Origin of the sequence: Flavobacterium columnare (assembly GCF_014844295.1) — a bacterium.
Lineage (GTDB): Bacteria > Bacteroidota > Bacteroidia > Flavobacteriales > Flavobacteriaceae > Flavobacterium > Flavobacterium columnare.
This window is the reverse complement of the sequence record NZ_CP054494.1, coordinates 70,172-300,857: the sequence shown is the minus strand read 5'-3', so window position 1 is coordinate 300,857 and position 230,686 is coordinate 70,172. Positions and strand designations below refer to the sequence as shown.

The following is a 230,686-nucleotide window of genomic DNA, read 5'->3' as shown; positions in this document are numbered from 1 at the left end:
TTATATTAAACTTTTAGTATGCTTTGAAGTATAATAAAAACGCAACCTCCTTTAAAACACCTTAAAAGAAATTGTATTTTTTTGTTTTTTAAAAATGATGCTTTGCAACAGTTAGACTTGTTGTACAAGACCTTCGATAGTTCAGTAAAATGGTATCTTTGTGAAAAAAACACAATTGTTATGTTTGAAAAAAAATATCCTGATGGATTAAGATAGAACAAAATACTAAATCAAGCCAAACGAAAAGATAAAGGTTTTAAATAGTTTATTTATCCTTTTGATTAGAGTATTTTGATACTAGGAAGAAGCCTATTGTAAAATGGGTAATTTATATGCCATCTTAATTTTTGACAAAAAAGGTTCATTCGTTGGTATTTTGGCGATAGACAAAATCTAAAATCCTATAATAGTTAACTTTACGAGTAAAGGTGTTTATCCCATAAGTAAAGAACATCATTTAAATAACCCTCTAAAATACCCTTCAAAAAAAGAGACGTAAATGCCTCTTGTTATTCTCTCTCAAAACTTTACGAAAAATCCATAATAATGGAAGTAGAGCGGTTCCGTTCAACAGAGGTTTACTTCACTTTGTTTTTTTTGTGTTCAGTGATTACAATTCATTGTCGGCTCTTCGAGTCCAACGAAACCTTAGCTGTTGGCAGTAGCACCTTATTATAGTTTGTTGATTTCTTCTTTAGTCAAGCCTGTTGCCTGCGTAATTATTTCTACTGAAACACCTAATTTTTTTAAGGATTTAGCCGTTTCAATCTTTCCTTTTATTTCTCCTTTTATTTCTCCTTCAATTAATCCTTCCATCTTTCCTTCGTCGAAAGCAGTGTCGATAACGCCTTTTAGATCTCGGTAAACTTTAAGACTGCTCTCGTATTTGTCTAAATCCAATTGCCCTAAATTTGCCAATTCTGCTTTTTCAAAGGCTTGGGTAAATACTTCGTCTTTGAAAATTGTGGGAATACTTTGAAAATCTTCCAAGTTTTTGATAAAATACAACCATTTATCCAAACGGGAGCTTAATTCGTTTTCCTGTTTGTTAAAATTGGGCATTTCCAAGTAGATATAGGTCAGTTTATCGTAAAATATTTTTCCGTTTTGGTTTTTCAGCTTGATGGTATGCACTACCTCGCTTCTTTCGGGTTCGTTTTCGTAATCGTCGAAAGTAAAATCTAAAACACCTACGCAATAAACCGCTTTCAAATTATAGTTCCATTCTCCTTTTTCGGCTTGTTCTCTAATGGGAAATGTGGAGTAATAGATGGTTCTTTCTTTGAAGTAGTTTTGCTTGGCTTTTTGGAGCTCTACGATGAATTTTTCGCCTTTTTCGTTTTCGCAATAGATGTCGTAGATGGCTTTTCTGTCGAGGTCGGTCTGCCCGAGTTGTTCGGTGTTTTTAAAAGAAAGTTCTTTGATCTGGTCATATTCTGGCAACAAGGCATTGAGGAAGTCGATAAGCAGGTTTTTGCTGGCTTCTTCCCCAAATATCTTCTTAAACCCAAAATCGGTAAAGGGATTGATGTATTTTGCCTTCATATTCTCAACTTGTTTTCTTGGTCAAATTTACAAAAAATAATCTTTGATGTTGATCTTAAATTTCGGAGGATTTTCGGTGGCGGTATTACAGGTAACGTTTTTTGTAGGAGTGCAGAAAGTGTTTTGCTTTGCATATACTCTCCAAAAACTTTGTCAAAATAAGATATTATGGCTTTTTGAGTAGTATGGGAATTTGTACCCATAAGTGAAGGAAATCACTATAAAAAACACCTAAAGTAGACTTCAAAAAAAAGAGGCGTGAAATGCCTCTTGTATATCCTTAAATTTTTAGTTTGAAATCCCCATAGTGGGCGGAAGTGTAAGCGGTTCCGTTCAACACGGGTTTCATTGTTCGTGCTCCGCACGCAACGAAACCTTAGCTGTTGTAGGTAGTTGTTTTACTTTTTATTTAAGTATGCCCTGACCTTTATTTTTCAATTAGATTTGTGATATATAAGTGATGACTTATTATTCTTTAGTCGTGAGTCTGAATGGAAAGGAATTTTATCTTTGATTTCTTTATGGTTTTCTAATATCAATAATTCGGTATTCTCAATTGGACAAAAGTCATTCGATAAACTGAATATTGTATTTATGTTATTTTCAATATAATAATTTTTCCTTCTTTCGTATAATTCCATTAGTTTGTTCAAAGAGTGATTTGGATTTTCAGTTATATAATCTAAATCATATAAATCTTTTTCTGCGTATCTATTGGTTATAGAATCTAATTTTAAAAGTCCTATATCAGACTCGCTAGCGAGTCTTATTCCATTAATTGTTTCAATTGGATGGAATAGCTTAAACCCTTGTATTATTTCAACTTTAATATTTGTATTATCTGTTGAAATAATAGTTCGAAGAAAAACGAGTTCATCATTTTGTTTTGTTGGATAACCAATATACAAAACTCTATTTTTAAATGTCTCTATTATTTCTTTTTCTATTAATTCAAAGCCACTAATACCAATAATATTTTCACAAAATAAATCAATATCTACTGACTCTCTATGCGAATATCTTATTGCTAAATTTGTGCCACCAGCTAAATAGAAACTACTTAATGAATTTAGTTGTTGTAATTCTTTAATAGTTTTCTCTAGCTCATTAGAGATATACATATTTGTTGAATTTACTTTTAATAGGAGTATTGTATCTTTTTGAAGTAAGTGAACAAATTTCGTCCGAAATTCGCTCAGTTGAAGCTATAATTACTCTTTTTATTGTTTCTTCTGTGTATAAACTTTCCAAAAACAATATGTTATCACTGTAATTTGAAAAATCTGAAAACATAAGAATACGAGATATAATAACGTCACTATCCTTATGGATGTTAAGTTTAGTCACATCCAAATCCCAAAAAACGTAGTTTGGTATTTTTTCTAATATGTTAACAGTCTTTTTCATAGCTAGTTATGATAAAAGTAATAATTATTTTTATATAGTTTCAAATTTTATACCAAAGTTTTACTTTCTGTCTTCACGTTCCGTTTTTTTACAATTACCTACAACGTCAGTCTGTGAAAAAACTCAGAAACCTCACCAAATATAGCTAAAATAGTTTGTTAAAAAAGGGGAATTTTCGTATTTTTAAAAATGCAGCATATCCAAGGGATTTCCCGTAATCAGTTACCTGTATCGAGTTTAGAAGACAAAATTACTTCTGAAAACCCAGTTCGATTCATAGATGCTTTTGTTGAACACATAGACCTTCAAAAAGTAGGATTTACACCTGTTGTTTTAAAATCCGAAGGTCGTCCAAGTTTCAATATCCAAGTGTTTCTTAAAATCTATTTATATGGTTATTTAAATGGCATACGTAGCTCCAGAAAGCTAGAAAAAGAGTGTATTCGTAACATAGAAATGCAATGGTTGTTAGAAGATATTCGTCCTAATTATCACAGTATTTCTGATTTTAGAAAAGACAATCCCAATGCATTGAAGCAACTCTTTAAACTGTTTGTTTCTTTTTTGAAAGATGCCGATGGGGATACAATCATACCAATTTAATAGGACTTGAAAAAGTAAACGGTGAACATAGCTTGATTATGCTAGTCTATAACATCAAGCGCACCATAAACATACTTGGAGTCCCTGATTTAATAGCAAAAATTAAAGTTTGGAACTCACCTTACAAGACAAAGGACTTTTTTTTGATAAAAACGACTTATTTAAACCTGTTTATAGGCTTTATATTTTTTGAAACACCTCAAAGTAAGTTCAAAAATAGCATTGCTTAAAACAAAGTTATGTCAGTTTGGTGGGATGAATTGTATTCAAAAAAGAGGTTTTTTCACAGCCTGACGTTCCGGCGCTTGGCGAGGTTGCGAACTTCGGAACTGATTAATTTCTATCAAAGATAAAATTTCTTGCGAGAAATAAACGTGTATTTACTACAAAATTCGCAATCTTGCCAAACGCCTGTTAGCCGACGTTTCTTTTTATAAAATCTTTAAATTTCTTTTTAAAATCTTTCTCAAACATATTAATATCAAATATTTTTCTACCATAACCTTTCTCAGTTGCAAAAATCATTGATTTATGAAATTCACTATCTAAACCTTCTATTTTTTCTTTATAAAATTTAGTTGAGCAAACCCAAGTTTCTACATAAAAAGCAAACATATTTGATAATCTCCTAAATGTTCTCTTTTCATTTTCCTTGAAGTATGAATTGACATATGGTTTAGCCAAAATAGCATCATCTTTGTGATAACCCATCAGTAGTATTGAATTTCCTAAATAAGGGAAAAATGAAATAAAGATTCCAGTTAATCTGTCCATATCTTTTCCATGTTCGACTTTATATCTGTATACTTCTTCAGGTGTTTCATAATTTATTGAAGCATTAAGACATATTTCTTGTAATTCAAATTGGCGATGTTGAAAGACAAAAGATTGAGTTTGATTTTTTAAATCTGACCACATAGAATCTTTATAAAATTCCATGTCTAAAATTCCAAGTTTATTTTGCTCAATTGTTATTTTTAGTAATTCTTTATTCATTGGAATTTCTTCATTTTTTAAAACGCATTCGTGAAGTTTTATTACAACTTGTTTGAGCCAAATTTCATTGTGTAATGTTCTTAGTGCAAATAATAAGCACGAAGTATAATCATCAAAATTTATCTTTCCTTCGGTTTCTATTTTTTTAAAAACTGAAGCGTCATGTTCATTACAAAACCCAAAAAAAGTGTATATTTTATTAATTCCATCTTTTTTGAATCCAATATACTCTTGCTTAAAATTATCTATTTTTAGTTCCCACAAATGGTTGTCTTCAGCAATTGAAGATAATATTCCATTTTTTTGCATAATGTGAGAATTTATAGACTTTTTTGTGCATCCAGGAAACATACAGATATTTGTTTTATCTTTCGCTTGTTGTGCACAATCGGCAAATATTTTTGCAATTTTAGTATTTTCTGTTTTCACTATGATTTTTTTGGAAATGTTGGCTAACGTTTTGTGGCTTTGCGAGGTTTGGGGAAAGCCATTCCCAATTTTTAATTTTTTCACTGATGTTTGCAAGTACAAGACCGACTTTCCATAAGCCAAATGCCCAAATCTTGCAAAACCGTTGTTACAGGATGTCGTTATTCTATAACTTCAACATTCATAGACCTTGCATAGTTTTTTAAGCAGTTATCAAAAGTTACTATAATGTCAGTCTTTAGTGTTGTATCTTCAATCATTTCTTTAATAATCTCGTCTACTAAACTTATATCATAATTTACAAATGAAAATTGTTTGAAGAAGTTTTCTAAAGCTTTTTTGCGGTATTTTTCATCATATACTTTTTTATATTTCTCTTTAGACAATTCAACTTCTAAATTCACTTTTTCATTTTTTCTACTTGAAAGACGAGAATTTAAAAACTCGTATAATGTTGGAAATGGGACTATTATGCTGTAGTTATTTTCATCTATTAGTTGAGAAACAAACTCTACAATTTCTTGTTTTTCTTTTTCCTTTTCTGGATTAAATAAAGCTATCCAATAACCTGTATCAAGTAGTATAGTTTTCATTATTTAGAAAGGTAGTTTGTTATCTTGTTCTTTTACAGCATAACCATCCCAAACAGGTGTTTTCCTTTGCCCAAATAAAAATTTTCCACGAGGTGCTCCTTCACTATTGTGTACAATTACATATATCCTATCATTTTTTCCAAACTCAATAGTTTTCTCTAAATCTTCTTTTAATTGCTTAAATTTATCATCATAGTTTATTTCCGAACCTTTAAAATGGTACTCAAAAAAACAATTTGAGTTACCGCAATCTATAGCTTTATTAGTATCTAAAAATAAGTATAAATTTTCATATTCACCTCTAATACCTAAATCATAATTTAGAATAACAAAATTTGAGTAATCCATTTTTTATTTTTTATTGCAATATAACATTCTTTAGTTATATTTGGTTGAAATTATTTAATTATGGCTGAAATTGAACAAAAATTTAAAGTTGGAGACATTGTGGTTTTAAAATCAGGTAGTCCAAAAATGACAATATCTGAGTTAGATATGTCTCGTAGAAGGAGAGGAGCAACAACAGGTAAATTCGACGTGTTTACAGGAAGTGTAAATTGTCAATGGTTTCTAAATAATGAGTTACAAACTGCAACTTTTAATCAAGACAGTTTAGAGTTATTCACCGAATAAATTTTTAGTCAGTTTCGTTAATTTTTCTAAATGCTCTTTTACAGATAAATCTACTTCTGTGTCTACTATTATTTGAGATAATTTTGTAATTATTTCTGATACGTTCATATTCTGTAATTTTTTTCAACGTACAGATTGGTTTACAATATCCTGTAACACACAAATATACGCAACTCAGCGATGATTACAAGGAAAAACAAACAAAACTAGGTTTACCCAGCTAATGCCTTTAAAAGCAATACTTTTTAAAAGACACGTCAAATGCGTATTTTATGTATCTTTATATAGTTTTATTGCGAAAAATAATATTTAATTCAAATTACACATTAGAGATTTCAAAAGGATAGGTGATGTTATAATTTCAAAGACCACTGAACCAAGCTTTTCTTTTTTGTTAAGTGCAATTTTCAAAACAAGCCTGTCATTTTGTTTTTCAAAATATGCCCCTATAGCAAAGGTTTTATATCGCAATGTTGTTAGTGTTTTCTGAGTTTTTTCTTGTAAAACAAATGTTCTGAAAAGAGACATTAAATTATAAGCTATCATAGTAAAAATAAGAGCTGCTTCGGTTGGGAAAAAATCTTTCAAATTAAAGTTGTCAAAGATAAAATCATATTTCAATTCTTTTATTTTCAGCATGGCTTCTACCACGATAGAATCTTCAGATTTCTGATGGAGCAAATTCTAGACTTGTAAAATAGGCTGTGTATCTGTAGTTTTTCTGAATCTCATCCTCAGGAAAAAGACTTCATATTTTACTTGGCGCATTGGGTTTTTCTTTTAATTTTTGACGTACAACTACCATTCTTTTTGATTTTTTCCAGAACTTAGTCTTATAATTTTGCTCACAAATCTCAATACCGCCATCTAAATCTATCCAATTGTTAGATTAGTTAATTATCCTTTGAGTTGAATGATTAAATTTAGCCGAAATGATGTAATTCTTTTTAGAAGTTTCTAAATAATCCATTATCTCGTTTGAAAAAAAGCCACTATCTAATCGAATTAAACTAACGTTTTTGTTCTTTAATTTTGATAACGTATTTTCTAAAAAAGAAAAAAAATATTTGTAGAAGTACTATCTCCACTGCGCAACCACATATCTGGAACTAATTTCATATCATTTGTAAAAGTTATTAAAGTATGGTGTGATAATTTGCCTTTCTTAGAGGGGCTGTATTCTTTTTTTGCTCCTTCTTGAGTATCATATCTTGTTACTACAGAAGAGTTTATATCTAAAGTAAAATTGTCGAATTTGAAATTATCGAAAATCCAAGAATAGAAAAAATCGCTTATTTTTTGATTGGTCACTTGGTTGAATTTTTTCCTAATGTGGAATTTGGGTTTTAAGGGCTCGATCTTTTGTTGAATGTTTTTGATAACAACAGTATTTTCTTGGCTATCATTTTGATCTAATTGATCTAAGTATTCTTGAATTCGGGCTTCAATATAAGCCAAATGTTTGTCTATCTTTTTTTGTTAAAATTAGACTTTTTACCGTTATGTGCTCTAGATTTAGCACCATCAATAGAGATAGTTTCGCCTGCAATTAAATCAGCATTTTTTAAAAACGAAACAAATAATTTAAAGAGTTTTTAGAGAGCTTTGGGGTTGTTTTTTCTGAAATCAGAAATGCTATGCTAATTCGGACGAATATAGGTTAAAAGTCATTGCATCTCGATATTTCGGATGAACTCTTTTCTAACTTTATGGAGTTACGAATGTTGTTTAAATAGCCATACAAATAGATTTTAAGAAAGATTTGTTCTTGAAATTCTGACGATCTTCGGTTTTTAAAACAACGGTCGTAAATCCTATTTTATTAAGATCTATTAGTCTAACAAAAGCATCTATAAAACGCACTGGATTATCTAGAGCTATTTTGTCTTCTAAACTGGTTGTTTGTAGTTGATGGCGGGAAATTCCTTGGATATGGTACATACTTAAAAATACGAAATTTATTTTAAATTAATCATTTTATACCATTTAAATTTTGATTTTTTAAATAGCACATCTACAAAAGCAATAAAAATTAGTGTTGGTTCTCGATGCGCTTCGCGATCGAACGAACGATGATTTCAATTATATACTCAACCGTCTGTTCGAGTTGTTTTTTAAATGAAAAAAAACGTATCGAGAACTTTATTTTTTAATCCAGTATATTTTAAGTTTAAATGGTATAATGTATAGTCTGGAAAAAAGTAACAAAATATTTTTAATTATGCTTCTTTGATAATATCTGCTAATAGTTTTTTAGCACGAAGAATCTTAATTTTTACGTTATTTAATGGTTCGTTCAGGTCGTCAGCAATTTCCTGATAAGTCATTTCCTGGAAATAACGCATCTGAATAACTTCTTGATAAGCGGGTTTTAGTTGCTTGATAAATTGAAGTAAACGATTCAGATTTTGTTCGGTAATAAGTTGGTCTTCCGCTGAAGGTGAGTTGTCTGCTATGGCATAAGCAATGTGATCTTCTTCATCAGTAATGTCTATAAATAGGGAGGATTTCTTTTTTCTTAATAAATCAATATGTACGTTTTTGGCTATTGCAATGAGCCATGTATTGAATTGAAATTCAGAATTGTAGCTGTTTATTTTGTCAAATGCTTTTGAGAAAGTTTCTATGGTAATGTCTTCCGCATCGGTTTCATTTTCGGTGCGTTGTAACATAAAGGCATAGACCTCATTCCAGTATTTATCTAATAAATATGTAAAGGCTACTTGATCTCCTTTTATGGCTTTTTCTATGTGTTTTTTTATTTCCAAGTAACAGGTTTTGAAATGAGGTTTCTGATAAACACGTTTAGTTGTGTGAAAATTAAAATAATTTCAAGAATAGGATACCAGTATATAACATCTTTTTCTTCTAGTTTACCAGCGGAAAAGCCTAGTGAAATCCAGCTGCTTAAGTAGCGTACTGCTATAGCGCTTAATACAATAATCCACTGGTATTGCATAGCTAATAAGGTGATAGGTGTAGTGAAAAAGAAAAATTGACTTAGATAGAATAGTGCCAATTGATTTTTGTCAAAAGCTTTGTATAATTTAGCGGTTGAAGCATGGCGTCTTTTTTGAGTAAACCATTCTCCAAAGGTTTGTTTAGGAACAGAATAAGTAAAGCTGTCAGTTGAAAAACAAATAGTGGTATTTGAGTTGTTAGCTGCTTCATTAATGAATAAGTCGTCATCGCCTGAGCGTACTTTTATATGGTTAATAAAACCGTTTGTTCTGAAAAATTCTTCTCTTTTGTAGGCTAAATTTCTTCCTACGCCCATATAGGGTTTTCCTAATTTTGCCCAAGAAAAATATTGTGTAGCGGTTAATAAAGTTTCAAATCGGATTAGTTTGTTCAAAAAACCGGGCTTTTTTTCATAAGCGCCATATCCTAAAACAATTGTTTTGTGCATAGTGAAATGAGAACTCATTTCTTTTATCCAGTTTTCTGAATTAGGAAAACAGTCCGCATCTGTAAAAAGTAAGTATTCTTTAGAAGCGGCTTTGATACCTAAAGTAAGGGCAAATTTTTTGTTTCCCCAAAAAGCTTCGTTGTTTTCTACTTTTACTAATTTTAAGTTTGGGATTTCTTTTTGTAGATCTTCTACTAAAAAGCGGGTGTTATCATAGGAAGCATCATCAATGATGACAATTTCATAGTTAGGATAGTTTTGTTTTGCTAACAGGGGAATTAGTTTGGTCAGGTTTTCTTCTTCATTTTTTGCGCATACTATAACTGAAACAGAAATGTGTTTTTCCTTGCTTTCTTGTGGTTTTGTAAAAGAAAATTTGCCAAAAACAAATAAGTAATAGATTATTTGAATGACTACTACGGTAAGGAAAAAATAAAATAAAATGAGTAAAAATAGCTCCATATATTCTTTCAAAAAATGATGTGCAAAGGTAGCGGTTTAAAATTCAAATGCCAAATAACAAGAATCAATTATAGATTAAAAATTTCTTGTTTTTTGGTGTTTGTTGCAGGGTTTAATAGTTGTTGATTTTATCTTTTTTAAAAAGGATAAATGCACCTTTAATGGAAAAAGAGGATGAGAGGTTTTTTAATGTGGTTGTTGGAATTTATAATATTTACTCTGTTATCTAATTCTTTGTTTAAAAATTCAATATGTATTACGTGTCTTCTTTTTTCTTGTGTGGTATGAATTGTTTAAAATTTAAAATAGGGTATAATTTAGTTTGATTTTTAATAGGCTTATGAATAATGGAAGTTCTTTTTAGTCCCTCGAGTCTTGTATTTTTTGATAAAATAGGTTTAATAGTTACAAAAAAGCTGGATTTGTAACTATTTAGAACTCTTTTCTGTAAAACTATTAGGAATGATTTAAATGATATTAACTTCTGCTTCAATAGCAATTCCAAACTTATCCCAAACTGTTTTTTGAACGAATTGAGAGAGGTTTAAGATGTCTTGTCCTGTAGCATTTCCATAATTTACCAATACTAAAGCTTGTTTTGTGTGTACACCAGCATCTCCCACACGATGTCCTTTTAGACCTGCTTGTTCAATCATCCAGCCTGCTGGAATTTTTACTTCGTTTTCGGAAACATCGTAATGTTTTATTTCAGGATGTGCCGTTTTGGCTTTGTTAAATTGTTCTCTTGAAATAATTGGGTTTTTAAAGAAGCTACCACTATTTCCTAATTCTTTCGGATCGGGTAATTTACTTTTACGAATAGTAATTACAGCATTGCTTACATCTTTTATAGTTGGAGAGGTAATGTTTTTGTTTTCTAATTCTTTTAGAATATCGCCGTAACCTGTATTGATTTTATGGTTTTGTTTGGTTAGTTTAAAAATAACGGAAGTAATAATGTATTGGTTTTTGGCTTCTTGTTTGAAAATACTTTCTCTGTAGCCAAATTTACATACTTCGTTTGTAAAAGTTTTTGTTTCTTGGGTAAGAATGTTAATAGCTTCGCATGATATAAAAGTGTCTTTAATTTCAGCGCCATAAGCACCTATGTTTTGAACGGGGGTAGTGCCTACATTTCCTGGAATTAAAGACATATTTTCGAGGCCTCCATAATTGTGTTCTATATTCCATAAAACAAATTCGTGCCAGTTTTCACCTGCTTGTGCTTCTACCCAAACATAATTTTCGTCTTCTTTTATAACTTGTTTTCCTTTTAGATCTATGTGAATAACTAAAGCATTTAGGTCTTTTGTTAATAACATATTGCTTCCGCCTCCTAGTATAAACTTTTCTTTGTTTTTGTTTTTTTCTAAAACTTCTTTTAACTCAGTTATGCTTTTTATAGCAATAAATTCAGTTGCTTTAGCTTCAATACCAAAGGTGTTGTAGTTTTTAAGAGAGTAGTTATGTTGGATATTCATTGGTTTAATTTATTTGTTTGCAAAGTACGCAAAGATTTTACAAAGAACATAAAGAAAAAAGATTGAACTGTGCTTTTTATTCTTCGGTTTCTAATGCTCTATTTAAAAATTCATTAAATGGTTTTATAAGAATCAGTTTAGAGGCTATTTTTTTTGCGAAATCCTTGGTTGTAAACCATTTTTCATCAATAGGTTGTGAAATGGTGAAGCTTTTAAGTTTTAAGAATTCTATTGCGGGATGATTAATATCATATCCTTTTGGAGCTGATTTTAAAACCTGACCTTCTTCTTTGTCTATAGTTCCAAATTCTTTTTTAAAAAGGGTATTGTTTACGATTTCATCTAGATCTTCGTAAAAGAAAGCTATTTCACGACGTATTTTTTTTAATTCGTTTGTTTCAGGACACCATACACCTCCTGCTATAAAGCATTTGTCTTTTTCGAAATGAATATAATAGCCGGGGCTGTTCTTCCTTAATTTGTTAGTAGACATCCAAATACCCATATTGGTTTTATAAGGCGATTTGTCTTTAGAAAAACGAATGTCACGGTTGATTCTAAAAGTGCAATTTTTTACTTCTAGGGGTTCTAAAGAAGGATCTAAAGGTTTGATTTCTTCTAGAATAGTATAGATCAAATTATGATAATCTTTTTTGTATGCTTCATAACGTTTTTTGTTAGCACGCATCCATTCAGTGTTATTATTAGCTTTTAAATCGTCTAAGAAATTGATGGCTTCTTTTGTAAACATTATTCTTTAGGTTGTATGTTGATGTAAAGATACGGAGTTATTTTTATTTTTTTAACCTTAAAAAAAGGCTCTATTGGATGTGTGAAAAAATAGGACAAAAAGGTTAACCCAGATTGTGTCTTAGTCTTTATGATGAAGGTGAAAAGGGTAAATAAAAGAAGATACGGAATTTTTTTACCACAGCTGTAGTTTTGCATTGAGGAGAAAAAAAAATCCTTTTTAGATTCAAAACTACTTTATCCCAAATTACGCTTTAGAAATCTATTCCAACCTAAAACTACTTCAAAAATAAGCACTTACTCCTTTTTGAAATATTAATATATTCTAAAATTTCAAAAAGTCCGTGAGCACTCATTTTTATTGTATTTTTATATTTTACAACGAAGTCTAATACGTAATCTGGGTTTATTTTTAATGTATAATCGGAGTTGAAAAAGGAAAGGCACAAAGAGTGAAATCTTTATGCCTGTTTCTAATTTTTTTCCTTTTTTTAAAGAATGTTATAATTTCTTTTTTAGTTCTTCTTCTTTCATAAAACCTAAATTTTTCCAAACTTCTTTGCCTTCTTGGTAAAAGATTAAAGTAGGTAAGCCTTCTATTTGTAAATCTTGTGCTAATTGTTGGTTTTTGTCGGCATCTATTTTTATAATTGTTATTTTGCCTTTCATTTCCTCCTTCATTTTTTCAAGATAAGGAGCCATTTTTTTACAAGGCCCACACCATTCAGCGTAAAAATCAATCAATACCTTTTTATCGGATTGTACTAATTTTTGAAATTCAAGGAGAGTCATTCCTGAAGTTGAGGCAGGCTTAGATAATCCTTCAGCATTCCATTTCATAATACCTCCCGTCATATTATGAATTTCTTTAAAACCCATAGTACTCATTTTTGCCATTGCTTTTGTGCTTCTTCCTCCACTTAAACAATACAAATAAACAGGTTTTTTTTTGTCTAGTTGGGATAATTTACTTTCAAAATCAGCAGCGTTATAATCTATGTTAATTGCTTTGTCTAAATGTTGAGAAGTATATTCTTGAGGGCTTCTTACGTCGAGTATATACACATCAGCATTCGTTATTTTTTCAGCAAATGCTTTGGGTTCTAAATGATCGGTTATAGAATTATTTTGTCCTTTGCAACTCGTAAAGAAAATTAGGGTAGCACAAAAAGTACTGAATAGGAAGTTTTTCATTTTTATTAATTTTAAGCTAAGTTAAAAAAATTATATGTTAAAAATCTTATAAAGTTGATGGGTTTGCTTGACAATATTTTCAGTACGATCAGGATGAGTGTCTGAAATAAAAAGTTGTCCAAACTCCTCATTGTTTACCATTGAAACAATTTGGCTAACGCGATCTTCATCTAATTTATCAAAAATATCATCAAATAAAAGAATCGGTTTTTCTCCGCTTTGTTTTTTTACAAATTCAAATTGAGCTAGTTTTAAGGCTATCAAATAGGATTTTTGTTGTCCTTGGGAACCAAATTTTTTTATAGGATGTCCTTCTATTAAAAAGGCCAAATCATCTTTATGAATCCCAACACTAGTGTATTGTAAGGTTCTATCTTTGTGTGTGTTTTCTACTAAGAGTTGGTTTAAAGGGGTTTGTGTTAGCTGACTTTCATACGTTAGATATACATTTTCAGCAGAATTTGAAATGAGTTTGTAATAATGATCAAAGATAGGGATGAATTCAGTTAAGAATTGTTTTCTTTTTTTAAATATTTCAGTACCCAAATTAGCTAATTGATCATTATATATTTCTAGGGTATCTTGCTCGAAAATACGATTTAGGGCAAAATATTTGAGTAAAGCATTTCGCTGCGTTAATACTTTTTGATACTGAATTAGTTGATGTAAGTAATGATTGTCTAATTGAGAAATAACGGTGTCTATAAATTTTCTTCGAACGTCACTTCCTTCTCGAATCAAGTCAGCGTCTGTTGGCGAGATGATAACTAGTGGAATCAAACCTAAATGGTCAGAAAATTTTTCATAAAGTTTTCCGTTGCGTTTTAATATTTTTTTTTGCCCTTTTTTTAAGCTACAAACAATATTTTCAGGACGATTTTGTTTGATGAACTCTCCATCTATTACAAAAAAATCAGTTCCGTGTTTAATGTTTTGTACAGCCAAAGTGTTAAAATAACTTTTACCAAAAGCCAAATGGTAAATAGCATCCAGTACGTTGGTTTTACCAATTCCGTTTTTTCCGACAAAACAATTGATTTTATGTTCAAAATCGAAATTTGCCTCTTCAAAATTTTTAAAGTTAAATAAAGAAATTTTTTTTAGATGCATATATCGAAGGATTGTGATTTTTTTGTGATAGGGATTAAAAAACGCTTGCAAATTATTAAAAATAAAATGAAAACTTATTTTGTTTTTCAATAAAAATTTTATTTTTGCACCTCACTAATTTAAAATTATAATGGCAACTTATAATAAAAGAGGATATAAAGCTCCAAAACCACAAGTTGAGAAAACAGAAGAAGATGTTCTTGAAAACGTAGCTGATTTAGAGCAGACCATTGCGGTTGAAGAGAGTGAAAGTACAACTGCTAGCGTTTTTAATACCCTAGATGAAACAGCAAGTAAAACTGAAGAGTTTGTTGCAAAAAACCAAAATATCATTTTATCTGTTTTAGGAGGGGTAGCTTTGGTTGTAGTGGGCTATTTGATGTATAACAAATTTGTGTCAACTCCAGCTGAAAACGAAGCGGCAAGCGATATGTACCAAGCTCAAAAATATTTTCAACAAGCGGTTGATGCGCCACAAGCAAATGATTCTTTATTTAAGTTAGCGCTAAATGGAGGTGAAGGAAAACAAGGCTTCATTGATATTGCTAAAAATCACAGTGGTACAGACGCAGGGAATTTAGCTAACTATTATGCAGGAATGGCTTATTTGCATACAAAACAATTTGATAAAGCAATAGAGTATTTGAGTGATTATAAATCAGATGATGCTTATACGAACGCTTTAGCTTTGGGTGCTATAGGTGATGCAAATGCAGAGTTAAACAAAACAGACGAAGCTTTAGAGTATTATGTAAAGGCAGCTGAAAGTAATGTAAACGAATTAACAACGCCACGTTTTTTATTAAAAGCAGGACAGTTGGCTTTTGCTAAAGGAAATAAAGCAGATGCTTTGAAATATTTTAGTGAAATTAAAGAAAAGTACGAAGACACTCCAGAAGCTCAAAACATTGATGCTTTAATTGGAATGGTACAATAAACTAGTCAACAGTACTGTAATCGGTATACAAGACGCAATGCAGTAAACGGATATAGAGTAAACTTAATATGGCTACAGCAAATAAAAACCTGTCAGAGTACGATAAAAATACAATCCCAAATGCGAAAGAGTTTCGATTTGGGATTGTTGTTTCCGAATGGAATGACAAAATTACCGAAGGTCTTTTCAAAGGAGCAGAAGCAGCTCTGTTGGACTGTGGTGTTTTGCCTGAAAACATCATTCGTTGGAATGTTCCAGGTAGTTTTGAACTGATTTACGGAGCAAGTCAAATGCACAAAAATCTAGACTTAGATGCAGTTATTGTAATTGGTTGTGTTATTAAAGGCGAGACCATGCACTTTGAATTTGTATGTGAAGGTGTAACACAAGGGATTAAGGATATGAATGTGATATACGATATTCCTACTATTTTTTGTGTTTTAACAGATAATACAGAAGAACAATCTATTGCTAGGAGTGGAGGAGCTCATGGTAATAAAGGTACAGAAGCCGCAATAGCAGCTATAAAAATGGTGGATTTAAGAAATCAGTTTTAGTCTAAAGGGAATTTTATTTTAAATAAAGGACTTAAGAAAAAAATAAGAACTACAGGCCATTCTAATTACAACGTAATAGAATGGTTTTTTTGTTAAAAAATTAAAAAGCTTGAAGGTAAAAACCCATTCCTTTTCTTTAAATTTGTTTTTCAATCCATTTAGGAAATTAATTTAGTAACTCATTTAATGTCAAGTATAATACAATTACTACCCGATCATGTAGCTAACCAAATAGCGGCTGGAGAGGTAGTACAAAGACCTGCTTCGGTAGTCAAAGAATTGGTGGAAAACGCAATTGATGCGGGATCAACTGATATTAAGCTTATTTGTAAAGATGCGGGTAAAACACTCATACAAGTTATTGATAATGGTAAGGGAATGAGTGTAACAGATGCACGTCTTTGTTTTGAACGTCATGCTACGTCAAAAATTAGAAAAGCAGAGGATTTGTTTGATTTACATACAAAAGGTTTTCGAGGAGAAGCTTTAGCTTCTATAGCCGCAATAGCACATGTAGAACTCAAGACGAAACAAGATCAAGAGGAACTAGGAACGCATTTAATTATAGAAGGGAGTAAGTTTGTTTCTCAAGAGCCATCCGTGTTGCCTAAAGGGACCTCTTTTGCTATTAAAAATTTGTTTTTTAACATACCAGCTCGTAGAAACTTTTTAAAATCAGATACCGTTGAATTGCGTCATATAATAGATGATTTTCAAAGGGTAGCTTTAGCGCACGAAAATATACATTTTACGTTTTATCATAACGGAAGTGAAGTGTTTAATTTGCCTCAATCTAATTTGCGCCAACGCATTGTTAATATCTTTGCTGGTAAAACCAATGAAAAGTTAGTGCCTGTAACCGAAGATACTGAAATTGTAAGGTTGAAAGGCTTTATAGGAAAACCTGAATTTGCTAAAAAAAATAGGGGAGAACAGTTTTTTTTTGTAAATGATCGTTTTATTAAAAGTGGTTATTTGCATCATGCTATTATGGCTGCTTACGAAGGTTTGTTGAAAGAAGGGATGCAACCCAGTTATTTTCTTTATTTAGATGTTCCTCCTCATACCATTGATATTAACATTCACCCAACTAAAACAGAAATAAAGTTTGATGATGAACAAGCTTTGTATGCTATTATCCGTTCGGCTGTAAAACATAGTTTGGGACAGTTTAATGTAGCTCCTATTTTAGATTTTGATCGCGATGCAAACCTTGATACACCTTATAGTTATGTTGGAAAAGACGCAGAAATGCCTACCATACAGGTAGATGCAACTTTTAATCCTTTTGCAGAAGAGGCACCAGCTCCTAAAAAGGAATCTACAGGTTTGGGTTCTTTTTCAAGTGGTAGTAGTTTGAATTATCAACCTAAAAAAGAAAGCCAAAGTTGGGAAAGCCTTTATGTAGGACTAAAAGACGCATTTGAACCCGAAGAAATACATTTTGAATCAGAATCAGTTACAGGATCTTTATTTAATGATACAGAAATAGAAAAAGCAAAATCTATAACCTATCAGTTACAAAAAAAATATATAATAAGTCCTATAAAATCAGGAATGTTGATTGTAGATCAACAACGAGCTCATCAACGTATTTTATATGAGCAATTGTTAAAGAATATAACGGTTCAACAAGCAAATAGTCAACAGTTGTTGTTTCCATTGACCTTGTATTTTTCAGGAATAAAAATGGCATTGTTTTTAGAATTAAAGGCTTCGTTAGAAAATGCTGGATTTATTTTTGAATCAGCTGCTTCGGGCTCAGTTGTAATATCAGGAATTCCTGTTACGATGTTAGAAAGTGAAGTAGCTAGGGTTTTAGAACAGTTAATAGCAGATTTGCAAGAAGAAATACCCGATAGTAGTTTTAGTCAAATGGATAGCATGGCTAAATCTATGGCAAGAAGTTTAGCTGTTAAAACAGGAACTTTTTTAACCGAATTAGAACAAGAGAATATAGTTAATAACCTTTTTGCATGTAAAGAGCAATCGGTTTCACCATTTAATCGCCCTACCTTTATTACACTGAGTGTGGAAGATATAGACAAAAAGTTTAGTATATGATACAAATTACTCCTACCGTTAAACAGCTTTTAATCATTAATGTTATTTGTTTTATTGGAGCCTATCTGGTAAAACAATCAGATAGTGTATTAGCTTTGTATTATTTTGAAAATACAAATTTTCGATCGTGGCAATTATTAACCTATATGTTTATGCACGGTAGTTTTACACATATTCTATTTAATATGTTTGCTTTGTATTCTTTTGGAACTGCATTAGAACATTTTTGGGGCGCTAAGAAATTTTTGTTTTTTTATATCTCATGTGGTATAGGAGCGGGATTAATACATTCAGGGGTAAATTATATTCATTTTCAAGAAGGATTGAATTTATTGTTAGAAAACGGTGAAAAAAAAATCGAAATACTTGAAATACTAAAAGAAGGTAAATACAAATTAAGTTGGGAAGAAATCCTAACGCAACAAGAATTAACTTCTTTTATTTCAACCTATCTATCACGGGCAGTGGGAGCTTCGGGAGCTATTTATGGACTCTTAACAGCTTTTGCTTTTATGTTTCCAAATGCTGAATTAATGATGATGTTTATCCCAGTTCCAATAAAAGCAAAGTATTTTGTTCCAATAGTAGTTGGTTTAGATTTATTTTCGGGAGTCACAGGATCTTCAATTTTTGGTGGAAATATTGCGCATTTTGCACATGTAGGTGGAGCTTTAATAGGTTTTTTGATGATGTGGTATTGGAAAAAGAACTCATTTAACGATAAGCGTTGGAACTAATAAAAAAAAGAGTAATAATCTGGAACTAAATAATATGATATGAATATTTTATATGACTTAAAACAGCAATATAAAATGGGTGATTTAACCTTGAAATTAATTTTTTGGAATATCATATTATTTGTTTGCCCAACTTTTATTGTTTATTTATTAAAAATAGGAGGAATGGGAGTTGATGTTTATCAATGGGTGGCTTTGTCAAGTAATTTTAAACAGTTGTTTTGTAGGCCTTGGAGTCTGATTAGTTACTGTTTTTTTCATAGTAGCTTCGTTCATTTGATATTTAATATGCTAATGTTGCATTTTGCAGGTCGAATTTTTACGACCTATTTTACACAAAAGCAACTTTTGTCCGTATATCTTTTGGGAGGTTTGTTTGCGGGATTCATTTATATTTTTACCTATTTACTATTCCCTTTTTTGTCTACTAAAAAAACAGTTTTGCTTGTTGGAGCTTCAGCTTCTATCATGGCTATAGTGTTTGCTACGGCTACTTATCAACCTTATATGAAGATTCGATTGGCTTTATTTGGGAATATTTATATTTGGCAAATTGCGTTGGCTTTTTTAGTAATAGATTTGATACAATTGCCTCTAAAAAATACAGGAGGACATATCTCGCACTTAGGAGGTGCTTTTTTTGGGTTTGTTTATATAAAATTAGTGCAAGAAGGCTTAGACTTAGGTAAAGGCTTGAATTGGGTTTTAGATAGAGTAGTCAATGTATTCAGCGGAAAAAAAAGGACTCCTTTTCAATCCGTTTATAAAAATGTTAGCCCTGCTAATGAAGTAAAAAGCAGAATAATTAAGAAAGATAAAACACAACAACAAATTGATGAAATTTTGGATAAAATTAGCCAGTCAGGTTATGAAAGCCTTACGAAAGAAGAAAAAGAGTTTCTTTTTAGAGCAGGTAAATAATTAGTGTATTCTGATAAAAAATTGTTTCTTTGTAATTATTTTTCAAATAGGATAAAATGAAAAACCTTACGTGGTTTAATAGGATCGTTTTTGTTGCTAATCTTTTGCTTACGTTGTTGACCTTTTTAGCGTATGCACTGCCTTTTTTAGCACCTAAATGGTTTCCATTTTTATCTGTACTTACCTTAATTTTACCCTTTTTTTTAATACTCAATGCTTTATTCTTTCTGTATTGGCTTTTATTATTAAAGAGGCAGATGATTTTTTCAGGTCTAATACTACTATTAGGAATTACTTTTGTTAACAAATTTTATAAGTTTTCTTCCAAAGAATTAGCAGATTCTGATAAGGATTTTGTTATAATGAATTACAACGTACGGTTGTTTAATTTATTTAAATGGATACCAAGAGAAGATGTAGCAGATCAAATTTTAGAATTTATAAACGATAACAATCCTGATGTTCTTTCTATTCAGGAATATTCCACTTCTGCATCAGCTAAGGTAGATTTTAAGTTGTATCCATACCGAGCTATTTTTACAAAAGGGAATTTAATTAAAACGGGGAATGCTATTTTTTCAAAATTTCCTATCGTTAACGAAGGAGAGGTGGTGTTTCCAGAATCTAATAATATTGCCATATTTGCGGATATAAAAATAGGAAAAGATATTGTAAGAGTTTATAATTTGCATTTAGAATCAATCAAGATTTCTCCTGATGTAAATGAAATATCAGAAAAAGTACAAGGGTTTAGTCAAGCTAAATCTGAAATGATTTTTAAACGTATAGGGAAAGCATTTAAAAAACAACAACAACAGGCTGAAATATTCGTAGAACATAAAAAAGAATGTAGCTATCCTTTAGTTGTTTGTGGAGATATGAATAATAGTGCTTTTTCGTATGTGTATAGAACGGTAAAAGGAAGTATGCAAGATACTTTTGAAGAAGCAGGGAAAGGATTCGGACAGACTTATAACTTTAAATATTATCCTGCCCGAATTGATTATATTTTTGCAGATCCGAAGATGAGTGTTAAGAGTTTTAAAAACTTTCCTAATTTTGTTAATTCAGATCATTTGCCTATTCTAACTAGACTTTCGTTATACTAAAATACGTTTTGATTTAATAAATAGTCCTTGGCGTAACGACCTTCATTAAAAAGGAGATCTAAAATACTTAAATTGTTTATAAAGCCATGTTTTTCTTCAAAAACTTGTGTGTAAGGTGTAAGTAGCGTCGAATCTTTTTTGCCGTTTGCCAATGATCGTAAATCAGTAAAATTTGTAGTTTCCTTAAAGTATTCTTCTGTTTTATGATAGTCAAAATGCAATCCTAAACATTTAGAAACGATTTCGATGGTTTGATAATTCAAATCCATTAAAAATTCGTGTTGCTTTGTAAATATAGGAGCAATAGCATCCTCATAGTATTCAAAAAAAGGAGAGGTCCTGTAGGCTGCTTCTAGGGATTTGAAATGTTGTTTTTGCCAGTCAAAAGCTGTTTCTAATCGAATGTCCTTTGTTTTTTGATGCGTTTCTTTAGAATGTTTCACAGGAATGTTTAATAACTGAATCCCATTAGGACTATAAATGTACATTCTATTTCTATTAGTCTGCTTTTGAAAATTATCATCCATTTCAAAAGTAATCTTTTCTGCTTGTGCAATAGCCACAAAATGACTTATAGAGGGAAAATAAGTAGGGTGGATTAATAGATTCATATTTGTTTAAAAATTACAGGTTTCAAGTTTCAAGTTTTGTAGACCTGAAATTTGAAACCTGATATAAATTTATTGATTTAAATTATGCTTTTTTCTTTTTGTTTCTGTACCAATCAAAGCCAAACCAAGCAACAAGTGCAACTAAGAAATATTTGAAATAGGAGGTAGGTTGTCCGTCACCTCCTACGGTACAAAATAGTCGATCCCAACGGATTTTATCAATGGCTTTACTCCAAGGAATGTTAGGATCAATACTCCACCAGATAAAGACAGGTTTTCCTACCACATGATCCATTGGAACGAATCCCCAGTAACGACTATCTTCTGAGCGATGACGGTTGTCTCCCATCATCCAGTAGTAATCTTGTTGAAAAGTATAATTGGAAGACTCTTTGCCATTAATGTATATTTTTCCGCCCTTTTCTTCTAAGGTATTGCCTTCATAAACGGTAATAATTCTTTTATAAAAAGGGAGTGTTTCCTTGTTTAAAACAATTGTTTTATTGGCTTCAGGAATATAAATAGGACCAAAGTTGTCTAAAGACCATTTTTGGTTGTGAGGAAAAATAGATTTATCTATTTCTTTTGGAGCGGGTGTTAGGTTTTTAGTAACGGATTTTACGATGGGTATGTTTTTAATACGTGCTATGTTTTCATCCGTAACTGCTCCAAAGAAATACTCGTTTGGTTTATCAGTTGGGTAGATACCATCTGTTATTTTTAATTCTTCAATGAGTAAACTTGCATAAGAAGCTAAATCACTACCATCTGTTGTTATATAGTAAGAATATTGAGGTTTTGCTCTTTCGGGTAAAATTAATTTTTTATTATTAATATACACATATCCTTCTTTTATAGATAAGTTATCACCAGGTAGTCCTACACAACGTTTTACGTAGTTAGAGCGTTTGTCTTTTGGTTTATCTATGTGTCTTCCTGAACGATCAAAAAATTGATAGACAGTATCCGCTGGCCAGTTAAAACAAACAATATCATTGTGTTTTATTTTTTGTAATCCAGGGAATCGGAAAGAAGGTAATTGTGGCTTGCTTAAATAAGATTTTGCTTTTACGATCATCATACTATCATGAACCATTGGCATGGCTATGGCTGTAGAGGGGGTTCTAGCACCATAGTGAAATTTACTTACAAACAAAAAGTCACCTACTAATAATGATTTTTCTAATGATGAGGTAGGTATGTTAAAAGGTTGCATGATATAAGTATGTACTAATGTAGCTACTACGATAGCATACAGTAGAGAAGCAATGGTATCTCCTGATTTTGTGGTTGGAACTAAGCTTCGGTCTCTTTTGTATTCGACATCTAAAAAATAGTTGACGTAATAACTATAAAAACCGAGTGTTAGAACGGCCAATAGGGTGTCTTTTTCTTTATTTTGTCCAAAACTTCTTAAGGTTTCTACCCATATAACAATAAACATAATTAGGTTTATTACAGGTACAAAAAGTAAAGCTGTCCACCAAGTTGGACGATTAATGATTTTCATCAAAACGATAGCGTTATAAACAGGAATAAAAGCTTCCCATGATTTTCTACCTGCTTTTTGATAAAGTTTCCAAGTTCCTAGGCCATGAATTATTTGTATGACCAAGACAAAAATAAACCACTGTGTTGCTGTCATCTTTAATGTTAGAATTTATAATATTATAGAACTTTGTTCAGACTAAAATGCTGTTGTTGTAATTGAATTATTTTAAGGAAAGTACGTCTTTCATGGTAAACACTCCTTTTTTACCTATTAGCCATTCTGCGGCTACTATAGATCCTAAAGCAAAGCCTTCTCGATTGTGTGCAGTATGTTTTATTTCAATTTGATCTACTGTACTATCATAAAAAATGCGGTGTGTACCTGGTATGTTTTCTATTCTTTTGGCTTCTATATGAATTTGTGTATCGTTAGGAGGATTCATGGTCCAATTTTCATATTTTGAATTTTGTATGATTCCTTCCGCCAATGTAATAGCGGTACCGCTCGGAGCGTCTAATTTTTGCGTATGATGAATTTCTTCCATAGAAACTTTATATTGTTCTAGGTTGGCCATCATTTTAGCCAAATACGAGTTTAGTTCGAAGAAAATAGTAACTCCTAAGCTAAAATTAGATCCGTAAATAAAAGCTCCTTGTTTTTGGTGGCATAAATCAACCATTTTTTGGTATTCTTCTAACCAGCCTGTTGTACCACTTACTACGGGAATGTTTTTTTCAAAGCAAGTTGTAATATTTGTTACAGCGCTTGTTGGAACACTAAAGTCAATGGCTACATCTGCTTTTTCAAGTCCGTCAAAAGGATCTTGACTTGATTTTTTTAAGATAATTTCGTGACCTCGTTCTAAAGCAATTTTTTCAATTACTTTTCCCATTTTTCCGTATCCTAAAAGAGCTATTTTCATTGGTTAAAATTTAAAGTTTAGCGCAAGTCCTATGTTGTGCTGTGTATTAAAATCGTTAGTTTGTATTTCAGGGCGAATGGTTAATCCGTTGTTTACATTAAATTGTTGTAAATGAGCATCTACATTGGCATCTATTATGTTAAGTGCATAAAGAGCAATTGTAATGAGCAGGGATAAATCTCTATTTTTTTGATAGAATTGTTGTCCTTGAATTAACTTGTCGTCAGTTAAACGATTATATTCTGGATTTAAATCGGGATCTTTAGCTAATCGTTTGATGTATTCTGTTCGAAAACTATCATATTTTTTTTGATTCCAGAAATAAGCATAGACTCCTGTTCCTATTGCAGCATATACAATGGGGATTTTCCAATAGCTTTTGTTGTAGGCTTGTCCAGCCCCAGGGAGCAATGCTGAGTAAAAAGCGGCTTTAGCAGGGCGTAAAGGGTCTGTATTTTGTTTAGTTATAGTATCGTTAGCTATTAGTTTTATCTTATTTTGTGCATTTGCAGAAAAAAGACCTAAACTAAAGCTAACAATAACTATGTGTATCCAATATTTCACTAAGAGTTTATTAGTTTTAAAATTCTGTTAAAATCTTCTTCTGAATGAAAAGGAATCGTGATTTTTCCTTTTCCAGAACCCGCTACTTTAATATCTACTTTAGTTCCGAAGTAGTCATTGAATGATCTTTTTTCATCTAAGCCTATATCAAAGGCAGCCTCTGCTGTTTTGGTAGTTGGTTTGTCTAGTTCTCCATTATGGTAAGCTTTTACTAAAGCTTCTGTTTCGCGAACGGAAAGGTTTTGACTTACTATTTTTTGATATATAGAAGCCTGCGCATCATGATCTTCTATGGTAATGATGGCACGACCGTGTCCCATGGATATAAAACCGTCACGGATACCTGTTTGAATAATTGGATCTAGTTTTAATAAACGAAGATAATTAGCAACGGTAGAACGTTTTTTTCCTACTCGATCACTTACTTGTTCTTGGGTTAGTTGGATTTCATCCATCAAACGTTGATACGAAAGTGCAATTTCAATAGGATCTAAATCATGGCGTTGAATATTTTCTACTAACGCCATTGTTAGCGATTCGTTATCGTCTGCTAAGCGAATATAGGCAGGGACTGTTTTTAATCCTACAATTTTAGAAGCACGCAAACGACGTTCCCCTGAAATTAATTGATATTTGTTAAAATCAGTTTTTCGAACGGTAATCGGCTGAATAACCCCTAACTCTCTAATGGAAGTGGCTAGTTCTTGTAAGGCTTCTTCATTAAAATTAGTACGAGGTTGAAAAGGATTAATTTCAATAGATTCAATATCCACTTCAAGGATATTGCCTACTACTTTGTCTGCATTTTTATCGGTTGCTGATTTGATATCATTTTCTGGATCTTTCAGTATAGCCGATAATCCTCTTCCCATTGCTTGTTTTTTTGCCAATGCCATATAATCCTCCTAAACTTAATTGATTAACTATTCTTTTTGATAATTTCTGATGCTAAATCTAAGTAGTTTGTAGCGCCTTTGCTGGTAGCATCATAATTTATAATACTTTCACCAAAACTAGGTGCTTCACTTAATTTGATATTTCGTTGAATAACGGTATCAAATACCATATTGTTAAAGTGTTTTTGTACTTCTTCTACGACTTGATTAGATAGACGTAAGCGGGAATCATACATGGTCAGTAGAAGTCCTTCAATATCTAAATCAGGATTATGAATTTTTTGAACACTTTTGATGGTGTTTAATAATTTACCTAGTCCTTCCAAAGCAAAATATTCACATTGGATAGGAATTACTACTGAGTTAGCAGCAGTTAGTGCATTTAGTGTTAGCAAACCTAAAGAAGGAGCACAATCAATAATGATGTAGTCGTAGTTGTTAGAAACCGATTTTAATGCTTCTTTAAGCATATATTCGCGATTTTCTTTGTCTACTAATTCTATTTCAATTGCGACTAAGTCAATATGTGCAGGAATTACATCTACATTAGGAGCCGTACTGTTAATTAACGCTTCTGTAGGCGTACAGCTGTGCTCTAAAATTTGGTAGGTGCCTAGTTCTACTGACTCCACATCAATACCTAATCCAGAGGTAGCATTTGCCTGCGGATCAGCATCTATAAGTAATACTTTTTTCTCTAAAGCCCCTAAAGCGGCCGCTAAATTAATAGAAGTGGTTGTTTTACCCACACCACCTTTTTGATTAGCAATTGCTATGATTTTACCCATCTTGATTTTCGAAATTTTGAGCCGTAAAAATACAATTATTTATGGGTTTTGAAAATCTATTTTGTTAACAATTTAATAAATGATTTATAGCCAATTTAATAATGTGTTGTTTTATTGGTTCTGTTATATTTTTATAAGTTTTTCTGCTGCTTGAATTAATGTTTCGTCTGTTTTGGCAAAACAAAAACGAAGCATTTTTCGGTCTGTGTGATTATTGTAAAATACAGACATAGGAATGGCGGCTACGCCTTGTTTTTCAATTAATTCTTTTGCAAATGTTATATCATTTTCTTTTGAAATGGCTTCGTAATTTACAACTTGAAAATAAGTTCCGTCGCATGGCATCAGTTCAAAACGGCTGTTTTTTAATAATTCTTGAAATAAGTCTCTTTTTTTGAGGTACATATTCGAAACCTCATCAAAATGAACTACGTCTAGGTATTCCGCAATAGCAAATTGGGAAAAACTGTTGACGCTGAAGACTAAGAATTGATGTATTTTTTTAATTTCATTCATGATTGACTCAGGGGCTATTAAATAGCCAATTTTCCATCCGGTAACATGTAAGGATTTTCCAAAGGATGAAGCAATTATGGTGCGATGGATTAACTTTTTTCGAGTGTTGAATGAAATATGGGCTTGTTTGAAAGTAATGTATTCGTAAACTTCATCGCCTAAAATAAGGATTTGAGGATGTTTTTCTAATATGATTTCTAGTGATTCAAAATCTTTTTCGGTCCAAATTCTACCCGTTGGATTATGAGGATTGTTGATGATAATCATTTTAGTTTTAGGAGTGATAGCTCTTTCGATGGTGTTGAAATCTGGGGTATAGTCTAGATTTAAAGGAAGACGGATTGGTTTTCCGCCTGCTACTAGAACAGAAGGTTCATAACTATCATAACATGGGTCTAAAATGATTACTTCATCATTTGTAGATATTAACGCGTTGATTGTGCTGTATATGCCTTGTGTAGCACCAGCGGTAATAAGCATTTCAGTGTTGGAATCTACAGATCGGTGGTATTGAGTTTGGGTTTGTTTTGCAATTTTTTCCATTAAGGTAGGTAAACCTGCCATAGGAGTATATTGGTGGATGTTTTCTTTTATGAGTCGTTGACTTATTTCAATTAATCGTTTGTCTTCAGGGAAATTAGGGAATCCTTGTGATAGATTAAGGGCCTTTTTTTCATGTGCAAGTTTAGACATGGTGGCAAAAATGCTGGTTGTAATGTGTGGTAATTTAGACATGATTAGGAATAGTTGGTGTGTTGGGAGGAACAAAAATAAGAAAGTTTTAGCGTTTGTTATACGGATTGGTTTAGTAGGAGATTCGAAGATAAAAAAAGCGTCTTTTTAGAAGACGCTTTGTGATGTTATTTGGGTAAAATTTCGGTTAACGGTATGGCATCTGTACTGTTAGGTAGTGTTGTTTTTAGTTTTAGAGCTAGGGTAGGAGCAATTTGAGTAATGTCTTTTTTGTCAAAATTTTCCCCTTTTTTAATTCCCCAACCATAAAATAAGCAAGGTACGTGTGTATCATAGCTATAAGGTGAGCCATGAGAAGTTCCTGTGGTCTGGTATTGCATATAAGCGGGTTTGTCTACAATGATCAATTCTCCATTTTGAACTGGGTCATAACCTTTGGATACAAAGTTTAAATAATTATCGGCTACAGAACCTGCTATGATTTCATTTTCATCATATACTCTTTTAACATGTTTTTGTGTATATAAAAATTCCTTAACGGCATTTTTAACTTTGCTAAGTTCTAAACCTTTTTCTTTAATTTTTGCTTTGTCTAAGAATACATTAAAAGAATCGTATAGTACTAATAAGTTTTCTCCAAATTGTGTTTTTGTAAATTCAGCTATAGCGTGTTCTATATTCTTTTCGTTGGTGTCTTCTACATCATAGCGATTGTCTTTTAGGTGCATAACGTTTTCAGCACCTGCGTGATCTGCTGTTAAAAAAAGTAAGTAGTTATCTTTGCCTACGTTAAGATCTAAATACTGCAAAAAGCTTGCTAATGTTTGGTCTAAGCGTAAATATGTATCTTGTAATTCAATAGAACGTGGGCCATACATGTGACCAATATAATCAGTAGCAGAAAAACTAACGGTTAAAAAGTCAGTGTCTTCATCTTTTCCTAATTGTTCATTTTCTATTGTTTTTTGAGCAAAATCAGCTAAGAAATTATTTCCAAAAGGGGTTGTTCTTAAAATTCCTACATCTCCTGGTTTTGTTAGTTCCGAAAGGGAATAAGGAAAGAAAGCCTGTTTTTTATTTAGTTTTCCTTCGTATGGGTTGTCATCTGGTAAACTTTCATTGTAAGCTGTTTTATCTTTTAGTAAGTCCCAATTTTGGTTAACGTATTTTTCGTAATTTTTTTCATTGTTAAATTGGGTTACCCAAGAAGGTAATGATTTCCCATAAAATGTACTGGAAATAAAATTTCCAGTTTTACTAAACCAAAAAGCCCAGTCTGCAAAATGTCCAGCGGGCAAAATTGCCCCACGATCTTTAACGCTTACGCCAATTACTTTTCCTTTAAAATTGGTACTTAATTTTAGTTCGTCTGTAATGGTTGAGGCTTGTAAAATTTTGGGAGACATCTTACCTTCTTGTTCCGTTCCATTGCCTACTGTAGAAACATCGGTATCATCTGTACAGTATAGGTTTTTCCCTGTGGCTTTATTAAACCATTCATTGCCTACAATTCCGTGTATTGCTGGTGTGGTTCCTGTGTAGATAGAAGCGTGTCCAGGACCAGTAAAAGTAGGCATATAGTTATAGTGCATATTATGATAGGTGAAACCATCTCGTAATAAACGTTTGAATCCATTTTCTGAAAAGTCGCTATAAAAACGATTCAAATATTCCATTTTCATTTGATCTACAACTATACCTACAACTAGTTTAGGTCTTTTTACTTCGGCATTTATTTTAGGCGTTTGTGCGCTAACCGCTAAACTCAATACCGAAAAATATACTTTGAAAAAATTCTTCATTTTAAAAAAATTAGCTCACAAATTTAATTATAAATCTAGTGAATAAGGCGAAAGTGGTATGATTTTTTTGTCTTGTTTTTGAGATAGTATGCTTTTTGAATGAAATCTATGCTTGATGATTTGTATTTGACTTCTCCTCATTGAATTGATAATGAAGGTATTTTATTTTTTATTTGGACAGAGAAGTTATATGTAGTAGCTGAAATGACAGTTTTTTAACTTGTTTTTTTAGTGCTAGGAGGTTTAGTTTCATACTTGCTCCATTAAAGCAAACCGTTTGTTAAATTTTCTATTAAAAATTTTGAAGGTTATTAAAGGAGTATTAGTATAAAAATTCCTTAGGTAATTCTCTAATTTATGATTGATTTAATGTAGTTAAACCTATTTTTTATTATCTAATGATTTCTAAATCATTAGAATTTTGTGGTATATGAAACAAAATGGGATAATTGTATATTACAGATTTTCCATTTTCTTTTGTTTCGCCTTTTAGACAAGACTCTCCATCTTCATCTTCTAATCGTACTAGTCTTCCATCTCCATAAAATTTAATTATACATTTTGTAAATGGTAATATAGTTTCTTTTTCTTCTTGAAAACCGTTCAAACTTTTCTCCTGTTTTTCATATAAAGAAATAGCTTCTTCTAATGTTTTTCTTTTAGTCAGTAGAGCAAAATTTGTATTATTTTTTTGTTCAATAGCTTCTTTTATTTTATTATAAGCATCTTTTATAGTTTTGTCTATATTAGGTAATTGGTCTAATTTTTTTGAGTTTTTCCAACCAGATAATTGATATGGAACTTCCGCATTAAATTTAGTTTTAAACTCCCAATAGGGGATACCTTCTTTTGGAACTTCCATTTTGGGGATTATTAATATAATTTCTCTTTTATTATCAAACGTCCAAGCGTCACTTTTTTTATTTATTTCTAATGTGAAAGTATTTTCAGGAGCGATCATTTTTTTTCCTTTTATAGGTAATATTTTTATTGTTAAAATTTGCTCTCCTGTTTCTAATATTCCTGTGTTAATTGGATACTCTATATTGGTTCCTCCTGATTCTCCAAAAAATCTAAAAATAGGTAAATCATTAATTCTTATGTCAAAATTTACTCCAGAGCTTTTTACTTTTATATGGTAATAGGGTTTTTCTTTAAAGCTATCTATAATTGTATTTACTGACTTGTTCATAGTTTTATTAATATTTGTATTATCATTATTCTTTTTTTGACTACAGGTAAGTGTAGACATCATCAAAAAAATTATTAAATATTTTTTAATCATTGATATAGAATTTTTTATCAATACTTTCTGCTTTTCTTTCTTTAAGAACCACGTATTCTTCTTTTTTAGTTCTTTTAAACCCATTTACTTTAACGAACACAATTAAAATAATTTTAATACCAGAATGTCTAACTATTGGTTGAAAATAAAGACCTTTATAATCGTCCATACCTGTTGATAAACCTAATGAAAAATAACCATCAGATTGTGCTTTTGCTTCGAAATCTAAATCTACTTCGCTAAAAAAGGCATTTAATTTTCCAGTAGCTGTTGCTTGTAATATTAATTCAAAACCAAATTGTCCTTCGGCTTTTAAATTTCCATCTTTTTTTAAATGACTTAGTTCTATATTTCCTTCAATATTTAATTTACCATAAAATTTTAAGTCAAAACGTACTTCTGCATTTGAGGTATATGCTAATAAATCTAGAGCTGTAATCACGGCTTCTGATGCTGGATGTAGTTTTTTACCCCAAGCTATCAAATCAATAACAGCTTCAGCGCCTATTGCTGGTTCCGCTTTTGCAACTAATCCTAGGATTGGAGCTAATAGAGAATCTTCTCCTTTTTCTTTTCTTTCAAACTTGTATTCCCATCCTGCACCGATGGAAATTTGTGGTGATAAAACTTCAATAGTAAGTGGAGTTCTGCGAACTCTCTCCATTATACTTGGGTTCATTCCTGAAGTAGACAAGTCTTTATTTCTACCTGTAACGCTATCTACAAACTGTTTTGTTTTGATAAAAGAACCTATAAAAAGTTTTACTTTTTCTGAAAATTTTTGGTCTAATTTTGCTTCTTCTGAACCATTCCATTTAGCTTCAATAGACAAACCGAATGTGGTTTCTACTGTTCCATCAAAACCATCTATATCTGAGGCCTGTGCTTTGAGCACCGCATTTTCTACTCTATGTTGTCTCATTTGTACCCAAGTATCTCTATAATAAATAGGGTTTTTCATTCCATAATTAAGATGAAATTTCCAACTTACATCCGGATACACTTTTATTTTTGCAATCTGATTAGGATAACGACAGGTTGAAATGGGAAGAAAATAGGTTTGTTTTTATCGTATTAAAGAAAGTTTGTTTTCATTTTTTTTACGATGAAATAATGCTTGTTCGTATATTATATTATCTTCTTCATTGTCTGAGAAAAATTTTAAGGCCACGGGTTCAAAAGGAATATTTACTCCAACTACTCTACCATTACCATAAAAATTTAGATTATACTTTTCAATACTGGCTCTTTTAATCATTCCTTTAAATTTTGGAATTAGTGAAACTTTTCTGTTTTCTATTTCTAAAGAAGATAAATAAAATGAGTTACATAATTCAGGATACCTTTCTGATATTTTAAGTTTATATTTTTCTATATCTGAAGTTTTAAAAATATGATATAGTTCATCATAAAAGATATCAATTTGTTTTATTAAATCTTCTTTTTTTTCATCCAAAATATACATTGAATCAATCCATCCTCTATGAGAATAAGGAACATGAGCATCAAATTCATCAAGAATTGTATAATATTGAATATTTTCTTTTTGTTTTGAAAAATATACAGGATCAAAATTTAAAAGGGATATTTTTGATTTTGAAGTATCAAATCTATCTCTTACAGTTATTTGGAGTTCTATAAATGCTTTATTATTTATTATTATTTCCTTTTCAAAAGGAAAAACTTTTAATAAAAAAGATTGTTTTCCTGAATGTAAGATATTAGTATTTATTGGCCAATTTACAGCCATTCCTCCTTTATTAAAATTTGAGAAACAAGGGATATCATTAACTTTTAAAGCTATTGCACACTCTCTGGAATTTATGGAAATTTCGTAAATTGGATTATTGAAATTATGTTGCATATTAACTTATTTTTTTAGTAAATTTTCTAGATCAATATTATTTAACGACATAAAACTAATAATATCGTTATCCTTCTGGGGATATTTATAAATATTATATACAATGGAACAATCTTGATCATTACAAGATTTTGTTATATAAACAAGTTTATTTTCCAATTGTCCAATGAACATATCATCTATAAATTTTTTTTTCACAATTTTTTTTTCGTTAATTCCATATTTTCTTCTTACTTTTTCTAAAAAATTATCTACAGTGTTCTTATTTGTATTTATCATTTGATGAATTCTTACTAAATTATTTTTATCATCAAGATAAAATTCAGTATTACCTTCTTCAATATTAAAATATTTAAATAATTTTTTATCTTGTGCTATTGACTTAACCCTAAATACTCTCATTTTTCTCCCATTTATTTCTTTTAGAATTTCAACGTGAGGGATTTTTGAAAATAATGTATCTATATTTTCTGTAAAGGTTACCTTATCTATATCAAAAATCCCATATTTTAAACCTATATATTTTTCGTTTTGTTGACTTTGACAGTTTGATAAGAGAAATAAGAAAAATATTAAAAAAAAATTATTGAATGTAAATTTCATATTCTTGTTTTATTATGTTATAAGATTCTTCTTTTAAAGTTTTTTTTGTTATTGCTCTAATTATTAAACTATTTGGATAGTTATCATTATTGATATAATTAATTAGTACTATTTTATCAGGAAAATCAAACTTTAAAATTTTTTCATTTCCAGGGAAACTTTGAAAAATTTTTTTTGATTCATATTCATTTAATTTTTTTGACAGATATTTTCTATGGAATGTGATATATTTATTGATATTGTTTTCAATATCTTCAACGCTTTTGGCTTGCAAAGAATATGCGTATATTTTTTTACTCGAATCTAAATAAATCGCATAATCTTTATTAGCTATTATTTTTTCATTAAAAAAACAAATACAAGTAGAAGTATCTCGTATTTTATAGAGATATCCACGTATATCATTTTTATTTATTAACCATTCTTTATTTTTTCTAAAGTAAATGCCATAAAAACCTGTGTCTAATCTAAAAATTTTATTCAACTCATTTTTATTTTTAAAAGTAATAGAGTTTAAATCAAATTTATTTTTACATATTGTTTTTCTTTCTTGGTCTTTACAGGGATAAAAACTAGTTAGGATAAAAACTATGAATATTAAATTAATTTTCATCAATATACGTTTTAGGGTTGTCAAATAATGTTTTTTCATCAAATAATTTAAATTTATCACTTTTTACAGATGAACCTGTGATTTTAGAGGTCACTAATTCATAGCAACTAATCGTAATTTCAGCAGAATTCCATACGCCTTTTGATTTTTCATATTGTTTATCTTCATCATAACCATAAGATTTTGTAAAAGTAAAAGTTGTGCTTAAATCTCCTTCTACTTTCCATTTTTCTTCTTCATGCTCTGGATATGTTTTATTATTTTTTGTTACAGCAGGAATAATGACAACATCTTCACTTTTACATCCTGCTTTTATGCTTATTGGTACTTCTATTATTATTTCCTGTTCAGTATTTTTATTCTTATCAAAGCGATCAATCCTATTATATGATAATTTAAAATCAAATTTTACCGCTAAACCTGTTTCAAATGTTATATAAATTTCAGATTTTGTTAAATATTGAATTTTTTCAATAATCCATAATATTATTTTTGTTATTAGATTAGTATTTCCCAACACTTGAACTAAGTCTACACTAATTGTTATTCCTATAAAAGGATCTGCACGAAATCCTCCTTTATAAATAGGAACAATTTTTTTATTACTTGCTTCTCCAAATTTTTTACTCAAAGCAAAACCTATATTTGGAGGATCAATAGCAAAATCAATTTTTATAACTTTCTTACTTATTGCGCTACTTTCATTAGGATTTGTACCTTCTGGATTCAATATTTCAAGAATTTCTTTACTGATATTAAACGTAGAAACAAGTAAATCAACAGATTTTTGTATTCCTTCAAAACCTAATGAATATTCTTCTTCATTTATAACAGATTTCCCCATAATAGACCAACCAATATTGGATGATTTAGTAATTCCTATCTGTAAATCATCTTTTAGATATTTAAACCCAAAATTTTTATGATAGCCATTCATTCTACTTCTTGAGTATTTTATATTTCCTGAATACCCTGTACCTATAGTGATTAAAAAAGCAATTTCCCTTTCAATATCCGGATACACTTTTATTTTTGTAATCTGATTAGGATAAGGACTTTATCATACATATACATAAGGATGAGACTGTCCAAAATGGTCGATGACAAGATTGCGAACTTTTTGGACAGCCTCATTTTTTTTAAATTTATAATCTGTTCTTTATTGTCATTTAGTATATCAAATTTTGTGTTTTATTAATTGTTTGTTGTCGTTGTGATTTTTAGGTGATTTTTTTTAAATAAATTAAAGATTATTTGAGTTTGTAAAGTTTTACGTAAGAATTGATAAGTTTTTCTTTTAGTGCTTTATTCATTAAAGCAAACCGTTTGTTAAATTTTCTATTAAAAATTTTGAAGGTTATTAAAGGAGTATTAGTATAAAAATTCATTAGGTAATTCTCTAATCTATGATTGATTTAATGTAGTTATACCATTTAAACTTTGAATTTTCTTTTTAAAAATAGTACATCTATAAAAGCAACAAAAATTAGCGCTGGTTCTCGATGCGCTTCGCGCTCGAACTAACGATGATTTCAATTATATAACTCAACCGTCTGTTCGAGTTGTTTAAAAAAAGCGTATTGAGAACTTTACTTTTTAATCCAGTATATTTTAAGCTTAAATGGTATTAAACCTATTTTTTATTATCTAATGATTTGTAAATCATTAGAATTTTGTGGTATATGAAACAAAATGGGAAAACTGATTATTTCTTCTTTTTGTTTTCCATCATTCGTTTTATGTATGATTTTTGTTCTTAAAGCAGAATCTTTATCTTTAATTTTTTCCAAGGTTACTAATCGTCCATCTCCATAAAAAGTAATTTTTACATTATCCAAAGGCTGTATTTCTGCATCTTTTTCTGTAAAAGCTTTTTTATCATAATTTTCTCCTTCAATTACATCATTAGGTTTTAAATAAAATGATATATTCATTTCGATATCTTTTTGATTTTTCATTTTGGCAAAAGCCGAATAATTTTTATCTATCAAGAGCTTTTGTAGTTCTTTGTATTTATTAATGACTTTTTGTTCTATATTGGGGATTTTGGTTAAATCTTTAGAATTTGACCAGCCTTCAAATTGATACGGAACTACTGCTTCAAATTCTATTTCTTTTTCAAAATAAGGTAAGCCTTTTTCGGGTAAAAGAATAGTAGGTAATTTAAATACAACTATTTCGTTTAAGTTGTTTTCATTCCAAGCATCTTTTCTGTAGGAAATGTTAAGATTAAAAGGGGAAATATTTTTATGTGAAACCTTAATATTTTCTTTTCCGACATTCGGATATAATTTTATTTTGAGTTTTTGTTTTCCACTTTTTAAAATACAAGAATTTATTGGAGCTGATGATGTAACTCCTCCTTGTATACCTATTTTACTAAATACTGGAATATCATTTATTAGTATTTCAAATTGACAACCACTATTACCATTTTCAAAATCAACACTATAATAAGGACGTAATGAGAAAGAATTTACTTTTTTTTCTATTTCTGCGATCATTTTATTTTCTGTTTTATTGTTTTTATTTTGTGAACATCCATAGCTAAAGCAGCATATTGAAAACAATAATATATTTATATTTTTTCTATTCATTGATATAATATTTTTTATCTAAATCAAATTTGTTTTCTTTTATAATTACGAATTCTTCTGTAGTTAATCTTTTAGTACTTCCGAATTTTGCCTCAAAAGTTAGTATTATTTTAATACCAGAATGTCTAACTATTGGTTGAAAATAAAGACCTTTATAATCGTCCATACCTGCTGATAAACCTAATGAAAAATAACCTTTACCTTCTGCTTTAGCTTCAAAATCATAATCAACATCATAAAACACAGTTTTTACTTTTCCCGTAGTTTTAGCTTGTAATATTAATTCAAAACCAAATTGTCCTTCGGCTTTTAAATTTCCATCTTTTTTTAAATGACTTAGTTCTATATTTCCTTCAATATTTAATTTACCATAAAATTTTAAGTCAAAACGTACTTCTGCATTTGAGGTATATGCTAATAAATCTAGAGCTGTAATCACGGCTTCTGATGCTGGATGTAGTTTTTTACCCCAAGCTATCAAATCAATAACAGCTTCAGCGCCTATTGCTGGTTCCGCTTTTGCAACTAATCCTAGGATTGGAGCTAATAGAGAATCTTCTCCTTTTTCTTTTCTTTCAAACTTGTATTCCCATCCTGCACCGATGGAAATTTGTGGTGATAAAACTTCAATAGTAAGTGGAGTTCTGCGAACTCTCTCCATTATACTTGGGTTCATTCCTGAAGTAGACAAGTCTTTATTTCTACCTGTAACGCTATCTACAAACTGTTTTGTTTTGATAAAAGAACCTATAAAAAGTTTTACTTTTTCTGAAAATTTTTGGTCTAATTTTGCTTCTTCTGAACCATTCCATTTAGCTTCAATAGACAAACCGAATGTGGTTTCTACTGTTCCATCAAAACCATCTATATCTGAGGCTTGTGCTTTGAGCACCGCATTTTCTACTCTATGTTGTCTCATTTGTACCCAAGTATCTCTATAATAAATAGGGTTTTTCATTCCATAATTAAGATGAAATTTCCAACTTACATCCGGATACACTTTTATTTTTGCAATCTGATTAGGATAACGACAGGTTGAAATGGGAAGAAAATAGGTTTGCGCCAAATCCTCTTTTAGGATAAAATAATTAAATAACCATAGTGTATTCAGTGCTTCTTTTTCTAACGGATTTAAATGGTTTTGTTTACTTTCTAAGGCTGTTTTATTATACATATACTTAGGCATGATAAGTATCTTATCATTTCCTTCAAATTTATAATCTATTCCTTCTTGCCAACCTTGAGTCTCCGATGGATTATAACTATTGTCAGTTCTTATTACGTCATAATCTTTTTTATTTTGTTGGGTAATAGGAGTCTTTGCCTTTTTGAGTTGTTCTAAATGAGTGTCGTCTTTTTTTTCAGGGTATATTGATTTCTTGTTTTTATCTTTTGATTTTTGAGCCGTATATACTTTGTCTACCTGAAAAACATTTTTGGACTCATTGTGTTTTTGTCCTGATTCTAAAAGTAATCCTTGACAAAATACCTCCTTTGTTGTAAGTTGATCTATGGTAATAGAAATGTTTTTTCTTTCGTCTCCTGTTATAATTCCAAAAACTTTTGTCGTTCGGTCTATCGGGTTAGTTGTGTCTTCTTCATCAAAAAGAACAAGTGCTTGTTTTTCTGGATCATCATCGTCTTTTATAGTAATTTTAGAATATCCGCAAGGATCGTATTCTCTTCTATTGTATTCAATATCTCCAATGTATTGAACCATATTGCTTTTTTGGACTTCTTGTCGGGCTAAAATTTCGCTCATAAAGTCTTTTTGTACTCGGATTCTGCTTGAAATAGAGTTTTCGGTATTATCTACATCTTTAATTAATAGGGTTGTAGAATCGTATTGATAGAGGTTATGTGTAGGGTCTGATAAAAAGTTTCTAAATTTTTGAATGATATAAAGGGGTTTTCCTATAAAGCTGTAGTCTTTTTTGTAGACAAGGGCTATTATAGAAAATTGTTTTTCTTTCAAATCGCCTTTTCTCCAATTTTCGTAATCTAGTAATATGGTGTATTTTCCAAAAGAGTTTACGCCGTTTTCTTTTTTATCTATTTCAGGCATAGGATTTTCACCACTTGACCAAACGCTTGCTTGTTGTATGGTTGATAAATCAAGGGGTTCTCCTTCTTGGGCGGTTAGGTTTTGGTTGCTGGGGGTGTTTTCTACTATAAATACTTGTGAGTAGAGGGGGGTGTTTTTTTCGGAGCATAAGTTATGGTAGTGTACAGATAGGTTGGCGGATTGCCCATATTGCCAGTTTTTTTCGCTGTTTTCAAAATACGCAAAATTTATTTGTGGGCTTGATACGGGAATTATAAAAAATGTAAATCCTTCTTCGGGTTGGTCTGTAAAAACAATAACTTTTTGTATGTGTCCATAGTAGTACATAGATTTGCTATTGCCTAATAATTTAACGGTTAGGCGGTCTCCTTTTTTATAGGATTTGTTCATTCCTTTGTATTTTATAAGGGAATCGCCTTCGTTTAAAGCCCATAATTTAGGCGGAATGTCTTGTTCTTTTTTACAGGCATCTAAAAAAGCAGATTGATACACAACAGCCCACTTGATATTAGAAGCCATTTTGTGGTCTTCAAAGCACGAGGCATCTAAATAAAATTGAGCGTTGTTGGTAAAAGCTGTGTCAATAATGATGACATCGTTTTTTTTAATTTTTTTTCGATCTTCTTCTATCTTTTTTAGGGTGTGAGCATCTATAGGCTCTTTTTTGCGTCTGTAAATTACTATTTCATCTCGATCAAATTTACAACGAATGATTTTAGCCATAATTATTCTATTATCATGTGGTTGTAAGGCTCTTTTTTCTCGAAGTTGCTCATGTTGATTACCGGTAGTATATGAGCTAGTAATTCAGGATCTGCATTTTTTAAATTTTGTTTTGTGGGTTCGGCAGTTTGTCCGCCTTTAAGAATAGTTATGCAGTCTTTTCCTCCAATAGGGCAGGTGGCTTTGCTTTCTTTTGTAAGAGGATGGCCTTTAGAGGAACCGTAGGTTACTTTTTTATAATAATGATGCCATTCAGTAACACTTGCGTTACAAGGGTTGTTGTTTGTTTTTTTGCAAGAGCCAAAGGTGTTTTTTTCAAAAGTAGCGCCTATGTCTTTATGAGTGGCTGCTAACTTGCTTTTGCCTTCATGATCGTTAAGATAGTATTTGTTTTGAGTCAAAACTTTTAGAGTATCAGGAGTTGTACCAAAATTGCATTTGCACAAGGCTCCTTGTACTAACATTTCTTGTAGTGCCATGGTTTAGTTTGTTTGTTTGTTTGTTTGTTAAAAATAATCAATTATTTGATAATTCAAATGCTTTTAATCGGTATTTTCTATGTTTTTTATGTTTTATAAAAGAAGAAAAATACAAAAAAGCTTTTTGATAAACTTCCTCTTTAGTATTGGTAAAAAGGGTGTAAGTATCATTTTTTTCATCATAATATTTACAGCCTCTTTCATAACTTCCTAAGTCATAGCCCTCTTCTTTTATTATGGCAAAGTTTAGTTTGTCACGATCCGTATACATCCATTTGTTTCTTTTTTCATCTACAAAACTTACAGCGTATCCATTACTATAACTTTCTGAAAAAGAAACCAAGTTATCTTTATTAATGATTTTTACACAATATCCTAAAAAATTTAGACTTGCCTCAGTATACAAAACCAGTATAGGGTTTTGATAACGGTATTCACATATCGGACTAAATAGATCAATAGGAGGTCCTTGATAAATCATTTTTGGAAAAATAATAGGTATATCAACCGTGGTTCTTATAAATTTAGTAAAATAAAAAAACGCTAGATGAAAAATTTCCTCCGCAGTTTGAGTATGCTTGATTGTTTTGTTATTCCCATAAAGAGTACTTCCTGAAAGAATAGATAATTCAAAATCATATTCTTTATAAAAATATTTTACAGACATATTGCCTGTATAGATCCATTCATTCTCCCTTTCATCTCTAAACGATAGTACGTTCTGAATAGGATTATAAGTAAATCGAGTAAATTCTTGAATATGACGTATTTGATATTCGTCAGGATAAGACGATTTTTTGATACATATATCGTAATCATAGTTCAAAAAGACGGACATATTTTTTAATATCTGAATAGTATTCATTGCGTATGTTTTAATTTAACCAGATTATGCGCTAGGCTTTGTGATGAAGATAAAAAGAGCAAAGAAGGTAAAAAGGCACTGAAATTTTTTACCACAACTATAGTTTTACTATATTGAGGAAAACAAAAAGGAGTATTTTCTTAGATTCAAAGTCATTTTTTATATCTGTAACAAATTTCTAACGAGTAATTTGGGTTTAAGGGAAAATTATTTCCAAAAATCCCAAAATCTTTTTTTATTTTTTTTCTCTTTGTATATTCTGTATTGTTCTTCTTCAAAAAGGATCCATTCTTGACGAGTATAATTTTTTCCTTGATAAGTCTTATAAATTTCGGTGTCTTCTCCTTCGTTTTCATCTACTAAAAAAGGACTTTTGAAGGATAGGGGCGTTTTTTTATTATTTTGAGTTTCTTGTTGATACTGCGTAAATTGAATCCGCTGTATGTGTGTTTCTATTCCGTCAGCATTTTTTGAATAAATTTCAAAATAAGCTCTTGTATGTACCGTAAAAAGATGGTATACATCTAAATGAAAATATACATTAAGCCTCATATAAACTTTATTTTCTAAAATAGATGCTTTTTTCTTAAAGGAGGAAATAAAGTAGGGGTGTGCTGGCATCTCGTCTGATTCAAAATGAATTTCTACACCATGATAATCCGTAATTTCAGTATGTATTCTTTGTTTTCCGCTGAACTGTATAGGATGTTCGTAAGGAACAACAGGAAGAAACAAAAAGGTTTGTACTGTATGCTCTTTTCCGTAATCAATGTATTTAGGATGAAATAACAGACTCCAGAGCCAATCATTTGTCATACTTTTTTCAAAAACTCTTCTATTTTCAAGATTTTTTTCAAAAACCTCGTAAAAAGATTGCATAATTTTAGACGTATATTTTTGAGTAGCCTTTGCTTTATTTCTATGCCATCGACCGTTTACAATCTGATTAAAATTACTAATTCCCAAACAAGCCCCCGTTTCATCCATTCTTACCTGAAGAGGATAAATGGTGGTGCATAGCTCATCGGCTATCATTTCATTGATGAAATCAGGCTCATGCTGGTTAAACCAAATGTTTTTTTTGTATAGATCTAATAACCAAAAGTCTGTGTGATTACGAGTAATGATAATTTCAGCAGCATAATCCATCTGTTTGCTAGGAAAAGTGTTTTCCTCATCAAAATATTTTAGAGATATTATATACTTTCTAGGTTTTATCCCTCCTAAATTCATTTGGAGCGTGTTATTGTCTAAAGGAATCGTATTTTGCATAGCAATTGTATTTTATGAATATCAAGACACGTGATGTAAAAATATAACAAAAAATATATTTTACAGTTAATAGGTTTTTTAAATTTGATATTTTTATAAAATAATGTATTTAAACTATAAAATAGAACAAATTTTTACATGCTATTGGTGGGCTAAAAATAGATAGTTTATTTGTGGGAAATTATTAAGAGCTTAAAAATAAGAGGGTGTCTGAAAAGGTAAGACGGAACGTTTAGTCTGTCACTTCCATAATAAGAGAAGGCAGATTATTAGCGTTATGTGATTTGCTTCGTCTATTCATTTGGTTCGAGCCATCTTGATTGAAATGACAAGATTGGGACCTTTTCGGACAGCCTCTAGAAAATGTATTATAGATAAAAATGATTTTCAATCTACAATAAATCAGTATTCTTTTACTCTTATTATAAAATCTAATGCTTAATAGAAACCTAAGTAAGATTTATTTTTTTATGACCATTAGACTCTCCTTTTTTTATAGATTAGAAGAAACGGTGCTGTATTTTTTTTGAATTACTTGTGCGTGGTGTATATTATGTCCAACGACCATAAAACCTAGTGATCGAGCAGTCAAGATAATTGGGTTTGTGACTCCTTTGAAATCTAACATTTCTTCTGTCATACTTTTATAGAGACTAATGGTAGCATTTCTTACGTTTATATAGTCTTCTCGTAAATCACTTACTTTATAATTTACTGATTTGAGATTTTGGATGTATTTGTTTTGATCAAAGCCTGTTAGTTCTGTAGCATCAAATCGGGAAAAGCGCAATGCTCTATAAGTAAGTATTCTTTCAGCATCTATGATATGAATAAGAACTTCCTTTGTAGTCCATTTATCTGGAGCATAAGCAAAATTTTCTATTTCAGGAGTTATGCTATCTATTAAGGCAAGGGTGAAATTTTTGCTTTTCTCTAATTCTTCCACTAAATGATCGGATTCTATAAGATCAAAAAAAGAATGAAAATAAGCAGGTGCGTTTTCGTAAATAAACGGATTGTTCATAATATGATTTTAGTTTTAAAGATTATTTAAATGATAAGGTTAAAAAAAGAGGATCTGCATTCCTAAAAGTAGGCGGTTGCTCAATGATGGAAGCCATTCTTTTTTTGTTGATTTTAAGGGTTATGTCAGCTTCGCTTGTAAATAATAAAACAGACATAAAAGGGTGTTGTATATAAGGAATCGTCTCGTTTTCTAGTTCCGTTAGGTCAACTATTTTTTCAATTTCTTGAAGACCTTCTTTGTATATTTTGTGCGTAATCAATAGTTTTAATTGGTTTTCAACCAAAGTAACTTTAACGTATATGTTTTGTAGTTCGGGTTTTCCAATCGTTTTAGCTAAAGTAAGTTTGGCAAAGGTTTTGTTCGCAATGCTTTCTTTTACCAAGTTAAAAAAAAGAGTATAAGTTTCATTGTATGGTATCATGATTTGATATTTTGAAAATTCTGGAGATATAGATTTTTTTTAACAAGCCTCTACAATAGTAGGCCTCTTTGTTAAAAAGAAATAAAAATTATTTAGTAAAGATAATTAATCGGTTTATAATATCGAAATCCGAAAAGCCAAAGGATTCTGCAATCCAACGAATTGTTTCTTTTTGATACATAAAAACATGAGTGTGGTCATTTTTATAATACCATTTGTTGAACTCTATAGAAGGATCGTATAAATGAGTCATACAATATAGTTTTCCTTTTGGAATTAAAAGATGATGTAGTAGTTCAAATTCTTTATTAGGATAGTGAAAATGTTCAATCACTTCACAAGAAGCTATATAATGATATCGTTTGTTTAGTAAATCTGTCGTATTATGAAAATAAGGATCGTATTGTAGGATTTGATATTGATTATCTTTTAATACTTTAGATATTGCAGAGTTGGTTCCAGCCCCAAAATCCAGTCCCGAATCTTCTTTTGTAAAGTCTTTTAAAACAGCAGAAGTTATGGGGGAAACAAAATGAAGGTAACCTTTGTCTTCTACATCATTATTATGGAAACGATAATGTTTTTTTTCATTTTCAGAACTCATATACTGAGAAGGATCTAAAAAAATTCCTTTGCAACTTGTACATTCGTAATAGAGTCTTGATTGGTAGTTGTTGAATAAAAAACTCGTTTGTTTGCAAAGGGGACAATTAGGATGCATTATTTATTGGTTTAAAAAAAATGAGTATTGCTTGCTGTTCTGAAAAAACAAAATCAAATATAAAAAATCCCTAATTACTTTTGTAATTAGGGAAGTTTGTATAGGTATTTGTTCTGATATCAGAGGGTGTGTTTATTTTTGAACCAAAACCCATTCACCAGAAGCTAATAATAATTCAGCTTTTTTATACTTCATGGTTTCTGTTTGACCACTCATGATGTGTTTGATGGTCACTTCATCGTTACGGTTGATTTTGGGTTGATCACGAACAATAGTTTCAGTAACTGTATTTTGTTGAGGAGCATTTGCGTTTTGTATTATTTCGCGATGGCGCTCAGCCTGCTCTTCCATATTTAATACTTCTTCTTTGCTTTCTATATAATGATCTTGGTGTAATTCTTCTACAGCTTCTTGGATTTGTGTATTTTGTTTTGGCAAATCTGCTTTAAATAAGAATGAAATAACCTCTTTGTTGATTCCTTCTAACATACTTTTAAATAAGTTAAAAGATTCAAATTTGTAAATCAATAAAGGATCTTTTTGTTCGTGAACAGCTAATTGAACGGATTGTTTTAATTCATCCATTCTACGTAGGTGTTTTTTCCAAGCTTCGTCTACAATAGCTAACGTAATGCTTTTTTCGAAATCAGCAATTAGTTGTTTTCCTTGTGTTTTGTACGCTTTAATTAAATCTGTTACAACGTTCATTCCTTTTATTCCATCTGTAAAAGGAACTACAATACGTTCAAAATGGTTTTCAGGATCTTCGAATACATTTCTTATGATAGGAAAAGCTTCGTTTGCATCGCGATTGTTTTTGTTTTGATAATATTCGCTAGCTGTTTTGTAAATGATGCCTGTTATTTTTGTTTCATTTGAGCTTATAAATTCGGCCTCTGTAATGGGAGAGGGGATAGATAAATAGCGAATAAGTTCAAATTCAAAATTTTTGAAATCTTTTGTTAACTTATTTTTTTCGACAATAGAATCACACACATCGTAAATCATGTTGGCAATATCCAGTTTCAAACGCTCTCCATGTAAGGCGTGACGACGACGTTTGTACACTACCTCGCGTTGTGCATTCATAACATCGTCATATTCTAACAAACGTTTACGAACCCCAAAGTTGTTTTCTTCTACTTTTTTCTGTGCTCTTTCTATAGATTTGGTCATCATTGAATGTTGAATGACTTCACCTTCTTTTAAGCCCATTCGGTCCATGATTTTTGCTACACGATCAGAACCGAATAAACGCATTAAGTTGTCTTCTAAAGATACGTAGAATTGAGAACTACCTACATCTCCCTGACGACCTGCACGACCGCGTAACTGACGGTCTACACGACGTGAGTCATGACGTTCAGTACCAATAATCGCTAAACCACCTGCTGCTTTTACTTCATCACTTAGTTTAATATCAGTACCACGACCTGCCATGTTGGTAGCAATGGTTACTACGCCTGGTTTACCTGCTTCTGCTACAATTTGTGCTTCTTGTTTGTGCATTTTAGCATTTAATACATTGTGCTGAATACCTTTCATTTTAAGCATACGGCTTAATAATTCAGATATTTCAACAGAAGTAGTACCAATTAGTACAGGACGACCTTGGGCTACTAATTCTTGTACATCATTTGCCACGGCATTAAACTTTTCGCGAACAGAACGATAAATTAAATCCTCTTTGTCTTGACGAGCAATGGGTCTATTGGTAGGAATTTCAACTACGTCTAATTTGTAAATTTCCCAAAATTCGCCTGCTTCTGTAACTGCCGTACCCGTCATACCTCCTAATTTATTATACATACGGAAGTAGTTTTGTAGGGTAACGGTAGCGTAGGTTTGTGTAGCTTCTTTAATACGAACGTTTTCTTTTGCTTCAATGGCTTGATGTAATCCATCTGAATAACGACGACCGTCCATAATACGACCTGTTTGTTCGTCTACAATTAAAATTTCACCATCCATGATCACATATTCTGTATCTTTTTCGAATAAAGTATATGCTTTTAATAATTGGGTTAAGGTATGGATGCGTTCACTTTTTACTGAAAAATCAGCAAATAAAGCTTCTTTTTTTTCTGCTTCTTCTTCTTTAGAAAGATTGGCTTTTTCTATAATTGCAATTTCGGTTCCTATATCCGGTAATACAAAGAAAGTATCATCGGTATTTTTGGATAATTCTTTAATACCTCCTTCGGTTAGTTCAACTTGGTTGTTTTTTTCTTCGATAACAAAGTATAATGCTTCATCTACTTGAGGCATTTTACGGTTGTTATCCGCCATGTATTCATTTTCTGTTTTTTGAAGTAATTGTTTGGTTCCTTCTTCTGATAAGAATTTAATTAAGGCTTTGTTTTTAGGCAAGGCACGATGTGCTCTTAATAAGTTTAATCCCGCTTCTTTAGTATTGCCTTCTTTGAAAAGACGTTTTGCCTCAGCTAAAAATCCGTTTGCTAGTTGACGTTGGATGGCAACTAGATTGTCAATAAAAGGTTTTAACTCGTTAAATTCGTGGCGGTCTCCATCTACCACTTGACCAGAAATGATTAGAGGAGTACGAGCATCGTCTATCAGAACGGAGTCTACCTCATCTACAATAGCAAAATTATGTTTGCGTTGTACTAAATCATCGGGCGTATGTGCCATGTTATCACGTAAGTAATCAAAACCAAATTCGTTATTGGTACCATACGTAATATCTGCTTCATAAGCTTTACGACGCGCTTCGGTATTGGGTTGGTGATTATCAATACAATCTACGGTTAATCCATGGAATTCAAATAAGGGTGCTTTCCAGGTACTATCCCGTTTTGCTAAATAATCGTTAACAGTTACGAGGTGAACACCATTTCCTGTTAAAGCATTTAAGTATAATGGAAGTGTTGCTACTAACGTTTTACCTTCACCTGTTTGCATTTCGGCAATCTTTCCTTGATGTAACACCACACCACCAATCATCTGTACATCGTAGTGAATCATGTCCCAAGTAACGGTTTTACCTGCTGCTTCCCAAGAGTTAGCCCACAGAGCATCATCTCCCTCAATAGTAACATAGGTCTTATTAGCAGATAATTCGTGGTCTTTTGGAGTTGCTTTTACACGAATTTGAGTGTTTTCTTTAAAACGACGCGCAGTTTCTCTTACAACAGCAAAGGCTTCTGCTAAGATGTCGTTTAACACCTTTTCAGAAAGTTCATAAGCTTCTTTTTCTAATTTATCAATTTCAGTATAAACATCTTCTCTAGCATCTATATCTTGAATGTTTTCTACTTCGGACTTTAATTGAATAATTTTAGTGTCTTTTTCAGCACGAGCTTGTTTGATTTTTTCTTTAAATTCAAAAGTTTTAGCGCGCAATTCATCATTTGTTAATGAACTTAATGGTTCCTCAAAAGATCTAATTTTATTAATTATGGGCTGAATGGCTTTGATGTCTTTCTGTGACTTATCGCCCACAAAAACTTTTAATATGTTGTTAATGAAACTCATACGTTTTGTTTTAAAATGTCTGTAAAAATACCAAAAAAAAAGCCTCTTAAGAGACTTTTTTAGTAGGTTTATGCTTAATACTCATCCTCGTTCCAAAGATAATCTTCGTCTGATGGATAATCTGGCCAAATTTCTTCCATTGATTCATAAATCTCGCCTTCGTCTTCTATTGATTGTAGGTTTTCTACCACTTCTAATGGAGCACCAGTTCTAATAGCGTAGTCGATTAATTCGTCTTTAGTAGCAGGCCATGGAGCATCGCTTAAATATGATGCTAATTCTAAAGTCCAATACATCTCTGTAAAATTTTAATTTCTGCAAATATAATTTTTCTACTCAAAAAATCAAGTTTTTTTGATTTATTTTCAGTTGATTTTAAGAACATATAGATTGATGATCTTGGATTTGTAGGTATTCGATTTTTGAAGAAAATACAAATACTGACGGTCTTTTGAGAATCAATCTGCAATCGCTTTAAAAGGATGTTTAGAGCCTGTAAATTAGTTTGGGAAAACTTTTGCAATTCAATATTAGCAATGAACAATCAAAAGTTATTTTCTCGGGATCCAAGGCACCTCGTCAGCGTGCAAGTCTAATGACAACTTTCGTGCCAACACAAAAAGATAGTCAGAAAGTCGGTTCAAATACTTTAAAACGAGTTCGTCGGTGGGTTCTTCCTCGTGCAAATGGGTGGCTAAACGCTCGGCACGACGGCAAACACAGCGTGCAATATGACAATATGACACCGTAGTGTGTCCGCCGGGTAGGACAAAATGTGTCATAGGTGGCAAATCAGTTTCCATTTTGTCAATCTCATTTTCGAGGTATTCAATATCTGTTTCGGTCAAGCCTAAATTTTGTAAACGCTTTTGACCATTTTTTAGTACTTCTTTTTCAGGAGGTGTGGCTAAAATTGCGCCAAGGGTAAACAACCGGTCTTGTATTTCAATGAGCACGGCTTTGTACAACGGATTCATTGCTTGGTCGCGAATGAGTCCAATGTAGGAATTTAATTCGTCAACAGTGCCGTAGCTTTCAATGCGGATGTGGTGTTTGGGAACTCGCGTTCCTCCAAAGAGAGCCGTGGTGCCTTTATCGCCGGTTTTTGTGTATACTTTCATTTTTGAGGTTAGAGGGTTATCAGTTTAAAAGTTTTGTTGTACTAGGTTTCATAAAGTTTTACTAAGTGTTCTTTGCGAGCTTCGTGAAATTCTTTGTGAACTTTGCGGTTAAATTTTATAAATTCAAAAATATAAAAATGAAATTAAAATAACTTGAAAGGATTTGTTTTTGGTGTCCATTTTCAAAAATAAAGTTCATTTTTTTGTGAACTCTATACACTTCTTTATATCCATAATAAAAATAAAGACCACTCTTTCGAAATGGTCTTTTTAAAAATATTTTTTTTGAAGTTTTTAGTATCCAAAAAGCTCTTCTAACGAAATCTTTTTCACTTCACCTAGCTTTTTCATATCTTCTAAAGAAACTTTTTTCTCTGAAGCTACAATAGCATAAGTATAAGGTTTGCCTGCTAAATGGGTGCTGTGGAAATTCTTTACATCTTGCATGGTAATGGCATCCACCGCGGTGTAGATTTTCTTTCTAGCATCCGTTGTTTCGCCCAATTGTTTGTTGGCTAAATACGTAAAAATAATATTGTCTTGCGTGATGCGCTCGGTTTGAATGTCTTTTTTAACGCCTGTTTTGGCTAAATCTAAATTTACGGGTAATTCAGGCATTTTAGTCAATAACTCATTCATAGCCGTTGTTGCTTCATTGAATTTATCGGCTTGACTCCCCACATAACTCATCATATAGTATTGTTGGTCTTTCTTTTGTGGCGCTACATAATAGCCGTAAGTGCTATAGGCTAAGGCTTTACTTTCACGAATGGTTTGGAAAACGATTGACCCCATACCACCTCCAAAATAGCTGTTGAAAACATTTACGATTGGCGTTTTGTTAGCGTTATACTTCTCCGTGTTTCTAATCCAACGGGTTTCTGCTTGTACCATGTCATAATCGGTAAATAAAACTTGGTTAGCTGTTTGTACCACTTGTTTGAACTCTTTTATAGCAGGTGCTGTTGCAAACGTAGTTGGTACTTTGTGCATAGCCTTTAATTGATTGACAACAGAAGGTAATGGTTGTGGACCATAATAAATGATCGTTTGCTCATAGTTGTTTAAATTATTAATACGATCTAATAGTTCTTGAGCTGTAATAGTTTCTAAATCTTTATCAGAAAGCGTATGGTTGAATTTGTTTTTAGAACCAAATTGAGCATAATTTGTTAAGCCTTGTAGGATAGCACCTTTGTTAGCTTTTGCATCCTTACGGGCTTTTGCAATACGAGCTTTTAATGCTTTTAATGCTTCTTCGTTCGTTTTTAAGTTGTTGATTACTTCTTCGTATAGTTTTACCGCTTTTTCAAAATTTTCGTGTAATCCTTCAATAGTTACAGTGGTATATTCTTCTCCTGTGCTTATATTAAAACTACAAGCAATTTTGTAAAATTCTTTCGAAATTTGCTCAGCCGTCATTTTATCCGTTCCTAAGAATTGAATGTATTGCGAGGCAATAGATTGTTTTAAATCATTCAAAGAACCTATTTTGTAACGGTATTTTAAGCGAAAAATATCATTGTCTGTATTGGCTACGTACAAAACTTCTGCGTTGTTAATTTTAGCTTTTTGAATGTCTTTATCAAAATCTAAAAATACGGGTTGTGCGGGTACACTAGGCATAGTGTTAATCATTTTAACAAAATCCGATTGTTTGTCTGCATTGGTTTCAACGGGTGTAATAGAAGGTTTTTCGATTTTGTTGCTTGCAGGTGCTTCTCCTTTGCGTTTTAAAATAGCCACATAGTTTTCACCTAAATATTTATTAGCAAAAGCAACGATATCTTCTTTTTTGATTTTTGACAAATCATTTACATAGGCTACTTGGTCTCTCCAGTCTAATTCAGAAGTAAAAGCATCCATCAAAGTACTGGCTCTTTCCCCGTATTTTTCAGTTTCGTAAATTTTTGATTTTTTGATGTTATTGATGATAGATGGAATCAAGTTGTCATCAAAATTACCTTTTTTCAAGTTTTCAATTTCAGCTAACACCAAAGTTTTTACTTCTTCTAAGGATTGTCCATTAGTAGGTGAAGCAGAGAAATACAAAATTCCATAATCAATTAACGAATACGTGAAGGCACTAGCTCTTAACAAACGTTGTTTTTTAACCAAATTTAAGTCTAATAACCCCGCTTTGCCATTGGTTAAGATCTGACCTACTAGGTCAGCTAATAACGCATCTTTGTCTTTATTGCCTGGTAAGCGATAGCCAAGGGTTAAGCTTTCTGCATCTGGACCTACAATTTCTTTAACGATAGGAGCTGAGATAGGGCTTTCAGGTTGGAAAGTATATTTAGCTACGGGTTTGTTTTGCATATATCCAAAAGCTTTGTCAATCTTAGCAATCATCATATCTGGATTAAAATCCCCAGAAAGGATGATTCCCATGTTGTTAGGGACGTAAAATTTATTGAAATAATTACGAATTTCTACTAACGATGGATTTTTTAGGTGTTCTACCGTACCGATGGTAGTTTGTTGCCCATAATTGTGTTTTTGAAATAAATTAGAAAATAAAGTTTCAAATACTTTACGACCATCGTTGTCCAACGTACGGTTTTTTTCTTCGTAAACCGCTTCTAATTCGGTATGAAAAATACGTAAAACGGGATTGCGGAAACGTTCAGCCTGTACGGCTAAATATTTATCAATAGAACTGCTAGGTACATCATCTGTATACACCGTTTGTTCAAAAGAGGTAAACGCATTGGTGCCTTGTGCTCCCATAGCAGACATCATTTTGTCGTACTCATTAGCAATGGCATATTTACTAGCTACCCCAGAAACGGAGTCGATTTTTTTGTAAATCGCTTTGCGTTGTGCTTCGTCTTTTGTTTTGTTGTATTGCTCGTAAAGGACATCTATTTTGTTCAATTCTACTTGTTCTTTTGCCCAATCTAAAGAACCGTATTTGTCTGTTCCTTTAAAGAGCATGTGTTCTAAATAGTGAGCTAGACCCGTATTAGTTGCGGGGTCGGTTTTGCTACCTGCTTTAACAGCTACATAGGCTTGGATTCGAGGGTCCTTGTTTGTTGGACTTAGTATTACTGTTAAGCCGTTTTTTAAAGTATAAAAACGAGCTTTTGTAGGATCGTTGGTTACATATTTGTAAGGGTATCCATTACCAGAGGCTTCTTTCCACTGATGTTGGTTTTGAGCAGAAGCAACTGTTGAAAAAAGAACAGCTGTTAAAATAAATTTAAGATTACTTAGCATTGTTAGTTTTAATTAATTTAAAAGTCAAAAAAAGTTGATATGATTAAAGAAAGGATAACGAAGGCTTACTATTTATTCCTATTATCACTTTCGATTATTCCATCTTTTAATCGGATAATTCTATGAGCGTATTGGGCAATATCTTCTTCATGAGTGACGAGAATGACGGTATTCCCGTTAGAATGAATTTCATTAAACAGTTTCATGATTTCTATTGAAGTTTTACTATCTAAGTTTCCAGTAGGCTCATCAGCTAAGATAATAGAAGGGTTATTTACTAATGCTCTTGCTACTGCCACCCGCTGGCGTTGTCCTCCAGAGAGTTGATTGGGTTGATGGTCCATACGATCGCCTAATCCTACTTGATTAAGGACTTCTTTGGCTCTTTGAGTTCTATCAGATTTAGAGTACCCTGCGTAAATCATAGGTAGTGCAACGTTGTCAAGTGCAGTTGTTCTAGGTAGCAAATTAAAAGTTTGAAAGACAAAGCCAATTTCTTTGTTTCTGATTTCGGCTAATTCATCATCTTTCATCTTGGAAACATCTTTTCCGTTTAAAATGTACTGACCCGAGGTAGGGGTGTCTAAACAACCAAGAAGATTCATTAGAGTTGATTTTCCAGAACCAGAAGGGCCCATTAAGGCAACATATTCGCCTTTGTTGATTTGTAAATCAATACCTTTTAAAACGTGGATGATTTCACTACCTAATTGAAAATCCCGTTTAATGTTTGATATTTTGATTAATGACTTATCCATGTTATGAATACTTTTTATATTAGTGTTTGAATATAAAATTCTGTTACACTTAATATGTAAAAAAGGCTTAAGTTTTATTCACTTAAGCCTCTCTAAAACTCTATTTATAGGATTATTGCGCAACTTCAAAAGTTTGATTAACATTAGGAGAAACCTCTCTAACGTTTAATGATTCGCCATTAGTATCTAAAATCATTGCGACAAATTTCATTTTGTTTATATTTTTTACATTTTTTGGGACAGGGATGTTTAATTTTTTAACGAGTGAAGCATTAGCCTTAATTTCTCCTAGTGCATCTCCGTATATGTTTGTTAAACATTCTCTTAAAACATCATTATGAACAAAATCTTTTATTACAGAGCCGCCTCCGTAGTAACTAGTGTAATTAGATTGGTTAAAAATTAAACCATCTTCCACAACATAAACAACAAATTTAAGGTCGTTATAATCTTTAATAGATCTAACTTTTATGTCTAAGGTTATATTTCCAGAGTCAACAGTAGAACTCATTGCAATTCCTAGATCGGCATGATCTTTAGTTAGGTCGACTGCTTGTTTGATGTTGCTGTTTTGAGGTGTTTTCCATTCAATTTTTCTATTAAGTATACCTGTTGGGAAGCTCTTAATTACCGCAGGTAAAGTTCCTGGGTAGTTATAAGGATCAAATCCACCTCCGCTTGATCCTCTATGTATTGCTACGCTTACAACTTTGGTTGTACTTTCTTTCACTTTTGTAATACTATAACTTACTCTAGGACACCATCCGCACCAAGCTCCTGTATAATCTTCAATAAGGACATTTTTTGTAAATTTTGTAGAAGCAGAAGGGACTTGATTATCAACAGTTGCTTCAGGCAAAGGCTCTTTCGTTTCGTTTTCTTTACTACAAGATAATAGTAAAAAAACACTAAGAAATGATAATATTTTAGAAAATTTCATAATATTATTTTTAAGTTAATTCAAATAAATGTTTGCGAAGATGATAAAAAAAAATACTTTAGCAAAAAAAAAAGTAAAAAAAATCTTATCGTATGTTTAAAACTCTGAAGAATCTGTTTTTTGTTCTTATTATGAGTACTGCTGTTGCTCAACAAAAAATGCCTGATATTATATTAAAAGATCTAGAAAACAAGGAAGTATCCGTTAAAAATGACTTTGTAGAAAAGGATAAACTCTATGTTTTTACCTTTTGGGCAACATGGTGTGGCCCTTGTATTAAAGAATTAGAAGAAATGAATGAAATTCAAGAAGAATGGAAGCAAAATTTAAATTTTGAAATTATAGCTGTTTCAATTGACGATTCAAGAACTCAAAAAAGAGTAAAACCTTTGGTAAAAGGTAAAGAATGGGGGTATAATGTTTTATTAGATACCAATCAAGATTTTAAAAGAGCTATGGGAGTTGTTAATCCTCCTTTTACTATGGTTGTTAAAAATGGAAAAATTGTTTACACTCAAAACGGATACACACCAGGAAGTGAACAAGAATTATATAACAAATTAAAGACGTTGTAAACTCATGTATAAAAGAATAATTTCATTTTTTTGTTTATTTATTTCAACAATATTATTTTCTCAAGAAATTCAGAAGGAAGAGACTCCTAAAAAGGACTATGGAAAAATATTTGGTTTTTTTGAATCAAATGGACAATGGTATCTCAATGATAAAGGATTGAAAATTAACCAGCCAGATGATCCAGTACGTTCAAATAATTACTTAGGACTTAATTATAACTACAAACGTTTTACAATAGGTGTTCAAACAGAATCCTATGTAGATAATGCCTTATTGAATTTTAATCCTGAATATAAAAAGACAAATATAGGAACCTATTATTTAAATTATAAATCGAATAAACTAGACATAACCGCAGGTTATTTTTATCAACAATTTGGAAGTGGTTTGATCTTACGAACATGGGAAGACAGAGCGTTAGGTATTAATAATGCTTTAAGAGGAGGAAGAATAACTTATAAACCATTTGATTTTATTTCCCTAACTGCGTTGTATGGTAAACAACGTACAGGTTTTGAAGTAGCAAACTCTGATATTTATGGTTTTAATACAGATATTGATATTACTAATTTATTAAAAAAAGACTCTTTTACTCTTGAAATAGGGTTTAGTTATGTAGGTAGAAATGAATTGACAGATGTTTTACGTCCTAAATTTTTAAGTCTAACAAATGCTTATTCAGGGAGATTAAATTTTTCTAAAGGGGCATTTTATATTTCCACAGAATATGATTATAAATCACCTGATGCTGTGGTAGAATTTGATCAAATTGAAAACGATTTTATTAAATCAGGTTCTGCACTTTTGATAAATACAGGATTTTCAAAAAAAGGATTTGGTATTGATGCAACTTTTAGAAGATTAGAAAATATGAGTTTCTATTCAGAAAGAAAAGCCAAAGGGAATTTTTATAATGACAAAATAGTGAATTTTGTTCCAAGTTTAACAAAGCAACATCATAGTAGTTTGGCTAATATTTATGTTTATCAAGCACAACCTAACGTTTCAATGCCTGATGAAACTATCTTAAAAGCAGGAGAAATAGGAGGGCAGATAGATGTTTTTTATAATGTTAAAAAAGGAACTATGTTGGGAGGAAAATATGGTGCGAAAATAGCATTTAACACCTCAAATTGGTTTGGATTAGGAGGGAAATTTTCATTTGATTCGCCAAGAAACTATCAAACAGATTTTTTGAGTTTTGGTCAAAAATATTTTTCAGATTACAATATTGAAATTGATAAAAAAATCAACGAAAACCTTTTTATGAATTTCATATATGTTAATCAGTATTACAATAAAAAACAAGTTGAGGAAACGTATGGACTGGTTAAAACAAATTGTATTGGATTAGAAGGAACATACAAGTTTAAAAATACAAATCGTTCATTAAGAGTTTTAGGAGAACATCTTTGGGCAGACTCTGATAAGAAAAATTGGTCTGGAGGAACTCTTGAATTTAATTTCAATCAAAAAGTTTCTCTCTATGTTACAGACCTTTATAATTATGGTAATGAAGAAGCAGAAAAACGCCAACATTATTATAACTTTGGCGGTGTGTTTAGAAAAAAATCAACGCGTATCCAATTAGCTTATGGAAGACAAAGAGGAGGGTTGATGTGTGTAGGAGGAGTGTGTAGAATAGTTCCAGAAAGTAGTGGACTGTCATTAAATATAAATACCGCTTTTTAAAAAAAGTAAAGGAAAAGAAAGAGCATTGGTCATATCCGTATGATAAAATGCTCTTTTTCTTGTTCTCTTCTAAAGAAAACAAATCCCCACTGAAAAGTATCTATAGTTACCGTTACTTTAGGATGGTTTTTAATTACCGTCCAAGCTTCTTCCATGTCTTTTGACCAATGAATATCATCAAAAATCCAAACCGATTCATTCGTGATGGTAGGAAGTAATAATTCGAAATATTCTAAAGTAGCTTTTTTAGAATGGTTACCGTCGAAGTAAACTATGTTGAAAGTCGAAAGTCGAAAGCCGAAAGTCTTCAGATATTCAGAGAATTCCGTATTTATAAACTCAATATTGTCAAATCCAAACTTTTGACATTCGACTTTTGACTTTTGACTAGTAACTGAACATCCTTCTAAAGAAGTAATCTTAGCTTTTGGATTGCCCAATGCTAATGCAGAAGTCGCTAATCCTAAGGAAGTACCAATTTCCAAGATAGATTCGGGTTGGAAGTAGCGAACAATTCTGAACAATAATTCGGCTCTTTTTTTAGAAATACCAGCGTTTTTAGCAATGGCAGATATTTTTCGTGTATTCGATTTAAACACTCGCGAACCCGCACCAAAATCGGTTACTTGGATAGTTTCGTGGTTTTGTAAAAGTGTATTGCGGTATTCGTTTAAAATCTTGTATTCCGGATAGCGGGTTTTATCGTAAAAACATTTGGTTACTAAACGAAACACAAAAGGGGAGTGGACTCCGTGTTGGTTGGTGGAGTTTTTTAAAAAGGGAAAGTATGATTTTAAGAGTTGTAACACAGCGTTTCTCAAAGTTTGGCACAAAGAAACACAAAGAAAATATAAAATAAAAACTTTGTGAGACTTTGTGAATACTTTATGTTACTTTGCGAAACTTTTATTCCATTTTCGCAGAAAGTTCAAACCAACGTTCTTCATTTGCTTCTAATTTCTGAATGATTTTTTGAAGTTCATTAGCTTTAGTTTCAATTTGGTCGTCTGCAACACTTCCGTTTGAAAATAAATCTTCAATTTCTTTTTTCTTTGCTTCTAAATCTTTGATTTCACGCTCAATTTTTTGAAATTCTTTCTGTTCTTGAAAACTTAGACCAGATGAGGGTTTTTGATTTTGTTTCCAATTAGATTTTACTGTTTGAGTTTCATCAGTTCCTCCTTTGGGGGTTGGGATACTTGAATCTTCATACACTCTAAAATCAGAGTAATTACCAGGGAAATCTTCAATGATACCTTGTCCTCTAAATACAAATAAATGGTCTACAATCTTATCCATAAAATAACGGTCGTGGCTGACTACTAAAAGACAACCTGGGTAATCTAATAAAAAGTTTTCCAGTACATTCAGAGTAACAATGTCTAAATCATTTGTAGGTTCATCCAGTATTAAGAAATTAGGATTTTGGATTAAAACAGTACATAAATATAGGCGTTTTAGTTCTCCACCACTTAATTTTTCAACATAATCGTGTTGTTTTTTTCGATCAAATAAAAAACGTTCGAGTAAACCTCCTGCTGAAATAGTTCTACCTTTTGTTAACGGAATGTATTCTCCATATTCTTTTATGATATCTATAACTTTTTGTTCCGGTTTTGGGTTGATACCTGCTTGGGTATAATAACCTACTTTAATAGTTTCTCCTATAACTACTTTGCCGTTATCAGGCTGTATGGTTTGAGTTAAAATATTCAAGAAAGTAGATTTCCCTGTGCCATTTTTTCCAATAATACCAATGCGTTCGCCTTTGTTGAAAGTATAATCAAATCCGTTTAAAATAACACGATCGTTAAATTTTTTAAAAACCTTGTGAAGCTCGATAATTTTGCTTCCCATCCGTTCCATATTGATTTCTAACTCGACCACATTTTCCTTACGACGACTCATGGCTTTTTCTTTTATTACATAAAAGTCGTCTTGACGTGATTTTGATTTGGTCGTTCGTGCTTTGGGTTGGCGGCGCATCCATTCTAATTCTTTTACGAAAAGATTTTTTGCTTTGTCAACACTTGCGCTTTCAGAAGCAATTCGCTCTTCTTTCTTTTGTAAGTAATATGAATAATTGCCTTTGTATTGATAAATTTTGCCGTTTTCTAATTCAATAATCTCATTACATACACGCTCTAAGAAAAAACGGTCGTGTGTAACCATGAATAAAGTAATATTTTCTTTGGCAAAATAATTTTCTAGCCATTCAATCATCTCCAAGTCTAAGTGATTGGTAGGCTCATCTAAGATTAATAAATCAGGTTTGTTAATCAAAATGATGGCTAGAGCCAAACGCTTTTTCTGTCCCCCAGATAAATTTTTTACCTTTAGTTTTAAATCTTCTAATTTTAATCGGAAAAGAATTTGTTTGTATTGGGTTTCAAAATCCCAAGCATTATGACGATCCATATTGTCAAATGCTTTCTGATAAGCTTCTTCGTCTTCTGGGTTTTGTAATGCTTTTTCGTATTGTTCAATGACTTTTAGGATTTCGTTATCGCTGGCAAAAATACTTTCCTCAATAGTTAATTCGCTTTGCAAATTAGGCTCTTGTGATAAGAACGCCATTCGGATTTCTTTTCGCATTATAATTTGACCACTATCTGGGGTGTCTTCTCCTGTTATAATGCGGAGTATAGAGGTTTTTCCTGCTCCATTTTTAGCTACAAAAGCAATTTTTTGGTCTTTATTAATCCCAAATGACAAACCTTCAAACAAAACACGTTCGCCGTAAGATTTTGATATATTTTCGACTGAAAGGTAATTCACAACTTTTTTTTGCAAAAGTAATGTTAAATAAAATAGTGTAAAAAAGAATCGGATAAAATTTGTATATTAGCGTATTATATTTTTTGTGAACAACTTTTATAAAAGTTGTTCACAAAAAACTAAGAACAAGAAAGAATACAAGGAGCATTATTTACTCAATGACCTCTATAGTCTAGATTCTGCAAGTCTGTAATTATATAAGGAATGATGTGTAGAAGACGTTTGATAAGCTTTGAATTCGATAAGGATTAAAAGTCAAAACGGCGTCTTAAAAAATAATATCATTTTAATAAAAATTTAAAAAATCAAATTTTAAAATCTAAATAATAGCAAGTATGAAAAAAATAATTCTAAGTGCAGTGTTGATATCCGTTTTTGTTAGTTGTAAAAAAGAATCGGAATCAAAAGGACAAGAAAATGCAGTTACTCAAGAAAAAATAGATCAGTACAATAACGATGAAATAGAAATGATGGAAAACACAGATACTGTAAGTTATGTGAGTGCTGATGGAAAAAGAAACCTAAAAGTTGTTTTTGTTTCAGAAAGTAAAGACGGAAAAAATTTCGTAGATATTCAGTTAAAAGAAGGAGATGCGTATGAACGATTAGGGGAAATACAAGAAGAAAAAGGAAATCCAGCTTATTCAAATGGCAAAAATATTTCTTGGATAACAAAAGAAACGGGAGGTAAAGGAACTTTAACGGAAAATGATAAAAAGACCGAATTTGTAATAAACTAAAAAAGCCGATTTAATCGGCTTTTTTAATATGATATAAAATTGCATATTTGCATTATGCAACTCTCCGTAATCATCTTAAATTATAACGTTTGTTATTTTTTAGAACAATGTCTTTTAAGTGTACAAAAAGCACTCGAAGGCATTGATGGGGAAATTATTGTAGTCGATAATTTTTCGAAAGACAATAGTTGTACAATGATGAAACAACGTTTCCCCAAGGTTAAACTTATAGAAAACAAGAAGAATTTAGGTTTCCCAAAAGGAAATAATATAGGCGTAGCAGAAGCTATTGGGGAATACATTTGTATACTAAATCCAGATACCGTTGTTGCGGAAGATACTTTTAAGAAAATTTTTGATAAAGTTGTTCAAGCTTCTTCTTTAGGAATTGAGAAGCTTGGAATCATAGGCTGTAAGCTAATAGACGGGACAGGGAATTTTTTACCAGAATGTAAAAGAGGATTGCCTACTCCTTGGGTTGCTTGCACTAAAATTTTAGGATTATATAAGATATTTCCAAATATAAAATGGTTTAATCAATACTATGCACAGCATTTGAATGAAAATCAATCAGGAGAAGTAGATGTGTTAGTTGGTGCCTTTATGATCATCAAACGAGATGTATATCTAAAAGTGGGTGGTTTTGACGAAGGGTGTTTTATGTATTCAGATGATATAGATTTGAGTTATCTAATACAAAAAGAAGGTTTTCAAAATTATTATTATCACGAAACAACAGTTATACATTACAAAGGAGAAAGTACTTTGAGAGATGAAAAGTATATCAAACATTTTAGCGATGCCATGCAGTTTTTCTATAATAAACATTTTGGGAGAGCTTTTTTGTTTAAAATTTTAATGAAAGGAGGAACGATTGCATTTGCATTATTTAAAAGTAAGCAACAAAAACAAATTTCTTCCATTATAGACGAATATATTTTATATACTCGAAGTAAAGAATTATATAAAAATTTTTCTAATACTTTTGAAAAAAAATGTACTCAGCAGAATGATATTAACGAAAATCCGTTATTTTCGCGTAGCTATCTAACTAAAAACAGAGTAGAAATTGTTTTAGATAATAATAGTTTTTCTTTTAAAGAAATCATTACATTTTTAGAAAAAAATAAGAATAGTGGTTTTAGTTTTAAGATTCTTCCAATGAATTCGGATTTTATACTAGGAAGTAACAGTAGTTATGATAAAGGAGAAGTCCTTTTATTGAAGTGAAAATTGTATTTAATGAAATTATTAATCAAAATAATTGTTAATTTTGCAATCTAGATAAGAAAACACAACTTTAGTTTAAAAATATGGCAAGGTTTGAATTAAAACTACCCAAAATGGGTGAAAGTGTTGCTGAGGCAACGGTAACCAACTGGTTAAAAAATGTGGGTGACCGCATTGAAATGGATGAGGCAGTGCTAGAAATTGCTACCGATAAAGTAGATAGTGAAGTGCCTAGTGAAGTAGCAGGAACATTAGTTGAAATTTTATTTCACAAGGACGATGTGGTTCAGGTAGGTCAAACCATTGCTATTATAGAAACAGAAGGAGGGGCAGTTATAGAATCAACTCCAAAAGTAGAATCAACTCATGTTGCAGAGGTTGTAAAAACCGTTGAGGTTGCTAAAGAAATAGTGGCTTCAGTAGATTTTTCTACTTCAGAAAAATTCTTTTCTCCATTAGTAAAAAACATAGCTAAAGAAGAAGGAATTTCATTAGTAGAACTAGAGTCTATACAAGGTACAGGCAAAGACGGAAGAGTTAATAAAGAAGATATTTTAAATTATATTAAAAATAGAGGAATACAGTCAGTAGAGACTCCTATTGCTCAAACAATAAAAACTACGCCAGTTGTTACAACATCAGTTCCTGTTTCGGTAAATGGAGAAGATGAGATTGTAGAAATGGATAGAATGCGTAAACTGATTTCTAAGTATATGGTGGAATCAGTGCAAACTTCTGCTCACGTACAATCATTTATAGAAGTAGACGTAACAAACATAGTAAAATGGAGAGATAAAGTTAAAAATACTTTTGAAAAGCGAGAAGGGGAAAAATTAACTTTTACGCCAATATTTATGGAGGCTGTTGCTAAAGCATTACGAGATTTCCCTGGAATGAATATTTCAGTAGATGGTGATTGTATTATTAAAAAGAAAAATATTAACTTAGGTATGGCTGCTGCATTGCCTAATGGAAATCTAATCGTACCAGTAATTAAAAATGCCGATCAGCTAAATCTAGTGGGAATGGCTAAAGCTGTTAATGATTTAGGGAACCGAGCAAAAGCAGGTAAGTTAAAACCAGATGATACGCAAGGAGGAACTTATACAGTTACTAATGTAGGGTCTTTTGGATCGGTATTTGGAACCCCTATTATTAATCAACCACAAGTAGGTATTTTAGCTCTAGGAGCTATTCGTAAAGTACCTGCGGTTATTGAAACACCAGAAGGAGATTTTATTGGTATTAGACAAAAAATGTTCCTTTCGCATTCCTACGACCATAGAGTGGTAGATGGAGCTCTAGGAGGGACCTTTGTAAAACGAGTGGCTGATATTCTAGAAGCTTGGGATATTAATAGAGAAATATAACTTGTCTACATAAAAAAACAAAAAATCCAAATAAGAAGACTTATTTGGATTTTTTGTTTTTTAGATTTATATCTTTGCGGTATTAACCGAACAATAAATTAATGGAGTTAAAATTAAATCGTCCGATTTGTTTTTTTGACTTAGAAACTACAGGGACAGATATTTCAAAAGATCGAATTGTTGAAATTTCAATAATAAAAGTTTTTCCAAATGGAAACAAAGAAAGTAAAACATGGTTGGTAAATCCTACCATTCCTATTCCTTTACAAGCAGCTGCTATTCACGGAATTTCAGATGCAAAAGTAGCCAATGAACCCACTTTTGCAGAGTTAGCTAATCAAGTGCACAATATGATTAAAGATTCTGATTTAGCGGGATTTAATTCCGATCGTTTTGATATTCCCCTATTGGCAGAAGAATTATTACGTGCAGGGGTTGATTTTGATATGAAAAATAGAGTTTCTGTAGACGTGCAGACTATCTTTCATAAAAAAGAAGAGCGTACATTAAGTGCAGCTTATAGGTTTTACTGCAACCAAACACTGAATAATGCCCACAGTGCAGAAGCAGATACAAACGCAACGTATGAGATTTTAAAAGCACAATTAGATCGTTATCCCGATTTGGAAAATGATATGAAAGTCTTATCAGAGTATACAACTCGTAAAAAATCCGTTGATTTTGCTGGATTTATAGCTTTAGATGATAAAGGGCAAGAAATTTTTGCTTTTGGTAAACATAAAGGAGCTCTAGTAGAGGAGGTCTTTGATAAAGAGCCAGGGTATTTTGGATGGATTCAAAATGCGGATTTTCCTTTGTATACTAAAAAAGTATTAACAGGTATTAAATTAAGAAAACTAAACACAAAACAGTAGATCGCGATTAATGAACAGTTTTTTTGATTTACTAATTCTTAATTACTTAAAAAATGAAAATAATCTGTATAGGTCGTAATTATACTGACCATATCACTGAGCTAAACAATGAACGACCAGCTGAACCAGTAATTTTTATGAAGCCGGATACAGCTATTTTGCCTAAACAATTTCCTTTTGTTTTGCCAGAATTCAGTAATGATGTACATCATGAAGTAGAAGTTTTGATAAAAATTAATAAAGTAGGGAAGTATATTGATCCTAAGTTTGCTCATAAATATTATGATGAAATAGGTTTAGGAATTGATTTTACAGCTCGTGATTTGCAAACAAAATTAAAAGAAAAAGGTTTACCGTGGGAAACTGCAAAGGCATTTGACGGTTCAGCGGTAATAGGTGACTTTTTATCGAAAAAAGATTTCAGTTCGTTAGAAAATCTTAAATTTGAATTAAGAAATAACTCTCAAGTTGTTCAAAAAGGAAATACCAATCAAATGTTGTGGAGAATAGATGAAATAATAGCTTACGTTTCGCAATATTTTACCCTAAAAACAGGAGATGTTATTTTTACAGGAACTCCAGCAGGAGTAGCAAAAGTGAATCCAAATGATATTTTGGAAGGATATTTGGAAGATAAACAACTATTTAAGATTCAAGTTAAATAATGGCGATTCATTACAATTTAGCAAAAGTATATGCAATATCAGATGATGATGATGATTTTGTACGTCAAATAATTACTCTTTTTGTAGAGGAGGTTCCAAGTGATATTAAGCAAATCAAAGAGGGGATTGAAGATAAAGACTATGTTAAAACGTATGGCTTTGCTCATAAAACAAAACCTACTTTAGATTTGTTAGGTATGGATGCCGCTAAAGAAGAAATTCTTTTGGTAGAACAATGGACGCGTGATCAAGGCAAAAAAAAAGAAATTAAAGAAGTGTATAAAAGTTTAAAAAATAGAATAAATGCAGCTTTAGAAGAAGTAAAAAAAGATTTTAACCTGTAAGAAAAAATTACCCTATTAGAAATAAAGGATTAGAAGGTGTTTTGGCAATGTCAGAATCTTTTAATCCTTTCTTTTTATAATAAATTTGTAAAAAAAAATAAAAATGAGAGCGGCTATTGTAACTATAGGAGATGAAATATTAATTGGGCAAATAACAGATACAAATTCTGTTTATATAGCAAAATCTTTAGATAAGATAGGAATTCAAACGATTGAAATACTTTCTATATCAGATGATAAAGAGCATATTTTAAAAACACTTTCTTATTTGCAAAATCAAGTAGAGATAGTTGTTATAACAGGAGGTTTGGGGCCCACTAAAGACGATATTACCAAAAAAACCTTATGCGAGTATCTAGACGATATTTTAGTTTATGATCAGGAAGTTTTAGAACATGTGACCCAATTAATAGAGGCTTATTTTAAAAGACCTATAACTCAATTAAATAAAGATCAAGCATTGGTGCCATCTAAAAGTAAGGTTCTGTTTAATCAACTAGGAACGGCACCAGGAATGTGGATGGAAAAAGAGAAAACGGTCTTTATTTCCTTACCGGGAGTGCCTTATGAAATGAAACACGTGATAGATCATGAAGTAGTGCCTCGTTTGGTAAAAAAGTTTGATCGCCCTTATATCCATCATCAAACGTTAATGACCTATGGGGTAGGCGAAAGTTTGTTGGCTGAACGAATTGAAGAATGGGAAAACGGATTGCCTGATTTTATTAAATTAGCCTATTTGCCTAGTTCTTTTCAGGTAAGACTCAGATTGACAGCTAGGGGGACTGATGAGCAATTTTTGAAAGAAAGAGTGGCTTTGGAAATAGAAAAAGTAAAACCACTCATAAAAGATTGTTTGATAGGGCTAAATGAAGGTGAGACGATTGAAGTTATGCTGGGGGAATTGTTGACTCAAAAGAAGATGACTCTTTCGGTTGCAGAAAGTTGTACAGGAGGAAAGATGGCTTCTTTATTGACAGCCATACCAGGAGCTTCAGTTTATTTTAAAGGAGGAGTTGTAAGCTACGCCACAGAGGTTAAAGAAACTTTGTTAAAGGTAGATAAAAGGATTATTGATGAATGCTCCGTTGTAAGTAAACAAGTGGCAGAAATGATGGCTAAGAATGTACGAGAATTATTGAAAACAGATTTTGCTATCGCTACAACAGGAAATGCAGGACCTTCCAAAGGAGAGTCTGATGCAGAGGTGGGAACTGTGTACGTGGCAATAGCAACGCCTAAAAAGGTTATAGTAGAGAAATTTGAGTTAGGACAGCCAAGAGAAAAAGTAATAGAAAGGGCTGTAAATAAGGGATTTGAAATATTGTATAAAGAAATTTTAAAAAATTACTAAATATAGTTTGTGTAATCGTTTTATTTTTTGTTACTTTGCACCCTGATTTTGAATAACGATAAAACATAAGTATAATGTCAAGAGTTTGTGACCTTACAGGAAAAAGAGCGATGGTAGGAAACAACGTTTCTCACGCTATGAACAAGACAAAGAGAAAATTCTCTGTAAACTTGATTAAAAAACGTTTTTACCTTCCTGAAGAAGATAGATGGATTACTTTAAGAGTAGCTGCTTCTACAATTAAAACGATTAATAAAAACGGAATTTCAGCTGTGCTAAAGCAAGCCCAAGCTAATGGATTAATCAAATAATCTATTCCTAAATTAAATATATTTTAAGATGGCAAAGAAAGGTAATAGAATTCAGGTAATTTTAGAATGTACTGAGCATAAGACTTCTGGTGTACCAGGAACTTCTCGTTACATCACTACTAAGAATAAAAAGAACACTCCAGATAGATTAGAAATTAAAAAATTCAATCCTATCTTGAAAAGAGTGACTGTTCATAAAGAGATTAAATAATTTAGAGATTTTTATACGTAAAAATTTCAATTAAAAAATGTAAGTCATGGCAAAGAAAACCGTTGCAACCCTACAGACAGCATCTAAGAGATTATCAAAAGCTATTAAAATGGTGAAATCTCCTAAAACTGGTGCTTATACTTTTGTTGAGGCTATCATGTCTCCTGAAGAAGTTGATGAATTTCTTAAAAAGAAATAATTTTATCTATTCAATATAACAAAGCTGCTTCTTTCTTGAAGTGGCTTTTTTGTTTTATATTTGCTAAAAAATAGTGTAAAATACTTTCTTATAGGGTGTATTTTTGATTTGTTCAATTGGTAGATCATTGTTGTAAATCGTAAATCATATATAGTAAATGAATTTCTTTAAAAAAATTTTTTCTTCAGAAAAAAAAGAAACACTTGATAAAGGGTTAGAAAGATCAAGTACTTCTTTCTTATCTAAATTAACTAAAGCAGTTGCTGGTAAGTCAAAAGTAGACGATGATGTATTAGATAATTTAGAAGAAGTATTAGTTACTTCTGATGTTGGAGTTAATACAACCTTGAAAATTATCGAACGTATTGAATCACGTGTAGCACGTGATAAATATTTAGGAACTGATGAACTTAATAAAATATTAAGAGAAGAGATAGCCTCTCTGTTATCAGAAACTAATTCAGGTGAAGACACGGATTTTGTGATTCCTGCTAATAAAAAACCGTATGTAATTATGGTGGTAGGAGTAAATGGAGTGGGAAAAACGACAACCATAGGTAAATTGGCCAATCAATTTAAAAATGCAGGTTATAAAGTAGTATTAGGTGCCGCAGATACATTTCGTGCCGCAGCAATTGATCAATTGCAAATTTGGGCGGATAGAGTAGGAGTTCCTATTGTAAAACAACAAATGGGGAGTGATCCAGCATCGGTAGCATTCGATACTTTACAAAGTGCCGTTGCACAAGATGCAGATGTGGTTATTATTGATACGGCTGGACGTTTACATAACAAAGTAGGTTTGATGAATGAGCTTTCAAAAGTAAAACGCGTAATGCAAAAAGTAGTACAAGACGCACCTCATGATGTTTTATTAGTATTAGATGGATCTACTGGACAAAATGCGTTTGAACAAGCTAAAGAATTTACTGCAGCAACAGAGGTAAGCTGTTTAGCTGTTACAAAATTAGATGGAACAGCTAAAGGAGGAGTCGTAATTGGAATTTCTGATCAATTTCAAATTCCAGTTAAATATATTGGGGTAGGGGAAGGTATTAATGATCTTCAAGTGTTTAATAAATATGAGTTTGTAGACTCTTTCTTTAAATAATATGCAAAATTTTAAAGCCTTTCATTTTTTCCTTTTTGGAACATCCGCTCTTTTAGTGGCTCAGTATACTAAAAATATAAAAATTTCCTTATTATTTTATACAATAGCTTTAATATTATACATTTCGGCCTTAGTAAAATTTTATAAAGAAAAAAAGTAATAAAAAAAAGCTGAATATCAAATTCAGCTTTTTTTATGGAAAAGCTTCAATGTAAGTACTCTTCTTTTTCTTATGAAAGATAAATTAACTAGCTAAATCATTTATATTTATAGATGTATTGAAAACTGTAATTTAGGTTACTTTTATTACGTTTTAAAATGATTATTTTTGGTGTTTAAAAATTAATATTATGTCAGATACAATAGAAAGAGTAAAATGTTTAATTATAGGTTCTGGTCCTGCGGGGTATACTGCTGCTATTTACGCTGCTAGGGCTAATATGAGCCCTGTTTTATATCAAGGAACTCAGCCAGGAGGGCAGTTAACAACAACGAATGAAGTAGAAAACTTCCCTGGTTATCCAGAAGGGGTTACAGGGCCAGAGATGATGGTACAATTAGAAACGCAAGCTAAGCGTTTTGGAACTGATATACGTAATGGTTGGGTTACTAAAGTAGATTTTTCTGCTGATTTGCATAAAGTATGGATTCATGATGGAAAAGAGCTTTTGTGTGATACGGTTATTATTTCAACAGGAGCATCTGCTAAATATTTAGGATTACCTTCTGAACAACATTATTTAAATATGGGTGGAGGTGTTTCGGCTTGTGCCGTTTGTGATGGATTCTTTTACCGCAATCAAGAAGTAGTTATTGTAGGGGCTGGAGATAGTGCCTGTGAAGAAGCCCATTATTTATCTAAAATGTGTAAAAAAGTAACCATGCTTGTTCGTAGTGAGCAGTTTAGAGCATCAAAAATTATGGAAGAACGTGTGCGTAAAACAGAAAATATTCAAATTTTAATGCACACAGAAACAGAAGAAGTTCTAGGAGATGGACAAGTGGTAACAGCTGTAAAAGCAAAAAATAAATCAACAGGGGAAATTACGGAAATCCCTGCTACTGGCTTCTTTGTGGCAATAGGGCATAAACCTAATACGGATATATTTAAAGATTATATTACTTTAGATGAAACAGGTTATATATTAAATATTCCTGGAACTTCTAAAACGAATGTAGCGGGTGTTTTTGTGGCAGGTGATGCCGCAGATCATGTATATCGTCAAGCTATAACAGCAGCGGGTACAGGTTGTATGGCGGCTCTTGATGCAGAAAGATATCTGGCTGCAAAAGAATATTAAAGAGTATTCAGTATTATGTAGTTAAAAATACAATTTTTTTTAGAATAGAAAACCCCGAAATTAAGAAAAACTTAAAAACGGGGTTTTAAAAAGAATTTATTTACTAATGTATGGATCAATTATATTGCTTATTTCTTCTGGAGAAGATTCTGGTTTTAATTCAAATAATTTTGTAAATAAAGGTTGTTTTTCTTTTTTAAGTATCAAGTCTTTGTTTTGATTGAAAACAGTAGACCATTTATCTCTAACATTTTTCCAAATGATACGGTTCTTTTTCCAATAATTTTGAGCTAAAGTACATTTTGAATCATCTATTTTTTTGTATACATCATAACCTTTTTCCTCAGCTAATACAACTTCTTCATTTTCGCGTATTATTTTTTTATTATCTTGATTATGAATCCATCCAAAATCTTTTATTTCATGGATGTTATTTCTTTTTAAAACATTGTAATCATTTCTTATAGTGTGTTCCCTACGAGGTAAAGGTGCATCTGTTGTGTTCTCCCAAAAATGTCTTCCATCAACGTGTATCCAAGATGCTGTTCCTTCGTAACGAGGACTATCATCAACTTGATATACTTTTTGAGTCCATTGGCCTGCTACTTGTTTTTTATTCAATTTGTTGTACTTCCAAGTTTGATCTTTATCAAATAGATATAAATCAGTATTTTCATATAGCCAATCTTGTCTCCAATGTTTTACTATTGATTCTTCTGTTGTTCCGGTAATAAGTAAGTGTTGTAAGGAAATTTTGTTTGATTCATCTTCAATGAGTTCTATCCATTCTATAGCTTTTTCATGTTTTGAAGGAGAAGGTTTATAGTCATTATTTTTTGAGTAGTTAAATGTTTCGGCAAAATTAAACTCAACTTCATAGCATCCGCACATAGATTTGATCGCTTTTCTATCTTCTTCTTTTTTGTTTTGTCCATAATTTGTTGAAAATAGACTTATTAAAATAAGTGTTAAAGTTGTTTTTTTCATGTAAAGAGTATTTTAAAAAATTTGTACAAATATATTAAATTTATTTAGAATAAATAAAAATAATAGTATATTTGCACTCAAATAAGAATACATTTACTATCATGTATAAAATAATAATGCTTGTCCCTTTTGTTTTTAGTAATATCGTAATGGGGCAAATTGATTCTAGGGATTCATTGCGAGTAAAAAAAATAGATGAAGTAGTAATTACAGGACAATTTACTCCTCAATCATTAAAAAAATCTGTTTTTAATGTAAGAGTTATTACTTCTAAGGATATACAAAATTTATCAGCAAATAATTTTACAGATGTATTAAATCAGTATTTAAACATTTCATTACAGCCCAGCGGTTCAAGTGGTCGTTCTACTGTTTCTTTATTTGGATTAGATGGACAGTATTTTAAAATATTAGTAGATAATGTACCGCTAATTAACGAAAACGGTTTAGGGAATAATATAGATCTTTCTCAAATTAATTTAAATGATATAGAACGAATTGAAATTGTAGAGGGATCTATGGGTGTTACGCATGGGGCTAATACTGTTACGGGAGTTTTAAATATTATTACAAAAAAGAAGCTTTCAGGGAAATTTGCTTTACGTATGGGGACTCAGGAAGAAACCATAGGGAAGGAGTTTCAATTTTTTGATAAAGGAAGGCATATACAAAATTTAAAATTATCCTATAATTATAAAGGGACATGGTATTTTGATTTAGGAATTAATAGAAATGATTTCAAAGGGTTTTATGATACGAAGCAAGGTAAGTTTTATAGCGAAAATGATGGAACTAGAGGACTAAGATGGTTGCCTAAAGAACAATTAAATGGAACGACAACGGTTGTTTACCATACCAATAATTTTGATTTGAATTACAAATTAGAAATGTTTAATGAATTGGTTCGATTTTATAACAGTACAGTTCAATCAGGATATAATGATGATTTCGGGTATTATCGTTACGCTAATGATAAACGATATTTTGTAAATAGAATTTTTCATAATTTAAATCTTTCGGGACGTTTTTTTTCAAAAATTAATTATACGGGATCATTTTCTTATCAAAAACAGGAACGAAAATTAGAGAATTTTAAATTTAATTTATACGATAAAAATGAACTAAATAATGATCTTTTTAAGGATCAGTCTATGGAGGTTTATTATAGTACAGGTTCTTTGAGTAATTTTTTTAATACTGATAAAGCAGATCTATTATTAGGATACGAAATAGTTTCTAATAAAGGATTTTCTTTGATCCAGAAGGAGAATAATGTTTTGGAGCCTATTGAAAAAAGAATTAATAATTATGATTTTTATGTTTCTAGCGAATTGTCAATTACAGATAAATTTTCTCTTAAACCAGGTTTACGTTTTTCAATTCAATCTTTATTTCAAGATCAATATGCTTCCTCATTAGCTTTGCGTCATTTGTTTAACAAAGGAGTAGAGATGCGATTATCTTATGGGACTTCTTATAGAACCCCAAATTTCACTGAACTTTATTCTAAACAAATTTTTGATGGACATTTTTTTTCAGGTAATGAAAAATTGATTCCAGAAACAAGTACTTCCTATGAAGCTAGTCTAAAACGAGTACAAGAGTTTAAAAAAAATACCATTTTCTCTAATCAGCTGTCTACTAGTTTTATTGATTTAAAGGATAAAATAGATATGGTTTTGTCCCGATTTAATCCAGATACAGGTAATCCAGAATATCAATATATTAATATTAGTAAATATAGTATACTTAATATAGCCGCTCTAACCCAGCTGAAAAACCAAAAAGTATCAGCTAGTTTTGGAGCCTCTTTAGTAGGGATTTCTCAAAAAATAGATAACCAAGTTTTTTCTTCCAATAAAGACTATTTGTATTCTTTTAATTGCAATGCAAGCCTATCTTATTCTTTTTCAAAACCAGAATTAAATGTGTCTCTTTATTATAAATATAACGGAAGGGTTCAGCAACTAATAGAAGGAGCAACTAAATATGAAGTTTCCACAGTAGATTCTTCTAATTGGCTAGACTTTACTTTGCAAAAAAAGATTTTTAAAGGCAAAGTAGAAACCAGTATGGGAGCTAGAAATATATTGAATATAACCAACATAAATCAGTCAGGAATGGAACAATCCAGAGGGCATGCAAGAAACTCTCAGTTGATGTTAGCCTATGGACGTTCCTTTTTTGTGAAAATAGTATACAATTTAAAATTTTAGATAAAAAAGACCAGGTAATTATTGCCAAATATTTAGTAAGATAAAGTAAAATAAGCAATAGCAATGAATAATAAACAATAATCTATATGAAAAAAGGACTATTACTACTGTATTTAACCACATTTTTAATCTCTTGTTCAAAAGAAACTGTAGATGAAAAACCAAAGACCGTAATCTCTAAAGAAGAAATTTTAAAACCAGAGATAGGAGGTCCTAATCAGCCTAATCAGGTTTTTTTAGATTTAAGTAAAGGAACATCTAAAGTTGTAAATAGAGCAACGTGGGATTTGGGGTTTTATTCAGGAGATGGGTTTAGAGTGGTTTTGAATAGTTCTGTATTTATGGCTGTTAAAAAAACAGATCAAACAGATATAACTTTAGTTCAAAACTCGGATAAAAATGTAGTGTCTTTAGGAGGATTTAATTTAGCTAAAAATGGATACTGTGATGATGCTACAGGTATTTTGAATGGTTCAGGAGAAGGAAAAGGAACTGCAATAGCAGAAATTTCTGCGGTTGATAACGAAAATAAAGTATACCTGCTCAATCTAGGCTTTGAAGTTTCTACAAATACACCCGCATTAGGTTCAGTCAGTACGGAAGGAAAAGCAAGAGGCTGGAAAAAAATTAGAATATTAAGAGCTAATAATGGAGGATATAAAATTCAATACGCGGATTTGTTGGATAAAAATTTTAAAGAAAAAATAATAGATAAGGATAGGTCATACAACTTTACTTTTTTCAGCCTATTTAAAGAAGAGGTTGTGGTTGTAGAACCTAAAAAGGAATCATGGGACTTATGTTTTACCACTTTTACCAATTATATTTTATCGGGAGATGATGTTGTGACTTATGGGTTTGCAGATTTTGTTATTTCTAATATGAAAGGAGGAACACAGGTATATGAAGTAAATACATCGGAATATACTTATGAAAAATTTAAAAAAGAAAATATAGTACAATCTAATCTGATCCCTTCTAAAACGGATCAGAGGATAATAGGTTCTAATTGGAGAGTAGGAGGGTCTCAGTTTGGAGGATTACCAAGTATTAAAACAGACCGTTTTTATGTTTTAAAAGATATTGAATCTAATTATTATAAAATAAAATTTCTTACAATGACTAATGATAATGGAGAAAGAGGGAATACCAAAATTCAATATACTTTATTATAAATTAAAATTTATTTGAAAAGGCTATTTCAAAGAATAAAAAAGGAGTTTTTTTATTAGTTAAGATTACTATCTGATTTTAATCTGTCACGATAGAAGTTACAAACTAAATATTGATTTTGAACTTAGAGATAGTCTTCTTCCCTAGATTAAATAAAACACAACTAGAAAATAATTTAAAAACTATATATATGAAAGCAATAAAACTATTTTTATTGATGATTTTCAATTGGTCTGTTTACTCCCAAATAGCTTATAAACCAATTGTTGAAAAAATTAATTTGGGAGAGAACGGAGAAAACAAAGCTTATTATAAGCTAAATTCAGGAGTCATAAAAAACACTAAGAACGAGATTAATTGGCATCTGGCTTTTCAAATAGATAATGATCGAGGTTTTGGAATTAGAGCTAATACGAGTAGTGCAATATGTACCGTTTATAAAACAGATAAAACAGAATTAAGTCAAGTAACGAAAGATAATTATAATTCTTTAGCAAGAGATAGTGATAATGAGTTGTATAATAGTACAGTAGATTGGAATATAGGAGCCTTAAATAATGATCACTGGGATGATCAATCCAATCCTCACAAATATTATATTGGTTGGGGAGCTTATGATATAAAAACGCATAAGGTTAACGGAAATCGTGTTTTTATTATACGACATTCTATTTTTAGAAATGGAACTTGGCAAGGGGATTATTATAAATTAAAAATTAATTCTCGTTTTAGGAATTACGTCTTCAGTTATTCAAAATTTAATGGAAGTGACTGGGGACCGGAAAAAACACAAGTAATAAACGATTTAGATTATAGATACTCTGGAAATAAATTTGTGTATTATAATTTAGATACTCATTCCGTTGTGGATGAAGAACCTCAATCATGGGATTTGCTATTTACTACTTATGATCAAAATTTAAATAAGGCTGAAATTAATCCTAGCGATAATATGTATACCGTAACAGGTTGTTTGCATAAGTATGGTCTTGTTGTAGCAGAAGTTTTAGAAGAAGATCAAGTTATTAATTCTAATTTCGAAAATTTAACGTATAAAGAAGATATGAATGTTATTGGGTATGATTGGAAGGAATTTAATTTTCAATTTTATAATCCAGGATATACAATGTCTAAAAAGAAATTTTATGTAAAAACGTTAGAAGGAGATTATTATAGAGTTTTTTTGAAATACAAAGTTGTTAATAGATATGAACGAGAAATGGAAATTTATAAACAAAAATTAGAAAAACAGGTATTATCTACTCAAGAATTTAGAAACGATTCTTTTAATATATATCCTACCGTTTTGACAAGTTCAAAAGTGACTATAGAAACATCAGAACCGAGAGTATTTAAAGAAATTGAAATGTTAAATTCTACAGGTCAAATGGTTTATCATAAAAATATTAATTCAACGGTTAATCAATTAGAAATAGATTTACCAGAAAATATAAATAAAGGTATTTATATAGTAAAAATAAACACAGATAACAAAGTTTTTACAACAAGACTTGTTAAGTAATCTTAGAATTAGTTTGAAAACCTTTTGGAATGGTTTATGGTGGTATTTCAGAATATTTATACAATTATAACAATACTTTATTATTCTAAGAGGAGGCTCTTTTTAGAGAATTCTAATATATAAAAAAGAACTCTGGTGTTTAAATACTTTGGTTATAACAAAGAGAGAGGCTGTCCAAAAAGGACAGTCTCTTTGTTATTATTATTGTAAGAGTGTCTGTTTGAAAGAATCAATTCTAAAGGGGAAAACGACATAATTCTGACCATGGAACGTCTCCTGAGAGTGAAGGTACAACCAACTGCTGAGTTTGTTACCTTTAAGAACACTCAATAATTATTTCGTTTTTTTCATTAAGATCGCTTCGTCTGCAAATTTAATGATTTCAATTTTAGGTTCTCCATAAATGGCTAATTTACTTTTTCCTGATGCAGATATAGATAATTTACCATTTGTAGATACATCACAATCAGTATACCCCTCAACGGTTAATGCAGTACTTTTTGAAGTTAAATTTTTCCCTTCATATTTAGTATTATTGTCTAATCGTAGTTTTAGCTCATTTGTATCACCTTCTATAGTGGCTGAGGATTTTTGATACATATCTATTTTTAAAGAATTAGCATTTATCAAAGCTTTTAAATCAGCATTTTTGCTCATTTCTACAATTGCGTTGGTTCCTTTATAATTTAACTCTATTTTAGATTTGTCATTGCTAATTAAGGTGAAATTAGGAATTGTGGCATTTATAGATGCTTTTGAATAGTCTAACACTTTAACAGTAAGTTTTTTTACATTTAAATCATTAAAAGCGTTAAGTTTTGCATGGTGTTTTACATTGATTAATTTCAGACTATCTGTATAAAAAACGCGAACATCAATTTTTTTGTAAGTAGCTATTTCTTTATTGGTATTCAAACGGAGTGTTTTTCCGTAAATTTTACGATCTATAGCATCGTGTAGGTTATCGTCAGCCTCAATTTCAATAGCATTTTTTTCTGCTTTTATTAAGTATACTTCTAAATTATCCTCTATTTCGATTTCTTCAAATGCTTCGGTTTCGTATTTTTCAGTTTTCACCATTTTGGTTCCCTTAATTCTTTCTTTGTTTTGAGAGAAAGCAAGAGTGGTCATAAGGCTAATAAATAATAAGCTAATTTTCTTCATTTTTGTAGAATTTGGTAAAATACAAATATAAAAAAAAATCATTCTGATCTAAGGAATGATTTTTAAGGTTAATTCTTCTGTTTATTGGCTTTTTAAAAAGTACAGAAGAGATATTAAGTTATTGTTTTTCAATTGTTCCTTCAGAGGAATCCTTTAAAATTTGTATTTTGGGAGATCCAGAATAATAAATACTACTACTACTAGAAGCGTCTGCATGTAATGAAATTAGAGGATGAATTCGTATTTCACTACTACTGGAGCTACTCGCAAGAATATCATTAGCAAGTAAATTACGAGCGTCTACAGTACTACTACTAGATGATTCGATAGTTAGTTTTATGGCTTTACCCGAAACAGTTATATCGCTACTGCTACTAGCATCTATTGTTATTTTTTCAGATTCTATTAAAGCCGTTAGATCAGCGCTACTATCTGTAATTAATTTAATATTATTGCTTTTTATAATGCCTTTTGTTTTTAATTCAGCAGAACTAGAAGCTTCTAATTCTTCAATAAAAGGAAGCGTTATATAAATTTTATTTGATTTGACATCAATGCAGTTACCGTTTTTAGAACTTATTTTTAACGTATTATCTTCTACTTCGGTTAGTATATCGTCATGTATGTTCTGATCCGCTTCTATCATTACTTTAAAGTTAGGACCTTGCGTTATTTCACATTCTAAACCTTCTGAAATACAGATTTTACTAAACTCGGTTATTTTTCTTTCTTTTGTTATAACCTTCCCATTCCCTTTTATAGGCTTTCCACTGATATTTAAGTTACAAGAACCAAAAAGGAAAGCAATTATCGTAGTAACTATTATTTTTGCTAAGTGAATCATGAGTTTTATCATCGTGTTGTTTGTTATTATAAAAATTATATTTCTAGAAATAAAGGCATTGTTTTTTTGATCATAATTTTTTATTGAATACCATTTTTTAACCGAGGCTAAATTCCTATAGCCTCGGTTTTTGATTTTATTCAGTTTTAATGATAATACCTTCTTTACTAAATTTTAATTCTTTTATATCTTTCGTGTTTTTAATAGTAGTATCTTTTTTTATTTGTAAACCATCTTCATTTAAAATGACAGTTGTATTGTCGTCATCTGATTCTTCGTCTTCATTCTCTAATAAAGTAGTTGGACAATTTTTACATTTTATTTTATTTTCCTCAACTTTATAGATATAATCGTTTGAAGACGTGTAAAAACCAAAGTAATCACTATTTGTTATGTCATAATGTTTTAACGAACGATCAGGTTTTATATACATTCCTTTTGGAACAAATAAGAAAATTCGAACTTGATGATCACGAAACTTATATTTTGGATCTATTAAGAAATAGTTGTCAAGACTTAAAGTATCTGGATTTGTATCGTCATTTCTGAATTTATAAGTTATTCTATCTGCATTTTTTCTAGCTTCAGATAAAGTTTTACCTTTGGCTGTATACTCAATTTGTATATAAGGTTTCGTTTCATCAGTAGGCATTAATTCTAATTCAACATTATTAGAGTAAATGTATTCATGACCCAAAGAATCCTGTACCAATTCAAAGTCTGTCCTATCATCTACATCTTTAGAAAAATAGTCATTGTTTTTAAATTTAAGAGTCAAAGTATCATTGGATCTAAAAGCTTTATTTAAATAACTTTTGTAAACAACTTTGTTTTCATAGGCCAATTCACTAGAAGTAATAATTCCTAAAGTAATTAAAGCTATAATAGAACTTAACCAAATGGCAGATAAAGTTAGTTTTGCTACGTTTCCAATTGAATTAATAGTAGGAACTAATATTTTTAACCCTAAGATTAATAAAAAGAAAAAAGGAATAGCAACAGCAAAAAAGGATATCAAACAAATGATCCATAATGATGTACCAGTATAATTAAATGATTCAAAATATTCAATCCAAGGGAGTTTCATAAAAGACGTAGAACCCAAAGTAAATACCCCAACTAACAAGCCAATTATAGTAATTCCTCCAGTAAATACCATTATTGCACCTATGAACTTAGCAAATATTTTCATGATGTTTACAATAATATCGCCTAAAGAACTTCCTACCTTTTGTGCTCCTGATCTTACGTTTTCGCCCATTTGAGTGTAGTCCGCACTTTTAAATTTATCAGAAACCGACTCAAATTCTTCTTTTACTTTTTTCTCAATATTTGAAATCGTAATAGGTTCACCTTTCATTTCTAACTTTTCAGAAGTAGTTATCGCTTCTGGTGTAACAAGCCACAAGATAATATACGCTAACAACCCTACACCAAAACCAGCAAAAACCAATAGAACTAACGCTATTCTAATCCATACAGGATCTAGCCCGAAATAATGCCCTAAACCCGAACAAACACCAGCAACGATTCCAGTTTCTTTATCTCTGTATAATTTTTTGGTTTTTCCTGTATAAGAATAATTAGAACTTTTTGAAGGCTCTTCTTCTATCTTATAGTCTTCAGGTTGCCCCATAATATCAATAACATCATCTATATCATTTAAACTTAAAACTTGTTTACTACTGCCTAGTTTTTCAGAAAAGAGTTCTGCAATTCTACTTTCGATGTCATTCATGATTTCGTCTCGTCCTTCAATAGAAAGAGAGTTACGTATAGCACTGAAATATCTATTTAATTTTTGATACGCATCTTCATCAATGTGGAAGAAGAAACCACCTAAATTCATATTTACTGTTTTGTTCATAAGTCTTAGTTTTGTGATGTTATAGTATTTACTGCTCCTGCAAGTTCATTCCAGGTTATGCTTAGCTCTTTTAAAAAATTTTTTCCTTCCTCTGTTAAACCATAGTATTTTCTTGGTGGTCCAGAGGTAGATTCTTCCCATCGATAAGTTAATAAGCCGTCATTTTTGAGTCTGGTTAATAGAGGGTATACCGTTCCTTCCACAACTAATAATTTGGCTTTTTTCAGTGTATCAAGGATTTCCGAGGTATAAGCATCTTTTTCTTTTAATACCGATAAGATGCAAAATTCTAAAACTCCTTTGCGCATCTGAGCCTTTGTGTTCTCAATGTTCATAAGATTTTTTTTTTGTTGTTAAACTGTTCATTTCTGATTGATTGATTGATTGATTGAAACTCTTTATTGTATGGACTGATGATCATAACTGTAAATTCTTTTCATCTTCCATTGGTTGTTTTCAAGTAACCAAAGATGCACGAATTTAGCTTTCCCATCAGCATATTCCTTATTGTTGTTGATTGTTAATAAAAAGAGATGTTCTCCACTGTGTAAGAGACCATAAGGGGTTCCTTGTTCGTATAATATTGAAAAATGTTCTGTTCCTTTAATCAATTCTTTTCTTATTTTGTAATTTTTATTTGAACACAAATTGGTTTTTATTGAGTTTATTAAATTTTTTTTCCCCAATGTAATTCCTCCTTTGTCGTGATAAAATTCTATGTCGTTACAAACATACTTTGTCATGTTTTTTGTGCTACAAGAATTGTAACTTTTCCAAAACTCAGCGTCTAAAGTTTGTATTTCTTGAAGGATCTCTGTTTTTGATTGACAATAAAAAGAAACATAAAAAAGGCTTAAAAATAGTGTTATTATAGCTCTCATTATTTAAAAAAAGAAATAGTTAACGGATATCTAAAATAAACACCTTCATTAGCCATAATTGCGCCATATATAATATAAAAAAATTCTATTATTTTTAACAAAATTATAACTCCAAGACATATTATCCCAAAAATACCGAGACCTAATAAGTGGTAGAAATCTAAATTTTCTAATAGGATATGTCCTTTTTCTATTTCTTCCCAACTAAAAGTACTTACTAAACTAGCTATTATGGAAGGAATAGCAAGAATAGCCATTATAATAGTATATAATAAAATGCTAAGTTGAAAATTAATGATTTGTTTACCATGAAAATTAATAAAAAAAGATTCCTTCTTTTTAGATCCCCATAGAACTATAGGTATAATATAATTTCCTAAAGGAAATATGAATTTACTAAAAGCGCTTAAATGTGTAATTGAAGCGTAATTTTTCTCTTGTTTCGTGATTGATGATGGTTCCATGATCGTATGGTTTTTGATTAATGATGTTTAAAATAGTTGTGTAATAAGAACAATACTCTTTTTTACTTATTAATTTCCTATACAAAGATAATGTAAAAAACAGGTACTATGTAAAACAAAGTAATGTAAATTAACAAAATATTAACATTTCAAAAAAAATAGGCGTGCATAGTATTTTTTTGTAGATTAGCAAAGTCAATACTCTAAGAAAGAGCGTAATCTTTATGAGTTTTTTTAAGTTTAAGAATTTACAGTATAACACTATAAGTCAAAATTGATATGAAATTTACACCAGCTAAATTGAATTTGTTTCTTTTTTTTAAATTACCTTCCGCTTTTTGGAGTGGAGTTAGAGTAAAATTAATAGACGATTGTATATGCCAAGCAACTGTTAAACATAGGTGGTTTAATCAAAACCCATTTAATTCTATGTATTTTGCAGTTCAGGCTATGGCAGCAGAATTAACAACAGGAGCTTTGGTTATGAAACAAATCAAAGAAAGCGGGAAAACCATCTCTATGTTAGTCGCAAACAACAAAGGGACTTTTACAAAAAAAGCTACTGGAAGGATTACATTTACGTGTAACGATGGACATTTAATTAAAGAAGCAATAAAAAAAACAATTGCTACAGGTGAAGGACAAACTTTTTGGATGAAATCTATTGGAACAGATCAAAAAGGCGATCAAGTTTCAGTTATGGATTTTGAATGGACAGTTCGTGTAAAGAAATAACCCCCTAAAGAGTTAAACTAATCCTAAATAAGATGAAGTACCCTTTTCCTATTGTTAAATTTGTATAAAAAAGATAGTGAAAGTTTTAGTTACAGGAGCTACAGGTTTAGTAGGTAAAGAAATTATAAAGATTTTGTATGCAAAAGGTATTTTTGTGCATTATCTAACGACTTCTAGGAATAAGTTAACACATTCGGATAATACCAAAGGTTTTTATTGGAATCCCCAAAAAGGTGAAATAGATTCAGCTTGTATAGAAGGAGTACATTCCATAATTCACTTAGCTGGAGCCTCTATAAGTAAAAGATGGACCTCAGGGTATAAGCAAGAAATAATAAACAGCCGTATACTTCCTATGCAAATATTGTATAAGCTTTTGCAAAACACCCCTAATGAAGTGAAAAATATAGTTACAGCTTCAGCTATAGGTGTTTATCCATCGTGTATTGAAAAATATTATACAGAAGATTTTCTGGATTTTGATGATTCTTTTTTGTCCAACGTAGTAAAAAAATGGGAAGAAAGTGCAGACAAGTTCATTCATTTAGGGGTAAAAGTTTGTAAGTTACGGATTGGTTTAGTTTTGTCTAAAAAAGGAGGCGTATTGCCCGAAATACTTAATCCGTTGCAAGTAGGTTTGGGAGTCCTGTTTGGATCAGGTCAGCAGTGGCAGTCTTGGATACACATAAAAGATTTGGCGAGGCTATTTGTTTTTGCATTAGATCTTCAATTACAAGGAATTTATAATGCTGTAGCACCAGATCCTGTAACACATAAAGAATTTATGTTTATATTGAATAGATTTTTAGAAAAACCTCTTATAGTAGTTAATCTGCCAAAATTTTTAATGAAATTAATACTCGGTGAAAAGCACGTACTATTATACGATTCACAGCGCGTATCATCTCTAAAAATTCAACAAAAAGGATTTCAGTTTTTATATGCAAATCTTGATGACGCACTCAATAATCTATTAAAGTAAATCAATTTCTTATCTTCTTAGCGACAATATTTACCTGTATCTGAATTTGATTGCTTATAAATTCGTCTTTAAGATTGTTGAAAATACTTTTTGAACCATAATTTTACGTTCCAGTATCTCCTATTCAGTTGCAAAGTATCGCTTCTTAAACTTATTTGGTTATCATCAATATGGATGCTAGTTGAAAAATTAACCGATTTTGTAATGCCTTTAATTGTTAAGTTTCCACAAAGAATTGTTTTGTCACCTTTTATTTCTGAATTAGTAATTCTAAAGTCAGAAACTGGAAATTTGAATACATAAAAAAAAGATCCTTAATATTTTTATCAACAAAACCCTTTAGGTGGCTTTCTAATCTATTTTGATCTTCCTTATTTTTTAAATCAGTCACTGTTATTGAACTCATATTCATATAAAAGCGTCCTAAGACAATAGAATCTTGATTACAAATAAGTATTCCTTCTCTAAATTTTAAAGTACCAGTATGTTTTCTAGAAGATTTAAAACCAGTCCAATAGATTACAGAATTTACTGTATCTACTTGATATTTTTCACCTTTAATTTTAGGCAATGAGGGCTCAGATTAATTTTTTGGGGATTAAGCAAAAAGTTTCTCCATTCTAAAGAGGAAGAATTTAGTATCCATCACACCTCTTTGATTAGCTCTGAAGAGTTTTATTTTTGAGTTAAAGGATTCAGCATTTGCGTTTGTATGTCTTTTTATGAAGAAGTTTACAATTGTTTCCAAATGATAATTTAAACTATTGGCAACGGTATTAAAGACAGTCATTTTTAATTCTTTGGTTTTGGATATCCAATTCAATATTTTTTGTTTAGCCTCTTCTTTTGAGGTGTATTCATAAATATTTCTAAACTCTTGGGTGTGTTTATATGCCTGATGTATTAGAGGATAATGTTGGAACAATATTTGGGCTCGCACTTTTTGGGTTTCTGTCCATTGGTTGGGTTTCTTGGCAATGATATAACGACATCGAGCCAATAGTTGTTTGGGAGTGTCTTCATTTTCAAAAGTTATTGGAATGTATTTTATTGCTTGCTCCTTTGCTTTTTTGATAGCCTGATTCTCTTTTTCAATCTCCTCCCAGCGATATTTTATCCTTAAATGCTGGAGAGCTTCCATTACCAACTTTACCACATGGAAACGGTCTGTGACAAGGTAACTTTCAGGAAAACACATTCTTGATGCTGATTGCATATTGTTTGCCATATCAAGTGTTATCGATTTTACTTGTTTTCTATGCGAAAGTGGAATTTTAGTAACCACATCAATAATGTCCTGACTTTTGGTGCCTTTTATAACCGCCACTAAGGATTTCTTTTTGCCTCTTCCTTGTTTATTGGTTACAAAAGTATACAGTTCACCTTTTGACAATCTTACTTCATCAATACTTAAATTCTCCCCAATATTTTCGGGGTAAATCAGATAATTTTCGGCATGTTCTAACTGTTTCCAACTTGTAAAACCACTGATTCTTTTTTTGTAATGTCTTCGCAGTAAATCAGCTTTAATGCCATAATAACTGGCAATGTTACTTATCGTATCTTCTCGGGTCTCTACCTGTACCTTTTAAAAAATCCGAAAGTTCAACAGTTAATTTGGAACCTTCTGCAATAAAAGAATAATCGCTTTTAATTTCTGACTTATCTACTGTATTTCGCCACCTACGTCTTCTGATACCTAAATAAACAGCCTTTCCTCGTATTGGAAAATCTTGTATCAAAGTACGCTCACAAAAGCCTTTTGACTCATATTCCTCTGAAATGAAACCTTCGGGAATAATGTTCTTTTCATCAAGATAGATATAAAAGCAATCCTTTTTTGTTTGAATATCTCCTAATTCTATAAAATCAACAATATCAAAATGACATAATAATTCTTCGGGTAGAAAAGCAGAAAGTATCGAAAAATCCATTTACTTTTTTTGTCGCAATTTACAATTACTCCCCATATTTTTTATGTGAGCCCAAATGAGTTAGGTAACTATTCGTAGTAGTAGAGTCTTTTTTACAAGAAATAAATGAAGAAATGACAATCAAAGAAATGGAGGCTAGTAATTTTTTAATGATAATTAACGTATTGATTACTAGATACTAATTTGTAAATTGTCTTGTCGAAAACAAAAAAAAAGTGACAATTTGGCATTTTTGATTTTTTGGCAATACTTTTGCGATCGCAATTCAAAATGATAAGACAATGAATGCCGAAAATACAGAAAAAGAATTAGAAATAAACAATACAGAAGAAACTCAAGAGCAACAAAAAGAAACCGCTCCAGCAACCGAAACAACTATTGAGGAAAAACTGCAAGAAGAGTTAGCAAACGAAAAGGATAAATTCTTACGTCTTTTTGCTGAATTTGAAAATTATAAAAAACGTACCTCAAAGGAACGTATTGAATTATTCAAAACAGCAGGGCAGGAAGTATTACAAGCTATGTTACCCGTTTTAGATGATTTTGATAGGGCTTGGACACAAATTTCAAAATCAGAAGATGAAGCATTGGTAAAAGGAGTTGAGTTAATTCATGAGAAATTTAAATCAACACTCATCTCAAAAGGATTAAATGAAGTAGAAATAAAACAAGGAGATCTATTTGATGCTGATTTTGCAGAAGCAATTACACAAATTCCCGCTGGAGAAGATTTAAAAGGAAAAGTGGTAGATGTAGTTGAAAAAGGATACAAATTAGGTGATAAAATTATTCGTTTTCCTAAAGTAGTAATAGGAAATTAATAATTTGAAATTAGAGATTTGAGATCAGTAAACAGTTTCAAATTTCAAACTTCAAATTTGAAATAAAAATTATGAGCAAGAAAGATTTTTACGAAATATTAGGCGTTAGTAAAGGAGCTTCGGAGTCAGAAATTAAAAAAGCATATCGTAAAAAAGCGATTGAATTTCATCCAGATAAAAATCCAGGAGATAAGGCCGCTGAGGAAAAATTTAAAGAAGCGGCTGAAGCTTATGAAGTATTAAGTGATGCTGATAAACGAGCAAAATACGATCAATACGGTCATGCCGCATTTGATGGAGCTGGAGGTTTTGGAGGACACCACATGAATATGGATGATATCTTTAGCCAATTTGGAGATATTTTCGGAAGTGCTTTTGGAGGAGGCTTCGGAGGTTTTGGTGGCGGTGGCGGTCAGCGTCGTGCAAAAGGAAGTAACCTTCGTATAAAAGTAAAGCTAACACTAGAAGAAATTGCTACTGGTGTTGAGAAAAAAATAAAAGTAAAAAGAAAAACACAAGCGGAAGGAGTTACTTACAGAACATGTTCAACCTGTAATGGTTCAGGTCAAGTTGTCAAAATACAAAATACCATTTTAGGTAGAATGCAAACAGCTTCACCTTGTCCTTCTTGCGGTGGTTTAGGTCAAATGATTGATAAAAAACCTTCTAATGCAGACTCACAAGGAATGATCTTAGAAGACGATACCGTATCTATCAAAATTCCTGCGGGGGTAGTAGATGGAATGCAGTTAAAAGTAGCCAGTAAAGGAAATGATGCACCAGGTAATGGAGTGGCAGGTGATTTGATTGTGGCTATTGAAGAAATTGAACATCCAACTTTAAAACGCGAAGGAGAAAACCTGCATTATGATTTATATATTAGTTATCCCGAGGCAGTATTAGGGGTGTCAAAAGATATAGATGCAGTTACGGGTAAAGTTCGTATCAAGCTAGAAGAAGGCATTCAGTCAGGAAAAATCTTGCGTTTAAAAGGAAAAGGAATCCCGAGTCTGAATAATTATGGTAATGGAGATATGCTAGTACATATCAATGTCTGGACTCCTAAAAACCTTTCAAAAGAACAAAAGAAATTCTTTGAAGAAAACCTTGAAAACCCAAATTTCAATCCAAAACCAGAAAAAACAGATAAGTCCTTTTTTGAGAAAGTAAAAGATATGTTCTCGTAATTTACAAATTCTTTAACATTGTAAATGAAAGATTCAAAAAAAATCCCAACTTTTACTGTCAAAAGTTGGGATTTTTTGTAACATGTTCTATTTATCAGAAACTAATTATTTACTTTTACAACTCTTATATAAAAGCAAAAAACAACTCAAACTCGCATAATGAACAATATTCTTGAAGTAAATAATGTAGTGAAGCAATATGGCGATTATACCGCGTTGAATTCTGTTTCATTACAAGTTCCAAAAGGGAGTATCTATGGTCTCTTAGGGCCCAATGGAGCAGGAAAAACCTCCCTGATACGTATTATCAATCAAATTACAATGCCTGATAAAGGAGAAGTGTTTTTAGATGGTGAAAAATTAGCACCTCATCACGTATCATATATTGGTTATATGCCTGAAGAACGCGGTTTGTATAAAACAATGAAAGTAGGCGAACAAGCTTTATATTTAGCTCAGTTAAAAGGAATGCCTCATGCCGAAGCAAAAAAACAACTCAAATATTGGTTTGAGAAATTTGGGATTGAAGGATGGTGGAACAAAAAAATACAAGAACTATCCAAAGGAATGGCGCAGAAAATTCAGTTTATTGTAACGATATTACATCAACCCAAATTACTAATATTAGACGAACCTTTTTCTGGCTTTGATCCTGTAAATGCTAATTTAATTAAAGATGAAATTATAGAATTAAACAAACAAGGAACATCTATTATTTTTTCTACCCATCGTATGGAAAGTGTAGAAGAAATGTGTGATTATATAGCACTTATTCATAAATCAAATAAATTAATTGAAGGAAAAGTAAGCGATGTGAAAAAAGAATATCGCACACACAAATTTCAAGTAGGTATCTTATCAGATAATGTAGAAGGATTAATGTATGATTTGACACAAAAGTTTACCGTTGGAAAAACAACTTTCAAATCGTTGAATAACGATCTTAAGTTAGAAATAGATCTAGGGCATAAAACCCAAAACGAATTATTGGAAGTTTTGATTAAAAACGGACAAGTAACCCATTTTGCAGAAAATATTCCATCAATTAATGATATTTTTATCCAAACAGTAACTAATAAAAAATAAGAAAGACAAAAATTAAACAACAAATAATTTTCAAAATAAGATTTGAAACACATTATTTATTTGTTTTTACGATTGGAAATCGAAATTCACGAAATATGAATATATTGAGTTTAATCATAAAAAGAGAATTTATTGCTAAGGTTCGCAATAAATCATTTATTGTAATGACATTCTTGAGTCCTTTACTGTTTTTAGGAATGTCACTTTTAATTGGCGTTCTAGCCAATATAAATAAAGGAGAAATCAAAAAAATAGCTATTCACGATCAAGCGGGAATTTTAAAAAAAGACTTTAAAGATAAAAAAGATGTAAAATATACGGATTTGTCTCAAATGACTTTTGATATGGCAAAGAACACTGCTTCAAAAAGTTACGAAGGCTTGATTTTTGTTCCAAAAGTTGTAAATTCAAAAGAATTAATACAAAAAGTCCAATATATTTCAGACGAAAGCCCCAGTTTAGAATTTGTATCAGATATTGAAAAAGTAGTAGATGCACATTTAACTAAAGAAAATCTGAAAATCTTAGGATTTGATTCTGATAAGATTGAAAAAGCAAAGGTTGAGTCAGAACTCCATATAACGAAATTTTCAGGTGAAGAAGGATTAAAATATTTAAATGAAATAAAAGTATTCTTTGGAGGTGCTTTTGGATATTTAATAATGATGTTTATTATCATTTACGGCAACTTTGTAATGCGCAGCGTGATAGAAGAAAAAACATCAAGAATTATAGAAGTAATCATTTCTTCTGTAAAACCATATCAATTAATGATGGGGAAAATTATAGGTAATTCATTAGCAGGAATTTTGCAATTTACTATCTGGGTAGTATTAGGTTTATTGCTATTGTTTGGTTCTTCAATATTTTTAGGTAATTCAGCCGATGCCTCAACGGTACATAATGCAATGCAAGAATTGCCTTCACAAGCAGGAAATATAGCTTCTTTGATTGAAAAAATAAATCTTTACTACAATGAAATACCTGTATTGACTACGGTTATTTTCTTTTTAGTTTATTTTATTGGAGGTTATTTCTTATATAGTTCGTTGTATGCAGCCATAGGAGCTGCTGTTGATTCAGAAACGGATTCACAACAGTTTTTGTTACCTATTATTATGCCCTTAATGTTAGGTATTTATGTAGGGTTCTTTACAGTGGTAAATGATCCACACGGTACAGTGGCAACCATATTTTCTATGATTCCATTTACATCGCCAATTGTAATGCTAATGCGTATTCCTTTTGGAGTACCTATTTGGCAATTGGCAGTTTCTATAGTATTACTTTTCGGAACTTTTTTAGGTGTCGTTTGGTTTGCTAGTAAAATATATAGGGTCGGAATTTTGATGTATGGAAAAAAACCAACTTGGAAAGAGTTATATAAATGGCTTAAATACTAAAATTAGATGATTTGATTATTTCTTAATTTGATTTTGTAAATTCCGAATAATCATATAATATAGATCTTCAAATAAATAAAATGAGTAAAATATTAATAGTAGAAGATGAAGCGGCAATTCGTAGAGTTTTAGTGAAAATTCTTTCGGAAGAAAATGATTCATATAAAGTGGACGAAGCAGAAGATGGAGTACAAGGTCTTGATAAAGTTAAGAATGAAGATTACGACTTAATTCTTTGCGATATCAAAATGCCTAAAATGGATGGAGTAGAAGTCTTAGAGTCTATAAAAAAAATCAAACCTGAAATTCCTATGGTTATGATTTCAGGACATGGCGATTTAGAAACAGCCGTTAATACCATGCGTTTAGGTGCTTTTGATTACATTTCAAAACCACCAGATCTAAACCGCTTATTAAATACAGTACGTAATGCTTTAGATAAAAAGAAATTAGTCGTAGAAAATAAAATTCTAAAGAAAAAAGTTTCTAAGAATTACGAAATGATAGGAGAAAGTACAGCTATATCTCATATAAAAGAAATGATCGAAAAAGTAGCTCCTACAGAAGCACGTGTATTAATTACAGGACCTAATGGAACAGGAAAAGAATTAGTAGCACATCAAATACATCAACGCAGCGAACGTTCTTCTGGACCTATGATTGAGGTAAATTGTGCCGCTATTCCATCGGAGTTAATAGAAAGTGAATTGTTTGGTCATGTAAAAGGAGCTTTTACTTCAGCAGTAAAAGATAGAGCGGGTAAATTTGAGGCCGCTGATGGAGGAACTATTTTCTTAGATGAAATAGGAGATATGAGTTTATCAGCACAAGCCAAAGTACTACGTGCGTTACAAGAAAATTTAATCCAACGGGTAGGGGCTGATAAAGATATAAAAGTCAATGTACGTGTGGTAGCAGCAACCAACAAAGATTTAAAAAAAGAAATTGAAGAAGGACGTTTTCGTGAGGACTTATACCATCGTTTAGCCGTTATTTTAATAAAAGTACCAGCGTTAAACGAAAGAAGAGATGATATCCCAGCACTAATTGAGCATTTTACGAATAAAATAGCCCATGAACAAGGTAGTGCAACTAAATCTTTTTCTAATTCAGCAATTAAGTTATTGCAAGAATATGATTGGACAGGTAATATTCGCGAATTACGTAATGTTGTAGAACGTTTAATTATTCTAGGAGGTAATGAAATTTCAGAAAATGATGTGAAATTATTTGCTTCAAAGTAATAAAGATTCTTTAACTAATAAAACCATAAGCTCTTTTAACATGGTGCTTAGTGCTTCGTATTTAGTGCTTTGTACCATTAACCAAGTACTAAATATATTATGAACTTAAAAAAAATAAATCAAAATCTTCAAAAAGCCCTAATAGAAAATGATCTTATAGAGGCAAATGAAGTACAATTAGATTGTTGGGGAACTTTAAAAGGGGGGGCTGATGCTATTGTGATAATGAATGAAGGAGAAGGTAAATCATCTACTATAGCTTATACAGTTATTCAAAAGTTAGAAAAACCCATAGGCGAATCTACACGAGCATTGATTATTGTTAAAGACAAAGAGTCTGTTTTGCAAATGTTAGAGTATTTTGCAAAATTTGGAAAATATACAAATCTTAGGGTTATTGGAGTTAACGATAAGACGGATATAGACGAAGAAAAGAATACTATTTCGGCAGGAATGGATGTTTTAATAGGTACCCCCCATAAAATTAATGCTATGTTTTCGGGGGCTGGATTTAATATGAATACCATTAAAATTTTTGTTGTTGATGATGCAGATGTTATTTTTAAACAACGTTTGGATCCTATAGTTCAACGTTTGTCCTTGAGTGTGGAAAAAACACAACGCCTGTTCTTTACTACCGAATTAACAGAACGGGTTGAAATTTTAGCAGATAAGACAATGATTGAACCGTATCTTTTTGGATTAGAAGATGAAGAAGATGAGTATAATGAAGAATAATTTGATCATAAATTAAAATAAGCATCTGTTTTGATGCTTATTTTTTTATTCTAAATTTTAATATCGGATAATTTTTTTTTAATTTTAAACGATATTAATAAGTTTATGGTATGTGGGATATAGATTTGTCATATAGAAAAGAATTTCAATCAACTTTTGAAAGATTGTATGAAAAAAAGGAAATATTGGTAAAAGCCAGACCATTACCTAAAATGGCCATTGAAAAAATTAAAGAATCGCTTTCGATCGAATGGACTTATAATTCTAATAGTATTGAAGGAAATACTTTAACTTTAAGAGAAACACAAATGGTACTCCAAGAAGGAATTACAATAAAAGGAGTTTCACTTAGAGAACATTTTGAAGCAAAGAATCACGAAAAAGCAATAGATTATTTGTATGAAATAGTAAATGAAGAATATATTTTTAGGAGTATAGATATGCTTACCTTACACGGGTATGTTTTAAGATCTATAGAAGATGATTTTGCAGGACGTTTACGTAACGGAGGTGTTCGTATATCAGGTGCTAATTTTATTCCTCCTAATGCTAATAAAGTCTCATATTTAATAGATGAGTTAGTAGAATTTGTTAATAAAAATCCATTAATTTTAAATGACATAGAATTAGCTGCCATATTTCATCATAAATTTGTTTGGATACACCCATTTTTTGATGGTAATGGGCGAACGGTTCGTTTATGTATGAATTTATTATTAATGCGAAGAGGTTTTCCTCCAGCTATTATTTTAAAAAATGACAGGAAGAAATATTATGAAGCCCTAAATCAAGCTAATAAAGGAAACTATCAAAAGCTTGTCTTATTGATGTGTCAAGCTTTAGAGCGTACATTAAATATTTATTTAACCGTATTACCTAATAATGATAATCAATATGAGTCAATAGCTAATATTGTTAATGAGCCATCGTCATTATATGGATTTAGTCAAGAATATGTTAGTTTATTAGCCAGACAAGGAAAAATAGATGCTCATAAAGAAGGTAAAACTTGGTTTACGACTAGAAAAGCTCTCGAAGAATATATTGAAAACAGAAAGCGTAAAAGAACTTTAAGGTGATAGATGTGACGATGTTTGTTTGGGGATTTATTATAAAATCTCTTGTTTTTTTAGGAAATATTCTGTTTTATGAATAACTTGGGCTAAAAATGTAATAAATATTTAAAAAATGCAAAAGTATAGAGTAGTTCTGGTAGGCTTTTTCTTATTTAAAGGAATGTGCTTTTATGGGCAAAATACAAAAGGACTGGTATCAGAGCAAGCAATGGTTGTATCCGCAAGGGAAGAAGCTTCTAAAATTGGTGTTCAAGTATTAAAGAAAGGAGGGAATGCTTTTGATGCTATGGTGGCAACTGAATTAGCATTGGCTGTCTGTTATCCGCAAGCTGGAAATATTGGTGGAGGCGGATTTATGGTATATAGAAAAGCTGATGGTGCTATTGGAAGTCTTGATTATCGAGAAAGAGCTCCAGCCGCAGCGCATTCAGAAATGTTTTTGGACAAGGATAAGAATGTAATAGAAGGATTGAGTACGGCTTCTGGCAAGGCTATAGGTGTGCCAGGAACAATAGCAGGGGTGTTAGAAGTGCATAAAAAAATGGGTTCTTTACCGCTAAAAGAAATTTTTAAACCCGTTATAGAATTAGCTGAAAAGGGATTTGTTGTTACAAAAAAAAATGAGGCTACATTTGCTTATTATAGGAACGACTTTATAAATGCAAATGGAGCTCAAAGTTTGTTTTCTAAACTCTATAAGGTTGGAGATACCATTAAACAAATACGGTTAGCTACAACCTTAAAAAGGATTCTTAAAAACGGAAAAAAAGAGTTTTATGAAGGAGAAACGGCTAAAAAAATAGTCGATTTTGTTAAAAAAAGAGGAGGTATAATTTCATTAGAAGATTTAAAAGAATATACTCCAATTTGGAGAAAACCAATAGTTTTTAAATATAAAGATTATAATTTAATAACGATGGCTCCTCCAAGCAGTGGAGGGATTACGTTATCGCAAATTCTTAAAATGATAGAACCTTATTCGTTAAGAGAATTTGGTTTTAATTCAGATAAAACAATTCAACTAATTGTAGAGGCAGAACGAAGAGCGTATGCAGATCGTAATTATTTTTTAGGAGACCCTGATTTTGTAAAGATTCCTCAAGATGAATTATCCAATGAAAATTATTTAAAAGAAAGGATGAGTACGTTTTCTTTTGATAAAGCGACTCCTTCAGCTGAAATAAAACACGGAGCAGTTCATTTTTCTAAAGAAAGTACTGAAACAACTCATTATTCTATAGTGGATCCTTTTGGTAATGCAATTGCTACGACTACAACATTAAATGATGATTTTGGAAGTAAGCACTATTCCGATGAATTAGGTTTCTTTCTTAATAACGAAATGGACGATTTTAGCATAAAATCAGGAGTGGCCAATTTGTACGGACTTGTAGGGGCTAAAGCTAATGAAATTCAACCTAAAAAAAGAATGTTGAGTTCTATGACACCTACAATAGTAGAGAAGGAAGGTAAATTATTCATGGTTTTGGGTACGCCAGGAGGATCAACAATTATTACTTCTGTATTGCAAACTTTTTTGAATGTTACAGAATTTGGAATGAATATGCAAGAAGCTGTAGACGCACCTCGTTTTCATCATCAATGGCTGCCCGATGAGGTAGTTTTTGAACCTAATAAATTTTCAGAACATTTGATTAATAATCTAATAGCGAAAGGTTATATAATTAATGAAAAGCAAAATAAGATCATAGGAAAAGTAGATGCAATATTAGTTCAGCCTGAAGGGAAATTAGAAGGAGGGGCAGATTATAGAGGAGATGATAAAGCTGTGGGGTTTTAGCAGAAAATAAATATGAGTTTGGTTATCGTCTTTTCTGGAAATGAAATAAGTGCCTTGGCTATAAAGGCAGAATTAGAAATAAATGGAATTTTGGTAATTTTAAAAAATGAAATTCAAGCTACGGCTATGGCTGGATTTTGGAGTCCTTATTCGGGTGTTGATGTTCTAGTGAATAAAAAAGATGTAATGCAAGCAAAATTATTAGTGGAAAAAATCATTAATTTTTAATTTTCTCATTTTCAAATTATTTAATTTAGCCATTAATTTTATCTTTGCACCTTCAAAAATTTAAGGAACCCCTTAAACTTTTAAACTTCAATTATGATTACAGTAAACGATATTGCCGTAGAGTTTGGCGGAACCACGCTTTTTAGCGATGTGACTTTTGCAATTAATGAAAATGATAAAATTGCCTTAATGGGCAAAAATGGAGCTGGAAAATCCACTTTGTTAAAAATCGTTGCAGGTGAAAACAAGCCTACACGTGGTAGTATTTCAGCACCTAGTGATGCTGTAATTGCATATTTGCCTCAGCATTTGTTATTAAATGATGACAGTACAGTAATGGAAGAAACTTCCAAGGCTTTTGCTTCCGTTTTAGGAATGAAAGCGGAGATAGATGAAATTAACGAGCAGTTAACTATTCGTACAGATTATGAAAGTGACGAATATATGAAGTTAATTGAACGTGTTTCAGAGCTTTCTGAAAAATATTATTCTATAGAAGAAGTTAATTACGAAGCAGAAGTTGAAAAAGTATTAAAAGGACTAGGTTTTGTTCGTGAAGATTTTACCCGTAAAACTTCTGAATTTTCTGGTGGATGGCGTATGCGTATTGAGTTGGCTAAAATTTTATTAAAAAAACCAGACTTAATATTGTTAGACGAACCTACCAACCACTTGGATATGGAAAGTATTCAATGGTTAGAGGATTTCTTAGTTACTCAGGCCAAAGCAGTAATGGTTATTTCCCATGACCGTGCTTTTGTAGATAGCATTACTAACCGTACCATTGAAGTAACGATGGGTAGAATTTATGATTATAAAGCAAAATATTCAGATTATTTAGTTTTACGTCAAGATAGAAGAATACAACAACAAAAAGCGTATGATGAACAACAAAAATTTATTGCTGAAAATCAGGCTTTTATAGAGCGTTTTAGAGGAACTTTTTCAAAGACAGAACAAGTGCAATCTCGTGTACGTATGTTAGAAAAATTAGTTTTAGTAGAAGTAGATGAAGTTGATACATCTGCTTTAAAGCTAAAATTTCCACCGTCGCCACGTTCAGGACAATATCCGGTTGTTGTGGAAGAACTTACAAAAAAATATGATGACCATGTAGTGTTTAATAATGCTAATATGGTAATTGAGCGAGGTCAAAAGGTCGCGTTTGTAGGGAAAAATGGAGAGGGAAAATCAACAATGATTAAAGCTATTATGAAAGAAATTAATCATGATAGTGGTAAATTAGAAATAGGACATAATGTACAAGTAGGATATTTTGCTCAAAATCAAGCCGCATTATTAGATGGCGATTTGACCATTTTTGAAACTATAGACCGAATTGCAGAAGGAGATATTCGTACCCAAATTAAAAATATTTTAGGAGCCTTTATGTTTAAAGGAGACGATATTCAAAAGAAAGTAAAAGTCCTTTCGGGGGGTGAAAAAACACGTTTAGCTATGATTAAACTATTGTTAGAACCCGTAAATGTATTGATTCTAGATGAGCCTACGAACCACTTAGACATGAAAACGAAAGACATCATCAAAGAAGCTTTAAAAGATTTTGATGGTACATTAATTTTAGTATCTCATGATCGTGATTTTCTAGATGGTTTAGTAACTAAAGTATTTGAATTTGGAAATAAAAGAGTTCGAGAACATTTTGAAGATATTAAAGGTTTCTTGGCTTTCAAGAAAATGGAAAATCTAAAGGAAATCGAGAAATAAAATGATTACATACTTAAAAGAGGCTTTTTTCAATTTTAGAAAGAGCCTCTTTTTTTATGTGAAAAATCAATTCTATTCTAAATAAAATAGGTATATATAAAATATAACCATTTTATTTTTAAATATTTAGGTTACTATTTGTAAGAAAATGTTAAATATCTTGTCGCTTTTTTAACCCAGATTACCATTATAAGTATATTATAGATAAAAATGACTTTGAATTAAAAAAAAATACTCTCAATATATATAATAAAGCTACAACTGTTGTAAAAAAGCCGTGTATTTCTACCTTCTTTGTTCTTTTAATCTTTATTTTAAAGGCTAACATATAATTTGGGTTTAAAAAAAAGGATTATAATTTGGCACTTTTAATGAGTCGAATAAATTCCGTTTTATAACCTTCCAAATCGTTATGTATACCTTTGTTAGCAAGAGCTATAATGTCTTCTGTTTGTTTGTTTTCAATATATTTAGAGTCTCTTAATTTCATGCCAAACCAGGCTACAGAGGAAGCAAATTTAAAATCAGGACTAGAAATCATCAAAGGTTTGCTTGAATTAGAAACAGTTTGAATCATCTCTATACTTTTTTCACCATCAGGCCTTTTGTATCGAAATTTTACGGTAGCCAATTCTTTTGAAATTAAATTTTGAGAACCTTCTTTCGATGTGTATTTTAATTGGGTAGGAGAGTAAGAACTTTCAACGCCTGTAGGGATAATTTCATATAGAGCAGTTACGGTATGCCCGCTTCCTAATTCGCCTGCATCAATAGCATCATTTTTAAAATCCTCATCATTTAATTTTCTATTTTCATATCCTATTAATCGGTAAGACTGTATTTGATTTGGGTTAAATTCAATTTGAATCTTAACATCTTTAGCTATAGTAAACATAGAACCGTTGAATTCTTTGCCTAAAAAACGAGTAGCTTCCTGCATATTGTCTATATAAGCATAGTTTCCGTTTCCTTTATTAGCAAGGGTTTCCATTTTACTATCTTTATAATTTCCCATGCCGTATCCTAGACAGGTTAAGAAGATGCCTGTTTTACGTTTTCTTTCTATTAAGAGTTCCATTTCTTTGTCTGTTGAAGCCCCTACATTAAAGTCGCCATCAGTTGCTAAAACAATTCTATTATTGCCTTCTTTAATAAAGTTTTCTTCGGCAATTTTATAGGCTAATTCTATTCCTTCTCCTCCAGCTGTACTTCCTCCAGCCGTTAGTTCATCAAGAGCATTCATTATTTTATTTTTTTCATTTCCAGAAGTAGGAGGTAGTATCATTCCTGCCGCTCCTGCATATACAACCATTGAAACTTTATCTTGAGGACGTAATTCTTTTACCAGTATTTTCATGGATTCTTTTAGTAAAGGGAGTTTGTTTTCTTCTTCCATAGAGCCTGATACATCAATAAGAAAAACAATGTTAGAAGGAGGAAGATTGTTTTTGTCCATCTTTTTACCTTGAAGACCAATTTTTAATAATTTATGGTTGGAGTTCCAAGGACATTCGCTGTACTCTGTATTGATAGAAAAAGGGTGATTATCTTTAGGTTGAGGGTAAGTGTATGAAAAGTAATTAATCATTTCTTCTAGACGTACCGCATCTTTTGGAATTTCTTGACCGTTATTGATAAAACGACGAATATTGGTGTAAGAAGCATTATCAACATCAATGGAAAAAGTAGATAAGGGTTTTACGCTTGGGTTTTCAAATTTATTTTCTTCTATTTCAGCATAACTTTCTTCGTTTTTATTTTCTGGAATTTCTATCTCTGGATTGTTTATCATTAGGTCGCTAATTTCGGCTTCGCTGGCTACTTCTTCGGTCATCATGTCAGGAGATTGTTTGCAAGCGGTGAAAGATAATACGAATATAGATAGTATTAAAAATGTTTTTTTCATAGAGATAATTGTTTTTTGTTAGTTTATAACAAATTATGTGCCTTATTTTTTGTTATTATGTTAAAAAAGGTATAAAAACAATAGGATAATTTCTGAAGAGATTTTTTTAAATAAATAATAACTGAATAAAAAACTATTAAACTTATAAATTCTGTTTTGTAGTTTTGAGTATTGTAAAAAATGCTTTTTGAAATGAATTATAGGGATAGGCGGATATGAATTTTATAAAAAGTAGGAGTTGTAATTACGATTCAATATTATCATTGTAATTGCCATTGAATGAATTATCTTTGCAAACTATGAAGCTTTCAACTTATACTCGCGAATTCAAAGAAAACATTAAATTGGCTTATCCTATTGTCTTGGGGATGTTAGGTCATACTTTAGTTTCTATTGTAGATAATATAATGGTGGGCAAACTAGGAGCAAAAGAGTTAGCAGCAGTTTCTCTTGCAAATAGTTTCGTATTTATTGGAATGTCATTAGGGTTAGGTTTTTCAACAGCCATAACCCCTTTAGTGGCAGAAGCAGATGGTGAAAATAGTTTGATTAAAGGACGTAGTGTTTTTCATCACGGATTGGTACTTTGTACAGGTTTAGGAATTGCTTTGTTTGGAATTATATACTTTGCAAAACCTTTAATTATATATATGGGGCAACCCCAAGAAGTAGTTGAATTAGCTAAACCTTTTTTAGATTTGGTTGCATTTTCATTAATACCATTGATTGTTTTTCAGGGATATAAACAATTTGCTGATGGTAAAAGTGAAACGAAATATGGCATGTGGGCTAACCTGCTTTGTAATGTAATACATTTGATTTTAAATATTGTACTAATTTATGGTGTTTGGATTTTTCCCAAAATGGGAATGCTAGGAGCAGCAGTAGGAACTGTTTTATCTCGGATTGTAATGGTAGTTTATATTCATTTTGCTTTAAAGTCAAAGAAAAAGTTTAAACCCTATTTTCAAGAATTCAACGTTAAGAATATCGGGAAAACAATGACTCAAAAAATAGTTGATTTAGGGTTGCCTTCTGCTTTGCAAATGTTTTTTGAAGTAGCTTTGTTTACAGGAGCCATTTGGTTATGTGGTAGTATTGGTACCACTAGTCAGGCTGCTAATCAAATAGCGTTAACTTTGGCTACTTTTACTTTTATGTTTGTTTCAGGACTAGGTGTTGCAGGAATGGTACGTATAGGCAATCAAAAAGGAATACAGGATTATAAAAAGTTGCAAATCATTGCACGTTCTATTTTTTTATTAGCTGTTTTTATTCAAGGTGTTTTTGCACTTGTTTTTGTATTGACAAACAATTGGTTACCAGAAATTTTTATAGATTCTGAAAATACATTAACTTTAAAAGATAATGGAGAAGTAGTAAGTATAGCGTCTAATTTGATTTTAATAGCAGCTGTTTTTCAAATTTTTGATGGAATACAAGTAACGGTGCTTGGCGCGTTACGAGGGATTCAGGATGTAAAAATACCCATGTATCTTACATTTGTCGCGTATTGGGTTATAGGTTTTCCTATATCTATCTATTTAGGACTATTCACTTCTTTGAAAGCTATTGGTGTATGGATAGGTTTGTTGTCAGGACTGATTGCTGCGGCATTACTCCTTTATTATAGATTTGAAAAATTATCCAAACGTATGATTCTTTTGAATCATACAACTTAAATACTAAAAATTATTATAAAATGACATTACCAAAATTTGTTTTAGCAGATAATTCTGATTTTCCAGATGATATTTTTATCATTCACTTAGAATTTCCTCGTTTTCTAATCAACTTAAAAGATGATTCTGTAGAATTTATAGAAGAATTAGATGATGAAGATGAAACAGAAATAGCAAGAGAAATGGAGCATTTAATTATCCTAGCAGGTGAGTTCTATGATCGCGAAATGGAGCGTTATGAAGAATAATAAGAAATAAGTTTATTGTATGTAAGAAGGCTGTCTAAAAAGGAAAAGTCAGATGGTTAGTTTGTCGCTTCTACGAAACAGAAATTAGATTACCAATATAATATAGTTTCTCCTGTTGGTAGGAATAACATCATACGATCTTTTTAGAGAGCCTCGTTAGTTTTTAAGTCCTATAAACAAGGGACAGACGTAAGCCCCCAGAATAGAAAATATATTTTCAAAAAGTAAGACAAAAGAGAGTAAATAAAACAATAAAATAGTTTGATATGAATGAACACCCAATTTTTGCAGAGCATCCTTGGTTAATTGCCACATTTGCAATTGTAATATTGTTTATGTTGTTACTAGACTTAGGAATCTTTAATAAAAAGAGCCATGAGGTATCTAGTAAAGAGGCTGTAACTTGGTCATTTGTTTGGATAGCCTTAGCAATGGGATTTAGTGGGCTAGTATATCATTTTGCAGGAGCAATTAAATTCTACGAATTTCAATCTGCATATTGGATAGAAAAAGCACTTTCAGTAGATAATCTGTTCGTGTTTATTATGGTTTTTAAATTTTTTGATGTAGCCAATCAAAATAAACACAAAGTTTTATTTTGGGGAGTTATTGGTGCATTGGTTTTAAGAGCAATATTTATATTTTCAGGAGCCTTTTTAATAGAGTTAACTTATTTGAATAAAATTTTAGGGCTTATAGGGGTGCAAGGGCTTAAATACGATATTAATCTAGTAATGACACTTTTTGGCGTGTTTTTAGTGTATGCGGGTGTTAAATCCTGGTTTGCCAATGAAGAGGATGAAAATCAAGATTATAATGATACCAAGGGAGCACGCTTAGTTCGTCAGTTTTTTAACGTTAGTGATGATTATGATGGAAATAATTTTTTTACAATTGAAAATGGTAAGAAAATAGCAACGCCTTTATTAGTTGTAGTAGCAGTCATAGAATTTACAGATTTATTGTTTGCTGTTGATTCTATTCCAGCAATTTTTGCCATTTCCAGAGATCCATTTATTTTATATACCTCTAATATTTTTGCAATATTAGGACTGAGGGCTTTATTCTTTTTATTAGATAACTTTATTTATTTATTTCATAAACTTCCGTATGGTTTGGCTATTATTTTAAGTTTTATAGGAATTAAGATGATTATAGCTCCTTTTTATCATGTAGATTCGGTAGTGTCGCTTATTATAATAGGTGTTGTGTTGGTTCTATCTGTACTTTTGTCTATCATTTTTCCTGAACCTAAAGAATAAGACTTCTAAATAGCAATTGTTGAATTGAAAGATATTAGAAAAAGGGGGCAAAAAATCTTGAACCCCTTTTTTATTTATTGTTGAAATAATTGTCTAATAATTTTTGTGCAGAAATAAAAGGGGAACTCTGGTTGTTTCGTACGGCTATTTTTTCAGTTTCTAAAAGAGATAAAGTTGTAGGATGATTGAAAAAATGATTTTTCAGTTGTTCATTTATAGTTTCTAAAAGCCAGTATTGATTTTGGTTATTTCTTTTGTTTTCAAAATAACCATTTTCTTTGGTTAGTGTAATGTATTCTTCTATGGTTTGCCATATAGAATCAACTCCTTTTTTTTCTAATGCGCTACAGGTTGTAACTTTAGGAATCCAGCCTGAATTTTTTTCAGGAAATAGGTGCAGTGCTCTGGTGTACTCTGTTTTGGCTAGTTTGGCTTTTGTAGTATTATCTCCATCGGCTTTATTAATTACTAACAAATCAGCCATTTCCATAATGCCTCTTTTTATGCCTTGTAATTCGTCTCCAGCTCCAGCTAAATTTAATAATAAGAAAAAATCAGTCATGCTATGCACAGCGGTTTCACTTTGACCTACACCAACCGTTTCAACAAGTATTGCGTTAAAGCCACAAGCTTCGCATAGGATGATACTTTCTCGTGTTTTTCTAGCTACACCGCCCAAACTCTCACCAGAAGCACTAGGACGAATATAAGCATACTCATCTTTTACGAGTTCTTCCATACGGGTTTTGTCGCCTAAAATGCTTCCATGGCTAATACTAGAACTCGGGTCGACAGCTAGTACAGCTACTTTTTTTCCTAATGCTGTTAAGAGTTTTCCAAAAGCTTCTATAAAAGTGCTTTTTCCGACTCCTGGTACACCTGTAATACCTATTCGGATAGAATTATTGCTGTAGGGAAGGCAATTTTGAACAATGATATTGGCTTTTTCTTGGTGTTCTATATTTGTGCTTTCAACCAATGTAATGGCTCGGCTAAGTGCTGTTTTATCCCCTTTTAGAATACTTTCTGTAAGTGACTCTGTGTTAAGAGCTGCTTTCCTGTGCTTTTTAATCTGGTTGATTGCTCTTTGATTGATACTTTCAGGTTGTTCGATGCCTTCGTTTTCTTTTAAAGCTGATTTTTTTCTGTAAGCATTCAATGGATTTCGTTTTTTAGTAAAGGTAATTATTTTTTTAATAGTAATAATAAATCTTAAAGGGTAGGATTGTAAAAATATTAGTTAATTTGTTTATTTTGTTGGAACTGAAATATATTTCGCTATGAGTGATAAAAGGATAGATATAGATTGTCAATCAATTGAACAACTTCTTAGGTTGAAACCATTTGAACAAAGAATTGTTAAAAAGAGTTTCGAAGTAGGAGATTATTTAGTTTCTCAGGGGGATTCTTTTTTGTATTTACCTATTGTTAAATCAGGAGTTGTTAGACTAGATTGTACTTCTATTGTAAAGGATGTATTGTTGGATTATGTAGTGGCAGGAGAGGTTTGTATGGTAAGTTTTTCGCATTATAACGCAATGGATAAGTTATTGTTTGCAGCTCAAGCTTTAACTAGGGTAGAGGCTTGGTTATTGCCAAGAGATATAATTAGTGAACTGTTAGAAAAAGATAGAGACTTTGTAGGTTCTCTTTTAAATAGGTTGTCTTTTGAATTTCAGCACATACTTCAATTGTATATAGGTTTGCAAAACGATGACTTAGAAAAAAGATTAGAAAGATATTTGCAAAAATACAGTCGTAAATTAGAGTTAAATGGTGTTAAACTCACTCATCAACAAATAGCTATTGATCTAGGAGTTAGTAGAGAAAGTGTTTCACGAATAATGTCTAAAAAAGGGAACTTGTGATTTAGATCACAAGATGTTTTAGATTGCAAAAGTATTTTTGTTTAAAAATATTTTATGGATACTTTAATACCTAATAACTCTTTGATTACGGCTACGCCTGAAGAAGGTAGACAATTAGCGGTAAAAATGGCTAGATTAATCATTAAGCACACACAACCTGATGCGTCAGTGCGCGAAAAATTACGACCAATTTATGCTGAAGATCCTGCTATGCTTATAGCTATTGGTCAGACAATAGCTATAGAATTTGCTACTATAGCAAAAGCAAATAATTATTGGAAAAAATAAGCGTGTTAATTTTTATTTTTTAAAGGCTGTTCAGTTACTTTACCGCTTTGTTCTAGGGGTCAATACAAACTAACTATTGTTTTAATAGTTAAAATTTGAGAACAAGGAGGTATTTTACTGGACAGCCTCTTGCTTAAAATTAAAATTTAATAAAGTAGATTTCTATTATAGGCAGTATCGTTTTGAAGGTTTTTTAAATGCGGTTTGTCTTTTGTGAAATGAACAAACCATTTCGCTAACTCGTCAATCTCAGATGAAATCAGGATCTTAATGGACTGATTTAACTCTTCGTTAAATTGCTCTGGATTTAAACTTGCTCTTTCTAACTTTCTTTGAATATAGGTAGACATTGTTCTCATAGGTTGTTTTTTTTATTAGGGTTACTAAAATTAGTAAAAAATATCTTACTAAACAAAAAAAAAGACCATTTTTATAAAATAGTTTAAAAAAATGGTATTTGAAAATATTTTGACTTTATCTTTTCAACAAAATTTAGTTAATAATTAAGGCATGTTAGATGATTTAAATATTCTTAATTTTACATAAAATAAATTCGATTGGTATGCCTGTTTCGAAAGAATTAATTCAAAAGTTAATAGATGTTGTTGGAGTATCTTCTGTTTTTACAGATATAGAAACTCGAAAGAGGTATGGACATGATGAAACTGAAGACTTTTGTTTCCCCCCAGCTGTAGTAGTTAAGCCCAATAATGTAGAGGAAGTTTCGGCTGTTATGAAATTAGCAAATGAGTTTTATACACCGGTTGTTCCTATAGGCGGACAAACAGGTTTAAGCGGAGGGGCATTATCCGTTTTAGAAGGAATAGGTCTTTCAACAGAGCGATTGAATAAAATTATTGAGATAGACGAAAAAAATCTCCAGATTATTACTGAACCTGCTGTTGTTACTCAGGTGTTGCGAGAAGCTGTTGCGGAAAAAGGACTTTTTTACCCAGTAGACCCTAGTAGTATGGGAAGTTGCTTTATTGGAGGGAATATAGCTGAAAATTCAGGAGGTGCTAGAGCTGTTAAATATGGATTGACGAAAGATTACGTTTTGAATTTAGAAGTTGTTTTGCCAAATGGAGAAATTATTTGGACAGGTGCTAATACATTAAAAAATTCTACAGGTTATAATCTGACCCAATTAATGATAGGGAGTGAAGGGACATTAGGAATTGTTACTAAAGCCGTTTTAAAATTACTACCCAAAGTGTCTTTTAATATACTAATGTTGGTTCCTTTTTATAAAGCCGATGAAGCTTGTGAGGCTGTTTCTGCTATTTTTAGAGCAGGGATAGTACCTAGCGCTTTAGAGTTTATGGAGCGGGATGCTATTGATTGGAGTTTGAAATATATAGAAGGAATAGCTATTGAAGTAAAAACAGATCATCAAGCTCATTTATTGATTGAAGTAGATGGAAATTACCCGGAAATTTTGATGCTGGAAGCAGAAAAAATTATGCGCGTTTTAGAAAATTTTCAAATTGATGAAATCCTTTTCGCTGATACAGAAGATCAAAAAAAGGCCTTATGGAAAATGAGAAGAGGTATTGCGGAAGCAGTTAAAGCAAATTCAATTTATAAAGAGGAAGATACCGTTGTGCCTCGGTATGAATTACCTAAATTGTTAAAAGGAATTAAAAAAATTGGAGCTAAATATGGTTTCCAGTCGGTTTGTTATGGACATGCAGGAGATGGTAATTTACATGTAAATATAATAAAAGGTTATTTAACGGATGCACAATGGACTGAAGAGGTTCCAAAAGGTATTCGTGAAATTTTTGAGCTAACAATTTCTTTAAAAGGAACTTTATCAGGAGAACATGGTATTGGTTGGGTGCAAAAAAACTACATGGATATGGCTTTTTCAAAAATGCACCTAGAGTTAATGGAGCAGATTAAGTATATTTTTGATCCAAATAATGTTATGAATCCAGGGAAAATATTACCCGATAAGTTTTAGTTAAAATTCCTTGGTGCGAAATACTGAGTGAAATGATTTTTTCCATTGTCTCAAAAAACTTATTTTATATTTGAAGTGAAATATTAATACCTTATTTAATAACTCGGAACGTTAAATTTATTCTAGAACCTATGTTCTTTTGAGTTTTTGGTATTTGATGTTTCCAAAAATGTTGCGTTGAACCTTTCATAATAAGCAAGCTTCCGTGTTCTAGATTCATGTTTTGTTTAGCTGTTTCAATGGTATTATGTTTGAGTTGAAAGTTTCTTTCAGCACCAAAACTTACAGAGGCAATGACAGGATTACGACCTAATTCCTTTTCGTTATCAGCATGCCACCCCATACTATCCTGTCCGTTCCGATAGTTATTTAATAAAACAGTTGTAAAGTAAGTATCGCAAACTCGTTCAACTTCATCTTTAATATGAGTTAATAGAGGTGTCCATTGGTGCGGATTCATTACAATATTAGAATACCCATACGGTTTTCCTTCATTGCCAAATAAAGCTGTTAATCGTGGTTGTAAATGTTCTTTTCCATAGACCGTTATTTTGTCTTGTTGCCAAGGTATTTCGGATTGTAATTTTTGAAAAAAATCATTCGCTTGTTCTAATGAAAAAAAGGCTGGATAATAAATGAGTTCCGCATCCGGAAGGTTGAATTCTATTATTTCATCAGGAAAAAGCATTTTGTTAGATGTTTAGAGTTGTTTTTTAGATTAATAATAAAAGAACAAAACTTGAAATAGGTAAGTCTTACTTTTAGTAAGTCTGACAAATATAAGATAAATTCAGACTGAAAAGATTACTAATATAAAGACATTTTTTAATCATGATATGTATATGCTATGATTCAAAAGGTATGATTTAAAAATATCTTTTGGTTTTCTAATAGAGCATTAAAGTAAGAAAAGGGTGTCTAAAAAGCAGCAACTTAATGTTTAACTTATCACTTCGACGAAAAAAGAACTAGCGTTACATATTATGTGATTTGGTTTCGCCTATTCACTTCATTCGAGCCTTCCTTTGGTCGAAAGTAAAGATTGTGAACTTTTAGGACACCCTCTTTTAAAATATTTAAATAGCTGAGAGATCGTTATTTTTTAACGCCACTATTTATATTCATTATTATAATAGCTAATACAATCAAACCTATTCCAATCCATTGTGATAGAACAACAGTTTCATTTAATATCATAAATGCCATCATTACAGAAACAGGTAATTCTAATGAAGAAACAATACTTCCTAAGCCAATTCCCGTGTGAGGGAATCCTGCATTCATCAAAAGAGGAGGGATAATCGTTCCAAACAGAGCCAAAAATATTCCCCATTTAGCAAAAATTGCTAGATTAAAAGGGGTTATTTGTGTAGCTATGGAAAAACCAAAAACAATAACGGCACCACCTAAAAGCATATACAAACTGCGTTGTGCAGAGGATATTCCCAGAGCAATTCGATTAGCAGTAAACATTGTAGTGGTAAATGAAGCAGCAGCTAAAAGGCCCCACATAATTCCTCTCCAATCTAAATCAAGCGATTTGCTGAATAGGTTGGTTGCTAAAGCAGTTCCTAACAAAACAATTGCAACAGAAACTATTTTTTGAACAGAAGGGGCTTTTTTATCTAAAAACCATTCTAATAACACTCCCATCCAAACAGTTTGCATCAACATGACAATTCCTATAGAAACAGGAATGTATCTTACGGCTAAGTAATAAAAAACACTCGTCATCCCAAGTGAAGTTCCTGCTAACATCAAATGTAAAATATTAGCAGAAGTTGCTTTTACAACCTCCTCTTTCTTTTTTATTTTTTGGAAAGCATTGATTAACAATATACCCAAAATACCATATATAAATTGTGAGGACGTAACCTCTGCTGTAGTAAAGTTTTCTGTATAGGCTAATTTTACAAAAGTAGCTAACATTCCATAGCTAGTCGCGCCTAAACCTACCAAAACGACACCTTTTAAAATACTATTTTTCAACATTTTTTCAAAATTAAGGGCGGCAAAGATACAACAAGTTAAATGCTAAATAGTATAATTTGTTAGTTTTTTTAAAAAAACAGCAAAGAACAAAAGCTTTTAAGAGATCAAGAGGAATAAATAGAGAGACATGGTTCTTGGATAATACAGAGCGAAAGTTTATTGCCTAGCGCTATTTTGCCAAATAGTAAAAAAAATAACCCAGATTATGCGTTAGCCTTTGTGCTGAATAAAAAAAGGATAAAGAAGGTAAAAAGACACGTAAATTTCTCTCCGAAGCTATCTTTTAGATTCAAAGTAGTTTTTATTTGTAATAAATTTCTAGTGCGTAATCTGGGATAATGAAGTATCTTTAGAGTAGTTTTTTGGTTATAGTTTCTAAAAGGCAGTGTGTGCTAGTTTGTGGATCAACACTTTTTCTATTGTTTTATACGGTAATTCAAATTAAATAAAAACAGATTAGGGTAGTTTTTTAAATTATTTTTAGTGGTATAAAAAATAGAAATACTATCGAATTCAAAAGCCCAAATAAATCAAGCAAAGTTTTAATTAAATTTACCGCACAAATAAATAATATGTCAACTTTTAAATTCAAATTATACCAACAGTTAGAACACAAAATAAAACATTTAGGAACAGTAATGAGTAGCGTGTATGCGTTATTTTTAGGAGCTGTATTATTGTTTTTAGACTTTCAGATTAATTGTAGTAATTATTTTTCTATTCATTCATTAGAAATTTATTCTAGGTTAATTCCTGTATCTAACATTTTGGTCTCTATTATTATTGGAATTTCCTTAACAACGTTTTCGGTCATATTTGTAGTCATGCAATTAGCCTCTTCTCAATTTTCTCCGAGAATTTTAAGGCATTTTTTAGCTAATGATTTTAGAATACAGGCCTTTATAGGTTTGTTTGTAGGAACCATAGCCTTGTGTGTATTGCCTCAAATAATGTCTGTTTTTTATCCTAATCAACCCTTTTTAACAACCTTACTCGTAGGTACTTTTTTAGCCATTAGAGGCTTAGTATGGTCTTATCCATCTATGATTACATATTTAAGTATAAACATGAATGTATCAAGTATTACACACCATATTAAAAAAGAAGTGGTAGATGAAATAACTATTTTATACAGTCAAAAATGGGAAAAAGGAAATGATTTAACCTATGAACGAGAACAGTGCTTGACCAATAGAAATGTATTAAAAATAGTGAGTCCGTTTCAATCAGGTTATTTAGAAAGTGTTGATTATGCTCTGTTAAAGAAAGGGTTATTAGAATTAAAAGAAACAAATCATTGGAAAGAAGTATATCAAAAACCCGTGATTGGCGAATTTATAATGAAGGATACAACGGTTTTGTTACAAATTGTTGTTGATCAAGTTTCAGAAAAACAAAAAGAAACCTTTCAGAATTTAGTTTCTAAAGCGTTTAAAGTAAACCGTTTTAGAAGTCATACACAGGATATAAATTTTGGCGTACGTAAATTAGTTGACATAGGCATAAAAGCAATATCACCAGCAGTAAATGATCCTACAACTTGTTTAAACTGTATTGATCAATTAGGCGAAATTGTAAAAGTTTTATCGGAAAGACAATTTCCTTCTACAGATGCTCGAGAATTAATTAAAAACAATATCCATATCAATGAGTTTAATTATGACGAGTTTATTGATTTTTGTTTTGATCAAATTTACCAATGGGGAAAAGAAGATCCAATAATTGTAAAACGAATTTTACGTACCATTAGATCTATTTTACCAACGGTTCAAAATCCATACCACTTAAAAGTGTTAATTCAACAAGTGGAAGAAATGGAGTTAGCCTCTATTTATAACCTAGAAAATTATCAAAATAGATATTTGAAAATTTCCAAGGAAAAATTAAGTACAATAGAAAAAGAACTTCAAGGCTTTAGAGAAAAAGCCTTGAAGCAAATTGAGATTCTTAGAGATTTAGGGTTTCTTGAAGTTTATTTGTCAGAAAATCAATTAGATAATCAGTATGTTGACGAATCAATAATAAAAACAATAAACTATTTAAACACGTATTTAAAATAGAAGGAGAGGTTTTACCTTCTATGTCTTTTTTCTCTAATATTATGTTGTATTTTTCTTGTTCTGACAAACGAAGCTCTAGCTTTTTTTCTGGAAAGGTATTTTATATGGGGTCTTATAATATGGGTTTTTGTTCTATGAAAGTGAATTCTGTGCTTGTGAATGTGTGTGATAAAAAGGGTATGTGCCATAGGACGCCAAGGTTTCCACCAACGCGGATATAATGACCAGCGTACAGGCGATACCCAAAGATGATACCCTGGAGCATAAATAAATCGAATACAAGGCCATGACCAAACATTAACAATTACCCGCGCTGGAATTATATCCAAAATAGAAGGACCTTTGTCTTCTATTGTTTTTTCATAAACATCATAGGGTTCAACAATCGTGTTTTTATCAAATAAATCATCATCGCCAATAATTTGAAGGTATGCCTCTTCATTGCCCCTTTTTTCTATATTTAAGGTGGCAATATCCTGTTTTTCAGAATTGCCTACTAATGCACTTAAAATGATAACATGGTCAGAACCATCTATAAAATCTTCAACGGTAACATAATCAGTAGCACCATCGTTATTTAGGTCAAGATTATTTACATTGTTGTTTTCTTCGTTTATAGCTCTTTCAAAATCTTCTAATGAAGTTGAGTTTCTAAACATTGCTAAAGCCCCTTCTAGGCTAAAGTTTTCTTGATTTGTTTCGTTTGCCTCTGTATTTTGAGCATATTTTGGCGTCAAAAAGAAAAGGGTTAATAATAGAAAAAGAAATTTTTTCATAATAATTGGATTTATAGGTTTGTTTATAGGACTTATAAAAAATTAAAAGGTTTAATGAGAGTTTTATAAAAAAGTTTCTGTTTATTTGTAAGGTATAAATAATTGGGGAATTTATGCTGAATTCAGTTAATACTATAGAGCAAAAGCTAGTAGAGGCTTATTCTATTAGGATTAATAATCTTACCAAAAGTATTGTAATAGCTAATCAAGCTCTAAAGGCTTCTTTATTTATAAACAATAAAGCTCTTATTGGAAAAAGTTATAGCCAACTAGCCTTATATCACATGATAGTTGGCGAAATGCAAAAAGCTAAACATTATTCTGAAAACGCAATAAGAATTTTTAAAGAATTAGGAGAAGACAAAGGATTAGCCGATGCTAAATATGGTTTAGCAGGGGTTTACTACAAAACCAATCAATATCATTTAGGTCTTATTCATTTTAGCGATGCCTTAAAGATTTATAAAAAATACGATGATTATTGCAATCAATCCCGTACAGAAAAATCATTGGGGACTATCTTTGAATGTATAGGTGATATAACAAGCGCATTTAAAGTATATAAAAGTGCAATTCGAAATGCTAAAAAAGCTAATGACCTAAATTTAGAATCCAATGTTTATAATAATCTTTCTGGAATCTTGATTAAAAGAGGAAAGATAAATTTTGCCAATCAAATCATTGATAAATCTATAGAACTCAAAACCCAAACAAATGATATACGAGGAATGGCTTACGCATTATATGGTAAGGGAAAAGTATATCATTTTTATAAAGAATATAGTAAAGCAAAAGAATTTTATAATAAATCTCTGAATATTCATAAAGAAATGGGAGAAAATGCAGGAATTGTTATGGTTATGACAAAACTAGCAGCTCTTTATTTTGAAACTCAACAAATAGATAAAGCACTTCAATTTGCAAAAGAAGGATTGTTGTTAGGAGCCTCTTTACAGTTTTCAATATGTACAATCAAGTTAAATCGTATACTTTATTTGATATACAAAAGTTTAGGCGATTTTGAAAAAGCTTTATGTTATTTTGAAAGACATCTGTTAGAAAAAGAAACGGTTATTAATACTCAAACATTAAAAGTAATTGAAAGTTATGAGTTAATAGCAAAAATGGAAAAAATAGAAAATGAAGTCATTTTACAAAGAGAAAAACAAAAAATATTAGAAAAGAAAAATTTAGATGAACTAGAAAATTATAAAAGGAAACAAGAGTTTTTATCTATAATGAGTCATGAAATAAGGACACCATTAAATGCTATCGTAGCTTCACTGGTTCTCTTAGATGATAAAATTGTAAATGAAGGCAAAAAAATTATAAGAAATTTAAAATTTGCATCGGACAATCTAATTAGCGTTGTAAATGATGTTTTGGATTTTAATAGATTAGACGGACAAAATGTAAAGTTAGAATTAGTATCCACGAATATCAATTTTTTATGCCAAAACACCGTTGAAGTGTTTGAGCGTTTTGCAAATGCTAAAAATATAGAATTACAATATATTTCAACAGTAAGTTTGGCTAATTATTATTTGATAGATCCCACCAAACTAACCCAAATTTTAAATAACTTAATAAGCAATGCTATAAAATTTACAGATAAAGGAAGCGTACAGTTAGAACTAAATATAGTCAATTGCGGAGAAAAAACAGATCTAATTTCATTTAGAGTCACGGATACAGGAGAAGGAATATCAGAAGAAAATCTGCCTCGTATATTTGAAAGCTTTTCACAACTCAAACCTTATTTAACTCGAAAACATGGCGGAACAGGTTTAGGATTGGCAATCGTAAAACGATTGATAGAATTACACAAGAGTACAATAATCGTAGAAAGTGAACTGTATAAAGGAACTTCCTTTTATTTTGAACTTGAATTAGAAAAATCAAAAGAGATTTTAATAAAAGTAAATGAAAAAAAGCAATTAATAGGTAAAAAAGTATTGATAGTAGATGATACTAAAATGAATGGAATGCTACTTTCTAAGTTGTTAAGTAAATGGAGTATGGAAATTCAATACATTAATACAGGTAAAAAGGCAATTGAAATAGTGAAAAACCAAAAATTTGACTTTATTTTAATGGACATACACATGCCTGAAATGAATGGCTTTGAGGTTTCTAAAGAAATAAAAATGACCGATAATCTAAATGTTCAAACACCTATTTTTGCACTTACAGCTGATGTCTTAGCAGATGCAGATGCAGATTTTAAAAAGTACTTTTCAGGCATCATCTTTAAACCATTTGACATAGATAAACTTTATAATTTATTAGTAGCCTACGGAGATTAAAAAAAGCTAATTTTAAATTTCTTAAAATAAAAGTTAAAATCTGTAACAAATGCCAACAAAAGGGGTCTATTAGAATAAAAGATTTTTACATACATGAAAACAACTAAATTCACTCTTTTGTTATTCTCTTTTTTATCATTTGCTACCTATGCACAAGAAAATAAAGATAAAACCAATGAATTGAAAGAGGTAGCAATTGTTAAAGAAAAAAAAGCAGTTGAACAAAGATCAGACCGCACTATTTTTGAATTAGCAAGTCAAGCGCATTTAAATTCAGGTTCAGTTCTGGAAGGAATGAAAAAACTACCAGGCTTGGTAGCCTCCGATGTTGCAGGTATGATGTATCAAGGAAAACAATTAGATGTGTTTCTAGATGGAAGGCCCCTTGCTATTTCAACAAACGAATTAAATGCTTTTTTAGAAGGGTTGCCCGCTAATTCAGTTGAAAAAATAGAGGTTATTACCAATCCAGGAGCTGAATTTCCCGCTACCTCAGGAGGAGCTATTCTTAATATTGTTACTAATAAAAGAGCAAAGAACTATCTAACAGCCACATACACTAATAGTAGTAGTTTTACCTCTTATAGTAAAAATCGTTGGCGTACGAATAATAGTATACTCTTAAGTTCTAAAAATAAATTCTTCGGATGGCAGTTAAACTTTGGGCAAAATTATGCTGAACGAGGGATGTGGTCTGAAGTGCTTAAAAAGGAAGACAATCTATCAACTTTATTAACCTCTAGTAGTTCAGATCGTATTTTACGAACACTTTTTGCTAAAACAGGTCTTACGTTTGATATAGGTAAAAATAGATTATTATTAAATTATGATATTTATTCGAACAACAATACCAGTGCAACAGATGCTATGGGATTGTTACCTAATTCAACTTTGTTTTCTACAATAGATGATAGTAAAACGCTAACACTACGTCAAGATGCAGTAGCAACGTATCAAATGCGTTTCTTAGATTCCGATAAAAAATTGGACTTTAAATTTAATTTTAATAGTGTTGTAAATGATTTTAATTTATTTTCAAGAAACTTAAATCGTAATACTTTGAGTAATGGATCTGATCAACGTCTTTATAATTTTAAAATAGATTATAATCAATCCGTAAAACTATTGGAAGAAGGAAAAATTAGTATAGGAACTCTATATGAAGAACTCTATTTTAATACGTTTAATAAAAATGTGAATAATTTAGAATATAGAAGAATGACTGCTTCTACTTATGCCGAGTTGCAAACTAAATATAAAAAGTTTGAGTTTACTCTAGGACTAAGAGGAGAAAATTATGATATTTCAGGAAAAACAGAAACACAACCCTTGATCCCTTTTAAACAATACAGATTATTCCCTAACGGAAGTATTCAATATAGTTTAGCTAACAAAATAATTTTATCAGGGAGTTATAATAAAAAAATAACATTACCAAGTACCTCTTCTCTTAATCCTAATAATACAAATTATCAAAATCCAAATGTTGGATATTTAGGAAATCCACAATTACAGCCTACACTGTTTAATAATTATGAATTTAAATTGTCTGTTTTTGAATATGCTTTTGTAGGGTATAATATAAGTGAGGGACTCAATCAAGTAGCTCAAAGAATGTATTTAAACGGAAATAGAATGGTTAACACCAATGAAAATATTTCCTCAATGAAGATTCATACCTTTAATTTAGGTTTGCCTATACCTTATATGTTGTTTACAAAAGGATTAAAAGAAACAGCTAAATTTAATTTTAATCCAGACAAAATTAATTTCATGTTTTTATATGCGGGAAGACAAAAACATGATATTCCAAACGCTGATACAAACGCATTTTGGATTTTTAATATTATGTCACAAGTGGTATTGCCAGGAGATATAAAATGGGTGACAAATTATAGCCATATTACAAAAGGAGGTAATTATTTTTATTTTGTAGCACAAAGACCTTTTAATCATAGCTTGGATATGACATTCTCTAAAAAGTTTTTATCCAATCAGTTGACTGTTTCAGTAAATGTAGACGATGTATTTAATTTCAATAAATCTTCATTCAATTCTTTAAATACACCACTTTATATGTCTAATAAAAACGATACACGTAGGATAGGATTCACTTTAAATTATAAGATTCCTACCAAGAACAAAATAGCAAAAGAAGATCCTAATATGTTAAATAAAGAAAAGAAAGAAGATAACGGAACCCTAATCGTAAATTAATACCATTTAAACTTTAAATTTTCTTTTTAAAAATAGGACATCTACAAAAACAACAAAAATTAGTGTTGGTTCTCGATGCGCTTCGCGCTCGAACGAACGATGATTTCAATTATATAACTCAACCGTCTGTTCGAGTTGTTTTTAAAATGAAAAAAAACGTATCGAGAACTTTACTTTTTAATCCAGTGTATTTTGAGTTTAAATGGTATAAAATACCTTTTATAATGTATATAAAAAGACTTAGATTGCTATTTGTATTAAAAGAGGCTGTTGGGACAGCCTTTTTTTATTGACTGAATTTAAGTTTTAGGTAGAACCCAGATTGAGCATTAGAAAAATATTACAAATAAAAAAGGAATGTAGCAAAAGGATAGCTTTGGTAAAAATTTCCGCGCCTTTTTATCTTTTTTGCCCTTTTATTCTTCATTACAAAGTTTAACGCATAATCTGGATTTAATACAAATGAATGCTTTTTGGTAAAAAACAAAAAGTAAAGTAAATCGGGTATTGATTAAGATCTAAATACTTAATTCTTTTTTGAAAATTCTTCTAAATCGCTCAAATGAAGTCTTAAAGCATGTACAGAAATACTAATTTCCCAAAAAGAAATGCCTAAAGAAACCAATAGACTAAAAAGACTAAAAACGAAGAAATAAATGGCAATGTATTGTAAATCAAAAAATAATAATAACATTGCAAAAACAGATAAAAATAAACAAAGTACTCCCATAAGTTGCATAAAACGTATTAAGGTTAGCCGGTTGTTTAAGTTTTTAATTTCAAGGATAATAGATTTGTTATGAGCCTCTTCATAATTCTTTTTCAAATTTCTAATAATTTGGGCAATAGTTAAGAAACGATTTGTATAGGCTAATAAAATTAAAGAACTGGCTGAAAATAGTAAGGCAGGTGTTTCAATTGATAAGGTCATATTCTTATTTTGTTTGTTAGTTAAAAAGGATATAAAATGTTTACTTAATTTTATCTATTCTATAGGGTTGAACAAAATATGTTTTTAGAGTTAATGATCAAATAATAACATAGGAACGGCTATTATTAATAGGATTCAATCTTTCGTTACAGATCATTAGTTAGCAAACTAGTTAAAGGTAATATAAATTAATAGTTTTTATCTTTTTTGGAGCCATAGAATAGAAACGGCTAAATTTTTCTTTTTTAAGTTTTATGCTATTTGAATATTACCAATCTTCTCAGATTTGATTCTGACTTTAGAATAGACTCTGTCAAAGTTACTAAAAATACTTAACGGTTTTTAATGTCTGATTATTTTAGGGATTAAATTTATCTTAAAAAAAAGATCTTGTTTTCCGTGACAATCCGGTAAACGTTACGGGATAAAATTAGTTTTGAGTGCTTATTTTTGGATAATTTTGTACGGATCTTCTATAAATATTCGTTGCTATTATATAAAAAACAAAAAGTAAAGGAGGGGAATTATGATATTATAAATTAGAATGTATTCAGATAAGAAAGCGTATGCCGAGGATGGTTTTAGGCTTAAAAACAATGAATTAAGAACATTAATTCGTTTGTTTTGACTAAGATTGACCTTTTGAATAGATTAAAAAAAGTCAAAATGTTTATTTTAAAACAGAATTTTAATAGAATTGAAAGTAATAATGTTGTTTTGGGTGTGTTTTTTTGATAAAAATAAAATTTTGATAACAAAGAATAAAAAAAACTTTATTTATAAATAAATAGACGTACATTTGCCTTTTAATTTAAAGGTTACTGCTTTTTGATTTTCTGTTCAAGTACTTTTTTAACTTCCTCAGTAATTACTTTCCAGCTGCCATTTTTTTAAAATCTATTTTTTAATTAGAAGTTATGTACCCGTAGTACTAAGATACTATGATTTATATCTATATGATTAATTAATGGTTAATGATACAAGTAAATCGAGATATATATGGCAGATTCTTATTCTAAAAAAGAAAATAATAAGAAAAAAGTAAAAAAACAACAAGATAAAGCGCTTAGAAGGAACGAGCGTAAAGTCAATAATAATAAAGGGAAAACCCTAGAGGAAATGTTCGTATATGTTGATAAAAATGGAAAGTTAACTTCCGTTCCGCCTCATTTACAAACTGTTGAAACAGATAAGAATAGTGAAAATATAAATAAGAATACGGGAGAGATAAGAAAAGATTTTTCTACAGGTCTTATTACTTTTATAAAAGAAACAGGTTTTGGCTTTATAACCGAGGATGAAACCAGAGATAATTTATTATTTCATTTTGAAGCTTCTAATACTAAATTTAAAAGAAATGTAAGAGTAAGCTTTAAGAAAGAAGTCACCCCTAAAGGTTTTAGGGCTACACATCTCATAATTATTAATTAAATATAAATAGAAATGCAAGAAGGTACAGTAAAGTTTTTTAACGAAACAAAAGGTTTTGGATTTATTACTTCTAATGATGGACAAGAAATTTTTGTTCATACTACAGGTTTAACACAACGTGTAAGAGAGAATGATGTAGTCGTTTTTGAGGTTGAGCGTACAGCTAAAGGATTAGCTGCTGTTAATGTGAAAAGAAAATAATAAGATTGTTTTAAAAGCCTGATTCTCATCAGGCTTTTATTTTGGTGTCTACTTTAAAGATTCAAAACTTCTTTTCACAAACGAAGTTAATTCTTCACCTTTTAATAAACCTTGTGATAATTTAGCTATATCTAAAGCCTGTTTTACTAAGTCTTTTTGTGCGTTTTCATCGCTATTTAGAATAGATGTAGCTAACTCAGAGTTTGTATTTACTACTAAGTTATACATTTCTGGGAAATTGCCCATCCCAAACATACCACCACCGCCAGTTTGACTCATTTCTTTCATACGACGCATAAACTCTGGTTGTGTAATCATAAATGGGGCAGAAGTGCTTTCTAAAGCTTCCATTTGAACGGTATAGTTTTCTTTAGGAACTACTATTTCAATCGCATTTTTTAACTTTTCCTTTTCTTCTTCAGACAATTTAGAAATTGTAGCATCCTCTTTTTGAATTAATTTATCAATATGATCAGCATCGACACGAGTAAACATTACATTTTCATTATCTGCTTCTAGTTTTTGAATCAAATGCGAAACAATAGGTGAATCTAATAATAATACTTGGTAGCCTTTTTCCTTGGCAATATCAATATAGCTATGTTGAGTATCTTTATTAGAGGTATAAAGAATAACTAATTTGCCATTTTTGTCAGTTTGGGTGTCTTTTAAAGCTTCTTTTAATTCTGTTAAAGTGTAATATTTATTATCAGTAGTAGGATACAATACAAAATCACCTGCTTTTTCATAGAATTTAGCCTCTGATAGCATACCATATTCTAAAACCACTTTAATATCATTCCATTTTTTTTCGAAATCTTCACGATTTTCGTTGAATAACGATTTTAATTTATCGGAAACTTTACGCGTAATATAGTTGGATATTTTCTTTACATTGCCATCTGCTTGCAAGTACGAACGAGAAACATTTAATGGAATGTCTGGCGAGTCTACCACACCTTTTAGCATCATCAAAAATTCAGGCACGATACCTTCTACGTTATCTGTTACAAATACCTGATTTTGGTATAATTGAATTTTATCTTTCTGAATCTGCAAATCGCCAGTCAATTTAGGGAAGTATAAAATACCAGTTAAATTGAAGGGATAATCTACATTTAAATGAATATTGAATAAAGGGTCTTCAAAATTCATTGGGTATAATTCGCGGTAGAAGTTTTTATAATCTTCCTCGGTTAATTCAGATGGTTGTTTTGTCCATGCAGGATTTGTGTTATTAATAAAATTATCTACTTCTGTATATTCTGTCTTGTAATCTTCAGGAGCATCTTCAGGTTTTGGTAGAGCCTCTTGTTTAGTGCCAAATTTAATAGGAATAGGCATAAACTTGTTGTACTTTGTTAATAATTCGCGAATCTTGAATTCTTCTAAAAATTCTACAGAATCATCAGCAATATGAAGGATAATTTCAGTTCCTCTTTCTGTTTTATCATGAGGTACAAGAGTGAATTCAGGACTTCCATCACAAGTCCAATGTGCTGCCGATTCGTCTTTAAAAGATTTGGTAATGATTTCTACCTTATTAGCTACCATAAAAGCAGAATAAAAACCTAAACCAAAATGACCAATTACACCTGAATCCTTAGCTGAATCTTTATATTTCTCTAAAAATTCTTCAGCACCTGAAAAAGCAATCTGATTAATGTATTTTTCTACTTCTTCAGCAGTCATCCCTAAGCCTTGATCGATGATGTGAAGTTTTTTGCCTTCTTTGTCTACTTTTACCTCAATTATAGGATTTCCGTATACTGTTTTAGCTTCACCAATACTGGTTAAATGTTTTAATTTTAAAGTAGCATCTGTAGCATTAGAAACCAATTCGCGTAAAAAGATTTCATGGTCACTATATAAAAACTTTTTGATTAAGGGAAAGATGTTTTCTACTGAAACATTAATTTTTCCTGTTGTCATACGTTATTTAAATTTAAGTTTGATGGTTTATATCTTTTCAAATAAGATACCAATTCTTGAAATATGACAAATTGACGGTTTTCGTAGTAGATTTTCTACTAAAAAATTGCTAAATTGGTATTAAATTTGCCTCGTTGGCAAACGTAAAAAATCAAAATAAAATGAAAAAACTAGTTTTAATGGCCACTGTGTTAGGAATTATGGTTTCCTGCAAGCCTAAACAATCATTAGTTACTACAAGTGTAAATAGAAAAACACAAGTATCACTAAAAGGGGATTGGGTAGTTAGTGGAGTAGAATACGCAGGGTCTGAATATTTTAAGGTAACCTCTTTTGAAATTGCAGATGCAAAATGTTTTGAAGGAAGTGAATGGCATTTGGTGTCTAATAATGATTCGGGTAATGTGGCTTTAAATAAAGCGGGTTGTTCCTCGTATGCTTCTGATATTAAATGGTATGTAACTGACGAAAACCAAATGGTTTTGAAGTTTATCAAAGAAGGTGAAAAACCAAGAAAAGTGACTTCTGGATATATTTTGATTGTATCAAATGTAACACAAAACTCATTTGATTTAACAAGCAAAGTACAAGTTGGAAATAATGGAGGTAAGGTAGTTTACCATTTTAGAAGAAAATAAAAAAACATAGAAAGATGAAGAAAATAGCAATATATACCCTGTCAGGAGCCTTTTTGATTAGCGGAATGACAAGTTGTGAAGCAATTAAAAACACAAATAATACACAAAGAGGAGCTGCATTAGGAACTGTAGCAGGTGCTGTTTTAGGAGGCGTGTTAGGAAATAACATAGGAAAAGGAGGGAATGGTGCTTTGGGAGCTGTTCTTGGAGGTGTTATCGGAGGTGTAGCTGGTGGAGTTATTGGTAACAAGATGGATAGACAAGCACGCAAAATTAGCGAATCATTACCAGGAGCACAAGTAGAAAGGGTAGGAGAAGGAATTAAATTAACTTTGGGGGAAAACTCCGTTAATTTTGATTTTAATAAAGCCACTTTAACTGCTAAAGCTAAAGCGAATTTAGATAAATTAGTGCCTGTTTTTAAAGAATATCCAGATACCGATATTAAAATTTATGGTTATACTGACAGTAAAGGATCCGATGAGTATAATTTGAAATTATCTGATGATCGTACAAGAGTAGTAAAAAGCTATTTAGTTTCTAAAGGCTTAAATACAAATCGTTTTATTACAACAGGTATGGGAGAAGCGGATCCATTAGTAAGTAATGATACGGATGCTGGTAGAGCTCAAAATCGTCGTGTTGAATTTGCTATTACAGCCAACCAAAAGATGATTCAAGATGCTAAAAACGAAGCAGGACAATAACAAACTATAAATAGGGGCAGTCTATAAAAGAACTGCCCTCATTTTTATTGAATTGTAAATTCGGATTTTTTAGTAGAAACAATTTTTCTATTTTCTAAATCATATAAATCCAAAATTAATTTGTGTGTTCCTGTTCTGCTTAATCCTTCTAAAACTTTTGGTACCCATTTTTCGTTTAAAAAAGGTGTTTGATCTAAGGTAATTCTAACAGTGTATTTTTTAGAATCAACGTTTATCTTAGAAGCTTCTGTTAAAATATAATCAATTAAAATCCTTTTAGCGTCAGTTGTAGAATAAGATCCTCTAGGTCTGCTGGCAAAAATGTCTGATTGATTAGTACTATTTATTCTAGCAATTTCTTCTCCATTCTTAATTGTGCTTTTTACTGCAATGATTGCTTCAGGATTTTTATATATTTCATGATAAGAACGTCCCGCAGCAATTACAATACTGTGTTCACCATCCGTTAAATTGTATTTAAAAGGATTACTAGCTACTCCTACATAAGGAGCATCATCTACAATTAAGTGTAAGTGTTGCCCCATTGGTGAAAAAGGCAGATTAACGATTGCTTGATCAGGTGTAGAAACTCCCAATTGATAATTATTTAACGAAAAATTAAATTCACCTCCTCTGTAAGTCCATGGTTTAATACTAGGTGTGTTTGTAGGTTGGTGGGTCATAACGTCAGTTAATGTCAATAACTCAAAAGGAAGAGAGGTTTTAGGTTCTAAATTCTTTTGAAATGAGTTAGACAACCTTTTGATAACAGCATCTTTCACATCTAGATTAGAAGGGAATATCGTAACAGATTTGACTTTTACCATGTGTTTGTTTGGAGCTAATTCTGTTTTTAAGATGATTTTTTCTAATTTTTGGTTCGACCATAAATGAGCTAAGTTTGATTTTTTTACATTAATGATAACCTCCCCATTTGTAGTGGTATAATCTCCTTCTACAGCAAAGTTGTTAGCATAAGATTGGTCAGTAGCTATCCATCGTTGAGCTGTGAATTTTCCATCTTGTGAAAAGGAAATCCTTACAGTGTCTTGTTTGTCCCATGTTCCTATAAAATCATTTTGAACGGAGGGAGTTATCTCTGAAGGAGAAAGATTGTTTTTTTCACAAGATAGAAGGCTCAAAATACTAAAGCCACTGAATAAAGCAAATTGGAATAATTTTGATTTCATTGTTAATTAAAATTGGTTAAACATTGTTGAAACAAAACTACTTTTTGCTAAGGAATGATAGAATAGACAAAAAAACAGAGATATGGATAAAAAACTAAACTTTTATTTGAAAATCTTCAATATGATTTAGCTTTAAGTTTATCCGAAAATCTTTTGGAGAAACAAGGGTATGTTGTTTGAAAATACGACTAAAGTATAAAGGATCTTCAAAACCTAATTCATAAGCAATTTCTTTTACACTCAAGTTAGAATTAAAAAGTTTACTTTTAGCCAATGCAATGAGTTTCTCATGTAGGACTTTTTGAGTGGTTTTGCCCGTTTTGGATTTAATAAGAAGAGTTAGTTCTCTAGTTGTTAGATTAAGTTTTTGAGCATAGAAATTAGGTTGATGTTCTGAAGTGATGTATTGATCTATTAATATTTTAAAACGATTCAAATCAGGATCTAATAGGATTTCTTTTTGAGCGGTTATACTTCTTAAACATAGAAGTAATAAAATACTTATGTAGTTTAATATTAAAAAGTAAGTTCCAATTGAAATGTGTTGTATTTCTTCTTCAATTAAACTTAATTGATGTGCTATCTTGTGAAAATCTTGAGCGGGAAGTTGCATAATACGAGTTTGTAATATGTTTTGAAAAACAACTCCTTGACAGCCATATTCCTTTGCGTGTATGTCTAAACAAAAATAATTGGGATGAAATAAAAGTAATTTACCAGAAAGACCAGAAGTAAATTTCAATTGTTGATAAGGATAAAAAAACAAAATACAATTTAAAGTTATTTCATGTTTTGCATTTTCAAACAATATAGGAGAAGATATTTCGTTATTAAAAATGAAAATGCCATAAAAGTTTTTATTTATTATATAATCCCAAAAATCAGTATTGTTAAAATTTATAATAGAAACGAGTATTTCATTCTGATTATTTTTAAAATCAATTCTTTCCATTCTTTTTTTTTGAAATTTATTGTTATGATTTTAAAAAAAATGGTTTTATATATCAATTTTTCTTTTCAAATCATAATTGAATCTTATTATTTATGCTTAAAAAATATTTGCGTCTTAGATATTCTTGTTATTTTTGTGACCCTAATTTGAGAAAATGCTTCAAGTAAAAAATATTTCGTTCGGATATACAGATACGGCTATTATAAAGGCTATAGATTTTGAGGTTCAAAGAGGACAGAACATTGCATTAATTGGTGAAAGTGGTTGTGGAAAGAGTACTTTATTGAAATTGATTTATGGATTATATGATGTAAATGAAGGAAGTCTTTTTTGGAATGAAACCCCTATTACAGGACCTAAGCAAAATTTAGTTCCAGGGATGCCATTTATGAAATATATGGCACAAGACTTTGGACTAATGCCTTATGAAACCGTATCTGAAAGTGTAGGGAAGTTTTTGTCAAATCAACTGTTAGCAATTAAACGATTGCGCATCCAAGAACTATTAGACATAGTAGAAATGGGCGATTTTTCAAGACGTAAAGTGAGTGAACTAAGTGGAGGACAACAGCAGCGTGTAGCTTTAGCCAGAGTCTTGGCTTTAGAGCCCGAAGTGTTACTTTTAGACGAACCTTTTAGTCATATTGATAATTTTAGAAAAAACGCATTAAGACGTAATTTATTTGCGTATTTAAAAACCAAAGAAATTACTGTAATTATTGCTACTCATGATAGTACAGACGCATTGGCTTTTGCTGACGAAACCATAGTCCTGAGAGGAGGAGAATTAGTCGTTAAAGCGCCATCTAAAGAAATTTATACGAATCCGAAAAATAAATACGTTGCCTCTCTATTTGGAGAAGTTAATGAATTAGTTATTAATAAAAATGGATTGTCAGAAACCATACTATTATATCCACATCAGTTAAGGGTTTCAGAGGAAGGACAGTTAAAAGCCACAGTCAAGCAATGCTACTATAAAGGAGGGTATTATTTGATTAAAGCAGCCTTTAATGGACGACCAATTTTTTTTGAACATCGTGATCTTTTAGAGCTACAGTTAGACGTAAGTTTAGAAGTTCTTATATAAGCCCTATTATAAGTGCCATGCCATAAAAAAAAAGTAAAAAAGCTACAACTTGTTGGACAACAGTAAGTGTAGTCTTTTTTACTATTTTATTACCCCAAAAAACCCCAATAAAAGCAGATAATGTAGCAATTACAACCAATCTAAAATCTAGGTTTAAATCATTGTTAATAATTCTAGGGATATAAATACTTATCCTTGAAATATCTATCAAACAAGCTATTACCACTCCCGTAGCAATAAATGATTCTTTTGTTAGGCCAGCTCGGATTAAAAAAGCACTTCGTAAAGCTCCTTGATGACCAGAGACTCCGCCAAAAAAGCCACTTACAATCCCGCCAAGGCTTAAATATTTGTTATTAAACTCCAACCTCTTTAGTTTAGGTATAATGTCAAATAAAGCAAAGAAAATAAGAAGAAAACCAATGAGGATTTTCAATAGAGTTATTTGAAAAGTTTTGTTTTCTAATTTATATTCAAACAAGCTATTTTGATTCGTTAATAATGTAAGAAAATAAGCACCAATGAAGGCAAATATTATTGCGGGTATCCCAAATTTTAGAATTACGTCTTTATCGGCGTTTTTACCCAATAAAAAAAGTTTAAAAACATTATTTAAAAAATGTACAAGAGCCGTTAATGTAATTGCTATTTCAATAGGAAAAAATAATCCAAAAACAGGAAGTAAAAGAGTTCCTAATCCAAAACCTGAAAAGAGCGTTAAGCCAGCTCCTATGAATGCAACGATACAAATTATGATATAATCCATAGTTTAAATAGTAAAAAAATAAAAAGAGGAAATCAATTCAATACAAAGATCAAATAAAATTAGTATACACAAGCAAGTTATATTTTAAAAATCAAAGCTTCCTATTTTGAGATGTGTTATTTTTAATGCGTTTTTTTAAATTGTTGATTTATAAAAAAAGAGTTGTAAATTTTGTTAATACTGTAAGTTAGGTTAACTTTGTTGGCTGGTTTTTAACTAAAATTTTAAGTATGTATCATTCTAGAATTTCAGGATTGGGTTATTATGTTCCAGAAAATGTCGTAACCAATGACGATTTATCTAAAATTATGGATACCAATGACGAATGGATCCAAGAAAGAACGGGAATCAAAAGAAGACACCATGTAAATAGTCCTGAAGAAACGACTACTTCAATGGGAGTAAAAGCAGCTGAAATAGCTATAGAAAGAGCAGGAATTAGCAAAGACGATATAGATTTCCTAATTTTCGCAACGCTAAGTCCAGATTATTATTTCCCAGGGCCAGGGGTACTAGTACAACGTGATTTGGGACTAAAAACGATTGGAGCATTAGATGTTCGTAATCAGTGCTCTGGATTTGTGTATGCTATTTCTATTGCAGATCAATATATAAAAACAGGGATGTATAAAAATATATTGGTTATTGGTTCAGAAGTTCATTCTAGAGGATTAGATATGACCACTCGTGGACGAGGAGTATCTGTTATTTTTGGAGATGGAGCAGGAGCAGCGGTTTTAACACGCGAAGAAGATTTGTCTAAAGGTATTTTATCTACTCACTTACATTCTGAAGGACAATATGCAGAAGAATTAGCTCTTATTGCGCCAGGTATGGGAAAACGTTGGGTAACAGATATAATTGATGATAATGATCCAAATGATCAAAGTTATTTCCCTTATATGAATGGACAATTTGTATTTAAAAATGCAGTAGTTCGTTTTAGTGAAGTAATTATGGAAGGATTAAAAGCTAATAACTTACAAGTGTCTGATATAGACATGCTTATTCCTCATCAGGCTAATTTACGTATTTCTCAGTTTATTCAGCAAAAATTCCAATTGACAGACGATCAAGTATATAATAATATTATGGAGTATGGAAATACTACAGCAGCTTCCATTCCTATTGCGCTAACAGAAGCTTGGGAACAAGGTAAGATAAAAGAAGGGGATACTGTTGTTTTAGCCGCTTTTGGTTCAGGTTTTACTTGGGGAAGTGTTATTATAAAGTGGTAATCTATAAAAAAAAGAACACTTTAGCGTTTAGTTACTTCGATATTAGGAGAAATCATATTATTAGTACTATTATGATTTCTCCCTTTGATCGAAATGACAAGGTTGAGGTCTTTTAGGACATCTCTCTTTATAGAGAGAAAATCTTTTGTACCCAGTTCGTTAACTTATACTGTTTCATAATTGACTCATCAATTTTTGTATCAGAATTAAGGAAATCTTCAATATTATCAAGTTCATTAAGGTCGTTTAAATGAAAAATAGAATTAATTTTAATCAAATCATATTTTTGTATAGAAGGATTGTTTGTAATTATTTTTTTATTAAGACCCAATGCTTCAAAAATCCTAAAACTCAAACCGCTTTGGTTTTTTCGTATAATGTCTATTATAACAGAACTTTGTTTGTATAAGTTTAATGTTTCAGATTGACTAAAACGTTTTCTTTTAAAAATAATATTAGGATAACGACCTAAACATCTCTTTTTAAAATTATAAATCCAAGATTTTTTACCAATACTGTAAAAGCTAAAAGAAAGTTTTTTTCTTTTTAATATTTCACCTATTTGATTCAATAAGTCAATTCTTTCGTCAATAGAACCAATGTAAATGAAATTCTGGGTTATATTCTCTGCGGATTTATTTTCTACAGTATAAATATAATTGGATGTTTTGACAAAGCAATGTTCTTTGCAATTTTTAATATCAAAAGAATATATTTTATCAAAAATATTAGACGGTAAATGGTCAATCGGATTTCGTTCTATGCTATCATATAGATATGCTAGATATTTATTGGTAAACTTTTTTATTTCTAAATGATACTCAAGCTCTATGAGTTCTGGATTTATAACTAAAATTTGATCTTGTTTCCCTAATTGTTTTAATGTTGATAATATATACTCTTGGCGTTTTTTGATTTTAGGGTTTTTGCCTAAAAAAACTTTAGAACAAGTATTGGCTAATCGTTCAAGGAAATTTTTGTATTTTAAATTTCCAATTCTTATATGATGACTTTCATGGCCTAGTTTTTGAAGTTCTGTAACAATATGACAATCATAATTCCAGTGATCAAAACTAATAACACAAATTTTTTGACTCATTTTATTCTAATAAAAAGCGTAAAGATATTAATTTTAAGTTATTTTTGTCCTCATTAAAATTTGTTTCATGGATAGAAAGATTCAAGACCTATTGCTACAACTAAAAGAAAAAGGAACCGATTTTACGATAGGAACAAGAAATCAGATAAAAATTATTCCATACGAAGGGAAAGTCTTGAATGTGAAAATCTTTAAAATTCCTTCGTTGTTTAACGGCGTTGTATATAAATTTTTTCGAAAATCAAAAGCAAGGCGTTCTTATGAATATGCTCATCTTTTAACAAAAAAAGGAATAGGAACTCCTTTACCAGTAGGTTATTATGAAAACTTTTCTTTGTTTACTCTGAAAGACAGTTATTATGTATGTGAACATATTCAATACGATTTTCTTTTTAGAGATCTACTAGATTTGCCAATAGATGAGCCAAATCATGTAACAATTTTAAAAGAATTTGCAAAATTTACTTTTTTACTCCATAGCGAGGGAATAGAGTTCTTAGATCACTCACCTGGTAATACATTAATCAAGAAAAATAACACAGGAGGATATAATTTTTATCTTGTAGATTTGAATAGGATGAAATTTCATACCAATATGACTTTTGATCGAAGAATGAAAAATATGGAGAGAATTACTCCAAGACAAGATCAAATAGAAGTCATAAGTGAAGAATACGCTACTCTTTATGGTAAAACAAAACAAGAAGTTTTTGAGAAATTAGTATATCATACATCTGCCTTTCAAAAGAAGGTAATTGCAAAGAAAAAGTTCAAAAAAAAATGGTTGAAAAGATAAAAAATATTTTTACAGTTAGTTTTTTTCAAAATCCAAAAAATATAGCAATAATTTGGATAATTATTTCGGCTGTTTCAGCTATAAAACAATTTGCAAGAGGAAGCTATAATAATTATTTAATCTTTAAAAATGTTTTTTGGCATACATTAGAAAAACAATCTTTGTATGCAGAGTATCCTAGTTTGTATTTTGATCATAACCATTATGGTCCCATATTTGGTTTGTTTATAGCTCCATTTGCCATTTTACCTGATGCCATTGGGATTGTGTTATGGAATTGTTTTAACGCTTTTTTGCTGGTATGGAGTGTTTTTAAACTCCCCTTGAATACCCAAAAAATAAATTTGATTTTATGGATTTGTTTAAATGAATTTATAACATCTAATTTAGGATTACAATTCAATCCAATTATGACTGCTTTGATAATTCTTACCTATGTTTTTATCATTGAAGAAAAAGAACTTTGGGCTGCCTTTTGTATCATTTTAGGTGTTTTTATTAAATTGTACGGAATTGTTGGATTAGCTTTTTTCTTTTTCATCAAGAACAAACCTAAATTTATTGGCGGACTTGTTTTGTGGAGTACCCTTTTATTTGTATTGCCCATGTTTATTTCATCACCTAGTTTTGTTTGTCATTCATACATTGAGTGGTTTGAAAGATTAGTAGTAAAAAATAGCGAAAATGCGTCATTTACTTCCAGACAAGATATTTCTGTAATGGGAATGTTTAGACGTATTTCAGGACATGCAGAATGGTCTAATTTACCTTTTTTAGGAGTAGGGGTCATACTTTTTGGAATGCCTTATCTAAGATGGTCTGCGTTCAAGGATAGAAAATTTCAATTACTCTTATTGGCTTCAGTCTTAATATTTACAGTAATATTTAGTTCAGGATCAGAATCACCCACCTATATAATTGCATTTTTTGGAGTAGCCATTTGGTTTGTATTAAAAGGAAAAGCTATTACTAAAGTAGATTGGTTTTTATTTGTTTTAGCCATGTTATTAACGAGTTTTTCTCCGACTGACTTATTTCCAAAATTTATAAGAGAAAAGTATATAAACCCCTATGCTTTAAAGGCGCTACCTTGTGTATTAGTCTGGCTTAAAATAGTATATGAAATGTTAGTACTGCCTACTTCAAATAATAATCATGTAAGGTTAGAAAATGACAAATAATAAAAAAATAGCTGTAGTAATTCCTACTTATAATGAATCAGGAAATCTAAAAGTTATGGTTGATTCTTTACATCAAGTTTTTTCAACTCTTAATTATGAATACAAATTAGTTTTTGTAGATGATGGAAGTAAAGATTCAACATTATCCACATTAAAGAAATTTTCAGAAAAAGACGATAAATTATTTTACGTTGAATTATCTAAAAATTTCGGACATCAAAATGCGCTAAAAGCAGGAGTAGATACCGTAGTAGATACCGTAGATGCTATTATAACAATGGATGGAGATATGCAACATCCTCCTGGATTATTACCTCAATTATTAGCTAAATGGGAAGAAGGCTTTGATGTAGTATATACTATTAGAGAAGAAGATGAAAATCTTTCCTTTTTTAAGAAAAAAACTTCTCGAGGATTCTATAGCTTGATGAACTATCTCTCAGAAGTTAAATTTGAACCTGGGACTGCGGATTTTAGACTCATGGATCAACGTGTAGCAAAAGTCTTTTCTGGTTTTTCTGAAAATGAATTATTTATTAGAGGATTGATAAATTGGCTAGGTTTTAGACAATATGGAATTTCATTTCAACCTGCAAAACGATTTGCGGGACAAAGTAAGTATACAGTAAGAAAAATGTTCCGTTTTGCATTACAAGGCATTACATCGTTTAGTACACGTCCGTTGTATTTAGCGGTTCTATTGGGCTTGTTTATCACATTATTTTCTTTTATAGGGTACCTTTTTTACATACTATTTAGTATTTATCATGGACACGTAATTTCAGGATGGGCTTCTCTTATAAGTACAGTTGTGTTTTTTGGAGGCTTAAATCTGATTGTTTTAGGAATTATAGGAATTTATGTAGGTAAATTATTTATGCAGTCTAAAGGAAGACCTAATTATTTAATTCGAGACACTAATTATAAAAAATAAGTATGATTTTATTAAGTTTTGATATAGAAGAGTTTGATATGCCTTTTGAATATGGCAAAGAAATTGCATTTGAAGAACAAATGTCTATTTCTATTGATGGGACTAATAAGATTTTAGACTTATTAGATAAACATCAGATTAAAGCTACTTTTTTTTCTACAGCCACTTTTGCTATGAATGCAAAAACAGTCATAGATCGTATCATTCAGTCAGGACACGAAATAGCCTCACATAACTATTATCATACCGATTTTGAAATAAAACATCTTAAAGAGTCAAAAGATAAACTAGAAGAATTAACAGGTAAAGAAGTAATAGGTTTTAGAATGCCTCGTATGTATCCAGTAGATGAAAAAGAAATTCAAAAAGCAGGTTACACATATAATTCATCTATAAATCCAACGTTTTTGCCAGGACGTTATAATAATCTAGACAAACCAAGGAACTATTTTTATCAGGACCAAGTTTTACAAATTCCAGCCTCAGTAAGTCCTTGGGTGCGTTTTCCATTGTTTTGGTTATCTTTCCATAATTTACCAATGTGGGTTTATAAACTATTGGCTAATTGGACATATAATAAAGATGGTTATTTAAATATATACTTGCATCCTTGGGAATTTATAGATTTAAATCAGCCAGAAAAGTTTAATTTCCCAAAATATGTTGTCAAAAACAGTGGTGATCCATTAATAAAACGATTGGATGATTTTATTCTTTATTTTAAGAAAAAAAATAAAATATTTGGAACATTTAAAGAATTTATAGCAACAATTAAATAAAATGAAAATATCTGTCTTTATTATAACTTTTAACGAGGAAAAGATAATAGCTAAATGTTTAGAAAAGTTATACTGGGCTAATGAAATACTAGTTGTAGATTCAGGAAGTTCCGATGAAACCGTTGCTATTTGTGAACAATATGGAGCTAAAATAATTTATAATAAATTTGAAAATTTTGGACAACAAAAACAATTTGCGCTTCAACAAACAACTAATAAATGGGTGTTGTCCTTAGATGCTGATGAGGTTCTTTCAGATGAGTTAATAAATGAAATTCAAAAATTAGATTTAGAACAAAGTACTAAAAGCGGATTTTTAATACCAAGAACACATGTTTTTTTAAATAAAGTCTTTCAATACGGAAATGAAAATAAAAAACCAATTTTACGACTATTTGATAAAACAGTAGGAAGTTTTACACCAGATAAAGTACATGAAACCATAAAAGTAGAAGGTAAAACAGGAGTCTTATCAAATGAAATGTTACATTACACGGTCTTTGATATTTCTATTGCCATACAAAAACAAATCAAATACTCTTTGTTAAGTGGTGAGCTCTTTTTTGAAAAAGAAAAAAAGGCCTCATTATTGAAGCCTTTCATTAAATTCCCCTTTGAGTTTATTCGAGTTTATTTTATACAACGTAACATATTAAATGGTTACGAAGGGTTTGTGTGGAGTATGTTTTCAGCCTTTGGAAGTTTTTTAAAATATGCAAAATTATATGATTTATATCAAAACAAAGAGAGATAACAATCCATTAAATTATTTGCAATTACCTCGTCAGAAAATTGCTGAGCATATTCAAAACCTTTTTTAGAAATAATTTCAGCTTCTTCTGGATTATTGAGTACCCATTCAATTTTTTCTTTTATTTCTTCTGGATTATTCGGGTTGATGTATAAACTATTTGGACCACCAGCTTCAGGAAAAACACCCGAATGAGTGGTAATAACAGGGGTTTTTGAAAAAAGAGCTTCTATAATGGGGATGCCAAATCCTTCAAAAATAGAAGGGTACACGAAAACACTTGCTAACTGGTAAATAATAGCTAATTCTTCGTTGCTTACATTTCTTAAAAAGCTTACTTTGTATTGAATTTGATGTTCATTTATATATTGATGAATTTGTTTTGTGTAAGGCGTTTCTTTGCCTATAAGGACTAAATGAGTGTCAATATCTCTTATAGCTTTTACTATATTGAGTGCGTTTTTTCGTGTTTCTAAAGTTCCTACATTTAATACAAACTGTTTCGGTAGATTAAATTTTTTCAAAACTTTTTCTTGTAATTCAGCAGCATAAATTGTCTTAAATACATCTTGACAGCCCTGATAAACAACTTTAATTTTAGACTCAGGAATTTTTAAAAAATGAACAATATCCTCTTTGGTCTGTTTGCTTATAGCAATAACAAGATCAGCTTCTTGAGCAGCTTTTTTGAATTTATAAAAATGAATTTTTCGATCAAAAAAAGAATACAACTCAGGATATCGTATAAAAATTAAGTCATGTATCGTTACAATGCTTTTGATCCCATTTTTTTGAAGACCGCTAGGGAGTTCTCCTGAAAGACCATGAAATAATTTTATTTCATCTTTTTTAAGATCAGATAAAATTCCAAATTGCCTCCATATATTGTAAAACTTCTTATAAAAGCTAGAAAAAGGAAGTTTTTCTTCTACATTACTTTTATTGAAAGGAAATAAAACAGTACTTGTTTTTTTAGGATTGTACAAAAAATACTGGTTTTCTGAAAAAAAAGTAGCAAGGATTCGAACGCAATCCCTGCTATAATTTCCTAAACCTGTTTTATTATGAAATACGCGTTTAGCTTCGTATCCTATTTTCATCTATTGAATGTTTTATGCTATTAATTAAGATTATACCGCTACGTTGTATTCTCTTAAAGCATCGTTTAAAGATGTTTTTAAATCAGTAGATGCTTTACGCTTTCCAATGATTAATGCACAAGGAACTTGGTATTCTCCTGCCTCAAACTTTTTAGCATAGCTACCAGGTATAACCACGCTTCTAGCAGGAACAACGCCTTTGTATTCTACAGGTTCTGGACCCGTTACATCTATGATTTTAGTAGAGGCAGTAAGACAAACATTAGCTCCTAAAACAGCTTCTTTTTCTACTCTAACTCCTTCCACAACAATACAACGAGAGCCAATAAAAGCACCATCTTCAATAATCACAGGAGCAGCTTGCAACGGTTCTAATACGCCTCCAATACCTACGCCACCGCTAAGGTGAACATCCTTTCCTATTTGAGCACAACTTCCTACTGTAGCCCATGTATCTACCATTGTACCCGCATCTACATAAGCACCTATGTTTACATAAGAAGGCATCATAATTACACCTGATGAAATATACGCTCCGTGTCTTGCTACAGCATTAGGAACTACTCGAATCCCTTTTTCAGCATAATTTCTTTTTAAAGGCATTTTATCATGGTACTCGAAAATACCCACTTCAAAAGTTTCCATTTTTTGAATGGGGAAAAACATAACAACCGCTTTTTTTACCCATTCGTTTACTTGCCATCCATCAGAAATAGGTTCTGCTACTCTTAATGTTCCTGCGTCAAGTAAATTAATTACTTCCCTAATGGCTTCTTGTGTAGCGTCATCTTGTAGTAAAGATCGGTCTTCCCAAGCTTTTTCTATTATATTCTGTAAATTTTGCATGTGATTTATATTTTTAGCAAATATAAATGATTTGAACCAAAGCAAAAATCAAAGTTTTAGCTATTTTTGTTGAAATTTTTAATTCATGTCAAGGATTTTAGCGATAGATTACGGGTTAAAACGCACAGGTATTGCTGTAACGGATGATTTTCAAATAATTGCTTCAGGACTTACTACAGTAGCATCTACAGAAGTCTTAGATTTTTTGAAAACGTATTTTGAAAGAGAAAAAGTTGTAAAAGTTTTGATTGGCGATCCTAAACAAATGAATGGACAGCCTTCGGAAAGCGCTCCTTTGGTGGAAGCTTTTGTGCAAAAGTTTAGCGATCAATTTCCAGAAGTAAAAATAGTAAGAGTAGATGAACGATTTACATCTAAAATGGCTTTTCAAACCATGATTGATAGTGGTCTTAAGAAGAAACAACGCCAAAATAAAGCATTAATAGATGAAATTTCAGCAACTATTATGCTGAAAGATTATTTAACTAGAAAAATGATTTAACATTCTTTACAATTTTTGTAGAATTAATTCGTTACCTAAAAAAATTGTAAAAAAATAATACTTTTACGATGTATCTTTGCATCACAATTTACTAGAATGGCAGCAACAACTCAAAATCAAGAAACAGATGTAGTGTTAATTGGCGCTGGAATTATGAGCGCTACTTTAGGTTTGTTATTAAAGGAATTACAACCTGATATTAAGATTGAAATTTTTGAACGCTTAGACGTGGCAGCCGCCGAAAGTTCTGATGCTTGGAATAATGCCGGAACAGGACATGCCGCATTTTGTGAACTTAATTATACTCCAGAATTAGAAAACGGAACGGTGGATGTAAAAAAAGCAGTTAAAATTTCAGAAGCTTTTGAAGTATCACGTCAGCTATGGGCATACTTAGTTGAAAAAGAATTACTTGCCAATCCAGAGTCTTTTATCAAGTCTGTTCCACATTTGAGTTTTGTATGGGGTAAAGAAAATGTTTCCTATTTACGTAAACGTTTTGAAGCTTTACAACAATATGAATTGTTTAAGGAAATGGAATATACAGAAGATCCAGAAATAATCAAACAATGGGCTCCATTAATAATGGAAGGACGTAAATCCAATACTGATATTGCATGCACAACAATGAAATATGGGACTGATGTTAACTTTGGTGCTTTAACAAGAAATCTTTTCAAATATTTAGAAACGTTAGATGGAGTGAACATACATTTTAATCACGAAGTTAAAAAGTTGCGTAAAAAAGAAGAAGGAAAGTGGCGTTTGAAAATAACGGATCTCACTACTGGTGAAAAGAAAAGAATTTACACACCATTTGTATTCATTGGAGCAGGTGGAGGATCATTATTACTGTTAGAAAAAGCCAATATTCCTGAAGGAGAAGGTTATGGGGGATTTCCTGTAAGCGGACAATGGTTAAAATGTACTAACGAAGAAGTAATCAAAAAACACGATGTAAAGGTATACGGCAAAGCCTCAGTGGGTGCACCGCCTATGTCTGTACCTCATATAGATACACGGGTCATAAACGGGAAAAAAGAATTATTGTTTGGACCTTATGCAGGTTTTTCAACCAAATTCCTAAAAAATGGATCTTATTTTGATTTGATCTCATCCATAGAAATGGATAATATTAAGCCCATGTTACAAGCAGGTATTAAAAATATACCTTTAACTAAGTATTTAATAGAACAAGTATTTCAATCTACTAATGATAGAATGAAAGCCCTGAAAGAATATGTTCCTTCAGCAAAAAAAGAAGACTGGGTATTAGAAACAGCAGGACAGCGAGTTCAGGTTATAAAAAAAGATAAAAACGGAAACGGAGTTTTAGAATTCGGAACAGAAGTTGTAGCTGCCGCCGATGGATCATTATCTGTATTACTAGGAGCTTCTCCTGGAGCATCAACAGCTACCTCAATCATGATTGAATTACTCGAAAAATGTTTTCCTCAAAAAATGAAAAGTAATGCTTGGCAAACCAAACTAAAAGAAATGATACCTTCTTATGGTCAAGAGCTAAATAAAAATACGCAAATGGTCAAAGAAATTCGTCAAAAAACAAATGAAGTTTTAAAATTAAATGTTTAAAACTATTCGTACTTTTGCGTCCTTGATTTATTTTGAAAAAATAGAAGAATGATATATCCAATTGTAGGTTACGGAGATCCTGTATTACGAAAAGTAGGTGAAAATATTTCAGAGGATTATCCTAATTTGAAAGAAGTAATTGCTAATATGTACGAAACTATGTACAAGGCACACGGTGTTGGACTGGCAGCTCCGCAAGTAGGTCTAGCTATTCGGTTGTTTATTGTAGATACAGAACCCTTTAGTGATACAGAAGACTTATCTAAAGAAGAAGCAACACAATTAAAAGGGTTTAAGAAAACTTTTATTAATGCCAAAATACTGAAAGAAGAAGGAGAAGAATGGGCTTTTAATGAAGGTTGTTTGAGTATTCCAGATGTCCGTGAAGACGTATATCGACATGAACGGATAACTATCGAATATTTTGATGAAAATTTTGTAAAGAAAACAGAAGTATACGACGGATTGGTGGCACGTGTAATTCAACACGAGTACGATCATATAGAAGGCGTTTTGTTTACCGATAAAATTTCAACCCTTAAAAAAACCTTAATTAAAAAGAAATTACAAAACATTATGGAAGGAAAGGCTCGACCTGATTACCGTATGCGTTTTGCAAAAATGAAATAAAAGTAATATAATTGCCCTCCCAATTGAGGAGCAATAAAAATAATTTAACAAAATGAATTTAGAAAGAATATTAGCCATTTCAGGAAAGCCAGGTTTATATGCTTTAAAAATGCAAACAAGAACTGGTTTTGTAGCAGAATCATTAGTTGATGGTAAAAAAGTAACAGTGGGTATGCAAAGTAATGTAAGTTTATTATCTGAAATATCAGTATATACTTACTCAGAAGAAAAACCATTAGTAGAAGTAATGAGTGCTATTGCCAAAAAAGAAAATGGTGGTGAAGCCCCTCGTTTAAAAGAGGATAAAGCCGCTTTATTAGCATATTTTGGAGAAGTGTTGCCAGATTATGATCAAGATAGAGTATATCCTTCTGATGTAAAAAAAATCTTGAACTGGTATAATATATTACAAGCTAAAGGATTAGTGGTTTTAGCTGAAGAAGTAGAAGTAGAAGAAACTAAAAAAGAAGAAGTAGCTGAAGAAAAACCTAAAAAAACGAGAGCAACTAAAGCTAAAAAAGAAGAAACTACTGGTGAAAAAGAAGAAAAACCAAAGAAACCAAGAGCAACAAAAAAAACAAAATCTGAAGAATAATCAGTTGTAATTTTAACAAAAATATAAGTCCTGTATTTGAACAACAAATGCAGGATTTTTTGTTATTTAGTAAATCTATTATTTTCTATAAAAAAACGACATGAATACACGTTCAGAACAACTACAAGCTTTTAATCGTTTATTGGATATTATGGACGAACTTCGAGAAAAATGCCCATGGGATAAAAAGCAAACATTAGAAAGTTTGCGTCATCTGACCATAGAAGAAACCTATGAGTTAGGAGAAGCTATACTAGATAATGATTTAAATGAAATTAAAAATGAACTAGGAGATTTATTACTTCATATCGTTTTTTATTCAAAAATAGGAAGTGAAACCCAACATTTTGATATAGCGGATGTAGCCAACGCTATTTGTGATAAACTCATTCATCGCCATCCTCATATTTATGCAGATGTAGAAGTAGCAGATGAACAAGAAGTGAAACAAAATTGGGAAAAACTCAAACTTAAAGAAGGTAAAAAATCAGTTCTACAAGGAGTACCTAAATCATTGCCCGCCATGGTTAAAGCCAGTAGGATACAAGATAAAGTCAAAGGAGTAGGTTTTGATTGGGAAGAACCATACCAAGTATGGGATAAAGTACAAGAAGAATTACAAGAATTACAAGAAGAAGTAAAAAAAGGAAATCAAGATAAAATAGAAGCAGAGTTTGGAGATGTTATTTTTTCAATGATTAATTACGCTCGTTTTTTAAATATTAATCCAGAAGACGCTTTGGAAAGAACGAATAAAAAATTTATCAAAAGGTTTACCTATTTAGAACAAAAAGCAAAAGTACTGGGTAAAAACCTCTCGGATATGACACTTGCCGAGATGGATGTTTTTTGGGAAGAAGCCAAACGTATGCCCTAAAAAACTATTTTAAAAAAGAATAAGTCTTTAAAAAGGAATGATTTTTGATATATCCGTATGATGCGATACCAAATTTTTATAATTGTAGTTTTTGTATGTTTCAAGCTGAAAGCGCAAAATGATGGCAAACGATTGCCTTCGTTAAAAATACCACGAATAGATATTCCCGAACCTAATAAAAATAAAGGCAAAGAAGAAACGGCGCCTCAATATTCATTAAATAAACCTTTTGAACCTAAATTATTCAAAGTACCTCCTAAAAAATATGATCCTCCCAAAACAGATAAAGAAATGCAGATGACGGGAGGAGGTAGTGATCTAGACCTAGGAAAGCTATATGCAGAAAAAATGAATGATAAGCTAAAGCCTCAGATTAAAGAAGGTGTTTTGGATCCAAAAGCTTTTAGAAAACATCAATATTTTGGAGATTTTACTATAGATTCAGAAACCATAACCTTAAACTATCGAGATTTCGGAGAGGTAGATGGAGATCAGGTTCACGTTTGGGTAAATGGCAAAAATGTGACTGACTATTTATATTTAGAAGGATTTAGAAAAAAAATAATAATTTACCTTACAGAAGGGATTAATCATATAGAAATTGAAGCTCTAAACGAAGGAACTTTTACTCCTAATACAGGGGAATTTTTGTTTACAGATAGTCAATCTAAAATTTTGATGGGCGATAAATGGGGATTGGCTACAGGGTTTAAAGCAAAATTTAATATCACAAGAATTGTTAAAAATAGTAAGACAATAGAAAAAAAATAAAAAATTGTCTTACTATTTTTACTGAAAAGTTTACATGGGTAAATGTTTTTCAAATCCTTTGGCTACAAATTTTTCAAATTTTTTATCCTGATTGTAAAAAACAGGGCCATGTCCAAAACATAAGATACGTGGATTGAGTTTGGCTATTTTTTGTAGAGAATAAAGATTTTCTTTAGGATTAGAAGTAAATAGATAAGGAGGTAAATACAAACCTTTTTGAGTTGTAATTAGGTTCATGTTTGTAGCTACATCACCAGCAATTAAAACACCATCTTTTTCTCTAAAAAAAGCAATATGTCCATCAGAATGTCCAGGCGTTTCAATTACCTTAAATTCGCCCAAAGAATCTCCTTCTCTAAGTGTTTTATTTACTTTCATTCCTTTCCCTGACCAAAATTTTTGTTGTAATAAAGAAATCATATTTTTAGGCGAAGGATAATCTTTAGTTGCCAATCCAGATTCAGCTCTTTCTACCTCTTTTGTATGACAATACAAAGGGATGTCTAAAGTATGACAAATTAATTGCGATGCGCCTTGGTGATCAGGATGAGCATGTGTTAACGCGTGTGCATAAATAGGGATTTCTTCTGTTGCTTTTCTTATTTTAGAAAAAGAACTTCTTATGCCTGCATCTACTAATACTCCCTCTATAATATAACAGTTTACACTATTTCGGGGTAATAAAGGAATATGAAATACTTCGGGTGCTATTTTTTTTATCATATAAAAAGGAGTGTTTTGGGGTAAATATTCAAAAATGAATCTTAAAATTTATATGAGACGAAAATAGAACAGAAAAAATGAGTAAAAAAAGACATTTGTCTTATTCTTTTTGATAAAAATGTAGTTTAGCCCTATTTAATGTACGAGTAGTAATTCCTATAAAGGAAGCTATATCTTCTGTTTTAGCTCGGGTAAGAAGGAAAGGATAAAACTTAATTAGGTTTCTAAATTTTAAATTTGCTGATTGATGATGAAAAAGTTGTAAAAAACGTTCTTTTTCTAAATACTCTTTTTGTATAATATGTTGTGCAACTTTTTCCCAATTAGTACTTTTTTTAATAAGCAGGTTTAAATTTTCTAAGGTAATAGTAAGTAATAAACTATCTTCTATTGCTTGTATATTTTTTGTAGAAAGTGTTTTATTTTGAAAACTAGTTAAAATAGTTACAAAATCGTTTTCAATACCAAAACAATAAATGTTTTCTTTACCGTAAGCATCTACAGAGTAAGCTTTGACCATTCCTTTTGCAATAAAACCTAAGAGCAAGCAAGGCTCATCTTGTTTGATAAAAAAATCTTCTTTTTTTAGAATAATGATTTTAAAAAAAGAAGATCCCCAATTAATTTCATCTTCATTTAAAATGTGGAGTGAACTTAAATACTCCTTTAAATGATTTTGTATTAATTGGGGATTCATAATTATTTTTTAAAATTATTGATGCCGTTTTCTAACCAAGATTTATATTCATCAATACCTGAAAAGCCAATAGGTTTAGACAAGTCATTTCCATCAGAATCTAAAACTACATAAAGGGGTTGAGAGTTGCTTTTGTATCTCGTAATTTGGAAATCACTCCATTTATTACCAATTGTTATGATTTCTTTACCTGTTGCTTTTGAAACGTATTGTTGTTCTTTTGGCAATTCAATTTTTCGATCGCAAACTAAAGAAATGATAACAACTTTTTCTTGTAAGATAGATAATACTTCAGGGTTAGACCATACGTTATCTTCCATTTTTCTACAATTAGCACAAGCATCTCCTGTAAAATCTAGGAGAACAGGTTTGTTAACTTCTTTTGCGTATGCTAAACCTGTTTCGTAATCGTCAAAAGTAACAATGTTATGCGGTCCGTAATGTGCGTGTTCAGGTAATTCTGCTTTTGAAGCAGCGGAAGAAGAACCTAAACCATTAGTGCTTTCCGCATAATTTAATGGAGGTGTTAATCCGCTTAAAATTTTAAGAGGAGCTCCCCATAACCCAGGAATCATATAAAAAGTAAATGAGGTAACAATAATAGCCATTATGAGTCTTCCAATACCAATTTTATCAGCTTTTTCGTAATCATGAGGTAACATATATTTACCAAATAAATACAGAGCCCAAGCACCAAAAATACCAATCCAAATAGCTAGGAATAATTCTCTTTCTAATAGATGCTTTTGTAAAACTAAATCCGCATTAGATAAAAATTTAAAAGCAAAAGCCAATTCTAAAAATCCTAAAGAAACTTTTACGGTGTTTAACCATCCTCCTGATTTTGGTAAAGTGTTTAACCATCCAGGGAACATAGCAAAAAGCATAAAGGGAAGTGCAATAGCTAAAGAAAAACCAAACATTCCAACGATAGGAGCAATTCCTCCTTTTGTAGCAGATTCTACTAACAATGTTCCTACAATAGGCCCTGTACAAGAAAAAGAAACCACCGCAAGAGCTAGAGCCATGAATGCAATTCCTAGGATTCCTCCCTTATCCGCTTGTGAATCTAACTTTGTTGCCCAAGAACTTGGTAAAACAATTTCAAACGCGCCTAAAAAAGAAAGAGCAAATACAATTAATAATCCAAAGAAGATTAAGTTAAACCAAACACTTGTTGATAATTCGTTTAAAGCTTCTGCACCAAAAACACCTGTTATTAAAGAACCAAGGATTACGTAAATAACAATAATTGACAATCCGTATAGAATGGCATTTCTTATACCTTCTGCTTTTGTTTTGCTTTGTTTTGTGAAAAAACTTACCGTCATTGGTATCATCGGAAAAATACAAGGCATCAGTAAAGCAGCAAATCCTCCTAGAAATGCTAATAAAAAGATCGTCCAAAGACTTTTATCGTTATCTTCCGTTTTTGTAGTAGAGCTATTGTTTGTGTCAATAGCTGATGGCTTATTTTCTTTTGTGATCAAAGGAACAGCAATTATCTTATTAGTTGTGTCTTTTGGTGTTACTTCTGTGTTTGCAACGTCTTCTTTTGCCGCTTCTGTGTTTGTTAGGGGTAATTGTATATCAAATGTTTTGTCTTGTTGTATACAAGCTTCTTTACATACTTGATATTCAACATATACTTTTACATTCGTGTTTTTAGGATTAATAAGTTTTATTGTTTGCTTAAATTGTGCTTTGTTTTCAAATAAATATTCATCTACTTCAAAAACCTCACTATATACCTTTTTATAAGCACTTTCAGAGGTTTTGCCAACTAATTGGTAATTTCCTTTTGCATTTTTAAAAGTAAAAACAGTAGGTAAAGATCCACCATCAGGCGTAAACTGTGAAAATAGATGCCATTCGTGTTCTATTTTTGCATCGAAAGTAATAATAAATTCAGTGTCTGATTTTTTTTGCACACTTGTTTTCCAGCTTACTGGATTTAGTATTTGAGAATAAGCACCTAAAGAGCTTATAAAAAATAAAAAGGCTAGTAATTTTTTCATTCTGTGAAAATTATATTTAATATGTTTTTTGTATTTGAATGGGCAATAAAACGATTATCAGCTCTATGATTGATAACCCAAACAATTTTGTCGTCTGAAAGTAAAAGCCAAGTATCTTCTTTATCAACTAATGAAAATTTTTCATCTTTAAAGTATTTACTTATTTTTTTCTTACCCTTCATTCCAGATGGATAAAAATAATCACCTTTTTGCCATTTTCTAAGTTTTAAAGGAAATTTTAACGTTTCCTTGTTTACAAAAATAGAAGATTTTGTAGGTATTGTATTGTAACCTGAGTTACAAAAACGCAATTTTATTGGATTTTCAATGTATTTAGTTTCCTTAGAAATAAAGAACTCTAAAGTAAGAGAAGTTTGTTTTGTAGTTAGAATAAGAATATTTCTATCTTTTATTAATCGGTAGTGATCGGAAAGAATCTGTTTCCCCGATTGATTTTCTACTAAGTCATAAATAGCATCCCAATCATGAAAGCCGTACGATTTGAGCCATTCATATAAATAGGCTTTATAATTTGGTAAAGTTTGTAATTTTACAACATCAAAATAAATGTCGTCTTCTTTTTTAATTGCTATTTCTTCCAATTTATTATAAATAGAATGACTTGCAAGAGATTCAGTTTGTTTTAAATTTTTAAGTGTATTTTGAAAAGAACTTAATAAATTCGTATTCAATTCTTTTAGAATAGGAACTACGTGATGTCTAATTTTATTTCTGAAATATTTATCAGAAGCATTGCTTGCATCTTCTCTCCATTGAATATTATTTTCTGCTGCGTATTTTTCAATTTCTTCACGAGAAAAAATTAATAAAGGACGTATAATTTTATCATTGATTTGTGGGATTCCTGTTAGTCCTTCAATACCTGTACCACGGGTGAAATTGATTAAAAATGTTTCTAACGAATCATCTAAATGATGTGCGGTTAGCAAATGATCAAATCCTTGCGTGTTTAATAATTCATAAAACCAATTATAGCGTAATTCGCGTGCTGCTTGTTGAATAGAAAGTTTATTGTCGTTCGCATATATTTGCGTTTCAAAATTTTTAATAAAACTTTCAACTTTTAATTTTTGACTTTCAAATTTTACAAATTCTTCATCCTTATTACTTTCATCACCCCTTAATTGAAAATTACAATGTGCAATAGCTATTTGTAAGTTTAATTTTGAAAACAAGTTTAATAAAATCATACTATCAATACCACCACTAACAGCTAGAAGTAATTTTTTATCATTTAAAAAGGGAAGGTTTTGATTAATATGATTCTGTAATTGTATCAGCATTTTTTGTTCATTGAATTTTATTAGTAATAATTGAGATTGAAATTATAAAAAAAACCTAAACTAGGAGTATAGATCTCTTTTTAAAATTTCATACAATATAGGTGTTTAAATTACGCATTGAGTGTTTTTATATTTTATAATCAAAAGATTTGTAGAAAAGCTTATTCTTATTTTGTTTAGGTTTTGTTGGAACCCGTATAGAAGTAATAGGAATAACATAATTCATTTTTTAATGGCAAACTATGAAAGTAAATAGGATGCTAGAGAGAAATTGTAAAAAAATAAATACTTTTTGATGGATTTATAAAAATATTTATTTTTTTAACTTAATACTTCACGCATGGCTTTAGCCTTTAATAAACATTCTTCGTATTCTTGTTCAGGGTCAGATAATGCGGTAATAGCACTGCCCACAGAAAAAGAAAGATAATGAGTATTAGAATTGTATAAAATGCTGCGAATGACTACATTAAAATCAAAATTACCAGAAGGAGTAAAGTAGCCTACGGCTCCACTATACAAACCTCTTTTGGTTTCTTCTAATTCTTCTATAATCCGCATAGCCGAAATTTTAGGAGCACCAGTCATACTTCCCATAGGAAAAGTGTTTTTTATAATATCAACAGGATTAGTTGTGCTTTTTACTTCAGAAATAACCGTTGAAATCATTTGATGTACTTGTTTGAAAGAATAAATTTTACATAATTCTTCTACTTGTACAGAACCTTTTGTAGCTGTTTGAGCTAAATCATTTCGGACTAAATCCACTATCATAATATTTTCAGACCGTTCTTTTGGATTCTGTTCTAATTCAGTTTTAGAATTTGTATCTAAAATGAGATCTTCAAATCGTTTAGAAGTTCCTTTAATAGGTTGGCTGATGACTTTTTGATTTTCTTTCCTTATATAACGCTCAGGAGAAGCACATAGCAAATAATGGATATGATTTTTAAAAAAACAAGCAAAAGGAGGTTCAGAAATTTTATTTAATTCTTGAAAAATTTCGGAAGGAATGATTTTACCGTTTTTAGCATAAAATTCCATGCAAAAGTTAGCTTCATAAAGATCGCCTCTATGAATATGAGTTAACATTTGGTTCACTTTTTTTATATAATGCTCTTTTGAAACACGTTGTTGGATTATGATTTCAGATTTTTGAGTTTCGTTTTTCGTTTTTCGTTTTTCTAAAATTTCTTCAAGATCTGAATCAATTTCATCATCGCACATATTTAAATAAGCAATTTCTAGTTCATTTCCTCTTAAGAAAAATATCTTTTTAGGCTGAAAAAAAAATAAATCGGAAAAATTTAATCCATCATGATTTTTAGAATTTAGTGATTCAATATCATTTTTTAGGTCATAAGCTAAGTAACCAAATAGCCAATCATTGGTTTGTTGTTGGTATTGTTTTAAATCATCAAAAGCATTAAGATAGTCCGTTTTTAGGGAAGTAAAAGCATCTACAGCAACAATTAAGTCATAAGAACTATATTGTTGTGGATAATTATTACTGTTTAGATAGGCTACTTCACGGAAATTTTCTGCCCAAAGAAGTAATTTTTCTTTTATAGCTATAGGATTAACTTTTATTTTTTTTAAGATTCTCACAATATACTTTTTTCAAAAGGCTAAAATATTACATACTTTACAGAATAGAAAATCAGAACGCTTTAAATAGTTGTTAAAGTATATAAAAGATTAGATAAGCAGTAGTAATAAATAATTTGTAGAAAAGATTTAGAGCCCTCTTAATAATCTTTTTATAGAGATATTTCTTAATTTTAAAGCTTTAAAAATATCAAGTCCTTTAACTAATGAATATTCCACAAAGTTCAAAGAAAAGAGTTGTTATAATTGGTGGTGGTTTTGCAGGTATTGCGTTAGCCAAAAAACTAAGAAATAAAAATTTTCAAGTTGTACTGATTGATAAACACAATCATCATACATTTCAGCCTTTATTGTATCAAGTTGCTACAGGAGGATTAGAAGCAGGTTCTATAGCGTACCCTATTCGTAAAGTTATTCAAGGATGTACGGATTTTTACTTTAGATTGACTACTGTAAAGGAGATAGATCCTAATCATCAAAAAGTTTTGTCAGAAATAGGTGATATACATTATGATTATTTGGTTATTGCTACTGGATCTAAAACGAATTATTTTGGGAATAAAGAAATTGAACGTAATTCAATGTCTATGAAAACCATTCCGCAGTCACTAAATATTCGTAGTTTAATTTTAGAAAATTTTGAAGAGGCTGTTTTAACGAAAGATGAACTAGAAAGAAATGCTTTGATGAATTTTGTTTTGGTAGGAGGAGGACCAACAGGAGTTGAACTAGCAGGAGCCTTGGCAGAAATGAAAAAAGCCATTTTTCAAAAGGATTATCCCGATTTAGATATTCAAAAAATGCAGATTCATTTAATACAAAGTGGCGATCGGATACTCAATACAATGACAGAAAAATCGTCTATAGCTTCTGAAAATTTTTTAAAAGAATTGGGTGTTAAAATTTGGAAAAATGTACGTGTAACAAATTATGATGGACGCACAATTACGACTAATACAAACCTTGTTTTAGATGCGGCAACGGTTATTTGGACAGCAGGGGTTCAAGGAGCTTGTATACATGGTTTGCCAGAAGAATCTGTTGTAGAACGAGTAGAACGCATAAGAGTAAACGAATTTAATCAAGTAAAAGGATTTGAAAATATTTTTGCCATAGGAGATATTGCTTCTATGGAAAGTGAATTGTATCCACAAGGACATCCTATGATGGCACAACCTGCCATACAGCAAGGGAATTTGTTAGCAGATAATCTACTTAATTTACAACAAAATAAATCTATGAAAGCCTTTGTATATGATGATAAAGGCTCTATGGCAACTATTGGTAGGAATTTAGCTGTTGTAGACTTACCTAAATGCCATTTTAATGGCGTTTTTGCTTGGTTTGTATGGATGTTTGTTCACTTGTTTTCATTGATTGGATTTAAAAACAAAGCGGTTGTTTTTTTAAATTGGGTTTATAATTACATTCGCTTTGATCGAGAAGGACGTTTGATTATTCGTCCTTACAAAAAGAAAAGTTTTATTACATTTACTAGTGACGAGATTTAGTGAATTGTGGCTTAAGTTTATTTTTTTTAAACTTAAGCCGTTTTATATTAACTAATCACTTTTTTAGAGAATGTAAAGATGATGATATCTTTTTTAAATTATCATTGTCCCATTTTAAAGTAATAATCAGCAGAGTGTTTACCACTTCCATAAAAAAGAAAGAAAGAACAAACACATAGTAAAAAGAACGATAAAATTAAATTTGTAGGATTCATTTGGTCGATAAAATTAATTAAGAATGCGCCCAAAAGAATAGGAATTTGAGCTATAATGGACCAACGTGTTAATAACCCAAATACAATCATAATTCCACCCATTATATGAGCTGCCATGACATAATGTACAATTAGCATTCCACCACCAAAATTTTTTATGGGTTCAATTAATTGTGTGTAATAAAGGGTATTAGTCATAAAAGAAACCCCTTTCATGAATAAAAAAATACCTACAAAAATTCTCAACAAATCCAATGAATAATAAGTGTGCGCATTTGCCCACTTATTCAAATTTTTTACTGTTTCCATAGCTGTTAGTTTATAAAATTGCATCTAAAATACTAAAAATCAGCTTATTATTTTAATTTTTTGGATTATATTTTATATAAAAAGCGTTTTCATTGGGTTGTATGTCGCTTATTTTATTTATATCAAAAGGAATCGTTTGCCAATTATTGGAAACCAAGATCGTTTGTTTTTTACTTTTTATAAAGAGTTCGATAGGCATTTTAAAATTAGGCTCTTCCGTAACCCATCTAATTTCAAATGTGCGGTCTTTTTTTTGAATTTCTAAGAGGGGAATAGTAGTGTATTTTAAATACTGATTAAATATAGGGGTTAGATTCATCTTAGATTCTTTGTTAAAAAAATCAATTACTGTTTTTCCTTCGATAATTTGTTTTTTGTATTTTTTAGAGAAATTTAACAAAATATCCCACCATTTATCTATGCCTATAACATGACGTAGAGTGTTAAGCATATTAGCTCCTTTATAATAAATATCGCCGCTTCCTTCTTTGTTTACCCCAAAATCTCCTATCATCGGACGATCATGAGCTATGTTCATACGAAGTCCTTTGCAATATTCTAGTGCTTTTTCATATCCGTATAGACATTCTATGAAAACTATTTCGGAATACATAGTAAAGGCTTCATGTATCCACATATCAGCAATGTCTTTGCTTGTTATACTATTGCCAAACCATTCATGACCTGTTTCATGTATCGTTATATAATCAAATAATAGTCCAATCCCAGTTCCTGATAAATCCTTCCCTTGATACCCTTTTTTATATTGGTTTCCGTATGCTATTGCACTTTGATGCTCCATTCCCAAATATGGGCTTTCTACTAACTTATAGCTATCTTCTTTAAAAGGATATTCGCCAAATTTTGATTGAAAACAATCCAACATAGGTTTTACTTCTTCAAAGTGTTTTCGTGCTTTTGATTCATTATTTCGTAGGACATAATATTTTAGATCTAAGCCTTTATGATGATCTTCAATTAATACATAATCGCCTATATTCACAGTAATGTCGTAGGTGTTAATAGGATTTTTAACTTCCCAATCCCAACGAGTATAGCCATTTTTCAGATTTTCATTTCCTAGAAATCGTCCGTTAGATACATTCATGAGTCCATTGGGAACGGCCACCTTAATAGAAGCTCCTAAATCGGGCTCATCACTTTGTGAATCTTTTACGGGGTACCAAGAACTAGCCCCAAATCCTTGACAGCTAACAGCCACCCAAGGTTTGTTGTTTAGATCATGAGTAAAGGTAAAACCACCATCCCAAGGGGCTCTTTTGGCTACTTTAGGATTTCCGGAATAATAGAATCTGATTTTTTGGGTGCTTCCTTTAGGAAGTGTATTAGGAAAATAGATAAAAGTAGCTATTTCATCACGTTTGTAATTCAGTTTTTGGTTGTCATAAAGGATGCTATCTATTTTCATGTTTTCAAATAAATCAATTTGAATTTTTGAAGTATGGTTTACTACTTTAAAAGTAATATCATTATAACCTATTATTGATTTTTGATCAATATTGATTTTGATGTTTAAATCATAACGTTGTACATCAAAACAGCTGCGTTCTGTTCGTAATCCTCCTTGTAGAGAGTCTCGATGGCTATATTGTTCTTTGGCTACAGTTAGCTGTGCTGATATAGGTTGAGTTTTTAAAAAAAGGAATAATAATAATAAAATATATTTTCTCATAATAAAAAAAAATCTACCGCGTAAAGGTAGATTTTTATGAGTTTTAATAAAAAAATAATTTATTATTGGATGTTTTAAATAGACTATGAATAATTAAGAAACATAGATGTAGTTTTTTTATAACTAAACTTGAATGACTCCTAAATTAAAAGGTTTTTCTATAGGAGCATGATTAGCAGCTTCTATTCCCATAGAAATCCAAGTACGAGTTTCAAGAGGGTCTACAACAGCATCTGTCCACAAACGAGAAGCAGCATAATAAGGAGAAACTTGTTCGTCGTAACGTGATTTTATTTTATTGAATAGTTCTTCTTCTTTTTCTGGAGTAATTTCTTCGCCTTTGACTTTTAACGAGGCGGCTTCTATTTGTGTAAGTACTTTTGCTGCTTGTGCTCCTCCCATAACGGCTAATTCAGCACTCGGCCAAGCAAATATGAGTCGAGGGTCATAGGCTTTCCCACACATAGCATAGTTGCCAGCTCCATAAGAGTTGCCTATTACGACTGTAAATTTAGGAACTACAGAGTTAGATACGGCGTTTACCATTTTAGCACCGTCTTTTATAATTCCTCCATGTTCAGACTTAGAGCCTACCATAAATCCTGTTACATCGTGCATGAATACTAAAGGGATCTTTTTTTGATTACAGTTTGCTATAAATCGAGTTGCTTTATCAGCACTGTCAGAATAAATAACACCTCCAAATTGCATTTCACTAGGTTTTGTTTTGGCTCCCGTGGTTTTAGCTATCAAACGTTGATTTGCTACAATTCCTACCGCCCATCCATCAATGCGAGCATAACCTGTGATGATCGTCTGACCATAGCCTGCTTTGTATTCATCAAATTCAGAATTATCGACTAAACGCTTGATGATTTCCATCATGTCGTACTGTTCTGTACGCGATTTTGGTAAAATTCCAAAGATTTCGTTCGGATCTAAAGCTGGTTTTTCGGGTTTGATTCGGTTGTACCCTGCTTTGTTAAAATCGCCTATTTTACTAACAATGCTTTTAATTCTATCTAAAGCATCCTTATCATCTTTTGCTTTAAAGTCCGTTACCCCTGAAATTTCGCAATGTGTAGTAGCCCCTCCTAAGGTTTCGTTGTCAATTGTTTCGCCAATGGCTGCTTTTACTAAATAACTACCTGCTAAGAAGATACTTCCTGTTTTGTCAACAATCAAGGCTTCATCGCTCATAATAGGAAGATAAGCACCACCTGCCACACAGCTTCCCATAACGGCTGCTATTTGAGTGATTCCCATACTACTCATTAAAGCATTGTTACGAAAAATACGGCCAAAATGTTCTTTATCAGGAAAAATTTCATCTTGCATAGGTAGATAAACACCGGCAGAGTCTACCAAATAGATGATAGGCAATCTGTTTTCCATTGCAATTTCTTGTGCGCGTAAGTTTTTTTTAGCTGTAATAGGAAACCATGCGCCTGCTTTTACGGTTGCATCATTTGCTACTACTATACATTGTTTGCCTTGTATATAGCCCATTTTTATAACAACTCCTCCTGATGGGCAACCTCCGTGTTCTTTGTACATACCTTCCCCAACAAAAGCTCCTATTTCAATTGAATTTGTGTCTTTATCTAGTAAATAATCTATTCTTTCTCGTGCAGTCATTTTGCCTTCAGCACGAAGTTTGGCAATACGCTTTTCTCCGCCTCCTAATTTTACTTTTGCTAAACGCTGTTTTAATTCAGATAGTAGAAGTCTGTTATGATCTTCGTTTTTATTGAAGTTTAAATCCATAGTGTATTGTTTAATTTCGGTCTGCTAAATTACAAAATCTGTTTAACTATTTAAAAAGAGCGTTAAAATACTGTTAACAGAATTAATATGTAATTCATCTTGGGTTAACATTAACTTAACATACGAAGGGTATTTTCGTACCTGAAATTAAATTGATTAAAAATGGCATTTAGAGACGTATTGAAATTCTTTTCTCCAAAGGATACAACTTTTTATCCTTTATTTATTAAAGCAACAGCAGATTTACTTGCTTTATCTGAAAATTTACACGAAGCTGTAAATATAGGGAAAAGTGAAATGGAAAATAGAACTAATTACTACAAACAAGTAGAGCAATTAGTAGCAGATATTGAGAATGTAAACCATAAAATGAATATCGAATTGAGTAGAAATTTTATTACTCCTTTTGATCGTGAAGATATTCACATGTTAATCACTACTATTACAGAAGTAGCTAATAATATATATACGGCTTCTAACCGTATGAACTTATATAATGTGGTTAAAATTAATAAATCCATTCGCAAATTAACTGAAATCACTTTAGAAGCGTGTACTCATATTAACGGGGCTGTATTAGAGTTGAAGGATTTAAAGAATTTAGATAAGATTAACAGTGCTGTTAAAAAAATTAACAAATTAGAAAGTAAAGCTGATTTAGTATTTGATAAGGCAGTAGCTGAATTGTTTGAAAATGAAACAGATGTTGTTAACATTATTAAATATAAAGAAGTATTATATGCTTTGCATAAAGCAACAGATAAATGTAAAGATGTATCTAGAACTTTAGAAGCAATTTCAGTTAAACACGCTTAATCGCTCTAAATTATTTTAAAAAAATGGAATTTGCTTTATTAATTATAATAATTGTTGTAGCTATGGGCTTCGACTTGGTCAACGGTTTTCACGATGCGGCCAATTCGATTGCTACAGTGGTTTCAACAAAGGTATTATCGCCAACTCAGGCTGTAATATGGGCTGCAATATTTAACTTCGCTGCTTATTGGGTTTTTGATATGAGTGTAGGTAATACAGTAGCAAAAACAGTGGATAACTCGGTTATTGACTTGTGGGTGATTCTGTCAGGTTTGTTAGCAGCTACAGTATGGAATTTGTTAACGTGGTGGCTAGGAATACCTTCATCTTCTTCTCATACACTTATTGGTGGATTTGCGGGGGCAGCCGTAGCGCACGCAGGTTTTGATGTGTTGAAGTTAGAAGAAATTACAAAGCCCTTGATGTTTATTGTTTTAGCACCAATCATAGGGGGAGTTATATCCTTTATTATTACACTCATGACAATTCAAAGAAATTTCTTTATAAAATTGTTCTGTTATATCCTGTTAACTGTTTTTACAGTTTATATGACTTGGGCCTATAAAGATATTTTTGATATCAAGCCCATTATGATTTGGATCATAGGCGTTTTATTGTCTTCGTTTGTGTTAATTTTTATCATTTTTGAAATAGTTGTAGGTAAAAACAATACGGCTATGAAAGAAGGTAATTTATACAAAAAATTACAATTATTGTCTTCAGCAGCCTTTTCATTAGGTCACGGTGGAGCCGATTCTCAAAAAGTAATGGGAATTATTTGTGCTGCTTGTATTGTATATGCTAATGGAGTAAGAAGAGGAGAGGTAAAAGGAGAAGTACCTAGTTTATTACAAGTAACAGAAGTTTTACAAGTAAAATATACTAACGACGAAGGTAAAATTAAAAAATTTAAACCAGCTATTGGTATTTTCGATAAAGATACAATTTATGTAGATGGAAAAAAGATTATTGATTTATCTACAAAACAAAATATTTATGAAGATGAAAAGTTAGTTGCAGGAATTAATTCTAGTAATCCTTTCCTTTTGCATTTGAAAAAAGAAAATATTGATTTGAGTAACTTTGAAAAAGCAGTCAAACAGTTAAAAACATTACATGTATATACTGATAAAAAAGATGTGCATGATACTGATACAAAAGAAGTTATTTTTAAAGACAAAGAATTAAATCCTGCGTATCGTTATGCTAAAATATTTGCAAAGTACGTAGATGAAAAAGGAAGGTTAAAAGAAGAGATTAAAGCAAAGGTTGAAACTAAGGTTACGAATAAAACAATGCCTATATGGATTGCTTTTGGGTGTTATTTAATGATAGGTTTAGGAACATTGATGGGCGGTTGGAAAATCGTAAAAACAATGGGAACTAAAATTACCAAAGTTACTCCTTTAGAAGGAGTTTGTTCTGAAACAGCAGGTGCTTTAACGCTTTTTACAGTTTCTCAAATGGGGGTTCCTGTGTCTACAACCCATACGATTACTGGATCTATTATAGGTGTTGGTGCAACTAAGCGATTGAGTGCTGTAAGATGGGGGATAACCATAAATTTAATTTGGGCTTGGATTTTAACCATTCCTGTATCAGCATTAGTTGCCGCAATTATTTATTATATTTTGTCAGTTTTTAATTAATTATATTATTTCTCTAAAAAGAGGCTATTTTTAGCCTCTTTTTTTTTAATCCAGATTACGCATTAGCAATTTATTACACATAAAAACGACCTTGAATCTAAAAAGTACTTCATTTTTTATCCTCAATATAGTAAAACTATGGAGGTGAGAAAAAAAAACTTGTATTTTTATCTTCTTTGCCCTTTTCGTTTTCATCACAAAGGCTAACGTATAATTTAGGTTAAAAGAACAACAGTTCAATATACAACACACAACTTTAATTTAATATTTTTTAATCTAACGCTAAACATGAAAAAAAATCTTTTAATCCTGTTACTGGTTTTTAGTATAGGAAATGTTTTAGGGCAAAACGAAGAACATTTGTCAGGGTTTTCTACACTTTCGTTGACGTATAAATTTAATAAAAAATGGTATGTTTATGGCGAGTTGCAAGCTCGGTCAATTGCTGATTTGACTACTGTTGATTATTATGAAGTAAAAGGAGGAAGTGGCTATAATATAAATTCAAGTAATCAAGCCTTTTTAGGTTTAGGAAGATATGCTAATTATAGAGAAAAAAGTATTTCAAACGAAGAATTACGCTTCTGGCTACAGTATACTTATGCAAAAACAATTGGACGTGTTAAATTTGAAAATAGAATGAGGGGAGAAAAAAGACTTTTTCATAATCCTATTACAGGTATAAATACAAATACAGAGCGTTACAGAGATCGAATAAATGTTATTATACCTATTAATAATAAGAAAGTTGATGCGAATACTTTTTTTGTAAATGCGTATGATGAGCTGTTTTTAGGCCCAGATAACCCTGTTATAAAAAGAAACAGAATGTATGCAGGAGGAGGTTATCAGCTTTCTAAAGATTTTGGAGTATCCTTAGGTTATTTATTTCAAAGAGATTTTGGTTTAAAAACAAACACAAATTTGCATTTTATATTTTGTGGTTTAAATTTTACAATTGATAAATCCAATAGTGCTCCTGTAGAAGCACCCACACCAGATCATGATTAGCTTTTTATTATAAAAACATAAGAGGTGCTTTAGCGCCTCTTATGTTTTATTATTATCTGTGAAATTTTAGGATGTTTCTAAATAAAAAAGATTATTTTTTCTTAAGTATTTTATATTCCTCATAACACCCATTGATGGCATCTAGAATCTGAAGGTCATTGGCCGTTTTCATAAAAGATTCAGAGTAATTACAACGTTCCAAGATTTCATTTAATTCTTTTTCATTGATACCAAACATTAGATAAATGGTTTGACGATCGTAACGATTTTGTAGTATATTTCTTATGTTTTCATCTTTTTTCAACTCTTTTAATTTCTTGAGTTCTGTTGGTTTTTTTCCAAAGAAATTATAAAGTGCATCAGCAGGATTAAATAAAGAACCAATTACCCTATTAAAAGCATTAGGAGAGTTTTCTCCTCCTTCGTATCGTTTGGTAAGACCTGCTATAGAGTACCAATAATTTTCTCGTTCAGGAATTAATTTAGAGTCTACTTCTAGATAACCTGTAAGTTCATAAGGTGGAATTACTATTTCTTCTAAAGCATACGCTTTTTCTGTTAATTTTATTCGGAAATTTTGATTTTTTAGCCAGTCATTGGTTACTCTAATTTCAATAGACTGAAAACCTAAACATGAAATAAGCAAATTATCATTTACATCAGCCTTGATTTCAAAATTTCCTTTGGCATCTGATATAGCACCACGGACTTTATTGGTATTCACTATATTAACATTCCAAATTGGAGTTAAGGTATTGTTGTTGATAATAGTTCCTTTTACGGTGGTTTCTTGCCCCAAAAAAGAAGAATTGAAAAAGCTTAAAAGTATAAATATAAAATATCTCATAACTAGAATTGTCTTTGCTAATGTAGTTAAACCTTATGATATTTCTTGTAGTTTAAAGTAAAATTAACAATGTGTTTAAGAAAAAGAAAAGTCAAAAAGAACGTTTTTTGAAATTTATCTAGAAAAAGAGAGTAAAATAATGATTAATGTTTCCTCTTTACGTAAGAGGTAAGAGGAAACGATGTTATTTAGCCTTTTTTCTTACCGTTTTTAAAACGAACAGGTTCGAAAACAGGATTCGAAGTTTTGGTGTTTTTTTTAAAAGAAGCTTGCTTGTTTATGGGCTTAAATATTTTGTCAGCTGGCTTTTTTTCGATGGACTTATCAGATGGAAGTTTTTTTATATTTTGTTTGTTTGCATTCAAAATTTCTAAAGGGTTTTTAGAAATTTCTTTATTTCCTCTTAAATAAATAATTAAGGCATTTAAGAAATTGCGTAGTATTTGATCTCCACATTCCATATATTTAGGGTGGTCTTCATTACGAAAAATATTCCCTAATTCACCTTTTGAAATTCTAAAATCTACGAGTTCAAGAATTTCTACTATTTGATCATCTCTAAGTTGAAGAGCAACTCTTAATTTTTTAAATATATCGTTGTTTGTCATGTGACGTTAAAATTTTTTCAAAGATACGGTTTTAATCTATATTATTTATCTTATAAAGGGCTTGTTCATACGATACAGAAATGTTAATTTTTGTATATTCAGTACAAAATTATAGATTTGTTAAGAAATGAAATAAGTTATGAATACCCAAAAAGAAAAGATTAATTTGTTAAAAGAGATGATTGCATTTGCAATTGTAGATGGAGAATTACATGATAGAGAATATGATTTCCTTTGGATAGTAGCACAAGAATTAGAGATAGATAAAGCAACATTTTTGGAGTTATTTAAATTAAAAGGAGAAAGACAAGTACTGAAGGATGAGTTCCAACGTGTTTTACAATTTTATAGATTAGCTTTATTAATGCACTGTGATGGTGTTTTACATATTAGAGAAAAAGAAAAAATAGTTGAAATAGGGATTAATATGGGATTGAATCCAGGCGCTATGAAAAGAGTGCTTTATTTAATGGAAAAGGCACCTAATCAAATGTTAGAAGCAGAGGTAGTTATAGGAGCTTTTCAAGAACAGTTGAATTGACGTGTTTAATAAAAATAAAATAGCTCTTTTGCTTTTTAAAAAAAAGACTCTTTTTGGAATTGTGTCTAACCAGCAAAAAACGATTGATTTTAGGTATAGAAAATAACTACTATAAGTAGAAAAGGTACTCCTTTTTTAATTAGAAAGGGGTGTAAAGAAGGTGTAAGAAATATTGAAATTTTATAACCTAGACCATTGATTTCGTTAGTTTTTTGCTTGAAATGCAGGGGGATAATAATAAAATTAGAATTGTCTGATTTTTTTAGTTTTTAAAGAACCAAAAAAACAACTTAGGAAAAGTTTTCTAAGTCGTTTTTTTGGATAGTTTTATAGTGTAAAGTTATACTTTTTCAATCTTTTTATTTTCATCACAACCAAAAAGATGATCGCGTTTGATGAGTTCTGCAATACCTTTTGGGAGCATTTCTTCCCATCCTGGTTTGCCACATCCAATCATTTTTAGAACTTCTCTAGAAAATATTTTTAAATGGGATTTGTCAAAATCTGTAATGTCAATTACTTTTCCATTGTAGGCAAAGAATTTATATAATTCTTTCATTCTAGGATGGACTTTTAGGTTTTGAGAGGTAAGAATAGTTCCATCTTCATCTTCCATTGGATACAAATAAACTTTCATATCGCGATAGAATAATTTACCAAAAGCTTCCAGGATTCCGCCGCTTAAGTGACGATAGTACTTTTCATCAAAAATATCAATTAAGTTATTTACTCCCATAGCAAGTCCCATACGCTCTTTGGTATAGTTAGAGAAATATTCTACAACTTTATAATATTCTTGGAAATTTGAAATGAGAACAGTTTGTCCTAATGAGCAAAGTAATTCTGCGCGATCTAAGAAATCTTTTTCATCAATTTCGCCATCGGAACGTAAATTAGATAAGGTAATTTCAAAGACCACAAGAGTGTTTTCTTCTTTTACTTTGTTTTCTTGAAGAAACATTTGTAGTGATTTTTCATACATATCCATGTTTACTTTCGTAACAGGGCGGAAACTCCCTCTAAGAGCTAAAATATTTTTCTTATATAAGATTTGAGCGGGTAATACGTTTTTGGCATTAGGATCAAACATAACAGCATCAGTCATACCATTGCGTACTAATTGTAAACTCATTAAGCGGTTGTCAACTTGGTTGAAACGAGGTCCTGAAAAATTTACAGTATCAATTTCTAATTGGTCTTTGTCTATATGATCGTATAAATAACGTAATAAACGTTTAGGGTCATTGTATTTATAAAAAGCACCGTAAATTAAGTTTACTCCCAGTTTACCTAAAGTTTCTTGTTGTAGTTTGGCATCATTTTCTTTAAAACGAATATGAAGAATAATTTCATTATATGCTTCATCTGGATCTAATTGAAAAATAATACCTACCCATCCATGGCCTTTGTATTGTTTTGCAAAATCTATAGTAGCCACAGTGTTTGCATAACTAAAAAATAATTTATTAGGATGTTTTTCTCTTTTTAGGCGTTGTTCAACTAATTCAATCTCGTGTTGAAGCATTTTACGTAAGCGACTTTCTGTTACATAACGTCCGTCATCTTCTATTCCATAGATAGCATCACTAAAATCCTTATCATACGCACTCATTGCTTTGGCAATAGTGCCAGAAGAAGCTCCAGCTCTAAAAAAATGTCTAACAGTTTCTTGTCCAGCACCTATTTCGGCAAAAGTACCGTATATGTTTTCGTTCAGATTGATTCTTAGGGCTTTATCGCTGATGGAAGGGATTTGTTCAATCTCTCTATCTCCTTTTAATCTAATTTCGTTTTGTAGATCTTTCATCTTCATAATTAAATACGGTGTAAAGGTAGTAAAAGCCTTATTTTTTATCAAATAATATTTATTTTTGTAAAAAAAGGATTTCTATTGAAAATATATTTTTTAGGTACCGGAACTTCACAAGGAATACCCGTAATAGGGAGTGATCATCCTGTTTGTTTAAGTGAGGATGTAAAAGACAAACGTTTGCGTGTTTCTGTATGGATAGAGTGGGATCATGATTCATTTATAATAGATTGTGGTCCTGATTTTAGGCAACAAATGCTTTTGTCTAAATGTCCCAAAATTGATGCTATTTTTTTTACACATGAACACGCTGATCATACAGCGGGGCTAGATGATATACGCCCTTTTTTCTTTAAACAAGGAAATATACCTATTTATGCGCATGAACGGGTTTTGAAAAATTTAGAAAAAAGATTTGATTATATCTTTGAAACGGTTGACAAATATCCAGGAGCACCTAGTGTAGATGAACATACGGTAATTAATGGGCAGGTAATAAAAATAAATGATAAAATGATAGAGCCAATAAGTGTTTGGCACGGTAATTTACAAACCTTTGGTTATCGTTTGGATCGTTTTGCTTATTTAACCGATGTTAAAAGTATTGATCAAGAAGAATTAAAGAAACTTTTAGGATTGGAAGTTTTGGTGATTAATGCGTTACGAGAAGAATTACATGATACACACTTTAATTTAGAGGAGGCGTTGACATTAATAAAAAAAGTAAAACCAAAGAGAGCTTATTTAACCCATATAAGTCATTTGTTTGGGTTTCATGAAGAAATTCAAAAAAAATTACCAGATAATGTATGGGTTGCTTATGATAATTTAGAAATAACTATTTAATATATGAGAAAATTACTTTTATACGGATTTATCTTTTCGGTTTTAATGAATATTTTTCAACTGATGTATGCTACTAAAAAATTTAATCACGATAGCGAAACAACGGAAAAATATAAGAAAAAGATAAAAGATTCGATAGCTAAGATTGTTGCAGAAAAAGAAGAGGGGGACTATTTTTCATTAATGTACAATGACAAGGCTAGAGATTATTTTGAAGATCAGGATATAGATGAATTAATGCCTCGAATAAAAGAAGAATTAGTAGAAATGAATAATAACCCCAAAGGAAATCCTTTAGTTTCATACGAAGGGATGGTAATTAATAAAGTTCGTTTTTTAAATCACCGTTGGATAATTGCTGATTTTACAGGAGAATCAGGTTGGGGAGAGGTTCTTTTAAAATACTTTGTAGAACCAAAGGGAAAGGTATCTTTTGAGCCAGCCGAAATTTTGATGTATCCCAATGATTAAAAAAAGTAATATTTTATAAAGATCTATATACTTTTGTTGTAAATGTATTCGTTTTATTGTAATACTTTAATTGGTTTAAAGTGTTTGTTTTTAAAGGTTTGTTGGAATTTTTTTCAATAAACCTTTTTAGTTTAAAACGCTAAATAGGTGTTTGAATCCAGATTACGCATTAAAAAAATATTACAAATAAAAAATGACTTCGAATCTAAAAAAGCTCTTCATTTTTTCTTTTTAATGTAATAAAACTACAGTTGCGGTAAAAAAAATTCCGGGCGGTTTTACCTCCTTTGCTCTTTCCGTATTCGTTACAAGGGCTATCGCATAATTTGAGTTAATAATAATTTGAAAAATATTTTGTTTTTTGATCTGAATATGAATTGATTGTATTTCGTGTCATTTGCATTGCTATGGGGGTGAACTTTGTATTATTTGTTTGTGAAACATTGAAAGATAGAAGGAGCAATGAGAATTGTGATTCAGATACATCAAAAGAAAAGGGGAAAAAGAATGTTTTGAAAAGAAAAAAGAAGAATTTTAAAACTTTTCTTAGTAATTTAAAATGAGGATTTTGATTTGATGAACTGTTTTAGAAAGAAGGGGTTTGTTTAATTTTTTTAAGTTAATTTAGAATTGTTTTTTAATGATGGCATAAAATAAAAAAGAGGTTATCTTGTTATAGATAACCTCTCAAATATAAATTTTTAAACGATAATTTTATATCTCCCAAAAACAAAAAAAAAAGATAAAGTCATGGCATTTCTACTAACCAATAAAACTTTGTGAAGAAAATTACCCAATAAAAATACAAAACATGGTTAGTAGCTTACTCTATCTAAAGTTCGTTTAAAAATTTAGTTTGTTTACTTGATTAAGAACGTACCCCAAAGGTAGATAACTGTAATCTGATTTTGTTACGGTTTTACCGCATATTATGTTAAAATTCGTTTTTTTAAATTCTATTTGCTTAAAACTAAAAACAGCTGTGTAAAACATTACACAGCTGTTTTTTAGATAAATTTTTAAACGATAATTGTATATCTCCCAAAAACAAAAAAATAAGATAAAGTTGTAGTTTTTCTACTAATCAATAGAAAATTTTTAAGAAAATTACCCAATTAAAAATACAAAATATAGTCAGTAGTTACTTTATCAAAAATTCGTTTAAAAATTTAGTTTGTTTTAATTGATTAAGAACGTGCTCCAAAGGTAAGAGGTTGAATATTAATTTTGTTATGGATTTTCCGTACATTATGTTAAAATTTATTTTAAATTATAGTATCTTGCTTTTTTTTAAAAAAACAAAGATGAAAATAGTTTTTGCTTCAAACAATCAAAATAAAATAAAGGAAATCCAAAGGTTAATTCCTAGTAATATTCAAATATTAAGTTTAAAAGATATCAACTGTTTAGTTGATATTCCAGAGATAGCTACGACTATTGAAGGAAATTCGCGGATTAAAGCAGATTATGTTACTCAACATTATGGATATGCTTGTTTTGCTGATGACAGTGGGCTAGAAGTGGAGGCTCTTAATGGAGAACCGGGGGTTTTTTCTGCAAGATATGCTGGAGAAGAAAAAGAGGATCAAAAGAATATAGACAAACTGTTAAATGTATTGTCTGGAGAGCTGAATCGGAAAGCTAACTTTAAAACGGTTATAGCACTTAATTTAAAGGATCAACAGTTTTTGTTTACAGGGACGATAGATGGAAAAATAGCGTTTGAACAAAAAGGGCTTAATGGGTTTGGATATGATCCTGTTTTTATTCCTGATGGATATGAAAATACTTTTGCTGAGATGACGCTTGAAGAGAAATCAAAAATAAGTCATAGAGCAAAAGCGGTTAGAAAATTGATAGATTTTATAAATAAAGTTAATATTTCAGAAGAATTATAAAAAAAGGCTTTTGTAAATAGATATTGAGCTTGTTGATCGGATGAATTCAAAGAGGTTGTCTAAAAAGCGTATTTCTACGTTTAATTTATGACTTCAATCTAAAAACAGAAGTTGCCTAATTAGGCTTGTAATTTGCTTGGTTTTTCTCGTCTGTTTTTTCTTTAGTTAATTAGAGTTGAGTAACTGAGCGAAGAAAACAAGATCATTACAATTTTTTAGACAACCTCTTTTGAATTTTGATAAACAATTTGTTTTTTATTTAAGGGAATCGTTACCCTATTATATCTAATTTAGCAAAACGTAATAGTAATTTTTTAATGCCTCCAATTTCAAAGCGTATTTCCGCTTTTTTATCTGCCCCAACACCTTCAAGATTTAAAACTTGCCCTTTACCAAATCGTTCGTGCATAACAATATTGCCAATTATTAAACTTGTATTGTTACTTGTATTGCCAATTTCGGCTCCTGATGTAGGATTAGACAATGGTTTTAAGCGTCTAATTGCAGGGTTAGATGCAGACTCTGTGTTAATTTGTTTAGGTGGTGTACCCGCAATAGGTTTTTGTAAACGTAGTTTGGATTTGTCTACCTCTCCGAAAATATCAGTATTAATAGTAGGTTTGTATCGGTAATTCGTTTCTACTGGAGATAAAAATTCTAAATATTCCGAGTTTATTTCTTCTATAAAACGAGAAGGTTCAGAATCTACTAGCTTGCCCCATCTATAACGAGATTGAGCATAGGTTAAGTAGGCTTGATGTTCTGCTCGGGTTAAGGCTACATAAAAAAGGCGTCTTTCTTCCTCCAGTTCACTTCTAGTATTTAAACTCATAGCACTTGGAAACAAGTCTTCTTCCAATCCCACAATAAAAACAGTGGGGAATTCAAGACCTTTGGCTAAGTGAATAGTCATTAATGCCACACGGTCATCATCGCCCGTGTCGTTGTCTAAATCCGTAGCTAAAGCCACATCTTCTAAAAATTCGGATAAAGCACCTCTAGCACCATCTACTTCCTTTTGCCCCTCTATAAAGTCTTTTATACCATTTAGTAATTCTTCAATATTTTCTATTCTAGCAATGCCTTCAGGAGTTCCGTCTTTTTTCAGTTCTTGAACGAGTCCTGTTTTTTTAGTAACATGTTCTGTTAAATAGAAAGCATCTTGATTTTCGTTGATGACCTGAAAACTTTTGATCATGGTTACAAAATCACTTATTCGTTGTTTTGTACCTGAATTTAATTTTAAATCAATTTTGTCAACGTGTTCCATTACTTCAAAAATGGAACGCTTATAATAGTTTGCTGCTACCGTTAATTTTTCTACGGTGGTATCGCCTATACCTCGTGCGGGGTAATTAATAACGCGTACTAATGCTTCTTCATCTTTAGGATTTACTACTAGTCTTAGATAAGACAGTACATCCTTAATCTCTTTTCTTTGGTAAAAAGAGAGTCCACCATAAATTCTATAAGGAATATCTCTTTTTCGCAACGCGTCTTCCATAGCGCGAGATTGTGCATTGGTACGATATAAAATAGCAAAATCACTGTTCTTTTTTTGATTTTGCATTTTGTCCTCAAAAATACTAGATGCTACAAATCTTCCTTCTTCACCATCGGTTAAGCTTCGGTGTACTTTTATTTTAGGACCATTATCATTAGCAGTCCAGACTACTTTATCAAGTTTCGTTTTATTGTTATCAATAACGTTATTTGCCGCTTCTACTATGTTTTTTGAAGAACGATAATTTTGTTCCAAACGATACATTTGCACATTCTCATAGTCCTTTTGAAAATTTAGGATGTTGTTAATATTAGCTCCTCTAAAAGCGTAGATACTTTGAGCATCATCCCCTACAACGCAAATATTTTGAAAACGATCAGAGAGTGCTCTAACAATTAAATATTGAGAATGATTAGTATCTTGATACTCATCTACTAAAATGTATCGAAAGCGATCTTGATATTTCATCAAGACATCAGGGAAACGAGTTAAAAGTTCATTGGTTTTTAATAATAAATCATCAAAATCCATAGCTCCTGATTTGAAGCAACGTTCAACATAATTTTGATAAATTTCTCCTAATCGAGGCTTTTTGCTCATGGCATCTGCTTCTTGTAATTCAGGATTATTAAAGTACGCTTTTACTGTAACAAGGCTATTTTTGTATTGTGATATCCTACTTAATATTTGTTTGGGTTTATAAATATCCTTGTCTAATTGCATTTCCTTAATAATTTGTCCTATCAAGCGAACAGAGTCTTGAGAATCGTAAATAGTAAAATTAGAAGGATAGCCCAGTTTTTCGGATTCTATACGTAGAATTTTTGCAAAAATAGAGTGAAAGGTTCCCATCCACAGATTTTTAGCTTCATTGTTTCCTACAATACTTGCAATTCGGATCTTCATTTCACGAGCGGCTTTGTTTGTAAAAGTTAAGGCTAAAATATTGAAAGCATCTACTCCTTGACTCATCAAGTTAGCAATACGAACCGTTAATACACGTGTTTTGCCTGAACCAGCTCCAGCAATTACAATCATGGCACCGTCTTTTTGTAAAACAGGTGCTCTTTGTGCATCATTTAGTTTTTCTATTATCTCTTGAATCATAACCAAAAATCAAAGGGTCAAAAATACTGCTACTAAAATTGGATTACAATAATTTTTTTGAGTTTATTTGTATTCATATCATAAATTAATAAAAAGTATCTTATAAAAATGAATTCAGTAAACGTATTAGAGATTGCAGCGTACACAATTCCTTCTATAGTAACAGCAGGTGTTGCGTATTATTTTTTTCAAGCGTATTTCAAAGATCAGCAAAATATGCGCTATTGGTTATTACAAAAAGAAAATCAAAAAGACTCTTTACCATTAAAATTGCAAGCATACGAAAGAATGGCTTTGTTTTTAGAACGTATTAATCCCACTAAGTTGTTAATGCGAGTTGCTCCAATGAGTGAAGATAAGATGCTCTATGCTGTTTTTTTACTAGATCATATAGAACAAGAATTAGAGCATAATATTACGCAACAAATCTATTTAACAGATAATTGTTGGAATGTTATTTTAACTGCCAAAAATACGATTGCACATAATATACAAAAAACAGCTAAAAGAGATGATATAAAAGACGCTGATAATTTACGTCAGACCATTATGAATCAATTGGCCAATCAAGAATCCCCTACAACTGTAGCTCTTGCATATCTTAAAAAAGAAATTGGACAGATACTATAGTTTTAGAGGTTTCTTTTTTATTTTAAAAAATTATTATACGTATCTTTCTCTGTTAGAAAAGGATTTTTTATTTTCGTTGAATGAATAAAAGAATAAATATAGTTAGCTACCTACTATTGGGGGTGTTGTGGTTTGTCCTAGCATTCCAATCTTTGCATTCATTCGAACACTTAATAGAACAATTAAATACACCTCATTGTCAACATAAGTATGATCATTCGCATACGGTTGTTTCACACGATCATCAAGATTTTGATGACTGTTTTGTTTGCCATTATTCTTTTAGTGATTATTTAAAGACGACACTATCTACTATTGATTTTGAATCAATAGATTACAATGCTGCATATTTGTTTGGTTATATTGAGAAAATAAGTTTTTTCAATGGCAGTTTACAAAATACTCGCGCTCCTCCGTTTTTTATTGTTTAATTAATTGTATATCTCAATATTAACAATAAAAATAAAATAAATGAAAAATTTTTTAATAGCCCTATTTTTGGGGCTTAGTGCTATTGTATATAGTCAAAATAACTTAAAAGGAAACGTTTCAAATATAAATAAAGAAAAAATAAAAGGCGTTTTAGTAGCCATCCCTGAGTTGCATAAAGAAACGACAACGGATGAATTTGGAAATTTTAAATTTGATAAACTTGCATCGGGGTCCTTTTCTATTATCTTTTCTCATCCTAATTATGATGGATATACTTCAATAGTTGTGCTAAATAAAAAAGAAAATAGTTATGATGTCGTTCTTTTAGAGGAACATACACATCATATAGAAGAAGTAATTGTTTCTACTGCATTTAATAAAGCTCAGAGCCAAAATGTAATGAAAGTAGAACATAGTTCATTAAAAGCATTGCAACAAAAAGGCGGGGCTACACTTATGGAAAATATAGCCACAATACCAGGGATTTCCAATGTATCAACAGGATTGTCAATAGGTAAACCAGTCATTAGAGGATTAAGCGGTAATCGTGTTTTAGTTTATTCACAAGGAGTACGATTAGAAAATCAACAGTTTGGAGAAGAACATGGCTTAGGCTTGAGCGATAATGGGATTGAAAGTGTTGAAGTGATAAAAGGGCCTGCTTCTTTATTATATGGTTCTGATGCTTTGGGAGGAGTCTTGTATTTTAATCCAGAAAAATTTGCAACATCAGGGACTTATGTTGCTGATTTTTCACAAAAATATTTTAGCAATACCCAAGGAAGTTCTACAGGATTTGGTTTGAAGTCATCAGGCGAACATTGGAAGTTTTTTGTAAGAGGTGCTCATAATACCCATTCAGACTATTTAACAGGGAAAGATCAAAGGGTAACTAACTCACGTTTTAATGAAACAGATGCTAAGATAGCTTTAGGTTATTACCATTCGAAATTTTTATCAATACTAAGATATAATATTAATAATCTAGATTTAGGCTTACCAGAAGAATTGAGTGAGCAAAGTTTGTCTAAAAAAACGCTTGATCCAAAACAAGCAATAATAGCACAAATAGCTAGTTGGAATAACACTCTATTTTTAAGAAATTCTAAATTAGAAGCCGAAATAGGCTATGTGGCTAATAAGAGAAAAGAATTTGAAAATTCTCCAACAGCCTTGTTAAATATGAATTTACAAACCTTAAACTATAATTTAAAATATTATACCCCTAAGATAGGTAATCTAGAAACAATTGTTGGAGTTCAAGGAATGTTACAAACCAATAAAAATTCTGGTGATGAAATTTTAATTCCAGATGCCAAAACACATGATTTAGGGGTTCTTGTAACGTCTATGTATACTCGGAATAAAAATGTTTTGCAAGCAGGAGTTCGTTTCGATACAAGAAAGATAAAAACAGATTTGCATGGAGAAGAAGGAGAAGAGGGATATTTTAAGGCAGTTGATAAAAATTTTAAAAGTATCAATGCTTCTTTCGGATATAAAACTAATTTGTTAGATAATTTAATTATGAGGCTAAATGTAGCTAGTGGATTTAGAGCTCCTAATTTAGCAGAACTAACATCTAACGGGGTTCATGAAGGAAGTAATCGTTATGAAAAAGGAAACGAAAATTTAAAAAATGAGCAAAATATTCAAACTGATTTGAATCTAGAATATGGAAATTCTCATTTTGAATTATTTGCTAATGGATTTTATAATCATATAAAAAATTATATTTACATAGCTCCAACAGCTGATCGTATAGAGGACAAAGAGGTGTATACTTATGAACAGGCAGATGCTAAATTATATGGAGGAGAAGTGGGAGTGCATTTACATCCACACCCAATAGATTGGTTGCATATAACTTCTAGTTTTGAAATGGTGGTAGGAAAAAAACAAAATAACGAATTTTTACCATTGATACCTGCTAATAAATGGATGAATACAATAAAAGCACAATTTGATTGGAATAAAACAATAAAAGAAGGGTATATTTTTGCTAATTATGAAACAAATTTTGCCCAAAATACTGTTTCTGCTTTTGAAATAGCAACAGCTTCTTATTCGTTGTTTAATTTGGGATTGGGAGGGAATTTATCTCTTTTTAAATTAAATTTTAATCTAAATGTTACAGCAAATAATATTTTAAATCAAAAATACATAGCTCATTTATCACGTTTAAAAGCAGATAATATTCAAAATATGGGAAGAAATATTGTATTTGGAATTAATTTTAAAATCTAAAAACTATTGATTTTCAGCTAAAAAGCACTCTTTTTTAAGGGTGCTTTTTTTTTTAACGTATTTCTAACATTTGAAAATGTATTTTTGTTTAAAATAAATTAAAAAATGAAAATTTTAACATCTACAGTGATTTTGGCTACTAGTTTGGGGGCTATAGCACAATCTAAAATAAACATGAATTCTATGGAATATCCTGAAACAAAAAAAAAGGAACATGTTGATACCTATTTTGGAACAGCTATTCAGGATCCTTATCGTTGGCTTGAAGATGATCGTTCCTTAGAGACCGAGGCATGGGTAAAGACTCAAAATACCGCTACTTATAAATATTTAGATCAAATACCTTATCGGGCTGTATTGAAAGAGCGTTTGGAAAAAATGTGGAATTATGAAAAAATTAGTTCCCCATTTATAGAAGGAGATTATACTTATTATTATAAGAATAATGGTTTACAAAATCAATCCGTTTTATATAGAAAAGATAAGCAGGGAAAAGAAGAAATATTTTTAGATCCTAATACATTTTCTAAAGATGGAACAACATCGTTAGCAGCTGTCAACTTTTCAGAAGATGGAAGCAAGGTAGCTTATCAAATTTCTATAGGAGGATCAGATTGGAGAGAAATAATTATTATCGATGCCAAAACCAAAAAAATATTAGATACCAAAATAATAGACGTTAAGTTTGGTGCAGTTTCTTGGTATAAAAATGAGGGTTTCTATTATTCCAGCTATGACAAACCCAAAGGAAGTGAATTATCAGCTAAAACAGATCAGCATAAGTTGTATTATCATAAATTAGGAACCAAACAAAAAAACGATCAAGTAGTTTTTGGTTTAGATAAAAAAAGATTATACGTAGGAGGATTTGTAACAAGAGATAATCATTATTTAGTCATAACAGCATCTAATTCAACCTACGGCAACGAATTATATATAAAAGACCTAAGGAAAAGCAATAGTCCCATCATAACTTTAGTAGATAATTTTGATTCAGATAATGATGTAATAGAAAATAAAGAAGATGTTTTTTACATAACAACGGATTATAAGGCACCCAATAAAAAAATTGTAACAGTGGATCTATCAAATCCAAAACAAGAAAACTGGAAAGATTTAATAAAAGAAACTACAGATGTATTAACTTCCACGGTAGGGGCTGGATATATTTTTACACACTATATGCAAGATGCTGTTTCTATGGTAAAACAATATGATTTTTCAGGAAACTTAATACGCATAATTAAATTGCCAGGAATAGGTTCAGCAAGTGGTTTTGCTGGAAAACCAAAAGATAAAACATTATATTTTTCTTTTTCTAATTATTACACTCCTAATAGTATTTATTCTTTACATCCAGAAACTGGAGAGACAACTATTTATCAGAAACCTAAAGTAGACTTTCAGAGTGATCTGTATGAATCAAAACAAGTGTTTTATAAATCTAAAGATGGAACAAAAGTTCCAATGATTATAACATATAAAAAAGGGACTAAATTAAATGGAAAAAATCCAACTATATTATATGGATACGGAGGATTTAATATAAGTTTAATGCCTAGTTTTAGTGTTTCAAATGCACTCTGGTTAGAAAATGGAGGAGTTTATGCTGTAGCTAATTTGCGTGGAGGAGGTGAATATGGAAAAAAATGGCATATAGCAGGAACTAAATTGCAAAAGCAAAATGTTTTTAATGACTTTATAGCAGCAGCAGAGTATCTTATAAAAAATAAATTTACATCTAGTGATTTTTTAGCAATTCGAGGAGGTTCTAATGGAGGCTTATTAGTAGGAGCAACCATGACACAGCGTCCTGATTTAATGAAAGTAGCTTTGCCAGCCGTTGGAGTATTAGATATGTTGCGTTATCATACCTTTACGGCAGGTGCAGGATGGCGATACGATTATGGAACAGCTGAAGAAAGTAAAGAAATGTTTGACTATCTAAAAAAATATTCGCCTGTACATAATGTAAAAAAAGGAGTAAAATATCCAGCAACCTTAGTAACTACAGGAGATCATGATGACAGAGTAGTACCAGCACACAGTTTTAAGTTTGTATCAGAACTTCAAGAGAAACAATCAGGAACAAACCCCACTTTGATACGTATTGATATCAATGCAGGACATGGAGCTGGAAAATCAGTCTCTGCTACTATAAATGAAAATGTAGACATACAAGCATTTACGTTATGGAATATGGGAATCAAAAAAATAAATTAAGATAAAAATATTTTATGTAATATAAGTATTTTAAAACCGTCTGAAAAAATCAAACAGACGGTTTTTTTTGATCGGAATTTATATGATTAAAATATTCTTTTTACAGAAACTAATTTACCCTATCTTTAGTTATATTATACAGAATATTTGATCAAATAAAAAAATAACATCTAAAAATTATTTTTAAAAATTTTAGATAATTCTTAATTATAGTATCTTTGCAACTTCTAAAAAAATAAGGAATTATGTTTAATAATTTATCAGAGAAGTTAGATAAGGCGTTTCATATATTAAAAGGACACGGTAAAATTACAGAAGTAAATGTTGCAGATACCTTAAAAGAGGTACGTCGCGCATTACTTGATGCTGATGTTAACTTTAAGATTGCTAAAGATTTTACAACCAGAGTAAAAGAAAAAGCATTAGGACAAGATGTATTAACAACCTTACAACCAGGACAGCTATTAGTTAAAATCGTAAAGGATGAATTAACAGAGTTAATGGGAGGTGACGTACAAGGAATTAATTTATCAGGAAGTTTCTCGGTTATTTTAATGTCTGGTTTACAAGGTTCTGGTAAAACAACCTTTTCTGGTAAATTGGCTAATTTCTTAAAAACAAAGAAAAATAAAAAGCCCTTATTAGTTGCTTGTGACATCTATCGCCCAGCAGCTATTAACCAGTTACATGTTGTAGGAGAACAAATAGGTGTAGAAGTATATTCTGAACCAGAAAATAAAAATGCGGTTGAAATTGCACAAAATGCTATCAAGTACGCTAAATCAAATGGTTTTACGGTTGTTATAGTCGATACAGCAGGACGTTTAGCTGTTGATGAGGAAATGATGACTGAAATTGCTAATGTTCATAAAGCAATTACGCCTAACGAAACCTTATTTGTTGTAGACTCAATGACGGGTCAAGATGCAGTAAATACTGCAAAAGCATTTAACGATCGTTTAAATTTTGATGGCGTAGTTCTTACTAAATTAGACGGGGATACACGCGGAGGTGCTGCTATATCAATTAAAACTGTTGTCAATAAACCTATTAAGTTTATTGGTACGGGTGAAAAAATGGATGCCATTGATGTGTTTTATCCAGAACGTATGGCAGACCGTATTTTAGGAATGGGAGACGTTGTGTCTTTAGTAGAACGTGCTCAAGCACAGTATGACGAAGAAGAGGCACGTAAATTACAACGCAAGATAGCCAAAAATGAATTTGGGTTTGATGACTTCTTAGCTCAAATACAACAAGTTAAAAAAATGGGTAATATGAAAGATCTGGTAGGGATGATACCAGGTGCAAGTAAAGCTCTAAAGGATGTAGAAATTGAAGATGATGCTTTCAAGCACATTGAAGCTATTATTTATTCAATGACACCAGGAGAAAGAAGTAAACCCTCATTAATTGATACAAAACGTAAGAACAGAATAGCCAAAGGATCAGGTAGAAAAATAGAGGAAGTAAATCAGTTGTTAAAACAATTTGATCAGATGAGTAAGATGATGAAAATGATGCAAGGACCAGGAGGTAAGCAATTAATGAAAATGATGGGAGGTATGAAAGGTGGGCTTCCAGGAATGAAATAGTAAAGAAGGTGCGTGTTTTCGCGCCTTTTTTATTTAAAAATAAATAGATAACAACACACAAAATAAAAAAAGAATGCAAATTTTAGATGGAAAAAAAGTTTCTGAAGACATTAAAAACGAAATAGCAATACAAGTTCAAGCAATGAAAGCAAAAGGAGAAAAAGTACCTCACTTAGCCGCTTTGATTGTAGGAAATGATGGCGCTAGCTTAACTTATGTAGCTAGTAAAGTAAAAGCTTGTGAAAGAGTAGGTTTTGAATCTACTTTAATAAAAATGCCCAGCACTACTTCCGAAACAGAACTACTAAAAAAAATAAAAGAATTAAATGAAAATAATGAAATAGACGGTTTTATTGTTCAGTTACCTTTACCAGAACAAATTGATACACAAAAAATTTTAATGGCAATTGATCCTAGTAAAGATGTAGATGGATTTCATCCTGAAAACTTTGGAAAAATGGCATTAGATATGTCTACATTCATTCCTGCTACACCATTTGGTATCTTAGAATTATTGGAACGCTATAACGTTGAAACCAAAGGAAAACATACAGTAGTTATTGGACGTAGTCATATTGTTGGAAGACCTATGAGTATTTTAATGGGAAGAAAAGGATTTCCAGGAAACTCAACAGTTACTCTAACGCATAGTCATACCAAAAATATCAACCAAATTACTTCACAAGCTGATATTATCATTTCTGCTTTAGGAGTTCCAGATTTCCTAAAAGCAGAAATGATTAAAGATGATGCAGTAATCATAGATGTTGGAATTACAAGAGTACTCGATGAAACCAATCCAAAAGGATATGTGATAAAAGGAGATGTAGATTTTGAAAATGTTTCTAAAAAAGCATCTTATATAACCCCTGTTCCTGGTGGTGTAGGACCTATGACAATTGCCATGTTGTTGAAAAACACATTATTAGCTCGTGAGTTTAAAATAGAAAGAACGAAGTAATCCTTTTGTAAAGGCAAATACTTGTTTGTTGTCTCGTGCACAAAAAAGGTGTTTTTATTACAATTTCATTCGATTGGTTAAGTATAAAACAATTCAATAAAACAATTCAATAAAACAATTATAAGTTCAAGGATTTTTTAGCCATCCCTATTTACGCTATTAAAAAAATGAAGATGAGAATTATTGAAGCACAGAAAAAAGATATTGAAATAATCAGAAATTTAGCGTATACTATTTGGCCAGATACTTATGCTGAAATATTAAGCTCAGAGCAAATAAGTTATATGTTAGATTTATTTTATAATAAAGATGCGTTATTATTGCAAATGAATACTAATCAACAATTTTTATTAGTAAAAGAGGATTCTCAATATTTAGGTTTTGCCTCTTATGAAATAAACTCGAAATCTAAAAAAACAAAATTGCATAAAATTTATATACTTCCAAATTTACAAGGAAAAGGAGTAGGACATTTTTTGTTGAATGAAGTAGAAAATAGAGCAAAAGAAGCCAACAACTTCTATCTTTATTTAAATGTGAATAAGTATAATAAAGCATTCTATTTTTATAAAAAAATAGGATTTGAAATTATTGAAGAAGAAGTAATTCAATTAGGAAAAGGGTATGTTATGGATGATTTTGTATTAGAAAAAAAAATAATTTAATAATAGCCTCCTTGAATTTATGGTACAATATAGTATTTATAAGAAAGGGCATTAGATATCAATGTATATCATTGAGGAATCTTTGATAAACACTCAAAAACGGGTTTGCAATAAAGGGGATTTTTATTAGTAAACCCGTTTTGTGTTTTATTTAGTTTTGATTATATTTTTTAAAACAGATTTATCTTCAAAATTTTCTACCTCTAATTCAATAGACTGTTTTTTAGTAGTAAATCCTTCTATTATGTAGCGTTTTCCACCTGATTTAGTTTGAATATTACTTCTGCTAAAATCTACATCACCATAAGTTAAAGTATTCCGGATATCCGTAGTGTCAATCCATTTTTCAGATAATATCTTAGAAGCTTCTTTTGAATAATGAAAAGGTTTTGAACGTAAGTTGTTTAAAACGCGATCATTCGGAAAATAACTACAACTTGTTTTTTTTTGATTTAATACAAAAAACAAAACAATACTACCTCCTAAAACACCAAATAGATAATAAGCCAAGCGATATGTAAATGTGCTCATTTAATTTTTTTTTTTACAAAAGTAATAAATCTTATGGATTAAAATACGATTAGGTTAATATCTCTATATGTTAGATTAAACCATTCACCTATTGTTTTATTACTTAAAATACCATGATAAAAATAAATACCATTTCTTAATCCAGCATCACAGCGTATTGCACTTTCTATTCCTCCGTCATCCGCAATTTGTAGCAGGTAAGGAGTTATAATATTACTAATAGAAAGAGATGCTGTTTTAGCATAACGAGAAGGGATGTTGGGGACACAATAATGTGTTACGCCATGTTTTACAAAGGTTGGATTTTCATGGGTAGTAATTTCTGAAGTTTCAAAACAACCTCCAGTGTCTATACTAACATCTACTATAACAGAACCTTTTTTCATGTGACTTATCATATCTTCTGTTACAACGATAGGAGTTCTGTGTTTGCCTCGCATTGCACCTATAGCAACATCGCATCTTCTCAGGGATTTGAGCAGTGTTTTGTTTTGTATAGTTGAGGTAAAAATACGTTGCTGTAAGTTGTTTTGCAACCGTCGTAATTTTGTAATAGAATTATCAAACACTTTTACGGAAGCACCTAGACCAAGAGCTGTTTTAACAGCATATTCCGCTACGGTACCAGCTCCTAAAATGATAACTTCAGTAGGTCTTACTCCTGTGATATTGCCAAAAAGTAATCCATTACCCCCTTTGTTACAAGTCATCAACTCTGCTGCTATTAGTATAGAAGCTGTTCCTGCAATCTCGCTTAAAGATTTAACAGCAGGAAAAGAATTGTCATCATCTTTTAGATACTCAAAAGCAAGTGCTGTAATTTTCTTTTTTTTAAGAGACTCAAAGTATTCCTTTTTGCGAGTTTTTATTTGTAATGCTGAGATAAGAATTGTTTGAGACTTCATCATTTCAATTTCTTCTTGAGTAGGTGGTTCTACTTTTAGAATCATAGGACAAGCAAAAACTTTTTTAGTATCATTGGTAATTTCAGCCCCCGCATCGCTATAATCCTTATCACTATAACTAGCATTTTTACCAGCCCCCGCCTCAATTAGTACTCTGTGACCATGACTAACGATTGCATTGACTGCATCAGGTGTTAAACAAATACGTCGCTCTTGAAAAGCAGTCTCTTTTGGAATACCAATAAAGAGTTCGCTTTTGTGTTTGGTAACTTCCAATTTTTCCTCTTGTGGAAGCAACTCTTTCTTACTAAAAGGAGTAATGACCATGATGATATTTTATAAAGGGACAAATTACGAAAAAATCTTAATGGGAACAAAGCTACCTATTGTTTTATTTTTAGACTCATGATATCTGCTAATTCAATGTATTGTTAATCCTTATAACGAGTTTTTCTAAAATAATAAATATTTTTACTGTAAAGTATTAAAGGAATTTGTGAACGAATTATTATTTATACTCTTAAAGTTTAAGGAATTAATTCGAGTAATCTTTTTCCATCTTCTAGAATCGAAATGCTAATAACTGTGTGGTTTTCAGGAATTAGATCAGGTATTTTTTCCGCCCACTCTATAAAGCACCAATGACCAGAATATAGATATTCTTCTATTCCCATATCTAATGCTTCAGCTTGTGATTTTAGACGATATACATCAAAATGATATATGATTTGATGATTGTTCGTTTCGTATTCATTGACCAAACTAAATGTAGGGCTACTAGTTGCTTCTTTTACGCCTAAAACTTTGCATAAAGTTTTTATAAAGGTTGTTTTTCCAGCTCCCATTTCTCCATTAAAAAGGATCACTTTTTTTGGATTAGCCCTTAAAAAATCGTTTGCAATTTGTTCGATGTCCTCTAAGTAATATTCTAACTTCATTGTTTAGGTTTCAATTTTCTACCGCAAAAATAGATAAATGTAATTAAACTTAGAAAAAACAAAAAATATTAAATCCTTAACTCAGATTACGTATTAGAAATTTATTACGGATAAAGATGACTTTGAATCTTAAAAAAGGACTTAATTTTTTGTTCTCAATATAGTAAAACTAGACTTTGTGGGGGAAATCCCCTTGGATTTTATCTTCTTTGCTCTTTTGTTTTTCATCATAAGGGTTAATGTATACTCTGAGATTAATTGGGTAGAAGTTCTTTAGAATGTCTTTAGAAAGAGGGAAAAAAGCAAAGAAAAAAAGGTTTAATACCATTTAAACTTTGAATTTTCTTTTTAAAAATAGTATCTCTACAAAAGCAACAAAAATTAGTGTTGGTTCTCGATGCGCTTCGCGCTCGAACGAACGATGATTTCAATTACATACTCAACCGTCTGTTCGAGTTGTTTTTAAAATGAAAAAAAACGTATCGAGAACTTTACTTTTTAATCCAGTATATTTTAAGTTTAAATGGTGTAATTTTTACAACTTGATTTCTTTAGAAAATAAGATAACGATTTCCTTAATTATAAAAGGGAAAGTGTGTAAATGGTTATTCCTATAAAAATAATGGGCAGAGGGTGTAAAAAAACAATTGTTTTCTTTGCTTAAAATAGATTTAATTATTAAAATTATTTTTTTGGGCTAAATACTAAAAAAGGAACAACCATTTCTTCTAACGAAATACCTCCATGTTGATATGTATTTCGGTAATAACTAGCATAATGATTGTAATTATTTATATAAGCTAAAAAATGATCACTTTTAGCAAAAATAAAAGAACTTGTCATATTAATAGTTGGCAATCCTATTTTTTTAGGGTCTTTAACAGCAAAAACATCTTTAGATTCATAAGTAAGACTTCTTCCTGTTTTGTAGCGTAAGTTTAAACTGGTATTTTTATCACCAATAACTTGAGAAGGGTTTTTTACATTAATGGTTCCGTGATCTGTTGTTAGTATTAATTTGAATCCTAAACGTTGTGCTTGTTGAATAATTTCTAAAAGAGGAGAATTTTTAAACCAACTTAAGGTCAAAGAACGATATGCTTTATCATCTGATGCTAACTCTTTTACGACATCCATATCCGTTTTAGCATGTGAAAGCATATCAACAAAGTTGTAAACAACAGCTACCAATTTTTTGTTTTTTAATCCTTTGAAGTTTTCGGCTAATTTTTTACCATTAGAAAAATTAGTAACTTTAAAATATTCATGTGAAATATTTAGTCTAAGGCGTTTGAGTTGTTCCGTCAAAAATTCTGCTTCATACAAATTCTTTCCCCCTTCATCAACATCATTTTTCCAATATTGAGGGTACATTTTTTCCATTTCTGTGGGTAACAAACCTGAAAAAAGAGCATTACGAGCGTACTGAGTCGCTGTAGGTAATAAGGCAAAATAAGGGGTCTCAGCTTCTAGTTTGTAGTGATTTCCTAAAACGGTTTCAAAAGCTTTCCATTGGTCATAACGTAAATTGTCAATTACAACAAAAAGTACATTTTCATCTTTCCTCAATTCAGGAACTACAAGTTTTCGGAATACTTCATGAGATAATATAGGACGATCTTGTGATTGTGTGAACCAATCTTCGTAATTTTTTTCAATAAATTTGCCAAATTGTGAGTTAGCTTCCGCCTTTTGAGATTCTAGAATTTGAAACATATTTTGATCATCTATGTTTTCTAGTTCCATTTCCCAAAACATAAGTTTTTTGTATAAATCTACCCACTCTTCATACGTGTTTACCATGGCCATATCCATGGCTATTTTTCGGAACTCTTTTTGGTAATCCAACGTCGTTTTTTCAGATATTAGTCGAGAGTGATCTAAATTCTTTTTTAAGCTTAAAAGGATTTGATTGGGATTAACAGGTTTGATTAAATAATCTGCAATTTTAGAACCAATAGCTTCTTCCATTAAGTACTCTTCTTCGCTTTTTGTAATCATGATAATAGGAATGGCCTGCTTTTTTTCCTTCATTTCTGCAAGAACCTCAAGACCAGACATACCAGGCATATTCTCATCTAAAAAAATAATGTCAAAATTCTCCTCCTGAAAAAGATCTAAAGCATCTCTTCCGTTATTACAAGTTGTAACTTGATAATTTTTCTTTTCTAAAAATAATATATGTGGTTTTAGTAAGTCTATTTCGTCGTCAACCCAAAGTATTTTCATGGTTTACCTTTTTTTATTATGTGATAGTTTTATGATTTTCTAACTATAGAACGAATGCAATGTACTATTTTAAAAACTATCGTTTCTTAAAAATAATATAAAAAATAGTATTTTTTTTACATTTAAAATATATTTGATCTCTAAACATATATAAATTAAGATGAAAATCAATAAACTATTTATTCTACTATTAACCATTATTGTTTTTGCAGAAAGTTGCAAAAAAGAAATGCTAGATCCTAATAATCCAGATGTTTTAGTTGCTAATAGAGATACTACGATTGATTTGTCAAATGATTTTTTTGAATACGCTAATGGAGGGTGGTTTAAAAAAAATCCAATTCCAGCGTCAGAAAGAAGTAATGGGATTTTTAGGACTATTCAAGATACAATAAACAGTCAGATTAAACAGATTTGTGAGAAGTCAGCTAAAGAAAATGCAGAAATAAGAAGTAATAAACAAAAAATAGGAGATTTTTATCTCTCAGGAATGGATACTTTAACGATAAATAAGTTAGGTCTTAGTCCTTTGCAAAAAGAGTTAGCCAAAATTGAAAATATAAAAAATCTTTCCTCATTAACAAAACATTTAGCCTATATGCACACTATAGGAGCGGCTCCAGGGTTTGATTTTTATATTGCTCAAGATGATAAAAACAGTGCTAAATATGCCCTTTTTTTTACCCAAGGAGGCTTAGGAATGGGGAATCGGGAGTATTATTTTAATGCAGACAAGGAAGCCGTAAGAATACGAGGAGCTTATTTTAGCTATTTAGAACAGATATTTAAGCTAATAGGAACTGAAAAGACAGCTTTTGATGATGCCCAAACAGTTATAAAACTAGAAACAGAATTAGCTAAACATTCAAGAAAACTGGAAGATCTTAGAGATCCTATAGCTAATTATAATAAAATGACTCTGACAAAATTTAAAGAACTAACACCTAATTTGATGTGGGATACTATGTTAGAGCAATTAAAAATTAAAAAGGCAGATTCTCTTATTGTGGGACAACCTGAGTTTTACAAAGCACTAAATAATACGATAAAGAAACATACAATTGAGGATTGGAAAGTTTATCTAAAATGGAATTTAGTGAATTCGTATGCTGTCTACTTAAGCGATAATTTTGAAAAAAAACATTTTAATTTTTATTCAACTGTTATGAGTGGTGTCAAAGAACAAAAGCCAAGGTGGAAGCGAGTTGTAGAAAAAACAGATGAAGCTCTTGGAGAGCTCATTGGCCAAGTATATGTAGAAGAATATTTGCCCAAAGGAACGAAAGAAAAATTATTGGAAATAGGAAATGCTATTAAAACTGTTTATGCCGATCGAATTAAAAAGTTGGATTGGATGAGTCCAGAAACTAAGAAAAAAGCCCTCTTCAAATTATCTAAAATCGTTATGAAAGTAGGGTATCCAGATAAATGGAAAGATTTAAGTTCCATTTTAATTGATAAACATCATTATTTAGCTAATATAATGGCAGTAAATCAATGGAATTATAATGAAATGGCTTCTAAATACGGTAAATCTGTAGATCGTACAGAATGGGGTATGTATCCACAAACTTACAATGCCTATTACAATCCAAGTAATAACGAAATATGCGTTCCCGCTTGTAATATAATCGTTCCTGGTTTTAAAGGACGTATGCCAGATGATGCCGTGCTATACGGTATTATAGGAGGATCTACTTTTGGACACGAAATTACACACGGTTTTGATGATCAAGGAAGCCAATATGACGAAAAAGGCAATCTAAATAATTGGTGGACTACTGAAGACCTGAAAAAATTTAAAGCTAAAACAAAAGCTATCGTAAAACAATACAATAGCTATCAAGCATTACCTGGCAAATTTGTAAATGGTCAGGCAACCCAAGGAGAAAATATTGCCGATTTAGGCGGGGTAATTATGGGCTATGAAGCTTTCAAAAAAACAGAACAATTCAAAAAAAAGCAAAAAATAGCAGGCTTAAAACCTAACGAGCGTTTCTTTTTAGCCTACGGTTACGCTTGGATGGTTAATGTTAAAACAGAAGCATTAGCACAACAATTAATAGAAGATGTTCATGCTCCAGCACGGTACAGAATCAATGGACCTTTAAGTAATATAGATGTATTTTATGAAACATTTAAAATAAAAGAAGGAACAAAGATGTTTATTCCTAAAAACGATAGAGTAATTATTTGGTAATTAATATCGCTATAATTAAAAAAACGGATAGTTGATGAAAATTCTCAGGTTTTTTTATCTTTGTTATACTAAATCTACATTTGTGAGTAATACAAACAAACTTAAGATATTTAATGATCCCATATATGGTTTTATAACCATTCCGAATCCTTTAATTTATGATCTGATACAACATCCTTATTTTCAGAGATTAAGAAGGATCACTCAGATGGGGATGTCATATTTAGTTTATCCAGGAGCTAATCATACACGTTTTCATCACGCACTAGGATGCTTGCATATAATGCAAAAAGCAGTTAGCGTGCTTCGGTTTAAAAATGTGGTAATTTCAGAAGAAGAAGAAAATGCCCTATACGTGGCTATATTGTTACATGATATAGGACATGGTCCATTTTCGCACGCTATGGAACATAGCATAGTAGAAAATGTTCATCATGAAGAAATTTCTCTTTTATTTATGAATAAACTAAATAAGGAATTTGATGGAAAACTAACGTTAGCTATTCAAGTTTTTAAAGGAGAGTATCATAGGAAGTTTATGCTTCAACTGATTTCAAGTCAGTTAGATATGGATCGAATGGACTATTTAAAAAGAGATAGTTTTTATAGCGGAGTAGAAGAAGGAAAAATTAATTCCGATCGTTTAATTCAAATGATGAATGTAGTAGATGATATTTTGGTTATAGAAGAAAAAGGCATTTATTCTGTTGAAAAATTTTTAATGGCTCGTAGACTCATGTATTGGCAAGTATATCTGCATAAAACAAATTTAGTTGCAGAAGAAATTTTAACCAAAATATTAAAAAGAGCTAAAGAGCTATATCAAAAAGGGATAGAAGTAGAGTGTAGCAAACCTCTGTACTTTTTTATTAAAAATAAAGTTTATTTTGAAAAATTTGATGATTTTATACTAGAAGAATTTTCAAAGTTAGACGATACAGATATAGTGGGAGCTATAAAAAATTGGCAATATCATGAAGATTACACCTTAAGTGAGTTAAGTAGGATTATAATTAATAGAGATTTATTAAAAATAAAATTGGGAGAAGAAAAATTTCCTCCAGAAGAAATAAATCAATTAATAGATGATTTTGCCCAACTAAAAAAAATATCAACTCTAGAAGCAAAATATTTTGTTTTTAAAGGAAAAATAAAAAATCAAGCCTATAGTAAAATAGCAGAACCCATCAGGATACTTAAAAAAGACGGAATATTAGAAGACGTAGCCGTTTTGTCAGATCAATTGTCCTTAAAGGCTTTGTCAAAACAAGTAACTAAATACTATTTGTGTTATCCAAAACAACTAAATAAAAGTTAAAATTTCGGTAAAATTTTATACTTTTGCAAGAATTATGAAGTTTACAGCAGAACAAATTGCAGGAATATTAGAAGGAGAAGTAGTAGGTAATCCTAATGCTGAAGTCTCCAAATTGTCTAAAATAGAGGAAGGTACAGAAGGATCACTAACGTTTTTAGCCAATCCCAAATACCTAAATTATATATATGAAACGAAGGCAACTATAACAATTGTAAATAAAAGTTTTGAGCCCGAGAATGAATTGACTACTACTTTAGTAAAAGTAGAAGATGCTTACAAATCTTTTTCAAAATTGTTAGAATTTTACAACCAAATAAAACACAATAAAATAGGCATAGAGGAACCCTCTCTACTGTCAAAAAGTACTAAATACGGAAATCATTTTTATCTAGGTGCTTTTAGTTATGTAGGTGAAAATGTAATAATAGGTGAAAATGTAAAAATATTTCCAAACTCATTTATAGGAGATAATGTTGTTATTGGTGATAATACAATGATTTTTGCAGGAGCAAAAATTTACTCCGAAACCATAATAGGAAAAAATTGTACAATTCATTCTGGAGTAGTTATAGGTGCCGATGGATTTGGTTTTGCGCCTAATGAAGACGGAGAGTATACCAAAGTTCCTCAAATTGGAAATGTTATTATTGAAGATAATGTAGACATAGGTGCAGCAACTACCATAGACAGAGCAACCTTAGGGTCTACTATTATACGTAAAGGGGTTAAGTTAGACAACCAAATTCAAATAGCCCATAATGTAGAAATAGGTAAAAACACAGTAATAGCTTCCCAAACAGGAGTGGCAGGTTCTACTAAAATTGGAGAAAATTGCATGATAGGTGGTCAAGTAGGTATTGTAGGACATATCATTATTGGTAACAATGTTAAAATACAGGCTCAATCAGGTATTGGTAGAAGTTTAAAAGACGGAGAAGTTGTACAAGGAAGTCCAGCTTTAGGTTATAGCGATTTTAATAAATCCTATGTACATTTTAAAAACTTACCAAAAATTGTATCAGAAATAACAGAACTAAAAAGAAATATAAAGAAGTAGTAGTCATGGTTAAACAAAAGACCATTCAGTCAGAAATTACACTAAAAGGAGTTGGTTTGCATACAGGTAAAGAAGTTGCAATGACTTTTAAACCCGCTCCTATAAATAATGGTTTCACTTTTATACGTGTTGATTTAGAAGGACAACCTATTATTGAAGCAGATGCAAATTATGTTGTAAATACCCAAAGAGGGACAAATCTAGAAAAATTAGGAGTTATGATTCAAACTCCTGAGCATGTCTTGGCAGCGTTAGTAGGATGCGATTTAGACAACGTAATTATTGAATTAAATGCCTCAGAACTACCTATCATGGATGGCTCCTCAAAACATTTTGTAGAAGCTATAGAAAAAGTAGGATTAGTAGATCAAGACGCAGAACGCGATGTTTATGTAGTAAAAGAAGTTATTTCTTATTTAGATGAATCAACAGGTAGCGAGATTACGGTTATTCCATCAGATGAATATTCAGTAACCACTATGGTTGATTTTGGAACTAAAGTATTAGGAACACAAAATGCTTCAATGAAAAGCATTTCTGAATTTAAATCAGAAATAGCATCTTGTAGAACTTTTAGTTTCTTACATGAGTTAGAAATGCTATTAGAACACGGTCTTATTAAAGGAGGAGATCTTAATAATGCCATTGTTTATGTAGATAAAGAATTATCAAATGAAACAATGGATAAATTAAGAGTTGCTTTTGGTAAAGATGAAATTTCAATTACACCTAATGGGGTACTAGATAATTTAACCTTGCATTATCCAAACGAAGCAGCTCGTCATAAATTATTAGATGTTGTTGGAGATTTAGCTTTGATAGGAACCAAGATAAAAGGGAAGATTATAGCTAACAAACCAGGGCATTTTGTAAACACACAATTTGCAAAAAAAATTGCAAAAATCATAAAAAATGAACAACGTAATAATGTTCCCATTTATGATTTAAATAAGGAGCCTTTAATGGATATTCATAAAATAATGTCTATGCTTCCACACAGACCCCCTTTTTTATTAGTAGATAGAATTTTGAGTATGACGGATACTCAAGTGGTAGGTCTAAAAAATGTAACTATGAACGAAGATTTCTTCGTTGGACATTTTCCAGGAGCTCCAGTGATGCCAGGAGTTTTAATTGTTGAAGCAATGGCTCAAACAGGAGGAATATTAATTTTAAGCACGGTTCCAGATCCTGAAAATTACCTTACTTACTTTATGAAAATTGATAATGTTAAGTTTAAACATAAAGTTTTACCTGGTGATACTTTAATTTTTAAATTAGAACTATTATCCCCAATAAGAAGAGGTATTTGTCACATGCAGGGATACGCGTTTGCAAATGGAAAATTAGTAGCAGAAGCTGAATTAATGGCTCAAATTGTTAAAAATCAATAAGTGTATAGTGTTTAAAAAAAGAAAAACACTAGCTAGTTCAAATTTATAATAAATTAGAAATGAATCAACCATTAGCATATGTGCATCCAGGGGCAAAAATTGCGAAAAATGTTGTAATTGAGCCTTTTACAACAATACATAATAATGTGGTAATAGGCGAGGGGACTTGGATAGGTTCTAATGTGACGATCATGGAAGGAGCTCGTATAGGTAAAAACTGTAACATCTTTCCTGGAGCCGTTATATCAGCTGTTCCACAAGATTTAAAATTTGGAGGAGAAGATTCTTTGGCTGTTATAGGTAATAATACCACTATTAGAGAATGCGTTACTATCAATAGAGGAACAGTAGCCTCTGGTCAAACAATAATAGGTGATAATTGTTTAATTATGGCTACAGCCCATGTTGCTCATGATTGTCATATCGGAAATAATACTATAATAGTAAACGGGGTAGCTCTAGGAGGTCATGTTACTGTTGGAGATCACGCTGTGATAGGTGGACTGGCGGCAGTTCATCAATTCATTTCTATTGGAGATCATGCAATGGTATCTGGAGGTTCATTGGTTCGCAAGGATGTACCTCCCTATACAAAGGCTGCCAAAGAGCCATTATCGTATGTAGGAATTAATTCAGTAGGTCTTAGAAGAAGAGGTTTTTCCACGGAAAAAATTAGAGAAATTCAAGATATATACAGAATTTTATATCAAAAAAATTATAATACAACTCAAGCACTAGCAATCATTGAAGCAGAAATGACAGCTACTCCAGAGCGAGATGAAATTCTTGATTTTATTAGAAATTCATCCAGAGGTATTATGAAAGGTTATACAGGAAATATTTAAAAAAAAATAGTAAAATAAAAATGGCAAGTACGGCAGACATTAGAAACGGATTGTGTATTAAGTATAATAACGATATCTTTAAAATCGTTGAATTTTTACATGTTAAACCAGGGAAAGGACCTGCTTTCGTTAGAACTAAATTAAGATCATTAACTTCTGGAAAAGTATTAGATAATACCTTCTCAGCAGGGCATAGAATTGATGTAGTGCGAGTTGAAACACACACTTTTCAGTATTTATATAACGAAGGATCCGAGTTTCATTTTATGAATCAAGAAACTTTTGAACAAATAACTTTAAATAAGGATATTCTAGATGCTCCTGATTTGTTAAAAGAAGGGACTAATGTAATGGTTCAAATTAATACAGAAACAGAAATGCCTTTGTCTGTAGATATGCCAGCTTCAGTAGTTTTAGAAGTAACCTATGCTGAACCAGGAGTAAAAGGAAATACAGCAACGAATGCTACAAAACCTGCGACAGTAGAAACAGGAGCTCAAGTAAACGTACCTTTATTTATCAATGAAGGTGATAAAATCAAAATAGATACAGCAACGGGCGCTTACATGGAGCGTGTTAAGGAATAATGAAATTTCTCAGACAATATAGTTTAGAGGAAATAGCGTCTATTATAAATTGTCAATTTATAGGAGACGCTGGTTTTCCTGTTTTAGGGATGAATGAAATTCATGTCGTTCAGTCAGGCGATATTGTTTTTGTAGATCACCCTAAATATTATGATAAAGCCTTGCAATCCGCAGCTACAATTATTTTGATAAACAAAGAAGTACAATGTCCGGAAGGAAAAGCATTGTTAATTTCCGAGGACCCCTTCAGAGATTTTAATTTTCTCACGAAATATTTTAGACCCTTTCAAGCTTCTAACACATCTATATCTTCTAGTGCTATAATAGGAGAAGGAACTATAATACAACCCAATTGCTTTATTGGTAACAATGTAAAAATAGGCTCAAATTGTTTAATTCATCCCAACGTTTCTATTTATGACCATACGGTTATTGGTGACAATGTTATTATTCATTCAGGAACTATTATTGGAGCAGACGCATTTTATTATAAAAAAAGACCAGAAGGATTTGATCAATTATTGTCAGGAGGAAGAGTAGTGCTTGAAGATAATGTAGGAATTGGAGCATTATGTACAATTGATAAAGGTGTAACAGGGGATACTACTATAGGTGAAGGAACTAAAATAGATAATCAAGTACATATAGGACACGATACTATAATAGGAAAAAAATGTTTAATCGCTTCGCAAACAGGTATTGCAGGTTGTGTTGTTATAGAAGACGAAGTTACATTGTGGGGACAAGTAGGTGTTGCTAGTGGTATAAAAATAGGTAAAAAAGCAGTGATAATGGGGCAAACAGGTGTTACAAAATCACTTGAAGGATCTAAAGCTTATTTTGGTACACCCGCAGAGGAATCTCGTGAAAAATTTAAGCAATTAGCAAACCTTAAAAAAATGCCAGAAATACTTAATAAGTTTAATCAAAACGAAGAATAAATAAAGTATAAAAAGTATACAAAAAATCATATATTCTTTTGAAAAAATAATTTTAAAGTAAAAGTAAAAGGTTTACTTTTGCGTCATATATTTTATAACAAACAATACACATATTATGAGTGTTTTAGTAAATAAAGATTCAAAAATAATCGTACAAGGTTTTACAGGAAGCGAAGGAACTTTTCATGCTTCGCAAATGATAGAGTACGGAACTAACGTAGTAGGAGGAGTGACTCCTGGTAAAGGAGGAGCTACACATTTAGATCGTCCTGTATTTAATACGGTTAAAGATGCAGTAGATCAAGCAGGTGCAGATACGTCTATTATTTTTGTACCACCAGCGTTTGCAGCAGATGCTATTATGGAAGCAGCAGATGCAGGTATTAAAGTTATCATCTGTATTACTGAAGGTATTCCAGTAGCTGATATGATTAAAGCATACGATTATATTAAAGGAAAAGGTTGTAGATTAGTAGGTCCTAACTGTCCAGGTGTAATCACTCCAGAAGAAGCTAAGGTTGGTATCATGCCAGGTTTTGTTTTCAAAAAAGGAAATATTGGAATTGTGTCTAAATCAGGTACTCTTACTTATGAAGCAGCAGATCAAGTAGTTCGTCAAGGATTTGGAATAACTACAGCTATTGGTATTGGTGGTGATCCAATTATTGGAACAACTACAAAAGAAGCTGTTGAATTATTAATGAATGATCCTGAAACACATTGTATCATCATGATCGGTGAAATTGGAGGTCAATTAGAAGCAGATGCAGCTAAATGGATTAAAGCAGACGGTAATCGTAAGCCAGTTGTAGGCTTTATTGCAGGTGAAACGGCTCCAAAAGGACGTACAATGGGACATGCAGGGGCAATCGTTGGAGGAGCTGACGATACAGCTGAAGCTAAAAAACGTATCATGAGAGAAAATGGTATCCATGTTGTAGATTCGCCAGCTGAAATTGGTAAAAAAGTAAAAGAAATATTAGGATAATTTTTTGAGACACATTAATATCATAAAAAAACTCCTGTTTACTAACCCCAAAAGTTAGATAAACAAAAACTATTTAAATAAGAAAAAGGCTATCCTAAACTTTAGAATAGCCTTTTTCTTATACTATCTATTTTTTAAAACGGTAAATCCACAGGGATTACAAACCTAGATTACCCCTTACCCTTTGCGGTGAAGATAAAAAAGCACCAAAATTTTTTCCTCAGCTATATTTTGCTAAAATAAATCTACTTTTTTTAGATTTAAAGTTATTTTAACTGTAACACATTTATGATGCGTAGTCTGGGGGATAATTTCATGATCTAAAAAATAAAAGACAAACAAAAAAATTAAATAGATCTGAATATTATTTAATATATATATTAAAAAGAATGTAATTATTCAAACAAAAAAGTTTTTTTGTATAAATTATTTATTTATTAATTTTAAAAAATTAATAAAAATTGCATTTTAAGTTAAATTTATTTAATTTGCACTATAACTTTACCCACATTTAATAATGACGAACATTACAAGATTATTTGATTTTCCTTATTATCAACTAGAACAGAACAATTTACCAGATGCGTTGGTTACAAAATATAACGGAAAATGGGTTAAAACGTCTACCCAAGAGTATTTAGATAGAGCAAATGCCGTTTCAAGAGCACTTATTGCCATGGGGGTGCAAAAAGATGATAAAATAGCTATTATTTCATCTAATAACAGGACAGAATGGAATATTATGGACATAGGTGTATTACAAATTGGAGCTCAAACAGTTCCCATTTATCCTACCATTTCTGAACAAGATTATGAATATATTCTAAATCATTCTGAATCTAAATATTGCTTCGTATCTGATAAAGAAGTTTTAAGAAAATTAAATTCAATTAAAGCTAATCTATCTAACTTGGTTGCCGTTTTTACATTTGATGAAATTTCAGGCGAAAAAAACTGGGCTGATTTGTTAACTATCGGAAAAGATACCCGTACTCAAAATTTTGTTGAAGAACGTAAAAATAATGTAAAACCAAGTGACTTAGCAACCATTATTTATACTTCTGGTACTACGGGTAAACCTAAAGGTGTGATGTTATCCCATAATAACATTGTATCTAATGTTTTGAATAGTTCTGATAGAATTCCATTAGTAGCAGGTCAAGCAAAAGCTATGAGCTTTCTTCCTATCTGTCATATTTTTGAAAGAGTTATCTTGTACATTTATCAATATTATTCTATTTCAATTTATTTTGCCGAATCTATTGATAAAATTTCAGATAATTTCAAAGAAGTTCAGCCCGATGTTTTTACTGTTGTGCCTCGACTATTAGAAAAAGTGTACGATAAGATTTATGCAAAAGGAACTGAATTAACGGGTATTAAAAAGAAAATTTTCTTTTGGGCAGTAGAATTAGGTTTAAAATATGAACCATACGGTAAAAACGGCTGGTGGTATGAATTTCAATTAAAAATTGCTCGTAAATTGATATTCAGTAAATGGCAAGAAGGCTTAGGAGGAAATGTAAAATTAATGGTTTCTGGAAGTGCGGCACTACAAACTCGATTAACTCGCGTGTTTTCAGCTGCAGGAATGCCAGTAATGGAAGGTTACGGTCTTACCGAAACATCGCCTGTTATAAGTGTAAATGATATGCGTAATGGATTATTTCGAATTGGGACTGTAGGAAAACCTATAAAAAATGTAGAAGTAAAAATAGGAGAAGATGGTGAAATCCTTTTCAAAGGGCCTAACTTAATGATGGGATATTACAAAGATCAAGCACAAACGGATGAAGTAATAAAAGGAGGATATTTCCATACAGGAGATATTGGAGAATTTGATAAAGATGGTTTTTTACGTATAACAGATCGTAAAAAAGAAATGTTTAAAACTTCAGGAGGAAAGTACGTAGCTCCTCAAATTTTAGAAAACACATTCAAACAATCTCGATTCATAGAACAAATAATGGTTATAGGAGAAGGGCAAAAAATGCCAGGAGCTATTATCCAGCCAGCTTTTGAGTTTATAAGAGAATGGGCTCATATTCATCACATAAACATTGGATCTACAAACGAAGAACTTATTCAAAATACAGAAGTAATTAAACGTATTTATCAAGAAATAAATCATTTTAATGCTAAATTCGGAAACTGGGAACAAGTTAAAAAATTCGAACTTACACCAGATGTATGGTCAATAGATGGAGGACAACTCACACCCACTTTAAAACTAAAACGTAAGGTTGTTTTGGAAAAATATAAGGAACTTTATGCAAAAATTTATCAATAGAATTTGTAATACATTTTTTTAATAAAAAATGGGGACTATCTATTAAGATGTTTCTTTTAGATAGTCCTTTTTTTAGGCTCTTTTGTTGGATAATAGTTTTTTGTTCCTAAAAATATAGATTTAAAAAACTAGTTTAAAAACTGTATAATTTCTTTTATTACCTCGTCATTTCCCAATATTTTTCTGTGTCCTAATTCTTTAGTTTCAATAAAAGTTCCGTTGGGCAATTCATTATAAATAGTTTTTCCACAAACAAGAGGAACTTCATAATCCTCTTGGTCGTGTATTACCAAAGTAGGAATAGCAACTTGTTTAGCCGCACCAGCTGCGTCATAATTATGTATAGGCTCACCAAAATTAGTTTCAAATTGTTGTTTCATAAGCTCAGCAATCTCTGGCTTTAAATTCAATTGTTTAACAAAAGAATATAAAATATCAATAATTTTATCCGCAGCTCCAATAGTAACCATTTTTTTTACTTGTAGTCCTCTTTTAACAGAATTAAGTAAAGACATACCTCCCAACGAATGACCAATAGCATAATCAAATGGTCCAAATTGCTTCTCTAATTCAAAATTACAAGCTATAAAATCGGTTATTAAAGTAGTACTAGATTTTGATTTTCCATGCCCTGGGGCATCATAGCTAATTGTAGCATATCCCATTTTTAATAATTCGTCAGCAATCTTAAAAAGTTGAGTACCTCTTCCAGACCAACCATGAACCAGTAAAACTTTTTTTGGACTATCACCATAGTGATAAACTTCTATTGATTTGTTAATTTTAGGAACAAAAAGAGATTTTCTTTGTGATTTTTCAATCATCTGCCATTCTCTTTTTGGAGTTTTGTGCTTTGTAGGTGTTGTAAATAGTCGAATACAAAATTGAGTAGTCAATTTTCTAGAAAAAAAGGCTAATCCTTTTGCCGTATAAATAATTATTTTAGGTACGGTAATACCATTTTGTTTTTTCTTTTTCAAAATAGAATCGTTTTTAGAGCTAAATTAATACAAATAAATTAATCATAGTATAGGTGTTTAAAATAATAGCTATTCAATTTTCACATGATTTATTTAGGAATAAAAAAGAAATTTTATAGATAAATTTCTACTGATTATCTAAGAATGCCTTTTTAAAAAATTGTAATTTTACTTTTTTTAAAAAAATAGTATAATGAAAAAAACAATCGTATTTGGATTTAGTATTTTATGTCTGATAATGTCATGTGCTAGAAATCCTTTTACAGGAAAAAACACAATGGCATTAGTTCCTGATAGTCAGATTTTTCCAACTGCTTTTCAGCAATACAATCAGTTTTTGTCTGAAAATAAAGTAATAAAAGGAACTACTGACGCAAAGCGTGTTGAAAATGTTGGGATGAAAATAAAAACAGCCGCGGAGAGATGGTTAAATGCAAATGGAAATTCAACCTATTTAAAAAATTATGCTTGGGAATATCATTTAGTAGATAGTAAAGAAGTAAACGCTTGGTGTATGCCTGGAGGAAAAATAGTAGTTTATACAGGTATTTTGCCTATCACGAAAGATGAAGCCGGAATGGCAGCAGTTATGGGGCATGAAGTGGCACACGCACTTGCTAATCATGGACAACAACGTATGAGTGCAGGTTTATTACAACAAGCAGGAGCTATAGGAGTAGCCATTGCTACGAGTAGTAAATCACAACAACAACAAGCTGAGTTTATGCAATATTACGGATTAGCATCTCAAGTAGGAGGAATGCTCCCTTTTAGTAGAGCACATGAATCAGAAGCAGATCAAATAGGACTGTTACTTATGGCTATTGCAGGTTATAATCCTGAAAATGCAGTATATGTTTGGGAGCGTATGTCAGCTAAAGCAGGAGGACAAGCACCGCCTGAATTTATGAGTACACACCCTAGTAACGAAACTCGTATTACGAATCTAAAACAATGGATTCCTAATGTAAAAATAGAAGCCGCTAAATTTGGTGTTGTATTTAAATAAAAAAGACTACTTTAGAAGCCCCGTAAGGGGCTTTTATTTTTTAATTTAAATCAAAAAAAAATGCAACCACTTCAAAAAGGAGATAAAAAGTTGTTAAATGCTTGGGCTTTTTATGATTGGGCAAATTCAGTATATAGTTTAGTTATAACTTCTGCTATCTTTCCTATTTATTACAGTGCTATTTTTAAGATTAGAGGAAATCATTTTGTTGCTATTTTTGGATATCATTTCAAAGATACCGCTGTCATTTCTTTTTTAACAGCAATAGCTTTTGTTGTAGTAGCCCTCATTTCACCCATATTATCAGGAATAGCAGATTATGTTGGAAATAAAAAGGCATTTCTTCGATTCTTTTGTTATATGGGAGGAGTTGCTTGTATGGCATTATATTGGTTTACTTCAAGTAATTTATTGTTAAGTTTTACAATATATCTTTTAGGGCTAATTGGCTTCTGGGGAAGCTTAGTGTTTTATAATTCCTATTTACCAGATATAGCTTACCCTGAACAGCAAGATGCCGTAAGTGCACGTGGATTTTCTATGGGATATTTAGGGAGTACTCTTTTGCTATTAGTTAATTTGGGGATGGTAATGAGTGCTGATTCTAATGGAGAAGCAATTGAAATGATGCGCTATTCTTTTGTAATGACAGGTATTTGGTGGATCGCTTTTAGTCATATTACCTATTATTATCTCCCCAAAGGAGTTAGTACAGGTCATAGAGTAACAAGAGCTGTAATTTTAGATGGTTTCCGAGAATTACAATTAGTTTGGAAAGAATTAAAAAAAAATCTAGCATTAAAACGGTATTTAGCTAGTTATTTTGTTTTTATTATGGCTGTTCAAACAGTAATGTTGGTAGCTACCTATTTTGGTGCTGAGGAAATAACTTGGAAAACAGACAGCCAAAAAACATCAGGATTAATAGTAAGTATTTTATTAATTCAATTAGTAGCAATTATAGGAGCTTATTTGACATCTAGAGCTTCTCGTAAGTTAGGGAATATCAAAGTGTTGATTTTCTTAAACGCATGCTGGGCTATTTTATGTATAGTCGCTTTTTATGTAAAAACACCCGTTCAATTTTATGGAACAGCAGGTTTTGTAGGACTGGTAATGGGGGGAATTCAATCATTAGCTCGTTCTACTTATTCAAAATTTTTACCAGAAACTACAGATACTGCTTCTTATTTTAGTTTTTATGATGTAACAGAAAAAATAGGTATTGTCATAGGAATGTCTATTTACGGTATTATTGATCAAATTACAGGAACCATGAGGAATTCAGTTTTATTTTTGGCTGTATTCTTTATAATAGGTCTTCTACTGCTTTTAAGAGTTCCCAAGGATAAATACTTAAATTATTAAAAGAAATGGCATAGAACTTGAAAGTCTAACCCGGTTTATAAAACCTGATATGTATTTAGGGCTTTGTAAATCAATGTTTTTTACACTGTTTATTATGATAAAGACTAAACAGATGAAATTTTTTTAATGTCAAAATGGCTTAGTTTACAATATGTCACAACAAAAAATCATTACACTAGACAATATGTCACTTCAAGAAATAGATCATGAAGCAGAATTAATTCCTCTTTTAACACCTGAAGATGAAGAAGAAATGAATAAAGAAAGTCTTCCAGAAGATTTGCCTATTTTGCCCTTGCGTAATACGGTGCTTTTTCCAGGAGTAGTAATTCCTATTACTGCGGGTAGAGATAAATCAATAAAATTATTGAATGATGCAAATGGTTTGAATAAAATTATAGGGGTAGTTTCTCAAAAAAATGAAGAAGACGAAGATCCTACGGAAGATCAAATCAATAAAGTAGGTACAGTAGCCCGCATTTTAAAAATTTTAAAAATGCCAGATGGAAATGTTACCGTTATTTTACAGGGTAAAAAACGCTTTGAAATAGATACTGTAACTACAACAGAACCTTATATAAGAGCTACGATAAAAGAAGTCCCCGAAATTCGTCCATTCCAAACAGATAATGAGTTAAATGCAATTATAGATTCGATCCGAGAGCTAGCAATTCAAATAATCAAGGAAAGCCCGAATATTCCTACAGAAGCTACTTTTGCTATCAAAAATATTGAAAGTGATCCTTTCTTGGTAAGTTTTGTCTCTTCTAATATGAATCTAACAGCAGAAGAAAAACAAAAACTATTAGAAATACATGATCTAAAAGAACGTGCCTTAGAAACATTAAAGCACATGAATGTTGAACTTCAAAAATTAGAATTGAAGAATGATATTCAATCAAAAGTTCGTTTTGATTTAGATCAGCAACAGCGCGAATATTTCTTGCAACAACAGATGAAAACCATACAAGAAGAACTAGGGGGGAATTCTGCAGAGCAAGAGATAGAAGAAATGCGCAAAAAAGCCAAAGTTAAAAAATGGGAAGAAAAAGTAGGAGAGCATTTTGAAAAAGAATTGCAAAAGTTACAAAGAACCAATCCGAACTCACCAGATTTTAGTATTCAGCGTAATTATTTAGAACTTTTCCTAGAATTACCTTGGAATGAATATACCAAAGATGATTTTGACTTAAAAAGGGCACAAACTATATTAGATCGTGATCATTATGGTATGGAAGAAATTAAAAAACGTATCATAGAACACCTAGCGGTTTTAAAATTACGAAATGATATGAAATCTCCGATATTGTGTTTTACAGGACCTCCAGGAGTAGGGAAAACGTCTATTGGACGCTCTATTGCAGAAGCTTTAGGCCGTGAGTATGTACGTATGTCTTTAGGTGGCTTGCGTGATGAAGCCGAAATTAGAGGGCATAGAAAAACATACATAGGAGCAATGCCTGGACGTATTTTGCAAAATTTAAAAAAAGTAAAATCATCAAACCCTGTTTTCATTTTAGATGAAATTGATAAATTATCAAATAGTCATAATGGCGATCCTTCATCAGCTTTGTTAGAAGCATTAGATCCTGAGCAAAACAAAGAATTTTATGATAATTTTCTAGAAATGGGATTTGATTTGTCTAAAATCATGTTTATTGCTACCTCTAATAATATTTCAGCCGTACAACCCGCTCTTAGAGATCGTATGGAAATTATAACCATGACAGGGTATACCGTTGAAGAAAAAATTGAAATTGCAAAACAACATTTAGTTCCAAAACAAATAAAAGACCACGGATTGAATCCTAAACAATTTTCTATTGGTAAAAAACAAATAGAAAAAATTGTAGAAGGCTACACGCGTGAATCAGGGGTGCGTGGTTTAGAAAAAAAGATCGCACAGATGATTCGTAATGCAGCAAAATCTATAGCGATGGAAGAGGAGTACAATGTAAAAGCTACCGATGAAGATGTTATAAAAGTATTAGGCGCTCCTCGTATGGAACGTGATAAGTATGAAAATAATGAAACCGCAGGAGTTGTTACAGGTTTAGCATGGACTAGTGTGGGAGGAGATATTTTATTTATCGAATCAATTATTTCAGCAGGTAAAGGAGGACTCACTTTTACAGGAAATATAGGAACTGTAATGAAAGAATCCATTACAATTGCCATGGAATATGTAAAAGCTAATACAAGTAGTCTAGGTATAGATGCCGAAATTTTTACTAAATACAATATTCATGTACATATTCCAGAAGGAGCTACTCCTAAAGACGGACCAAGTGCAGGTATAGCCATGTTAACTTCTTTGGTTTCCTTATTAACACAAAAAAGAGTTAAAAAACAATTGGCAATGACAGGCGAAATAACTTTAAGAGGGAAGGTATTGCCAGTAGGAGGTATAAAAGAAAAAATATTAGCCGCTAAGCGAGCTAAAATCAAAGAAATTATCCTATGCGTAGAAAACAAACGAGATATAGATGAAATTAACTCTGATTATTTAGAAGGATTAACCTTTCATTATGTGAGTGAAATGAGCGAAGTACTCGAAATAGCAATTACAAAAGAAAAGGTAAAAAATCCAAAAACATTATAAGATAAAAAACGGCTACATTAAAATAGCCGTTTTTTTATGAAAAAATAATATCTTCGCCCTGCGTTATAAATATTTTAATTAACGCAAATTTTGATGCGACTTAAATTCCTATTCTTAGCTTATATCTTTTCCTCTTCTATCTATTCACAAATAGGAGGGAATGGTGTATATCGTTTTTTAAATTTGACTACATCGCCTAGACAAGTAGCTTTAGGAGGAAAAGCAATTACAATATACGATAATGATGTAAATCAGCCTATCTTGAATCCAGCCTCTATTAATCAAGAAATGGATGGAAAATTAGCGGTTAATTATGGTAGCTATTTAGGAGATATAAGTTATGGAACAGCATCTTATGCCTTGATCTATGATAGACACGTTCAAACAATTCATGGAGGAATATCTTATATTAACTATGGTAAATTTGATGGAAGAGATGAGTTAGGTACTCAAACAGGTAATTTCACTGCTAACGAATTAGCCATGTCTTTAGGCTATGCATATAATATTCCTAGAAGCGATTGGTACTTAGGAGTAAATGCGAAACTAATTGCTTCTTCTTTAGAAAATTATCAATCATTTGGAATAGCTACTGATATTGGAGTTACTTATTTAGACGAGCAGAAATCTGTAAACTACGCCTTATTGATTAAGAATTTTGGAACTCAGATAACAACCTATAACGGAATACAAGAAAACTTACCGTTTGAAGTAATGTTAGGAGTTTCTCAAAAATTAGAACATTTACCAATACGTTGGCATCTAACATTGGATAATCTACAAAAATGGCAACTAGCATTTTCTAATCCTGCAAGAAGCGAACAAACTTTAGACGGAACAGTAAAAGAAGAAGAAATAGGTTTTTTAGGAAATGCCATACGCCATGTAATCTTAGGTGCTGAAATTTTACCAGATAAAGGAATTAATTTTAGAATAAGTTATAATTTTAGAAGAGCAGCTGAACTTAAAATACTAGAACAACGCACTTTTTCTGGGTTCTCAGCAGGAATAGGGATTCGTTTTTCTAAATTTCGTTTTGATTATTCTTACGCAAGGTATACTTTAGCGTCCAATACTTCTATGTTTGGATTAACTATAAATCTTTAAAAATTGAAAAAAATTACAATTGCAATTGATGGATTTTCCTCTACAGGGAAAAGTACTTTAGCGAAACAAGTAGCAAAAGAATTAGGATATGTGTATGTAGACACAGGAGCTATGTATCGAGCTGTTACTTATTTTGCTATGCAACAGAATTTAATTGATGAGTTAGAATTTAATGTTAAGCATTTAATAGAACTTTTACCAACGTTAAATTTAACTTTTCAGTTTAATCCAAGTCTTGGGTTTGCAGAAATGCACTTAGATGGAATTAATATAGAAAAAGAAATACGCACATTAGAGGTCTCTAACTATGTGAGTAAAATTGCAGAAATATCAGAAGTTCGGACTCTGTTAGTAAATCAACAAAAACAAATGGGGATCGATAAAGGGGTCGTAATGGATGGTCGTGATATAGGAACTGTTGTTTTTCCAGATGCAGAAGTTAAATTATTTATGACTTCCAGAGCAGATGTTCGTGCGCAACGTCGTTTTGACGAACTGACTGAAAAAGGACAGTTGGTTTCGTATGATCGGGTGTTGGAAAATGTATTGCAACGAGATCATATTGATACCACACGTAAAGATTCGCCACTAGTTAAAGCAAATGATGCTATAGAAATTGATAATTCAGAATTAACACGGGAAGAACAATTTGAATGGGTTATGAATATTATTAAAGAGAAAATATAAAAAAAGCGGATATTTTTTTATAGAATCGTTATAAAGTACTGATTTTTTCATAGATTTACTCGCTTTTTAGAATATAATAACCAAATCAAAACGTATGAATATAAAAATTAGACTAACCCTAATGAGCTTTTTACAGTTTTTTGTGTGGGGAGCTTGGTTAATTACAGTTGGGAATTACTGGTTTGGAACCAAACAATGGAGCGGAGCGGAGTTTGGAGCCATTTTTTCAACACTTGGAATATCTTCTATTATTATGCCAGCTATTACAGGAATTGTGGCTGATAAATGGATGAATGCTGAAAGATTATACGGAATACTTCATATATTAGGAGGATTGTGTGTAGCTTATCTCCCACAAGTAGATAATCCAACCACTTTTTATTGGGTTATTTTTGCTGCAATGATGTGTTATATGCCTACTATTTCCTTATCCAATTCTGTAGCATACACAATTTTAAAAGAAAATGATTTCGATGTAGTTAAGGTATTTCCTCCTATTCGTGTATGGGGTACTGTAGGGTTTATTTTAGCCATGTGGGCTACTAATTTAACAGGAAATAAAGCATCTGCTAACATGTTTTATATTTCAGCGTTAACAGCCTTGGTTTTGGGCGTGTATTCATTTACTCTACCAGCTTGTAAACCTCAAAACTTAATTGATGAAAATGCTACATTATCTAAAAAATTAGGTTTAGACTCGTTTAAATTATTTGGAACTTATAAAATGGCATTGTTTTTTGTTTTTTCTATGTTTTTAGGAGGAGCATTACAATTGACTAATATGTACGGAGATGTGTTTTTGTCAGAATTTGGAAATATGCCTCAATATGCAGATAGTTTAATAGTTAAAAACTCGACCCTAATAATGTCTATTTCTCAAATTTCAGAAACATTATTTATATTAGCCATTCCCTTTTTTCTAAAACGTTTTGGTATTAAGCAAGTAATGTTAATTTCTATGCTAGCATGGGTGTTGCGTTTTGGATTGTTTGCTTATGGAAATCCTGCAAGTGGATTATGGATGATTATTTTGTCATGTGTTGTATACGGAATGGCATTTGATTTCTTTAATATTTCAGGCTCTTTATTTGTAGAAACAACAACAGACTCCTCTATTCGTTCTTCTGCACAAGGATTGTTTATGATGATGACAAATGGTTTTGGATCATTCTTTGGAGGATTAATTAGTGGCAAAGTAATAGATGCTTATTTTACAATCAATGGTCAAAGAGATTGGCATAATATTTGGTTTTCTTTTGCTATATATGCGTTAATTATAGCAATTGCTTTTGCCTTTTTATTTAAGCACAAACATAATCCTAAAGATGTTGAGTCTTTCTCGCACTAAGAGGAAATAAATTATTTTAAAGCCGATTTTACTAAAAATCGGCTTTTTTTGTTTATAAAAAGAGAAAACTATTTGTTAGTTAATTAATTATGTGTAATTTTGCAGACCTTTTAGCGGTAGGTGTATCTAAAAGGATTTCAAGTAATTATATGTAAAACGCTTCTGTTTTTTACTGCTTAATGAAACACCGAAGAAACAGAATACAAATTTAAAAAATCAGATCATGTCTGAAATTACAAAAGAACAAGAACAATTTTTAGCAGATTTTAACTGGCATAACTATGCTGAAGGTATTGATGCAGTAGATGCTAAAAATTTACAAGAGTTTGAAGATTTAGTAGCAAAAACTTTCATTTCTACAGGTGCTGAAGAAGTTGTTGAAGGGGTTGTTGTTAGAATTACTGAAAGAGATGCAATTGTTGACATCAATGCAAAATCAGAAGGTGTTATATCTTTAAACGAGTTCCGTTATAATCCTAACTTAAAAGTAGGTGATAAAGTAGAAGTATTAATTGATATCCGTGAAGATAAATCAGGTCAGTTAGTATTATCTCACAAAAAAGCTAGAACAATCAAAGCATGGGATAGAGTTATCGCTGCTAACGAGTCTGGTGAAATCGTTAATGGTTTCGTAAAATGTAGAACTAAAGGTGGTATGATCGTTGACGTATTCGGAATCGAAGCATTCTTACCAGGTTCTCAAATTGATGTGAAACCTATCCGTGACTACGATCAGTATGTAAACAAAATGATGGAATTTAAAGTGGTTAAAATTAACCATGAATTCAAAAACGTTGTTGTTTCTCACAAAGCGCTTATCGAAGCTGATATTGAAGTTCAGAAAAAAGAAATCATTGGCCAATTAGAAAAAGGTCAAGTATTAGAAGGTGTGGTTAAAAACATTACTTCTTACGGTGTATTCATTGACTTAGGAGGTGTAGATGGATTAATCCACATTACTGACTTATCTTGGTCAAGAATCAATCACCCATCTGAAGTATTAGAATTAGACCAAAAATTAAACGTAGTAATCTTAGACTTTGATGATGAGAAAACACGTATCCAATTAGGTTTAAAACAATTAAACGCTCACCCTTGGGATGCTTTAGATGCTAACTTAGCAGTTGGGGATAAAGTAAAAGGAAAAGTAGTTGTTTTAGCTGATTACGGTGCTTTCATTGAAGTGGCTGAAGGTGTTGAAGGTTTAATCCACGTTTCTGAAATGTCTTGGTCTACACACTTACGTTCAGCTCAAGATTTCGTGAAAATTGGTGATGAAGTAGAGGCAGTTATCTTAACTTTAGATAGAGAAGAAAGAAAAATGTCTTTAGGTATCAAACAATTAACAAATGATCCTTGGACAGATATTACTGCTAAATATCCAGTGGCTTCTAAACATACAGGTACAGTAAGAAACTTTACTAACTTTGGTATTTTCGTAGAATTAGAAGAAGGTATTGATGGTTTAGTGTATATTTCTGACTTATCATGGACTAAGAAAATTAAACACCCATCTGAATTTGTTAACGTAGGTGACAAATTAGACGTGGTAGTATTAGAATTAGACGTTGATGCACGTAAATTATCTTTAGGTCACAAGCAAACTACTGCTAATCCATGGGATAAGCATGAAGATGCTTTTGCAGTAGGAACTGTACATAATGGTACGATCTCTGAAATGGTTGACAAAGGAGCAACTGTAGATTTCGGTGATGATGTTGTAGCATTTATCCCTACACGTCACTTAGAAAAAGAAGATGGTAAAAAATTGAAAAAAGGGGATACTGCTGACTTCAAAGTAATTGAGTTCAACAAAGAATTCAAAAGAGTAGTAGCGTCTCATACAGCTATCTTCCGCGAGGAAGAAGAAAAAGTAGTTAAAGAAGCAGAAGCTAAAACTACTTCTAATCAATCTGAGAAATCAACTTTAGGTGATATCGACGCTTTAGCTGAATTAAAAGCTAAAATGGAAAGAGGAGAAAAATAATCTTTCATTTCTTTATATAAAAAAACCCGCATTTGCGGGTTTTTTTTGTTGTAAGATTCTTTTGATAAGAGTCCTATGATTGCATTTTTTAAGCCAATAGGATGTGTTTTTTAGACACAATGCACAAATCCGTATTTTAGAAAAAAAAACGTGTATTTTTATCTTGATTAGCCTTTTCATCTTTATCAAAACAATGTAAAAAATATTTTTTTAAAAAACAGTTTCTTTAAAATTTTTAAAGCCCAATCCTTATAAAAAAATGATCACAGGAAAATTTTATAAGTAAGTTTTATAGATGAATAAAAAGTTACTCAATTATTGGATGGTTTGGAATTTCTTAAATCATAAATGTGTTCAAATTCAAATAAAAGCACTAAATTTACATTCCAAACGAAATAACACAATATGAGTCATAAAACGCTCCTGACTTCTAAGGAAGTAAATATTATACTCCATCGTTTGGTTTGTCAACTTATTGAAAATCATCTCGATTTTTATGAAACGGTTTTAATCGGTATTCAGCCCAGAGGAACGTATTTAGCGAAACGTTTGGTTCAAATACTTGAACAAGAATATCAAGTAAAAAATATTTCCTTAGGATTCTTAGATATTACTTTTTTCCGTGACGATTTTCGTCGTGGCGAAACTTTGGAAGCCAACAAAACACAAATCGATTTCTTGATTGAAGGGAAAAAGGTCATTTTTATCGACGATGTTTTGTATACCGGTAGAAGTATCAATGCCGCTTTACAAGCTATGCAATCTTTCGGACGTCCTGTAGAGGTGGAACTTTTAGTGTTGATAGACCGTCGTTTTAGCCGTCATTTGCCCATACAACCTGATTACAGAGGGCGTCAAGTAGATGCGATTAATAATGAAAAAGTAGTAGTAAAGTGGCAAGAAATCCACGGAGAAGATTCAGTTGAAATAATTACCAAATAAAATGAAGGAGTTAAGTGTAAATCACCTTTTAGGAATAAAATATATTACAGAAGAAGATATTCAGTTGATTTTTGAAACAGCCGATCATTTTAAAGAAGTAATTAATCGTCCGATAAAAAAAGTACCTTCTTTACGCGATATTACAATTGCTAATATCTTTTTTGAAAATAGCACGCGCACCAAGCTTTCTTTTGAATTAGCCCAAAAAAGATTATCGGCTGATGTGGTAAATTTTGCAGCTTCGAGTTCATCGGTAACCAAAGGGGAAACGCTGATTGATACGGTGAATAATATTTTGGCGATGAAAGTAGATATGGTCGTGATGCGTCATTCTTCGCCGGGAGCAGCTGTTTTTTTATCTAAAAATGTAAAAGCAAGTATTGTAAATGCCGGTGATGGGGCACATGAACATCCTACACAAGCCTTATTAGACGCATATACTATTCGAGAACGTTTGGGGGATGTAGCAGGAAAAAAAGTGGTTATAGTAGGAGATATTTTACATTCGCGCGTTGCATTGTCAAATATTTACTCCCTGCAAAAGTTAGGCGCTCAGGTAAAAGTTTGTGGTCCTAATACATTAATTCCTAAGTATATTCGTGAATTAGGAGTAGAGGTAGAGCCAAATTTAAGAAAAGCATTAGAATGGTGTGATGTGGCTAATATGTTACGTGTACAAAATGAGCGTTTGGATATAAATTATTTTCCATCTACTAGAGAATATACTATGCAATATGGTTTGGATAAAGAATTATTAGATTCTCTAAATAAAGAAATAGTAATCATGCATCCGGGGCCAATCAATCGAGGTGTTGAAATTACGAGTGATGTAGCTGATTCTAAACAATCGGTTATTTTAAATCAGGTAGAAAATGGAGTGGCAGTTCGTATGGCTGTGATCTATTTATTAGCCTCAAAGATTAAATAAAAAGAATTGTCATTTTTATTTAAGAAATACTTAATTTAATAAAAAAAAGAAGTGATGAAAGTTGATCATAAAGGGCATACTACCATTATAAAAGATACAGAGGGGAGTTCAGATGTTTTTTTACAAAAATTGATAAGTCAATACAATACCTTTAAAGATGTTAATTTAATTATTGATATTACACATGATCATTCGGTTGATTTAGCGGCCATTAATTCTTTTATAGGGTTATCAGATAAGCATAAGGCACTAAAAAAATCGTTTGTATTGGTAGCAGAAGGAATTGATTTTAATGAAATTCCTGATACTATTTTAGTGGTTCCTACTTTATTAGAAGCACATGATATAATAGAAATGGAAGAGATAGAACGGGATTTGGGTTTCTAGTTTTTTTATAGAACAAGATAAAAACAAGAACTTGTCCTAAAAATTTAGGACAGCCTTTTTTTCATTGCTAAAATATCAGGATATCTATCAGAGATAATTTTTGTATATATGATTCTAAAAAATAAAGTTTCAAAACTTATTTATATTGTTTTGTTTAACTACAAAGCGCATAAAGGGCTTAGCCAAAATAATAAAAAACGAATTAAGTAGGTTTGTTTTTGTTTCTAAAAGAATTGAGAACGTTTGAATTTGTTTAAGAAATTTATAAAAAACATTTAATACGTAATTTGGGTTAAAGAATAATAATCCTTCTTTTAAAAGGGATGTAGATAAAACAAGAACAAGAGGGAAAGAATAAAAAGAGGGCTCAAAAGAGCCCTCTTATATAATTATTCTTCATCTTCACTGTCATCTTCACTTTCGTCCTCGTCATCAGAATCCTGATCATCAGAATCTTCTTCGTCTTTTTCTTCGTCTGATGCAGCGTCAGAGTCGATTTCTAAATCTTTTAATGCGTCTAGTGTGTCATCACCATCGATATCGTCATCGTCGTCAAAATTCACAATTCGATCGGCTAATTTAGTGCTTACTTTTACTAAATAAATAGTGTCTTCAGTTCTAACTTCAACAGCTTCGATTGTTTCATTTTTAGCATTTTTAAAACGAATGATGTCAGAATCATCATAACCTTCAGGGAATTTCTCTACTAAAAGGTTTAAAATTTCACTCGTAAGCTTTGAATAATCTACAATAACTCTTTTCATAAATTGGGGATAATCTTTTTTATTGACCTAAAACGTATGCAAAAATTAGTGGAGCAACAATAGTTGCATCGGATTCAACAATGAATTTTGGAGTTGTAATATCTAATTTACCCCAAGTAATTTTTTCATTAGGGACAGCACCAGAATATGAACCGTAACTAGTGGTTGAGTCGGAAATTTGACAGAAATAACTCCAGAAAGGAACGTCGTGCATTTCCATATCTTGGTATAACATAGGAACAACACAAATAGGGAAATCACCTGCAATACCACCTCCTATTTGGAAAAATCCTATTCCTTTTCCTTCGCAGTTTTTAGTGTACCAGTCTGCTAACCACATCATATATTCCACACCACTTTTCATAGTAGTTGCTTGAAATTGACCTTTAATACAATATGAAGCAAAAATATTACCCATTGTACTATCTTCCCATCCTGGTACTACTATAGGTAGGTTTTTTTCGGCAGCAGCCACCATCCAAGAATCCTTTGGATCAATTTCATAGTATTGTTCTAATACACCAGAATTAATCATTTGGTACATGAATTCATGAGGGAAATATCTTTCGCCAGATTTATCAGCTTTGTTCCAAATATCGTATAAATGTGATTGTAAACGACGGAATGCTTCTTCTTCTGGAATACAGGTATCTGTTACACGATTGTAATGATTTTCTAATAAGTCCCATTCTTCTTGTGGTGATAGATCACGATAGTTAGGGACTCTTTTGTAGGAATTATGAGCAACAAGGTTCATAATATCTTCTTCTAAGTTAGCACCAGTACATGAAATGATGTGTACTTTGTCTTGACGAATCATTTCTGCTAATGATTTACCTAATTCAGCAGTACTCATGGCTCCTGCTAAAGTAATCATCATTTTACCATTGTCTAACAAATGCTCTTCATATCCCTTAGCAGCATCTACCAAAGCAGCTGCATTGAAATGAAGGTAATGTTTTTCAATAAATTGACTAATAGGTCCTTTACTCATTTTTATTATCGTTTGTGTTTGTATTTTTATGATTATTTTTTATTGTAGCCTAAGATCTCCAAAATTTCTTCAGCTTTTTGTTCTTCTGAAAAAACTTCTGTTGCAAAAATGCCATTTTTATCTTTATCAATCAAGATGTGTTTAGGTTGTGGTAAAATGCAGTGATGTAAACCTCCGTGTCCCCCTATGGTTTCTTGATAAGCACCTGTATTAAAGAAGCCAATATACAAAGGTTTTTCTTTATTGTATTTAGGAAGATAAATAGCGTTCATGTGTTGTTCAGAATTATAATAATCGTCTCCATCACAGGTTAATCCGCCTAATAAGACCCTTTCATAAGTGTCATTCCAACGATTTACGGCCAACATAACGAATCGTTTGTTGATTGCCCATGTATCAGGAAGTGTTGTGATAAAAGATGAGTCTATCATGTTCCAATTTTCTCTATCATTTTGCTTTTTTTGATACAATACTTGATAGATAGCTCCTCCTGCTTCTCCAACTGTAAAAGAACCAAATTCAGTAAAGATATGAGGAACAGGAACTTCTGCTTCGTCACAAGCAATTTTAATTTGGTTTAAGATTTCATCTACCATGTACTGATAATCGTATTCAAAGGCTAACGAATTTTTTATAGGAAATCCTCCTCCAATGTTTAAACTATCCAAAGTAGGGCATTCTTTTTTTAGATTAATGTAAACCTTCATACATTTTAATAACTCATTCCAGTAATAAGCGGTATCGCGTATACCCGCATTAATAAAAAAGTGAAGCATTTTTAATTCAACTTTTTTATTGTCTTGAATGTTTTTTCTGTAAAAAGGGACAATATCTTTATAACCTATTCCTAAACGAGAGGTATAAAATTCAAATTTAGGTTCTTCTTCTGCTGCTATACGGATTCCTATTTTAAATTTACCATCTATTTCTTCTTGTAATAGGTCTAACTCTTCAAAATTATCAATTACAGGCACTGTATTTCTATGGCCATTATTGATTAGTCGGGCAATATTGGTTACATATTGTCCGCGTTTAAAACCATTGCAAACAACAAAAGTGTTTTTATTGATTCTTCCATCTTCCATTAATTTTTCAACAATATTGATATCAAAAGCAGAAGAAGTTTCAATGTGAATATTGTTTTTTAAAGCTTCATTTAAAATAAATTCAAAATGTGAACTTTTAGTACAATAACAATAATAATATTTTGCCTCATATCCATGTTTTTCCATGGCATTACGAAACCACATTTTAGCTTTGTTAATGTTTTGTGAAATCTTAGGTAAATAAGTAAACTTTAGAGGTGTTCCGTATTGCTCTACCAACTTCATTAGGTCAATACCATGAAATTGTAGATGATCTTTACTTAAAGTGAACTCTTCTTGAGGAAAATAAAAGGTTTGATTGATTAAGTCGAAATATTTTGTATTCATTTAGTTATAAATAAATTGTAATTAAAATTAATAAAAAAAACTCTATACAATTTATTCAAATACGAATATTCGCAAAAATGATTTCTAGTTCAGTGTAAAGGGGTTCATCCATAGCTGGCAAAAATAAAAAATAATAACTTTTTACTCCAAAGATTTTTTTTAAAAAAATCAATTTTTATAATCATTAAAAGCGGTTAAGATATCAACCTCTTCTACTATTTGATTTATTACACATTGACCAATAGAATTTAGAAGGCTAAATTGTACTTTTCCAAATTCGTTTTTCTTGTCGTGAATTAATAAATTCATAATGGCTTGAATTTCATCCGTATCAAAAGAAATAGAGTCATATAGGGTACGGATTAAATTTTTTATTTCTAGATATTCATCTACAGATAAAAGCTCTTTTTTAAATGACAAAAAAGCCTCTAGTATCATACCGCAGGCAATAGCTTCACCATGAAGTAATCGTTCTTTGTTAGGATGTTCTAGAAAATAAGTTTCAATAGCATGTCCCAATGTATGTCCAAAGTTTAGGGTTTTTCTAATGCCTTTTTCTTTTGGATCTTGTTCTACAATTTTTGTTTTTATAGCTATTGATTCTTCAATGATTGAATCAAAATCTTGGAAATTAATACGAGAAATATCTTTAAAGTGGTTCCAATGATTTTTGTTAGCAATAAGTCCATGTTTAAGCATTTCAGCTAAGCCGGAACGAAGTTCTCTTTGTGATAACGAATGTAAGTATTGAGTATCAATGAGCACCATGTCAGGTTGTGTAATAGTTCCAATTTGATTTTTGAGTCCACCTAAATCAACTCCGTTTTTTCCTCCAATAGAAGCATCTACCATAGATAATAGTGTTGTAGGAATGTTTATAAAAGAAAGCCCTCTTTTAAAAGAAGAAGCAATAAATCCTCCCATGTCTGTAATGACACCTCCCCCGATGTTAATAATTAAACTTTTTCTATCTGCTTCCAATTCAGTTAAAGCTTCCCAGACATTCACACAAGTGTCAATTGTTTTCGTTTCTTCACCAGCTTCTAGTTCTATTATTTCTAAAGATACTTCGGTTTCTAAATAAGGTAAAAAACGCGGCAAGCAATACTCGTTCGTATTTTCATCTACTAGAATGAAAATTTTAGAAAAATGATTTTTCTTTAGAAAAAGATTTAATATAGAATAGTTATCATTTACGAAGTGTATTGAAGAAGAAACCTGCATTTTTTGAGAATTAAGTTTTTTGTGCAAAATAAAATAAAAAATACTATATAAATTATGAAGTCATGACTTTATATTTGCATAACAAAAAAAATAAAATGGAAAAAATATTTGACAATACACAAAATGCTTTTAGTTTAAAAAGCGATACAGAGTTAGAGAGAGCCCATTTTTTGTTTAAAGTAATTGATTCAGAGCCTTTAGTTAAAATAGGTACAGCTGTTACAAATTTTGCTTTAAAAGCAAAACTACCAGTAGAAGGATTGATTAGAGCTACGGTGTTTGATCATTTCTGTGGAGGTGTTTCTGAAGAGGATTGTATTCCAGTAGTAGATAAAATGTTCACAAAAGGAGTTTCATCTGTTTTAGACTATTCTGTAGAAGGTAAAGAAGATGAAACAGCTTTTGACGATGCAATGAATAAGACATTAAAAATTATTCTTTTTGCTAAAGAAAAAAAAGCCATCCCTTTTGCTGTTTTTAAACCTACTGGGTTTGGACGATTTGAGTTGTATCAAAAAATAGGAGAAGGAGAAGTACTAACAGAATCAGAACAAGCTGAGTGGAAGCGAGTAGAAGAGCGTTTTGATAAAGTTTGTAAGTTAGCTTACGAAAACGATATTGCTTTATTAATTGATGGAGAAGAAAGTTGGATGCAAGATGCTGCTGATAATTTAGTGGCTCAAATGATGCAAAAATATAATAAAGAAAAAGCTATCGTATATAATACATTACAAATGTATCGTTGGGATCGTTTAAAATATTTAAAAAAATTACATGCTCAAGCCGAAAAAGAAGGATTTCATATAGGAATGAAACTAGTTCGAGGTGCATACATGGAAAAAGAAAATACAAGAGCACAAGAAAAAGGATATAAAAGTCCAATATGTGAATCTAAGCAAGCTACAGATTCTAATTTTAACGATGCAGTAGCTTATATGATGGAACATATTGATAAAATGGCCATTTTTGCAGGAACTCATAATGAAGAGAGTTCGTACAAACTAATGGAAATGATGATACATCAAGGAGTTGCTAAAAATGATTTTAGAGTTTGGTTTGGTCAACTATACGGAATGAGCGATAATATTAGCTACAACTTAGCGGCTAACGGTTATAATGTAGCTAAATATCTGCCTTTTGGTCCAGTTAAAGAGGTAATGCCTTATTTAATTAGAAGAGCAGAAGAAAACACATCAGTAGCAGGTCAAACAAGTAGAGAGCTTACATTGATAAAAAAAGAAAGAAACAGAAGAAATAAAAAATAAAAATATTGCAGTTTTAAAAATCAAACTGCAATATTTAGGATATTTATAATTAGATGAATTTAACTATTTTAGGTTGTTATGCTGCTACCCCAAGGACATTTACAAATCCTACATCGCAGGTTTTAGAGATTAATAATCGCTTATTTTTAATTGATTGTGGTGAAGGGACACAAACACAATTAAGAAAAAAAAAGATTCGCTTTACAGCTATTAATCAAATTTTTATATCTCATTTGCATGGAGATCATTTCTATGGATTGATTGGATTAATTTCTACATTTAGCTTACTAAATAGGCATAATCCATTAACTATTTATGGACCTGTAGGTATAAAAGAGGTTATTAAATTGCAACTCCGTTTGGCAAACTCATGGCCTCAGTATGAATTAAATTTTGTAGAACTCAAGTCTAAAAAATCTGAAATTATATACGAAGATAAAAAAGTAATAGTGCGAACAATTCCTTTGAAGCATAGAGTCTATACCAATGGTTTTTTATTTACAGAAAAAACGAAAGAACGAAAACTAAATATAGACAAAGTACAGGAATACGGAATAGAAAGTTGTTATTTTCAAAATATTAAAAACGGGCGAGATATAACTTTAGACGATGGGAGAGTACTACCAAATCATATTTTAAGTTTTGATCCACCCAAACCCAAAAGTTACGCTTTTTGTTCAGATACACAATACGACGAAAGCATAGTCCCCCTTATAAAAGACGTACAAATTCTCTATCATGAATCTACATTCTTAAATGCAGAAGAACACTTAGCAGAAAAAACAATGCATTCAACAGCTAAACAAGCGGCATTAATAGCTAAACAAGCGAATGTAGAAAAACTCATTCTAGGACATTATTCCACTCGTTACGAATCTATAAAACTTTTTAAAAAAGAAGCAGAGTTAGTATTTAAAAATGTTTTATTGGGAGATGATGGAGCTAATTTTGAATTTTAAAACAAAAGAATTGCAAATTAATCCTGAAAAGAAATAAATATAGGAAATTTTACTCGAAAAAATAGCAGAGTTCCTGTTAATTCCTAAATATACGTTCTGAAAAAAAACCTTCTTTTAAATACATATTCGCCATCTAAATAGTAAAATTTAAAAAAGCAAGAAGGGGTGAGTCGTTTTTAAATCTGTTAACGATATACACCCTACTCGAATATCTGTAAGGTGGAATCTAAATTAAAATCAGATAAAACGAAAGCTTTAACTGTTTTTTTATAAAATTCATTCAATAATTTAAAAAGTTTAATGATTTTAGGATTTCTATCCTTACTTTTTATGACATAAAAAAGAGTGCTATAGAAAAGAATAGAGTCCATTGTAAAACTAATTAGCTCCTATGGAGTTATTCCGGTCAATGAATAACTAAGGAATAATAAAAAAAGGGGTAATTTTTTTATAAATGAAACTATTTATCTTAACTAAAAAAAAATAAAGATAAAAAATGGAAGATCTAAGTAATTATAGAAAAGTATATCAAAAAAGTGAGTTATTAGAAAAAAACATTCCAGAAGACCCAATTAATCTTTTTCATCGATGGTTTCATGAAGTTGAAGATTTTGGAGGAATAGATGAAGTAAATGCTATGACCGTTTCTACAATAGGTTTAGATGGCTTTCCAAAAGCTAGGGTTGTATTGTTAAAAAAGTACAATGAAGAAGGATTTATCTTTTATACCAATTATTTATCAGAAAAAGGAAAAGCAATAGCTAATAATCCTCATATATGTCTTTCTTTTTTTTGGCACTCAATGGAGCGTCAAGTTATTATAAAAGGAATTGCCAAGAAAGTAACATCTTCTGTTTCCGATGCTTATTTTGATTCAAGACCCGATGGGAGTAAATTAGGAGCTATAGTGTCAAAGCAGAGTGAAATAATACCCAGTAGAGAATTTTTAGATCAAAAATTGCAAGAATTAGAAATAAGTTTAGAAGGAAAAAATATTATTAGACCTGACTATTGGGGAGGAATATTAGTAGAACCCAAAGAAGTAGAATTTTGGCAAGGACGTCCCAATCGTTTACATGATCGAATTAGATACCAATTACAAGAAGATTTTACTTGGGAAATAAATCGTTTATCTCCTTAAAAACGACCATTATTGTAAGTTTTTTCTTATTTTTTATTAAAAAATACGTTTTTTGTCGATTTTATTTGCTCTTTAATCGAAACTTTTTCTATATTTGTAAAAGAAATCGAAACAATATTTGTTTTTAGAGTTTTAAAGATCTGAAAATAAATTCATGATAGTTTAGTTTTTTAGTTTGTTTATTTGATTGAGAAGTGCCTCTTATCCCCAAGAATAGAGGTGCTTTCTTTCATTTTTGGGCGGTACTTATCTTTAGCTGAAAAATGGGGATCAGGTCAAAAACCTGTGGGATTGATAAATTAAGCAAACAAATTGGTTGCTCTAAAAAGGATAGTTCTATATTTCTAACACCTCTAAATTTACTTCTAAAAGCTTTTATTTTAGCGTTGAAAGATTCTGCTGATGCGTTTCTATTATCAAAATAGTTCAATATGGTTTTGTAGTGATTTATTATGGATCAAAGACAAAAGGGATCAAGGACAAAAGTTGGGAATTATGCGGACTTCGGTTGAAATCAATTTTATTAAAAAGAAAAAAAGCAGATCTGTAAGCCGGATTCTGTACATAAAAAATATGTCCTTATCATTTATCTAGTCAAAATATTACTAATTTGATCCATCTGCCTACCCCTCAGCAACGGGCGAGCAACCCTTAACTACTGATATACATGGCATTTCACCGCATAGAGTTTACCTGATTTCACTACAGCATTACCTGTACATTCTTTCTGTTGCACTTGTCCTCCCTTGAATTACTTCAAAGTGACGGGTGTTACCCGCTACGCTTGCTCTATGGTGTCCGGACTTTCCTCTTCCTAAATAAGTTTGGGAAGCGATAAGGCGACCTGCTCTGCAAATTTAAAAATAGTAAAGACATAATCGTTACTTTCTCTCTTAAAAAAAACTTAATTTTTTAAAATAGTATTTATCGTTTCAAATCAAAAAAGTTTATAGAAATAAATAGAAGTTTCCCTTTGGAAACTACAAATTTAATCTACTATATTTGTAACTCATTTTGATCTATGGAACAGTTTATTGTATCGGCTCGTAAATACAGGCCCCAAACATTTAAAGATGTTGTTGGGCAACAGGCTATTACTAATACTTTATTAAACGCCATTGATAATAATCATTTAGCCCAAGCATTATTATTTACAGGGCCAAGAGGAGTAGGAAAAACAACTTGTGCTCGCATTTTAGCAAGAAAAATTAATCAAGAAGGATATGATGATCCTAATGAAGATTTTGCCTTTAATGTATTCGAGCTAGACGCAGCTTCTAATAACTCGGTAGATGATATTCGTAATTTGATTGATCAAGTACGAATACCTCCACAAACTGGTAAATATAAAGTGTATATTATAGATGAGGTACACATGTTGTCTACTGCGGCTTTTAATGCTTTCTTAAAAACATTAGAAGAGCCTCCTAGACATGCAATATTTATACTCGCTACAACCGAAAAACATAAAATTATACCCACGATTTTATCTCGTTGCCAAATTTTTGATTTTAAGAGAATAACAGTTAAAGATGCTAAAGAACATTTAGCAGAAGTAGCAAAAAGTCAAGATATAGTATTTGAAGACGATGCTTTACATATAATCGCTCAAAAAGCAGACGGTGCTATGCGCGATGCTTTGTCTATCTTTGATCGAGTGGTTTCTTACTGTGGGAAAAATTTAACAAGGACTGCTGTTACTGAAAATTTAAACGTCCTAGATTTTGAATATTATATAAAGGTAACAGATCTAATTTTGGAAAACAAAATTCCTGATCTGCTGTTAGCTTATAATGAAATTTTAGCAAAAGGATTTGATAGTCATCATTTTGTTGCAGGTTTAGCTTCTCATTTCAGGAATTTGTTAGTTTGCAAAAATCCAGCAACCCTAGTACTCCTAGAAGCAGGGGAACATGCGCAAAAACTTTATGGAGAGCAAGCTCAAAAAGCATCACAAGATTTCCTATTGCAAGGCATTGAATTAGCTAATGATTGTGATTTAAAATACAAAGTTTCCCAAAATCAACGTCTTTTAGTTGAATTGTGTTTAATGCAGTTAGCCTCTATCACTTTTGATGGAGAAAAAAAAAAGCTAACTCATTTATAATTCCTCCCACTTATTATAGAAATTCTAGTTTTTCTATTACAGAACTAAAACCAGTTATTACGGCTCAGGGATCTGATTCTACGAATACGGGAAATAATTTAGAAAACGAACAAAAAAAGAGCTCATCACCTCAACTAGAAGCGGAATCTAAACTAGCACCTAGTCAGAATACAGGACCTAAAGTATCCTCTTTATCATTGTCTAGTATCAAGGTAAAAAAAGATCTAGAAGCTCAGTTAAAACCCGAACAAAAGCATCATGACGAACTGCCAGTAGAGCCGTTTACTGAAACAGAAATGCTGGAACAATGGTTAAAATATGCCCAGAAATTAGGGAACAAAGGATATAAGATTTTAGAAGCCTTAATGTTGATTAATGATCCTGTCTTAGAAGGGACTACCATTATTCATGAATTACCAAATGAAAGTTCGAAAATAGATTTTGAAGGAGAAAAACACGATTTGTTAGGATATCTAAGAGGAAAGCTACATAACCATACCATTAATTTAGAAGTTAAGCTTAACGAAACTATAGAATCAAAAAAAGCATTTACAGCAGAAGAAAAATATCAATTAATGCGTGATATAAATCCAGCTTTAGATACCTTAAGAAAACTGTTTGATTTAGATGTTTAATGTAAATTGAATTTTATTTGCATTCGTTCATTCAAGCTTCTTATTTCTATGGGCTTCGGTACGTATAAGTATATGCCCATTGTTTATTGCTAAAAAGAGTTGGAAGTATATTAAAAACGACTAATTTTTAAAAATAAAACATTTTTCACTTATTTTAAACAATTCAAGAAAATTACTTCTTTTTCTAAAACATCATTCTTTTCGAAAAAGAGAGCTTTTTTCTTTTTGCAATAGAGTTTCTACTATTTTTGAAAAGAGAACATACTTTTTTTATTCAAAATAACACTTGTCAAACTCATTTTTGTTAATTCATCTTGTTTTTACCCCTTACCTAATTTCGTTATAATTACCTGTTTTTTTAAAAAAAAGAATACAATTCTGTCATTTTTACCGATTTATACAAGCTATATGTTTCAATAAAAGACATTTTGTCTTAAGATTTACAATGGAATATAAATTGTTTGTTTGAAAACAAATAAAAGTTTAAAAATACCTTCTAAGATCAAGAGGAAGATTGGACTTAAAATGTTGAACTTGAAACAAAGATAGAATGAACTTAAATAATTTAACAATTAAATCGCAAGAAGCCTTACAACAAGCACAACAAATAGCGCAAGGCAATGGGCAACAACAACTAGAAAATGAACACATTTTTAAAGGAATTCTAGAGGTTGATGAAAATGTAGCACCTTTTATATTAAAAAAACTAAATGTAAACTTAGCCCTTTTTAAAAAGATATTAGAAAATACAATTCAGAATTTTCCTAAAGTATCAGGTGGTGATCTAATGCTTTCTCGTGAAGCAAACACATCATTAATTGAAGCAAATAACATAGCTAAAAAAATGAATGATGAATACGTTTCAATAGAACACCTAATTTTGTCTATTTTCAAATCAAAAAGTAAAGTAGCTCAGATTTTAAAAGACCAAGGTGTTACTGAAAAAGGGCTCGAAAGTGCTATTGCTGAAATTCGAAAAGGAGAACGTGTTACATCCGCATCTGCAGAAGAAACCTATAATTCATTAAATAAATATGCTAAAAATTTAAATGAATTAGCTAGAACAGGAAGATTGGATCCAGTCATTGGAAGGGATGAAGAAATAAGAAGAGTATTACAAATACTAACCAGACGAACAAAAAACAATCCAATGCTTATAGGAGAACCTGGAGTAGGAAAAACAGCCATAGCAGAAGGATTAGCACACCGAATAGTAGATAGAGATGTCCCTGAAAATCTAAAAGATAAAATAGTCTATTCTTTAGATATGGGAGCTCTTATAGCAGGAGCTAAATACAAAGGAGAGTTTGAAGAACGTCTAAAGTCCGTTGTGAAAGAAGTAACTTCAGCAGAAGGAGACATTGTATTATTTATAGATGAAATACATACATTAGTTGGTGCTGGAGGAGGAGAAGGAGCAATGGATGCAGCGAATATCTTAAAACCAGCTTTGGCAAGAGGAGAATTAAGAGCCATTGGAGCCACTACCTTAGATGAATATCAAAAATATTTTGAAAAAGATAAAGCATTAGAACGTCGTTTTCAAAAAGTAAATATTGATGAACCTGATACTGAAAGTGCTATTTCTATATTACGAGGAATTAAGGAAAAATATGAAACACATCATAAAGTACGTATCAAAGACGATGCTATTATAGCCGCAGTCGAATTGTCTCAACGTTATATTACAAATCGTTTTTTACCTGATAAAGCAATTGATTTAATGGATGAAGCGGCTTCAAAATTGCGTATGGAAATCAATTCTAAACCAGAAGAATTAGATGTTTTGGATCGAAAAATTATGCAAATAGAAATAGAAATAGAAGCCATAAAAAGAGAAAATGATGAAATAAAATTAAAATCATTAGGTTTAGACTTAGCTAATCTAAAAGAAGAACGAAATGAGATCTTTACCCGTTGGAAATCAGAAAAAGATTTAGTAGATGCTATTCAAACTGTAAAACGAACAATAGAAGAACTCAAGTTAGAAGCCGAAAGAGCCGAAAGAGATGGCGATTATGGAAAAGTAGCCGAAATTAGATACGGAAAAATTAAAGAAGCTCAAGAAAAATTAGATAACTTACAAAAAGAATTAAATGAAAACCAACAAGGGAATAATTCTTTAATAAAAGAAGAAGTTACACAAGATGATATTGCAGAGGTAGTAGCTAAATGGACAGGAATACCAGTCGTAAAAATGTTACAAAGCGAACGCGAAAAACTGTTAAAATTAGAAGACGAACTGCATAAAAGAGTAGTAGGACAAGAAGAAGCAATACAAGCTATTAGTGATGCAGTACGCAGAAGCCGAGCAGGCTTACAAGATATTAAAAAACCAATTGGATCCTTTTTGTTTTTAGGTACAACAGGCGTTGGAAAAACAGAATTAGCAAAAGCATTAGCCGAATATCTTTTTGATGATGAAAACGCCATGACTCGTATAGATATGAGCGAATACCAAGAACGCCATAGTGTAAGTAGACTCGTTGGAGCACCTCCAGGATATGTAGGATACGATGAAGGCGGACAGTTAACAGAAGCTGTGAGAAGAAAACCATATTCTGTAGTATTATTAGATGAAATTGAAAAAGCACACCCAGATACTTTCAATATTTTACTACAAGTTCTAGATGAAGGGAGATTAACCGATAATAAAGGACGACTAGCCGATTTTAAAAATACCATTATTATCATGACCTCTAATATCGGAAGTCAAATAATACAAGAAAAATTTGAAAATTTAGGAGGATCCATAGAAGCCGCTACAGAGTTAGCAAAAATAGAAGTGTTAGGCTTGCTTAAACAAACAGTTCGTCCAGAATTTATTAATAGAATTGATGAAATCATTATGTTTACACCATTAACCAATGCAAATATTAAAGAAATTGTAGCCTTACAGTTGAAAAGTGTAACCAAAATGTTAGCACATCAAAATATAACAATGGATGCAACGCCTGAAGCAATTACTTACTTATCAGAAAAAGGATTTGATCCAGAATTTGGTGCAAGACCCGTAAAACGAGTGGTGCAAAGAGAAGTTTTAAATCAATTATCTAAAGAAATTTTAGCAGGAAAAATAACCACAGAAAGTATGATTCTTTTAGATTGTTTTGATAATCATTTGGTTTTCAGAAATCAGGATAATATTAAAGGAAATTAATTATTTCAAATCCAGATTATGTGTTAGATTTTGTGATGAAGATCAAATTTAGATTCAAAGTCATTTTTATCTGAATGCATTTCTAATGCGTAATCTGGGTTAAAAGGGTTTTAAGATATAAAAAAAAGTTATAAAAATACAAAAACTACATTTTTTAATATTTTTTCAAAAACTAGATTTTGATTTTGTTATATTTGATAAAACTATGCGCGCATATTATGTCAAATTATATTTTATCATTAGATCAAGGAACTACAAGTAGCCGCTCTATTTTATTTGATTTAAAAGGAAATGTTGTAGCGGTATCTCAGAAAGAATTCTCTCAGATTTATCCTATACCAGGTTGGGTAGAACATGATCCTATAGAAATTTGGGAATCACAACTTACAACTATTTTTGAAGTGTTAGAAAAAGCACAAATTAAAAGTTCAGAAATAAAAGCCATAGGTATAACCAATCAGCGCGAAACCACAGTATTATGGGATAAAACCACAGGGATGCCTATTTATAATGCAATCGTTTGGCAAGATAGAAGAACAGCTGTTTTTTGTGATGACTTGAAGTCTAGAGGACTCAATAATATAATTCAACAAAAAACAGGTTTAGTAGTTGATTCCTACTTTAGTGGAACTAAAGTAAAATGGATTCTAGATCATGTTGAAGGAGCAAGAACAAAGGCTGAACAAGGACAAATCTTATTCGGGACTATTGATACTTGGTTACTTTGGAATTTAACTCAAGGGAAAGTTCATGCTACCGATGTAAGTAACGCAAGCCGTACCCTATTTTGTAATATTCATAATTGCGAATGGGATGAAGAATTATTGGAAATATTAGATATTCCAACGAGTATTTTGCCTCAAATCTGTAGCAGTAGCGAAATTTATGGTTATACAAATGTTTTAGATTCAGCAATTACTATTCCAATAGCAGGAATAGCAGGAGATCAACAAGCAGCCTTATTTGGTCAAATGTGTATTCAACCAGGAATGGTCAAAAATACATACGGGACAGGATGTTTTATGTTAATGAATACAGGTAAAGAATTAATTCCTTCCCAAAATCATTTGTTAACAACCGTTGCTTGGAAAATAAATGGAGTGACACATTACGCATTAGAAGGAAGCGTTTTTATTGCGGGTGCCGTTGTTCAATGGTTGCGCGATGGTTTAGGTATTATAGAATCTTCAGAAGATGTAGAAACATTGGCTGAAAAAGTACCAACTACAGAAGGGGTTTATGTAGTGCCTGCCTTTGCTGGTTTAGGAGCACCTTATTGGAATCAGCATGCAAGAGGAACTATTGCAGGATTGACAAGAGGAACTACAGCCGCTCATATAGCCAGAGCTTCTTTAGAAAGCATAGCCTATCAAACACGCGATGTATTATTAGCAATGCAAGCAGATAGCCATATTTATATAAAAGAATTACGTGTAGACGGAGGTGCTACAGTTAATAATTTACTTATGCAATTTCAAGCCGATGTATTAAATAGCAAAGTAATAAGACCTATCATTACAGAAACCACAGCCCTAGGAGCTGCTTACTTAGCTGGTTTAGCCGTTGGTTTTTGGAAAAGTATAGAGGAATTACAACAACAATGGCAAGTAGAAAAAGTATTTACCTCCACAATGGAACCTGAATTACGAAATTCTTTGAACGAAGGTTGGAAAAAAGCTATTAACGCATCCGTAGCATTTATATAGATGAATAGACAAGATCAAATCCAAAAACTAAAATCCACCAATGATTTTGATATTATTATAATCGGAGGGGGAGCAACAGGGTTAGGATGTGCTGTAGATTCAGCCTCTCGTGGATATAAAACATTATTAATAGAAAAAAACGATTTTGCCAAAGGGACTTCAAGTCGAGCTACAAAACTAGTTCATGGAGGCGTTCGATATTTAGCCCAAGGAAATATACGATTAGTAAGAGAAGCCTTACTTGAAAGAGGAAGATTGTTAAATAATGCACCCCATGTTTGTAAAAAAGTGTCTTTTGTAATGCCTGCTTATCATTGGTATGATAAATGGTTTTATGGAATTGGATTATGGATATATGAACTATTATCAAGTAAATTAAGTCTAGGAACAACTCAATTTTTATCAAAAAAACAAACAAAAGAATTTCTACCTGATTTAGATTCAAAAGATTTATTTGGAGGAGTACTGTATTATGATGGTCAGTTTGATGACAGTCGATTAGCAATAAATTTAGCACAAACAGCTATTGAACAAGAAGCAATAATTGTTAATTATTTTGAAGTAATTGATTTCATAAAGGAAGAAAATTGCCTAAAAGGAGTTAAGATAAAAGACGTATTGACTCAGGAGGAATATTATTTTAAATCAAAAGTAGTCATTAATGCCACAGGCGTTTTTGCAGATGATCTCTTGTCTTTAGCTGAAAATACTAACTCTAAAACAATAGCACCATCTCAAGGAATTCATTTAGTTATTGATTCCTGTTTTTTTAAAGGACATCACGCCCTAATGATGCCTAAAACAGATGATGGTAGAGTTTTTTTTATAATTCCTTGGTATGATAAAATAATTTTAGGGACTACAGATACAGCCGTTAGCCAAGTTGTAGCCGAACCTTTAGCTTTAGAAGAAGAAATTCAATTTGTTTTAAATCATTTTAATAAATATTCTTTAAATAAAATAACTCGAAAAGAGGTTAAGAGTGTGTTTGTAGGATTAAGACCTTTAGTAAAAAAAGATGATGTAACTGCTACTAAAGTAATGCCCCGAGATCACGTAATAACGGTTCTTCCTTCTGGACTAATTCATATTATTGGAGGAAAATGGACAACTTATAGGAGCATGGCTGAACATACTATAAATGTAGCTATTCAAACAGCTAATTTACCGTTTAAAAAATGCCGAACCAAGTCACTTAAAATTCATGGTTGGACTCATCTAAAGGATTCTACTCATTTGTCTATTTATGGAGCAGATGGACCTAAAATAAAAGAATTACTGCAAAAGAATAGCGGATTAGCCGCTCGGTTACATCCTAAATATCCCTACACAAAAGCAGAAGTCGTATGGTTTCTTCGTAATGAAATGGCTCAAACGGTAGAAGATGTTTTAGCAAGACGTATTCGATTGTTATTTTTAGACGCATTCGCCTGTTTGGAATGTGTAGAAGTAGTTGCAGAAATAATAGCTACGGAAAAAGGAATAACAATTGAAAATATGCAAAAAGAAATACAAGAATTCAAACAATTAACCAAACAATATTTAACAAAATAAAAATGATAAATCCTTTTTTAGCAGAATTTATTGGAACTATGATCGTATTATTATTAGGTAATGGAGTAGTAGCCAACGTCGTTTTAAATAAAACAAAAGGAAATAACGGAGGATGGATTGTAATTACTTTTGGATGGGCAATAGCTGTTTTCGTAGGAGTATATATGACAGCCTCAAGTAGTGGAGCACACCTAAATCCTGTAATATCATTAGCACTAGCCATTCTAGGGAAACTAGCGTGGTCCAATTTGCCTTTTTATATTCTTTCCCAGTTTTTGGGAGCTATGTTTGGTTCATTACTCGTTTATTTAGTTTATAAACAACATTATGATCAAACAGAAGAGGCTGGATTGGTAAAAGCTACTTTTTGTAATGAACCAGCAATTAGAAGTGTTTTACACAACTTAATTTCAGAAATAATAGCCACCTTTGTTTTGGTTATAGGAGTGTTGTTTTTAACAGGAGCAGAAAATTCTTTGGGAAGTTTAGACGCATTGCCCGTTGCTTTATTGGTTTTAGGAATAGGACTTTCATTAGGAGGAGCCACCGGATATGCTATTAATCCTGCACGCGATTTAGGACCTCGTATTATGTATGCTATTTTACCCATTAGGTATAAAGGAAGTGCTGACTGGACTTATAGCTGGATTCCTGTGTTAGGACCTATTCTAGGAAGTGTCTTAGCCGTTTGGATTTTTACATTGCTTGCGGCATAATATATTTAAAACATAGTAAAGCAACTTTAATAAAATTAGAACTATATTTTTGTAAATATGTTAAAAAAATATATTTTTTATTGTTATGAGGAAAAAAGTCATAACTTTGCTACCTAATATTTAAACCAGAGCTTATAGAATAACAATACTTTTAATTATAGTTTTTTATCAGAATAACTTTTAAAAAGTATTGTTTATGGCTACTACTTCAATTTCAGATGCACTCTTAGTAAAGAGCTATATAGAAGGTAACGAGAATGCCTTAGCTCAATTGATCGATCGTCATCAAACTAAAATTTACGGTTTTATCTACTCCAAAGTACAAGACAACGAAATTGCAAATGATATTTTTCAAGATGTCTTTATTAAAGTTATAAAAACTTTAAAAGGAACTGGAAAACATTATAATGAAGAAGGAAAATTCCTGCCTTGGGTTATGAGAATTGCTCATAATTTAATTATAGATACTTTTAGAAGAGAGAAGAAAATGCCTAAATGTAGAGATACAGAAGAATTTTCTGTTTTCTCTCTAATTACAGATGGATCACCTAATATTGAAATGAAGATGATTGCAGAGCAGGTAGAGAATGATCTGATCCGTTTGATAGAAGAACTACCAGAGGATCAACGTCAAGTATTAGAAATGCGTATATATGATGATTTGAGCTTCAAAGAAATAGCAGAAATAACCGGAGTTAGTATCAATACAGCTCTAGGACGTATGCGCTATGCTTTGCTTAATATGAGAAGAAGTATAGAAAAAAACAATATTACTTTAGCCAGTTAGGATAATAAAACAGATAAAATTTACGTTATAATCCAAACAATTATAAAAAGAAATTATGGAGAAACTTTATACAAATAAAGCACCTCAATTTCCTAAAATAATGCCAAAAAGAGAAACGGTAAATTTTATTTTGAGTTATTCAAAAGCTTTAAAAATAATAAAAATAGAGGGTAATAAATTTGAGTTAGTTACCAACTAGTACTTGATTAGGCAATGTTTTTAAAAAGGGAGCCCCAAAAACTGTAATCTTGTCATTTCACTTCGTTCAGGTCTTTGACTGAACCAAGTGAACAGATGAAGGGATTAGACACTACCCCAATTATCCGATTCCTTCTCTTGGAATGACAAACTAAATCTTTATTACTTTTAGGATCCCTTTTTTTTATGGTACTCTTTTATAACACTACTTCTTCCAATCGTTTTAGTAATAATATCATTTTCAAGTCTCCAACCCCTTGCTGGAGAATATTCTCGACCATACCATATAATCTGCAAATGAAGATCATTCCACGTTTCTTTAGGAAAAAGCCGTTTAGCATCTTTTTCAGTTTGTTGTACAGAAGAACCATCTGAAAGATTCCAACGATACATTAATCTATGAATATGAGTATCAACTGGAAAAGCAGGAATACCAAAAGCTTGACTCATAACAACACTGGCTGTTTTATGTCCCACTGCTGGTAAAGCTTCTAGCGCATCAAAAGAAGCAGGTACCATTCCTCCGTATTTTTCGATTAAAATTTGAGATAATCCAAAAATCCCTTTTGATTTCATAGGAGATAGTCCACAAGGTCTTATGATTTCTTGAATTTCCTCAACACTTAATTTAATCATATCGTATGGATTGTCCGCTTTTGCAAAAAGAAGAGGTGTAATCTGATTAACTCTAACATCAGTACATTGAGCAGAAAGTAAGACAGCTATTAATAAAGTATAAGGATCTTTATGATCTAAAGGAATAGGTATAGTAGGGTAGAGTTCTTTAAGAGTGTTAATTACAAAATTAACTTTTTCTGCTTTGTTCATTATTCTTTATTTTTACCAAAAATAAGTAAAACAATGATAAATTTAAAAATTGGAGACAAAGCTCCTGATTTTTCAGTTGTAGACGAAAATGGAAATTTGCATGAATTAAAAAAATATAATGGTAAAAAAATAGTGTTATTTTTTTATCCAAAAGCAAATACCCCAGGCTGTACTGCTGAAGCATGTGATTTAAGTAATAATTTTGAAAAATTCACCTCTCTTAATTATGTACTGCTAGGAGTGAGTGCAGATAATATTAAAAACCAAAAAAAATTTTCAGACAAATTTAGTTTCCCTTTTCCTTTATTGGCAGATGAAAATAAAGAAATAATTCAAGCATACGGAGTATGGGGACCTAAAAAATTTATGGGAAAAGAGTTTGACGGTATTCATCGTACCACATTTATAATTGATGAAAAAGGATACATAGAAGACATTATTCTAAAAGTAAAAACAAAAGAGCACACATCTCAAATTTTAAAAACACTTTAATTGTCTAAAGTACTACAGAAAAGTGTCTTGACATAATACTTTTCTGTAGTGCTTTAATAAAAAAAGGCTCCCAAAAAATGTAATCTCAATCAGAAAAGAACACCTAAAACAAGTTACATAACGCTTATAACTTGATTCCTTTTCTAGTTAATCGAACAATAACGTTAAACTAAATTACACATTAGAAATCTATTCCAACCTAAAACGACTTCAAAAATAAGCACTTACTCCTTTTTATTGTATTTTTAGATTTCACAACGAAGTCTAATGCGTAATCTGGGGTAAATAATTACTTAAAAACAGCTTCTGTTTTTTTAATCATAACAATCCGTTTAAAGGGTAGCTAGTTTTAACTCAGATTCTTTCATGAGAATTTGAAAAAAAGCAGTAAATTCTTCTTCAAAAAGAAGATAAAACTCTTTTAATTCACATATTGCTTGTGGCATATTTACCCTATGTTGCGTTCTATAATCCATCTGAAAAAGGATCATTTCAATTCCTGTGAGTGTGCTATAACTTACAAGCCAATTATTAGCTATCATATAAGGAAGCATATTTTGTGTCTTAGGAGTCAATAGATTATAATTGTCTTTTAGTAATTGGTAAAAAGCATGAGCATATAGATCTAATGGTATAGAATGGTAATTGATCCAATTTTTTGCTAAAAAATGATCATAAAAAATATCCATAATAACACCAGCATAATGACCATAATTTTTATGAAGTCTATGTTTACTCTTCCTATATAAAGGATGTGCATCTGTAAAAGAATCTATAAACCTATGCAAAAGAATACCTTTCTGGATTTCAATATCAAATTTGGAGTACTCTTTTCCGCGTATGCCATCAGCCATGAAATTACCTATTTTGAGTAATTCATTTTCACCAGATAAATAAATATGAGCTAAAAAATTCAAGATTATTATGTTTTAATCATTTTAGAAGTGTTATAAATATAGTTTTTTTACTTAAATCTTTAAAGTATATTTGTTTTACAATTATAAATATAACAAAAATGACTTTAATAAAATCAATATCAGGAATTAGAGGAACCATAGGAGGGAGTGTAGGCGATAATTTAACTCCAGTAGATGCAGTAAAATTTGCTTCAGCTTACGGAACTTTCCTAAAACAAAATATTTCAAAAGATAAATTAAAAGTATGTATTGGTCGTGATGCTCGTATTTCGGGACCTATGATTCATAACTTAGTAGTTAACACATTAATAGGCTTAGGAATTGATGTAATTGATTTAGGCTTGTCTACTACTCCTACAGTTGAGGTTGCAGTACCTTTAGAACAAGCAGATGGAGGGATTATTTTAACCGCTTCTCACAATCCTAAACAGTGGAACGCATTAAAATTATTAAATGCGAAAGGAGAATTTTTGAGCGGTTCAGAAGGAGCTAAGATTTTAGAAATTGCAGAACAAGAAGCATTTGATTTTGCAGAGGTTGACTCGTTAGGGGAAATCATAGAAAATGATGCTTACATGGATATTCATATCGATGAGGTGTTGAATTTACCTTTAGTAGATACTCAAGCGGTTGCACAAAAAAAGTTTAAAGTAGTAGTTGACGGAGTTAATTCTTCGGGAGGAATTATTATTCCTAAATTATTAGAGCAAATGGGAGTAGAAGTAGTTAAGTTATATTGCGAACCTAATGGCCATTTTCCGCATAACCCAGAACCATTAAAAGAACATTTAGGAGATATTTGTAAATTAGTAGTAGAAGAAAAAGCTGATTTTGGCATTGTGGTAGATCCAGATGTAGATCGTTTAGCTTTTATTTCTAATGATGGCGAAATGTTTGGTGAAGAATATACATTAGTTGCCGTAGCAGATTATGTTTTAAGTAAAACACCTGGAAATACAGTTTCTAATATGTCCTCGTCTCGTGCTTTAAGAGATGTTACAGAAAAATATAAAGGAACGTATCAAGCCAGCGCAGTAGGAGAAGTGAATGTGGTAGAACTAATGAAAGCTACACAGGCAATTATAGGAGGAGAAGGAAATGGAGGAATCATCTATCCAGAAATTCATTACGGACGCGATGCGCTAGTAGGAGTTGCTTTGTTTTTAACTCATCTGGCTAATCAAGACAAAACAGTTGCCGAAATGAGAGCCGATTTTCCTCAATATTTTATGAGTAAAAACAAAATAGAATTGACACCTCAAATAGATGTTGATGGAGTGATGAACCAAATAGCAGAAAAATATATAAATGAAAATATTTCAACAATTGATGGAGTAAAAATTGATTTTCCAACGGAATGGGTGCATTTAAGAAAATCAAATACAGAGCCTATTATCCGTATTTATACAGAAGCACCTTCACAAAAAGAAGCCGATATTTTGGCAGAGCGCTTTGTGAGTGAATTAAAACAGTTAGCAGGGGTTTAATTATTTTGTATATGTAAAAATATTTTGTACTGTTTCTAGCAATAAATTTCAGTATTCAATCGTTTTTAGATCAACGCAAGTATGTTGGGTAAATAGTAAAAGAGATCTAATAAAAACGGTTGAGTACTTTTTTTAAACAAAACCACAAAGGATAGGGTTATTTCTATTCTTAAAACTAATGTAAAAATACCACAGTTAAGGAGGTCTAAGGCATATAGAAAAATAGAAATAAAGATATTTTTTTTAAAAATATTTTTTAAGAGTCTATTCTAGATGTATTCATTTCAGTTAGTAGTTAACTTAAAATGTATTTTTTTTTGATTACAAAACCTGTTTTATGCAAAACCAAATAAAAACATAAAAAAAAACAGATAAATAAAAAAAATTCTACAAGTTTTATATATTTGTTCGTCTTAATAAAAAAAATCAATCAAAAAATATGTTATTAACACGATTATTTAGAAAAAAATCACTGGACGTAATCTTAAAACAAGGAGGTGATGGAGAACACTCGGGATTAAATAAGGTGTTAACAGTTAAGGATTTAACCTTTTTTGGGATAGCAGCTATTATTGGTGGAGGTACTTTTTCGGCTATAGGCAATGCCTGTTTTTCAGGAGGCCCAGGTGTCATTTTGTTATACATTATTTGTGCTATAGCCTGTGGTTTTACAGCTATGTGTTATGCTGAGTTTGCTTCAAGAGTTCCCGTTTCAGGTAGTGCTTATACGTATGCTTATGTTTCTTTTGGAGAATTGTTTGCCTGGATCATCGGTTGGGCATTATTAATGGAGTATTCAATAGGAAATATTTATATTGCTTTTTCATGGAGCGGATATTTTACTAACCTTTTAGAATCCTTTGGATTACATTTACCCGAATGGTTAACAATAAACTATAAATCAGCACATGTAGCTTTTTTAGAAAATAAAACAGGAGAAGGATACTTAGCTTGGCAAAATGCTCCAGAAATCGCAGGGTTAAAAATTATTTTTGATATGCCAGCTGTATTAATAAACGTATTAATAACCTATTTAATTTATAGAGGAACCAGCGAATCAAAAAATGTAAGCAACTTTATGGTATATCTGAAATTAGTTGTTATAGTACTAGTAATAGCAGTTGGTGCATTTTATATAGATATTGATAATTGGACTCCTTTTATGCCTAATGGTTTTAAAGGCGTCATGGCAGGAGTTTCAGCCGTTTTCTTTGCATATATAGGTTTTGATGCCGTTTCTACTTTAGCAGAGGAAAGCAAAAACCCGCAACATGATTTGCCTAGAGGAATGATTTATTCATTAGTAGTTTGTACCATAGTATATATTATTTTAGCACTAGTATTGACTGGAATGGTAAAATACGATCTATTAGGGGTTAGTGATCCTTTAGCTGAAATTTTTGCCTTAAAAGGAATAAAATGGATGTTGTTCATCGTATCGATTGCTGCAGTAGCTGCAATGACTAGCGTTATGTTAGTTTTTCAAATGGGCCAACCTCGTATCTGGATGACTATGAGTCGTGATGGATTAATGCCTAAACAATTTGCTTCTATACATCCGAAATACAAAACACCAGGATTTGCTACCATAGTAACAGGAATCGTAGTCGGATTACCAATCTTTTTTACAGATGAAAATTTTGTTCTAGATTTTACTAGTATAGGTACTTTGTTTGCTTTTGTATTAGTTTGTGGAGGCGTTCTCATGTTAGCACCTCATAATGAAAAAGAAGCGAATAATCCAACCAAAGGAAAATTTAGGATACCGTATATAAATTCAAAATGGATTTTTCCAATCATAGTTGTTTTGTCTTTAGGAACTATAAACTTTTTATTGCCTGATTATTTTAGTACCACTTTCAGTTTAAATGAGACTAATCTAACAACAAACTTACCTTTTATAGTGTTTTTTATATTTACTTTAGTTATGGCTGTTTTGTCTTTCTTAAAAAATTTATCACTTATACCATTATTAGGATTAATATCTTGTTGTTATTTGCTAACAGGGATGGCTGTGTCTAACTGGAAATGGTTTGGTGTTTGGTTACTAATAGGATTAGTAATTTATTTTTCATACGGATTTAAAAACAGTAAGCTAAATAAAAATAGTTTATAAAAACATAAAAAAATATTTAAATGTACAAAAAAGTTGTTCTCTGAAAATAAGAACAACTTTTTTTATGGGTTAAACCAATATCTTATATAAAATAATTAAAAGAATTGTTGTTTTTTACAAACATTCGGATTATGTGTTAGATTTTGTAACGAAAATGATGCAAGAAAAATTTTCGTATGGATTTAGTTTTAGATACATTGTTTTCATCTATAATAAGGGCCTAACACGGAATCTGGGATAAAACAAAGAAGGGCTGTCTGAAAAGGGGGTAATCTGGTCCTTCGACTAAAGGAACAGGCGAAGTAAATCACATCGCACAACGCTGGTCATGTCACGTCAACGATAGGAGAAGTGACATGATCAGCGGTTGTGTTTTTATTTTTCAAACACCTTCTTCTATTTTATGGCTCAGATTAATTTTTTGGGGATTAAGCAAAAAGTTTCTCCATTCTAAAGAGGAAGAATTTAGTATCCACCACACCTCTTTGATTAGCTCTAAAGAGTTTTATTTTTGAGTTAAAGGATTCAGCATTTGCGTTTGTATGTCTTTTTACGAAGAAGTTTGCAATTGTTTCCAAATGATAATTTAAACTATTGGCAACGGTATTAAAGACAGTCATTTTTAATTCTTTGGTTTTGGATATCCAATTCAATATTTTTTGTTTAGCCTCTTCTTTTGAGGTGTATTCATAAATATTTCTAAACTCTTGGGTGTGTTTATATGCCTGATGTATTAGAGGATAATGTTGGAACAATATTTGGGCTCGCACTTTTTGGGTTTCTGTCCATTGGTTGGGTTTCTTGGCAATGATATAACGACATCGAGCCAATAGTTGTTTGGGTGTGTCTTGGTTTTCAAAAGTTATTGGAATGTATTTTATTGCTTGCTCCTTTGCTTTTTTGATAGCTTGATTCTCTTTTTCAATCTCCTCCCAGCGATATTTTATCCTTAAATGCTGGAGAGCTTCCATTACCAACTTTACCACATGGAAACGGTCTGTGACAAGGTAACTTTCAGGAAAACACATTCTTGATGCTGATTGCATATTGTTTGCCATATCAAGTGTTATCGATTTTACTTGTTTTCTATGCGAAAGTGGAATTTTAGTAACCACATCAATAATGTCCTGACTTTTGGTGCCTTTTATAACCGCCACTAAGGATTTCTTTTTGCCTCTTCCTTGTTTATTGGTTACAAAAGTATAAAGTTCACCTTTTGACAAACTTACTTCATCAATACTTAAATTCTCCCCAATATTTTCGGGGTAAATCAGATAATTTTCGGCATGTTCTAACTGTTTCCAACTTGTAAAACCACTGATTCTTTTTTTGTAATGTCTTCGCAGTAAATCAGCTTTAATGCCATAATAACTGGCAATGTTACTTATCGTATCTTCTCGGGTCTCTACCTGTACCTTTTAAAAAATCCGAAAGTTCAACAGTTAATTTGGAACCTTCTGCAATAAAAGAATAATCGCTTTTAATTTCTGACTTATCTACTGTATTTCGCCACCTACGTCTTCTGATACCTAAATAAACAGCCTTTCCTCGTATTGGAAAATCTTGTATCAAAGTACGCTCACAAAAGCCTTTTGACTCATATTCCTCTGAAATGAAACCTTCGGGAATAATGTTCTTTTCATCAAGATAGATATAAAAGCAATCCTTTTTTGTTTGAATATCTCCTAATTCTATAAAATCAACAATATCAAAATGACATAATAATTCTTCGGGTAGAAAAGCAGAAAGTATCGAAAAATCCATTTACTTTTTTTGTCGCAATTTACAATTACTCCCCATATTTTTTATGTGAGCCTATTTTATTTGAATTTGAAATATTTTTAAGTACTATTTTCACACATTACGCCCAAAACTGCCCTTTAAAAAAAATTAGAGTATTTTTTCTAAAACACCTTACAAAATATCAACCAGTTTTTTTGTTAAATTTTTACGAGAATAGTGTTGCAATCCTACAGCATATACCTTTAAATTGTTTTCTAAATAAGTATTAAAATACACTAGTATCTTTTCTTTAAGAGCTTCTTTTTCGTTATACGTAAAAAAACTACCAGTATTAGTGTCTGTTATGATAGATGCAAAATCAGAATCTTTTGGACCAATAGCTATTATTGGTCGTTCTGAAACTATATATTCAAAAACTTTCCCTGGAATAATACTTTTTGTATCTTCAGAGTCTATTTCAATTAAAAGTAAAACTTGAGATTTCCGTTGATGAGCAATAGCTTCTTCATGGGAAACATAGCCTAAATTATTTACAAACGAATCTAGATTAAATGCTTTTATAGAATTAAGAACTTCCTGACTAGTTGCGCCAATTAATTTTAATTCAAAATTCTTAGAAAAAATAAAATTTTCAGTAGTTAGCTCTTTTAAAACCTGCCACAAAATTTGAGGATTTCTATCGGATAGAAAAGAACCTATATGAGCCAATGAAAATTTTTTATCTAAAGTCTGTTTATTTATTCTTTCTACATCATAACCATTTGTAATTATATGTATAGGTTTTGTTGTAATAGATTGAAATTCTTTTTTAGTAGTCGGACTAGTAACAATTAGTTCATCTGCCGCATTCATGACTTTATGTTCAAGTTTTTTATGTTTTTTAGCAGAACTCTTAGTTAATTTCAATGCTTTATGATAACCAATAGTTGTCCAAGGATCTCTAAAATCAGCTAACCACTTGATATTTAGTTTTTCCTTAAGTCCTAATCCAATTAAGTGTAGGCTATGAGGAGGACCTGTGGTAATTATAGTATCTATATTATTTTGTTGTATGTACTCAGATAAATAAGTAATAGAAGGGTTTACCCATAAAACCCGTGCATCAGGAATAAATACATTTCCTCTGATCCATAACAATAGTTTCTGTATTAATGACTGTTTTTTTTGTGTAGGAATTATTCCTGAACTTATTTTTTGGGTACTATTTTTCGAAAAAAGAGAAGCCCATGTATAAGGTTCTATAATAGGTCTTTTTAGGATGGTTGTAGTAGAAGACACTTCTTCTATTAACTTTTTATCTAGTAAAGGATAAGTAGGGTTTTCAGGTATGTATACAATGGGTTTAATATTGAAATCGGGTAAATATTTTACAAATTTCAACCATCTTTGAACGCCTGGGCCACCAGCAGGAGGCCAATAATAAGTTATGATTAATACTTTTTTCATTACAATACTTTTTTAAAAAAGAGGGCTAATTTTTTACTAAATAAATACCTAGGTAAGTCATGCCAAAACCAAGGGCTATACTTAAAAAAGTATACAAGAAAGCAATTCCTATTTGATTATTTTGTAATAGTTGAATGGTTTCATTAGAAAAGGTAGAAAATGTAGTAAAACCACCGCAAATTCCAGTCATAAAAAAAAATCTCAATTCAGTTGTATGATAGATTTGTTTTTCAAAATAACCAAAAAAAAGGCCAATTAAAAAACAACCTATACTGTTTACCATAAAAGTTCCAGTAGGAAAACCACTTACAACAAACCGATTAAAAAAAAGAGAGGCTAGATAGCGTAAAATGCTACCTATGCCTCCTCCAAGTCCTATATAAAATATTGATTTCAGTTTATTGATTTCTTTTTAATTAAATAAATACCCCCTATGATAAGTCCTATCATTAAAATGAAGCTTATTAATGCTATAATGCTACCTATTTTTACAACTTGAGGTTCAAACTTAAATTCTATACTATGTTTACCAGCAGGAATAGGCAAGCCTCTTAGAATATAATCTACACGATAATGATCAACTAATTTTCCATCTATATAAGCATTCCAACCTTTGCCATAATACATTTCAGAAAATACCGCAAAACCATTTTTTGGATTTACGGACTCGTATTTTAAATCATTCGATTTGTATGATTGTAATGTAATCTTAGCATTTTCGTTTGAAATCGTTTTAGCCTCTTTAAATTGTTGATTTTTTTCAGAAATGGTATTTAAAATAGCCACCGATTTTGAATTAAAGTTGTTTAAAGACTTCATTTCTTCATCTGCTGATTTAACAAATTTAATTGATTTTACAAACCAAGCATTACCATTTGTTTGCTGATTACGAATAGGAAATTGTTCTCCTTTTTCATTTTTTTGTATTAAATATTTTACATTGAGCATATTTAATACTTCTATATTGTTTTTTGCAATTTGATAATCAAAAAGCTCTTGCATTCTTCTTGGTTTAGCAGCATGATATCCTCCGATAGATTTATGAAAATAGGATGCACGAGGATCACTCATTACATTTTGAGAAACTTCAAAAACTCTGTAATGCGATTTGTCTTGTAAGATGGCCTCATCAAAAGGAGCCATGATAAAAGGGGTATCTACTTCAGAAGCATTAACAAAATCCGATGAATTTACATAATTTTTAGCAATCAAAAATAAATCAGTTACCATTAATAAACCTACAACCCAAGTGGCTGCTTTATGAGAAATAGTCTTTTTAAAACTTAAAAACAATGTTCCAGCAGTTAATAGGATTAAAACCATGGAACGTAATAAGTCCGATGTAAAAAGTGCTTTTCTATCTTCTTTTAAAGCATCAACAAATCCAGGGCCATAAGAATCAATGAAATAACTATCTCCTGAACCTGAAAAACTAAATAACGACTTAGAAAGTAATATTAATAAAAGCGTTCCTATGCTGAACAAACTAGCTTTCATAAGACCTTCTTTTTGTTCTTTTTCTTCAGATATAAAATAAGCCTGTAGTCCTAATACAGCCAACACAGGCATACAAAGTTCTAAAACCACTTGTATAGAAGATACTGCTCTAAATTTATCATAAAAAGGAACATGATAGATGAAAAAATCCGTTAATAAAGGAAAATTTTTGCCCCATGATAGGACTAATGAAACGATAGCACCTGTTAGAAAAGCATATTTAATGTTTCTCTTATCAATAAATAAAGCCAAAACAGCCAAAAAGAACACAATAGCACCTATATATGCAGGAGCCGCAACTATGGGTTGATCTCCCCAATAAGTAGGCAATCCTTTTACTATTTCTTTAGCTTGATCCTCAGGAACTTCTTGCGATAAAACGAAGTTATACATAGCTGATTTGGTTCCTATATTTTCGCTATTAGAACCCCCGAAAATTCTAGGGGATATTAAATTTAAACTTTCGGCTAATCCATAACTATACTCAGTTATATAATCGTAAGTCATAGAGGTTTCAGCATTATTTTTTTTGCCATTAGGGCTAAAAGTTAATTCATTTTTACCACGTGTACTCTCCTTAGCATATTCTTGAGTAGCTAATATACCCGTTGCATTTACTCCAATTGAAACAACGCCTGCTACTGCAAATATTCCAAAACTATAGATTAATTCTTTTAAATCATTTTCTTTGATAGCTTTGTAAACATAATAAGCAGTTAAAACCAATAAGAAAATGAATAAATAATAGGTCATTTGAAAGTGATTGGCATTAAGTTCCAATGCTGCAGCAATCATTGTTAGAACTCCACCAATAATCCATCTTTTCTGAAAAACCATTAATACACCAGCTACTACCATAGGCATATAAGCAATTGCATGAGCTTTTGCATTATGCCCAACTCCTAAGATAATGATTAAATAGGTAGAAAAACCAAAAGCCAATGCACCAAAAAAAGCTTTTAATGGTTTTACTCTTAATGCCATTAATAAAACATAAAAACCAAGAAAATAAAGGAACAAATAATCAGCTGGTCTAGGTAAAAAGCGTACAATAGAATCAACTTTCTTAATATAATTATGTGGATAATTAGCACCTAATTGATAAGTAGGCATTCCTCCAAAAGCACTATTAGTCCAATAAGGTTCCTCGTTGTATTGTGCCCTAAAATCATTTTGTTCTTTAGCCATTGCCGTATATTGAACAATATCAGATTGCAGAATTTTTTTACCACTTAAAACAGGATAAAAATAGATAATAGCAATCAGTACAAAACCTATAATGGCTAGTGCGTGCGGATAAAAACGTTTTAAATTATTCATAAATGAAAGTCAATCAAAATAAGGCGTGAAGATAGTAAAATTTTAGATTTTTGGGGTTAGAAATTCATTTAACCAAACTTATTGCTAATATTCATTAATTATATTTCCAAGGCAAGTCTTAATCCGTTTGTATAAAGAAACAATAAAAGCCTATGGTTTTAAGCAATTCCAGCCTATTAGTCCAATTTATGGGATCGTTAAAAGAAAACGTGTTAATTATATATGTATAACATCCAATATTAAAAATAGTAAAATCTATTCTACTTCTTCATAATCCACATATTCGCCTACTTGTTTCGTTGGTTTTTTGAAATCCCGATTAGATCCCTCCTGTCTATAGGTTGTTTCTTGTTCAGATTGTTCAAAGTTTCCCTTTTGATACTGACGATTAAGGTTTTCTTGAGCTTTGTCCATCACTTTTCGCATGATGATCGGTAGAAAAATACGACTTAGAATTTTTATCAGATAATAAAAACCTAAAATGTAAATAATGGTCTTGAATAAACCAGATATAGAAGCCTCTTGCATTTTTATTTTTTTTTCAAAAATAAAAAGATTCATTACACGTTTGAACGGTTTTAACTTATTTTTTAGCAGAATTAGAAATACTATCATAATTTAAGAGCCTTGTTTTAAAAAATCTTTTTTCTTTAAAATAAAATAGTACTTTTGAAACTATAGAATATAGGTCA

Annotated in this window: 212 protein-coding genes, 1 other RNA gene and 2 pseudogenes (1 of these 215 only partly in view); 113 read left to right on the top strand and 102 right to left on the bottom strand. The window is 31.1% G+C overall.

Annotated elements, in window-relative coordinates:
* Nucleotides 1-672: 672 nt before the first annotated feature.
* Entirely contained in the window at nt 673-1,545 is an 873-nt protein-coding gene (locus tag HUE53_RS01360) for an Rpn family recombination-promoting nuclease/putative transposase (RefSeq protein ID WP_192188626.1), read from the bottom strand.
* A gap of 107 nt (nt 1,546-1,652) precedes the next feature.
* On the opposite strand from HUE53_RS01360, the pseudogene HUE53_RS14500 reads away from it, so the two are divergent.
* Nucleotides 1,653-1,730 (top strand): annotated as a pseudogene (locus HUE53_RS14500) (transposase); the annotation flags it as partial.
* Nucleotides 1,731-1,979: 249 nt separating this feature from the next.
* Here the strand turns inward: HUE53_RS14500 and HUE53_RS01350 are convergent.
* Together HUE53_RS01350 and HUE53_RS14495 are read right to left on the bottom strand one after the other, a co-directional pair.
* Complete coding sequence (locus HUE53_RS01350; protein ID WP_014166533.1) at nt 1,980-2,666, bottom strand: nucleotidyl transferase AbiEii/AbiGii toxin family protein; 687 nt, start codon at nt 2,664-2,666, stop codon at nt 1,980-1,982.
* The gene (locus HUE53_RS14495) at nt 2,653-2,952 is read right to left on the bottom strand and encodes a DUF6922 domain-containing protein (protein ID WP_014166532.1); all 300 of its coding nucleotides are present in this window, start codon (nt 2,950-2,952) and stop codon (nt 2,653-2,655) included. Before HUE53_RS14495 ends, HUE53_RS01350 begins: the two co-directional genes overlap by 14 nt.
* 189 nt (nt 2,953-3,141) lie before the next feature.
* Here HUE53_RS14495 and HUE53_RS01345 point away from each other — a divergent pair.
* Nucleotides 3,142-3,543, top strand: a pseudogene (locus HUE53_RS01345) (transposase); the annotation flags it as partial.
* A gap of 426 nt (nt 3,544-3,969) precedes the next feature.
* On the opposite strand, the gene HUE53_RS01340 reads toward HUE53_RS01345, so the two are convergent.
* The 3 genes from HUE53_RS01340 to HUE53_RS01330 form a co-directional block, all read right to left on the bottom strand.
* Complete coding sequence (locus HUE53_RS01340; protein WP_192188625.1) at nt 3,970-5,064, bottom strand: hypothetical protein; 1,095 nt, start codon at nt 5,062-5,064, stop codon at nt 3,970-3,972.
* 77 nt (nt 5,065-5,141) lie between these two features.
* Complete coding sequence (locus tag HUE53_RS01335; protein WP_192188624.1) at nt 5,142-5,573, bottom strand: PIN domain-containing protein; 432 nt, start codon at nt 5,571-5,573, stop codon at nt 5,142-5,144.
* Nucleotides 5,574-5,576: 3 nt separating this feature from the next.
* Nucleotides 5,577-5,921 (bottom strand): hypothetical protein, encoded by a 345-nt coding sequence (locus HUE53_RS01330; protein ID WP_192188623.1) that lies wholly within the window; start codon nt 5,919-5,921, stop codon nt 5,577-5,579.
* Nucleotides 5,922-5,981: 60 nt separating this feature from the next.
* On the opposite strand from HUE53_RS01330, the gene HUE53_RS01325 reads away from it, so the two are divergent.
* On the top strand, nt 5,982-6,206 hold the full coding sequence (locus HUE53_RS01325; RefSeq protein ID WP_192188622.1) for a YodC family protein: 225 nt from the start codon (nt 5,982-5,984) through the stop codon (nt 6,204-6,206).
* Here HUE53_RS01325 and HUE53_RS14385 read toward each other — a convergent pair.
* From HUE53_RS14385 to recF, 10 genes are all read right to left on the bottom strand, one after another.
* Nucleotides 6,192-6,314: a hypothetical protein gene (locus tag HUE53_RS14385; protein ID WP_262891110.1), complete on the bottom strand. Its 123-nt coding sequence runs from the start codon at nt 6,312-6,314 to the stop codon at nt 6,192-6,194. The two genes, HUE53_RS01325 and HUE53_RS14385, sit on opposite strands and share 15 nt — an antisense overlap.
* Nucleotides 6,315-6,515: 201 nt before the next feature.
* Nucleotides 6,516-6,845 carry a transposase gene (locus tag HUE53_RS01320; protein ID WP_148265448.1) on the bottom strand — a complete coding sequence of 110 codons (330 nt, stop codon included), beginning with the start codon at nt 6,843-6,845 and terminating at the stop codon, nt 6,516-6,518.
* A gap of 408 nt (nt 6,846-7,253) precedes the next feature.
* Entirely contained in the window at nt 7,254-7,664 is a 411-nt protein-coding gene (locus HUE53_RS01315; protein ID WP_192188621.1) for a hypothetical protein, read from the bottom strand.
* A gap of 270 nt (nt 7,665-7,934) precedes the next feature.
* A complete protein-coding gene (locus HUE53_RS01310) occupies nt 7,935-8,147 on the bottom strand; it encodes a hypothetical protein (protein WP_050855801.1) in 213 nt (70 codons plus the stop codon).
* Between the two features lie 278 nt (nt 8,148-8,425).
* The gene (locus HUE53_RS01305; protein WP_014166525.1) at nt 8,426-8,974 is read right to left on the bottom strand and encodes an RNA polymerase sigma factor; all 549 of its coding nucleotides are present in this window, start codon (nt 8,972-8,974) and stop codon (nt 8,426-8,428) included.
* Complete coding sequence (locus tag HUE53_RS01300; RefSeq protein WP_014166524.1) at nt 8,965-10,077, bottom strand: glycosyltransferase; 1,113 nt, start codon at nt 10,075-10,077, stop codon at nt 8,965-8,967. Before HUE53_RS01300 ends, HUE53_RS01305 begins: the two co-directional genes overlap by 10 nt.
* Nucleotides 10,078-10,544: 467 nt before the next feature.
* Nucleotides 10,545-11,558, bottom strand: coding sequence for a UDP-N-acetylmuramate dehydrogenase (murB, locus tag HUE53_RS01295; protein WP_014166522.1), 1,014 nt, complete (start codon nt 11,556-11,558; stop codon nt 10,545-10,547).
* 76 nt (nt 11,559-11,634) lie between these two features.
* Complete coding sequence (locus HUE53_RS01290) at nt 11,635-12,309, bottom strand: DUF2461 domain-containing protein (protein ID WP_065213211.1); 675 nt, start codon at nt 12,307-12,309, stop codon at nt 11,635-11,637.
* Between the two features lie 500 nt (nt 12,310-12,809).
* Complete coding sequence (trxA, locus tag HUE53_RS01285) at nt 12,810-13,502, bottom strand: thioredoxin (protein WP_065213212.1); 693 nt, start codon at nt 13,500-13,502, stop codon at nt 12,810-12,812.
* A 30-nt stretch (nt 13,503-13,532) separates the two neighbouring features.
* The gene (gene recF, locus HUE53_RS01280) at nt 13,533-14,612 is read right to left on the bottom strand and encodes a DNA replication/repair protein RecF (protein WP_014166519.1); all 1,080 of its coding nucleotides are present in this window, start codon (nt 14,610-14,612) and stop codon (nt 13,533-13,535) included.
* 130 nt (nt 14,613-14,742) lie between these two features.
* On the opposite strand from recF, the gene HUE53_RS01275 reads away from it, so the two are divergent.
* The 6 genes from HUE53_RS01275 to HUE53_RS01250 all read left to right on the top strand — a co-directional run bounded on the left by HUE53_RS01275 (nt 14,743) and on the right by HUE53_RS01250 (nt 20,937).
* Nucleotides 14,743-15,549, top strand: a complete 807-nt coding sequence (locus tag HUE53_RS01275; protein ID WP_014166518.1) for a tetratricopeptide repeat protein — start codon at nt 14,743-14,745, stop codon at nt 15,547-15,549.
* 68 nt (nt 15,550-15,617) lie between these two features.
* Nucleotides 15,618-16,106 (top strand): 6,7-dimethyl-8-ribityllumazine synthase, encoded by a 489-nt coding sequence (gene ribH / locus HUE53_RS01270; protein WP_014166517.1) that lies wholly within the window; start codon nt 15,618-15,620, stop codon nt 16,104-16,106.
* Nucleotides 16,107-16,292: 186 nt separating this feature from the next.
* On the top strand, nt 16,293-18,170 hold the full coding sequence (mutL, locus tag HUE53_RS01265; RefSeq protein WP_192188620.1) for a DNA mismatch repair endonuclease MutL: 1,878 nt from the start codon (nt 16,293-16,295) through the stop codon (nt 18,168-18,170).
* Nucleotides 18,167-18,907 carry a rhomboid family intramembrane serine protease gene (locus HUE53_RS01260; protein ID WP_014166515.1) on the top strand — a complete coding sequence of 247 codons (741 nt, stop codon included), beginning with the start codon at nt 18,167-18,169 and terminating at the stop codon, nt 18,905-18,907. Before mutL ends, HUE53_RS01260 begins: the two co-directional genes overlap by 4 nt.
* Nucleotides 18,908-18,946: 39 nt before the next feature.
* Nucleotides 18,947-19,828, top strand: a complete 882-nt coding sequence (locus HUE53_RS01255) for a rhomboid family intramembrane serine protease (protein WP_077225698.1) — start codon at nt 18,947-18,949, stop codon at nt 19,826-19,828.
* Nucleotides 19,829-19,884: 56 nt separating this feature from the next.
* Nucleotides 19,885-20,937, top strand: a complete 1,053-nt coding sequence (locus HUE53_RS01250; protein ID WP_014166513.1) for an endonuclease/exonuclease/phosphatase family protein — start codon at nt 19,885-19,887, stop codon at nt 20,935-20,937.
* Here HUE53_RS01250 and HUE53_RS01245 read toward each other — a convergent pair.
* The 28 genes from HUE53_RS01245 to HUE53_RS01110 all read right to left on the bottom strand — a co-directional run bounded on the left by HUE53_RS01245 (nt 20,934) and on the right by HUE53_RS01110 (nt 53,292).
* Nucleotides 20,934-21,548 (bottom strand): WbqC family protein, encoded by a 615-nt coding sequence (locus HUE53_RS01245; protein WP_065213215.1) that lies wholly within the window; start codon nt 21,546-21,548, stop codon nt 20,934-20,936. The two genes, HUE53_RS01250 and HUE53_RS01245, sit on opposite strands and share 4 nt — an antisense overlap.
* Nucleotides 21,549-21,630: 82 nt before the next feature.
* Nucleotides 21,631-23,193 (bottom strand): signal peptidase I, encoded by a 1,563-nt coding sequence (lepB, locus tag HUE53_RS01240; RefSeq protein WP_014166511.1) that lies wholly within the window; start codon nt 23,191-23,193, stop codon nt 21,631-21,633.
* A 67-nt stretch (nt 23,194-23,260) separates the two neighbouring features.
* On the bottom strand, nt 23,261-23,962 hold the full coding sequence (gene dapB, locus HUE53_RS01235) for a 4-hydroxy-tetrahydrodipicolinate reductase (protein WP_014166510.1): 702 nt from the start codon (nt 23,960-23,962) through the stop codon (nt 23,261-23,263).
* Between the two features lie 3 nt (nt 23,963-23,965).
* A complete protein-coding gene (locus HUE53_RS01230) occupies nt 23,966-24,526 on the bottom strand; it encodes a DUF5683 domain-containing protein (protein ID WP_014166509.1) in 561 nt (186 codons plus the stop codon).
* Complete coding sequence (locus HUE53_RS01225) at nt 24,526-25,422, bottom strand: ParB/RepB/Spo0J family partition protein (protein ID WP_065213217.1); 897 nt, start codon at nt 25,420-25,422, stop codon at nt 24,526-24,528. Before HUE53_RS01225 ends, HUE53_RS01230 begins: the two co-directional genes overlap by 1 nt.
* Before the next feature lie 23 nt (nt 25,423-25,445).
* The gene (locus HUE53_RS01220) at nt 25,446-26,210 is read right to left on the bottom strand and encodes a ParA family protein (protein WP_014166507.1); all 765 of its coding nucleotides are present in this window, start codon (nt 26,208-26,210) and stop codon (nt 25,446-25,448) included.
* Nucleotides 26,211-26,333: 123 nt separating this feature from the next.
* On the bottom strand, nt 26,334-27,461 hold the full coding sequence (locus tag HUE53_RS01215; RefSeq protein WP_041253287.1) for a methionine aminotransferase: 1,128 nt from the start codon (nt 27,459-27,461) through the stop codon (nt 26,334-26,336).
* 125 nt (nt 27,462-27,586) lie between these two features.
* The gene (gene pafA, locus HUE53_RS01210) at nt 27,587-29,221 is read right to left on the bottom strand and encodes an alkaline phosphatase PafA (protein ID WP_065213218.1); all 1,635 of its coding nucleotides are present in this window, start codon (nt 29,219-29,221) and stop codon (nt 27,587-27,589) included.
* A gap of 391 nt (nt 29,222-29,612) precedes the next feature.
* Nucleotides 29,613-30,413 carry a hypothetical protein gene (locus HUE53_RS01205; protein ID WP_123906721.1) on the bottom strand — a complete coding sequence of 267 codons (801 nt, stop codon included), beginning with the start codon at nt 30,411-30,413 and terminating at the stop codon, nt 29,613-29,615.
* Between the two features lie 85 nt (nt 30,414-30,498).
* Complete coding sequence (locus tag HUE53_RS01200; RefSeq protein ID WP_192188619.1) at nt 30,499-31,509, bottom strand: hypothetical protein; 1,011 nt, start codon at nt 31,507-31,509, stop codon at nt 30,499-30,501.
* Nucleotides 31,510-31,572: 63 nt separating this feature from the next.
* A complete protein-coding gene (locus HUE53_RS01195; RefSeq protein ID WP_192188618.1) occupies nt 31,573-32,370 on the bottom strand; it encodes a hypothetical protein in 798 nt (265 codons plus the stop codon).
* Nucleotides 32,371-32,376: 6 nt separating this feature from the next.
* Nucleotides 32,377-32,973 (bottom strand): hypothetical protein, encoded by a 597-nt coding sequence (locus tag HUE53_RS01190; protein ID WP_192188617.1) that lies wholly within the window; start codon nt 32,971-32,973, stop codon nt 32,377-32,379.
* Nucleotides 32,954-33,586, bottom strand: coding sequence for a hypothetical protein (locus tag HUE53_RS01185; protein WP_065213224.1), 633 nt, complete (start codon nt 33,584-33,586; stop codon nt 32,954-32,956). The genes HUE53_RS01190 and HUE53_RS01185 overlap by 20 nt, the downstream gene beginning before the upstream one ends.
* Entirely contained in the window at nt 33,576-34,610 is a 1,035-nt protein-coding gene (locus HUE53_RS01180; protein WP_097609764.1) for a hypothetical protein, read from the bottom strand. The genes HUE53_RS01185 and HUE53_RS01180 overlap by 11 nt, the downstream gene beginning before the upstream one ends.
* A gap of 619 nt (nt 34,611-35,229) precedes the next feature.
* Nucleotides 35,230-36,090, bottom strand: a complete 861-nt coding sequence (locus tag HUE53_RS01175) for a hypothetical protein (RefSeq protein ID WP_123906722.1) — start codon at nt 36,088-36,090, stop codon at nt 35,230-35,232.
* An 85-nt stretch (nt 36,091-36,175) separates the two neighbouring features.
* Nucleotides 36,176-38,971 (bottom strand): hypothetical protein, encoded by a 2,796-nt coding sequence (locus HUE53_RS01170; protein ID WP_192188616.1) that lies wholly within the window; start codon nt 38,969-38,971, stop codon nt 36,176-36,178.
* Nucleotides 38,972-38,973: 2 nt separating this feature from the next.
* The gene (locus HUE53_RS01165; RefSeq protein ID WP_192188615.1) at nt 38,974-39,450 is read right to left on the bottom strand and encodes a DUF4280 domain-containing protein; all 477 of its coding nucleotides are present in this window, start codon (nt 39,448-39,450) and stop codon (nt 38,974-38,976) included.
* A 37-nt stretch (nt 39,451-39,487) separates the two neighbouring features.
* Nucleotides 39,488-40,315, bottom strand: a complete 828-nt coding sequence (locus tag HUE53_RS01160; protein WP_077225707.1) for a hypothetical protein — start codon at nt 40,313-40,315, stop codon at nt 39,488-39,490.
* 207 nt (nt 40,316-40,522) lie between these two features.
* Nucleotides 40,523-41,587: a hypothetical protein gene (locus tag HUE53_RS01155; RefSeq protein ID WP_014166500.1), complete on the bottom strand. Its 1,065-nt coding sequence runs from the start codon at nt 41,585-41,587 to the stop codon at nt 40,523-40,525.
* 493 nt (nt 41,588-42,080) lie between these two features.
* Nucleotides 42,081-42,611, bottom strand: coding sequence for a DinB family protein (locus HUE53_RS01150; RefSeq protein WP_014166499.1), 531 nt, complete (start codon nt 42,609-42,611; stop codon nt 42,081-42,083).
* Nucleotides 42,612-42,633: 22 nt separating this feature from the next.
* Nucleotides 42,634-43,035 carry a hypothetical protein gene (locus HUE53_RS01145; protein WP_014166498.1) on the bottom strand — a complete coding sequence of 134 codons (402 nt, stop codon included), beginning with the start codon at nt 43,033-43,035 and terminating at the stop codon, nt 42,634-42,636.
* A gap of 88 nt (nt 43,036-43,123) precedes the next feature.
* A complete protein-coding gene (locus tag HUE53_RS01140; protein WP_192188614.1) occupies nt 43,124-43,756 on the bottom strand; it encodes a class I SAM-dependent methyltransferase in 633 nt (210 codons plus the stop codon).
* Nucleotides 43,757-43,888: 132 nt separating this feature from the next.
* Nucleotides 43,889-47,251: a preprotein translocase subunit SecA gene (secA, locus tag HUE53_RS01135; protein WP_192188613.1), complete on the bottom strand. Its 3,363-nt coding sequence runs from the start codon at nt 47,249-47,251 to the stop codon at nt 43,889-43,891.
* A gap of 74 nt (nt 47,252-47,325) precedes the next feature.
* Nucleotides 47,326-47,547 carry a DUF2795 domain-containing protein gene (locus HUE53_RS01130; RefSeq protein ID WP_014166495.1) on the bottom strand — a complete coding sequence of 74 codons (222 nt, stop codon included), beginning with the start codon at nt 47,545-47,547 and terminating at the stop codon, nt 47,326-47,328.
* A 255-nt stretch (nt 47,548-47,802) separates the two neighbouring features.
* Nucleotides 47,803-48,372 carry a cob(I)yrinic acid a,c-diamide adenosyltransferase gene (locus tag HUE53_RS01125; RefSeq protein WP_192188612.1) on the bottom strand — a complete coding sequence of 190 codons (570 nt, stop codon included), beginning with the start codon at nt 48,370-48,372 and terminating at the stop codon, nt 47,803-47,805.
* Nucleotides 48,373-48,666: 294 nt separating this feature from the next.
* On the bottom strand, nt 48,667-51,594 hold the full coding sequence (locus tag HUE53_RS01120; protein WP_192188611.1) for a M16 family metallopeptidase: 2,928 nt from the start codon (nt 51,592-51,594) through the stop codon (nt 48,667-48,669).
* Between the two features lie 68 nt (nt 51,595-51,662).
* The gene (locus HUE53_RS01115) at nt 51,663-52,352 is read right to left on the bottom strand and encodes an ABC transporter ATP-binding protein (protein WP_014166492.1); all 690 of its coding nucleotides are present in this window, start codon (nt 52,350-52,352) and stop codon (nt 51,663-51,665) included.
* 112 nt (nt 52,353-52,464) lie between these two features.
* A complete protein-coding gene (locus tag HUE53_RS01110) occupies nt 52,465-53,292 on the bottom strand; it encodes an Omp28-related outer membrane protein (protein WP_065213232.1) in 828 nt (275 codons plus the stop codon).
* A gap of 92 nt (nt 53,293-53,384) precedes the next feature.
* Between HUE53_RS01110 and HUE53_RS01105 the strand changes: the two genes are divergently transcribed.
* On the top strand, nt 53,385-53,867 hold the full coding sequence (locus tag HUE53_RS01105; protein ID WP_065213233.1) for a TlpA family protein disulfide reductase: 483 nt from the start codon (nt 53,385-53,387) through the stop codon (nt 53,865-53,867).
* 4 nt (nt 53,868-53,871) lie between these two features.
* Nucleotides 53,872-55,560, top strand: coding sequence for a DUF6029 family protein (locus tag HUE53_RS01100; RefSeq protein ID WP_192188610.1), 1,689 nt, complete (start codon nt 53,872-53,874; stop codon nt 55,558-55,560).
* A gap of 29 nt (nt 55,561-55,589) precedes the next feature.
* On the opposite strand, the gene HUE53_RS01095 is transcribed toward HUE53_RS01100, so the two are convergent.
* Together HUE53_RS01095 and HUE53_RS01090 are read right to left on the bottom strand one after the other, a co-directional pair.
* Nucleotides 55,590-56,381, bottom strand: coding sequence for an O-methyltransferase (locus tag HUE53_RS01095; RefSeq protein ID WP_394368215.1), 792 nt, complete (start codon nt 56,379-56,381; stop codon nt 55,590-55,592).
* An 85-nt stretch (nt 56,382-56,466) separates the two neighbouring features.
* Nucleotides 56,467-58,338 carry an ABC-F family ATP-binding cassette domain-containing protein gene (locus HUE53_RS01090; RefSeq protein WP_065213936.1) on the bottom strand — a complete coding sequence of 624 codons (1,872 nt, stop codon included), beginning with the start codon at nt 58,336-58,338 and terminating at the stop codon, nt 56,467-56,469.
* Nucleotides 58,339-58,673: 335 nt separating this feature from the next.
* On the opposite strand from HUE53_RS01090, the gene HUE53_RS01085 reads away from it, so the two are divergent.
* The 12 genes from HUE53_RS01085 to trxB all read left to right on the top strand — a co-directional run bounded on the left by HUE53_RS01085 (nt 58,674) and on the right by trxB (nt 68,049).
* The gene (locus HUE53_RS01085) at nt 58,674-59,078 is read left to right on the top strand and encodes a hypothetical protein (protein ID WP_014166486.1); all 405 of its coding nucleotides are present in this window, start codon (nt 58,674-58,676) and stop codon (nt 59,076-59,078) included.
* Nucleotides 59,079-59,132: 54 nt separating this feature from the next.
* Nucleotides 59,133-60,308, top strand: a complete 1,176-nt coding sequence (locus tag HUE53_RS01080) for a glycosyltransferase family 2 protein (protein WP_014166485.1) — start codon at nt 59,133-59,135, stop codon at nt 60,306-60,308.
* 83 nt (nt 60,309-60,391) lie between these two features.
* On the top strand, nt 60,392-61,678 hold the full coding sequence (locus tag HUE53_RS01075) for a dihydrolipoamide acetyltransferase family protein (protein ID WP_192188609.1): 1,287 nt from the start codon (nt 60,392-60,394) through the stop codon (nt 61,676-61,678).
* A gap of 101 nt (nt 61,679-61,779) precedes the next feature.
* On the top strand, nt 61,780-62,553 hold the full coding sequence (locus HUE53_RS01070; protein WP_014166483.1) for a 3'-5' exonuclease: 774 nt from the start codon (nt 61,780-61,782) through the stop codon (nt 62,551-62,553).
* Between the two features lie 53 nt (nt 62,554-62,606).
* Nucleotides 62,607-63,218 carry a fumarylacetoacetate hydrolase family protein gene (locus HUE53_RS01065; protein WP_014166482.1) on the top strand — a complete coding sequence of 204 codons (612 nt, stop codon included), beginning with the start codon at nt 62,607-62,609 and terminating at the stop codon, nt 63,216-63,218.
* Complete coding sequence (locus HUE53_RS01060; RefSeq protein WP_014166481.1) at nt 63,218-63,562, top strand: Hpt domain-containing protein; 345 nt, start codon at nt 63,218-63,220, stop codon at nt 63,560-63,562. Before HUE53_RS01065 ends, HUE53_RS01060 begins: the two co-directional genes overlap by 1 nt.
* Nucleotides 63,563-63,665: 103 nt before the next feature.
* On the top strand, nt 63,666-64,916 hold the full coding sequence (locus HUE53_RS01055; protein ID WP_077225711.1) for a CinA family nicotinamide mononucleotide deamidase-related protein: 1,251 nt from the start codon (nt 63,666-63,668) through the stop codon (nt 64,914-64,916).
* Nucleotides 64,917-64,990: 74 nt separating this feature from the next.
* Nucleotides 64,991-65,227 (top strand): 50S ribosomal protein L28, encoded by a 237-nt coding sequence (rpmB, locus tag HUE53_RS01050; protein ID WP_014166479.1) that lies wholly within the window; start codon nt 64,991-64,993, stop codon nt 65,225-65,227.
* 28 nt (nt 65,228-65,255) lie between these two features.
* A complete protein-coding gene (rpmG, locus tag HUE53_RS01045; protein ID WP_008253902.1) occupies nt 65,256-65,438 on the top strand; it encodes a 50S ribosomal protein L33 in 183 nt (60 codons plus the stop codon).
* 46 nt (nt 65,439-65,484) lie between these two features.
* Nucleotides 65,485-65,637, top strand: coding sequence for a DUF4295 domain-containing protein (locus HUE53_RS01040; protein WP_014166478.1), 153 nt, complete (start codon nt 65,485-65,487; stop codon nt 65,635-65,637).
* A 157-nt stretch (nt 65,638-65,794) separates the two neighbouring features.
* The gene (gene ftsY / locus HUE53_RS01035) at nt 65,795-66,748 is read left to right on the top strand and encodes a signal recognition particle-docking protein FtsY (RefSeq protein WP_014166477.1); all 954 of its coding nucleotides are present in this window, start codon (nt 65,795-65,797) and stop codon (nt 66,746-66,748) included.
* A 350-nt stretch (nt 66,749-67,098) separates the two neighbouring features.
* Nucleotides 67,099-68,049, top strand: a complete 951-nt coding sequence (trxB, locus tag HUE53_RS01030; protein ID WP_014166476.1) for a thioredoxin-disulfide reductase — start codon at nt 67,099-67,101, stop codon at nt 68,047-68,049.
* A gap of 96 nt (nt 68,050-68,145) precedes the next feature.
* Here the strand turns inward: trxB and HUE53_RS01025 are convergent, their stop codons facing one another.
* Nucleotides 68,146-69,036, bottom strand: a complete 891-nt coding sequence (locus HUE53_RS01025; protein ID WP_065213237.1) for a DUF6607 family protein — start codon at nt 69,034-69,036, stop codon at nt 68,146-68,148.
* 101 nt (nt 69,037-69,137) lie between these two features.
* On the opposite strand from HUE53_RS01025, the gene HUE53_RS01020 reads away from it, so the two are divergent.
* The 3 genes from HUE53_RS01020 to HUE53_RS01010 all read left to right on the top strand — a co-directional run bounded on the left by HUE53_RS01020 (nt 69,138) and on the right by HUE53_RS01010 (nt 73,947).
* Entirely contained in the window at nt 69,138-71,252 is a 2,115-nt protein-coding gene (locus tag HUE53_RS01020) for a TonB-dependent receptor plug domain-containing protein (RefSeq protein ID WP_065213238.1), read from the top strand.
* Between the two features lie 86 nt (nt 71,253-71,338).
* Complete coding sequence (locus tag HUE53_RS01015) at nt 71,339-72,427, top strand: HmuY family protein (protein ID WP_192188608.1); 1,089 nt, start codon at nt 71,339-71,341, stop codon at nt 72,425-72,427.
* 188 nt (nt 72,428-72,615) lie between these two features.
* Nucleotides 72,616-73,947, top strand: a complete 1,332-nt coding sequence (locus HUE53_RS01010; protein WP_192188607.1) for a T9SS type A sorting domain-containing protein — start codon at nt 72,616-72,618, stop codon at nt 73,945-73,947.
* A gap of 333 nt (nt 73,948-74,280) precedes the next feature.
* Here the strand turns inward: HUE53_RS01010 and HUE53_RS01005 are convergent, their stop codons facing one another.
* From HUE53_RS01005 to HUE53_RS00980, 6 genes are all read right to left on the bottom strand, one after another.
* Nucleotides 74,281-75,111, bottom strand: coding sequence for a GIN domain-containing protein (locus HUE53_RS01005; protein WP_041253283.1), 831 nt, complete (start codon nt 75,109-75,111; stop codon nt 74,281-74,283).
* Between the two features lie 118 nt (nt 75,112-75,229).
* On the bottom strand, nt 75,230-75,955 hold the full coding sequence (locus HUE53_RS01000; protein WP_158308449.1) for a head GIN domain-containing protein: 726 nt from the start codon (nt 75,953-75,955) through the stop codon (nt 75,230-75,232).
* Nucleotides 75,956-76,091: 136 nt separating this feature from the next.
* Nucleotides 76,092-77,822, bottom strand: a complete 1,731-nt coding sequence (locus HUE53_RS00995) for a PspC domain-containing protein (RefSeq protein WP_225556162.1) — start codon at nt 77,820-77,822, stop codon at nt 76,092-76,094.
* 5 nt (nt 77,823-77,827) lie between these two features.
* A complete protein-coding gene (locus HUE53_RS00990; RefSeq protein ID WP_014166468.1) occupies nt 77,828-78,157 on the bottom strand; it encodes a PadR family transcriptional regulator in 330 nt (109 codons plus the stop codon).
* 63 nt (nt 78,158-78,220) lie between these two features.
* Nucleotides 78,221-78,703, bottom strand: a complete 483-nt coding sequence (locus HUE53_RS00985) for a nuclear transport factor 2 family protein (RefSeq protein ID WP_014166467.1) — start codon at nt 78,701-78,703, stop codon at nt 78,221-78,223.
* The gene (locus HUE53_RS00980; RefSeq protein WP_014166466.1) at nt 78,703-79,167 is read right to left on the bottom strand and encodes a DUF4870 domain-containing protein; all 465 of its coding nucleotides are present in this window, start codon (nt 79,165-79,167) and stop codon (nt 78,703-78,705) included. The genes HUE53_RS00985 and HUE53_RS00980 overlap by 1 nt, the downstream gene beginning before the upstream one ends.
* A 279-nt stretch (nt 79,168-79,446) precedes the next feature.
* On the opposite strand from HUE53_RS00980, the gene HUE53_RS00975 reads away from it, so the two are divergent.
* Nucleotides 79,447-79,902, top strand: coding sequence for a DUF4442 domain-containing protein (locus HUE53_RS00975; protein ID WP_065213242.1), 456 nt, complete (start codon nt 79,447-79,449; stop codon nt 79,900-79,902).
* A gap of 76 nt (nt 79,903-79,978) precedes the next feature.
* A complete protein-coding gene (locus HUE53_RS00970) occupies nt 79,979-80,884 on the top strand; it encodes a TIGR01777 family oxidoreductase (RefSeq protein ID WP_192188606.1) in 906 nt (301 codons plus the stop codon).
* Between the two features lie 68 nt (nt 80,885-80,952).
* Here the strand turns inward: HUE53_RS00970 and HUE53_RS14490 are convergent, their stop codons facing one another.
* The 4 genes from HUE53_RS14490 to HUE53_RS00950 are packed head-to-tail and all read right to left on the bottom strand — an operon-like array spanning nt 80,953 to nt 82,818.
* Nucleotides 80,953-81,138 carry a hypothetical protein gene (locus tag HUE53_RS14490; RefSeq protein WP_354019040.1) on the bottom strand — a complete coding sequence of 62 codons (186 nt, stop codon included), beginning with the start codon at nt 81,136-81,138 and terminating at the stop codon, nt 80,953-80,955.
* Nucleotides 81,135-81,455, bottom strand: a complete 321-nt coding sequence (locus HUE53_RS00960) for a hypothetical protein (protein ID WP_041253281.1) — start codon at nt 81,453-81,455, stop codon at nt 81,135-81,137. Before HUE53_RS00960 ends, HUE53_RS14490 begins: the two co-directional genes overlap by 4 nt.
* A 27-nt stretch (nt 81,456-81,482) precedes the next feature.
* Nucleotides 81,483-82,400 carry an ISAon1 family transposase gene (locus tag HUE53_RS00955; RefSeq protein WP_454951477.1) on the bottom strand — a complete coding sequence of 306 codons (918 nt, stop codon included), beginning with the start codon at nt 82,398-82,400 and terminating at the stop codon, nt 81,483-81,485.
* Nucleotides 82,401-82,434: 34 nt separating this feature from the next.
* Nucleotides 82,435-82,818, bottom strand: coding sequence for an ISAon1 family transposase N-terminal region protein (locus HUE53_RS00950; RefSeq protein WP_014165862.1), 384 nt, complete (start codon nt 82,816-82,818; stop codon nt 82,435-82,437).
* Between the two features lie 281 nt (nt 82,819-83,099).
* On the opposite strand from HUE53_RS00950, the gene HUE53_RS00945 reads away from it, so the two are divergent.
* The 10 genes from HUE53_RS00945 (at nt 83,100) to HUE53_RS00900 (ending at nt 94,130) form a co-directional block, all read left to right on the top strand.
* Nucleotides 83,100-83,639 (top strand): nucleotide exchange factor GrpE, encoded by a 540-nt coding sequence (locus HUE53_RS00945; RefSeq protein ID WP_014166462.1) that lies wholly within the window; start codon nt 83,100-83,102, stop codon nt 83,637-83,639.
* A gap of 71 nt (nt 83,640-83,710) precedes the next feature.
* The gene (gene dnaJ, locus HUE53_RS00940) at nt 83,711-84,826 is read left to right on the top strand and encodes a molecular chaperone DnaJ (protein ID WP_014166461.1); all 1,116 of its coding nucleotides are present in this window, start codon (nt 83,711-83,713) and stop codon (nt 84,824-84,826) included.
* A gap of 159 nt (nt 84,827-84,985) precedes the next feature.
* Nucleotides 84,986-85,912, top strand: coding sequence for an ABC transporter ATP-binding protein (locus HUE53_RS00935; RefSeq protein WP_077225716.1), 927 nt, complete (start codon nt 84,986-84,988; stop codon nt 85,910-85,912).
* A 95-nt stretch (nt 85,913-86,007) separates the two neighbouring features.
* Nucleotides 86,008-87,315 (top strand): ABC transporter permease, encoded by a 1,308-nt coding sequence (locus HUE53_RS00930; protein WP_014166459.1) that lies wholly within the window; start codon nt 86,008-86,010, stop codon nt 87,313-87,315.
* An 80-nt stretch (nt 87,316-87,395) separates the two neighbouring features.
* Entirely contained in the window at nt 87,396-88,559 is a 1,164-nt protein-coding gene (locus HUE53_RS00925; RefSeq protein ID WP_014166458.1) for a sigma-54-dependent transcriptional regulator, read from the top strand.
* Nucleotides 88,560-88,658: 99 nt separating this feature from the next.
* The gene (locus tag HUE53_RS00920; protein WP_065213245.1) at nt 88,659-89,297 is read left to right on the top strand and encodes a DEAD/DEAH box helicase; all 639 of its coding nucleotides are present in this window, start codon (nt 88,659-88,661) and stop codon (nt 89,295-89,297) included.
* Between the two features lie 110 nt (nt 89,298-89,407).
* Nucleotides 89,408-90,376 carry a Fic family protein gene (locus HUE53_RS00915; protein ID WP_014166456.1) on the top strand — a complete coding sequence of 323 codons (969 nt, stop codon included), beginning with the start codon at nt 89,408-89,410 and terminating at the stop codon, nt 90,374-90,376.
* A gap of 109 nt (nt 90,377-90,485) precedes the next feature.
* Nucleotides 90,486-92,174 carry a gamma-glutamyltransferase gene (gene ggt / locus HUE53_RS00910; RefSeq protein WP_065213246.1) on the top strand — a complete coding sequence of 563 codons (1,689 nt, stop codon included), beginning with the start codon at nt 90,486-90,488 and terminating at the stop codon, nt 92,172-92,174.
* Nucleotides 92,175-92,186: 12 nt separating this feature from the next.
* A complete protein-coding gene (locus tag HUE53_RS00905; RefSeq protein ID WP_014165368.1) occupies nt 92,187-92,402 on the top strand; it encodes a putative signal transducing protein in 216 nt (71 codons plus the stop codon).
* 93 nt (nt 92,403-92,495) lie between these two features.
* Nucleotides 92,496-94,130, top strand: a complete 1,635-nt coding sequence (locus HUE53_RS00900) for an ABC-F family ATP-binding cassette domain-containing protein (RefSeq protein WP_014165367.1) — start codon at nt 92,496-92,498, stop codon at nt 94,128-94,130.
* Between the two features lie 352 nt (nt 94,131-94,482).
* On the opposite strand, the gene HUE53_RS00895 is transcribed toward HUE53_RS00900, so the two are convergent.
* Entirely contained in the window at nt 94,483-96,036 is a 1,554-nt protein-coding gene (locus tag HUE53_RS00895; protein WP_041253208.1) for a vWA domain-containing protein, read from the bottom strand.
* A gap of 299 nt (nt 96,037-96,335) precedes the next feature.
* Between HUE53_RS00895 and HUE53_RS00890 the strand changes: the two genes are divergently transcribed.
* From HUE53_RS00890 to HUE53_RS00880, 3 genes are all read left to right on the top strand, one after another.
* The gene (locus tag HUE53_RS00890; RefSeq protein WP_014165364.1) at nt 96,336-97,718 is read left to right on the top strand and encodes an MATE family efflux transporter; all 1,383 of its coding nucleotides are present in this window, start codon (nt 96,336-96,338) and stop codon (nt 97,716-97,718) included.
* A gap of 20 nt (nt 97,719-97,738) precedes the next feature.
* Entirely contained in the window at nt 97,739-97,966 is a 228-nt protein-coding gene (locus tag HUE53_RS00885; protein ID WP_014165363.1) for a hypothetical protein, read from the top strand.
* 266 nt (nt 97,967-98,232) lie between these two features.
* Nucleotides 98,233-99,228: a TerC family protein gene (locus tag HUE53_RS00880; protein ID WP_065213247.1), complete on the top strand. Its 996-nt coding sequence runs from the start codon at nt 98,233-98,235 to the stop codon at nt 99,226-99,228.
* A 70-nt stretch (nt 99,229-99,298) separates the two neighbouring features.
* Here HUE53_RS00880 and meaB read toward each other — a convergent pair whose 3' ends face one another.
* Nucleotides 99,299-100,387 (bottom strand): methylmalonyl Co-A mutase-associated GTPase MeaB, encoded by a 1,089-nt coding sequence (meaB, locus tag HUE53_RS00875; RefSeq protein ID WP_014165361.1) that lies wholly within the window; start codon nt 100,385-100,387, stop codon nt 99,299-99,301.
* Nucleotides 100,388-100,508: 121 nt separating this feature from the next.
* On the opposite strand from meaB, the gene HUE53_RS00870 reads away from it, so the two are divergent.
* Complete coding sequence (locus HUE53_RS00870) at nt 100,509-101,096, top strand: Crp/Fnr family transcriptional regulator (protein ID WP_014165360.1); 588 nt, start codon at nt 100,509-100,511, stop codon at nt 101,094-101,096.
* Between the two features lie 54 nt (nt 101,097-101,150).
* Entirely contained in the window at nt 101,151-101,384 is a 234-nt protein-coding gene (locus HUE53_RS00865) for a hexameric tyrosine-coordinated heme protein (RefSeq protein ID WP_192188605.1), read from the top strand.
* Nucleotides 101,385-101,530: 146 nt separating this feature from the next.
* Here HUE53_RS00865 and HUE53_RS00860 read toward each other — a convergent pair whose 3' ends face one another.
* Nucleotides 101,531-101,743, bottom strand: a complete 213-nt coding sequence (locus tag HUE53_RS00860) for a hypothetical protein (RefSeq protein WP_065213248.1) — start codon at nt 101,741-101,743, stop codon at nt 101,531-101,533.
* A 203-nt stretch (nt 101,744-101,946) separates the two neighbouring features.
* Here HUE53_RS00860 and HUE53_RS00855 point away from each other — a divergent pair, with 203 nt between their 5' ends.
* Nucleotides 101,947-103,350 carry an FAD-binding oxidoreductase gene (locus HUE53_RS00855; RefSeq protein WP_065213249.1) on the top strand — a complete coding sequence of 468 codons (1,404 nt, stop codon included), beginning with the start codon at nt 101,947-101,949 and terminating at the stop codon, nt 103,348-103,350.
* Between the two features lie 91 nt (nt 103,351-103,441).
* Here the strand turns inward: HUE53_RS00855 and HUE53_RS00850 are convergent, their stop codons facing one another.
* Nucleotides 103,442-104,038 (bottom strand): alpha-ketoglutarate-dependent dioxygenase AlkB family protein, encoded by a 597-nt coding sequence (locus HUE53_RS00850; RefSeq protein ID WP_192188604.1) that lies wholly within the window; start codon nt 104,036-104,038, stop codon nt 103,442-103,444.
* A 407-nt stretch (nt 104,039-104,445) separates the two neighbouring features.
* Nucleotides 104,446-105,342: an EamA family transporter gene (locus HUE53_RS00845; RefSeq protein ID WP_014165355.1), complete on the bottom strand. Its 897-nt coding sequence runs from the start codon at nt 105,340-105,342 to the stop codon at nt 104,446-104,448.
* 572 nt (nt 105,343-105,914) lie between these two features.
* On the opposite strand from HUE53_RS00845, the gene HUE53_RS00840 reads away from it, so the two are divergent.
* Nucleotides 105,915-107,402: a DUF2254 family protein gene (locus HUE53_RS00840; protein WP_077225718.1), complete on the top strand. Its 1,488-nt coding sequence runs from the start codon at nt 105,915-105,917 to the stop codon at nt 107,400-107,402.
* An 11-nt stretch (nt 107,403-107,413) separates the two neighbouring features.
* Here the strand turns inward: HUE53_RS00840 and HUE53_RS00835 are convergent, their stop codons facing one another.
* Nucleotides 107,414-108,178: a hypothetical protein gene (locus HUE53_RS00835; protein ID WP_065213251.1), complete on the bottom strand. Its 765-nt coding sequence runs from the start codon at nt 108,176-108,178 to the stop codon at nt 107,414-107,416.
* Between the two features lie 113 nt (nt 108,179-108,291).
* On the opposite strand from HUE53_RS00835, the gene HUE53_RS00830 reads away from it, so the two are divergent.
* Together HUE53_RS00830 and HUE53_RS00825 are read left to right on the top strand one after the other, a co-directional pair.
* Entirely contained in the window at nt 108,292-110,484 is a 2,193-nt protein-coding gene (locus HUE53_RS00830) for a tetratricopeptide repeat-containing hybrid sensor histidine kinase/response regulator (protein WP_014165352.1), read from the top strand.
* A gap of 93 nt (nt 110,485-110,577) precedes the next feature.
* Nucleotides 110,578-112,701, top strand: a complete 2,124-nt coding sequence (locus HUE53_RS00825) for an outer membrane beta-barrel protein (protein ID WP_077225720.1) — start codon at nt 110,578-110,580, stop codon at nt 112,699-112,701.
* A gap of 526 nt (nt 112,702-113,227) precedes the next feature.
* On the opposite strand, the gene HUE53_RS00820 is transcribed toward HUE53_RS00825, so the two are convergent.
* Nucleotides 113,228-113,632, bottom strand: coding sequence for a DUF2721 domain-containing protein (locus HUE53_RS00820; protein ID WP_014165350.1), 405 nt, complete (start codon nt 113,630-113,632; stop codon nt 113,228-113,230).
* 999 nt (nt 113,633-114,631) lie between these two features.
* Between HUE53_RS00820 and HUE53_RS00815 the strand changes: the two genes are divergently transcribed.
* Both HUE53_RS00815 and HUE53_RS00810 read left to right on the top strand, forming a co-directional pair.
* The gene (locus tag HUE53_RS00815) at nt 114,632-115,063 is read left to right on the top strand and encodes a cold-shock protein (protein WP_014165349.1); all 432 of its coding nucleotides are present in this window, start codon (nt 114,632-114,634) and stop codon (nt 115,061-115,063) included.
* 12 nt (nt 115,064-115,075) lie between these two features.
* Entirely contained in the window at nt 115,076-115,264 is a 189-nt protein-coding gene (locus HUE53_RS00810) for a cold-shock protein (RefSeq protein ID WP_014165348.1), read from the top strand.
* Between the two features lie 48 nt (nt 115,265-115,312).
* Here the strand turns inward: HUE53_RS00810 and htpG are convergent, their stop codons facing one another.
* Complete coding sequence (gene htpG / locus HUE53_RS00805; protein ID WP_192188603.1) at nt 115,313-117,196, bottom strand: molecular chaperone HtpG; 1,884 nt, start codon at nt 117,194-117,196, stop codon at nt 115,313-115,315.
* Between the two features lie 161 nt (nt 117,197-117,357).
* Between htpG and HUE53_RS00800 the strand changes: the two genes are divergently transcribed.
* The gene (locus HUE53_RS00800; protein ID WP_065213938.1) at nt 117,358-117,834 is read left to right on the top strand and encodes a hypothetical protein; all 477 of its coding nucleotides are present in this window, start codon (nt 117,358-117,360) and stop codon (nt 117,832-117,834) included.
* A 14-nt stretch (nt 117,835-117,848) separates the two neighbouring features.
* Nucleotides 117,849-118,541: an OmpA family protein gene (locus HUE53_RS00795; protein WP_041253206.1), complete on the top strand. Its 693-nt coding sequence runs from the start codon at nt 117,849-117,851 to the stop codon at nt 118,539-118,541.
* 44 nt (nt 118,542-118,585) lie between these two features.
* On the opposite strand, the gene HUE53_RS00790 is transcribed toward HUE53_RS00795, so the two are convergent.
* Entirely contained in the window at nt 118,586-119,731 is a 1,146-nt protein-coding gene (locus tag HUE53_RS00790; RefSeq protein WP_014165344.1) for a hypothetical protein, read from the bottom strand.
* 94 nt (nt 119,732-119,825) lie between these two features.
* Complete coding sequence (locus tag HUE53_RS00785) at nt 119,826-120,683, bottom strand: helix-turn-helix domain-containing protein (RefSeq protein WP_065213255.1); 858 nt, start codon at nt 120,681-120,683, stop codon at nt 119,826-119,828.
* Between the two features lie 154 nt (nt 120,684-120,837).
* Here HUE53_RS00785 and HUE53_RS00780 point away from each other — a divergent pair, with 154 nt between their 5' ends.
* Nucleotides 120,838-121,773, top strand: a complete 936-nt coding sequence (locus tag HUE53_RS00780) for an ABC transporter ATP-binding protein (protein ID WP_014165342.1) — start codon at nt 120,838-120,840, stop codon at nt 121,771-121,773.
* On the opposite strand, the gene HUE53_RS00775 is transcribed toward HUE53_RS00780, so the two are convergent.
* Entirely contained in the window at nt 121,766-122,539 is a 774-nt protein-coding gene (locus HUE53_RS00775; RefSeq protein ID WP_014165341.1) for a sulfite exporter TauE/SafE family protein, read from the bottom strand. The genes HUE53_RS00780 and HUE53_RS00775 overlap by 8 nt on opposite strands.
* A gap of 230 nt (nt 122,540-122,769) precedes the next feature.
* On the opposite strand from HUE53_RS00775, the gene HUE53_RS00770 reads away from it, so the two are divergent.
* On the top strand, nt 122,770-123,777 hold the full coding sequence (locus HUE53_RS00770) for a 3-oxoacyl-ACP synthase III family protein (RefSeq protein WP_014165340.1): 1,008 nt from the start codon (nt 122,770-122,772) through the stop codon (nt 123,775-123,777).
* A gap of 127 nt (nt 123,778-123,904) precedes the next feature.
* Here HUE53_RS00770 and HUE53_RS00765 read toward each other — a convergent pair whose 3' ends face one another.
* On the bottom strand, nt 123,905-124,876 hold the full coding sequence (locus HUE53_RS00765; protein ID WP_107317170.1) for a hypothetical protein: 972 nt from the start codon (nt 124,874-124,876) through the stop codon (nt 123,905-123,907).
* A 67-nt stretch (nt 124,877-124,943) separates the two neighbouring features.
* On the opposite strand from HUE53_RS00765, the gene HUE53_RS00760 reads away from it, so the two are divergent.
* Genes HUE53_RS00760 through HUE53_RS00740 form a run of 5 tightly spaced genes read left to right on the top strand, consistent with a single transcriptional unit; the run spans nt 124,944 to nt 129,320 of the window.
* Nucleotides 124,944-125,672 (top strand): Kdo domain containing protein, encoded by a 729-nt coding sequence (locus HUE53_RS00760; RefSeq protein WP_065213257.1) that lies wholly within the window; start codon nt 124,944-124,946, stop codon nt 125,670-125,672.
* Nucleotides 125,657-126,853, top strand: coding sequence for a glycosyltransferase family 87 protein (locus tag HUE53_RS00755; protein ID WP_107317169.1), 1,197 nt, complete (start codon nt 125,657-125,659; stop codon nt 126,851-126,853). Before HUE53_RS00760 ends, HUE53_RS00755 begins: the two co-directional genes overlap by 16 nt.
* On the top strand, nt 126,843-127,787 hold the full coding sequence (locus tag HUE53_RS00750; protein WP_107317168.1) for a glycosyltransferase family 2 protein: 945 nt from the start codon (nt 126,843-126,845) through the stop codon (nt 127,785-127,787). Before HUE53_RS00755 ends, HUE53_RS00750 begins: the two co-directional genes overlap by 11 nt.
* 2 nt (nt 127,788-127,789) lie before the next feature.
* Entirely contained in the window at nt 127,790-128,566 is a 777-nt protein-coding gene (locus HUE53_RS00745; protein WP_014165336.1) for a polysaccharide deacetylase family protein, read from the top strand.
* Between the two features lies 1 nt (nt 128,567).
* Nucleotides 128,568-129,320 (top strand): glycosyltransferase family 2 protein, encoded by a 753-nt coding sequence (locus HUE53_RS00740; RefSeq protein ID WP_077225724.1) that lies wholly within the window; start codon nt 128,568-128,570, stop codon nt 129,318-129,320.
* Here the strand turns inward: HUE53_RS00740 and HUE53_RS00735 are convergent.
* Nucleotides 129,302-130,417, bottom strand: coding sequence for a glycosyltransferase family 4 protein (locus HUE53_RS00735; protein WP_065213260.1), 1,116 nt, complete (start codon nt 130,415-130,417; stop codon nt 129,302-129,304). The two genes, HUE53_RS00740 and HUE53_RS00735, sit on opposite strands and share 19 nt — an antisense overlap.
* Before the next feature lie 30 nt (nt 130,418-130,447).
* Nucleotides 130,448-131,263: a 2,3,4,5-tetrahydropyridine-2,6-dicarboxylate N-succinyltransferase gene (locus tag HUE53_RS00730; protein WP_077225725.1), complete on the bottom strand. Its 816-nt coding sequence runs from the start codon at nt 131,261-131,263 to the stop codon at nt 130,448-130,450.
* Between the two features lie 85 nt (nt 131,264-131,348).
* Here HUE53_RS00730 and ruvX point away from each other — a divergent pair, with 85 nt between their 5' ends.
* From ruvX to HUE53_RS00700, 6 genes are all read left to right on the top strand, one after another.
* Entirely contained in the window at nt 131,349-131,765 is a 417-nt protein-coding gene (ruvX, locus tag HUE53_RS00725) for a Holliday junction resolvase RuvX (RefSeq protein ID WP_014165332.1), read from the top strand.
* Nucleotides 131,766-131,822: 57 nt separating this feature from the next.
* Nucleotides 131,823-133,358: a malate:quinone oxidoreductase gene (locus HUE53_RS00720; protein WP_225556195.1), complete on the top strand. Its 1,536-nt coding sequence runs from the start codon at nt 131,823-131,825 to the stop codon at nt 133,356-133,358.
* 48 nt (nt 133,359-133,406) lie between these two features.
* Nucleotides 133,407-133,988 carry a peptide deformylase gene (gene def, locus HUE53_RS00715; RefSeq protein WP_014165330.1) on the top strand — a complete coding sequence of 194 codons (582 nt, stop codon included), beginning with the start codon at nt 133,407-133,409 and terminating at the stop codon, nt 133,986-133,988.
* 52 nt (nt 133,989-134,040) lie between these two features.
* A complete protein-coding gene (locus tag HUE53_RS00710) occupies nt 134,041-134,583 on the top strand; it encodes a DUF5606 family protein (RefSeq protein WP_192188602.1) in 543 nt (180 codons plus the stop codon).
* Between the two features lie 100 nt (nt 134,584-134,683).
* Complete coding sequence (gene mazG, locus HUE53_RS00705; RefSeq protein WP_014165328.1) at nt 134,684-135,460, top strand: nucleoside triphosphate pyrophosphohydrolase; 777 nt, start codon at nt 134,684-134,686, stop codon at nt 135,458-135,460.
* Between the two features lie 57 nt (nt 135,461-135,517).
* Nucleotides 135,518-136,231: a hypothetical protein gene (locus HUE53_RS00700; RefSeq protein ID WP_192188601.1), complete on the top strand. Its 714-nt coding sequence runs from the start codon at nt 135,518-135,520 to the stop codon at nt 136,229-136,231.
* Between the two features lie 30 nt (nt 136,232-136,261).
* Here the strand turns inward: HUE53_RS00700 and HUE53_RS00695 are convergent, their stop codons facing one another.
* The 5 genes from HUE53_RS00695 to HUE53_RS00675 all read right to left on the bottom strand — a co-directional run bounded on the left by HUE53_RS00695 (nt 136,262) and on the right by HUE53_RS00675 (nt 142,581).
* Nucleotides 136,262-136,954 (bottom strand): MBL fold metallo-hydrolase, encoded by a 693-nt coding sequence (locus tag HUE53_RS00695; protein ID WP_014165326.1) that lies wholly within the window; start codon nt 136,952-136,954, stop codon nt 136,262-136,264.
* A gap of 100 nt (nt 136,955-137,054) precedes the next feature.
* Nucleotides 137,055-137,651, bottom strand: coding sequence for a Crp/Fnr family transcriptional regulator (locus HUE53_RS00690; protein WP_138424799.1), 597 nt, complete (start codon nt 137,649-137,651; stop codon nt 137,055-137,057).
* 2 nt (nt 137,652-137,653) lie between these two features.
* A complete protein-coding gene (locus HUE53_RS00685; protein ID WP_014165324.1) occupies nt 137,654-139,669 on the bottom strand; it encodes a protein-disulfide reductase DsbD family protein in 2,016 nt (671 codons plus the stop codon).
* The gene (gene tilS, locus HUE53_RS00680; RefSeq protein ID WP_065213266.1) at nt 139,666-140,973 is read right to left on the bottom strand and encodes a tRNA lysidine(34) synthetase TilS; all 1,308 of its coding nucleotides are present in this window, start codon (nt 140,971-140,973) and stop codon (nt 139,666-139,668) included. The genes HUE53_RS00685 and tilS overlap by 4 nt, the downstream gene beginning before the upstream one ends.
* Nucleotides 140,974-141,294: 321 nt before the next feature.
* Nucleotides 141,295-142,581: an anthranilate synthase component I family protein gene (locus tag HUE53_RS00675; protein ID WP_014165322.1), complete on the bottom strand. Its 1,287-nt coding sequence runs from the start codon at nt 142,579-142,581 to the stop codon at nt 141,295-141,297.
* 206 nt (nt 142,582-142,787) lie between these two features.
* On the opposite strand from HUE53_RS00675, the gene HUE53_RS00670 reads away from it, so the two are divergent.
* Complete coding sequence (locus HUE53_RS00670; protein WP_014165321.1) at nt 142,788-144,092, top strand: NAD(P)/FAD-dependent oxidoreductase; 1,305 nt, start codon at nt 142,788-142,790, stop codon at nt 144,090-144,092.
* A 101-nt stretch (nt 144,093-144,193) separates the two neighbouring features.
* On the opposite strand, the gene HUE53_RS00665 is transcribed toward HUE53_RS00670, so the two are convergent.
* From HUE53_RS00665 to HUE53_RS00655, 3 genes are all read right to left on the bottom strand, one after another.
* On the bottom strand, nt 144,194-144,616 hold the full coding sequence (locus HUE53_RS00665; protein ID WP_041253398.1) for a DoxX family protein: 423 nt from the start codon (nt 144,614-144,616) through the stop codon (nt 144,194-144,196).
* A 52-nt stretch (nt 144,617-144,668) separates the two neighbouring features.
* Entirely contained in the window at nt 144,669-146,309 is a 1,641-nt protein-coding gene (locus HUE53_RS00660) for a M1 family metallopeptidase (RefSeq protein ID WP_065213269.1), read from the bottom strand.
* A 123-nt stretch (nt 146,310-146,432) separates the two neighbouring features.
* Nucleotides 146,433-148,076, bottom strand: coding sequence for an acyl-CoA carboxylase subunit beta (locus tag HUE53_RS00655; protein WP_192188600.1), 1,644 nt, complete (start codon nt 148,074-148,076; stop codon nt 146,433-146,435).
* A 162-nt stretch (nt 148,077-148,238) separates the two neighbouring features.
* Here HUE53_RS00655 and HUE53_RS00650 point away from each other — a divergent pair, with 162 nt between their 5' ends.
* From HUE53_RS00650 to HUE53_RS00640, 3 genes are all read left to right on the top strand, one after another.
* On the top strand, nt 148,239-148,892 hold the full coding sequence (locus tag HUE53_RS00650) for a DUF47 domain-containing protein (protein ID WP_014165317.1): 654 nt from the start codon (nt 148,239-148,241) through the stop codon (nt 148,890-148,892).
* 23 nt (nt 148,893-148,915) lie between these two features.
* The gene (locus tag HUE53_RS00645) at nt 148,916-150,541 is read left to right on the top strand and encodes an inorganic phosphate transporter (RefSeq protein ID WP_065213270.1); all 1,626 of its coding nucleotides are present in this window, start codon (nt 148,916-148,918) and stop codon (nt 150,539-150,541) included.
* A gap of 288 nt (nt 150,542-150,829) precedes the next feature.
* A complete protein-coding gene (locus tag HUE53_RS00640) occupies nt 150,830-151,552 on the top strand; it encodes a DUF2490 domain-containing protein (RefSeq protein ID WP_014165315.1) in 723 nt (240 codons plus the stop codon).
* A 91-nt stretch (nt 151,553-151,643) separates the two neighbouring features.
* Here the strand turns inward: HUE53_RS00640 and HUE53_RS00635 are convergent, their stop codons facing one another.
* Both HUE53_RS00635 and HUE53_RS00630 read right to left on the bottom strand, forming a co-directional pair.
* Nucleotides 151,644-152,399, bottom strand: coding sequence for a carboxypeptidase-like regulatory domain-containing protein (locus HUE53_RS00635; RefSeq protein WP_065213271.1), 756 nt, complete (start codon nt 152,397-152,399; stop codon nt 151,644-151,646).
* A 188-nt stretch (nt 152,400-152,587) separates the two neighbouring features.
* Nucleotides 152,588-153,007, bottom strand: coding sequence for a DUF1456 family protein (locus HUE53_RS00630; RefSeq protein WP_014165313.1), 420 nt, complete (start codon nt 153,005-153,007; stop codon nt 152,588-152,590).
* 139 nt (nt 153,008-153,146) lie between these two features.
* Here HUE53_RS00630 and HUE53_RS00625 point away from each other — a divergent pair, with 139 nt between their 5' ends.
* Nucleotides 153,147-153,548, top strand: a complete 402-nt coding sequence (locus tag HUE53_RS00625; RefSeq protein ID WP_077225731.1) for a TerB family tellurite resistance protein — start codon at nt 153,147-153,149, stop codon at nt 153,546-153,548.
* A 340-nt stretch (nt 153,549-153,888) separates the two neighbouring features.
* Here HUE53_RS00625 and HUE53_RS00620 read toward each other — a convergent pair whose 3' ends face one another.
* The gene (locus HUE53_RS00620) at nt 153,889-155,355 is read right to left on the bottom strand and encodes a TonB-dependent receptor (protein ID WP_014165311.1); all 1,467 of its coding nucleotides are present in this window, start codon (nt 155,353-155,355) and stop codon (nt 153,889-153,891) included.
* A gap of 84 nt (nt 155,356-155,439) precedes the next feature.
* On the opposite strand from HUE53_RS00620, the gene HUE53_RS00615 reads away from it, so the two are divergent.
* The 3 genes from HUE53_RS00615 (at nt 155,440) to HUE53_RS00605 (ending at nt 158,573) form a co-directional block, all read left to right on the top strand.
* Nucleotides 155,440-156,204 (top strand): MBL fold metallo-hydrolase, encoded by a 765-nt coding sequence (locus HUE53_RS00615; protein WP_065213272.1) that lies wholly within the window; start codon nt 155,440-155,442, stop codon nt 156,202-156,204.
* A 3-nt stretch (nt 156,205-156,207) separates the two neighbouring features.
* Nucleotides 156,208-156,675, top strand: coding sequence for a hypothetical protein (locus HUE53_RS00610; RefSeq protein WP_014165309.1), 468 nt, complete (start codon nt 156,208-156,210; stop codon nt 156,673-156,675).
* Nucleotides 156,676-157,979: 1,304 nt separating this feature from the next.
* The gene (locus HUE53_RS00605) at nt 157,980-158,573 is read left to right on the top strand and encodes a non-canonical purine NTP diphosphatase (protein ID WP_041253397.1); all 594 of its coding nucleotides are present in this window, start codon (nt 157,980-157,982) and stop codon (nt 158,571-158,573) included.
* A 271-nt stretch (nt 158,574-158,844) separates the two neighbouring features.
* On the opposite strand, the gene HUE53_RS00600 is transcribed toward HUE53_RS00605, so the two are convergent.
* A complete protein-coding gene (locus tag HUE53_RS00600) occupies nt 158,845-161,184 on the bottom strand; it encodes an ATP-dependent helicase (protein ID WP_394368214.1) in 2,340 nt (779 codons plus the stop codon).
* A gap of 108 nt (nt 161,185-161,292) precedes the next feature.
* Between HUE53_RS00600 and HUE53_RS00595 the strand changes: the two genes are divergently transcribed.
* The 7 genes from HUE53_RS00595 (at nt 161,293) to HUE53_RS00565 (ending at nt 169,937) form a co-directional block, all read left to right on the top strand.
* Nucleotides 161,293-161,814 carry a DUF7935 family protein gene (locus HUE53_RS00595; RefSeq protein WP_065213273.1) on the top strand — a complete coding sequence of 174 codons (522 nt, stop codon included), beginning with the start codon at nt 161,293-161,295 and terminating at the stop codon, nt 161,812-161,814.
* A 152-nt stretch (nt 161,815-161,966) separates the two neighbouring features.
* Nucleotides 161,967-162,245: a hypothetical protein gene (locus tag HUE53_RS00590; RefSeq protein WP_192188599.1), complete on the top strand. Its 279-nt coding sequence runs from the start codon at nt 161,967-161,969 to the stop codon at nt 162,243-162,245.
* Nucleotides 162,246-162,285: 40 nt separating this feature from the next.
* Nucleotides 162,286-164,493, top strand: a complete 2,208-nt coding sequence (locus tag HUE53_RS00585) for a TonB-dependent receptor (protein WP_192188598.1) — start codon at nt 162,286-162,288, stop codon at nt 164,491-164,493.
* Between the two features lie 105 nt (nt 164,494-164,598).
* A complete protein-coding gene (locus tag HUE53_RS00580; RefSeq protein ID WP_041253202.1) occupies nt 164,599-166,716 on the top strand; it encodes a prolyl oligopeptidase family serine peptidase in 2,118 nt (705 codons plus the stop codon).
* A 245-nt stretch (nt 166,717-166,961) separates the two neighbouring features.
* Nucleotides 166,962-168,311, top strand: a complete 1,350-nt coding sequence (ffh, locus tag HUE53_RS00575; RefSeq protein WP_014165302.1) for a signal recognition particle protein — start codon at nt 166,962-166,964, stop codon at nt 168,309-168,311.
* 73 nt (nt 168,312-168,384) lie between these two features.
* Entirely contained in the window at nt 168,385-169,272 is an 888-nt protein-coding gene (locus tag HUE53_RS00570; protein WP_014165301.1) for a bifunctional 5,10-methylenetetrahydrofolate dehydrogenase/5,10-methenyltetrahydrofolate cyclohydrolase, read from the top strand.
* Nucleotides 169,273-169,439: 167 nt separating this feature from the next.
* A complete protein-coding gene (locus HUE53_RS00565) occupies nt 169,440-169,937 on the top strand; it encodes a GNAT family N-acetyltransferase (protein ID WP_225556161.1) in 498 nt (165 codons plus the stop codon).
* A 147-nt stretch (nt 169,938-170,084) separates the two neighbouring features.
* Here the strand turns inward: HUE53_RS00565 and HUE53_RS00560 are convergent, their stop codons facing one another.
* From HUE53_RS00560 to porX, 4 genes are all read right to left on the bottom strand, one after another.
* A complete protein-coding gene (locus HUE53_RS00560) occupies nt 170,085-170,468 on the bottom strand; it encodes a DUF4258 domain-containing protein (RefSeq protein WP_014165299.1) in 384 nt (127 codons plus the stop codon).
* A 38-nt stretch (nt 170,469-170,506) separates the two neighbouring features.
* Nucleotides 170,507-171,700, bottom strand: a complete 1,194-nt coding sequence (locus HUE53_RS00555) for an alanine dehydrogenase (RefSeq protein ID WP_014165298.1) — start codon at nt 171,698-171,700, stop codon at nt 170,507-170,509.
* A 200-nt stretch (nt 171,701-171,900) separates the two neighbouring features.
* Nucleotides 171,901-172,311: a tRNA (adenosine(37)-N6)-threonylcarbamoyltransferase complex ATPase subunit type 1 TsaE gene (gene tsaE, locus HUE53_RS00550; protein WP_014165297.1), complete on the bottom strand. Its 411-nt coding sequence runs from the start codon at nt 172,309-172,311 to the stop codon at nt 171,901-171,903.
* Nucleotides 172,312-172,995: 684 nt separating this feature from the next.
* A complete protein-coding gene (porX, locus tag HUE53_RS00545) occupies nt 172,996-174,540 on the bottom strand; it encodes a T9SS response regulator signal transducer PorX (protein ID WP_065213275.1) in 1,545 nt (514 codons plus the stop codon).
* A 160-nt stretch (nt 174,541-174,700) separates the two neighbouring features.
* On the opposite strand from porX, the gene HUE53_RS00540 reads away from it, so the two are divergent.
* From HUE53_RS00540 to HUE53_RS00500, 9 genes are all read left to right on the top strand, one after another.
* Entirely contained in the window at nt 174,701-176,740 is a 2,040-nt protein-coding gene (locus HUE53_RS00540; protein ID WP_065213276.1) for a M13 family metallopeptidase, read from the top strand.
* An 82-nt stretch (nt 176,741-176,822) separates the two neighbouring features.
* Nucleotides 176,823-178,058, top strand: coding sequence for an HD domain-containing protein (locus HUE53_RS00535; protein ID WP_065213277.1), 1,236 nt, complete (start codon nt 176,823-176,825; stop codon nt 178,056-178,058).
* A 34-nt stretch (nt 178,059-178,092) separates the two neighbouring features.
* On the top strand, nt 178,093-179,115 hold the full coding sequence (gene lpxD, locus HUE53_RS00530; protein WP_065213278.1) for a UDP-3-O-(3-hydroxymyristoyl)glucosamine N-acyltransferase: 1,023 nt from the start codon (nt 178,093-178,095) through the stop codon (nt 179,113-179,115).
* A 5-nt stretch (nt 179,116-179,120) separates the two neighbouring features.
* Nucleotides 179,121-180,509, top strand: a complete 1,389-nt coding sequence (locus HUE53_RS00525; protein ID WP_097609310.1) for a bifunctional UDP-3-O-[3-hydroxymyristoyl] N-acetylglucosamine deacetylase/3-hydroxyacyl-ACP dehydratase — start codon at nt 179,121-179,123, stop codon at nt 180,507-180,509.
* A 59-nt stretch (nt 180,510-180,568) separates the two neighbouring features.
* The gene (gene lpxA / locus HUE53_RS00520) at nt 180,569-181,354 is read left to right on the top strand and encodes an acyl-ACP--UDP-N-acetylglucosamine O-acyltransferase (protein WP_014164188.1); all 786 of its coding nucleotides are present in this window, start codon (nt 180,569-180,571) and stop codon (nt 181,352-181,354) included.
* A gap of 20 nt (nt 181,355-181,374) precedes the next feature.
* Complete coding sequence (gene efp, locus HUE53_RS00515; RefSeq protein ID WP_192188597.1) at nt 181,375-181,941, top strand: elongation factor P; 567 nt, start codon at nt 181,375-181,377, stop codon at nt 181,939-181,941.
* Nucleotides 181,941-182,882: a UDP-3-O-(3-hydroxymyristoyl)glucosamine N-acyltransferase gene (locus HUE53_RS00510; RefSeq protein ID WP_065213279.1), complete on the top strand. Its 942-nt coding sequence runs from the start codon at nt 181,941-181,943 to the stop codon at nt 182,880-182,882. Before efp ends, HUE53_RS00510 begins: the two co-directional genes overlap by 1 nt.
* Before the next feature lie 115 nt (nt 182,883-182,997).
* Nucleotides 182,998-183,870 carry a succinate--CoA ligase subunit alpha gene (sucD, locus tag HUE53_RS00505; RefSeq protein ID WP_065213280.1) on the top strand — a complete coding sequence of 291 codons (873 nt, stop codon included), beginning with the start codon at nt 182,998-183,000 and terminating at the stop codon, nt 183,868-183,870.
* A 517-nt stretch (nt 183,871-184,387) separates the two neighbouring features.
* A complete protein-coding gene (locus tag HUE53_RS00500) occupies nt 184,388-186,160 on the top strand; it encodes an AMP-dependent synthetase/ligase (RefSeq protein WP_014164192.1) in 1,773 nt (590 codons plus the stop codon).
* A gap of 128 nt (nt 186,161-186,288) precedes the next feature.
* On the opposite strand, the gene HUE53_RS00495 is transcribed toward HUE53_RS00500, so the two are convergent.
* Complete coding sequence (locus HUE53_RS00495) at nt 186,289-187,140, bottom strand: alpha/beta fold hydrolase (RefSeq protein WP_014164193.1); 852 nt, start codon at nt 187,138-187,140, stop codon at nt 186,289-186,291.
* Between the two features lie 193 nt (nt 187,141-187,333).
* On the opposite strand from HUE53_RS00495, the gene HUE53_RS00490 reads away from it, so the two are divergent.
* The 10 genes from HUE53_RS00490 (at nt 187,334) to HUE53_RS00445 (ending at nt 199,505) form a co-directional block, all read left to right on the top strand.
* A complete protein-coding gene (locus HUE53_RS00490) occupies nt 187,334-188,149 on the top strand; it encodes a M48 family metallopeptidase (protein ID WP_041253138.1) in 816 nt (271 codons plus the stop codon).
* A 60-nt stretch (nt 188,150-188,209) separates the two neighbouring features.
* The gene (locus tag HUE53_RS00485) at nt 188,210-189,517 is read left to right on the top strand and encodes an MFS transporter (protein WP_014164195.1); all 1,308 of its coding nucleotides are present in this window, start codon (nt 188,210-188,212) and stop codon (nt 189,515-189,517) included.
* A gap of 151 nt (nt 189,518-189,668) precedes the next feature.
* The gene (lon, locus tag HUE53_RS00480; protein WP_014164196.1) at nt 189,669-192,119 is read left to right on the top strand and encodes an endopeptidase La; all 2,451 of its coding nucleotides are present in this window, start codon (nt 189,669-189,671) and stop codon (nt 192,117-192,119) included.
* Between the two features lie 93 nt (nt 192,120-192,212).
* Nucleotides 192,213-193,226: a type IX secretion system protein PorQ gene (gene porQ / locus HUE53_RS00475; protein WP_014164197.1), complete on the top strand. Its 1,014-nt coding sequence runs from the start codon at nt 192,213-192,215 to the stop codon at nt 193,224-193,226.
* A gap of 3 nt (nt 193,227-193,229) precedes the next feature.
* Complete coding sequence (gene cmk / locus HUE53_RS00470) at nt 193,230-193,913, top strand: (d)CMP kinase (protein WP_014164198.1); 684 nt, start codon at nt 193,230-193,232, stop codon at nt 193,911-193,913.
* Nucleotides 193,914-194,007: 94 nt separating this feature from the next.
* Nucleotides 194,008-195,261 (top strand): nucleoside permease, encoded by a 1,254-nt coding sequence (locus HUE53_RS00465; protein WP_014164199.1) that lies wholly within the window; start codon nt 194,008-194,010, stop codon nt 195,259-195,261.
* Nucleotides 195,262-195,484: 223 nt separating this feature from the next.
* Nucleotides 195,485-197,248: a 30S ribosomal protein S1 gene (gene rpsA / locus HUE53_RS00460; protein WP_014164200.1), complete on the top strand. Its 1,764-nt coding sequence runs from the start codon at nt 195,485-195,487 to the stop codon at nt 197,246-197,248.
* Nucleotides 197,249-197,653: 405 nt separating this feature from the next.
* Nucleotides 197,654-198,190 (top strand): bifunctional pyr operon transcriptional regulator/uracil phosphoribosyltransferase PyrR, encoded by a 537-nt coding sequence (gene pyrR / locus HUE53_RS00455; RefSeq protein WP_065213282.1) that lies wholly within the window; start codon nt 197,654-197,656, stop codon nt 198,188-198,190.
* A gap of 1 nt (nt 198,191) precedes the next feature.
* Nucleotides 198,192-199,118 (top strand): aspartate carbamoyltransferase catalytic subunit, encoded by a 927-nt coding sequence (locus HUE53_RS00450; RefSeq protein ID WP_014164202.1) that lies wholly within the window; start codon nt 198,192-198,194, stop codon nt 199,116-199,118.
* Nucleotides 199,119-199,172: 54 nt separating this feature from the next.
* Nucleotides 199,173-199,505, top strand: coding sequence for a hypothetical protein (locus HUE53_RS00445; RefSeq protein ID WP_014164203.1), 333 nt, complete (start codon nt 199,173-199,175; stop codon nt 199,503-199,505).
* A gap of 389 nt (nt 199,506-199,894) precedes the next feature.
* Here the strand turns inward: HUE53_RS00445 and HUE53_RS00440 are convergent, their stop codons facing one another.
* The 4 genes from HUE53_RS00440 to aroB all read right to left on the bottom strand — a co-directional run bounded on the left by HUE53_RS00440 (nt 199,895) and on the right by aroB (nt 203,920).
* Nucleotides 199,895-200,269 (bottom strand): hypothetical protein, encoded by a 375-nt coding sequence (locus HUE53_RS00440; protein ID WP_014164204.1) that lies wholly within the window; start codon nt 200,267-200,269, stop codon nt 199,895-199,897.
* Between the two features lie 19 nt (nt 200,270-200,288).
* Nucleotides 200,289-201,263, bottom strand: a complete 975-nt coding sequence (locus HUE53_RS00435; protein WP_014164205.1) for a deoxyhypusine synthase family protein — start codon at nt 201,261-201,263, stop codon at nt 200,289-200,291.
* A 32-nt stretch (nt 201,264-201,295) separates the two neighbouring features.
* A complete protein-coding gene (locus HUE53_RS00430) occupies nt 201,296-202,696 on the bottom strand; it encodes a type III PLP-dependent enzyme domain-containing protein (RefSeq protein ID WP_014164206.1) in 1,401 nt (466 codons plus the stop codon).
* A gap of 168 nt (nt 202,697-202,864) precedes the next feature.
* Nucleotides 202,865-203,920, bottom strand: coding sequence for a 3-dehydroquinate synthase (aroB, locus tag HUE53_RS00425; protein WP_041253140.1), 1,056 nt, complete (start codon nt 203,918-203,920; stop codon nt 202,865-202,867).
* Between the two features lie 95 nt (nt 203,921-204,015).
* Between aroB and HUE53_RS00420 the strand changes: the two genes are divergently transcribed.
* The 3 genes from HUE53_RS00420 to pdxH all read left to right on the top strand — a co-directional run bounded on the left by HUE53_RS00420 (nt 204,016) and on the right by pdxH (nt 207,285).
* On the top strand, nt 204,016-205,185 hold the full coding sequence (locus tag HUE53_RS00420; RefSeq protein ID WP_065213283.1) for a proline dehydrogenase family protein: 1,170 nt from the start codon (nt 204,016-204,018) through the stop codon (nt 205,183-205,185).
* Between the two features lie 53 nt (nt 205,186-205,238).
* Entirely contained in the window at nt 205,239-206,144 is a 906-nt protein-coding gene (locus HUE53_RS00415) for a ribonuclease Z (RefSeq protein WP_014164209.1), read from the top strand.
* A gap of 496 nt (nt 206,145-206,640) precedes the next feature.
* Entirely contained in the window at nt 206,641-207,285 is a 645-nt protein-coding gene (gene pdxH, locus HUE53_RS00410) for a pyridoxamine 5'-phosphate oxidase (RefSeq protein WP_065213284.1), read from the top strand.
* 229 nt (nt 207,286-207,514) lie between these two features.
* Here pdxH and HUE53_RS00405 read toward each other — a convergent pair whose 3' ends face one another.
* Together HUE53_RS00405 and rnpB are read right to left on the bottom strand one after the other, a co-directional pair.
* Nucleotides 207,515-207,715 carry a transposase gene (locus HUE53_RS00405; RefSeq protein ID WP_231138894.1) on the bottom strand — a complete coding sequence of 67 codons (201 nt, stop codon included), beginning with the start codon at nt 207,713-207,715 and terminating at the stop codon, nt 207,515-207,517.
* A 101-nt stretch (nt 207,716-207,816) separates the two neighbouring features.
* Nucleotides 207,817-208,136, bottom strand: an RNA gene (rnpB, locus tag HUE53_RS00400) — RNase P RNA component class A.
* Between the two features lie 170 nt (nt 208,137-208,306).
* Here rnpB and dnaX point away from each other — a divergent pair.
* From dnaX to HUE53_RS00360, 8 genes are all read left to right on the top strand, one after another.
* The gene (gene dnaX / locus HUE53_RS00395) at nt 208,307-209,392 is read left to right on the top strand and encodes a DNA polymerase III subunit gamma/tau (RefSeq protein WP_065213285.1); all 1,086 of its coding nucleotides are present in this window, start codon (nt 208,307-208,309) and stop codon (nt 209,390-209,392) included.
* A 197-nt stretch (nt 209,393-209,589) separates the two neighbouring features.
* Complete coding sequence (locus HUE53_RS00390; RefSeq protein ID WP_014164212.1) at nt 209,590-210,027, top strand: hypothetical protein; 438 nt, start codon at nt 209,590-209,592, stop codon at nt 210,025-210,027.
* 550 nt (nt 210,028-210,577) lie between these two features.
* A complete protein-coding gene (gene clpB, locus HUE53_RS00385; protein WP_014164213.1) occupies nt 210,578-213,187 on the top strand; it encodes an ATP-dependent chaperone ClpB in 2,610 nt (869 codons plus the stop codon).
* 218 nt (nt 213,188-213,405) lie between these two features.
* Nucleotides 213,406-214,893 (top strand): glycerol kinase GlpK, encoded by a 1,488-nt coding sequence (gene glpK / locus HUE53_RS00380; protein WP_014164214.1) that lies wholly within the window; start codon nt 213,406-213,408, stop codon nt 214,891-214,893.
* A complete protein-coding gene (locus tag HUE53_RS00375) occupies nt 214,894-216,447 on the top strand; it encodes a glycerol-3-phosphate dehydrogenase/oxidase (RefSeq protein WP_014164215.1) in 1,554 nt (517 codons plus the stop codon). It abuts the gene before it with no gap.
* A gap of 5 nt (nt 216,448-216,452) precedes the next feature.
* Nucleotides 216,453-217,163 carry an MIP/aquaporin family protein gene (locus tag HUE53_RS00370; protein WP_065213940.1) on the top strand — a complete coding sequence of 237 codons (711 nt, stop codon included), beginning with the start codon at nt 216,453-216,455 and terminating at the stop codon, nt 217,161-217,163.
* Between the two features lie 196 nt (nt 217,164-217,359).
* A complete protein-coding gene (locus HUE53_RS00365) occupies nt 217,360-217,950 on the top strand; it encodes an RNA polymerase sigma factor (RefSeq protein WP_014164217.1) in 591 nt (196 codons plus the stop codon).
* Nucleotides 217,951-218,005: 55 nt separating this feature from the next.
* Nucleotides 218,006-218,149, top strand: a complete 144-nt coding sequence (locus HUE53_RS00360; protein WP_165793164.1) for a hypothetical protein — start codon at nt 218,006-218,008, stop codon at nt 218,147-218,149.
* A gap of 167 nt (nt 218,150-218,316) precedes the next feature.
* On the opposite strand, the gene HUE53_RS00355 is transcribed toward HUE53_RS00360, so the two are convergent.
* Entirely contained in the window at nt 218,317-218,976 is a 660-nt protein-coding gene (locus HUE53_RS00355; RefSeq protein ID WP_107317160.1) for an endonuclease III domain-containing protein, read from the bottom strand.
* A 33-nt stretch (nt 218,977-219,009) separates the two neighbouring features.
* On the opposite strand from HUE53_RS00355, the gene bcp reads away from it, so the two are divergent.
* Nucleotides 219,010-219,468, top strand: a complete 459-nt coding sequence (gene bcp / locus HUE53_RS00350; RefSeq protein WP_014164219.1) for a thioredoxin-dependent thiol peroxidase — start codon at nt 219,010-219,012, stop codon at nt 219,466-219,468.
* Nucleotides 219,469-219,800: 332 nt separating this feature from the next.
* On the opposite strand, the gene HUE53_RS00345 is transcribed toward bcp, so the two are convergent.
* Nucleotides 219,801-220,385: an acyl carrier protein phosphodiesterase gene (locus HUE53_RS00345; RefSeq protein WP_192188596.1), complete on the bottom strand. Its 585-nt coding sequence runs from the start codon at nt 220,383-220,385 to the stop codon at nt 219,801-219,803.
* 98 nt (nt 220,386-220,483) lie between these two features.
* Here HUE53_RS00345 and glmM point away from each other — a divergent pair, with 98 nt between their 5' ends.
* Together glmM and HUE53_RS00335 are read left to right on the top strand one after the other, a co-directional pair.
* On the top strand, nt 220,484-221,872 hold the full coding sequence (gene glmM, locus HUE53_RS00340) for a phosphoglucosamine mutase (protein ID WP_097609307.1): 1,389 nt from the start codon (nt 220,484-220,486) through the stop codon (nt 221,870-221,872).
* Between the two features lie 439 nt (nt 221,873-222,311).
* Nucleotides 222,312-223,988, top strand: a complete 1,677-nt coding sequence (locus HUE53_RS00335) for an amino acid permease (protein WP_014164222.1) — start codon at nt 222,312-222,314, stop codon at nt 223,986-223,988.
* Between the two features lie 428 nt (nt 223,989-224,416).
* Here the strand turns inward: HUE53_RS00335 and HUE53_RS00330 are convergent, their stop codons facing one another.
* From HUE53_RS00330 to HUE53_RS00305, 6 genes are all read right to left on the bottom strand, one after another.
* A complete protein-coding gene (locus tag HUE53_RS00330; protein ID WP_225556192.1) occupies nt 224,417-225,334 on the bottom strand; it encodes an ISAon1 family transposase in 918 nt (305 codons plus the stop codon).
* Between the two features lie 34 nt (nt 225,335-225,368).
* The gene (locus HUE53_RS00325; RefSeq protein ID WP_014165862.1) at nt 225,369-225,752 is read right to left on the bottom strand and encodes an ISAon1 family transposase N-terminal region protein; all 384 of its coding nucleotides are present in this window, start codon (nt 225,750-225,752) and stop codon (nt 225,369-225,371) included.
* A 150-nt stretch (nt 225,753-225,902) separates the two neighbouring features.
* Nucleotides 225,903-227,177 carry a glycosyltransferase family 4 protein gene (locus HUE53_RS00320; RefSeq protein ID WP_077225742.1) on the bottom strand — a complete coding sequence of 425 codons (1,275 nt, stop codon included), beginning with the start codon at nt 227,175-227,177 and terminating at the stop codon, nt 225,903-225,905.
* A 25-nt stretch (nt 227,178-227,202) separates the two neighbouring features.
* Entirely contained in the window at nt 227,203-227,556 is a 354-nt protein-coding gene (gene crcB, locus HUE53_RS00315) for a fluoride efflux transporter CrcB (RefSeq protein WP_225556191.1), read from the bottom strand.
* A 14-nt stretch (nt 227,557-227,570) separates the two neighbouring features.
* On the bottom strand, nt 227,571-229,994 hold the full coding sequence (locus HUE53_RS00310) for a YfhO family protein (protein WP_065213287.1): 2,424 nt from the start codon (nt 229,992-229,994) through the stop codon (nt 227,571-227,573).
* A 255-nt stretch (nt 229,995-230,249) separates the two neighbouring features.
* On the bottom strand, nt 230,250-230,609 hold the full coding sequence (locus tag HUE53_RS00305; protein WP_225556160.1) for a DUF4834 family protein: 360 nt from the start codon (nt 230,607-230,609) through the stop codon (nt 230,250-230,252).
* A 76-nt stretch (nt 230,610-230,685) separates the two neighbouring features.
* Here HUE53_RS00305 and HUE53_RS00300 point away from each other — a divergent pair, with 76 nt between their 5' ends.
* Nucleotide 230,686: a 1-nt sliver of a transporter gene (locus HUE53_RS00300; protein ID WP_014164227.1), read on the top strand. Its footprint extends 1,067 nt past the window's final position; just 1 of its 1,068 coding nucleotides falls inside the window; the start codon is cut by the window's right edge — 1 of its three bases falls inside, at nt 230,686; its stop codon lies beyond the right edge, outside the window.

Excerpts from the sequence above, each read along its gene's own strand:
- HUE53_RS00450 (WP_014164202.1), top strand. The coding sequence starts at position 198,192 with ATGAAGGAGTTAAGTGTAAATCACCTTTTAGGAATAAAATATATTACA.
- HUE53_RS01020 (WP_065213238.1), top strand. The coding sequence starts at position 69,138 with ATGTATAAAATAATAATGCTTGTCCCTTTTGTTTTTAGTAATATCGTA.
- HUE53_RS00585 (WP_192188598.1), top strand. The coding sequence starts at position 162,286 with ATGAAAAATTTTTTAATAGCCCTATTTTTGGGGCTTAGTGCTATTGTA.
- HUE53_RS01065 (WP_014166482.1), top strand. The coding sequence starts at position 62,607 with ATGAAAATAATCTGTATAGGTCGTAATTATACTGACCATATCACTGAG.
- HUE53_RS01040 (WP_014166478.1), top strand. The coding sequence starts at position 65,485 with ATGGCAAAGAAAACCGTTGCAACCCTACAGACAGCATCTAAGAGATTA.
- clpB (WP_014164213.1), top strand. The coding sequence starts at position 210,578 with ATGAACTTAAATAATTTAACAATTAAATCGCAAGAAGCCTTACAACAA.
- HUE53_RS00540 (WP_065213276.1), top strand. The coding sequence starts at position 174,701 with ATGAAAATCAATAAACTATTTATTCTACTATTAACCATTATTGTTTTT.
- HUE53_RS00690 (WP_138424799.1), bottom strand. The coding sequence starts at position 137,651 with ATGAATCCCCAATTAATACAAAATCATTTAAAGGAGTATTTAAGTTCA.
- HUE53_RS01080 (WP_014166485.1), top strand. The coding sequence starts at position 59,133 with ATGCAACTCTCCGTAATCATCTTAAATTATAACGTTTGTTATTTTTTA.
- HUE53_RS00650 (WP_014165317.1), top strand. The coding sequence starts at position 148,239 with ATGGCATTTAGAGACGTATTGAAATTCTTTTCTCCAAAGGATACAACT.
- lepB (WP_014166511.1), bottom strand. The coding sequence starts at position 23,193 with ATGACAGCAACACAGTGGTTTATTTTTGTCTTGGTCATACAAATAATT.
- HUE53_RS00980 (WP_014166466.1), bottom strand. The coding sequence starts at position 79,167 with ATGGAACCATCATCAATCACGAAACAAGAGAAAAATTACGCTTCAATT.
- ribH (WP_014166517.1), top strand. The coding sequence starts at position 15,618 with ATGGCTACAGCAAATAAAAACCTGTCAGAGTACGATAAAAATACAATC.
- lpxA (WP_014164188.1), top strand. The coding sequence starts at position 180,569 with ATGAATCAACCATTAGCATATGTGCATCCAGGGGCAAAAATTGCGAAA.
- HUE53_RS00430 (WP_014164206.1), bottom strand. The coding sequence starts at position 202,696 with ATGAATACAAAATATTTCGACTTAATCAATCAAACCTTTTATTTTCCT.
- HUE53_RS01360 (WP_192188626.1), bottom strand. The coding sequence starts at position 1,545 with ATGAAGGCAAAATACATCAATCCCTTTACCGATTTTGGGTTTAAGAAG.
- HUE53_RS01260 (WP_014166515.1), top strand. The coding sequence starts at position 18,167 with ATGATACAAATTACTCCTACCGTTAAACAGCTTTTAATCATTAATGTT.
- HUE53_RS00580 (WP_041253202.1), top strand. The coding sequence starts at position 164,599 with ATGAAAATTTTAACATCTACAGTGATTTTGGCTACTAGTTTGGGGGCT.
- HUE53_RS01325 (WP_192188622.1), top strand. The coding sequence starts at position 5,982 with ATGGCTGAAATTGAACAAAAATTTAAAGTTGGAGACATTGTGGTTTTA.
- HUE53_RS00490 (WP_041253138.1), top strand. The coding sequence starts at position 187,334 with ATGAAAAAAACAATCGTATTTGGATTTAGTATTTTATGTCTGATAATG.
- HUE53_RS00320 (WP_077225742.1), bottom strand. The coding sequence starts at position 227,177 with ATGAAAAAAGTATTAATCATAACTTATTATTGGCCTCCTGCTGGTGGC.
- HUE53_RS14495 (WP_014166532.1), bottom strand. The coding sequence starts at position 2,952 with ATGAAAAAGACTGTTAACATATTAGAAAAAATACCAAACTACGTTTTT.
- HUE53_RS00785 (WP_065213255.1), bottom strand. The coding sequence starts at position 120,683 with ATGGAAAGAATTGATTTTAAAAATAATCAGAATGAAATACTCGTTTCT.
- HUE53_RS00760 (WP_065213257.1), top strand. The coding sequence starts at position 124,944 with ATGGATAGAAAGATTCAAGACCTATTGCTACAACTAAAAGAAAAAGGA.
- HUE53_RS00555 (WP_014165298.1), bottom strand. The coding sequence starts at position 171,700 with ATGGTCATTACTCCTTTTAGTAAGAAAGAGTTGCTTCCACAAGAGGAA.
- rpsA (WP_014164200.1), top strand. The coding sequence starts at position 195,485 with ATGTCTGAAATTACAAAAGAACAAGAACAATTTTTAGCAGATTTTAAC.
- HUE53_RS00930 (WP_014166459.1), top strand. The coding sequence starts at position 86,008 with ATGAATATATTGAGTTTAATCATAAAAAGAGAATTTATTGCTAAGGTT.
- HUE53_RS00665 (WP_041253398.1), bottom strand. The coding sequence starts at position 144,616 with ATGGAAACAGTAAAAAATTTGAATAAGTGGGCAAATGCGCACACTTAT.
- HUE53_RS01335 (WP_192188624.1), bottom strand. The coding sequence starts at position 5,573 with ATGAAAACTATACTACTTGATACAGGTTATTGGATAGCTTTATTTAAT.
- HUE53_RS00635 (WP_065213271.1), bottom strand. The coding sequence starts at position 152,399 with ATGAGATATTTTATATTTATACTTTTAAGCTTTTTCAATTCTTCTTTT.
- HUE53_RS01330 (WP_192188623.1), bottom strand. The coding sequence starts at position 5,921 with ATGGATTACTCAAATTTTGTTATTCTAAATTATGATTTAGGTATTAGA.
- HUE53_RS00770 (WP_014165340.1), top strand. The coding sequence starts at position 122,770 with ATGTATCATTCTAGAATTTCAGGATTGGGTTATTATGTTCCAGAAAAT.
- HUE53_RS01145 (WP_014166498.1), bottom strand. The coding sequence starts at position 43,035 with ATGATACCATACAATGAAACTTATACTCTTTTTTTTAACTTGGTAAAA.
- HUE53_RS01310 (WP_050855801.1), bottom strand. The coding sequence starts at position 8,147 with ATGTACCATATCCAAGGAATTTCCCGCCATCAACTACAAACAACCAGT.
- HUE53_RS00810 (WP_014165348.1), top strand. The coding sequence starts at position 115,076 with ATGCAAGAAGGTACAGTAAAGTTTTTTAACGAAACAAAAGGTTTTGGA.
- HUE53_RS00890 (WP_014165364.1), top strand. The coding sequence starts at position 96,336 with ATGAAGCTTTCAACTTATACTCGCGAATTCAAAGAAAACATTAAATTG.
- htpG (WP_192188603.1), bottom strand. The coding sequence starts at position 117,196 with ATGACAACAGGAAAAATTAATGTTTCAGTAGAAAACATCTTTCCCTTA.
- dapB (WP_014166510.1), bottom strand. The coding sequence starts at position 23,962 with ATGAAAATAGCTCTTTTAGGATACGGAAAAATGGGAAAAGTAATTGAA.
- HUE53_RS00925 (WP_014166458.1), top strand. The coding sequence starts at position 87,396 with ATGAGTAAAATATTAATAGTAGAAGATGAAGCGGCAATTCGTAGAGTT.
- HUE53_RS00620 (WP_014165311.1), bottom strand. The coding sequence starts at position 155,355 with ATGAAAGATCTACAAAACGAAATTAGATTAAAAGGAGATAGAGAGATT.
- HUE53_RS00815 (WP_014165349.1), top strand. The coding sequence starts at position 114,632 with ATGGCAGATTCTTATTCTAAAAAAGAAAATAATAAGAAAAAAGTAAAA.
- HUE53_RS00375 (WP_014164215.1), top strand. The coding sequence starts at position 214,894 with ATGAATAGACAAGATCAAATCCAAAAACTAAAATCCACCAATGATTTT.
- HUE53_RS01150 (WP_014166499.1), bottom strand. The coding sequence starts at position 42,611 with ATGAACAATCCGTTTATTTACGAAAACGCACCTGCTTATTTTCATTCT.
- HUE53_RS00525 (WP_097609310.1), top strand. The coding sequence starts at position 179,121 with ATGGTTAAACAAAAGACCATTCAGTCAGAAATTACACTAAAAGGAGTT.
- HUE53_RS01255 (WP_077225698.1), top strand. The coding sequence starts at position 18,947 with ATGAATATTTTATATGACTTAAAACAGCAATATAAAATGGGTGATTTA.
- HUE53_RS00800 (WP_065213938.1), top strand. The coding sequence starts at position 117,358 with ATGAAAAAACTAGTTTTAATGGCCACTGTGTTAGGAATTATGGTTTCC.
- HUE53_RS01220 (WP_014166507.1), bottom strand. The coding sequence starts at position 26,210 with ATGGGTAAAATCATAGCAATTGCTAATCAAAAAGGTGGTGTGGGTAAA.
- HUE53_RS00905 (WP_014165368.1), top strand. The coding sequence starts at position 92,187 with ATGAGTTTGGTTATCGTCTTTTCTGGAAATGAAATAAGTGCCTTGGCT.
- pdxH (WP_065213284.1), top strand. The coding sequence starts at position 206,641 with ATGGAAGATCTAAGTAATTATAGAAAAGTATATCAAAAAAGTGAGTTA.
- trxA (WP_065213212.1), bottom strand. The coding sequence starts at position 13,502 with ATGAAAAACTTCCTATTCAGTACTTTTTGTGCTACCCTAATTTTCTTT.
- HUE53_RS01140 (WP_192188614.1), bottom strand. The coding sequence starts at position 43,756 with ATGCATCCTAATTGTCCCCTTTGCAAACAAACGAGTTTTTTATTCAAC.
- HUE53_RS00670 (WP_014165321.1), top strand. The coding sequence starts at position 142,788 with ATGAATATTCCACAAAGTTCAAAGAAAAGAGTTGTTATAATTGGTGGT.
- HUE53_RS00435 (WP_014164205.1), bottom strand. The coding sequence starts at position 201,263 with ATGAGTAAAGGACCTATTAGTCAATTTATTGAAAAACATTACCTTCAT.
- HUE53_RS00845 (WP_014165355.1), bottom strand. The coding sequence starts at position 105,342 with ATGTTGAAAAATAGTATTTTAAAAGGTGTCGTTTTGGTAGGTTTAGGC.
- HUE53_RS01300 (WP_014166524.1), bottom strand. The coding sequence starts at position 10,077 with ATGGAGCTATTTTTACTCATTTTATTTTATTTTTTCCTTACCGTAGTA.
- ggt (WP_065213246.1), top strand. The coding sequence starts at position 90,486 with ATGCAAAAGTATAGAGTAGTTCTGGTAGGCTTTTTCTTATTTAAAGGA.
- HUE53_RS00310 (WP_065213287.1), bottom strand. The coding sequence starts at position 229,994 with ATGAATAATTTAAAACGTTTTTATCCGCACGCACTAGCCATTATAGGT.
- tilS (WP_065213266.1), bottom strand. The coding sequence starts at position 140,973 with ATGCTGATACAATTACAGAATCATATTAATCAAAACCTTCCCTTTTTA.
- HUE53_RS00695 (WP_014165326.1), bottom strand. The coding sequence starts at position 136,954 with ATGATAAAAAAAATAGCACCCGAAGTATTTCATATTCCTTTATTACCC.
- porX (WP_065213275.1), bottom strand. The coding sequence starts at position 174,540 with ATGAAAATACTTTGGGTTGACGACGAAATAGACTTACTAAAACCACAT.
- HUE53_RS01245 (WP_065213215.1), bottom strand. The coding sequence starts at position 21,548 with ATGAATCTATTAATCCACCCTACTTATTTTCCCTCTATAAGTCATTTT.
- HUE53_RS00865 (WP_192188605.1), top strand. The coding sequence starts at position 101,151 with ATGGATACTTTAATACCTAATAACTCTTTGATTACGGCTACGCCTGAA.
- HUE53_RS01120 (WP_192188611.1), bottom strand. The coding sequence starts at position 51,594 with ATGCTAAGTAATCTTAAATTTATTTTAACAGCTGTTCTTTTTTCAACA.
- HUE53_RS00660 (WP_065213269.1), bottom strand. The coding sequence starts at position 146,309 with ATGAGAAAATATATTTTATTATTATTATTCCTTTTTTTAAAAACTCAA.
- lon (WP_014164196.1), top strand. The coding sequence starts at position 189,669 with ATGTCACAACAAAAAATCATTACACTAGACAATATGTCACTTCAAGAA.
- HUE53_RS00795 (WP_041253206.1), top strand. The coding sequence starts at position 117,849 with ATGAAGAAAATAGCAATATATACCCTGTCAGGAGCCTTTTTGATTAGC.
- HUE53_RS00835 (WP_065213251.1), bottom strand. The coding sequence starts at position 108,178 with ATGAAAAAATTTCTTTTTCTATTATTAACCCTTTTCTTTTTGACGCCA.
- tsaE (WP_014165297.1), bottom strand. The coding sequence starts at position 172,311 with ATGAAGTTAGAATATTACTTAGAGGACATCGAACAAATTGCAAACGAT.
- HUE53_RS01185 (WP_065213224.1), bottom strand. The coding sequence starts at position 33,586 with ATGAAAATTAATTTAATATTCATAGTTTTTATCCTAACTAGTTTTTAT.
- rpmB (WP_014166479.1), top strand. The coding sequence starts at position 64,991 with ATGTCAAGAGTTTGTGACCTTACAGGAAAAAGAGCGATGGTAGGAAAC.
- porQ (WP_014164197.1), top strand. The coding sequence starts at position 192,213 with ATGCGACTTAAATTCCTATTCTTAGCTTATATCTTTTCCTCTTCTATC.
- HUE53_RS00595 (WP_065213273.1), top strand. The coding sequence starts at position 161,293 with ATGAATTCAGTAAACGTATTAGAGATTGCAGCGTACACAATTCCTTCT.
- HUE53_RS00730 (WP_077225725.1), bottom strand. The coding sequence starts at position 131,263 with ATGCAAAATTTACAGAATATAATAGAAAAAGCTTGGGAAGACCGATCT.
- HUE53_RS00990 (WP_014166468.1), bottom strand. The coding sequence starts at position 78,157 with ATGAACATTGAGAACACAAAGGCTCAGATGCGCAAAGGAGTTTTAGAA.
- HUE53_RS00465 (WP_014164199.1), top strand. The coding sequence starts at position 194,008 with ATGAATATAAAAATTAGACTAACCCTAATGAGCTTTTTACAGTTTTTT.
- HUE53_RS01130 (WP_014166495.1), bottom strand. The coding sequence starts at position 47,547 with ATGTATTGGACTTTAGAATTAGCATCATATTTAAGCGATGCTCCATGG.
- HUE53_RS00415 (WP_014164209.1), top strand. The coding sequence starts at position 205,239 with ATGAATTTAACTATTTTAGGTTGTTATGCTGCTACCCCAAGGACATTT.
- HUE53_RS14385 (WP_262891110.1), bottom strand. The coding sequence starts at position 6,314 with ATGAACGTATCAGAAATAATTACAAAATTATCTCAAATAATAGTAGAC.
- ffh (WP_014165302.1), top strand. The coding sequence starts at position 166,962 with ATGTTTAATAATTTATCAGAGAAGTTAGATAAGGCGTTTCATATATTA.
- HUE53_RS00355 (WP_107317160.1), bottom strand. The coding sequence starts at position 218,976 with ATGAACAAAGCAGAAAAAGTTAATTTTGTAATTAACACTCTTAAAGAA.
- HUE53_RS01225 (WP_065213217.1), bottom strand. The coding sequence starts at position 25,422 with ATGGCATTGGCAAAAAAACAAGCAATGGGAAGAGGATTATCGGCTATA.
- HUE53_RS00895 (WP_041253208.1), bottom strand. The coding sequence starts at position 96,036 with ATGAAAAAAACATTTTTAATACTATCTATATTCGTATTATCTTTCACC.
- sucD (WP_065213280.1), top strand. The coding sequence starts at position 182,998 with ATGAGTGTTTTAGTAAATAAAGATTCAAAAATAATCGTACAAGGTTTT.
- HUE53_RS00710 (WP_192188602.1), top strand. The coding sequence starts at position 134,041 with ATGAATTTAGAAAGAATATTAGCCATTTCAGGAAAGCCAGGTTTATAT.
- HUE53_RS01275 (WP_014166518.1), top strand. The coding sequence starts at position 14,743 with ATGGCAACTTATAATAAAAGAGGATATAAAGCTCCAAAACCACAAGTT.
- HUE53_RS00500 (WP_014164192.1), top strand. The coding sequence starts at position 184,388 with ATGACGAACATTACAAGATTATTTGATTTTCCTTATTATCAACTAGAA.
- HUE53_RS00755 (WP_107317169.1), top strand. The coding sequence starts at position 125,657 with ATGGTTGAAAAGATAAAAAATATTTTTACAGTTAGTTTTTTTCAAAAT.
- ftsY (WP_014166477.1), top strand. The coding sequence starts at position 65,795 with ATGAATTTCTTTAAAAAAATTTTTTCTTCAGAAAAAAAAGAAACACTT.
- HUE53_RS00945 (WP_014166462.1), top strand. The coding sequence starts at position 83,100 with ATGAATGCCGAAAATACAGAAAAAGAATTAGAAATAAACAATACAGAA.
- HUE53_RS00485 (WP_014164195.1), top strand. The coding sequence starts at position 188,210 with ATGCAACCACTTCAAAAAGGAGATAAAAAGTTGTTAAATGCTTGGGCT.
- HUE53_RS01015 (WP_192188608.1), top strand. The coding sequence starts at position 71,339 with ATGAAAAAAGGACTATTACTACTGTATTTAACCACATTTTTAATCTCT.
- HUE53_RS00655 (WP_192188600.1), bottom strand. The coding sequence starts at position 148,076 with ATGGATTTAAACTTCAATAAAAACGAAGATCATAACAGACTTCTACTA.
- HUE53_RS00780 (WP_014165342.1), top strand. The coding sequence starts at position 120,838 with ATGCTTCAAGTAAAAAATATTTCGTTCGGATATACAGATACGGCTATT.
- HUE53_RS01165 (WP_192188615.1), bottom strand. The coding sequence starts at position 39,450 with ATGGCACTACAAGAAATGTTAGTACAAGGAGCCTTGTGCAAATGCAAT.
- secA (WP_192188613.1), bottom strand. The coding sequence starts at position 47,251 with ATGAGTTTCATTAACAACATATTAAAAGTTTTTGTGGGCGATAAGTCA.
- HUE53_RS00335 (WP_014164222.1), top strand. The coding sequence starts at position 222,312 with ATGTTATTAACACGATTATTTAGAAAAAAATCACTGGACGTAATCTTA.
- HUE53_RS00610 (WP_014165309.1), top strand. The coding sequence starts at position 156,208 with ATGAGAAAATTACTTTTATACGGATTTATCTTTTCGGTTTTAATGAAT.
- HUE53_RS01350 (WP_014166533.1), bottom strand. The coding sequence starts at position 2,666 with ATGTATATCTCTAATGAGCTAGAGAAAACTATTAAAGAATTACAACAA.
- HUE53_RS01110 (WP_065213232.1), bottom strand. The coding sequence starts at position 53,292 with ATGAAATTTTCTAAAATATTATCATTTCTTAGTGTTTTTTTACTATTA.
- HUE53_RS00740 (WP_077225724.1), top strand. The coding sequence starts at position 128,568 with ATGAAAATATCTGTCTTTATTATAACTTTTAACGAGGAAAAGATAATA.
- rpmG (WP_008253902.1), top strand. The coding sequence starts at position 65,256 with ATGGCAAAGAAAGGTAATAGAATTCAGGTAATTTTAGAATGTACTGAG.
- HUE53_RS00820 (WP_014165350.1), bottom strand. The coding sequence starts at position 113,632 with ATGACCTTATCAATTGAAACACCTGCCTTACTATTTTCAGCCAGTTCT.
- glmM (WP_097609307.1), top strand. The coding sequence starts at position 220,484 with ATGACTTTAATAAAATCAATATCAGGAATTAGAGGAACCATAGGAGGG.
- HUE53_RS00975 (WP_065213242.1), top strand. The coding sequence starts at position 79,447 with ATGAAATTTACACCAGCTAAATTGAATTTGTTTCTTTTTTTTAAATTA.
- HUE53_RS01055 (WP_077225711.1), top strand. The coding sequence starts at position 63,666 with ATGAGAGCGGCTATTGTAACTATAGGAGATGAAATATTAATTGGGCAA.
- HUE53_RS00440 (WP_014164204.1), bottom strand. The coding sequence starts at position 200,269 with ATGAAAAGAGTTATTGTAGATTATTCAAAGCTTACGAGTGAAATTTTA.
- HUE53_RS01320 (WP_148265448.1), bottom strand. The coding sequence starts at position 6,845 with ATGCTGAAAATAAAAGAATTGAAATATGATTTTATCTTTGACAACTTT.
- HUE53_RS00765 (WP_107317170.1), bottom strand. The coding sequence starts at position 124,876 with ATGAGTCAAAAAATTTGTGTTATTAGTTTTGATCACTGGAATTATGAT.
- HUE53_RS00645 (WP_065213270.1), top strand. The coding sequence starts at position 148,916 with ATGGAATTTGCTTTATTAATTATAATAATTGTTGTAGCTATGGGCTTC.
- HUE53_RS00915 (WP_014166456.1), top strand. The coding sequence starts at position 89,408 with ATGTGGGATATAGATTTGTCATATAGAAAAGAATTTCAATCAACTTTT.
- HUE53_RS00510 (WP_065213279.1), top strand. The coding sequence starts at position 181,941 with ATGAAATTTCTCAGACAATATAGTTTAGAGGAAATAGCGTCTATTATA.
- HUE53_RS01155 (WP_014166500.1), bottom strand. The coding sequence starts at position 41,587 with ATGCAAAATACGATTCCTTTAGACAATAACACGCTCCAAATGAATTTA.
- HUE53_RS00750 (WP_107317168.1), top strand. The coding sequence starts at position 126,843 with ATGACAAATAATAAAAAAATAGCTGTAGTAATTCCTACTTATAATGAA.
- HUE53_RS01125 (WP_192188612.1), bottom strand. The coding sequence starts at position 48,372 with ATGAAAGTATACACAAAAACCGGCGATAAAGGCACCACGGCTCTCTTT.
- dnaX (WP_065213285.1), top strand. The coding sequence starts at position 208,307 with ATGGAACAGTTTATTGTATCGGCTCGTAAATACAGGCCCCAAACATTT.
- HUE53_RS00850 (WP_192188604.1), bottom strand. The coding sequence starts at position 104,038 with ATGCTTTTTCCTGATGAAATAATAGAATTCAACCTTCCGGATGCGGAA.
- HUE53_RS01290 (WP_065213211.1), bottom strand. The coding sequence starts at position 12,309 with ATGTTTACAAAAGAAGCCATCAATTTCTTAGACGATTTAAAAGCTAAT.
- HUE53_RS00365 (WP_014164217.1), top strand. The coding sequence starts at position 217,360 with ATGGCTACTACTTCAATTTCAGATGCACTCTTAGTAAAGAGCTATATA.
- recF (WP_014166519.1), bottom strand. The coding sequence starts at position 14,612 with ATGCATCTAAAAAAAATTTCTTTATTTAACTTTAAAAATTTTGAAGAG.
- efp (WP_192188597.1), top strand. The coding sequence starts at position 181,375 with ATGGCAAGTACGGCAGACATTAGAAACGGATTGTGTATTAAGTATAAT.
- HUE53_RS00825 (WP_077225720.1), top strand. The coding sequence starts at position 110,578 with ATGAAAACAACTAAATTCACTCTTTTGTTATTCTCTTTTTTATCATTT.
- HUE53_RS00420 (WP_065213283.1), top strand. The coding sequence starts at position 204,016 with ATGGAAAAAATATTTGACAATACACAAAATGCTTTTAGTTTAAAAAGC.
- HUE53_RS00855 (WP_065213249.1), top strand. The coding sequence starts at position 101,947 with ATGCCTGTTTCGAAAGAATTAATTCAAAAGTTAATAGATGTTGTTGGA.
- HUE53_RS01075 (WP_192188609.1), top strand. The coding sequence starts at position 60,392 with ATGGCAAGGTTTGAATTAAAACTACCCAAAATGGGTGAAAGTGTTGCT.
- HUE53_RS00570 (WP_014165301.1), top strand. The coding sequence starts at position 168,385 with ATGCAAATTTTAGATGGAAAAAAAGTTTCTGAAGACATTAAAAACGAA.
- HUE53_RS00325 (WP_014165862.1), bottom strand. The coding sequence starts at position 225,752 with ATGGATTTTTCGATACTTTCTGCTTTTCTACCCGAAGAATTATTATGT.
- HUE53_RS00790 (WP_014165344.1), bottom strand. The coding sequence starts at position 119,731 with ATGAAATCAAAATTATTCCAATTTGCTTTATTCAGTGGCTTTAGTATT.
- HUE53_RS00745 (WP_014165336.1), top strand. The coding sequence starts at position 127,790 with ATGATTTTATTAAGTTTTGATATAGAAGAGTTTGATATGCCTTTTGAA.
- HUE53_RS01160 (WP_077225707.1), bottom strand. The coding sequence starts at position 40,315 with ATGAATACTATTCAGATATTAAAAAATATGTCCGTCTTTTTGAACTAT.
- HUE53_RS01100 (WP_192188610.1), top strand. The coding sequence starts at position 53,872 with ATGTATAAAAGAATAATTTCATTTTTTTGTTTATTTATTTCAACAATA.
- HUE53_RS00565 (WP_225556161.1), top strand. The coding sequence starts at position 169,440 with ATGAAGATGAGAATTATTGAAGCACAGAAAAAAGATATTGAAATAATC.
- aroB (WP_041253140.1), bottom strand. The coding sequence starts at position 203,920 with ATGCAGGTTTCTTCTTCAATACACTTCGTAAATGATAACTATTCTATA.
- HUE53_RS00360 (WP_165793164.1), top strand. The coding sequence starts at position 218,006 with ATGGAGAAACTTTATACAAATAAAGCACCTCAATTTCCTAAAATAATG.
- HUE53_RS01025 (WP_065213237.1), bottom strand. The coding sequence starts at position 69,036 with ATGAAAAAAACAACTTTAACACTTATTTTAATAAGTCTATTTTCAACA.
- HUE53_RS00735 (WP_065213260.1), bottom strand. The coding sequence starts at position 130,417 with ATGAAAATAGGATACGAAGCTAAACGCGTATTTCATAATAAAACAGGT.
- mutL (WP_192188620.1), top strand. The coding sequence starts at position 16,293 with ATGTCAAGTATAATACAATTACTACCCGATCATGTAGCTAACCAAATA.
- pafA (WP_065213218.1), bottom strand. The coding sequence starts at position 29,221 with ATGAAGAATTTTTTCAAAGTATATTTTTCGGTATTGAGTTTAGCGGTT.
- HUE53_RS00700 (WP_192188601.1), top strand. The coding sequence starts at position 135,518 with ATGATGCGATACCAAATTTTTATAATTGTAGTTTTTGTATGTTTCAAG.
- HUE53_RS00950 (WP_014165862.1), bottom strand. The coding sequence starts at position 82,818 with ATGGATTTTTCGATACTTTCTGCTTTTCTACCCGAAGAATTATTATGT.
- HUE53_RS00630 (WP_014165313.1), bottom strand. The coding sequence starts at position 153,007 with ATGACAAACAACGATATATTTAAAAAATTAAGAGTTGCTCTTCAACTT.
- HUE53_RS00885 (WP_014165363.1), top strand. The coding sequence starts at position 97,739 with ATGACATTACCAAAATTTGTTTTAGCAGATAATTCTGATTTTCCAGAT.
- HUE53_RS01215 (WP_041253287.1), bottom strand. The coding sequence starts at position 27,461 with ATGTCTAAATTACCACACATTACAACCAGCATTTTTGCCACCATGTCT.
- murB (WP_014166522.1), bottom strand. The coding sequence starts at position 11,558 with ATGAATATCCAACATAACTACTCTCTTAAAAACTACAACACCTTTGGT.
- HUE53_RS00445 (WP_014164203.1), top strand. The coding sequence starts at position 199,173 with ATGAAAGTTGATCATAAAGGGCATACTACCATTATAAAAGATACAGAG.
- HUE53_RS00900 (WP_014165367.1), top strand. The coding sequence starts at position 92,496 with ATGATTACAGTAAACGATATTGCCGTAGAGTTTGGCGGAACCACGCTT.
- HUE53_RS00560 (WP_014165299.1), bottom strand. The coding sequence starts at position 170,468 with ATGAGCACATTTACATATCGCTTGGCTTATTATCTATTTGGTGTTTTA.
- HUE53_RS01005 (WP_041253283.1), bottom strand. The coding sequence starts at position 75,111 with ATGAAGAAAATTAGCTTATTATTTATTAGCCTTATGACCACTCTTGCT.
- HUE53_RS01070 (WP_014166483.1), top strand. The coding sequence starts at position 61,780 with ATGGAGTTAAAATTAAATCGTCCGATTTGTTTTTTTGACTTAGAAACT.
- HUE53_RS01115 (WP_014166492.1), bottom strand. The coding sequence starts at position 52,352 with ATGGATAAGTCATTAATCAAAATATCAAACATTAAACGGGATTTTCAA.
- HUE53_RS01190 (WP_192188617.1), bottom strand. The coding sequence starts at position 32,973 with ATGAAATTTACATTCAATAATTTTTTTTTAATATTTTTCTTATTTCTC.
- HUE53_RS00775 (WP_014165341.1), bottom strand. The coding sequence starts at position 122,539 with ATGGATTATATCATAATTTGTATCGTTGCATTCATAGGAGCTGGCTTA.
- ruvX (WP_014165332.1), top strand. The coding sequence starts at position 131,349 with ATGTCAAGGATTTTAGCGATAGATTACGGGTTAAAACGCACAGGTATT.
- HUE53_RS01060 (WP_014166481.1), top strand. The coding sequence starts at position 63,218 with ATGGCGATTCATTACAATTTAGCAAAAGTATATGCAATATCAGATGAT.
- def (WP_014165330.1), top strand. The coding sequence starts at position 133,407 with ATGATATATCCAATTGTAGGTTACGGAGATCCTGTATTACGAAAAGTA.
- HUE53_RS01000 (WP_158308449.1), bottom strand. The coding sequence starts at position 75,955 with ATGATTCACTTAGCAAAAATAATAGTTACTACGATAATTGCTTTCCTT.
- HUE53_RS00625 (WP_077225731.1), top strand. The coding sequence starts at position 153,147 with ATGAATACCCAAAAAGAAAAGATTAATTTGTTAAAAGAGATGATTGCA.
- dnaJ (WP_014166461.1), top strand. The coding sequence starts at position 83,711 with ATGAGCAAGAAAGATTTTTACGAAATATTAGGCGTTAGTAAAGGAGCT.
- HUE53_RS01105 (WP_065213233.1), top strand. The coding sequence starts at position 53,385 with ATGTTTAAAACTCTGAAGAATCTGTTTTTTGTTCTTATTATGAGTACT.
- HUE53_RS00920 (WP_065213245.1), top strand. The coding sequence starts at position 88,659 with ATGAACTTAAAAAAAATAAATCAAAATCTTCAAAAAGCCCTAATAGAA.
- HUE53_RS01250 (WP_014166513.1), top strand. The coding sequence starts at position 19,885 with ATGAAAAACCTTACGTGGTTTAATAGGATCGTTTTTGTTGCTAATCTT.
- HUE53_RS01010 (WP_192188607.1), top strand. The coding sequence starts at position 72,616 with ATGAAAGCAATAAAACTATTTTTATTGATGATTTTCAATTGGTCTGTT.
- HUE53_RS00600 (WP_394368214.1), bottom strand. The coding sequence starts at position 161,184 with ATGATTCAAGAGATAATAGAAAAACTAAATGATGCACAAAGAGCACCT.
- HUE53_RS00880 (WP_065213247.1), top strand. The coding sequence starts at position 98,233 with ATGAATGAACACCCAATTTTTGCAGAGCATCCTTGGTTAATTGCCACA.
- HUE53_RS01175 (WP_123906722.1), bottom strand. The coding sequence starts at position 36,090 with ATGATCGCAGAAATAGAAAAAAAAGTAAATTCTTTCTCATTACGTCCT.
- lpxD (WP_065213278.1), top strand. The coding sequence starts at position 178,093 with ATGAAGTTTACAGCAGAACAAATTGCAGGAATATTAGAAGGAGAAGTA.
- HUE53_RS00685 (WP_014165324.1), bottom strand. The coding sequence starts at position 139,669 with ATGAAAAAATTACTAGCCTTTTTATTTTTTATAAGCTCTTTAGGTGCT.
- glpK (WP_014164214.1), top strand. The coding sequence starts at position 213,406 with ATGTCAAATTATATTTTATCATTAGATCAAGGAACTACAAGTAGCCGC.
- HUE53_RS00605 (WP_041253397.1), top strand. The coding sequence starts at position 157,980 with ATGAAAATAGTTTTTGCTTCAAACAATCAAAATAAAATAAAGGAAATC.
- HUE53_RS00935 (WP_077225716.1), top strand. The coding sequence starts at position 84,986 with ATGAACAATATTCTTGAAGTAAATAATGTAGTGAAGCAATATGGCGAT.
- HUE53_RS00860 (WP_065213248.1), bottom strand. The coding sequence starts at position 101,743 with ATGAGAACAATGTCTACCTATATTCAAAGAAAGTTAGAAAGAGCAAGT.
- HUE53_RS00840 (WP_077225718.1), top strand. The coding sequence starts at position 105,915 with ATGTCAACTTTTAAATTCAAATTATACCAACAGTTAGAACACAAAATA.
- HUE53_RS00870 (WP_014165360.1), top strand. The coding sequence starts at position 100,509 with ATGAGTGATAAAAGGATAGATATAGATTGTCAATCAATTGAACAACTT.
- HUE53_RS00640 (WP_014165315.1), top strand. The coding sequence starts at position 150,830 with ATGAAAAAAAATCTTTTAATCCTGTTACTGGTTTTTAGTATAGGAAAT.
- bcp (WP_014164219.1), top strand. The coding sequence starts at position 219,010 with ATGATAAATTTAAAAATTGGAGACAAAGCTCCTGATTTTTCAGTTGTA.
- HUE53_RS00830 (WP_014165352.1), top strand. The coding sequence starts at position 108,292 with ATGCTGAATTCAGTTAATACTATAGAGCAAAAGCTAGTAGAGGCTTAT.
- pyrR (WP_065213282.1), top strand. The coding sequence starts at position 197,654 with ATGAGTCATAAAACGCTCCTGACTTCTAAGGAAGTAAATATTATACTC.
- HUE53_RS01170 (WP_192188616.1), bottom strand. The coding sequence starts at position 38,971 with ATGGCTAAAATCATTCGTTGTAAATTTGATCGAGATGAAATAGTAATT.
- HUE53_RS01085 (WP_014166486.1), top strand. The coding sequence starts at position 58,674 with ATGAAAAAAATAATTCTAAGTGCAGTGTTGATATCCGTTTTTGTTAGT.
- mazG (WP_014165328.1), top strand. The coding sequence starts at position 134,684 with ATGAATACACGTTCAGAACAACTACAAGCTTTTAATCGTTTATTGGAT.
- HUE53_RS01195 (WP_192188618.1), bottom strand. The coding sequence starts at position 32,370 with ATGCAACATAATTTCAATAATCCAATTTACGAAATTTCCATAAATTCC.
- HUE53_RS00985 (WP_014166467.1), bottom strand. The coding sequence starts at position 78,703 with ATGAGAGCTATAATAACACTATTTTTAAGCCTTTTTTATGTTTCTTTT.
- HUE53_RS01205 (WP_123906721.1), bottom strand. The coding sequence starts at position 30,413 with ATGAACAAGTCAGTAAATACAATTATAGATAGCTTTAAAGAAAAACCC.
- HUE53_RS00305 (WP_225556160.1), bottom strand. The coding sequence starts at position 230,609 with ATGATAGTATTTCTAATTCTGCTAAAAAATAAGTTAAAACCGTTCAAA.
- trxB (WP_014166476.1), top strand. The coding sequence starts at position 67,099 with ATGTCAGATACAATAGAAAGAGTAAAATGTTTAATTATAGGTTCTGGT.
- HUE53_RS00995 (WP_225556162.1), bottom strand. The coding sequence starts at position 77,822 with ATGAACAAAACAGTAAATATGAATTTAGGTGGTTTCTTCTTCCACATT.